The 214,831-nt window shown below is 58.6% G+C and carries 204 protein-coding genes, 5 pseudogenes and 1 riboswitch; of the genes and pseudogenes, 88 read left to right on the top strand and 121 right to left on the bottom strand.

Annotated elements, in window-relative coordinates:
• From pcaF to AC13C0_RS17430, 10 genes are all read left to right on the top strand, one after another.
• The coding region (gene pcaF / locus AC13C0_RS17475) for a 3-oxoadipyl-CoA thiolase (protein WP_482954777.1) at positions 1–1,095 on the top strand (1,095 nt) is incomplete at its 5' end.
• 24 nt (positions 1,096–1,119) lie between these two features.
• Positions 1,120–1,908: an alpha/beta fold hydrolase gene (locus AC13C0_RS17470; RefSeq protein ID WP_482954776.1), complete on the top strand. Its 789-nt coding sequence runs from the start codon at positions 1,120–1,122 to the stop codon at positions 1,906–1,908.
• Between the two features lie 171 nt (positions 1,909–2,079).
• A complete protein-coding gene (locus AC13C0_RS17465; protein ID WP_482954775.1) occupies positions 2,080–3,003 on the top strand; it encodes a methyl-accepting chemotaxis protein in 924 nt (307 codons plus the stop codon).
• A gap of 176 nt (positions 3,004–3,179) precedes the next feature.
• Positions 3,180–4,355 carry an ABC transporter substrate-binding protein gene (locus AC13C0_RS17460; protein ID WP_482954774.1) on the top strand — a complete coding sequence of 392 codons (1,176 nt, stop codon included), beginning with the start codon at positions 3,180–3,182 and terminating at the stop codon, positions 4,353–4,355.
• Positions 4,356–4,455: 100 nt separating this feature from the next.
• Positions 4,456–5,319: a branched-chain amino acid ABC transporter permease gene (locus tag AC13C0_RS17455; protein ID WP_482954773.1), complete on the top strand. Its 864-nt coding sequence runs from the start codon at positions 4,456–4,458 to the stop codon at positions 5,317–5,319.
• A gap of 13 nt (positions 5,320–5,332) precedes the next feature.
• Positions 5,333–6,289, top strand: a complete 957-nt coding sequence (locus AC13C0_RS17450) for a branched-chain amino acid ABC transporter permease (protein WP_482954772.1) — start codon at positions 5,333–5,335, stop codon at positions 6,287–6,289.
• A gap of 2 nt (positions 6,290–6,291) precedes the next feature.
• Positions 6,292–7,062: an ABC transporter ATP-binding protein gene (locus tag AC13C0_RS17445; protein WP_482954771.1), complete on the top strand. Its 771-nt coding sequence runs from the start codon at positions 6,292–6,294 to the stop codon at positions 7,060–7,062.
• Entirely contained in the window at positions 7,059–7,772 is a 714-nt protein-coding gene (locus AC13C0_RS17440) for an ABC transporter ATP-binding protein (protein ID WP_482954770.1), read from the top strand. Before AC13C0_RS17445 ends, AC13C0_RS17440 begins: the two co-directional genes overlap by 4 nt.
• Before the next feature lie 95 nt (positions 7,773–7,867).
• Entirely contained in the window at positions 7,868–8,089 is a 222-nt protein-coding gene (locus AC13C0_RS17435; protein WP_482954769.1) for a hypothetical protein, read from the top strand.
• Between the two features lie 145 nt (positions 8,090–8,234).
• Complete coding sequence (locus AC13C0_RS17430; protein ID WP_482954768.1) at positions 8,235–9,047, top strand: IclR family transcriptional regulator; 813 nt, start codon at positions 8,235–8,237, stop codon at positions 9,045–9,047.
• On the opposite strand, the gene AC13C0_RS17425 is transcribed toward AC13C0_RS17430, so the two are convergent.
• From AC13C0_RS17425 to AC13C0_RS17415, 3 genes are all read right to left on the bottom strand, one after another.
• On the bottom strand, positions 9,044–10,000 hold the full coding sequence (locus AC13C0_RS17425; protein ID WP_482954767.1) for an AraC family transcriptional regulator: 957 nt from the start codon (positions 9,998–10,000) through the stop codon (positions 9,044–9,046). The genes AC13C0_RS17430 and AC13C0_RS17425 overlap by 4 nt on opposite strands.
• Before the next feature lie 282 nt (positions 10,001–10,282).
• The gene (locus AC13C0_RS17420) at positions 10,283–10,465 is read right to left on the bottom strand and encodes a hypothetical protein (RefSeq protein ID WP_482954766.1); all 183 of its coding nucleotides are present in this window, start codon (positions 10,463–10,465) and stop codon (positions 10,283–10,285) included.
• Positions 10,466–10,479: 14 nt separating this feature from the next.
• A complete protein-coding gene (locus AC13C0_RS17415) occupies positions 10,480–10,779 on the bottom strand; it encodes a helix-turn-helix domain-containing protein (protein ID WP_117619269.1) in 300 nt (99 codons plus the stop codon).
• A gap of 553 nt (positions 10,780–11,332) precedes the next feature.
• Between AC13C0_RS17415 and AC13C0_RS17410 the strand changes: the two genes are divergently transcribed.
• A complete protein-coding gene (locus AC13C0_RS17410) occupies positions 11,333–11,533 on the top strand; it encodes a toxin-antitoxin system, antitoxin component, Xre family protein (protein ID WP_117619268.1) in 201 nt (66 codons plus the stop codon).
• Positions 11,511–11,738 (top strand): type II toxin-antitoxin system PemK/MazF family toxin, encoded by a 228-nt coding sequence (locus tag AC13C0_RS17405; RefSeq protein ID WP_117619267.1) that lies wholly within the window; start codon positions 11,511–11,513, stop codon positions 11,736–11,738. The genes AC13C0_RS17410 and AC13C0_RS17405 overlap by 23 nt, the downstream gene beginning before the upstream one ends.
• Before the next feature lie 420 nt (positions 11,739–12,158).
• On the opposite strand, the gene eutC is transcribed toward AC13C0_RS17405, so the two are convergent.
• From eutC to AC13C0_RS17360, 9 genes are all read right to left on the bottom strand, one after another.
• Complete coding sequence (eutC, locus tag AC13C0_RS17400) at positions 12,159–13,013, bottom strand: ethanolamine ammonia-lyase subunit EutC (RefSeq protein WP_482954765.1); 855 nt, start codon at positions 13,011–13,013, stop codon at positions 12,159–12,161.
• Positions 13,006–14,418 (bottom strand): ethanolamine ammonia-lyase subunit EutB, encoded by a 1,413-nt coding sequence (locus AC13C0_RS17395; RefSeq protein WP_482954764.1) that lies wholly within the window; start codon positions 14,416–14,418, stop codon positions 13,006–13,008. Before AC13C0_RS17395 ends, eutC begins: the two co-directional genes overlap by 8 nt.
• Positions 14,419–14,780: 362 nt before the next feature.
• The gene (locus tag AC13C0_RS17390; RefSeq protein WP_482954763.1) at positions 14,781–15,068 is read right to left on the bottom strand and encodes a hypothetical protein; all 288 of its coding nucleotides are present in this window, start codon (positions 15,066–15,068) and stop codon (positions 14,781–14,783) included.
• Positions 15,069–15,290: 222 nt separating this feature from the next.
• The gene (locus AC13C0_RS17385) at positions 15,291–17,093 is read right to left on the bottom strand and encodes an AMP-dependent synthetase/ligase (RefSeq protein WP_117619252.1); all 1,803 of its coding nucleotides are present in this window, start codon (positions 17,091–17,093) and stop codon (positions 15,291–15,293) included.
• A complete protein-coding gene (locus AC13C0_RS17380) occupies positions 17,090–17,899 on the bottom strand; it encodes an ABC transporter ATP-binding protein (RefSeq protein WP_117619251.1) in 810 nt (269 codons plus the stop codon). Before AC13C0_RS17380 ends, AC13C0_RS17385 begins: the two co-directional genes overlap by 4 nt.
• 8 nt (positions 17,900–17,907) lie before the next feature.
• Positions 17,908–19,116 carry an ABC transporter substrate-binding protein gene (locus AC13C0_RS17375; RefSeq protein ID WP_117619250.1) on the bottom strand — a complete coding sequence of 403 codons (1,209 nt, stop codon included), beginning with the start codon at positions 19,114–19,116 and terminating at the stop codon, positions 17,908–17,910.
• Between the two features lie 83 nt (positions 19,117–19,199).
• Positions 19,200–20,243: a branched-chain amino acid ABC transporter permease gene (locus tag AC13C0_RS17370; protein WP_117619249.1), complete on the bottom strand. Its 1,044-nt coding sequence runs from the start codon at positions 20,241–20,243 to the stop codon at positions 19,200–19,202.
• A 1-nt stretch (position 20,244) separates the two neighbouring features.
• Positions 20,245–21,123: a branched-chain amino acid ABC transporter permease gene (locus AC13C0_RS17365; RefSeq protein ID WP_117619248.1), complete on the bottom strand. Its 879-nt coding sequence runs from the start codon at positions 21,121–21,123 to the stop codon at positions 20,245–20,247.
• Entirely contained in the window at positions 21,123–21,938 is an 816-nt protein-coding gene (locus AC13C0_RS17360) for an ABC transporter ATP-binding protein (RefSeq protein ID WP_482954762.1), read from the bottom strand. Before AC13C0_RS17360 ends, AC13C0_RS17365 begins: the two co-directional genes overlap by 1 nt.
• A 252-nt stretch (positions 21,939–22,190) precedes the next feature.
• On the opposite strand from AC13C0_RS17360, the gene AC13C0_RS17355 reads away from it, so the two are divergent.
• Complete coding sequence (locus tag AC13C0_RS17355) at positions 22,191–22,985, top strand: enoyl-CoA hydratase-related protein (protein ID WP_482954761.1); 795 nt, start codon at positions 22,191–22,193, stop codon at positions 22,983–22,985.
• A gap of 102 nt (positions 22,986–23,087) precedes the next feature.
• Entirely contained in the window at positions 23,088–23,825 is a 738-nt protein-coding gene (gene nfsA, locus AC13C0_RS17350) for an oxygen-insensitive NADPH nitroreductase (protein ID WP_117619245.1), read from the top strand.
• 3 nt (positions 23,826–23,828) lie between these two features.
• On the opposite strand, the gene AC13C0_RS17345 is transcribed toward nfsA, so the two are convergent.
• Genes AC13C0_RS17345 through AC13C0_RS17330 form a run of 4 tightly spaced genes read right to left on the bottom strand, consistent with a single transcriptional unit; the run spans position 23,829 to position 29,597 of the window.
• Entirely contained in the window at positions 23,829–26,645 is a 2,817-nt protein-coding gene (locus tag AC13C0_RS17345) for an FAD-binding and (Fe-S)-binding domain-containing protein (protein WP_117619244.1), read from the bottom strand.
• Positions 26,642–27,313 carry a LutC/YkgG family protein gene (locus tag AC13C0_RS17340; protein ID WP_117619243.1) on the bottom strand — a complete coding sequence of 224 codons (672 nt, stop codon included), beginning with the start codon at positions 27,311–27,313 and terminating at the stop codon, positions 26,642–26,644. Before AC13C0_RS17340 ends, AC13C0_RS17345 begins: the two co-directional genes overlap by 4 nt.
• Positions 27,310–28,761: a LutB/LldF family L-lactate oxidation iron-sulfur protein gene (locus AC13C0_RS17335; RefSeq protein WP_117619242.1), complete on the bottom strand. Its 1,452-nt coding sequence runs from the start codon at positions 28,759–28,761 to the stop codon at positions 27,310–27,312. Before AC13C0_RS17335 ends, AC13C0_RS17340 begins: the two co-directional genes overlap by 4 nt.
• On the bottom strand, positions 28,758–29,597 hold the full coding sequence (locus AC13C0_RS17330; protein WP_482954760.1) for a (Fe-S)-binding protein: 840 nt from the start codon (positions 29,595–29,597) through the stop codon (positions 28,758–28,760). The genes AC13C0_RS17335 and AC13C0_RS17330 overlap by 4 nt, the downstream gene beginning before the upstream one ends.
• Before the next feature lie 226 nt (positions 29,598–29,823).
• On the opposite strand from AC13C0_RS17330, the gene AC13C0_RS17325 reads away from it, so the two are divergent.
• Positions 29,824–30,600: an FCD domain-containing protein gene (locus AC13C0_RS17325; protein WP_117619240.1), complete on the top strand. Its 777-nt coding sequence runs from the start codon at positions 29,824–29,826 to the stop codon at positions 30,598–30,600.
• A gap of 2 nt (positions 30,601–30,602) precedes the next feature.
• Here the strand turns inward: AC13C0_RS17325 and AC13C0_RS17320 are convergent, their stop codons facing one another.
• Together AC13C0_RS17320 and AC13C0_RS17315 are read right to left on the bottom strand one after the other, a co-directional pair.
• Positions 30,603–31,343 carry a ParA family protein gene (locus AC13C0_RS17320; protein ID WP_117619239.1) on the bottom strand — a complete coding sequence of 247 codons (741 nt, stop codon included), beginning with the start codon at positions 31,341–31,343 and terminating at the stop codon, positions 30,603–30,605.
• Positions 31,344–31,405: 62 nt separating this feature from the next.
• Entirely contained in the window at positions 31,406–32,161 is a 756-nt protein-coding gene (locus AC13C0_RS17315) for a putative 4-mercaptohistidine N1-methyltransferase (RefSeq protein WP_117619238.1), read from the bottom strand.
• A 64-nt stretch (positions 32,162–32,225) separates the two neighbouring features.
• On the opposite strand from AC13C0_RS17315, the gene AC13C0_RS17310 reads away from it, so the two are divergent.
• The 6 genes from AC13C0_RS17310 to AC13C0_RS17285 all read left to right on the top strand — a co-directional run bounded on the left by AC13C0_RS17310 (position 32,226) and on the right by AC13C0_RS17285 (position 37,383).
• A complete protein-coding gene (locus AC13C0_RS17310) occupies positions 32,226–33,002 on the top strand; it encodes a crotonase/enoyl-CoA hydratase family protein (RefSeq protein ID WP_117619237.1) in 777 nt (258 codons plus the stop codon).
• 166 nt (positions 33,003–33,168) lie between these two features.
• Positions 33,169–33,708: a YqiA/YcfP family alpha/beta fold hydrolase gene (locus AC13C0_RS17305; RefSeq protein WP_482954759.1), complete on the top strand. Its 540-nt coding sequence runs from the start codon at positions 33,169–33,171 to the stop codon at positions 33,706–33,708.
• 140 nt (positions 33,709–33,848) lie between these two features.
• Complete coding sequence (locus tag AC13C0_RS17300; protein WP_482954758.1) at positions 33,849–34,877, top strand: TRAP transporter substrate-binding protein; 1,029 nt, start codon at positions 33,849–33,851, stop codon at positions 34,875–34,877.
• 109 nt (positions 34,878–34,986) lie between these two features.
• Positions 34,987–35,580: a TRAP transporter small permease gene (locus AC13C0_RS17295; protein ID WP_482954757.1), complete on the top strand. Its 594-nt coding sequence runs from the start codon at positions 34,987–34,989 to the stop codon at positions 35,578–35,580.
• 40 nt (positions 35,581–35,620) lie between these two features.
• Positions 35,621–36,904 carry a TRAP transporter large permease gene (locus tag AC13C0_RS17290; RefSeq protein ID WP_482954756.1) on the top strand — a complete coding sequence of 428 codons (1,284 nt, stop codon included), beginning with the start codon at positions 35,621–35,623 and terminating at the stop codon, positions 36,902–36,904.
• 35 nt (positions 36,905–36,939) lie between these two features.
• Positions 36,940–37,383 carry a universal stress protein gene (locus tag AC13C0_RS17285; RefSeq protein ID WP_482954755.1) on the top strand — a complete coding sequence of 148 codons (444 nt, stop codon included), beginning with the start codon at positions 36,940–36,942 and terminating at the stop codon, positions 37,381–37,383.
• A gap of 93 nt (positions 37,384–37,476) precedes the next feature.
• On the opposite strand, the pseudogene AC13C0_RS17280 reads toward AC13C0_RS17285, so the two are convergent.
• The 4 genes and pseudogenes from AC13C0_RS17280 to AC13C0_RS17265 form a co-directional block, all read right to left on the bottom strand.
• Positions 37,477–37,812: pseudogene (locus tag AC13C0_RS17280) on the bottom strand (thiol-disulfide oxidoreductase DCC family protein); the annotation flags it as partial.
• A gap of 39 nt (positions 37,813–37,851) precedes the next feature.
• Positions 37,852–38,157, bottom strand: a pseudogene (locus AC13C0_RS17275) (antibiotic biosynthesis monooxygenase family protein); the annotation flags it as partial.
• Between the two features lie 87 nt (positions 38,158–38,244).
• Positions 38,245–39,315, bottom strand: coding sequence for a TRAP transporter substrate-binding protein (locus AC13C0_RS17270; RefSeq protein ID WP_205422208.1), 1,071 nt, complete (start codon positions 39,313–39,315; stop codon positions 38,245–38,247).
• A gap of 123 nt (positions 39,316–39,438) precedes the next feature.
• The gene (locus AC13C0_RS17265; protein WP_482954754.1) at positions 39,439–41,115 is read right to left on the bottom strand and encodes a methyl-accepting chemotaxis protein; all 1,677 of its coding nucleotides are present in this window, start codon (positions 41,113–41,115) and stop codon (positions 39,439–39,441) included.
• 223 nt (positions 41,116–41,338) lie between these two features.
• Here AC13C0_RS17265 and AC13C0_RS17260 point away from each other — a divergent pair, with 223 nt between their 5' ends.
• Positions 41,339–42,691: a CHAD domain-containing protein gene (locus AC13C0_RS17260; RefSeq protein WP_482954753.1), complete on the top strand. Its 1,353-nt coding sequence runs from the start codon at positions 41,339–41,341 to the stop codon at positions 42,689–42,691.
• A 73-nt stretch (positions 42,692–42,764) separates the two neighbouring features.
• Here the strand turns inward: AC13C0_RS17260 and AC13C0_RS17255 are convergent, their stop codons facing one another.
• Positions 42,765–43,778: a DUF2235 domain-containing protein gene (locus AC13C0_RS17255; protein ID WP_117619228.1), complete on the bottom strand. Its 1,014-nt coding sequence runs from the start codon at positions 43,776–43,778 to the stop codon at positions 42,765–42,767.
• A gap of 49 nt (positions 43,779–43,827) precedes the next feature.
• Complete coding sequence (locus AC13C0_RS17250; RefSeq protein ID WP_117619227.1) at positions 43,828–44,037, bottom strand: DUF3565 domain-containing protein; 210 nt, start codon at positions 44,035–44,037, stop codon at positions 43,828–43,830.
• 191 nt (positions 44,038–44,228) lie between these two features.
• Between AC13C0_RS17250 and AC13C0_RS17245 the strand changes: the two genes are divergently transcribed.
• A complete protein-coding gene (locus AC13C0_RS17245) occupies positions 44,229–44,609 on the top strand; it encodes a rhodanese-like domain-containing protein (RefSeq protein WP_482954752.1) in 381 nt (126 codons plus the stop codon).
• A gap of 7 nt (positions 44,610–44,616) precedes the next feature.
• Here AC13C0_RS17245 and AC13C0_RS17240 read toward each other — a convergent pair whose 3' ends face one another.
• A complete protein-coding gene (locus tag AC13C0_RS17240) occupies positions 44,617–44,688 on the bottom strand; it encodes an SEC-C metal-binding domain-containing protein (RefSeq protein WP_117620416.1) in 72 nt (23 codons plus the stop codon).
• Between the two features lie 95 nt (positions 44,689–44,783).
• On the opposite strand from AC13C0_RS17240, the gene AC13C0_RS17235 reads away from it, so the two are divergent.
• From AC13C0_RS17235 to AC13C0_RS17225, 3 genes are all read left to right on the top strand, one after another.
• Positions 44,784–45,515 (top strand): sulfite exporter TauE/SafE family protein, encoded by a 732-nt coding sequence (locus tag AC13C0_RS17235; protein ID WP_117619225.1) that lies wholly within the window; start codon positions 44,784–44,786, stop codon positions 45,513–45,515.
• A gap of 250 nt (positions 45,516–45,765) precedes the next feature.
• The gene (locus tag AC13C0_RS17230) at positions 45,766–46,038 is read left to right on the top strand and encodes a CopG family ribbon-helix-helix protein (RefSeq protein ID WP_341581197.1); all 273 of its coding nucleotides are present in this window, start codon (positions 45,766–45,768) and stop codon (positions 46,036–46,038) included.
• Positions 46,026–46,316, top strand: a complete 291-nt coding sequence (locus AC13C0_RS17225; protein WP_341581196.1) for a type II toxin-antitoxin system RelE/ParE family toxin — start codon at positions 46,026–46,028, stop codon at positions 46,314–46,316. Before AC13C0_RS17230 ends, AC13C0_RS17225 begins: the two co-directional genes overlap by 13 nt.
• A 701-nt stretch (positions 46,317–47,017) precedes the next feature.
• Here AC13C0_RS17225 and AC13C0_RS17220 read toward each other — a convergent pair.
• Positions 47,018–47,203, bottom strand: a pseudogene (locus AC13C0_RS17220) (IS4-like element ISHch2 family transposase); the annotation flags it as partial.
• A gap of 1 nt (position 47,204) precedes the next feature.
• The gene (locus AC13C0_RS17215) at positions 47,205–47,882 is read right to left on the bottom strand and encodes a hypothetical protein (protein WP_117619224.1); all 678 of its coding nucleotides are present in this window, start codon (positions 47,880–47,882) and stop codon (positions 47,205–47,207) included.
• A 162-nt stretch (positions 47,883–48,044) separates the two neighbouring features.
• Between AC13C0_RS17215 and AC13C0_RS17210 the strand changes: the two genes are divergently transcribed.
• Positions 48,045–49,379, top strand: a complete 1,335-nt coding sequence (locus AC13C0_RS17210; protein WP_117619223.1) for a cyclic di-GMP phosphodiesterase — start codon at positions 48,045–48,047, stop codon at positions 49,377–49,379.
• Positions 49,380–49,398: 19 nt separating this feature from the next.
• Here AC13C0_RS17210 and AC13C0_RS17205 read toward each other — a convergent pair whose 3' ends face one another.
• Together AC13C0_RS17205 and AC13C0_RS17200 are read right to left on the bottom strand one after the other, a co-directional pair.
• Positions 49,399–49,824, bottom strand: coding sequence for a hotdog fold thioesterase (locus AC13C0_RS17205; protein WP_117619222.1), 426 nt, complete (start codon positions 49,822–49,824; stop codon positions 49,399–49,401).
• A gap of 361 nt (positions 49,825–50,185) precedes the next feature.
• Positions 50,186–50,938 carry a substrate-binding periplasmic protein gene (locus AC13C0_RS17200; protein WP_117619220.1) on the bottom strand — a complete coding sequence of 251 codons (753 nt, stop codon included), beginning with the start codon at positions 50,936–50,938 and terminating at the stop codon, positions 50,186–50,188.
• Between the two features lie 194 nt (positions 50,939–51,132).
• On the opposite strand from AC13C0_RS17200, the gene AC13C0_RS17195 reads away from it, so the two are divergent.
• The gene (locus AC13C0_RS17195; protein WP_117619219.1) at positions 51,133–51,816 is read left to right on the top strand and encodes a type 1 glutamine amidotransferase domain-containing protein; all 684 of its coding nucleotides are present in this window, start codon (positions 51,133–51,135) and stop codon (positions 51,814–51,816) included.
• A gap of 77 nt (positions 51,817–51,893) precedes the next feature.
• Here the strand turns inward: AC13C0_RS17195 and AC13C0_RS17190 are convergent, their stop codons facing one another.
• Entirely contained in the window at positions 51,894–52,346 is a 453-nt protein-coding gene (locus AC13C0_RS17190) for an acyl-CoA thioesterase (protein ID WP_117619218.1), read from the bottom strand.
• A gap of 94 nt (positions 52,347–52,440) precedes the next feature.
• Between AC13C0_RS17190 and AC13C0_RS17185 the strand changes: the two genes are divergently transcribed.
• Both AC13C0_RS17185 and AC13C0_RS17180 read left to right on the top strand, forming a co-directional pair.
• On the top strand, positions 52,441–53,169 hold the full coding sequence (locus AC13C0_RS17185; RefSeq protein WP_117619217.1) for a MotA/TolQ/ExbB proton channel family protein: 729 nt from the start codon (positions 52,441–52,443) through the stop codon (positions 53,167–53,169).
• Entirely contained in the window at positions 53,166–54,212 is a 1,047-nt protein-coding gene (locus AC13C0_RS17180) for a peptidoglycan -binding protein (protein ID WP_341581194.1), read from the top strand. Before AC13C0_RS17185 ends, AC13C0_RS17180 begins: the two co-directional genes overlap by 4 nt.
• Before the next feature lie 40 nt (positions 54,213–54,252).
• Here the strand turns inward: AC13C0_RS17180 and AC13C0_RS17175 are convergent, their stop codons facing one another.
• Positions 54,253–55,365, bottom strand: a complete 1,113-nt coding sequence (locus tag AC13C0_RS17175) for an S-(hydroxymethyl)glutathione dehydrogenase/class III alcohol dehydrogenase (protein ID WP_341581193.1) — start codon at positions 55,363–55,365, stop codon at positions 54,253–54,255.
• A 91-nt stretch (positions 55,366–55,456) separates the two neighbouring features.
• Here AC13C0_RS17175 and AC13C0_RS17170 point away from each other — a divergent pair, with 91 nt between their 5' ends.
• The 14 genes from AC13C0_RS17170 (at position 55,457) to AC13C0_RS17105 (ending at position 68,537) form a co-directional block, all read left to right on the top strand.
• Complete coding sequence (locus tag AC13C0_RS17170) at positions 55,457–56,044, top strand: TetR/AcrR family transcriptional regulator (protein WP_341581192.1); 588 nt, start codon at positions 55,457–55,459, stop codon at positions 56,042–56,044.
• A gap of 84 nt (positions 56,045–56,128) precedes the next feature.
• Positions 56,129–57,250, top strand: a complete 1,122-nt coding sequence (locus AC13C0_RS17165) for an alkene reductase (RefSeq protein WP_341581191.1) — start codon at positions 56,129–56,131, stop codon at positions 57,248–57,250.
• Between the two features lie 31 nt (positions 57,251–57,281).
• Positions 57,282–58,031 carry an SDR family oxidoreductase gene (locus AC13C0_RS17160; protein ID WP_341581190.1) on the top strand — a complete coding sequence of 250 codons (750 nt, stop codon included), beginning with the start codon at positions 57,282–57,284 and terminating at the stop codon, positions 58,029–58,031.
• A gap of 136 nt (positions 58,032–58,167) precedes the next feature.
• Positions 58,168–58,632 carry an FAD-binding domain-containing protein gene (locus AC13C0_RS17155; RefSeq protein WP_376788051.1) on the top strand — a complete coding sequence of 155 codons (465 nt, stop codon included), beginning with the start codon at positions 58,168–58,170 and terminating at the stop codon, positions 58,630–58,632.
• A 14-nt stretch (positions 58,633–58,646) separates the two neighbouring features.
• Entirely contained in the window at positions 58,647–59,144 is a 498-nt protein-coding gene (locus tag AC13C0_RS17150) for a DUF6231 family protein (RefSeq protein ID WP_341581189.1), read from the top strand.
• A complete protein-coding gene (locus AC13C0_RS17145; protein ID WP_341581188.1) occupies positions 59,135–60,781 on the top strand; it encodes a phytoene desaturase family protein in 1,647 nt (548 codons plus the stop codon). Before AC13C0_RS17150 ends, AC13C0_RS17145 begins: the two co-directional genes overlap by 10 nt.
• Positions 60,782–60,854: 73 nt before the next feature.
• Positions 60,855–61,274, top strand: a complete 420-nt coding sequence (locus AC13C0_RS17140; protein ID WP_341581187.1) for a YkvA family protein — start codon at positions 60,855–60,857, stop codon at positions 61,272–61,274.
• Between the two features lie 70 nt (positions 61,275–61,344).
• On the top strand, positions 61,345–62,115 hold the full coding sequence (locus AC13C0_RS17135; RefSeq protein WP_482954751.1) for a MotA/TolQ/ExbB proton channel family protein: 771 nt from the start codon (positions 61,345–61,347) through the stop codon (positions 62,113–62,115).
• Between the two features lie 2 nt (positions 62,116–62,117).
• On the top strand, positions 62,118–63,035 hold the full coding sequence (locus AC13C0_RS17130) for a flagellar motor protein MotB (protein ID WP_482954750.1): 918 nt from the start codon (positions 62,118–62,120) through the stop codon (positions 63,033–63,035).
• Positions 63,036–63,269: 234 nt separating this feature from the next.
• Positions 63,270–64,478 (top strand): ammonium transporter, encoded by a 1,209-nt coding sequence (locus AC13C0_RS17125; protein WP_341581184.1) that lies wholly within the window; start codon positions 63,270–63,272, stop codon positions 64,476–64,478.
• Between the two features lie 84 nt (positions 64,479–64,562).
• Complete coding sequence (locus tag AC13C0_RS17120; protein WP_341581183.1) at positions 64,563–65,996, top strand: circularly permuted type 2 ATP-grasp protein; 1,434 nt, start codon at positions 64,563–64,565, stop codon at positions 65,994–65,996.
• The gene (locus AC13C0_RS17115) at positions 65,990–66,928 is read left to right on the top strand and encodes an alpha-E domain-containing protein (RefSeq protein WP_482954749.1); all 939 of its coding nucleotides are present in this window, start codon (positions 65,990–65,992) and stop codon (positions 66,926–66,928) included. The genes AC13C0_RS17120 and AC13C0_RS17115 overlap by 7 nt, the downstream gene beginning before the upstream one ends.
• Positions 66,925–67,710 carry a transglutaminase family protein gene (locus tag AC13C0_RS17110; RefSeq protein WP_341581181.1) on the top strand — a complete coding sequence of 262 codons (786 nt, stop codon included), beginning with the start codon at positions 66,925–66,927 and terminating at the stop codon, positions 67,708–67,710. The genes AC13C0_RS17115 and AC13C0_RS17110 overlap by 4 nt, the downstream gene beginning before the upstream one ends.
• 95 nt (positions 67,711–67,805) lie before the next feature.
• Positions 67,806–68,537 (top strand): proteasome-type protease, encoded by a 732-nt coding sequence (locus AC13C0_RS17105; RefSeq protein ID WP_341581180.1) that lies wholly within the window; start codon positions 67,806–67,808, stop codon positions 68,535–68,537.
• On the opposite strand, the gene AC13C0_RS17100 is transcribed toward AC13C0_RS17105, so the two are convergent.
• The 20 genes from AC13C0_RS17100 to AC13C0_RS17005 all read right to left on the bottom strand — a co-directional run bounded on the left by AC13C0_RS17100 (position 68,534) and on the right by AC13C0_RS17005 (position 92,632).
• On the bottom strand, positions 68,534–69,613 hold the full coding sequence (locus AC13C0_RS17100; RefSeq protein ID WP_341581179.1) for a lipocalin-like domain-containing protein: 1,080 nt from the start codon (positions 69,611–69,613) through the stop codon (positions 68,534–68,536). The two genes, AC13C0_RS17105 and AC13C0_RS17100, sit on opposite strands and share 4 nt — an antisense overlap.
• The gene (locus tag AC13C0_RS17095) at positions 69,610–71,880 is read right to left on the bottom strand and encodes an FtsX-like permease family protein (RefSeq protein ID WP_341581178.1); all 2,271 of its coding nucleotides are present in this window, start codon (positions 71,878–71,880) and stop codon (positions 69,610–69,612) included. The genes AC13C0_RS17100 and AC13C0_RS17095 overlap by 4 nt, the downstream gene beginning before the upstream one ends.
• Before the next feature lie 7 nt (positions 71,881–71,887).
• A complete protein-coding gene (locus AC13C0_RS17090) occupies positions 71,888–72,571 on the bottom strand; it encodes an ABC transporter ATP-binding protein (RefSeq protein ID WP_117619199.1) in 684 nt (227 codons plus the stop codon).
• A gap of 15 nt (positions 72,572–72,586) precedes the next feature.
• Positions 72,587–75,754, bottom strand: a complete 3,168-nt coding sequence (locus AC13C0_RS17085) for an efflux RND transporter permease subunit (protein WP_341581177.1) — start codon at positions 75,752–75,754, stop codon at positions 72,587–72,589.
• The gene (locus tag AC13C0_RS17080; RefSeq protein WP_341581176.1) at positions 75,751–76,989 is read right to left on the bottom strand and encodes an efflux RND transporter periplasmic adaptor subunit; all 1,239 of its coding nucleotides are present in this window, start codon (positions 76,987–76,989) and stop codon (positions 75,751–75,753) included. The genes AC13C0_RS17085 and AC13C0_RS17080 overlap by 4 nt, the downstream gene beginning before the upstream one ends.
• 63 nt (positions 76,990–77,052) lie before the next feature.
• Positions 77,053–80,289 carry an efflux RND transporter permease subunit gene (locus AC13C0_RS17075; protein WP_482954748.1) on the bottom strand — a complete coding sequence of 1,079 codons (3,237 nt, stop codon included), beginning with the start codon at positions 80,287–80,289 and terminating at the stop codon, positions 77,053–77,055.
• Positions 80,286–81,365 carry an efflux RND transporter periplasmic adaptor subunit gene (locus AC13C0_RS17070; protein WP_482954747.1) on the bottom strand — a complete coding sequence of 360 codons (1,080 nt, stop codon included), beginning with the start codon at positions 81,363–81,365 and terminating at the stop codon, positions 80,286–80,288. The genes AC13C0_RS17075 and AC13C0_RS17070 overlap by 4 nt, the downstream gene beginning before the upstream one ends.
• Positions 81,366–81,451: 86 nt before the next feature.
• Positions 81,452–82,342, bottom strand: coding sequence for a F0F1 ATP synthase subunit gamma (locus tag AC13C0_RS17065; protein WP_117619194.1), 891 nt, complete (start codon positions 82,340–82,342; stop codon positions 81,452–81,454).
• Complete coding sequence (locus AC13C0_RS17060) at positions 82,326–83,861, bottom strand: F0F1 ATP synthase subunit alpha (protein WP_482954746.1); 1,536 nt, start codon at positions 83,859–83,861, stop codon at positions 82,326–82,328. The genes AC13C0_RS17065 and AC13C0_RS17060 overlap by 17 nt, the downstream gene beginning before the upstream one ends.
• Positions 83,854–84,621: a F0F1 ATP synthase subunit B family protein gene (locus tag AC13C0_RS17055; protein ID WP_117619193.1), complete on the bottom strand. Its 768-nt coding sequence runs from the start codon at positions 84,619–84,621 to the stop codon at positions 83,854–83,856. The genes AC13C0_RS17060 and AC13C0_RS17055 overlap by 8 nt, the downstream gene beginning before the upstream one ends.
• Positions 84,622–84,624: 3 nt before the next feature.
• The gene (locus AC13C0_RS17050) at positions 84,625–84,912 is read right to left on the bottom strand and encodes a F0F1 ATP synthase subunit C (protein ID WP_117619192.1); all 288 of its coding nucleotides are present in this window, start codon (positions 84,910–84,912) and stop codon (positions 84,625–84,627) included.
• Positions 84,909–85,604, bottom strand: a complete 696-nt coding sequence (locus AC13C0_RS17045) for a F0F1 ATP synthase subunit A (RefSeq protein WP_117619191.1) — start codon at positions 85,602–85,604, stop codon at positions 84,909–84,911. Before AC13C0_RS17045 ends, AC13C0_RS17050 begins: the two co-directional genes overlap by 4 nt.
• Positions 85,604–85,900 (bottom strand): N-ATPase subunit AtpR, encoded by a 297-nt coding sequence (locus AC13C0_RS17040; RefSeq protein WP_205422207.1) that lies wholly within the window; start codon positions 85,898–85,900, stop codon positions 85,604–85,606. The genes AC13C0_RS17045 and AC13C0_RS17040 overlap by 1 nt, the downstream gene beginning before the upstream one ends.
• Positions 85,887–86,195, bottom strand: coding sequence for an AtpZ/AtpI family protein (locus tag AC13C0_RS17035; protein ID WP_117619189.1), 309 nt, complete (start codon positions 86,193–86,195; stop codon positions 85,887–85,889). Before AC13C0_RS17035 ends, AC13C0_RS17040 begins: the two co-directional genes overlap by 14 nt.
• Positions 86,192–86,602: an ATPase gene (locus AC13C0_RS17030; protein ID WP_117619188.1), complete on the bottom strand. Its 411-nt coding sequence runs from the start codon at positions 86,600–86,602 to the stop codon at positions 86,192–86,194. Before AC13C0_RS17030 ends, AC13C0_RS17035 begins: the two co-directional genes overlap by 4 nt.
• Complete coding sequence (gene atpD, locus AC13C0_RS17025; RefSeq protein WP_482954745.1) at positions 86,599–87,987, bottom strand: F0F1 ATP synthase subunit beta; 1,389 nt, start codon at positions 87,985–87,987, stop codon at positions 86,599–86,601. Before atpD ends, AC13C0_RS17030 begins: the two co-directional genes overlap by 4 nt.
• Before the next feature lie 12 nt (positions 87,988–87,999).
• Positions 88,000–88,908 (bottom strand): carbamate kinase, encoded by a 909-nt coding sequence (arcC, locus tag AC13C0_RS17020; protein ID WP_341581171.1) that lies wholly within the window; start codon positions 88,906–88,908, stop codon positions 88,000–88,002.
• 1 nt (position 88,909) lies between these two features.
• Positions 88,910–89,911: an ornithine carbamoyltransferase gene (locus AC13C0_RS17015; protein WP_117619185.1), complete on the bottom strand. Its 1,002-nt coding sequence runs from the start codon at positions 89,909–89,911 to the stop codon at positions 88,910–88,912.
• Between the two features lie 18 nt (positions 89,912–89,929).
• Positions 89,930–91,159: an arginine deiminase gene (locus tag AC13C0_RS17010; RefSeq protein ID WP_341581170.1), complete on the bottom strand. Its 1,230-nt coding sequence runs from the start codon at positions 91,157–91,159 to the stop codon at positions 89,930–89,932.
• 24 nt (positions 91,160–91,183) lie between these two features.
• Positions 91,184–92,632 (bottom strand): YfcC family protein, encoded by a 1,449-nt coding sequence (locus AC13C0_RS17005; RefSeq protein ID WP_341581169.1) that lies wholly within the window; start codon positions 92,630–92,632, stop codon positions 91,184–91,186.
• Between the two features lie 470 nt (positions 92,633–93,102).
• Here AC13C0_RS17005 and AC13C0_RS17000 point away from each other — a divergent pair, with 470 nt between their 5' ends.
• Positions 93,103–95,235, top strand: coding sequence for an EAL domain-containing protein (locus AC13C0_RS17000; RefSeq protein ID WP_341581168.1), 2,133 nt, complete (start codon positions 93,103–93,105; stop codon positions 95,233–95,235).
• Between the two features lie 12 nt (positions 95,236–95,247).
• On the opposite strand, the gene AC13C0_RS16995 is transcribed toward AC13C0_RS17000, so the two are convergent.
• The 7 genes from AC13C0_RS16995 to AC13C0_RS16965 form a co-directional block, all read right to left on the bottom strand.
• Positions 95,248–95,907 (bottom strand): energy-coupling factor ABC transporter permease, encoded by a 660-nt coding sequence (locus AC13C0_RS16995; protein WP_117619181.1) that lies wholly within the window; start codon positions 95,905–95,907, stop codon positions 95,248–95,250.
• An 81-nt stretch (positions 95,908–95,988) separates the two neighbouring features.
• On the bottom strand, positions 95,989–97,722 hold the full coding sequence (locus tag AC13C0_RS16990) for a SulP family inorganic anion transporter (protein WP_117619180.1): 1,734 nt from the start codon (positions 97,720–97,722) through the stop codon (positions 95,989–95,991).
• A gap of 8 nt (positions 97,723–97,730) precedes the next feature.
• Positions 97,731–98,597, bottom strand: coding sequence for an MBL fold metallo-hydrolase (locus AC13C0_RS16985; RefSeq protein WP_341581167.1), 867 nt, complete (start codon positions 98,595–98,597; stop codon positions 97,731–97,733).
• Positions 98,598–98,682: 85 nt separating this feature from the next.
• Positions 98,683–100,197, bottom strand: coding sequence for a GGDEF domain-containing protein (locus AC13C0_RS16980; protein ID WP_117619178.1), 1,515 nt, complete (start codon positions 100,195–100,197; stop codon positions 98,683–98,685).
• 233 nt (positions 100,198–100,430) lie between these two features.
• Positions 100,431–101,213: an SDR family oxidoreductase gene (locus AC13C0_RS16975; RefSeq protein ID WP_117619177.1), complete on the bottom strand. Its 783-nt coding sequence runs from the start codon at positions 101,211–101,213 to the stop codon at positions 100,431–100,433.
• Entirely contained in the window at positions 101,200–103,386 is a 2,187-nt protein-coding gene (locus tag AC13C0_RS16970; RefSeq protein ID WP_117619176.1) for an AMP-binding protein, read from the bottom strand. The genes AC13C0_RS16975 and AC13C0_RS16970 overlap by 14 nt, the downstream gene beginning before the upstream one ends.
• Positions 103,370–104,080, bottom strand: coding sequence for a thermostable hemolysin (locus AC13C0_RS16965; protein WP_205422206.1), 711 nt, complete (start codon positions 104,078–104,080; stop codon positions 103,370–103,372). Before AC13C0_RS16965 ends, AC13C0_RS16970 begins: the two co-directional genes overlap by 17 nt.
• Before the next feature lie 220 nt (positions 104,081–104,300).
• Between AC13C0_RS16965 and AC13C0_RS16960 the strand changes: the two genes are divergently transcribed.
• The 8 genes from AC13C0_RS16960 (at position 104,301) to AC13C0_RS16925 (ending at position 112,630) form a co-directional block, all read left to right on the top strand.
• Positions 104,301–104,714 carry a GtrA family protein gene (locus AC13C0_RS16960; protein WP_117620412.1) on the top strand — a complete coding sequence of 138 codons (414 nt, stop codon included), beginning with the start codon at positions 104,301–104,303 and terminating at the stop codon, positions 104,712–104,714.
• The gene (locus tag AC13C0_RS16955; RefSeq protein ID WP_482954744.1) at positions 104,686–105,693 is read left to right on the top strand and encodes a glycosyltransferase family 2 protein; all 1,008 of its coding nucleotides are present in this window, start codon (positions 104,686–104,688) and stop codon (positions 105,691–105,693) included. The genes AC13C0_RS16960 and AC13C0_RS16955 overlap by 29 nt, the downstream gene beginning before the upstream one ends.
• Positions 105,677–107,224 (top strand): ArnT family glycosyltransferase, encoded by a 1,548-nt coding sequence (locus AC13C0_RS16950; protein ID WP_482954743.1) that lies wholly within the window; start codon positions 105,677–105,679, stop codon positions 107,222–107,224. The genes AC13C0_RS16955 and AC13C0_RS16950 overlap by 17 nt, the downstream gene beginning before the upstream one ends.
• A gap of 22 nt (positions 107,225–107,246) precedes the next feature.
• Positions 107,247–107,930 carry a response regulator gene (locus tag AC13C0_RS16945; protein ID WP_117619173.1) on the top strand — a complete coding sequence of 228 codons (684 nt, stop codon included), beginning with the start codon at positions 107,247–107,249 and terminating at the stop codon, positions 107,928–107,930.
• Positions 107,927–109,339: an ATP-binding protein gene (locus AC13C0_RS16940; RefSeq protein ID WP_482954742.1), complete on the top strand. Its 1,413-nt coding sequence runs from the start codon at positions 107,927–107,929 to the stop codon at positions 109,337–109,339. The genes AC13C0_RS16945 and AC13C0_RS16940 overlap by 4 nt, the downstream gene beginning before the upstream one ends.
• A 96-nt stretch (positions 109,340–109,435) precedes the next feature.
• Positions 109,436–110,203 (top strand): glycosyltransferase family 2 protein, encoded by a 768-nt coding sequence (locus AC13C0_RS16935; RefSeq protein ID WP_482954741.1) that lies wholly within the window; start codon positions 109,436–109,438, stop codon positions 110,201–110,203.
• 1 nt (position 110,204) lies between these two features.
• The gene (locus tag AC13C0_RS16930) at positions 110,205–110,873 is read left to right on the top strand and encodes a TVP38/TMEM64 family protein (RefSeq protein ID WP_482954740.1); all 669 of its coding nucleotides are present in this window, start codon (positions 110,205–110,207) and stop codon (positions 110,871–110,873) included.
• Between the two features lie 8 nt (positions 110,874–110,881).
• Positions 110,882–112,630 carry an ArnT family glycosyltransferase gene (locus tag AC13C0_RS16925; protein ID WP_482954739.1) on the top strand — a complete coding sequence of 583 codons (1,749 nt, stop codon included), beginning with the start codon at positions 110,882–110,884 and terminating at the stop codon, positions 112,628–112,630.
• Between the two features lie 49 nt (positions 112,631–112,679).
• Here AC13C0_RS16925 and AC13C0_RS16920 read toward each other — a convergent pair whose 3' ends face one another.
• Positions 112,680–114,122, bottom strand: coding sequence for a sensor histidine kinase (locus AC13C0_RS16920; RefSeq protein WP_482954738.1), 1,443 nt, complete (start codon positions 114,120–114,122; stop codon positions 112,680–112,682).
• Positions 114,119–114,844: a response regulator gene (locus AC13C0_RS16915; RefSeq protein WP_117619167.1), complete on the bottom strand. Its 726-nt coding sequence runs from the start codon at positions 114,842–114,844 to the stop codon at positions 114,119–114,121. Before AC13C0_RS16915 ends, AC13C0_RS16920 begins: the two co-directional genes overlap by 4 nt.
• 243 nt (positions 114,845–115,087) lie before the next feature.
• Here AC13C0_RS16915 and AC13C0_RS16910 point away from each other — a divergent pair, with 243 nt between their 5' ends.
• A complete protein-coding gene (locus AC13C0_RS16910; RefSeq protein WP_117619166.1) occupies positions 115,088–115,618 on the top strand; it encodes a cytochrome b in 531 nt (176 codons plus the stop codon).
• A 118-nt stretch (positions 115,619–115,736) separates the two neighbouring features.
• On the opposite strand, the gene AC13C0_RS16905 is transcribed toward AC13C0_RS16910, so the two are convergent.
• The 9 genes from AC13C0_RS16905 to AC13C0_RS16865 all read right to left on the bottom strand — a co-directional run bounded on the left by AC13C0_RS16905 (position 115,737) and on the right by AC13C0_RS16865 (position 120,537).
• A complete protein-coding gene (locus AC13C0_RS16905; RefSeq protein WP_117619165.1) occupies positions 115,737–116,036 on the bottom strand; it encodes a type II toxin-antitoxin system RelE/ParE family toxin in 300 nt (99 codons plus the stop codon).
• Positions 116,037–116,306 carry a type II toxin-antitoxin system Phd/YefM family antitoxin gene (locus AC13C0_RS16900; RefSeq protein ID WP_117619164.1) on the bottom strand — a complete coding sequence of 90 codons (270 nt, stop codon included), beginning with the start codon at positions 116,304–116,306 and terminating at the stop codon, positions 116,037–116,039. It abuts the gene before it with no gap.
• Positions 116,307–116,602: 296 nt separating this feature from the next.
• A complete protein-coding gene (locus tag AC13C0_RS16895) occupies positions 116,603–116,905 on the bottom strand; it encodes a type II toxin-antitoxin system RelE/ParE family toxin (RefSeq protein WP_117619163.1) in 303 nt (100 codons plus the stop codon).
• Entirely contained in the window at positions 116,893–117,150 is a 258-nt protein-coding gene (locus AC13C0_RS16890) for a type II toxin-antitoxin system Phd/YefM family antitoxin (RefSeq protein WP_117619162.1), read from the bottom strand. The genes AC13C0_RS16895 and AC13C0_RS16890 overlap by 13 nt, the downstream gene beginning before the upstream one ends.
• Before the next feature lie 143 nt (positions 117,151–117,293).
• Positions 117,294–117,533 carry a BrnT family toxin gene (locus AC13C0_RS16885; protein ID WP_482954737.1) on the bottom strand — a complete coding sequence of 80 codons (240 nt, stop codon included), beginning with the start codon at positions 117,531–117,533 and terminating at the stop codon, positions 117,294–117,296.
• A 97-nt stretch (positions 117,534–117,630) separates the two neighbouring features.
• Positions 117,631–118,236, bottom strand: a complete 606-nt coding sequence (locus AC13C0_RS16880) for an EAL domain-containing protein (protein WP_264756449.1) — start codon at positions 118,234–118,236, stop codon at positions 117,631–117,633.
• A 20-nt stretch (positions 118,237–118,256) separates the two neighbouring features.
• Entirely contained in the window at positions 118,257–119,408 is a 1,152-nt protein-coding gene (locus AC13C0_RS16875; protein WP_117619160.1) for a sensor domain-containing diguanylate cyclase, read from the bottom strand.
• A gap of 12 nt (positions 119,409–119,420) precedes the next feature.
• Positions 119,421–120,128, bottom strand: a complete 708-nt coding sequence (locus AC13C0_RS16870) for an ATPase domain-containing protein (RefSeq protein WP_482954736.1) — start codon at positions 120,126–120,128, stop codon at positions 119,421–119,423.
• 10 nt (positions 120,129–120,138) lie between these two features.
• Positions 120,139–120,537, bottom strand: coding sequence for an ATPase domain-containing protein (locus tag AC13C0_RS16865; RefSeq protein WP_482954735.1), 399 nt, complete (start codon positions 120,535–120,537; stop codon positions 120,139–120,141).
• 226 nt (positions 120,538–120,763) lie between these two features.
• On the opposite strand from AC13C0_RS16865, the gene AC13C0_RS16860 reads away from it, so the two are divergent.
• Positions 120,764–122,248, top strand: a complete 1,485-nt coding sequence (locus AC13C0_RS16860) for a glutamate-cysteine ligase family protein (protein ID WP_341581153.1) — start codon at positions 120,764–120,766, stop codon at positions 122,246–122,248.
• A complete protein-coding gene (locus AC13C0_RS16855) occupies positions 122,245–123,285 on the top strand; it encodes a M14 family metallopeptidase (RefSeq protein ID WP_341581151.1) in 1,041 nt (346 codons plus the stop codon). The genes AC13C0_RS16860 and AC13C0_RS16855 overlap by 4 nt, the downstream gene beginning before the upstream one ends.
• Before the next feature lie 202 nt (positions 123,286–123,487).
• Here the strand turns inward: AC13C0_RS16855 and AC13C0_RS16850 are convergent, their stop codons facing one another.
• Positions 123,488–124,063, bottom strand: a complete 576-nt coding sequence (locus AC13C0_RS16850; RefSeq protein ID WP_117619155.1) for an acyloxyacyl hydrolase — start codon at positions 124,061–124,063, stop codon at positions 123,488–123,490.
• 287 nt (positions 124,064–124,350) lie between these two features.
• On the opposite strand from AC13C0_RS16850, the gene AC13C0_RS16845 reads away from it, so the two are divergent.
• Positions 124,351–124,533: a tyrosine-type recombinase/integrase gene (locus AC13C0_RS16845; protein ID WP_482954734.1), complete on the top strand. Its 183-nt coding sequence runs from the start codon at positions 124,351–124,353 to the stop codon at positions 124,531–124,533.
• Positions 124,534–124,548: 15 nt separating this feature from the next.
• On the opposite strand, the gene AC13C0_RS16840 is transcribed toward AC13C0_RS16845, so the two are convergent.
• Genes AC13C0_RS16840 through AC13C0_RS16825 form a run of 4 tightly spaced genes read right to left on the bottom strand, consistent with a single transcriptional unit; the run spans position 124,549 to position 129,032 of the window.
• Positions 124,549–125,316 (bottom strand): ABC transporter ATP-binding protein, encoded by a 768-nt coding sequence (locus AC13C0_RS16840; protein ID WP_482954733.1) that lies wholly within the window; start codon positions 125,314–125,316, stop codon positions 124,549–124,551.
• Positions 125,316–126,290, bottom strand: coding sequence for a FecCD family ABC transporter permease (locus AC13C0_RS16835; protein WP_482954732.1), 975 nt, complete (start codon positions 126,288–126,290; stop codon positions 125,316–125,318). The genes AC13C0_RS16840 and AC13C0_RS16835 overlap by 1 nt, the downstream gene beginning before the upstream one ends.
• Positions 126,277–127,161 carry a cobalamin-binding protein gene (locus tag AC13C0_RS16830; protein ID WP_482954731.1) on the bottom strand — a complete coding sequence of 295 codons (885 nt, stop codon included), beginning with the start codon at positions 127,159–127,161 and terminating at the stop codon, positions 126,277–126,279. Before AC13C0_RS16830 ends, AC13C0_RS16835 begins: the two co-directional genes overlap by 14 nt.
• Before the next feature lie 29 nt (positions 127,162–127,190).
• Positions 127,191–129,032 carry a TonB-dependent receptor gene (locus tag AC13C0_RS16825; protein WP_482954730.1) on the bottom strand — a complete coding sequence of 614 codons (1,842 nt, stop codon included), beginning with the start codon at positions 129,030–129,032 and terminating at the stop codon, positions 127,191–127,193.
• 135 nt (positions 129,033–129,167) lie between these two features.
• Positions 129,168–129,390, bottom strand: a riboswitch (cobalamin riboswitch).
• A 122-nt stretch (positions 129,391–129,512) separates the two neighbouring features.
• On the opposite strand from AC13C0_RS16825, the gene AC13C0_RS16820 reads away from it, so the two are divergent.
• Both AC13C0_RS16820 and AC13C0_RS16815 read left to right on the top strand, forming a co-directional pair.
• Positions 129,513–131,387, top strand: a complete 1,875-nt coding sequence (locus tag AC13C0_RS16820) for a putative nucleotidyltransferase substrate binding domain-containing protein (RefSeq protein ID WP_482954729.1) — start codon at positions 129,513–129,515, stop codon at positions 131,385–131,387.
• Positions 131,380–132,108: a 3'-5' exonuclease gene (locus tag AC13C0_RS16815; protein WP_482954728.1), complete on the top strand. Its 729-nt coding sequence runs from the start codon at positions 131,380–131,382 to the stop codon at positions 132,106–132,108. Before AC13C0_RS16820 ends, AC13C0_RS16815 begins: the two co-directional genes overlap by 8 nt.
• 76 nt (positions 132,109–132,184) lie before the next feature.
• On the opposite strand, the gene msrB is transcribed toward AC13C0_RS16815, so the two are convergent.
• The 5 genes from msrB to AC13C0_RS16790 form a co-directional block, all read right to left on the bottom strand.
• Positions 132,185–133,369, bottom strand: a complete 1,185-nt coding sequence (gene msrB, locus AC13C0_RS16810; RefSeq protein WP_482954727.1) for a peptide-methionine (R)-S-oxide reductase MsrB — start codon at positions 133,367–133,369, stop codon at positions 132,185–132,187.
• A 94-nt stretch (positions 133,370–133,463) separates the two neighbouring features.
• Entirely contained in the window at positions 133,464–134,948 is a 1,485-nt protein-coding gene (locus AC13C0_RS16805; protein ID WP_482954726.1) for a sensor histidine kinase, read from the bottom strand.
• 2 nt (positions 134,949–134,950) lie between these two features.
• Positions 134,951–135,652, bottom strand: coding sequence for a response regulator transcription factor (locus AC13C0_RS16800; RefSeq protein ID WP_482954725.1), 702 nt, complete (start codon positions 135,650–135,652; stop codon positions 134,951–134,953).
• A gap of 35 nt (positions 135,653–135,687) precedes the next feature.
• The gene (locus tag AC13C0_RS16795) at positions 135,688–135,981 is read right to left on the bottom strand and encodes a hypothetical protein (RefSeq protein ID WP_482954724.1); all 294 of its coding nucleotides are present in this window, start codon (positions 135,979–135,981) and stop codon (positions 135,688–135,690) included.
• 166 nt (positions 135,982–136,147) lie between these two features.
• Complete coding sequence (locus AC13C0_RS16790; RefSeq protein ID WP_482954723.1) at positions 136,148–137,128, bottom strand: NAD(P)H-dependent flavin oxidoreductase; 981 nt, start codon at positions 137,126–137,128, stop codon at positions 136,148–136,150.
• A gap of 127 nt (positions 137,129–137,255) precedes the next feature.
• Here AC13C0_RS16790 and AC13C0_RS16785 point away from each other — a divergent pair, with 127 nt between their 5' ends.
• The gene (locus tag AC13C0_RS16785) at positions 137,256–137,777 is read left to right on the top strand and encodes a QsdR family transcriptional regulator (protein ID WP_482954722.1); all 522 of its coding nucleotides are present in this window, start codon (positions 137,256–137,258) and stop codon (positions 137,775–137,777) included.
• Positions 137,778–137,790: 13 nt separating this feature from the next.
• Here AC13C0_RS16785 and AC13C0_RS16780 read toward each other — a convergent pair whose 3' ends face one another.
• The 7 genes from AC13C0_RS16780 to AC13C0_RS16750 form a co-directional block, all read right to left on the bottom strand.
• Positions 137,791–139,209: an aldehyde dehydrogenase family protein gene (locus AC13C0_RS16780; RefSeq protein WP_482954721.1), complete on the bottom strand. Its 1,419-nt coding sequence runs from the start codon at positions 139,207–139,209 to the stop codon at positions 137,791–137,793.
• A gap of 37 nt (positions 139,210–139,246) precedes the next feature.
• Positions 139,247–140,353, bottom strand: coding sequence for a zinc-binding dehydrogenase (locus AC13C0_RS16775; RefSeq protein ID WP_482954720.1), 1,107 nt, complete (start codon positions 140,351–140,353; stop codon positions 139,247–139,249).
• Between the two features lie 37 nt (positions 140,354–140,390).
• On the bottom strand, positions 140,391–142,193 hold the full coding sequence (locus AC13C0_RS16770; protein WP_482954719.1) for an acyl-CoA dehydrogenase: 1,803 nt from the start codon (positions 142,191–142,193) through the stop codon (positions 140,391–140,393).
• A 17-nt stretch (positions 142,194–142,210) separates the two neighbouring features.
• On the bottom strand, positions 142,211–143,395 hold the full coding sequence (locus AC13C0_RS16765; protein WP_482954718.1) for an acetyl-CoA C-acyltransferase: 1,185 nt from the start codon (positions 143,393–143,395) through the stop codon (positions 142,211–142,213).
• A gap of 101 nt (positions 143,396–143,496) precedes the next feature.
• Positions 143,497–145,590: a 3-hydroxyacyl-CoA dehydrogenase NAD-binding domain-containing protein gene (locus AC13C0_RS16760; RefSeq protein WP_482954717.1), complete on the bottom strand. Its 2,094-nt coding sequence runs from the start codon at positions 145,588–145,590 to the stop codon at positions 143,497–143,499.
• Between the two features lie 524 nt (positions 145,591–146,114).
• On the bottom strand, positions 146,115–146,942 hold the full coding sequence (locus AC13C0_RS16755; RefSeq protein ID WP_482954716.1) for an IclR family transcriptional regulator: 828 nt from the start codon (positions 146,940–146,942) through the stop codon (positions 146,115–146,117).
• 529 nt (positions 146,943–147,471) lie between these two features.
• Positions 147,472–148,833 (bottom strand): hypothetical protein, encoded by a 1,362-nt coding sequence (locus AC13C0_RS16750; protein WP_482954715.1) that lies wholly within the window; start codon positions 148,831–148,833, stop codon positions 147,472–147,474.
• Positions 148,834–149,029: 196 nt separating this feature from the next.
• Here AC13C0_RS16750 and AC13C0_RS16745 point away from each other — a divergent pair, with 196 nt between their 5' ends.
• Together AC13C0_RS16745 and AC13C0_RS16740 are read left to right on the top strand one after the other, a co-directional pair.
• A complete protein-coding gene (locus AC13C0_RS16745; RefSeq protein WP_482954714.1) occupies positions 149,030–150,235 on the top strand; it encodes a 3-oxoadipyl-CoA thiolase in 1,206 nt (401 codons plus the stop codon).
• Between the two features lie 22 nt (positions 150,236–150,257).
• Positions 150,258–151,427 (top strand): acyl-CoA dehydrogenase, encoded by a 1,170-nt coding sequence (locus AC13C0_RS16740; protein WP_482954713.1) that lies wholly within the window; start codon positions 150,258–150,260, stop codon positions 151,425–151,427.
• Between the two features lie 72 nt (positions 151,428–151,499).
• On the opposite strand, the pseudogene AC13C0_RS16735 reads toward AC13C0_RS16740, so the two are convergent.
• From AC13C0_RS16735 to AC13C0_RS16715, 5 genes and pseudogenes are all read right to left on the bottom strand, one after another.
• A pseudogene (locus AC13C0_RS16735) lies at positions 151,500–153,127 on the bottom strand (pyruvate/oxaloacetate carboxyltransferase).
• Between the two features lie 20 nt (positions 153,128–153,147).
• A complete protein-coding gene (locus AC13C0_RS16730) occupies positions 153,148–154,569 on the bottom strand; it encodes an acetyl-CoA carboxylase biotin carboxylase subunit (protein ID WP_482954712.1) in 1,422 nt (473 codons plus the stop codon).
• An 81-nt stretch (positions 154,570–154,650) separates the two neighbouring features.
• On the bottom strand, positions 154,651–154,929 hold the full coding sequence (locus tag AC13C0_RS16725) for a hypothetical protein (RefSeq protein ID WP_482954711.1): 279 nt from the start codon (positions 154,927–154,929) through the stop codon (positions 154,651–154,653).
• A 164-nt stretch (positions 154,930–155,093) separates the two neighbouring features.
• Positions 155,094–155,693 (bottom strand): CBS domain-containing protein, encoded by a 600-nt coding sequence (locus AC13C0_RS16720; RefSeq protein WP_482954710.1) that lies wholly within the window; start codon positions 155,691–155,693, stop codon positions 155,094–155,096.
• Positions 155,694–155,766: 73 nt separating this feature from the next.
• On the bottom strand, positions 155,767–156,093 hold the full coding sequence (locus tag AC13C0_RS16715; protein ID WP_482954709.1) for a hypothetical protein: 327 nt from the start codon (positions 156,091–156,093) through the stop codon (positions 155,767–155,769).
• A 385-nt stretch (positions 156,094–156,478) separates the two neighbouring features.
• On the opposite strand from AC13C0_RS16715, the gene AC13C0_RS16710 reads away from it, so the two are divergent.
• From AC13C0_RS16710 to AC13C0_RS16695, 4 genes are read left to right on the top strand one after another with little or no spacing between them, the layout of a single operon-like run.
• The gene (locus tag AC13C0_RS16710; RefSeq protein ID WP_482954708.1) at positions 156,479–157,675 is read left to right on the top strand and encodes an acyl-CoA dehydrogenase family protein; all 1,197 of its coding nucleotides are present in this window, start codon (positions 156,479–156,481) and stop codon (positions 157,673–157,675) included.
• A 10-nt stretch (positions 157,676–157,685) separates the two neighbouring features.
• Positions 157,686–158,822 (top strand): acyl-CoA dehydrogenase family protein, encoded by a 1,137-nt coding sequence (locus AC13C0_RS16705; protein ID WP_482954707.1) that lies wholly within the window; start codon positions 157,686–157,688, stop codon positions 158,820–158,822.
• A 40-nt stretch (positions 158,823–158,862) separates the two neighbouring features.
• Complete coding sequence (locus AC13C0_RS16700) at positions 158,863–159,621, top strand: class II aldolase/adducin family protein (protein WP_482954706.1); 759 nt, start codon at positions 158,863–158,865, stop codon at positions 159,619–159,621.
• Between the two features lie 13 nt (positions 159,622–159,634).
• On the top strand, positions 159,635–160,102 hold the full coding sequence (locus AC13C0_RS16695; protein ID WP_482954705.1) for a MaoC family dehydratase: 468 nt from the start codon (positions 159,635–159,637) through the stop codon (positions 160,100–160,102).
• Between the two features lie 72 nt (positions 160,103–160,174).
• Here the strand turns inward: AC13C0_RS16695 and AC13C0_RS16690 are convergent, their stop codons facing one another.
• From AC13C0_RS16690 to AC13C0_RS16675, 4 genes and pseudogenes are all read right to left on the bottom strand, one after another.
• On the bottom strand, positions 160,175–162,166 hold the full coding sequence (locus AC13C0_RS16690; protein ID WP_482954704.1) for a TRAP transporter permease: 1,992 nt from the start codon (positions 162,164–162,166) through the stop codon (positions 160,175–160,177).
• Positions 162,167–162,268: 102 nt separating this feature from the next.
• Complete coding sequence (locus tag AC13C0_RS16685; protein WP_482954703.1) at positions 162,269–163,429, bottom strand: TAXI family TRAP transporter solute-binding subunit; 1,161 nt, start codon at positions 163,427–163,429, stop codon at positions 162,269–162,271.
• An 81-nt stretch (positions 163,430–163,510) separates the two neighbouring features.
• Positions 163,511–164,836, bottom strand: a complete 1,326-nt coding sequence (locus AC13C0_RS16680; RefSeq protein ID WP_482954702.1) for a DcaP family trimeric outer membrane transporter — start codon at positions 164,834–164,836, stop codon at positions 163,511–163,513.
• A gap of 372 nt (positions 164,837–165,208) precedes the next feature.
• Positions 165,209–165,374: pseudogene (locus tag AC13C0_RS16675) on the bottom strand (ISNCY-like element ISMaq5 family transposase); the annotation flags it as partial.
• Here AC13C0_RS16675 and AC13C0_RS16670 point away from each other — a divergent pair.
• A complete protein-coding gene (locus AC13C0_RS16670) occupies positions 165,315–165,446 on the top strand; it encodes a hypothetical protein (protein ID WP_482954778.1) in 132 nt (43 codons plus the stop codon). The pseudogene AC13C0_RS16675 and the gene AC13C0_RS16670 sit on opposite strands and share 60 nt — an antisense overlap.
• Positions 165,447–165,456: 10 nt before the next feature.
• Here AC13C0_RS16670 and AC13C0_RS16665 read toward each other — a convergent pair whose 3' ends face one another.
• The 13 genes from AC13C0_RS16665 to AC13C0_RS16605 form a co-directional block, all read right to left on the bottom strand.
• On the bottom strand, positions 165,457–166,392 hold the full coding sequence (locus tag AC13C0_RS16665; RefSeq protein WP_482954701.1) for a ketopantoate reductase family protein: 936 nt from the start codon (positions 166,390–166,392) through the stop codon (positions 165,457–165,459).
• Between the two features lie 99 nt (positions 166,393–166,491).
• A complete protein-coding gene (locus AC13C0_RS16660) occupies positions 166,492–167,640 on the bottom strand; it encodes an ABC transporter substrate-binding protein (RefSeq protein WP_482954700.1) in 1,149 nt (382 codons plus the stop codon).
• Positions 167,641–167,689: 49 nt separating this feature from the next.
• The gene (locus AC13C0_RS16655; protein ID WP_482954699.1) at positions 167,690–168,397 is read right to left on the bottom strand and encodes an ABC transporter ATP-binding protein; all 708 of its coding nucleotides are present in this window, start codon (positions 168,395–168,397) and stop codon (positions 167,690–167,692) included.
• Positions 168,384–169,151, bottom strand: a complete 768-nt coding sequence (locus AC13C0_RS16650; RefSeq protein ID WP_482954698.1) for an ABC transporter ATP-binding protein — start codon at positions 169,149–169,151, stop codon at positions 168,384–168,386. The genes AC13C0_RS16655 and AC13C0_RS16650 overlap by 14 nt, the downstream gene beginning before the upstream one ends.
• The gene (locus tag AC13C0_RS16645; RefSeq protein ID WP_482954697.1) at positions 169,144–170,178 is read right to left on the bottom strand and encodes a branched-chain amino acid ABC transporter permease; all 1,035 of its coding nucleotides are present in this window, start codon (positions 170,176–170,178) and stop codon (positions 169,144–169,146) included. Before AC13C0_RS16645 ends, AC13C0_RS16650 begins: the two co-directional genes overlap by 8 nt.
• 2 nt (positions 170,179–170,180) lie before the next feature.
• A complete protein-coding gene (locus tag AC13C0_RS16640; protein ID WP_482954696.1) occupies positions 170,181–171,044 on the bottom strand; it encodes a branched-chain amino acid ABC transporter permease in 864 nt (287 codons plus the stop codon).
• 43 nt (positions 171,045–171,087) lie between these two features.
• Complete coding sequence (locus tag AC13C0_RS16635) at positions 171,088–172,749, bottom strand: long-chain fatty acid--CoA ligase (protein ID WP_482954695.1); 1,662 nt, start codon at positions 172,747–172,749, stop codon at positions 171,088–171,090.
• Positions 172,750–172,773: 24 nt separating this feature from the next.
• Entirely contained in the window at positions 172,774–173,571 is a 798-nt protein-coding gene (gene surE, locus AC13C0_RS16630; protein ID WP_482954694.1) for a 5'/3'-nucleotidase SurE, read from the bottom strand.
• The gene (locus AC13C0_RS16625) at positions 173,568–174,632 is read right to left on the bottom strand and encodes a phosphotransferase (protein ID WP_482954693.1); all 1,065 of its coding nucleotides are present in this window, start codon (positions 174,630–174,632) and stop codon (positions 173,568–173,570) included. The genes surE and AC13C0_RS16625 overlap by 4 nt, the downstream gene beginning before the upstream one ends.
• A 173-nt stretch (positions 174,633–174,805) precedes the next feature.
• Entirely contained in the window at positions 174,806–175,573 is a 768-nt protein-coding gene (locus tag AC13C0_RS16620) for an SDR family NAD(P)-dependent oxidoreductase (RefSeq protein WP_482954692.1), read from the bottom strand.
• A gap of 166 nt (positions 175,574–175,739) precedes the next feature.
• A complete protein-coding gene (locus AC13C0_RS16615; protein WP_482954691.1) occupies positions 175,740–176,942 on the bottom strand; it encodes an acyl-CoA dehydrogenase family protein in 1,203 nt (400 codons plus the stop codon).
• A gap of 81 nt (positions 176,943–177,023) precedes the next feature.
• Positions 177,024–177,464 (bottom strand): PaaI family thioesterase, encoded by a 441-nt coding sequence (locus AC13C0_RS16610; protein ID WP_482954690.1) that lies wholly within the window; start codon positions 177,462–177,464, stop codon positions 177,024–177,026.
• Complete coding sequence (locus tag AC13C0_RS16605) at positions 177,464–178,258, bottom strand: SDR family NAD(P)-dependent oxidoreductase (RefSeq protein ID WP_482954689.1); 795 nt, start codon at positions 178,256–178,258, stop codon at positions 177,464–177,466. The genes AC13C0_RS16610 and AC13C0_RS16605 overlap by 1 nt, the downstream gene beginning before the upstream one ends.
• A gap of 143 nt (positions 178,259–178,401) precedes the next feature.
• Between AC13C0_RS16605 and AC13C0_RS16600 the strand changes: the two genes are divergently transcribed.
• Positions 178,402–180,003 carry a class I adenylate-forming enzyme family protein gene (locus tag AC13C0_RS16600; RefSeq protein ID WP_482954688.1) on the top strand — a complete coding sequence of 534 codons (1,602 nt, stop codon included), beginning with the start codon at positions 178,402–178,404 and terminating at the stop codon, positions 180,001–180,003.
• Positions 180,004–180,009: 6 nt separating this feature from the next.
• Here the strand turns inward: AC13C0_RS16600 and AC13C0_RS16595 are convergent, their stop codons facing one another.
• Positions 180,010–180,750, bottom strand: coding sequence for an enoyl-CoA hydratase/isomerase family protein (locus AC13C0_RS16595; RefSeq protein ID WP_482954687.1), 741 nt, complete (start codon positions 180,748–180,750; stop codon positions 180,010–180,012).
• 165 nt (positions 180,751–180,915) lie between these two features.
• Between AC13C0_RS16595 and dctP the strand changes: the two genes are divergently transcribed.
• The 4 genes from dctP (at position 180,916) to AC13C0_RS16575 (ending at position 184,590) form a co-directional block, all read left to right on the top strand.
• Complete coding sequence (dctP, locus tag AC13C0_RS16590; protein WP_482954686.1) at positions 180,916–181,962, top strand: TRAP transporter substrate-binding protein DctP; 1,047 nt, start codon at positions 180,916–180,918, stop codon at positions 181,960–181,962.
• An 85-nt stretch (positions 181,963–182,047) separates the two neighbouring features.
• Positions 182,048–182,596, top strand: coding sequence for a TRAP transporter small permease subunit (locus tag AC13C0_RS16585; protein ID WP_482954685.1), 549 nt, complete (start codon positions 182,048–182,050; stop codon positions 182,594–182,596).
• Positions 182,593–183,903: a TRAP transporter large permease gene (locus AC13C0_RS16580; RefSeq protein ID WP_482954684.1), complete on the top strand. Its 1,311-nt coding sequence runs from the start codon at positions 182,593–182,595 to the stop codon at positions 183,901–183,903. Before AC13C0_RS16585 ends, AC13C0_RS16580 begins: the two co-directional genes overlap by 4 nt.
• Positions 183,904–184,005: 102 nt before the next feature.
• On the top strand, positions 184,006–184,590 hold the full coding sequence (locus AC13C0_RS16575) for a hypothetical protein (RefSeq protein ID WP_482954683.1): 585 nt from the start codon (positions 184,006–184,008) through the stop codon (positions 184,588–184,590).
• Positions 184,591–184,606: 16 nt separating this feature from the next.
• Here AC13C0_RS16575 and AC13C0_RS16570 read toward each other — a convergent pair whose 3' ends face one another.
• Positions 184,607–186,004, bottom strand: a complete 1,398-nt coding sequence (locus tag AC13C0_RS16570; RefSeq protein ID WP_482954682.1) for a sodium-dependent transporter — start codon at positions 186,002–186,004, stop codon at positions 184,607–184,609.
• Positions 186,005–186,245: 241 nt separating this feature from the next.
• Between AC13C0_RS16570 and AC13C0_RS16565 the strand changes: the two genes are divergently transcribed.
• Positions 186,246–187,667, top strand: coding sequence for an MATE family efflux transporter (locus tag AC13C0_RS16565; RefSeq protein WP_482954681.1), 1,422 nt, complete (start codon positions 186,246–186,248; stop codon positions 187,665–187,667).
• Here AC13C0_RS16565 and AC13C0_RS16560 read toward each other — a convergent pair.
• Positions 187,631–188,641: a GGDEF domain-containing protein gene (locus tag AC13C0_RS16560; RefSeq protein ID WP_482954680.1), complete on the bottom strand. Its 1,011-nt coding sequence runs from the start codon at positions 188,639–188,641 to the stop codon at positions 187,631–187,633. The two genes, AC13C0_RS16565 and AC13C0_RS16560, sit on opposite strands and share 37 nt — an antisense overlap.
• 277 nt (positions 188,642–188,918) lie before the next feature.
• Between AC13C0_RS16560 and AC13C0_RS16555 the strand changes: the two genes are divergently transcribed.
• Positions 188,919–190,043: an HD-GYP domain-containing protein gene (locus tag AC13C0_RS16555; protein WP_117619127.1), complete on the top strand. Its 1,125-nt coding sequence runs from the start codon at positions 188,919–188,921 to the stop codon at positions 190,041–190,043.
• Here the strand turns inward: AC13C0_RS16555 and fghA are convergent.
• Both fghA and AC13C0_RS16545 read right to left on the bottom strand, forming a co-directional pair.
• Positions 190,038–190,880, bottom strand: a complete 843-nt coding sequence (gene fghA / locus AC13C0_RS16550; protein WP_341581115.1) for an S-formylglutathione hydrolase — start codon at positions 190,878–190,880, stop codon at positions 190,038–190,040. The genes AC13C0_RS16555 and fghA overlap by 6 nt on opposite strands.
• 30 nt (positions 190,881–190,910) lie before the next feature.
• Positions 190,911–191,342 (bottom strand): CBS domain-containing protein, encoded by a 432-nt coding sequence (locus tag AC13C0_RS16545; RefSeq protein WP_117619125.1) that lies wholly within the window; start codon positions 191,340–191,342, stop codon positions 190,911–190,913.
• Positions 191,343–191,524: 182 nt separating this feature from the next.
• On the opposite strand from AC13C0_RS16545, the gene AC13C0_RS16540 reads away from it, so the two are divergent.
• The gene (locus AC13C0_RS16540; protein WP_482954679.1) at positions 191,525–192,886 is read left to right on the top strand and encodes an alanine/glycine:cation symporter family protein; all 1,362 of its coding nucleotides are present in this window, start codon (positions 191,525–191,527) and stop codon (positions 192,884–192,886) included.
• A gap of 123 nt (positions 192,887–193,009) precedes the next feature.
• On the top strand, positions 193,010–193,663 hold the full coding sequence (locus AC13C0_RS16535; protein ID WP_482954678.1) for a peroxiredoxin: 654 nt from the start codon (positions 193,010–193,012) through the stop codon (positions 193,661–193,663).
• 92 nt (positions 193,664–193,755) lie between these two features.
• Here the strand turns inward: AC13C0_RS16535 and AC13C0_RS16530 are convergent, their stop codons facing one another.
• The 3 genes from AC13C0_RS16530 to AC13C0_RS16520 all read right to left on the bottom strand — a co-directional run bounded on the left by AC13C0_RS16530 (position 193,756) and on the right by AC13C0_RS16520 (position 196,391).
• Complete coding sequence (locus AC13C0_RS16530) at positions 193,756–194,538, bottom strand: MetQ/NlpA family ABC transporter substrate-binding protein (protein WP_117619122.1); 783 nt, start codon at positions 194,536–194,538, stop codon at positions 193,756–193,758.
• 180 nt (positions 194,539–194,718) lie between these two features.
• Positions 194,719–195,384 (bottom strand): methionine ABC transporter permease, encoded by a 666-nt coding sequence (locus AC13C0_RS16525; protein ID WP_341581109.1) that lies wholly within the window; start codon positions 195,382–195,384, stop codon positions 194,719–194,721.
• A complete protein-coding gene (locus AC13C0_RS16520) occupies positions 195,384–196,391 on the bottom strand; it encodes a methionine ABC transporter ATP-binding protein (RefSeq protein ID WP_482954677.1) in 1,008 nt (335 codons plus the stop codon). The genes AC13C0_RS16525 and AC13C0_RS16520 overlap by 1 nt, the downstream gene beginning before the upstream one ends.
• Before the next feature lie 203 nt (positions 196,392–196,594).
• Between AC13C0_RS16520 and AC13C0_RS16515 the strand changes: the two genes are divergently transcribed.
• Positions 196,595–198,013 carry an HDOD domain-containing protein gene (locus AC13C0_RS16515; RefSeq protein ID WP_117619119.1) on the top strand — a complete coding sequence of 473 codons (1,419 nt, stop codon included), beginning with the start codon at positions 196,595–196,597 and terminating at the stop codon, positions 198,011–198,013.
• A 37-nt stretch (positions 198,014–198,050) separates the two neighbouring features.
• On the opposite strand, the gene AC13C0_RS16510 is transcribed toward AC13C0_RS16515, so the two are convergent.
• Both AC13C0_RS16510 and AC13C0_RS16505 read right to left on the bottom strand, forming a co-directional pair.
• On the bottom strand, positions 198,051–198,668 hold the full coding sequence (locus AC13C0_RS16510; RefSeq protein ID WP_117619118.1) for a hypothetical protein: 618 nt from the start codon (positions 198,666–198,668) through the stop codon (positions 198,051–198,053).
• Between the two features lie 129 nt (positions 198,669–198,797).
• Entirely contained in the window at positions 198,798–200,285 is a 1,488-nt protein-coding gene (locus AC13C0_RS16505) for an amidase (RefSeq protein WP_227539306.1), read from the bottom strand.
• Between the two features lie 52 nt (positions 200,286–200,337).
• Here AC13C0_RS16505 and AC13C0_RS16500 point away from each other — a divergent pair, with 52 nt between their 5' ends.
• Positions 200,338–201,465, top strand: a complete 1,128-nt coding sequence (locus AC13C0_RS16500; RefSeq protein WP_117619116.1) for a lysozyme family protein — start codon at positions 200,338–200,340, stop codon at positions 201,463–201,465.
• Positions 201,456–202,235, top strand: a complete 780-nt coding sequence (locus AC13C0_RS16495; protein WP_117619115.1) for a sulfite exporter TauE/SafE family protein — start codon at positions 201,456–201,458, stop codon at positions 202,233–202,235. The genes AC13C0_RS16500 and AC13C0_RS16495 overlap by 10 nt, the downstream gene beginning before the upstream one ends.
• Here the strand turns inward: AC13C0_RS16495 and AC13C0_RS16490 are convergent.
• Positions 202,218–204,566, bottom strand: a complete 2,349-nt coding sequence (locus AC13C0_RS16490; protein WP_117619114.1) for a sensor domain-containing diguanylate cyclase — start codon at positions 204,564–204,566, stop codon at positions 202,218–202,220. The two genes, AC13C0_RS16495 and AC13C0_RS16490, sit on opposite strands and share 18 nt — an antisense overlap.
• A gap of 190 nt (positions 204,567–204,756) precedes the next feature.
• On the opposite strand from AC13C0_RS16490, the gene AC13C0_RS16485 reads away from it, so the two are divergent.
• From AC13C0_RS16485 to AC13C0_RS16445, 9 genes are all read left to right on the top strand, one after another.
• Positions 204,757–205,545, top strand: coding sequence for a MotA/TolQ/ExbB proton channel family protein (locus AC13C0_RS16485; RefSeq protein WP_117619113.1), 789 nt, complete (start codon positions 204,757–204,759; stop codon positions 205,543–205,545).
• Positions 205,532–205,927, top strand: a complete 396-nt coding sequence (locus tag AC13C0_RS16480) for an ExbD/TolR family protein (RefSeq protein WP_117619112.1) — start codon at positions 205,532–205,534, stop codon at positions 205,925–205,927. Before AC13C0_RS16485 ends, AC13C0_RS16480 begins: the two co-directional genes overlap by 14 nt.
• Entirely contained in the window at positions 205,924–206,334 is a 411-nt protein-coding gene (locus tag AC13C0_RS16475; RefSeq protein WP_117619111.1) for an ExbD/TolR family protein, read from the top strand. The genes AC13C0_RS16480 and AC13C0_RS16475 overlap by 4 nt, the downstream gene beginning before the upstream one ends.
• On the top strand, positions 206,331–207,104 hold the full coding sequence (locus tag AC13C0_RS16470) for an energy transducer TonB (RefSeq protein WP_482954676.1): 774 nt from the start codon (positions 206,331–206,333) through the stop codon (positions 207,102–207,104). Before AC13C0_RS16475 ends, AC13C0_RS16470 begins: the two co-directional genes overlap by 4 nt.
• Before the next feature lie 342 nt (positions 207,105–207,446).
• Positions 207,447–208,295 (top strand): formate/nitrite transporter family protein, encoded by an 849-nt coding sequence (locus AC13C0_RS16465; protein ID WP_117619109.1) that lies wholly within the window; start codon positions 207,447–207,449, stop codon positions 208,293–208,295.
• Between the two features lie 77 nt (positions 208,296–208,372).
• Positions 208,373–210,100 carry a bifunctional protein-serine/threonine kinase/phosphatase gene (locus AC13C0_RS16460; RefSeq protein ID WP_482954675.1) on the top strand — a complete coding sequence of 576 codons (1,728 nt, stop codon included), beginning with the start codon at positions 208,373–208,375 and terminating at the stop codon, positions 210,098–210,100.
• A gap of 225 nt (positions 210,101–210,325) precedes the next feature.
• On the top strand, positions 210,326–210,844 hold the full coding sequence (locus tag AC13C0_RS16455) for an Hcp family type VI secretion system effector (RefSeq protein WP_008176957.1): 519 nt from the start codon (positions 210,326–210,328) through the stop codon (positions 210,842–210,844).
• 85 nt (positions 210,845–210,929) lie between these two features.
• On the top strand, positions 210,930–211,277 hold the full coding sequence (locus AC13C0_RS16450) for a hypothetical protein (RefSeq protein WP_117619107.1): 348 nt from the start codon (positions 210,930–210,932) through the stop codon (positions 211,275–211,277).
• Between the two features lie 15 nt (positions 211,278–211,292).
• A complete protein-coding gene (locus AC13C0_RS16445) occupies positions 211,293–211,739 on the top strand; it encodes a hypothetical protein (RefSeq protein WP_117619106.1) in 447 nt (148 codons plus the stop codon).
• A gap of 407 nt (positions 211,740–212,146) precedes the next feature.
• Here the strand turns inward: AC13C0_RS16445 and AC13C0_RS16440 are convergent, their stop codons facing one another.
• On the bottom strand, positions 212,147–213,022 hold the full coding sequence (locus AC13C0_RS16440; protein WP_117619105.1) for a DUF6708 domain-containing protein: 876 nt from the start codon (positions 213,020–213,022) through the stop codon (positions 212,147–212,149).
• Complete coding sequence (locus AC13C0_RS16435; RefSeq protein WP_482954674.1) at positions 212,997–214,730, bottom strand: hypothetical protein; 1,734 nt, start codon at positions 214,728–214,730, stop codon at positions 212,997–212,999. The genes AC13C0_RS16440 and AC13C0_RS16435 overlap by 26 nt, the downstream gene beginning before the upstream one ends.
• Positions 214,731–214,831 lie beyond the last annotated feature (101 nt).

Below are 214,831 nucleotides of genomic sequence, written 5' to 3'. Positions count from 1 at the left end.
GTGCTGGAACAGGCCCCGGAACTGGATCCGGCTGCCATCGACGAAGTGATCATGGGTAACGCCAACCAGGCCGGCGAAGACAATCGCAACGTGGCCCGTATGTCGGCGTTGCTGGCCGGTTTGCCCACCTCCGTACCCGGCGCCACCCTCAACCGGCTGTGCGGTTCCGGCATGGACGCCGTAGGCACAGCCTTTCGCGCCATCCGCGCCGGCGAAATGGAGCTGGTACTGGCCGGCGGCGTGGAGTCCATGTCCCGTGCCCCGTACGTGATGGGCAAGGCCAACAGCGCCTTCTCAAGAAGCCAGAAGATCGAGGACACCACCATTGGCTGGCGCTTTGTGAATCCGCTGATGAAAAAGCAGTACGGCATCGATTCCATGCCGGAAACGGCGGAAAATGTGGCTGAGCAATACAAGGTGTCACGGGAAGAGCAGGACCTGTTTGCGTTCCGCTCTCAGGAAAAAACCGCCAAGGCACAACAGGCAGGCATCTTTGCCGAAGAGATCGTTCCGGTCAGCATCCCGCGCCGCAAGCAGGAGCCGCTGACATTCGATACCGACGAGCATCCCCGGGAAAGCACCCTGGAAAAACTCGCCGCGCTACCGACGCCGTTCCGGGACGGCGGCAGCGTAACCGCCGGCAATGCGTCCGGTGTCAACGACGGCGCCGCCGCCATGCTGGTTGCCAGCGAAAACGCGATTAAAGCCCACAGCCTGAAGCCCATGGCCCGCATCCTCGGCATGGCGACAGCCGGTGTGGAGCCGCGCATCATGGGCATTGGCCCGGTCCCCGCCGTTCGCAAGCTGTTGGACAAGCAGGACATTAACATAGCCGACATTGACGTAATCGAGCTGAACGAAGCTTTCGCCGCACAGGGCCTCGCTGTCCTGCGTGAACTGGGGGTTGCGGACGACGATCCACGGGTAAACCCGAATGGCGGCGCTATTGCCCTCGGCCACCCGCTGGGCATGTCCGGTGCCCGGCTGCTGATGACCGCAGCCCACCAGCTAAAGCGCACCGGTGGCCGTTACGCCCTGTGCACCATGTGCGTGGGTGTCGGCCAGGGAATTGCTACACTCATCGAACGGGTCTGAGACGACCTGAGTTAAGGAGAGCACATGGCATTTTTGAAACACCAAGGTCGCACTCTCTGTTACCGCCTGCTGGGTGACAGCAGCAAACCGCTGATGGTTTTAGCGCACCCTCTGGGCATGACCCAGGGAGTGTGGAACGACATGCTGCCAGCGCTCCTTGGCGAATTCCGGGTGCTGACATGGGATCTGCCGGGGCACGGGGCCAGTGCGCCATGGCTTGACGAATCCGACGAAATTACACCGCAAGACCTGGCGGAGGAAGCCATCGCGCTTGCCGCAATTGCAGATGCCGAAAAATTCCACTTTGTCGGCACCTCCATTGGCGGCGCTATTGGCCAGCAACTCATCAGCCGGCATTCTGAAAGGCTGGTTTCCGCCACGCTCACGAACACCGGCGCCGTGATCGGCACACCCGAGGCGTGGAATACCCGCTCCGCCGATGTCCTGGAACTGGGCCTGAGCACCATGGCGGAGAATATCGTGCCACGTTGGTTTGGCGCCGCCGCCTGCGATCAACAGCCGGCCCTGATAGAGGGCTGGCGTGTGATCATGGGGCGCGGTGATGACCGCAGTTATGCCCTACTGTGTGAAATGCTGGGGCGTGTCGATTTCCGCGAGCAACTCCAAGAGCACAGTGTACCGCTCCGATTGGTTGGCGGTTCCGACGACGTTGCCACACCACCGGAAACCCTCAAGGCACTGGCCCAGCTCAGTGGCGTTTCCGATCCGGTGATTCTGGAACAAGTCGGCCACGTACCTTCGGTGGAGTGCCCGGAAACGTTCAGCCAGATGCTACTCGATAACCTGGCCTGAGCGTCAATCCAGAAGCCAGGCGCCGTTTTCTCCGGTCTGGCTTCTACGTCTGCTCTCCAAGCCCGTATTTCAGAATACGGACAAACTTCTGCACTCTTCGGATAGGTTCATCCTGGAAAATGCCTTAGCGTTTCCCCACGATGCGACCCCTTGCCCTCCGAGAACAGAACCATGGACAACACCTCCACATTCGAACAAAAAACCACTGAATCCGGATCTTCCAAAACCCCGGTTTACGGAGCACTGATTCTGGCAATCGCAAGCGCCGCCGCATTGCTCATCATGGCGGACGGACCAGTCCATGCCACGGTTGCGACCATCACTGTCGGCCTGGCCGCACTCTCACTCGCGCTGAGCGTCAGAGTGCAGCCAACCATTGTCACGATCCAGGAGCAAGCGCCGGAGCCGGAACCCGCACTTGAACCAGTCCTGGACCTGCCAAACACTCCGCCAGCACCGGAAACGCCCGATTTAGTGCTGATCAGTCACCTGGATGATCTGCGTAACAATGTAGACGTGATTCTTGAGGAAATGGACGAGGCCGGCAAACTCGCCAAGGCGTCCGGCGCCAAAGTGACCCAAAGCGCCAACTGCATTTCTGGATCCGAGGCCTCCATCCGCGAACTGGCTGAGTTCATGGGCCGCATTGATGACGTCTTCACCCAATTAGGCAAACAGTCCGAGGAAATCGGCAGCATCGTTAGCAACATTCAGGACATCGCCAAACAGACCAACCTGCTGGCGCTGAATGCCTCCATTGAGGCTGCCCGCGCGGGAGAGCACGGTCGCGGCTTTGCGGTGGTTGCCGATGAAGTGCGCCACCTGGCCGTGCGAGCCAACGAATCCAGTGAGGGCATACGCGACATCGCCAACAACCTGAACGCAACCTCCGTGGAGGCGGGTAACAGCATGGATAAAATCCGCGAGTCGTGTGACCAATGCCTGAACCAGTCGGGCGAAGCCCTGCAGGCGATGAAAGATATCCAGGCCGGGGCGGTTGCGCGCATGAAAGTGGTCCAGGGAATAACCGAACGGTTGCAGGTGCAGAGCAAACTCACCCTAAAACTTTATAGCGATCTTGGCGCGAATAGCTGAAACTTTGTTGCCGGCACTCCAATTCTTCGCACTTTTTTAGCGGCCAACCGCCTGAATTTCAACGTTCTGTGGATATCGCTGCAATCACCGGACACCCCTGTGCAGAAAATGGATATTTCTGCCGCCCCTTCACGCCTCTAATGACAGAACCCACAACAACAATCTGAGGTGTTGAAATGAGCAGGATCAAAACGCTTGCCGGTGCTGTACTGGCAACCACCCTTACCGCAGGGCTCTCTACCTCCGCCCTGGCGGCCGCCGGTGATCCGGTGAAAATCGGTGTCATGCTGCCGTTCAGCGGCATTTACGCACAACTTGGCGAAGCGGGCCGCGATGGCCTGAAGCTGGCGCTGAAAGAACATGCCGAAAAGCTGCACGGCTCCAGAGTTGAATACATTGAGCTGGATACTGAAGCCAAGCCATCAAGGGCGCCGGAACTAGCCTCCTCTCTGCTGAACCAGCACAAGGCAGATTTCGTTGTCGGCCCCGTCCACTCCGGAGTTGCCATGGGCATGATCAAGATGCTGCGAAACAAAGACACCATCATGATCATTCCTAACGCCGGCTCTGCCGCGGCGACCGGTCCGCTGTGTTCTCCCAACGTATTCCGCACCTCCTTCTCGTCCTGGCAGCCATCTTATCCCATGGGCAAAGTGGCGCTCGATAAAGGCTACAAGAAGGTATATTCGATCAGTTGGAACTACGGCATGGGCCGCGAGAGCCTGGACGCCTTCGCCGAATCGTTCGAAGCGGGCGGCGGTGAGATTGTCGAGAAGGTACTGCTGCCGTTCCCGTCCACCAACTTCCAGTCCCACGTCAGCGATATTGCCGACGAAAACCCGGACGCCGTATTCACCTTCTTCGCCGGCGGCGGCGCTATCAAGTTCGTGAAGGATTACGATGCCATGGGCCTGCGCGGTAAAATCCCACTTCTCGGTTCCGGCTTTCTCACGGAAGGCACCCTGGCAGCCCAAGGGTCAGCCGCTGAAGGCGTCATGACCGGCCTGCACTACGCAGAACAGCTGGACGTACCGAAGAACCAGGAATTCCGCGAAGCCTTCAACACCGAATACGGCCATTACCCGGACATCTATGCCGTGCAGGGTTACGACGCCGGACAGGCCATTGCCAATACCATCAATCAGCTGAAGGGCGACATTTCGGACAAGCAGGCCGTTATCAGCACGATGGAGAAGCTGACCATAGACAGCCCGCGCGGGGAATTCACCTTCTCCAGGGCTCACAACCCGATCCAGAACATTTACCTGCGGGAAGTAAAAGATGGCGTGAACGTAGTGCAGAGCGTGGCTGCCGAAGCACTGGAAGACCCCGCCCGTGGCTGCAAGCTCTGAGCATGGGCTCCGCCAATTCCCCCGGCGACAGCCGGGGGCTTCCCCAAAGCTGCCTGCCCGCCCCTGAACTGACTTCTCCGTAAAACCGTTGGGTATCACTATGTCTACCGAACTTTTCTTCGTGCAACTTATTAATGGTCTCCAATATGGGTTGCTTCTGTTTCTGATCGCCTCCGGCCTGACCCTGGTGTTCGGCGTCATGGGCATTCTTAACTTGGCACATGGCTCCATGTACATGGTGGGGGCCTATCTGGTTTGGTACTTCGTGACCGTGACCGGCAGCTTTACGGTGTCAGCCATTCTTTCAGCAGTGATCGCGCTTGGTTTGGGCATCCTTATTGAACGGGTGCTGATTCAGCGGCTCTACAACCGTAACCACTTGGATCAGGTGCTGCTGACCATCGGTATGATCTTCGTATTCAACTCCCTGCAAAGTATTCTTTGGGGCAACGACCCCTATGGCGTTGCGGTTCCAGATGCGCTTAGCGGCTCCGTGCCCTTCACTGACAACTCCAGTTACCCGGTGTATCGCATCTTCGCGGCACTGGTCTGCATTGTCATCGCCGCTGCACTGTATTTCGTGGTTAGCAAAACCCGCCTGGGCATGCTGATTCGCGCAGGTGAGTCCAACCGGGAAATGGTGGAAGCCCTCGGCGTAAATATCAAAAGCCTTTATACCATTGTGTTCGCCATCGGCGTCATGCTGGCCGCTGTCTCGGGCATTATTGCCGCTCCCATGCGTTCCATCGTCCCGGGAATGGGGGAGAGTGTGCTAATCACCTCTTTCGTGGTGGTGGTTATCGGCGGTATGGGCTCTATTAAGGGCGCCTTCGTAGGCGCTCTGCTGGTCGGCGTTATCGGTACATTTGCTGCGGTGTTGATGCCCACCATGTCCAACATGATTATCTATATCTTTATGATCCTGGTGCTTCTGGTGAAGCCCCAGGGCCTGTTCGCCAAGTAAGCGGGAGCCGAGCATGATTTTTGAGAAACGCACCGAGCGTATTTTCCTGGCGATCTTCTTTATCATCGCCCTTTTTATCCCCCTGTTCCTGGAAGACAACCCCTTCTTCGTGGGGAAGGCCACCACCATCCTTATTCTGGCAGTGTTCGTGATGTCACTGGATTTCCTGGTTGGGCGCGTTGGCCTGGTCACTCTAGGGCACGCACTTTTCTATGGTCTTGGGGGCTATCTGTTTGCGATCCTCACGCCCGAGTATGAAGCAGTCAACTTCTGGATCTACGCCCTGTATATCCTGGGAATCAGCGCCCTGATTGCGCTGGTTGTTGGCGTTGTGGTTCTGCGCACCTCGGGCATCTACTTCATCATGATCACCCTGGCCATATCACAGATGGTCTACTACTTCTTCTTCGACTCTCTGGAGTTTGGGGGCAACGACGGCCTGTTCATTTTCATGAAACCGGAGACCAGCATCTTTGGCCTAAGTTTTCTGAATCTGGACAACTCATCGCACTTCTATTATCTGTCCCTGCTGGCTGTTCTTATTACCCTGCTGGTCATCAAGATCATCCTGCGCTCCCGCTTTGGCCGTATTGTGGAAGCCAGCCGCCTGAACCCGGAGCGAACCGAGGCCCTCGGTTACAACATTTTCGCGTTCCGCCTGATCAGCTACATCATCGGAAGCACCCTGGCGGCCTATGCCGGCTTACTGTTTGCCCTGCAATACGGCTATGTGAACCCGCAATTCATGACTTGGGAAATGTCTGGTACCGCACTGGTAATGTCCATCCTTGGCGGCATGGGCACCATCTACGGGGCCATTCTCGGCACCATCACCTACGAGGGTCTGCAGTATTTCTTCGAACACATGAGCGACGACTGGATGCTGTTTATGGGCGGCGCCATCATCCTCATGGTCCTGCTGCTGCGCAAAGGCCTGGCCGGTTATCTTGAAAAGCTGCTGGAGAAATAGTCATGGCCAACAATATCATTCTGGAAACTGAATCCCTCAGCAAACACTGGGGTGGCATCAAGGCACTCGACGACATATCACTTCAGTTCTGCGACAGACAACTACACGGAGTGGTAGGGCCGAACGGTGCTGGTAAGAGCACCTTGCTCAACATGCTATGCGGAACCCTTCAACCCACTAGCGGTTGCATCCTGCACAAAGGCCAACAAATCGAGGGTATGAAACCCTGGAAATTCGTTCGACGCGGCATCGGTCGCAGTTTTCAAAAAACCAACATCTATGCCGATGTCACCTGCCTGGAAAACTGTGCTGTAGCAGCCCAACGCCGCTTCACCGGCAGTTTCAATCTGTTTGTTTCACGTCATGCCAACAAGCTGGTGCGGGAAGCTGCTGAAAAAGCACTGCATCAAGTGGGACTTTCTGATCGCATCAGCACCATTGCAGCGGAAATTTCCTATGGCGAACAGCGCCAGCTGGAGTTGGCTATGGTGCTGGCAACTGATCCCTGCATTCTGCTGCTGGACGAACCCATGGCCGGCATGGGACACGAAGAATCCCAGCGCATCATTGAACTGTTGAACGAGCTCAAGAAAACCTACTGCATCGTGCTGGTGGAGCACGATATGGATGCCGTCTTCGAACTGTCGGACCAGCTCACGGTTCTGGATAACGGCACCCACCTGATCACCGGAACAGTGGATGAAGTGCGCAACGAACCGCGGGTAAAAGAGGCCTACCTGGGTAAAGAAGACGAGGAGGAGGAAGCCGCATGAGCACAAGCCTTCTGGAAGTGAAGAACGTCAACACTCTGTATGGCCGAAGCCACATCCTCCACGATCTCTCTTTTTGCCTTGAAAAAGGCCAGTCTATGAGCCTAATGGGCCGAAATGGTATGGGCAAAACGACCACTCTGAAGTCGATCCTGGGCATCGTGCCGCCACGCAGTGGCCATGTGTACTTTGACGGTGAGGACTTCAGCAAGCTGCCGACCTGGAAACGTATGCGCCGGGGCATTGCCTACGTGCCGGAAGGTCGGGGTATGTTCCATAACCTGACAGTAAAAGAACACCTACAAATGGCGGCACGCCCCGGTAGTAACGGGGAAATCGGCTGGGACTATGATAGGGTACTGGAGACCTTTCCTCGACTCCAGGAGCGTCTGTCCAATCTCGGCACAGAGCTTTCCGGTGGCGAACAGCAAATGCTGGCAATCGGCCGTGCACTGGTCACCAATCCCCGCCTGATGATTTTGGATGAGGCCACGGAGGGTTTGGCGCCACTAATTCGCCAGGACATCTGGAGCGTGATTGCCACCATCCGCGAATCCGGCATTTCGACCCTCATCGTGGATAAAAACATCAAAGCTCTAAAGAAGCTGTGTGACCGCCATGTCGTTATTGTCAAAGGACATGTTCACTTTGACGGCAGCTCTGAAGAGCTCGACCAGAACCTGGAAAAGGTCGAAACCGCACTCAGCGTCTAAATGTACAAAAAACGGATAGGGATGTTCATTAACAGGATATTTGACCCGGGCTGAATAAAGGATAGTTCAAGTGCCAAACAACAAGGGGAAGGCGCATGAACTATCGTAACTCACTAGTGGCGCTGATAATTGTTTCCGGCCTCAGCGCCGCTCCCGCGACCCACGCACTCGAACTCGGCGAGTTCAACGACACCAACAATGAAGCTCAGCGCGTAAACTTGATCTACAACATCACGCGGAACCTGGAAGCTGGAATAGAGTGGCGCGCATACAACTTGCGCCTTCGGCCTACTGCTGCCGGAAGGCCAGCAGGTTGAAGTTATGGCCAAGTATAGATTCAGATCCGGACTCTCAGAATTGGTATCCTTGCCAACAAACCGCAAGACAGGCGCCCGCCGTCTCCAGGGCGCCTGTCTTGCGCTAGTACACGGCAGCACCACTCATTTGAAAACGGTAACTTCCATGGCAGAAGAAAGTCCAAAGCGGCAGGGAATTGGTTCGCTGGAAATCGGATTGCATATCCTCAACTACATTTCAGTGGCGCCCAGACCACCTACCCTCAAGGAGCTATCGGGAGCCCTGAACCTTTCACCCAGCCGAGCCCATAAGTACCTAGTCAGTCTGTTGAGAGAGGGATACATCAATCAGGTGAACCACACTCAGTACACCCTGGGCAATTCCAGTCTGACCCTTGGCATTTCCGCTCTCCGGCGTATCAACCCCATTCAATTGAGTTACGAGGCCGTTGACCGGCTCAATGAGGACACCGACAAAACCGTGTCCGTCACCGTCTGGAACGGAAATGGCCCGCTGGTAATCAAGTGGCTAGATTCAAGCCTGCCCATCTCAGTCAACGTTCGGCTGGGAGCCGAACTGTCGCCGCTAAACTCCGCCTCCGGAAGAATCTACCTGGCTCATCTACCAGCGAAGCGACGAAAGGAACTGGTGGACCAGTATTACAAGAACTCGCGGTCATTGCCCAAGCACTGTGGTAAACCTATCACCCGGGAAGAGTTGCAGCCTCACTTGGCAGCCATTAAACAGGATAACTATTGCGCCTTTTTCAGCGATTACCTGCCCGAAATCAATGTGCTGAGCAGGCCCGTGTTTGACATCAACGGAAGTATTGTCACCGTCATCACACTCTTGGGTCTGGAGCGGGACACCGACATAAGCGAAGGCTCACTGTTATTTGAGCAGGTCAGGGAATGCAGTGATCGGGTAACGAGGCAGATCTGCGGTCAACAGAGGGGGGGGGGAAATGGCCGGAATTAACCGGCCATCCGCATGGTCTCAGAGGGCAGCTCACCAAAAGTTTTGCGATAGTCCGACGAAAACCGGCCCAGGTGGCTGAAGCCGTAGTCCAGGGCAATCTCGGTCACGTTTCGGCATTTCCTCTGCAGCAGATCCTCCCGCAACTTCTGAAATTTCAACTGCTTGATGTAACACTTTGGAGTGGTTGCGAATGCCTTGGAAAAGGCATTGTAGATGGACCGCACACTCATGTTGGAGATACTGGAAAGTTCTTCGATATCAATATTGCGATGAACATTCTGTTCAATATAACGGATCATTTTACTTAGTGAGGGCGTACAGAAAGCCCCGTTTTCCTGACATAACCAGTTACTGGGAAACACTTTAAGCAATTTCTTGAGGATGATTTCCCGGTAGGGGCCACAAACCGTACTTATATCCTCGTCTTCAGCGTCATCAAGCTCGGAAAGCACTGCCTCCATGATATTGACCAGTGCCGGACATAGCCGAAGGTCCACGGGGGCCCGATTAAAACGAATGCCATTTTCCGGCAAGCGTCCATGAGCTAGCTCCCGGGCGTTATTCAGTGCAGGTTCCGGAACCTTAATGATCAGCTTTTCGCAATCTTCCGAATACTCCAGGTCAATTTTCTCGTAGGGATTAACCATCACGGCTTGGCCACGGCGAACCTTCATCCGTTCACCCGCCTGATGCCAGATACACTCACCCCTGATAACAACCTGGAAATGGTAAATGGATTCCAACTCGGGACTCATTATTCGAACGCGATTGCCGTAACTAAGTTGTGACAAACCAAACCCGGCAAATTCCCTGAAGCTAAGACTGGACTTCCGTTTCTGCTCTCCCAGCATTTCCAGGCGATGCTGCCCAATGTGCTGATTGACGAACGAAGACACCTCTTCCGGATGTGCCCCCTGAAGGACGGTAGCGCCCACAAGTGGTTGACCAAACATCTCTTGCCTCATTTACTTATTATTAATTCGTTCACTTTAAGTAAATTTGGATGATCATTCAACAACCAATCGAGCGCCGACCCTAACCTATTGATAAGTTTCGGCATTGACCTAGAATTGAAGTGGCATCGGGGCATGTCCCGATACAATAGACGACTGATAGCGTTACATCGACGTAAATTCGACAGGTGTTGATGAGGTGCACAGAAAGTGATGCCAAGAATCCAAGCCTGACCCGTCTAGCAAAACACCGAGCGAACGCCCAGCCTCGGCTTTTCTTTCTCAGCAGAGCGATACCTGAACCAGTACTGGTGGTCCGGGTTTTGAGGTCATATTCCGGAGACCGCAGAAAATAAACCTGTCCCAGTTCTGCAGTGGCTGGCGGAGTTGCAGGTACTTTTTGTCGTACTGAAACCTAACCGTTTCGCCGTCGCGCTCCAGGATACCGGCCATCCGACCATTCATTCGTACTTCCGCTCTCATTTCAGCTCGATCCATAGCTTGAAGTTGAGAACCGAACCTATGCCTTGGAGGGTCCGGATCGTCGGATTACCTTTACCTTTTTCGATGACTCGGTATGTATTGGGGGCTAAGCCGCACAGCTCCCCTACCTCGGTGGGGTTGAGATTAAGCGCATTCCTGCGTTTCTCCAAAAGCTCGGACAGCTCCGAAAGAGGGCGCAGATCTGGCTCATCTGATGCCTCGATTCGCCCCGCCAGCGCCTGCAAGTGCTGGATCTCTTCATTGACTGCTTCCAGTAACCCCTGTTTGGTCTTCATGATTTTAGTCGCCTGTCATTACTTTGCCTAAATGGTTAACAGTTACCACTCTTTGATCACTATACTGCACTTATTCAAGTCTTGGCGCAATAAATTCACGTTTAGCTACATTAAAATGCTTTCCAGGCATTGTAATGCTTTTCAGGCGTGCATAATCGTTCTAACCGCACTTCCCATTCGAAGGGCGCCGGGGTGGTATTCGGAGCTTAATCAGAGGCTCCTTAGTTCTTTAAAAATTCAGCCAGTAGATGGGTGGGAAAGGTTACCCGCCACCCTGGCCAGGTTTGAATACGGCGGCCAGCGGCCGTTGTACTTGTGGTCAAGATAGAAAGTGTCACCGTCATCCACCAGCCTGGTGCGGGTGACGCGGCCCGATGCCATCAGCAGAGGCAATCATGTTGCCGTAGTTGTAAGTGGCGAGAGTGTCAGTGTTTCAGGTATTATTTTCGCAAGCGGGTGATGTCGGTCATTTCCTTAACGCACTGTACCTTAAGCATTTTTATCCGACTTCTTTTGTGTCGTTGTGAGCGATCCGGATTAAAGGGGGTTCAATATGCAACCGCAGGTAGAACACATGCTGGAAAAACTGGAACACCTCTCACCCGGCCGCCTGGCGGAAGTGGAGGATTTTATCGATTTTCTGAGTCAACGGGACCAAGACAAGCACTTGCGCCAGGATTACGCCCAGGCTTCCCAGGACACATTCAACAAAGTCTGGGATAACGATGACAATGCCGTCTACGACAGCCTGTAAGTTTGGCGATGTGGTGTTGGTGGGTTTTCCCTTCACCAACCTGCAAGCCACCAAGAAGCGCCCCGCTGTGGTAATCAGCAATGCCGCTTACCAGCAAGGCCGCCCGGATGTGATCCTGATGGCCATCACCAGCCAGATACGTCAACCACTGGCTTTTGGCGACTATCTTTTAACAGGCCCTACAAGTCAGGGGTGTGTTCCGTGAGGTTCTCAGCCGGGGCGTGGACGATACCGAATCCATTGAACTGGAAATCAAGTTCTTACCAAAGACACCGGCTACGCCATTACCAACGAGGAAGACTTTGGCAAGCAGGATGAGGAGCTGGAACGGGCACCATCAGCCCAGCTTTGTCACTGGATGAGAACCGGTCCGAAAGTTTTAATCAGTTGATTGGTGGCATCAAAAGATTGGCAGGTATCGACCTTTGAATAGCCGACCGCCGAGATACCAATGTGAGCCCCGCGTCGCTACGCTCCGACGGTTGGCAGCCATGCTCCGGTCCGGGTGGCAGGCCTCACGTGGAATGGGGAGGCAACCTTCAGCGGTTTACGCAAAAATTGCCAACTGGCCAACTATCCCGCCAGAGGGGGCAGGGCTCGCTCTCATAGTCAGTTTCCCTGGTCGTCATTTGCATTCTCCAGAGTTGATTCCATTAGTAAGAAAGTTGTTGTTGGTTCGCTGATTTTCGATCACCACCTCTTCTGTTCTGTCCTTGAGACCTACCCCTGAAAGCTTCAGGCGATCGGCTTCACGAATCAGATAAAGGAGGCGTTGGCTGGCATGTTCAAAATCAAGACCGGCAGGCCGGACGTTGGATATACAATTCCGTCGCGCGTCGGACAGGCCCGCCTGGGGCCCAAACGTGAGGTAGATCCCAAGGCTGTCGGGCGAGCTAAGACCTGGACGCTCACCGATAAGCACCACCACAATGCGGGCTTTGAGCAGTTCCCCGACCTCGTCGCCAATGGCCACCCGGCCCTGCTGCACGATGGTCAAAGGCGCCAGCTGCCAGTCCCTGGGCTCGTGAGCCAATGCATTGAGAAAACTGGCAAGAAACGGAGCAACATTGTGCTGAACGGCAGACGAGGACAGCCCATCAACCACAACAATCGCCAGATCGGGCGCCGGCGTGTCCGGATTGAGCCCCGCCGTTAACCGTTCACGATCCGGCTCGGACAGACGCCGGCCCAAATCGGGCCGCTGAAGATAGGTGAAGCGATCCTCGGCCTGGCTATGCAACAACAGCGGTGTGTTTGGGGTGGTCACTGCGTCCCGAGTGTTCAGATCGTCAACCAGGCGGTTTACATCCAGTGGAAAATGCACGGCATCCCGCGCCTGTGCGTGTGCCAGTTGGAAGGTCAGCAGTTCCGAGGTCGGGAGGCTGATTCCGGCCCGCCCCAACCCGATCCGGGCGTCGGTGTAACGGCGCAGCGACCGCCAGACATTCTCAGTCACCAGGTCTTTGTTGCGATCAGTCATTGCCGCTCTCCCGGGCCAGGCCCTTGAGACTGTTCTGAAAGACGGCAGGCAGTGCGACGCTGGGCTCGTACCGGGCGGTGTCCTGGAAAATGTTCATGCGCTCAAGCCAGGCGTCAAACTCCGGCGCCGGCTTCAGATCCAGCACACGTCGCGCATACAGGGCGTCGTGAAACGATGTGGTCTGGTAGTTCAACATGATGTCGTCCGAACCGGGAATGCCCATAATGAACGTGCAACCGGCCACGCCCAGCAGCGTCAACAGATTGTCCATGTCGTTCTGATCGGCTTCTGCGTGGTTGGTGTAACAGATGTCACACCCCATCGGGACGCCCAGTAACTTCCCGCAGAAATGATCTTCCAGACCCGCGCGGATAATTTCCTTGCCGTCAAACAGGTATTCGGGGCCAATGAAACCCACCACCGTGTTCACCAACAGCGGATTGAACCGGCGGGCAACCGCATAGGCACGGGCCTCGCAGGTTTGCTGATCAAGGCCGTGGTGGGCGTTGGCCGAGAGCGAGCTGCCCTGGCCGGTTTCGAAGTACATCACATTCTGGCCGACCGTCCCCCGCTTGAGGGAGAGAGCCGCCTCCCGGGCTTCCTGAAGCGTGGACAGATTGAAACCAAAGCTGCTGTTGGTGGCTTCGGTGCCGCCAATGGACTGGAACACCAGGTCGACCGGCGCGCCCTGTTCAATCGCTTCGAGGGTGTTGGTCACATGAGTCAGCACGCAGGACTGGGTTGGTATGTCGTATTTGCGAATCACCTCGTCCATCAGGTGCATCAGCTTTGTGGCCTGCGCCACATTATCGGTCGCCGGATTGATTCCGATCACGGCATCACCGCTGCCGTACAGAAGACCGTCAAGGATACTCGCGGCAATACCGGCCACGTCATCCGTGGGGTGATTGGGCTGCAGCCGTGTCGACAAATGCCCGGGTAAGCCAATGGTGTTCCGGAAAGCTGTCTGAACCCAGCATTTGCGTGCAACCAGAATGAGGTCCTGATTGCGCATCAGCTTACTCACCGCAGCCACCATTTCCGGGGTCAGGCCGGGCCGCAGGCCGAGCATCACCTCGGGTGTGGCGTGATCACTGAGCAGCCAGTTCCTGAAATCACCGACCGTGAGGTGAGCGACGGTTTGAAAAGCACTGGCATCGTGCTCATCCAGAATCAGGCGTGTCACCTCGTCCTGCTCATAAGGAATCAGTGCTTCTGACAGAAACGTTTTCAAAGGTAGCTCGGCCAGGCACATCTGCGCGATCACACGTTGTTCGGCGGATTCGGCAATCACACCCGCCAGCCGGTCACCGGAGCGGGCCGGTGTCGCCTTCGCCATCAGGTCTGCCAGGCTTCGAAAGTGCCAGGTCCGCTCACCCAGCCGGTATGAGTATTTGTGCTGCATGCCTTCACTCCAACAGATCGCCCCGGCATCACCGATACACAGCCGGAAGGAATGGATATTGCCCACTCTTTCATTCTAACCGTGCGGCCGATGAACGGTTATCGAAATTCGGCAAACCTCAGTCGGGACGAAAGGAGTATGAAACAGTGTCCCGTCTGGCTATTCATTCTGCTGTTAAGCCGAGGCCTCAGAAGTATCGGGCAACCCGAAAATCATTCAGGTGGTGCCCATGATGTTTGCCAACGAACGTGGTGCCGAGATGTAGAATTCGGAGCTGTAGAGGAAATTTCCAGATGATGAGGAAAACCTGACTCGGATGACCCAGTCAGAGATTTGCACTGTTACAGCCAATATCAATAGCCTTAACGTGTATTTCCCGGCCCCATAAGATCCGACAGCTGTTTGCGAAGCGAATCCATATTGTCTTCCCCGCTCTGCTTCAGTTCATCCAGTTTTTTCCGGCCATCGGAGATTTTCTCCTCCACAGAACGCAAGGCATCGGATGCGCTCTGCTGGATGTCCGCACTGGCCTTCTCATTCTGGGCCTCGGCTTCTTTTGCCTTGGCCTTGGCTTTCAGGGAATCCGCTTCCTTCTCCCACGCATCCAACTGTGCTTCGGCTTTTCTGATCAGTTCGTCTTTCAGTGACATAGATCGCCTCATTGACGGAGTTGGTGAGTTTTAAGTGCTTCCATCCTCAGGAAAGAAAAGCAGAAACACAACCCGAAATACCGGTGCATGACAGATTCAGCGACATTTATTTCGGAAAACCATTAACAAATCTCTACGCAGTTCAACGGCCTCGCAGGGGACGATGATTCACTCCGATTGTGCGGATTGATCCGAATTATCTGACTCCGAACTCCCTCTGCGCTAGGCGTAGAGCGACTCGATCAGGTCCATGTATTTTTCGTAGATTTTGCTCCGGCGCACCTTCATGGTCGCAGTCACTTCATCATCATCATGGTCGAGCTCCTTGGCAAGCAGGTGGAAACGCTTGATCTGCGCCACCTGGGGCAGCTGTTCATTGCCCTTGTTCACCTCGGCCTGAATCAGTTCGTTCACCCGCTCCTGCTCGGCCAGGCTGCGGAAGGTGGTGTAGGCAATCCGCTCCTGCTCGGCCCACTTGGCAACCGTGTCGAAATCAATCTGGATCAGGGCGGAGACATACTTCCGGGCCTCGCCAATCACAATGCATTCCTTGATATAAGGGCTGGCTTTGATGGTATTTTCGATCCCGGTCGGGGAAAGGTTCTTACCCCCTGCGGTGATGATAATGTCTTTCAGGCGATCAACAATTTTGAGCTGGCCGTCCCGCCATTCGCCCACATCACCGGTGTGTAGCCAGCCATCTTTCAGGGTTGAGGCGGTGGTCTCGTCGTTCTTGTAGTAGCCCTTGAACATGCTGCCGCCGCGCATAATGATCTCGTTGTGCTCGCCGAGTTTGACCTCTACGCCGGTAATAGCGACACCCACGGTTCCGAGATGCACATCGTCCACGGGCTGGGCGGTGGCAACGCCGGTGCTTTCCGTTTGGCCATAGACTTCCACCAGGGGAATACCAATGGTCCGGAAGAACTCAAGAATACCGGTGGAAATGGGGGCGGCTCCGGTCATTGCGATGGTGCACCGGCGCAGGCCAATGAAATTCTGCAATGCACGAAACACCAGCCAGTAACTGAGGCCGAAGAGGCACTTTTCCCTCAGGCTCCACTGGCCACGGGACTTGGTCGCCATCGGCGAACAAGCCCGGACAGCCCGGTTAAACAGCGCCTGCCGGAACCGGCCGGTTTCCTGGATCTTGATGTAAATGGACGAATGCAGCTTCTCCCATATTCTGGGCACCCCCAGGAAAAAGGTCGGCGCAATTTCTCGCAAATCCTCCTGGATTGTCCGCAGACTCTCGCCAAAGCTGACCGTGCTGCCCACGTAAACCGGTGCAATGTTGGTAACCGCCTGCTCCGCCACATGGCATAGCGGGAGGTAGGAAAGACTGGAGCCGTGCTCGTCTGCCTGCAGCAGCTCAATGAGGCCGGGCGCTGCCGCATGGAGATTGCCCCAGGTAATCATCGCTCCCTTGGGCCGACCGGTAGAGCCGGAGGTGTAGACCATCAGGGCGGTGTCGTCCATCTGCTGGCCATCCAGCAGTTCATCCACCAGCCCGGGGTGCTCTTTTTCAAACTCCCGGCCTCTGGCTTCGATATCCTCGAACGCCGCCGGGGGCTCCGGATAGTAACGAAGGCCCTTCCTATCAATGGCGATGGTGTACTTCAGCGTTGGCAGTTGGGGCCAGGCTTCAAGCACCTTGTCGGTCTGTTCCTGGTCCTCACACACCACAATTTCCGCATCACTGTGCGCGAGAACGTAGGCCACCTCGTTCCACGGGCTGGTGGGATAAACGCCAACGCAGATCCCCCGAACCATGCCGATGCCCATCTGGGCGATCACCCACTCCACCCGGTTTTCCGAGATAATAGCCACATGGCCGCCCTCTTCAAGGCCGAGGGCACGGAGCCCCAGCCCGAAATGCCGGGCACGCTGGTAGTAATCCTGCCAGGAACAGGCCTGCCAGATGCCAAACTCTTTCTGGCGCAGGGCCAGCGCGTCGGGCCGGTCTTTGGCGTGGGCCCGCAGCATTTGAGTCAGGGTAAGATCGGGTATGGAAGGTGTTGTCATGAAAGCCACCGTTTACGGCGTTTGTAGTGCTTGATGTCACGGTAACTGCGGACCTCGCCTTCCCTGCCGCCGACCCCGAGGTAAAACTCCCGGACATCCTCGTTGGCGGTGAGTTTATCCGCCGGGCCATCGATCACGATCTTGCCGTTCTCCATGATGTAACCGTAAGAGGCAATCGCCAGAGAAACGGCGGCATTCTGCTCCACCAGCAGAATGGCGGTGCCCTGCTCCCGGTTGATCCGCGCCACGATGGTGAAAATTTCCTCCACCAGCAACGGCGCCAGGCCCAGTGACGGCTCATCCAGCATGATCAGCTTCGGCTGGGCAATCAGTGCCCGGCCAAGGGCCAGCATCTGCTGCTCACCGCCGGACAGATACCCCGCCAGCTGTTTGCGGCGCTCCTTCAGGCGCGGAAAGTAGTTATAGACCAGCTCGTAGCTGTCGCTCAGGGAGGGCTTGTTGCCACTGAGCGCGTAGGTGGCGGCAACCAGGTTCTCTTCCACCGTCAGATCCTCAAACACGCGGCGGCCTTCCATCACATGGAACAACCCGTTACGCACCAGCTTCTCCGGTGGCGTGCCTTTTACATCCTTGCCCTGGAATCGGACTTCCCCGGCGGTTACCTCACCGTCTTCCAGGGTCAACAGGCCGGAAACGCTTTTCAATGTGGTGGATTTGCCGGCCCCGTTGGAGCCAAGGAGCGCCACAATGGCGCCCTCCGGCACCCGCAGTGACAGGCCCCGAAGGACCTGTACCGACTTGTTGTAAACCACCTCGATGTTATCGATTTCCAGTAAGGCTTCCATACAGCCCCTCAGTCGAGGTGAATCCAGTCCGATACCGGCTCGTAACGGCCTTTCCCGGCATTCACACGCCAGATACGCCCAACCGGGAACGACATATCCTTCACCGTGACCGGAATGCCGATGATACCACCGGTGTCCCAGTCCTCGATGGACGCCAGGGAGGCGGCCATATTGTCAGCCGTCAGCTCCTTGCCAGCATCGAGGGTACGCTTGACCACTTCGGTCCACACCATGGCGTTGAACCAGGCCTGCATATAGCCGGTCGGGCGGTAGCCGGCCTTCGGGTCGCTCTTCTCGGCCTGCGCCCTCAGCGCATCCAGCATCGGCCCGCTTTCCTCACTGTCGTAGTAGTTGTAGGGCATCACGCCCATGTAGCCATCGGCATCCGCACCCATCTTGTCGATGATCAGCTTGTCCGAGGACCAGAAGGTGCCCATGAACTGGGTGTCCAGCCCCATCTGGCGCATCTGAACCATGAACTCATTGATCGGAGACAGCACGTAGCCGTGGAACACCACGAAGTCGGGGCGAACGCGACGCAGCTTCAGGACTTCTGCCGATACGTCCACGCTACCGGGCTTGGTAACAATGTCCTCAACCACTTCAATACCCAACTCGGCGGCCCGGGCCTTGCCGTTTTTGATTGGGTCCTTGCCAAACTCGGTATCGCTGTAAACGAAGGCCACCGTCGGCGTGTCGCCGTCCTTACCCTGGTTTGCAATGTACTCCAGGATGATGCCGAACATCTGGCTGTAGCTGGGGCCAGGGATGAACTGGTAGGGGTATTGCTCGTTATCGGTCAGTGCAGTAGCAAAGGACGCACCGCTCATCAGTGTGGTGCCCTGGCTGTTCAGCTCCGAGGCGATGGTCTTCATAAAGCCGGTGCTGTCACCGTAATAGGTGGCCGGCGAGCTGCTGCCGGAAATCTTCTTGAAAGCGGCCACTGAACGATCCACCTCGTAGGCGGTGTCTTCCATCACATACTTTACCGGATGGCCATTGATGCCGCCCTGGCTGTTAATCCAGGCCGTGTAGTCGGTCAGACCGGCGTGGATATGGATGCCGGCAAAGGCAAACACACCGGACAGTGGTATGGAGCCACCGAACACGATGGGTTCCTTGTCCTGGGCCATGGCCGGGGCGGCTATCGTTATTGCAGCAACCAGACTGCCAAGCCCGGCAAGCCGGCGACCTTTTTTGAGGATGTTTCTGAACATGTTTCTTCTCCTTGCTGCTTCTTGTTGTTGGTGTTGCACGGTTTCTCGGTGAAAAGCCCGTTGAAAGGCTCGTTGAAACACGATTAATTCCGGAACGGCCACAAGCGGAAAAAACGGCGGATGCGATGCCATATTTCCGCGAGGCCATGGGGTTCAAAAATCAGGAAGCCCACGATCAGGGCGCCAAAAATAATCTCCAGCATTGGCGACATGAACACAGGTGCGTTGGGGTAAAAGGGCGTCAGGGCTGCGGTCAGCAGTTTCAGCGCTTCCGGGACCAAAGTCATAAAGGCCGCACCGAGTATGCCTCCGAGCAAATTGCCCATGCCGCCCACGATGACCGCAGCCAGATAGAAAATCGACATCGACAGCGGAAAGCTCTCCGGCGTCACCACCCGGAAGAAATACGCGAAAAGGCCGCCGGCCACTCCGGCATAGAAGGAGCTTAGCGCGAATGACATCAGCTTGTAGCGAAGCAGGTTAATACCAAGAATCTCGGCGGAAATATCCCGATCCCGGATGGCGATAAACGCCCGGCCAATCCGGGTCCGGAACACATTGCGGGCGGCAAACACCATCAGAACCGCCAGCGGCACGATGATGAAGTACATCATGAAATCGCTCTGGAAGGTCCACCCGAACAGGTGAGCCGGTTCCAGGCTCAGGCCGCCCATGCCGCCGGTGACCGATTCCCACTCGGCAAAGATGAAATGCAGGAACACACCGGCGGCCAGGGTGGCGATCGCCAGGTAAAGTCCCTTGACCCGAAGCGAGGGCAGGCCCACCAGAATCCCCGCCGCGGCAGCCATAAGCCCTGCCAGCACCAGGGTTACCGGGAACGGCAGGCCGGTATTGAGGGACAGCCAGGCCACGGTGTAGGCCCCCACGCCCATGAAACCGGCCTGCCCGAGGGAAATCAGGCCGGTAAAACCGGTCAGGATGTTCAGGCCGGTGGTGCTGATCACGGCAATGCCGACAAGGCAACCAAGGTACAGCAGATACGAATCAACCATGAACGGGAACAGCAGCAGAATCAGCAGGAACAGCCCGAACCACAGTTTCTGGGTCTGGCTGGTCCAGATTGCCTCATCGGCCTCGTAACTCTGTTTTGCGTCACCGATGCGCATCTTACACTCGCTCTATTTCGTGGGTGCCAAAAAGGCCATAGGGGCGGATCACCAGAATCACCGCCAGCACCAGAAACGTCGCCGGCATCCGGTACTCACCACCCAGATAGGCGCCGGCCACCGTTTCCAGCCAGCCAATAAACACGCCGGCCACCAGGGCACCCAGAATGCTGTCCAGGCCGCCAACAATCACCACCACCAGCACACTCAGCCCAATGATCCCGAACTGGGGGCTGAGGCCGCCGGTCGCGGCTACCAGCACACCGGCCAGTGACGCGGCAAGAGAACCGAACACCCAGGCCATGTTGAAAACGCGACGCACGTTGATGCCCATGGAATAGGCCGCGGCCTGATCCGAGGCGGTCGCCCTCAACGCGACACCACCCCGGGAGAACCGGAAATAGAGCAGGTAAATAATCAACAGGGTGGCACCGATCAGGAAACCGTAGGCAATTTTAGGCGCGAGATAGAGCGGGCCGATAAACACCGGCTCCCGGGGCAGGAAGCTGGGCAGCAGCTGCGGATTAGCGGTCCAGATGAACTCCACCAGGCCCACCAGGATACTGGCGATACCGATAGTCACCATCACCACCGAGATCGGGGATTCACCCAGCATTGGCCGAATCATGGTTTTTTCAATCACCCCGCCCAGGATGCTGCCGCCGATTACCGCCATCGGCAGCGCGATCCAGGCCGAGAGCTCCATACCACCGGCAAACGCCAGGAACAGGTAGGCTGCAAACATCATAATTTCGCCGATGGCGAAATTAATCACCCGGGTCGCCTTGTAGATGATCACAAAGCCCAGGGCGATCAGGGCATAGAGCCCGCCCATGGCCAGGCCTGCCAGGCTGATTTCGCCGAAGAACAGCCAATCCATCAGGCAGCCTCCCCTTCCGGATTGAGCTTCCTGCGCAGGCTGTCGATGTCACTGTTGCCCAGGTAGGCCCTGATCACCTCGGGGTTTTTCTGAACATCCGCCGGTAAGCCCTCGGTAATGACCTGGCCAAAGTTGAGCACCGCAATGTGGTCGGAAATATCCATGACCATGCCCATGTCGTGCTCCACCATCAGCACGGTGATGCCCCACTCTTCCCGGATATCCAGGATAAAGCGGGCCATGTCCTCTTTTTCTTCCCGGTTCATACCAGCCACCGGCTCATCCAGCATCAGCACTTTCGGCTGCATGGCCAGGGCCCGGGCCAGTTCCACCCGTTTTTGCAATCCATAGGAAAGACTCGCCACCGGCTGACGGCGGATATGGTCGATTTCCAGGAAATCGATAATCCGCTCTTCAACATCCCTGCGGACCGCCATTTCCTCCCGACGGGCGGGGCCGAAATAGGCCAGTGCGCTGAGCAGGCCGCTCTTCATGTGTACGTGGGCGCCAAGCTTGATGTTGTCGAGTACCGTCATACCCCGGAACAGGGCAATATTCTGGAAGGTCCGGGCCAGACCCAGTGAGGCTCTCTGAGGCGGTTTAATACCGCTTGAAAGCACCTGGCCCTCGTAACTGACCGTACCCTGCTGGGGTTTGTAGAACCCGGAAATGCAGTTGAACAGGGACGTCTTACCGGCACCGTTCGGGCCGATAATGGTCGTGATGGTGTTTTCGGGCACACGGAAACTGACATCCTGCAGGGCCTTGACACCACCAAACGACAGAGACAGGTTACTGATATCGAGGATGCTCACGTTACCTCCCGGCACCCCTGGCGCAGGGTGCACAGATACGCGAACACGCTCTGCCGATACCCATCCCACGCCCGAAGATGATTGTAATTTTTTGTTATTTCTTGTCGCCGGGGTTAACCCCGGTCCAGATTTAAAGTAGTCCAATCAGGCAACATTAAGCAAACCGCTCTATCCTGTTACCTGAGAAATAACAGAAATGAATACGCAGGGCTCAGGCCCTCAGACCTGCAAAAAGAGACCGGGTACTTATCGATGACAGACAGTCTGGTAAACACGGCAGTCGACGCCAAAACCGGCGTAGCAACACTGACCTTCAACCGGCCAGAAGCCCTGAACGCGATCAATGTACCCCTGGCAGAAGCCTTTCTCGCCGGTGTCCGGGAGCTGAAAGCGCAGCCAGGCTTACGCTGCGTGGTGCTGACAGGGGCGGGACGCGCCTTTATGGCAGGCGGTGACGTAGCCAGTATGGCCGGCACACCTGAGCAGGCCGGCGATGCAATCGGCGCCATCCTGGATGCCGTCAATCCGGCCATCCTGCTGTTACGCAGCATGGATGCCCCGGTAATCGCAGCGGTGAAGGGCGTAGCCGCCGGAGCGGGGCTCAGCCTGGCATTGATGGCGGATCTGGTTGTAGCCCGGGAGGATGCAAAATTCCTGGTGGCTTACAACGGCATTGGCGCCGTCCCCGACTGTGGCGGCAGTTGGTTCCTGGCGCACAGGATCGGCGCAGGCCGGGCGGCGGAATTGATGCTGCTGGGGCGAACCCTCAGCGCAGCGGAAGCGAAAGCCTGGGGCATGATCACCGAGTTCGCCCCTGAGCAAGAGTATGAAAACCTGCTGGCCGGGATCATCGAAAAAGTCGCCAACGGGCCGACCCGGGCGTTTGGCGCTTTCCGCCAGCTTACCGACCGGGCCAACGGCAACCAGTTGGCGGCGCATCTGGAGGCCGAACGGGCGGCGTTCCTTGACATGACCCGGACTGAGGATTTTGCGGAGGGTGTGTCGGCGTTTATTGCCAAGCGGCGCGCACAATTCCGGGGTTACTGATCAGACCGGATCACGCTGTTTTTGCGTTCAACACTGGAAGGATCGTAACCTGCACACTTCGATTTTTCTTTGGCCCCGAGTCTGAACCAACTGCGAGTCGTCATGAATCCAACCATCGAACTCTTGAAATCCCACCGTTCCATCCGCAAGTTTACCGACCGGAAAATTTCCCGGGAGCTGCTGGAAGAGCTGATTCGTGCCGGCCAGTGCGCCGCCACCTCCAACCATGTGCAAGCGTATTCGGTTATTCATGTGATCAGCCCGGATAACCGCCGGAAAATAGCCGAGTTGGCTGGCGGCCAGAGCTACATCGCCGACTGCTCGGATTTTCTGGTGTTCTGCGCTGATATGAGGCGCTCAACCGATGCGGCAGGCCGGGCCGGGGCTGAGGTTATCCGGGGCATGACCGAACAGTTGCTGGTCGCCACCATAGACGCCAGCCTGATGGCACAGAATGTCGCCATAGCCGCGGAATCTGAGGGGCTCGGCCTGTGTTACATCGGCGGCATACGTAACAATCCTGCGGAAATCAGCGAGACTCTCAGGCTTCCGGAACATGTCTATCCGGTATTCGGCATGTGCCTGGGCTACCCGGATCAGAATCCCGAGGTGAAACCCCGGCTGCCAGTGGAGGCAATTCTCAGGGAAGATGTTTACACCGATGCCAGGGACGAGGAACTGGTAGCAGGGTTCGACCGCACCATGAACGATTACTATCAGGAGCGTACCGGAGGCAACAAGGACACTACATGGTCCGAACAGCTCAAGCCACTGTTCACCTCAAAATTACGGCCGCACATGCGCGAATTCCTGCGCAAATGCGGCTTTGAAATGAAATAGCCGCTAAGGAGTTGCCCGTGGTCTGGTGACCCGGTCTACCAGGTATACCAGCCCGTGGTAATCAACCCCGCTGTGCCGGCTGAGGCCAATCTCGCAGGTACGGCTGGTGGATATCCCCTCCTCGCAGTCGGCGGTCTGCTCCGGCAGGGTCCGCAGGGCGTGGGCATTGAGCTCCGGCACGTTAAATCCCTTGTCGCCGGCAAAGCCGCAGCAGTGAATGCCCTCGGGCACAACCACCCTGGTGCTGCAACGCCGTGCAATGTCGATCAGCCCCTCGGCCTCACCCAGATGCTGGGTACTGCAGGTTACATGCACTGCCAGCGGCGTCTGTTCCGGCTCAAAATCAAGGCGCTCGAGCAAGTGCTCTCGGATGAACTTCACCGGGTCAAACAACGCCAGTCCCGCCTCGGCAGCCGCCTCCCGGATCTGCAATGTACAGGGGCTGGTGTCGCAGTAGATGGGATCCACCCCGTTTCGGCTCGCCCTCAACAGCGCCGCAAGCAGTTCGTTTTTCTTGGTCGCAGCCTGCTCCGGGTAGCCTTTGGAGGCAAACGGCTGACCACAACACAGGTTGTCGACGGCATCCGGATACACCACCTGATACCCGGCTTTCTCCAACAGCCGTCGGGTAACCGCAATCAACGGTTCCTGTGCCTTGTCACCCCGGGCCGGGCCCATGGTTCGGGACACACAGGCGGCCATATAGACCACCCGGGGGCGGCCATCATCTCCGGCTTTCGGGGCCGATGATACAAACCGCACCGGCTGGGGCATGCTCGGATCCCACTGGGCCACCCGGCCGCCGGAAATCTTGCGAACCCCGGCGCTGATACGGGTCAGCAGCGGTGCGCCCAGGAGCCGCTCCACGCCAGAAGCTCCGGCCAGCACAAACCGGGTCGCCTTCAGGGCAGCCGAAAAATGCCTGGCCAGTTGGTTGGCCACGGCCTGTCCAGAGGCCTTTTCACTGCGCAGCTTACGAACCAGATCTCCGGTATTGATGCCCACCGGGCAACGCTGGGCACAAAGACCTGTTGCGGCGCAGGTATCCAGGCCGTGATACTGCCAGGCCTTTTCCAGTTCCCGGGTATCCTCACCGGCACGCCGGCGTGCCTGGATATCCCGCCAGATCACGATGCGCTGGCGCGGAGACAGGGTGAGCCCTTCGGAGGGACACACCGGCTCACAGAATCCACACTCGATGCATTTATCCACCAGCGGATCCGCCTCTGGCAGCGGCTTGAGGTTTTTCAGGTGAATCTGCGGATCTTCCGAGAGCACAACATCGGGGTTCAGCAGATTCTCGGGATCCAGCAGGCGCTTGATCTGCCACATCAGTTGCCAGGCATCGTGGCCCCATTCCAGCTCCACGAACGGCGCCATATTGCGGCCAGTGCCGTGCTCGGCCTTCAGCGAACCGCCAAATTCCACCGCCACCAGCTGAGCCACGTCTGCCATAAACGCTTCGTAACGGGCCACCTCGGCGGGGTCACCAAAACCCTGCGAGAAGACAAAGTGCAGGTTGCCCTCAAGTGCGTGGCCGAAAATGATGGCATCGTTATAGCCGTGCTTCACGAACAGCTGCTGAAGCCGGGTGACACCTTCGGCAAGCTGATCGATGGGAAACGCCACGTCTTCGATAATAACCGTGGTGCCGTTAGGCCGAACCGCGCCCACCGCCGGGAAGGTGCCCTTGCGAATGGCCCAGAGCTGGCCGGAAACCCCGGCATCCCGGGTGAAATCAACCTGCTGCTCCAGAGGGAAGCCCGCCAGTGCCTCACGAATGCGGGCCAGTTGCTCGTCCAGCACACCGGGACCGGGAGCCCGGCTTTCCACAAGCAATGCACAGGCGCCCTCGGAGAGACCATGTATCCAGTTGGGCAGGCCCGGCTTGTCCTGCACCGACCGGAGGCTGCGGCGGTCCAGCAGCTCCACCGCTGCCACCGGCTGGGATCTCAGAACCGACGCCGCACGGCAGCAGCTCTGGGCATCCCGGAACACCAGCAAAGCGGTGGCCTTGTCCGGGTACTCCGGTACGGTGTTGTAGGTGACTGCGCTGACGAAACCGAGCGTGCCCTCGGAACCCACCATCAGGTGCGTCAGGATATCGACGGGGTCGGTAAAATCCACCAGCGCGTTCAGGGAAAGCCCGGTGGTGTTTTTCAGACGGTACTTGTGGCGAATGCGGTCTGCCAGCTCCGGATTCTCCCGGGTGTTGATAGCCAGCTTGTTCAGGGCAGCCAGCAATTCACCGTGGCTGTCGCGGAAGGCCGCGACACTCGCCGCATCTTCCGTATCCAGCACGGCCCCATCCGCCAGCACCAGGCGCATGCCGGCCAGGGTGTGGTAGCTGTTCTGGGCGGTGCCGCAGCACATGCCACTGGCGTTATTGGCAACAATGCCGCCAATCTTGCAGGCGTTGATGGAGGCCGGGTCCGGGCCGATCTTATAGCCCCTGGGCGCCAGCCAGGCGTTGGCCTGGGCACCGATGACCCCGGGTTGCAGACGAATCTGACGGCCGTCATCGCGGATGTCGTGGCCGCTCCACTGGTCACCCAGCACGATCAGGATGGAATCGCTGATCGCCTGGCCAGAGAGGCTGGTACCGGCGGCCCGGAAGGTCACTGGTACGTGATGTTTGCGGGCCAGGGCCAGAAGATCGATCACTTCTCCCTCGTCCTGAACGCGTACCACAACCTTGGGAATCAGCCGGTAAAAACTGGCGTCGGTTCCAAAGGCGAGGGTGGAAACCGGATCATCAAAAACCCGGTTGTCCGGAATCCGCTGGCGGATCTCCGCCAGCACCGCTGAAGAAAAGCTCATACATCCTCCAGAATCAGCACGATGAGCTCACGGGGGCCGTGGGCGCCATAAGCCAGAACCTGTTCGATATCGGCGGTCTTGGACGGGCCGGACACCAGCAAGACATTGGTGGGCAGCCCCGCCGCCCAGTCCTGAGCCACCATCATGTCATACAGATTGTCATGAATCTCACTGGCCTTCAGCAGGGCAATGTGCACCGGCGGCACCAGGCTCATCAGCCGGGGTTCCTGGCGATCCGGCCACAGCACCAGTGTGCCCGTTGCGGCGATGGCGCCGAGGGTGCCGGTCAGGCTGGCATCCACGTTCCAGAACAGCTCTTCTTTCCAGGCTTCCACCGGCTGATCGTAGGCCAGCAGGCGGACCGGCTGCCCGGTAGCGTCAAAATGCGTCTGCAGCGCCCGACCATGCTCTTTGCCGGGTGCGCACAACAGGTTGGTGAGGTTCCGCCTGGCCAACAGCCCGGCCACGAGCTCCGGCCAGTTGTCAGAGCTGCACGGGTGTACTTCAGTGTGAACCGCTTCCATCAGGCTGCGCAACCGGGCGATTCGGTCTTGCGGCGCATAACGCCAGGGTTCAGTCACCAGGCGCTCATCAAACTCGTCCGGGCGGGGTGTGGTACCGGCCAGGCTGTTTCTCAATTTACCAAGGATGTTCGCGCGGGCGCTCATGATGGCCGGCCTCCGTTGTGATCGAGATGCTGCGCCGCCAGGTCGTGCAGGGACCGGCGGGCGGGCACCGGCGCACTGTGATTTTCGGTCCAGGGGCCGGCCTTTTTCGGCGCCAGCGCCCGGAAGCGGGTAGCGGCCCAGAGGAAGCTCCGATACAGCGCCGGCCGGGTATTGAGCATCTGCCAGCCGCGCCAGAGCCACCGTTCCGTTCGGGAGAATTTGGCGCCGCCACCCTTCACCTGCTGCGGCTGCCCAGGGTTCTTCACATTTTCCTGGCGCAGACGCTGCAGAAGCTCTGGGATCGGAATCTTGACCGGGCATACATCACCGCAGGCCCCACACAGGGACGAAGCGCTGGGATGGTCGGGCACTTTATCCAGGCCCGCCATGTGCGGCGTGATGATCTTGCCGATGGGCCCGGGATAGACCTCGCCATAGGTGTGGCCACCGACTCGCGTGTATACCGGGCAATGGTTCATGCAGGCGCCACAGCGGATACAGTTGAGGGTCTGGCGCATCTGGGCATCGGCAAAGGCACCGCTGCGGCCGTTATCCAGCAGCACCAGGTGCACCTCTTCGGGCCCGTCCAGTTCGTCCGGCTTGCGGGGGCCGGAAATCAGGTTCACGTAGGTGGTGATGGGTTGGCCGAGGGCCGAGCGGGTCAGCAGCGACACCAGGGGCACCACGTCCCGGAGGTTGGCGACCACCTTTTCGATACCGGTTACTGCGATGTGAACCGGCGGCACCGTGGTGCTCATGCGTCCGTTGCCTTCGTTCTCCACCAGCAACAGGGTGCCGGTTTCGGCGATGGCAAAGTTCACGCCGGATACCCCCACATCCGCTTCCATGAATTTCTGGCGCAGGGTCCGGCGACCGACCTGGATCAGCTGATTGACGTCTTCGGTTTCCGGCTCGCCCAGCTTGTCATGGAACAGCGTTGATACCTGCCGGGCGTTCTTATGGATCGCCGGCATGATGATGTGGGAGGGCTTCTCGCCATCGAGCTGGACAATGTACTCCCCCATGTCGGATTCCAGGCATTCGATGCCCCGCTCCGCCAGGTAGTCGTTCATCTCCATCTCTTCGCTGACCATGGACTTGCCTTTCACCACCTGGCGGCCGTTGCGGGCTTCGATGATGCCATGCACCAGGGTATTGGCTTCCTCGAGGGTCTCCGCCCAGTGTACCTTGACGCCGTTCTCGGTCAGTTTCTGCTCGAGCCGCTCCAGCAGGTCCGGTAAACGGGACAGCGCACCGGCCTTGATGCGGTTGCCAAGCTCCCGCAGGCCTTCCCGTTCGTCGGCATCCGGAAACGCGCTGGCCCGCTTGTGCATCAGCGAATCCATCGCGGTGCGGAAATTGCTGCGCAGCTGCCCGTCCGCAAGTGCTTCCTCGGCACGGCCCCGGAAGCTGGAAGACAGTTCGGTCACCGGAATGCGCTGGCTCATGCGACCTCCCCTTCGCTGGCACCATTGACCCGTTCCCAGAGGAAACTGGCCAGGTGCCGGCCCCGGAAGGCTTCCTGCTGCTTCTCCAGGGAGCCGTTGATGTTCATCAGGCAGCCGCCATCAGCGGTAACCATTTCAACCGCGCCGGAATCCACCAGCGAGCGGGTCTTGTCTTTCACCATGGCACCGGAGACTTCCGGCATTCGCACCGAGAAGGTGCCGCCAAATCCGCAGCATTCGCTCTCGTGGTCGTGATCGACCCGCTCCACCCTGTCCAGCTGTGTCAGGAGCTCACGGGCGTGCAGGTGGGTGTTCATCTCCCGGCGGGCCGAGCAGGAGGTATGCAGGGCAATCTTTTTCGGCGCTCCGTTATCCACCAACTCCACCTTGCAGACCTTCAACAGGAATTCCGTCAGCTCAAAGGTCCGCTCGGCCAGGGCTTCCACCCGCCGGAGGGTGTCGGGCTCATCGGCAAAAAGCGCCCGGTAATGGTGCCGGAACATGCCCGCGCAGGAACCCGAGGGCACTACCACGGGCAGGCCGGCCCGATCCAGGACATCCAACTGGGCAAGGGCCACGGCTTTGGCTTCATCCCGATACCCGGAGGTCCAGGCGGGCTGGCCGCAGCAGCTCTGCTCCTGCGGAAAATCCACCCGGATGCCTTCCCGCTCCAGCAGGCGAATAGCGTCCAGCCCCGCCTCCGGAAAGAACAGATCGGCCACGCAGGTGCCAAACAGCGTGACCGCCTCCGGTTTTTCCGGGTAATGGCGTTCCGGTTCTCGCGCTGGTGCAACCCGGGTGGCGTTGGGGGCTGCATCGTAAAACAGTTCATTCATTGGCTGGCGCCTCAATACCGTCTCGAATCGACCGCGCTCACAAATTGGTAATACCAATTTACACGTCTCATTATCTTAAAGTATTCGAGACTTCACCCCGATGTCAAAGCTTTCCTGCTCGACATCAGTCTAATCAATCCTTTTATAGGCCATGACTTGGTCTTTATCCGGGTTTGTGATATTGGTATTACCAATATGCTCAATTCTTGAAACGAGACAGCTCTAAATGGACATCGGACACATCGCACCCCGCAGACTCGCAGACACCATCGTTGAGCAACTGGAAACCATGATCCTGGAAGGCACCCTGCAGCCGGGTGAGCGGCTGCCTCCGGAACGGGTCCTGGCAGAGCAGTTCGGGGTGTCGCGCCCCTCCCTGCGGGAGGCAATCCAGAGAATGACAGCAAAGGGCCTGCTGCTGAGCCGCCAGGGCGGTGGCAATTTCGTAACCGAGGCCCTGGGCGGCAGCTTCAGCGACCCGTTGATTCCCCTGCTTGAGAACCGGCCCGAAGCACAACGCGACCTGCTCGAGTTCCGGCACACGCTTGAGGCCGATTGCGCCTACTATGCAGCACTCCGGGCCACCGAGGTGGACAGGAACCATCTGAGGAGCGCTTATGAGGCGCTGCAGGCCTGCTATGGAAAAGATACCGACCGGGACCTTGAGGCCGAGGGAGCGGCCGATGCCCAGTTTCACCTGGCCATTGCCGAAGCCAGCCACAATGTGATTCTGCTGCACACCATCCGCAACCTGTTCAACATGCTCAAAAGCAACGTGGTGACCAACATCGGTGGCATGTATCAGCGAGAAGCGGAAACCCGGCAGGGCCTTGTGGAGCAGCACCGGATGCTGTTCGAGGCGATCATGGACGGACGGGCCGAGGATGCCCGGGAACTGGCCGGCACCCACATCCAGTATGTGCAGAAAGTGCTTTCGGAAAGAACCGAGAATCATCGGCGGCTGGAGCGCTCCCTGCGCCGGGAAAAGCTCTCGCGCACCTGAATTCAGAGCAGGCGGCGGATCTCTTTCCACAGCCTGCGATAGGCGTCTGCCGCCACCGAACCGGGCGCCAGCAACTCCACCGGTGTGCCTTCCTCGCCCATTTTCTCAACCACACTGGCGTTCGGGATGATGGTTTTCAGGCCCTTGGGCAGAATTTCATCCTGGGCGTCAATCAGCTCCCGATGCAGGCCCTTGCGCCGATCCGCCATGGAATAGAACGGGTGCAGTTTGGAGGGCTTCAGTTTCTTGTCCTTCGAGAACTCCTGCAACTGCTTCCAGCTGTTGAGGGAAAGCCAGGTAGGAATTACCGGCACAAACACTTCGTCGGCAGCTTTGAGCACCTGCTCGGAAAGCCTCGACAGTGAAGGCGGGCAGTCGAGAATCACCAGGCTGGTCTCCTCCGAGAGCGGCGCCAGCCACTGCTTGATCAGGTTGCTGCCGTCTTCCTGACCCAGCTTCACATCGAGGTTACGGAAACTGGTATGGGATGGAATGAAATCCAGATTGGCGTATTCGCTTTCGTGGATAAACTCGGCGATGGGGGTTTTGCCCTTCAGCAGGTGTGAAAGTTTGTGCCCCTTCACCTCGTCAGCACCCGCCAGATACCAGCTGGACGCCCCCTGGGGATCCAGATCCCAGAGCAGGGTGGCGTAGCCGGCCTGGCTGGCCAGATAGGCGATGTTCACCGCAGCTGCAGTTTTACCCACACCGCCCTTGAGACTGTAAAACGCAATGGTCCTCATCCTGCCATGTCCTTATTGTTTCAGGCATAAAAAACCGGGGAAGTCCCCTGCCCTCACTCCGCTCACTGGCTCACTTTTTCCCAGACCGTCAGCTCGGAGAAGCTGTGCTGGAATTTGTTCCGGGTTTCCCGGATAACGAACGGCAGGCTGCGGGGCTCAACCAGCAGCCGGAAATGGGGCGCCAGCATCTCGGCCAGACCATCGAACGTGAAGAAGTCCTCACCGTTCTTTTTGAACCCGCCAACCCACTGAGCCCTCGGAGTGTATTCCTCCAGCCAGGTGTAGGGTGAGGCAATCACCAGCAGGCCGAGTTCGTTGATCCGCTCGTGGATGGTGGTCAGAAAAAGCGACGGCTGATACAGGCGGTCAATCAGGTTGCCCGCCAGCACCAGATCGTAACCGGTAAACCGTGGCTCCAGATTGCAGGCGTCGCCCTGGTGGAATGCCACCCGGCCGGCTGCCTCTTCCAGCCCCAGGGAGGCCAGAGTCCGCTCCTGATGACTCACCAGTTCGCCCTCTTCCGGACGGGCATAGCGCACCACTTTTTCCCGGGCCAGCTCCTGACACTTGCCCACGAAGGCGCTGGAGAAATCGATGCCGTCCACGTGCTGAAAATAACGGGCCAGCTCAAAGCCGGTTCTGCCACAGGCACAGCCGATATCCAGTGCGCGTTTCAGCGGCCGGCCGTCCATCGCATCCATGGCCGCATCGGCCAGAGCCTTGGGAAAATTGGCCTCGCCATGCCACCGTTCGCCGAAATGAAATTCCAGGTACTGGGCGAGGGTGGTATCGTTTTCATAGAACGCGCTTTGCTGCACGGAGGTTCTCCTTCGGCTTGCTATCCACTCAATCCCGCCAGTTCAACAATAACAGGATCGGATGATGAATGAACAATCCGTACTCACGAACCATCACAATGGCGCTTTTACCATCACCCTCAATCGACCGGAAAAACGCAATGCGGTGGACGGCCCCACCGCCGAAGCGCTGCGCCGGGCGTTCACCGAATTCGAGGAAAACGACGCCTTGAACGTCGCCGTACTCGCCGGTGCCGGGGGCAACTTTTGCTCCGGGGCGGATCTCGAGGCGATGGGCGACGAGAACAGACGTAACAAAATCGACCCCCACGGTACCGGCCACGGACCGATGGGCCCGACCCGGATGCATTTGTCCAAGCCGGTGATTGCCGCTGTCTCCGGCTATGCCGTCGCCGGCGGCCTGGAGCTGGCCCTGATGTGCGACATGCGGATCGTCGAGGCATCCGCTGTCTTTGGTGTGTTCTGCCGCCGCTGGGGCGTTCCCCTGATTGATGGCGGAACCATCCGGCTACCCCGGATCGTGGGCCATGGCAGGGCCATGGACATGATTCTGACCGGCCGCCCCGTCAATTCGGAGGAAGCTCTGAGCATAGGCCTGGCCAACCAGGTGGTCCCGGACGGCTCAGCCCTGGCAACGGCGCAGGAACTGGCAAAAACCATTGCCGGCTTTCCCCAGCGATGCCTCCGTGCCGACCGGGCGTCCGCCATGCACCAGTGGGACCTGGCAATCCGGGAGGCGCTGATCGCGGAAGGTGCATCGGGCTATCCAGTGGTGTTTGAAGAAGCCATTGCCGGCGCCCGGAAATTCAAAGAGGGTGCTGGCCGCCACGGCCAGTTCTGAGCATGCCGGCAAGCCAGTCGGTCGCCCCGGATTGCATGGATGGTCTTTGGAATGCCGGCGAGAAAGCCAGCGTCAAAGACTTCCTGAGGCTGCAGTTGCTGGGCGGCTCCTGAGCACCCGGAGCACCGATTCCATCGCGTCAATCAGCACTGGAGCCGTATTAACCATGACCGACATCACAACTCACGTCTTCCTCTCCCACGGCCTGGAAAGCGGGCCAGGCAGCACCAAGATCCAGGCCATGAAAGCCGAGGCCGAAACCTTCCGAAACGTTCAGGCCCATGCCATCGACCACCGCGGCACGAAAGACCCGGCTCTCCGGCTGGCGCAAATGCGCGAAGCCATGGCTGGGTGCGGCGCAAATCCGGACAACTCCATTCTGGCCGGCTCCAGCATGGGCGGCTGGGTATGTGCGCAGACCAGTTCGGAAACTCCGGTCCTGGGCTGCTTCCTTCTCGCACCGGCGCTGGCCATGGCGAAGTACCCCCAGTCCAGCCCGACGATCCGGGCCCGCCATAGCCAGGTCATTCATGGCTGGGACGACAACGTCGTGCCGGTTGCGCACGTGCTTGATCTGGCCCGGAAGCAAGGGATGCCCATTCTGGTTCTGCCCGATGGCCACCGGCTGGAAAACAGCATCGGGCGTGTGCTCAGTGAGTTCCGCCAGTTCCTCGAAACCTGCCTTTCAGATACAAATAAACCGTGATTTCATAAACTTGCGAAACCGCTAAATCCTGTGCCCCTGAAATTATTGTTTTGGCCGTTTTCTTGCGAAAACCACGTTGTTTTGCCAGTCTTCATTAATGTAACAATACATTTCAGCAAAAAAAGAACGGAGAAAACCCGATGAGCAGCATGAGCACGTTCAAGAAACTGGCCGGAATTTCAGCGTTCGCATTCGCGGCCATGACCGCGGCAAACTCTGTGAATGCCGCCAACTGGCGGTATGCCCATGAAGAGTATGAAGGCGACGTGCAGGATGTATTCGCTTACAAGTTCAAGGAATACATTGAGGACAATTCCGATCACACCCTGCAGATTTACCGTTTCGGTGAACTGGGCGAGTCCGACGACATCATGGAGCAGACCCAGGCGGGCATCCTGAACTTCGTAAACCAGTCCCCCGGTTTCACCGGGTCCCTCATTCCCGAGGCCCAGATCTTCTTCATCCCCTACCTGATGCCGACCGACATGGACACGGTCATCAAGTTCTTCCGGGAAAGCGAAGCCATCAACGAAGACTTCCCGAAACTTTACGCGGACAAAGGTCTCGAGCTCCTGAAGATGTACCCGGAAGGGGAAATGGTTGTGACCGTCGATGAGCCGGTCACCAAGCCTGCTGACTTCAACAACAAGAAGATCCGGGTTATGACCAACCCGCTTCTGTCCGAGACCTATTCCGCCTTCGGTGCAACCCCGACCCCGCTGCCCTGGGGTGAAGTCTATGGTGCCCTACAGACCAACATGATCCAGGGCCAGGAAAATCCGATCTTCTGGATCGAGTCCGGCGGCCTGTATGAAGTGTCCCCGAATCTGGTCTTCACGAGCCACGGCTGGTTCACCACCGCCATGATGGCCAACCAGGATTTCTACAACCGCTTGTCTGATGCGGACAAGAAACTGGTTCGGGACGCGGCGGATTACGCTTTTGAAAAAATTATCGTGCACATCGACGGCCTCGCGGACGAAGCCCTGGCCAAGATCAGGAAGGCCAGCGATAATGTCACGGTCACCCGCCTGAACGACGAACAGATTGAAGCCTTCAAGGCCCGTGCGCCGCAGGTTGAAAAGAAGTTCATTGAGATGACCGGTGAGAGCGGTAAAGAACTGCTGAACCAGTTCAAGGAAGACCTTAAAGAAGTTCAGAACGACTGAACCTGCAACGAACCATTCCCGCCGGCCCTCGCCAGCGGGAAGCGGATTAAACCCCGCCCCGCCGGGGAGGTCCTACCGGCCGGGAGCGACATGCTCTGGAGCAGACCCCATGTCCGAGAATTCCCCGGATCTTGAAGACGACACCGGCACCTACGAGTCCGGCCTGCCCGGGTTTCTGGGCACTATTGATGTTTTCATCAGCAAGCTGGAAGCCGTCATGCTCGCGGCAGGGGTGCTCTTGATGGCGCTGAACACCTGCGCCAACGTGATATCACGGTTCCTCCTGCAGCAAAGCATGTTCTTCACCGGTGAAGTCAACCGCATACTGATCATTCTGATTACCTTTGCCGGAATCGGTTATGCCGCCCGGCACGGTCGACACATCCGCATGTCGGCCATATTCGACGCGCTTCCGGTGATGGGGCGCAAGGTGCTGATGATCATCATTGCCCTGTTCACCTCCGCGGTAATGTTCTTTCTGGCTTACTACTCCTATGAATACATCGTGACACTCGCAGGGCGTGGCCGGATCTTACCAGCACTGGGTTTCGAGGTGTGGATAATTTACGTGTGGGCACCCATCGGGTTCACCATCACCGGTATCCAGTATCTGTTAACGGCCATCAAGAATTTCCGCAGCCCGGATGTTTTCCTGTCGACCAGTGTAAGAGATGGCTACGCAGACACCGAGTCGGAAGTGTGAATCCCCAATCCGCCAGTAACCCGTAAGGAAGGACTCGCTCATGGCGACCACTCTGATGCTTATCATGCTCGTGCTGCTGCTCCTCGGCTTCCCGATGATGATCCCCCTGCTCGTCGCCGCGATCATCGGTTTCATAATGAGTTTCGGCGGCCTCAGCCAGATGGAAACCCTGATCCAGCAGATGATGGGTGGTATCCGGCCCGCTTCGCTCATTGCGGTTCCCATGTTTATTCTCGCTGCGGATATCATGACCCGGGGCCAGTCGGCAGACCGTCTGATTCACATGGTCATGTCCTTTATCGGCCACATCAAGGGCGGTCTGGCCATCAGCACCGCGGCCTCGTGCACCTTGTTTGGCGCGGTGTCCGGCTCAACCCAGGCCACCGTGGTCGCTGTCGGCTCCCCACTGCGTCCCAAGCTGTTGAAAGCGGGCTACTCCGACTCCTTCACACTGGCACTGATTATCAACTCCAGTGACATTGCCTTCCTGATCCCGCCGAGCATCGGCATGATTATCTATGGTGTGGTCGCGGAAACGTCCATCGCCGAGCTGTTCATCGCGGGTATCGGCCCGGGCCTGCTTATTCTCGCCATGTTTTCCATCTACTGCCTGATTTATGCCCATGCGAACAAGCTGCCGACGGAAGACAAGGCCGGCTGGAAAGAGCGGGCAGTGGCCACACGGGACGCGCTCTGGCCACTGGGTTTTCCGGTCATTATCGTTGGTGGTATCTACGGTGGCATCTTCAGCCCCACTGAGGCGGCTGCTGTATGTGTGCTCTATGCGCTGATTCTGGAATTCATCATCTTCCGCTCACTGAAGAGCGCAGATATCTGGAAGATTGCCAAATCCACCGGCCTGATTACGGCGGTGGTCTTTATTCTGGTAGCCGCAGGCACCGCTTTCTCCTGGATCATCTCGTTCGCCCAGATCCCGCAAGCCATCCTTGAAGCCGTCGGCGTCAATAACGCCGGACCGGTTGGTGTGCTGATCGCCATCAGCATCTCGTTCTTTATTGCCTGTATGTTTGTTGACCCGATTGTGGTAATCCTGGTATTGACCCCCATCTTCGCGCCGGCCATCCAGTCCACCGGCCTGGACCCTGTGCTTGTTGGGGTACTAATTACCCTGCAAGTGGCCATTGGCTCGGCCACGCCGCCGTTCGGTGTTGACATCTTCACCGCCATCGCGATTTTCAAACGTCCCTACTGGGAGGTGATCCGGGGTACGCCACCGTTCATTGTCATACTCTTCGCGGCCGCTGCGCTGATCATCACCTTTCCGCAAATCGCTCTGTTCCTTCGTGACCTGGCTTATCGCTAGGCCGGGCTACAGGAAACCCACAGGGAGACACACTCATGTTCAAACGGATTCTGGTAGCGGTGGACGGGTCGAAAACGTCTTTGAAAGCGCTCAACAAGGCCATAGATCTTCAGAAGCTCATTCCCGAGGCCGAAATCTACATCCTCTGCGTGTACAAGCACCACAGCCTGTTCGAGGCCTCGCTCTCACGTGGGCGGCCTGCGGGCATGGACATTCCGGACAAGGCGCTGTCAGACTTCGCCAAGGATGTGGTCAATGACGCCAAGGAATTGGCCAGGGAGCAGGGTGCCACCAAAGTTCGTGGGTTTGTGAAGGCGGGTCGCCCTTCAAAGGTGATCACCCGATTCGCCCACGATAAGGAAGCCGACCTGATTGTCGTGGGCGCCCAGGGTACCAACAGTGACAAGGATGGTATGTTCCTGGGCAGTGTGTCGCACCGTGTTGCATCCCATGCCAAGTGCCCGGTTCTGATCGTCTGAGAGATCAAACAGGGGCATCAGGAAGGCGAACCGGCGTTTCCTGGCGGGCAGCCCTGATTATGGAGCACTGCCCGGAAAATCCGGAGGCCGGTATCAGGGCATCCGGCCGGTGCGCTCAAGACGCCTTGTGACCATGCGATGATAGAGCCGGCGCAGTAGCGGTCGAACCAACGGCAGACTGATCAGCCAGGCCAGGGGTTTGAGTATTGGCGCCCGGGACATTAACAGAACATAGGCGTCCAGCTCACTGTGGATACCACCGTACTGGTCCTCCACATGCAGTTCCTGAAGCGCCGTTTTCGGATCGATCCCTTTGGCCTTCAGTTCCTCATCCCGCCCGGTAATGTCGACCCATTCCACCTGATCCGCGGCACGGCCCGCCAGGCGTTCATACCGGCGCCGGTCTCGCCGGCAACCGGGGCAGGCGCCGTCATAGAAAACGCGGATGATGTTGCCTGATTCTGTCACGGGGGGCATCACAACCCATTCCGGGTCCTCGAACTCACCAATGGGCCTGATCTCCACAAACGGCGCTGCGCTGCGAATGATGGCTGCCACGTCCGGATCATGTTGCTTCTCCATGACGTCCCGCTGTTTTTTGCTTTCCCAGGATGCAATCGCAATCAGGGTATTGGGGGCGCCGATCTTGCGGTGCAGCTCAGTGCCCCGGGCACCCGGTGCCTGCTGGATGATTTTACTGGCCCGGACCCAGGCGTCCGCGTATTCCTCAGCGGTGTGACCTTCCCGGACATGCACTTCGAAAATGAACTTCATAGGACCTCCCGGCTTCGTGGCTTTTCCTGACTCAGGAGATTCTCCACCGAAAACCAAGGCCGGGAGGCCCCCAGCAGCCTGTCAGACTCAGTCTTCAGCGACGCTGTTCAGGTATGCCTTGTCTGAAATATTGGTCCACTGGCGCACCTGCTTGAGATAGCCGCGCTGTGACTCAATGATTTCCCTGGCCAGCTCATCCTTCTCGGCGGCCTCCGCCAGCAGCCGGTTCGTTGTACGGCGCAGGGCCTCGATGACTTCCGGTGGGAACACCTTGTGGGTGACATCAGGGTAGTTTTCCTTCATGCGATCCCAGGCCACACCGCTTTCATGGGTGCTCTGGATATACATGTCGTAAGCTGCAGTGCGCATGGCGACTCTCAGGATCTCCTGAAGATCTTTCGGCAGCTTGTTCCAGGTTTTCTGGTTAATCAGGAACTGAACTTCCGCACCCGGCTCCTGCCAGCCGGAGTAGTAGTACTTGGCGATCTGGTGGAAGCCCATCTGGAAATCCAGAGCCGGGCCAACCCACTCCACCGCATCAATGGTGCCGCGCTCCAGGGCGCTGTAGAGCTCGCCCGGGGGAATATTGGTCACCGCAACGCCGAGCTCAGACATCACCTCGCCGGCAAAGCCCGGAGTGCGCATCTTGATACCCTTCAGGTCCTCCAGGGAGTTGATCTCCTTGCGGAACCAGCCCCCCATCTGGTTACCGGTGTTGCCGCCCGGGAACGACAACAGTCCATAGGGTTCATAGACTTTCTGCATGAGTTCCATGCCGCCACCATAATAGAACCAAGCGTACATTTCAGGTGCAATCAGCCCGAACGGGATGGTGGTGAAGTACATGGCATTGGGGATCGTGCCCTTGTAGTAATAGGACGCGGTATGCCCCATGTCGTACTGGCCGTTACGCACCAGATCAAAAATTCCGAACGGCGCCTTGTGCTTGTTGGACGGATCAATGCGGATTTCCAGTCGGCCAGCCGACATGGCCTCTGCCATATCCGCCATATTCTGAACGGTCTCCCCCAGAATCGGAGAATTGGGGCCCCAGGTTTGCGCAAGGCGCAAAGTGAAGTTTTCCTCGGCAACCGAGGACATGCTGAAGACGGTGGCTGCAGCAGCGACGGCCGCAAGCAGTGTTTTCCGGATTGTCATTGTGTTGGCTTCCGTTATTGTTGGCATGAAAACAGGTATCTCTGTTACGCCTCCATCATAGCTTGCTCACGGTGTTCCGCCAATCAGCGAAGCCGCCAGTCAGCGAAATACCGGGAACAGATATCAGACCTTGAACTGCCCTACCAGCTCACGAAGGCTCTCGCCCAGGCGCGCCAGTTCGTGGCTGGCTTCGTTGGTCTGGGTCACACCGGTATCGCTGCGCTGTGCGGCATCCACAATCCGGACCACGTTCTGGTTGATCTCTTCCGCGACCTGGCTCTGCTGCTCAGCCGCCGTGGCAATCTGGGTAACCTGATCGTGGATCTGGCCGACAGAGGTCTCGATCGTTTTCAGGGCGTCGGTTGCGTGATTGATCCGCTCGACCGTTTCGGTCGAGCGTTTCCGTGATGTGTTCATGCGTTCAACGGATGCCTTGGATTCCGTAACGAAACCATCAATCATCTCGCGAATCTGATCGGCGGATTCGGCACTACGCCTGGCAAGCTGGCGTACTTCGTCGGCGACCACCGAGAACCCACGGCCATGCTCACCGGCTCGGGCTGCCTCGATAGCGGCGTTCAGGGCCAGCAGGTTGGTCTGCTCGGTCACCGCGTGAATAACGTCCAGAACCTGCTGGATATCGTCAGATTTTTCAGCCAGCGCATCAATAATCTTCGCGGTATCCTGAATCTCTTCCGACAGCTGGTTTACCGCACCCTGGGCACTACTGATGGTTTCACCGCCTTCCCGGGCCATACGGTCCGCATCTGACGCAGCACTCTCGACCTCGTTGGCATTGCCGGAGATCTGCTGAATCGTGGCCGCCATTTCATTAATGGCGGAAGCGATCTGATCTGTCTCCGAGCCCTGCTCCTGCACCGATGCCCGGGTTTCATTCGCGACACGGCTCAGCTCTTCCGCGGCCGAGGCCACCTGATCGGTCGTAGCCCCCACTTCCCGCATGGTGTTCTGGATCTTGACCACAAAGGCATTGAACCGTCGGCCCAGCTCGGCCAGTTCATCTTTGCCCTCATCCGGCAGGCGCTGGCGAAGATCACCTTCACCGTCGGCGATTTCCTGCATCATGTTACTGACACGTTTCAGCGGCGTGGTTACGCTCCGGCCAACAAAGATCCCGATCACCAGCGCGATCACGACAACAATCGCGGTGACCAGCAGGATGAATCCGAGGGTCGCCGACATACCCCTTTCCATCTCCTGCCGCGCGGCTGCCAGCTCCCGTTCGATATCGGTGATGTACACGCCGGCACCGATCATCCAGTCCCAGTCCGGGATGACGGTGGAATAGGACAGCTTGGGCTCTTCGTTACCGGAGGCGGGGTTCATCCATTCATAACCGTAAAAGCCATCGCTCTCGGCGGCATCGAAGAGGTCACCCACCAGGCGTTTCAGCGTCGCGTTGTTGGTTGGCCCCTCTTTGGACGGATCCGGTGCATAAGCCAGGTTGTAGACATCGCGGGTGTAGGCGAACACATAGTTGGTTTCATCGAAACGGATTGAGCGCAGGCGCGCTGCAGCCGCCTCTTTTGCTTGCTCTTCGCTCAGGGACGGATCGTTCTTGGCCTCCAGAACCACCGCTTTGGCGGCATCGATCAGGCTCTGAAGGCCGGCCTTCCGGGCTTGCAGAAGGCTGGCCTCAAGGCGTTTGATTTCCTCTTCCGCGTTTACCTGAATCTGGCTTGCGGTAATCCAGGCCAGGGTGGCGGCCGTAATCAGTACCGGCACCAGTACAGCTGCCAGCAAACGCGTTCGTATTGTCAGGTGACTCAGAAATTTCATCGTGCCCGCTCCCAGGGAATTGTTCTTGTGGCGAATTATCCACAGACCCTTCAGCCAGATCTGTTCCGGTTTGTTAAGACAGGTTTCAGGAACTCATGGCGCGGCCCCCATTTCCATGACTAAACTGTTATTCGCAAATTATTTTCAGGTAATTAAGCTATCGGCAGTAACCTGATTATCTTGAGGAATTCCTAGACTAAAGAACCACTTCGAAGGTAGGCCCATGAAGCACCTATTTCTTGTACGCCATGCCAAATCCAGCTGGGCCGATGAAGGGCTGGGCGACCGGGATCGTCCGCTCAATGCCCGGGGGGAAAGCCAGCTCGCGCCACTGGCAAAAGCGCTGCAATCTGCAGGCGCCTTCGGCGGCGGCATAGTCAGCAGCGATGCCGCGCGGGCCCAGGCCACCCTGGACGGTGTGTTGCCCGACAATGTCCCGCCAGGACGACGCCACGCCCTCAGTGAACTCTACACCTTCGACTACCGGCGCCTGCTCTGCTGGCTGCAACACCGGGATGACCAATCCCGGGTTATGCTCATAGGCCATAATCCCGCCTTACTCGAACTGGCCCAGTGGCTGCTGAAGCGATCGCCGGAGCAGTTACCGACCGCCAGCTTTATTCACATCCGGCTGCCGATCAAACACTGGCACCAGCTTGGCCGGGGTAAGGGCAAACTCGTGGCCCTGCTGACGCCGCCGGACTTCAGCTACGCCCACTTCTCACGAAAGCAGAAAAAGAAAGCCAATACCGATGGTGACGACCCGGCCAGAGACATCCCCGCCGCACTCCACCATCAGTTAAAACGCCTGAGGCAACTGGAACAGGGTGTCATTCTGGGCCTGGATGACGAGTTCCTGCACCAGTACCGCATTGCCATTCGCCGCAGCCGGGCCATCGCCGAATCGGTGCTGGAAGTGAATGGCGACAAGACACTGGCGAAGGGCGTGAAAACCCTGAAGCGCCACGCCAAGGCCACCGGGCCACTAAGGGATCTGCATGTCTTTCTGCAGGATCTGCCGGAGCTATGCGGCGACAACCGCGAAATGCAGGTGGCCTTACAGGTCTGGTTTGAGAGCGAAGCCGCCAGCAACCACAGCAAACTGGTGAAGCGCCTGGGCAGCAAACGCTACCACGACAGCATGGACCACTGGCAAAACCTGATCGATTCCCGGAAATTTCACAAACTGGCCGGAACACTCAGCCCCAAAGACATCCGAAAGGCTGTGGAGCGTCGTACCAAAGATTTCAACAGGCATACCGTTGAGCTGATGCACACCTCGCCGGATGAGGATATCCACCGTTTGCGCAAGCAGCTCAAACGCATCCGATACCTGATGGAGCTGGATGCAAAAACCTGGAAAAGCGACCTGAAAACCCTGAAAGCCCGGCAGCAGCTCTATGGCCGCTTCCAGGACCTGCATGTGCAGATTGAGATGCTGGAACATTTCCGGAAGGCGGCACCGGCGGTTGTCCCTGCGGCGCTCACGGGCATCATGCAAACCCTGGAAGATCGTAAGGCGGACGCCCGAAAACAGATTCTGGCCCTTGGCGGACTCGATGCAGCCCCGTTATGACAGCACCAGGTTTCTCAGCCGCGAAACTCTGCTCACGCGCCTGCGCCTGCGCCATAGGTAATAACAAGGCAGCCTAGCCGGCAAACCCTATCTGCTTCAGATTTGGCGGCCGGTAATCCGGATCCAACCGCCAGCGCTCGGCCACGGACGGGTGAATGGCGGTCTCGACATTGTCCGGTTTCAGGTTGCGAACCAGAGGCGTTGAAAACCGGAAAATATGGCGCCGTGAGTTGTGCAGCCTGGCCCTGGCGCTGGGATTGATACCGGCGGGCAGGTGCTCCTCAATATCCAGGCCGGCGCTCCTGGCCTGCTGCACCATCCATTCCAGGGCGCTGTCGGAAGCCAGCAGCCCCTGATCGTCTGCCGGGTAACCACCGCCGATATCACTGTGGGAACCGGCAAACCACACCTGTTTCAGATCCAGCTTGTCCCGGGGCTCCCAGAGCGTAGGTTCGAAATCCTCCCGGCGCTCATCAATGGCCAGTGCATGGCGGGCAATACGCACATTACTTCCCAGCTTGGTGTCGTAAAACTCGTCCTTGCGATCAAACAGCCCCATCAGTGAGAAGGGCACACCCAGGGCACCCACCGTATCCCAGGCGCCCACAAAGCGGATCTCCCGGGACTCATGGCTGTGGGCATTCCGGAACTCGACGGATTTGGCGCCGGCCGGCTTCCAGGCATCGCCGGTTTTCTTGTAATGATCAAACGCCTGCTGGATCAGCCGGGCATCGGGCCGTTTGAGAATGCCGCAGTTGTTGATCAGGCCGCAGAGGGAGCGCACGGTGTAGGCTCCGCGGCTGAAACCGAACAGATAGAGGTCGGTGCCGGGCGTGAAGTTCTGAACGATGTAGCGGTAGGCATCCATGATGTTCTTGTGAATGCCCTGCCCGGTAATGCCGCCAATCACCGCGTTATGGTACGACCCAATGCCCCAGTCATAAAACACATGCTGGGGCTGGCCATCGGCCGCCAGGGGGCGAATGGCTCTGGCCATTCTCAGCACATTGGTGGGAACGTCTTTCTGAAGATCTTCTTCCGGGCGGTTCCATGTGCCATCGGCACAGACAACAAGGCGCTTAACCATGGCAGACTCCTTTGCCAGCAATATGATCAGATTCTGATCATATTATAGCTCAGGGCCGGTCATCCGGCGGCGCGTCTTCATCACATTTCCGGCAGTCCAGTTCAAACCCCTGCATGGACTCCCGGCCTTCTGCCGTTGTCACCCACGGGCGGTTCACCCAGGGCGGTGTATGGCGCACATGTTGATTGTGGCCACACGCCAGCTGGGCGACCCAGTGATTTTCTTCGTCTTTGTGGTAGGCGGTGATGGGTTGTTTCATAACTTCTCTATGGAAAGCAAATGACCAGGCCAGCGGCCATCTTCAAGATAGAAACCTACTTTAGGACAGATCGGTTCCTCAAGCCAACCTGCCTCGCCTTACCAGCGGATCTGTTCATAGGTGACGCCAGCCCGCCCAATCCCTTATCCTGAGGTATATAGTTATTCCACACTCACCCGCAGGAGCCCCCCATGAAAACAGCCCACGACCTGGTAGCAGCTGCAAAGAAAGAAATTCAGGAAGTTCCGCTTGAGCAGGCAGACGATGCCATCAAAAACGCGGACCTGCTGTTGGATGTCCGCGATGCCGATGAATACCGCTCCGGGCATATTCCCGGAGCGGTGAACATCTCCCGGGGGTTGCTGGAGTTCAAGTTCACCAATGATCCTGCGTTTGAAAGCCGGGATCTCAACATCGTGTGTTATTGCAAGACATCCGGCCGGGCGGCACTGAGCGCGAGGGCCCTGAAGGAAATGGGCTACCTGCACGTGCAGTCCATTGCCGGTGGTTTTAATGCCTGGCAGGAAGCGGGGAAACCGGTGGCCAAGCCGGAGCTTCCGTCCTTCGAATGACAGTCGGCTACAGGCAGCAGGCCTCGTACTTCTTCCCGCTACCGCAGGGGCAGACTTTGTGTTCAGGCTGCTGTGTCATCGGGCGCCAGGATTTTCGGCTATGCTGCTTTACCGGCGGTGTATCAGTATCAACCCGATTCCGGCCCTAACCTCCAAAATATCTGGTGATTTCTTTTGTCAGATGTCTCGCTGTTACAGATTCTTCTGGCCAACCTGGCGGTTTTCGCCGGCGCCTGCCTGCAGGGCGTGGCCGGCTATGGCATTGGCACCCTGGCGGCGCCGCTGCTGTTCCTGATCAGCCCGCTGCTCGTGCCCGGCCCGCTGATACTGAATGCCTCCCTGCTGACCATCTTCATGCTGGTCCGTAACCGTGGTGCCCTGCAGGTTCGGGAGCTGCGCTTCGCCATCGGGGGTGGGGTTGCCGGCGCGGTTCTGGCGGCACTGACCTTGCTGGTGATTTCCACCAAGGGATTCGAGCTGATCTTCGGCATCCTGATTCTCGCCGCAGTGTCACTCAGCCTTGGCGGGCTCAAACCGGCCCTGAACGCACGCAATAGTGTGATGGCCGGTGCCGCCTCAACCTATATGGGCACGATCACGGCCGTCGGTGGCCCGCCCATTGCGCTTATCTATCAGAACGAAAAAGGCCCACTGGTGCGTGCAAATATGTCCGCTTTCTTTCTCGTTGCAAGCGTATTCAGCCTGTCTGCACTGCTTACCTCCGGCTATCTGGGCACTCGCGAGCTGGCTCTGTTTGCGGTGACCTTCCCGGGCGTTGTGGTGGGCTTCTGGTTATCCGGCAAGCTGTTGAACCACATGCCCTTCGAGGGGCTTCGCCCGGTGATCCTGGCGATTGCCGCCGTCGCAGGAACCGCGGCCCTTATTCGCGGCCTGCTTTCCCTGTAGGAGACGAGGCCAGCAAGACGCCGCCGAAGACAATACCCAACCGGCTGAAATATGAGCTTTGTTTGATAATTTCGCAGCGCCAGAGAGCCGCAACGTGGATAACATGGCCGGAAGCCTTCCTTAATACGTTGACTTTCAAGAGAGGCGCGAATCAGTTAACAAAAACAAGGGCTTTCTTTACTCAGTGGCGGGCGAGAGATTTTTCGGTATAGTATTTGAAGGTACTACCTTTAAATACCGAGGTGACAAAATGGCAACATCCGTAAAACTTGACGATGATATGAAAAGCCGGATCCAGCACTTGGCTGAAGCGCGACATCGTTCATCGCATTGGATCATGCGCGAAGCGATCCGTGACTATGTTGAGCGTGAGGAAAAGCGAGAATCTTTCAAACAGGATGCATTATGCGCTTGGGAGGCGTACCAGAAAAACGGCCTGCATCTGACGCTTGAAGAAGCTGACGCCTGGCTGGAGAAGCTTGAAGCGGGTGAAGATGTGGAGCTGCCTAAGTGCCACGTCTGAACTGGTCGCCGCCAGCTCTCGATGACGTACAGCGACTCTATCGCTTCCTTGCTATAAAAGATGAAGATGCCGCGCGCCGTGCCATCAAAACAATACGGGCAGGCGTAAAAATACTCGCACACCAACCGGAGGCAGGACGTCCTGTTGAAGATATGGATCCGGTGTTTCGGGAATGGCTGATTGATTTCGGAAGTAGCGGCTATATTGCCTTGTATCGCTTCGATGGTGAAACAGCAACCATCCTTGCTGTGCGACATCAAAAAGAAGCCGGATACTAAGACAAGAAAGAGTAATGACAGATGGTCCAGCAATACTTCAATCTCACTGGGCCGACCGCAGAACTGGCCATGCGCAGCATGACTGAACCCAGACCCAGGGGTGCCGCTGAGAAAACGGCGGTTGCGGTTCGAGCCTCGGGGCTGAGGCTGCTATCTTTCAACAGGATCTGACCAAAGCTGACAATGTCGAAAAGTTGTTCGCGGATACCGAGGCCCCACTTGGCAAAGCTCTGTCTGGTCTCACAGGCAATGCCGATTTTACCTCGACCCCCGTTAACCGAACCGCTGGCAAACCACTTTAACTTGCTGCAACACAAGGGCATGGTCATCCAGCTGATTCTGCTGGCCGGGCTCGGCACCTATGCGCTCGTTGATTATACCCTGCTCACCAACTACCTTGTTTCCGGTGACTTGCCACTCTGGCCCTTTGTGTCGGCGGGACTGCTGGCAGGTGCCCTCGGTTTTCAACTTGGGAAAGGTGCTCCGGGAGCAGAGCGCCTGGGCCTCGCCGCCCTGCTCGGTGTCATTGCGATGGTGGCCGCCTACCCTGGCCTTCAACGGTACACACTGATGAATTCTCCCGAACCAGTGGCCGTAGCTTTCAAGATGACTCAACCCGGCTACTTTGAGCACTCTGACTATCCGGCTATCAACCAACAGGAAAGCAGCATCCCGGAATACTGGCAGAGTCTGCCTTCAGGAAAGGCGCGCACGGCGGGAGTGAAGTTCAAGCGCAGGCGCATCACGAACGGGAGCTGCCGTTGCATCAGATCGGCGAACAGCCAGTGGGCGGGATAGCCGCGATCAAACAGGATCAGGCTGCCGGACGGGGCGTCATCGAGATGGCGTTGGGCGCAGCCGCGTTCACAGGTATCAGGGGAGACGAGGCTACCCTGCCCAGAGCCGAACCCGGAATCGGTTCTTTCGCCACAGCAACGCCAACCAGAGAGCGTGGGCGTTGATCAGCAATGCGAGAATCCATTCAAAGGCATCATCCTTACGGCTGTAGAACTCGGGCGCGACGCCGTTGAGGACCACCGAGAGAATGCCGACACCCAGAATCAGCTGGCACAGGTTCAGCAGTCTCATGCCGGTGTGTTTCCAGAGCGGATGGCCTCGCAATCCGGCACTGACGAGCAGCTCGCAGATAAACGTGAGCGAAAAGTACAAAACCACACCAATCCGGCGGATCAGATTAAAACCATCCCCGGCATGGCCCAGCGCCAGCGTATAAGCGCCCAGGGATAGGCTGGCCACCAGCCCCAACCAGGGAACCCAGGCAACGCCGGCCGAATGAACGCCCAGCTGGCGCAGCCAGCGGCTATTCAGCCACCAGAACAGAATCCCCAGCAAAGCCGCGGGCAACATGGTGCCCTTGAAGATGAAATAAGAGGTGCCATGGCGGCCGGTTCGGCTGATGCTGGTGCAGCTGTCCCAGTAGGGCATGCACAGCTCGACGTACCCTTCCAGCACCGAGACCACAAAGGTGGTGTGGATAGTAAGCAACGGCACAAGCCCGGCGGCAAGTGCCAGCCACCAGAGATGGAATGAACGATGGTCTGCCATGGCAGAAGGTCCTCAGCGCATCCCCGCCAAAGGGAGATCAACCTACAAAAACCGGTCGCTAACATCTTGAATGAACATTATTTGACCAAATTTTGCAATCGAGTCCATGCTGTCAGGGTGCTTTTGCCTCAAAATAGGGTCTCAGGGAGTCAGGATCGGTTTATGAGTACACCGCATCAGGAAATTGTTGAGAGCCAGATCGATGTGTCGGAACTCGCCATCGGCATGCATGTCATCCGTCTGGACCGGCCCTGGGAAGACACCGACTTCCTGCTTCAGGGGTTTGTGATTCGTGATCAGTCCGAGATCGATGCGCTGCGCGCCCAGTGTGATTTTGTCGTTATTGAAGGACGAGTCAGCGGCGCCCCCTTGCCAAGGCCTGAAAAAAGCGGCCTGAAGCCATCAGGCCTGATGCGCCTATTCAGGCGAAATACGGCTCCGGAGGTCTCCAGCAACACGGCCAAAGCAGTGCCACCACGCAAACGTGTCACGTACATTAACAAGGTCGAAGCCGGGCGGGAGATGAAAACGGCGGTTATCCGCTTTGAGGAGGCCCAGAAGACGGCCAAGTCGATCATGTCTGGCCTCAGGGTAGGCCGCACGCTGGACCTGAACAATGCCCGCACCGTGGTCAACAGCTGTGTTGAGAGCGTGCTTCGCAATGAAAACGCGCTTCTACTGCTCACCAAAATCAAACATCAGGACGAGTATACCGCCGAGCATTGCATCAACGTGTCCATTCTGGCGGCTGCGTTTGGCAAGCACCTCGGCTTGCTGGAAGGCGAGATCCGTAATCTGGCACTGTGCGGTTTGCTGCACGATGTGGGCAAGACACGGATTTCCGATGAGATCCTCAACAAGCCGGGGGCTCTCACCCCCCAGGAGTTTGACGTGATGCGCCTGCACACGACTCACGGGCGCACCATTCTGATGGGTACCAGCAACTCCCTGAATACTGCCGTGGATGTGGCATTCAGCCACCATGAGCGCATGGACGGTTCCGGTTACCCCCGGGGCCTGCAGGCACAACAGATCCCCTACTTTGCCAAGATGATCGGGCTGGTGGACACCTACGACGCCATTACCAGTAACCGGGTGTACGACAAGGGGCGAGCCTCCATGCAGGCACTGGAAATCATTCACAAGCACCGTGGCACCCAGTTTGATGAGGAGTTGGCCGACGCCTTTATCCAGATGATTGGGGTGTATCCGCCGGGCTCGATTGTTGAAATGGTGAATGGGGAGGTGGGTATCGTTGTCGAGAGCTACCCCAGCCACAAACTCAAGCCCAGAGTGCTATTGGTAAGAGACATCGACAAAAGCCCGCTTATGCCTTTCCGCACCCTCGATCTGAAAGCCTCGCCCGAAGATGCCGCCGGCGACATCTACCGCATTGCCCGTGAAGTCCCGGATGGTACCTACGATATCGTTCTACAGGACTTCGTGGACGAAGGCCTGATCGTAGTCAAATCACAGGAGGACTCGAACCAGGCTTGATCTGAGCGGCTGAGCCAGGCTACGGGCGCCTGGTTACCGCCATGGTCAGCCGGGAAATGCAGGTGGTTTTCCCTCCTTCGTTCTCAAGCCGGATTTCCCACACCTGGGTCGTACCGCCGATATGAATGGGCTTTGCAGTGCCGTACACCCAGCCTTTGGTAACCGGGCGGATGTGGTTCGCGTTGATACCCAGCCCCACAGCGACAGTCTCCGGGTCTTTCAGGCAACAGTTGGCGGCCATGCTGCCGAGGGTTTCTGCCAGCAATACCGAGGAGCCACCGTGGAGAATGCCAAACGGTTGAACGGTACGTTCATCAACGGGCATGCGGCCTTTTATGTAATCATCGCCGATTTCAAGGTACTCAATACCCATGTAGCTGACAGCCGTGCTTTCGCTGGCTTCGGCGAGGTGTTCGAGGTTCGGGGTCTGGGTCCAGATTGCCATACAGATGCAGCTCTCATTTATCAGGAACAGGGTTAGAAACAGGGCATTCAGTTTATACAGATAGGATGCGAACTACCAAGATCTCTTTAACCTGTGCTCAAGACGAGTATGTGCGAAGGTTTTCTTCGGCGTAGTGGTCGAAATTCCGCCCGAAACTGTTATTGATCGGGGTGCTTCCTCCGATAACCCATATCGGTTTACTCAACTCTGACAAGTACCCCTTTTCCCAGCTCGGGCAACCGGTTTCTGCCATCTGGCGCCGGATACCGATACCCGGCACCGGCCGTATCATGAAAAGGTCACCGTTTCGGCCAACCATGGCCCGGGGGACGCCCTTCGCCTTGGTAATGTCTGCCGGGAATCATCGGGGGGCTCTGCCCAGGTATTTCAACACCAGGTCCTCGTGTATACCTTCCATTTCGATCAGTTTGAGTGCCGCCCTGATATCATCAGCGTATTGGAGCACTGGCGAGTTTTTCGCCACCGCGATGTAGGACCGCTCACCAGGCACGAAAAATGGGGAGATATCGGCTTTAATGTCCAGTTTGTCAATCACATAGAGTCCTGCAAGTTCCGGAGCAATCACCACATCCACCCGGCCTTTCTGCATCATCCGCATCAGGTTTTCGTAGCGCGGCGCAGGCTCTTTCAGCAAATTTTCATCCGTGTCGAACCGCCGGAAATAGGAAGCACCCTCAAGAACACCAATGGCCCGGCCATAGAGATCCGAGTAGCGTTCGATCCTGTGCTCCTTATGCAGGTAAAAGAAGAGGCGGCGTTCAGGTGGAAAAGCCGGGGTCACCAACTCCATCAGCTCCGCCCGCTCCTCGGTCTCCAGAGGGCCGAGCATTACATCCACCGCCCCCTGCTGAACCATCCTCAAAACCCGGCGGAAAGGCGCCTCCCGGTAATGCACTTTCCAGCCCAGGCGGTCTGCGATTTCCTCGAATATTTCTACGTAGAGGCCAGTTCTCTCACCATTTTCGATAATCCTGTACGGAGGTGCATGGCTGGCGCCCACGGTTACTGTCAGGGCTTCCACGGTTTCCGTGCCCTGCTGGGCCGTGGCGGGAAGCGCCAGCGCCATCACGAAGGCGGCTATGAATACTCGCATTCCTGTCGTCCTTGCCTGTGTGCTTTTTGCGTTTTTTCAGGATCTGGCCATATATGTCCAGAGTATAGACGGTTCAAGATCTGCGGGGGCCGGATTTACGTAACGGTGGTTGAATTCAGCCACCGACGGCACAAGGTTGTTTCACAGACCAGTCAAGAAGTGCCATTCATTCGTTAACGTTAAGGACAGACACCATGAAGATTCTGATGGTTCTCACCTCACATGACCAGATGGGCGATACCGGCCACAAGACCGGCTTCTGGCTCGAGGAGTTCACCGCACCCTACTACGTTTTCCGGGATGCCGGCGCGGATATCACCATTGCCTCGCCGAAAGGCGGCCAGCCACCGGTGGATCCCAACAGCGAGACGGAAGAAGCCCTGACCGAAACCACCCGGCGCTTCCAGGAAGATCCCCACGCCAAGGAGTCCCTGGCCAGCACCAGGAAGCTGAGCGACGTGGACATGAACGAGTACGACGCCATCTTCTACCCGGGCGGCCACGGCCCGCTGTGGGACCTGGTCAACGACGACAAATCCGTCGCCCTGATCAAGACTGCGTACGAGCAGGGCAAGGTCATCGGTGCCGTATGCCACGCGCCGGCCGTGTTCAAGAACGTGGAAATCAAGCCCGGCCAGAACATTGTTGGCGGCCGGGAAGTGACCGGCTTCAGCAACAGTGAGGAAGAGGCGGTGGGCCTGAGCGGCATTGTGCCTTTCCTGCTGGAAGACATGCTGAAGGAAAACACCGCCACCTACACCCGGGGTGACGACTGGGCACCGCATATTGTGGTGGATGGCAAGCTGATTACCGGTCAGAACCCGGCGTCTTCCGAAGGGGCGGCGAAGGCCGTCGTGCAGGCCCTGCAGGAAAGCTGACCGGTTGAAATCGGGGTCAGATGAAAATGGGGTCAGATGAAATTTTCATCTGACCCCATTTTCATCTGACCCCATTTTCAGTCCCTCTCTCCGGCGTGGCTGATCAATCCGCCGGGCGCACCCGCCTCCAGCAACTGCCGTATGTGGTCCGGTATTGTCACCTTCCCCATAACCGAAGGCTGAATCACTACATAGGTGATGTCGGCGTCGGCTATAAAGGCCTCATCTCCGTACCGTAAAAACTCCAGATGCAACGTGAAGGACGTGTTGCCGATTCGCCCAGTGCGAATCCGGGCCTCAAGAACCTCATCGAATTTTGCCGGAGCTTTCCAGTTCACCGTGAGACTCACCACCTGGATGTCCAGATCCTGGTCCAGCAGATTCTGGTAATCCCCGAACAGCATGCGGATGTATTCGTTGACCGAAATATCAACAAAATCCGCATAACGGGCATTAAACACCACACCCTGGGCATCACATTCGCCGTAGCGGACGCGGAAGCGAAAGTGGAAAGGCAGATCACCAGCCATGAAGCTCCCCGATTAAAGTTCAGTTACCGATCCCAACAGCATCTCATATCTGTGCTAACGTGTTGAGGAATATCTCAAAAGGCTGGCCCTCTCCATGAGCAATCCCAAACACACCCTTTTCTGGATGACGATTTTCCTCGGCGTGGTCGTGGTTGTCGGCGCCCTGATCCACAAACCCCTGATCTCCGCCTTTATGGCCAACTGGGTCTTCAACCTCCTGATTCTGGGCGTACTGATTGTCGGCATTGCCCTGACCTACCGACAGGTGTTTGTGTTATTCCCGGAGCTGAAGTGGATCGCCCAGTTCCGCACCGGCCACGCCGGGCTCTCGGTAGTCCAGGAACCGCGGCTGCTGAAGCCACTGGCCCGGCAGCTGGGGGAGGACGCCAAGCGCGATCGTTTTACCCTGTCTACCATGTCCCTGCGCACGGTGCTCGATGGCATTCATTCGCGTATGGACGAACAGCGGGAAATTACCCGATATTTCATCAGCCTGCTGGTATTCCTCGGTCTGCTTGGCACCTTCTGGGGGCTGCTTGGCACCATCAATTCGGTCGGTCAGGTGATCACCGGCCTGGACATGAGCCAGGAGGACTTCGGCAAGGTGTTTGCCGAGCTTCAGGAGGGCCTTTTGACACCTCTTGAAGGCATGGGCACGGCCTTCAGTTCATCCCTGCTGGGTCTGGGCGGATCGCTGATTCTCGGCTTCCTCGACATCCAGGCCGGCCATGCCCAGAACCGGTTCTATGACGGGCTTGAGGAGTGGCTGACCGGCGTGACCAACCTGGTGGACCGGGTGGATGACAGGAAAGACCTGTCATGATCGGATCCAGACGCCGCAGCCGAAGCACCACCAACGTCTGGCCGGGTTACGTCGATGCCCTCTCGGCGCTGCTGATGCTCGTGATCTTCATGCTGCTGGTCTATGTGGTGAGCCAGCTTTATCTTTCCCAGACCCTGTCTGACCGCGACACCCAGTTGGCCCGCCTCAATGCCCAGTTGAACGAATTGTCGGAGCTTCTGGGCCTGGAGCAGAACAAGACCGATGCCCTGGAAGACCAGATGGCCAGCTTTCAGGACGATTACAGCGCCAGCCTGACCCGAAACGACAAACTGGTGAACCAGCTCGAGTCCACCCGCGAGCAACTGATGCAGCAGACCGCCATGGCCGAAGCCCGGGCCGAGCGGCTGGCAAGCATGGAGCAATCCATTGATGAGAAAGAGGAGATGTCCGCCAGCCAGCAGGCGATGATCCTGCGGCTGTCCAATCAGATTGCGTCGCTGCGGGAGCAACTGAGGCAGATCGCCTCCGCGCTGAAGTTGCAGGAGCAGATGACGGCGGAAAAAGAGCAGGAACTGGAACAGGTCAGCCGGCGGCTGAATACCTTGCTGGCCGAGCGGGTAAACCAGCTCGAACAGTACCAGTCGGAATTCTTTGCCCGACTACGGGACATCCTCGCCAGCAACGAGAACATCCGGGTGGTGGGCGACCGTTTCCTGCTGCCCTCGGAGTTGTTGTTTGCCTCGGGTTCGGCAGAACTTGGTGAGGATGGCATGCGCGAACTGGACAAGCTGGCAAAGGTGTTGCTCGCTGTCGCCGACAAGATTCCGGAGGATGTCGACTGGATTCTTCGAATTGATGGCCATACCGACGTTGTGCCCATCAACACCCCCAAATTCCCCTCCAACTGGGAGCTTTCCACCGCCCGCGCCGTGGCCGTGGTCCGCTATCTGGCAGCACAGGGGGTGCCCGAGCGACGCATGGTGGCCGCCGGCTTCGGCGAATTCTTCCCGGTGGCAGAAGGCACCTCGCCGGAAGCGCTACAGAAGAACCGGCGGATTGAGCTCAAGCTGACGGATCGCTGACCGGGCGCGGCCCACGCCGCCAGCCCCGACCAGCGGCCCATCAGAAATGAATAACCGTCCGGATGCTCTTACCCTCATGCATCAGATCAAATGCCTTGTTGATATCCTCCAAAGGCATTTCATGAGTAATAAACACATCCAGCGGAATCTCGCCTTTCTCGGCCTTTTCCACGTAGCCCGGTAGCTCGGTACGGCCCTTTACGCCACCGAAGGCTGAACCACGCCAGACCCGGCCGGTCACCAACTGGAACGGACGGGTGCTGATTTCCTCGCCGGCGCCGGCAACGCCGATGATGGTGGATTCGCCCCAGCCCTTGTGACAGGCCTCGAGTGCCGCGCGCATCAGTTTCACGTTACCCACACACTCGAAGGTGTAGTCCGCGCCGCCGTCGGTCATCTCGACGATCACTTCCTGAATCGGCTTGCCGTAATCGTTGGGATTGACCACATCGGTGGCACCCAGCTGTCTGGCGATGTCGAACTTGCCCGGGTTGATGTCCACACCAATGATCCGGCCGGCTTTCGCCATCTTGGCACCGATGATGGCGGCCAGGCCGATGCCGCCGAGACCGAAGATCGCGACGGTCGCGCCTTCTTCAACTTTGGCGGTGTTCAGAACCGCGCCGATACCGGTGGTCACGCCACAGCCCAGCAGGCAGACCTTGTCCAGGGGTGCTTCCCTGGGAATCTTCGCCAGGGAGATTTCCGGCAGCACAGTGTACTCGGAGAACGTGGAGCACCCCATGTAGTGGTACAGCGGCTGGCCCTTGTAGGAGAAGCGGGAGGTGCCGTCCGGCATCACGCCCTTGCCCTGGGTCGCCCGCACGGCACCACACAGGTTGGTCTTGCCGGAGGTACAGAACTTACACTCTCCGCATTCGGCGGTGTACAGGGGAATCACATGGTCGCCGACTTCCAGGTTCTTCACGCCAGGGCCTACGGCCTCGACAATACCACCGCCTTCATGGCCGAGGATCGTCGGGAACAGTCCCTCGGGATCAGCCCCTGAGAGGGTGTAGGCATCAGTGTGACAAACACCGGTGGCAACGATACGCACCAGGACCTCGCCCTCCTGCGGCGGGGCAACATCAACTTCAACGATTTCCAGCGGTTTGTTGGCTTCAAACGCCACCGCGGCACGGGATTTAATCACTGGCAGGCTCCTCTGGATCGATCGGGAATCTCGGCTATTGCGGATCCCGGTTATTTGACGGACTCTAGACGACCGGTCTAATATAGCAAACATGACAACAAACGACACCCGCACTCACATTATTCACACCGGCGCCGACCTGATCGGCCAGAAAGGTTTTGGCGCAACCGGCATTAATGCCGTGCTGACGGCCGCCGGCGTGCCCAAGGGGTCGTTCTACCACTACTTTAGCAGCAAGCACGATTTCGGCCTGGCGGTCATTGATACCTTCGCGGAGGAATACGACGCCAAACTGGATCGGATTCTCAACGACACCAGTCGCACCTGCGTGGACCGCTTGCGCGCCTACTTCGACACCGGCTTTGAGACCATGACCAGTTGCGAGTACACCCGGGGCTGTCTGATCGGCAATCTGGGCCAGGAACTGGCGGGGCAGAACGAAGCCTTCCGGCAACGGCTGGACACGGTCTTTGCCAGTTGGGAAAAACGGTTCGAACAGTGCCTTGGTGACGCCCAACGGGCCGGGGACATCAGCGCCGGCATAGACCCGGCCGACGCCGCCAGCTTTCTGCTATCCGGCTGGGAGGGCGCCATCCTGCGCTCCAAGGTTCTCAAGTCCACGGAACCCATGGAGCGGTTCGTGCGGGTCTTTTTCAAGCAGTGCCTGAACATCGACTGAACTTTTTTTCGATCACTGACTAGTAGACTGGTCTAATTAATAGCATTTAATCTTAAGAGTATTTCATCTGAAGGAGGATGCCCGATGAGCAACCAGAACGATCCACTGTTTCAACCGTGCCACCTGGGCCAACTGGCCCTGCCCAACCGGGTTCTGATGTCGCCACTGACACGCTCCCGCTCAAGCCAGCCCGGGGACGTTCCCAACGACATGAACGCCCGCTACTACCAGCAACGGGCCAGCGCCGGCCTGATCATCAGTGAAGCCACCCAGGTGTCACCACAGGGCAAGGGCTATGCCTTTACCCCCGGCATTCATTCGCCCGAGCAGGTTGAAGGCTGGAAGAAGATAACCGGTGCGGTGCACATGGCCGGTGGCCGGATCCACATGCAGCTGTGGCACGTGGGCCGGATTTCCCATCCGGATCTGCAGCCGAATGGTGAGCAGCCCGTTGCGCCGTCCGCCATCAGGCCCGAAGGCGCCAAAACCTTCATCAGCGCCGACTCCGGCATGGTGGATATTCCGGAGCCACGGGCCCTGGAAACCGGGGAAATGGCCGATATCATCGAGCAATACCGCCAGGGCGCACTGAATGCAAGGGAAGCCGGCTTTGATGGCGTTGAAGTCCATGCCGCCAACGGCTATCTGCTGGACCAGTTCATCAAAAGCGGCAGCAACCAGCGCACCGACGAATACGGCGGCCCGGTGGAAAACCGCCTGCGCCTGCCGCTGATGGTGGTCGAGGCCGTTATCGACGTCTGGGGCAAGGACAAAGTCGGGGTTCGCGTCAGTCCCACCGGCAGCTTCAACGCCATGGACGACGACAACCCGGTTGAGACCTTCGGCACCTTCGCCCGGCACCTGAACGACCTGGGCATTGCCTACATCGAAGTGGTGGAGGACTCCTTCCAGGGCAATCATGCCAACGGACGCCCGGAAGAGGTGATCGATGCCATCCGTGCCGGCTTCAAAGGCACCTATATCGCCAATGGTGCCTACACAGCCGATGAGGCCCGGAAGCGTATCAGCGAAGGTCGCTGCGATCTGGTCAGCTTCGGTCGACCGTTTATCGCCAACCCGGACCTGCCGGAGCGCTTCCGCCAGGGTGCGCCGCTGAACGAATGGGACGACAGTACCTTTTACGGCGGCGACGAGCGCGGATACACCGATTACCCAACGCTACAGGAACTCGAAAAGAGCGCCTGAACAAGGCTTTCATTTCCAAAGGAGACAAACCATGAGCAATACCAACGACCCGATCAACAGCAAAGTCGTCATTATCACCGGTGCCAGCAGTGGTCTCGGTGAAGCCACTGCCCGCCGTCTGGCCGACAGGGGCGCCAGGCTGGTACTCGCCGCCCGCCGTGAAGATCGCCTGAAAGCCCTGGCGGAGGACCTGAAATCCAGGGGCGCCGAGGCAATCTGGCAGGTCACCGACGTGACCGACCGCGCCCAGGTGGAATCCCTGGCCGCCGCCGCAAAAGAGGCCTTCGGCCGGATCGATGTGCTGGTCAATAACGCCGGCCTGATGCCTCTGGCGCCGCTGGACGCCCTGAAGGTAGACGAATGGGAACAGATGGTGGACGTCAACATCAAGGGCGTGATGTATGGAATCGCGGCGGTGTTGCCAACCATGAGGGAACAACACAGCGGACACGTCATCAACCTGTCGTCCGTCGCCGGCCACAAACTGTTTCCGGGGGCCGCTGTCTACTGCGCCACCAAATACGCCGTCCGGGCCCTGTCTGAAGGGCTGCGCATGGAAGCGGGTGACGAAATCCGCAGCACCAACATCTCGCCGGGGGCGGTGGCGACCGAGCTCACCAGCACCATCACCGATCCGGACGCCAAACAGGCGGCGGATGAGCTCTACAAGGTGGCGATTGATTCCGACGCCGTGGCCCGGGCCATTGTTTATGCCATCGAACAGCCCGCGGACGTCGATATCAACGAAATCATCCTGCGGCCCACCGCCCAGGAGTTGTAACACCAACCAGCAGCCTGTCGGACTTAAGTGATCGTCACGAGCCGCTTTCCCACCGGCACAGTAGATCAGCCTTAAGTCCGACAGGCTGCTGGTCCTTCAAATCCGTCGCAACGCCGCCGTATTCCATCTGGCGGCGTTGGCGGATGTTATTCACCACGCATTCGTAATTGCCCGTCACACCACCAGCGCCCGGGACAGTGGGAACTCCTCCAAGTGCTCATCCTGGCTGGCCATTCGCTGCCTGCCGGGGCGGGCGCTGCAGCAACCATCAGTGAATACGAAGCCGGTGAGACCGGAGACGAGCCTGCCTATCGGTGGCCCTGGCCCGAGTTGCCGTATCAATGAGCCGGATCTGGACTGGCGTTACGGCGCGGCATGGCCTGAGGAGCAACTGATCGACTATGATGTGGGGAGCAACTACGGCAACTGGCAATACCTCGCCGGCGTGGGAGCCGACCCCAGAGGCCTGAGGCAGTTCAGCCTCGATAAGCAGACGCAACAGTACGATCCCACGGGCACCTTCGTGGATCACTGGGGTGGACAAGCGGAACAGCCCGTGGGATTACACACAGTGGATGCAGCAGACTGGCCTCTGTTGTGACAGGCGTGGCAGCTATGACAAATTCCGGAAATACCAGCACAGCGCGGGACACCCTGGCCCGCATTATCGACACCACTGCACCGGGCACACTGCTAAGCTGCGGAGCTCTGGCCACAGAGGTATCCCGGTTCTGGCAACAGCATCGGGAAGACACTCACCTGCACACCCTGGACACCAGTGACCCCAACGCCAGCCTGCCAATGGACCGTGTTGCGGATCTCGCACTGATCAGCGACACCCTGGAACATCTGCCCCACGGCGAAGGGGCGCTGCTGCTGGGCCAGCTCAGGAACTACGGCACCCATCAGATAGCCGTGCTGGTGGGCGAAGCGCCGGGCTGGGCCTTTACCGATTTCATCGGCCTGGGCTTCCGGCGCCATGCCGAGCTGGAAAGTGAGAACGGCGTACTCACGCTGTACACCTACAACCTGGATACTTACAACCATAAACGGACCTGGAACAATCCAGAGAACTGGGCCAATCCGGAAATGTGGGGAAAAGCATGGTGGTGAACAGCCCGTCTTCAGGAAAACTCAAACCCAGCACCATCCGAATCGGCACCCGGTACCGGGCCAACCGTCTGAAAGGTCCCTACGATGCCATCGTGATCGGCTCCGGCATTGGCGGCCTGACCACGGCAGCGTGTCTGGCGAAGGCCGGCAAGAAGGTTCTGGTGCTGGAACAGCATTACACCGCCGGTGGCTATACCCACAGCTATGCCCGCAACGGTTACGAGTGGGATGTGGGTGTGCACTATATTGGTGACATGGGCTCACCCCATACCCTCGGCCGCCGGCTGTTCGACTACATCACCAACGGCAAGCTGGAATGGGCCCCCATGGACGAGAACTACGACCGGTTCTTTCTGGGCGACAAGGTGGTCAACCTGCGCGCCGGCAAGGAAGGCTTGCGGCACTCGCTGCTCAGCGCTTTCCCCGATGAACAGAACGCCATCGACCAGTACCTGAAGCTGCTGGGCAAGGTAGCCGACGGCATGCAGTGGTACACCCTCTCCAAGCTGACCCCCGGCATTCTCAGCCCACTGGTCCACAGGGGCCTGGATGTGGCACTGCCGGAGTGCTTTAACAAGACCACCTGGGAGGTACTGAGCGAGCTGACCGACAACCAGGAACTGATTGGCGCCATCACCGGCCAGTGGGGCGATTGCGGGGTTACGCCGAAACAGTCCAGCTTCATGGTCCATGCGCTGATTGCCAAACACTACCTGTATGGCGGTTTTTACCCTGTCGGCGGCGCCTCGGAAATCGCCAAAACCATTATTCCGGTGATTCAGGAGCCCGGCGGAGAGGTATTCACCTACGCCGATGTTACCGACATCCTGGTCGAAAAAGGCAAGGCGACGGGTGTACGCATGGCCGATGGCGAAGAGATCCGCGCGCCCCTGGTGATCAGTAATGCCGGTGTCATCAATACCTTCGAGAAGCTGCTGCCGGCCGCTGTAGCCGAAAGAACCGGCTATCAGGGCAAACGCCAGCACATCACCCCGTCCATGCCTCACATTGGCCTGTACATTGGTTTGAAAGGCACGCCGGATCAGCTCGGGCTGCCCCGCACCAATTTCTGGATATACCCAGGTGCCGATCACGATGGCAACGTGCAGCAGTTCCTTGATGACCCCGAGCACGCGGATTTCCCGGTGGTGTACATCTCCTTCCCGGCCGCCAAGGATCCGGATTACCAGAACCGCTGGCCGGGCACCTCCACCATCGAGATAGTCGCCCCCACCACCTGGGAGATTTTCGAGCCCTGGCAGGACACCCTCTGGGGCAAACGTGGCGAGGACTATGAAGCCCTGAAGCAGAAGATCACCGACCAGTTACTGGAGGTAATGTACGAAAAGCTGCCGCAGTTGCGGGGCAAGGTGGATTACGTGGAAACCTCCACCCCGCTTTCCACCGCCTGGTTCTGCCGTTATGGCCGGGGCGAACTGTATGGCCTGGATCACAACCCGGAACGGTTTGAACAGGACTGGCTGAAACCCAAAACCGACATTCCGGGCCTTTACCTTACCGGCCAGGACATCCTCACTTGCGGGGTGGTGGGCGCCATGATCGGTGGCCTGGTCACCACCCTGGCCATTCAGGGCTGGCGCGGTACCGGACTGGCGAAGCGAATCTTCGTGGGTTAATGCCATTGGCAATGCCTCCGGGGTTGCGCGATCATGGCTGCCCAACATCTCAGGTAATAAAGGGAACCTGTTCATGGCCCTGTTCAGCCAGAAAAACGCCGAGAAACAGTTAAACGCGGAAGCCAGCAAGGTCCATCGGGAAGACCTTGAAACACTGCTGGACCGGCAACACGCCATCGAGGAAAAAGTGAAAGGCAGCGGCAAACTGAAGCGTTTCAGTGCGGATATCCAGCTGATGTTCTCGATGATCCGGGACTACTGGTACGGCAATTACCGCAGCGTTCCCTGGAAGACAATCGCAGCGGTGGCGGGAGCGCTGCTGTATGTCATGAACCCGCTGGATGTTATCCCGGATCTGATTCTGGGTTTCGGTTTTCTCGACGATGCCGGCGTGGTCGCCCTGTGTCTGAAGCTGGTGGAATCCGACCTGCACCGTTACGCGGCCTGGAAAGAGCAGCAGGAAGAGGTGAAAAGTGTCCCTCAGACGAATTGATTAAACTCTGAACTGAAGGTAACCTCACCCCCCCAGTTCTGTCGGCACGTCAATCAAATCTGGAGTTCCCGTGGATTTCGCCACTCTTATTGGTCTTGCTGGCGCCATAATACTTATCGCCTCCGCAGTGATTCTCGGCGTATCGCCTTTGGTTTTTATCAATCCTGCGTCACTCTTGATCGTTGTTGGCGGCACGTTGCTGGTGGTACTTGCCAAGTTCAGCATTGCCCAGTTTTTCGGCGCCTTCAAGGCCGCTGCCAGGGCATTCAAGTTCAAGTTACCGGAAACCCAGGCCAGCATTGAAGAACTGGTGGATATCGCCAATGTCGCCAGAAAAGAGGGCGTACTCGGCCTTGAGGGTCGGGAAGTAAGCAGCCCGTTTCTGGGGCAGGGCATCCAGATGCTGGTTGACGGACAGGGCGGCAATACCATCAAGCAGCTTCTGAGCAAGGAACGCCTGATGACACTGGAGCACAATCGCTCCGGCGCCAAGGTTTTTACCGCCATGGCGGACGTCGCTCCGGCCATGGGCATGATCGGCACCCTCATCGGTCTGGTTCAGATGCTTTCCAACATGGAAGACCCGAAATCCATCGGCCCTGCCATGGCCGTTGCGCTTCTGACCACACTCTATGGCGCCATGATCGCCACCATGATCGCTACGCCCATCGCAGACAAGCTGTCTCTGCGAATGACAGAAGAAGCCCGGATGCAGTCTCTTTACACAGACGCTCTTGTGGCCATTCAGGAAGGCACCAATCCGCGGATTATAGAACAGATGCTGTCAAGCTACCTGCCACCGAAGGAGCGTGAGAAACTGGTCGAAGCCGAGGGCACATAGGCATGGATGAGCTGCCGGAAGAGGAAAAACCGGGCATCCCCGCCTGGGTAGTCACCTTTGCAGACCTGATGTCTCTGCTGATGTGTTTCTTTGTTCTGCTGCTTTCGTTCTCGGAAATCGACGCCCAGAAGTTCAAACAGATTGCCGGCGAACTTTCCAAGGCCTTCGGGGTCCAGCGCGAGGTACCGGTGCTGGAAATACCCAAGGGCACCAGCCCCGTTTTTGACACCTTCTCGCCCGCCCCTCCGGAGCCCACGGTAGTAAATGAAGTAAAGCAAACCACGACGGATGAACAGCCGGAGCTACAGACCCTGAAAAGCCCCGCAGACCTGGCCGTGGAGGCCGCGATCCAGGACCAGATAAAGGAAACCATGGGCGATCTTCTGCAGGTGCTGGAGCCGGCCATCGCCGACGGACGCATCAACGTCAGCCAGGACCAGCGGCGCATCGTGATCCGCGTCGAGGAAAAAGGCTCGTTTCCATCAGGCTCCGCACAGCTGACCTGGGAGTTCGAGGGCCTCCTGCTGGAAATGGCGAAAGTTCTGGCCACGATTCCCGGCAACCTGACCATTGAAGGCCATACCGACAACGTGCCCATCCGCACAGAACGCTTCTACAGCAACTGGGACCTGTCCGCGGCCCGGGCGGCGGCTGTGGCCAATGTATTGCTGGCCCGGGATTACGTGCAGCCCACCAGGCTTGCGGTAACCGGGCTGGCGGATACCGAGCCGAGAGTGTCGAACACTTCCCCCGAGAACCGCGCAAAAAACCGCCGGGTGGAGATCATCATTGATCTTTCCGAGCCCATGCAGGAACAGGAAATTCGCCTGCGGGAGCTTATTGAGTCCGAATCCGTGGATCAGGAAACGATCATTGGGATCGAGTCCGGCACCCCCTCTTCCGGCGAAATTAGCTGGTAAAAACACGCCAGATTGGTGCATTCACCCTGAAAACGCACAACTATAGTGCGGTAAGCGCCAACCATACCCCGCCAGCCGCTTTCAATATTGCCGCAACCCCCGTCCCACTCTCGAAATGCATTGTTTTGGAACAGCTCTTGCTTATCCTGCACCTCATCAATGCACAATTCCATGCCCTTTCCATGCACAACGGCCCGGAAGAGGCCCGATACCCAACATCAGGAGCGAAAACCCGTGGACATCACGAGTGCAGTAAACACCCTGACTGAAAGCGCCAACACACTGTTCATCCTGATCGGTGCCGTTATGGTGCTGGCCATGCACGCCGGCTTTGCCTTTCTGGAAGTCGGTACCGTCCGCCACAAGAACCAGGTAAACGCGCTGGTCAAGATCATGACCGACTTCGGCATCTCCGCCGTGGCCTACTTCTTCATCGGCTATTACATCGCCTACGGCACTCATTTCATGAGTGGGGCCGCCGAGCTCACCGCCGCCAACGGCTATGATCTGGTGAAGTTTTTCTTCCTGATGACCTTTGCCGCGGCCATTCCCGCCATCGTATCCGGCGGCATTGCCGAGCGGGCAAAGTTCTACCCCATGCTGATCGCTTCGGGCCTGATCGTGGCGTTCGTCTACCCCTTCTTCGAAGGGCTGGTCTGGAACGGCAACTACGGTTTCCAGAGCTGGCTTGAGAACCAGTTTGGTGCATCCTTTCACGACTTTGCCGGCTCCGTTGTGGTGCATACGGTCGGCGGCTGGATTGCGCTGGCGGCTGTGCTGGTACTCGGCGCCCGTAAAGGCCGGTATCGCCACGGCAAGGTCGTGGCGTTTGCCCCTTCCAATATTCCGTTCCTGGCCCTCGGTTCCTGGATTCTCACGGTTGGCTGGTTTGGCTTTAACGTCATGTCCGCCCAGACCCTCGATGGCATCAGCGGCCTGGTGGCGGTCAACAGCCTGATGGCCATGGTCGGCGGCATCCTGGTGTCGATGCTGCTGGGCCGCAAAGACCCGGGCTTTATTCACAACGGCCCGCTGGCCGGACTGGTGGCCGTGTGTGCCGGTTCAGACCTGATGCACCCGGTCGGGGCACTGATTACCGGGGGTGTGGCCGGCGCCATCTTTGTGTACCTGTTTGAATGGGCCCAGGCCAGGATTGTACGCCTGGACGATGTGCTGGGCGTCTGGCCCCTGCACGGTGTCTGCGGTGTCTGGGGCGCCATCGCCTGCGGCATCTTCGGCCAGGAGGCTCTGGGTGGCCTCGGCGGCATCAGCCTGATGTCCCAGATCATCGGCTCGGTGACCGGTGTCGCTGTCGGCTTTGTCGGCGGTCTGATCGTCTATAGTGTTATTAATGCGATCTCCGGCCTGCGGCTGACCGAAGAGGAAGAGTTCAACGGTGCGGACGTAAGCATTCACCGCATTGGCGCAACGGCTATCGAATAATCTTGTCGGTGGCCCGTCTTTTGCAGCCGGTTTTTTCATTCCGCGCCGTTATGTACGGCGCGATTGACGGAGACGAACCGAACCATGCTGATCCAGACGCCGGCCGAAGGCCTCTACGACGAGCTGTTTGATGAAGATAACCGGGTACGCCCCCAGTGCCGGATGCTGGAGCATTGGCTGATCAACTCAAACGAGGAGTTGATCGCCGAAAAACGTCGGGAAGCAGATGTACTGTTCCAGCGACTCGGCATCACTTTCAATGTATATGGTGAGGACCAGGGGGCGGACCGGCTTATCCCCTTCGACCTGATCCCCCGCGTAATTTCCGCCAGCGACTGGCAGAAACTCCAAAGCGGACTGCGGCAGCGGGTCCAGGCCCTGAACCGGTTTCTCTTCGACATCTACCACGACTACGACATCGTCAAGGCCGGCGTGATCAGTGCCGAACAGGTGTTTTCCAACCCTCAGTACCAGCCGGGGATGCAGAACCTGAAGCTGCCCCGCAACCTGTATTCCCACATCGCCGGCATCGACCTGATTCGTCATAACGACGGCGATTTCTACGTGCTGGAAGACAACCTCCGCTGCCCCAGTGGTGTGTCCTACATGCTGGAAAACCGGCGGATGATGATGCGGCTGTTCCCGGAGCTATTCACTCACTCCGCGGTGGCGCCGGTGGAACATTACCCCAACCTGTTGGGCGAAACCCTGCGGGCGGCCTCACTCAGAGCCGACCCAACGGTGGTTGTGCTCACCCCGGGCCGGTTCAACAGTGCCTATTTCGAACATGCCTTCCTGGCCAGGCAGATGGGTATCGAACTGGTGGAGGGCGCAGACCTGTTCGTGGCCCACAACAAGGTGTACATGAAGACCACCATCGGCCCGCAGCAGGTAGACGTCATCTACCGGCGCATCGATGACGACTTCCTGGATCCTCTGGCCGGCAACCCGGATTCCATGCTGGGGGTACCCGGCCTCTATGCGGCTTACCGGACCGGCAACGTGGTTCTCACCAACGCCATGGGGACCGGGGTTGCGGATGACAAATCCATCTACCCCTACGTCCCGGACATGATCCGCTTCTATCTGGACGAGGAACCCATCCTGAAAAACGTCCCGACCTGGCAGTGCCGCAAACCGACAGACCTTCAGTATGTACTGGATCACTTGCCGGAACTGGTGGTCAAGGAAGCCCAGGGCGCCGGGGGCTACGGCATGCTGATAGGCCCGAAGGCGGGCAAGAAGGAACTGGCCACTTTCCGCGACCTGCTCAAGGCCAGGCCCCAGAACTATATCGCCCAGCCAACACTGAGCCTCTCCACCTGTCCGACCTTTGTCGATGAAGGCGTCGCTCCCAGACACCTGGACCTGCGACCTTTCGTGCTATCCGGAAAGAAGATCCAGATGGTACCGGGCGGACTGACACGGGTGGCCCTGAAAGAAGGGTCGCTGGTCGTTAACTCTTCCCAGGGTGGTGGCACCAAAGACACCTGGGTACTGGAGGGCGACCCATGCTGAGCCGCGCCGCCTCAAGCCTGTTCTGGATGGCCCGTTACCTGGAGCGGGCGGAAAGCCAGGCCCGACTTCTCGATGTCAGCCTGACGATGGCCCTGATTGATGTGCCGGAAGACCGCACGGAGCAGTTATCCGTGCCCTTGCTGGTTTCCGGCACCCGCGAAGTTTTCCTCGACTACCATGATGAGATCACGCCCCAGAATCTCATCGATTTTCTGTTGCTCGACAACCGGCACCCCGCCAGCGTGTTCAGCATCATACAAAGTGCCCGGGACAACGCCCTCCACGTGCGCGGCAACCTGTCCTCGGATGTCTGGGAAAGCATCAACCAGGCCTGGCTGGAGATGCAGGAATTGCAGCGCAGGGGCGTTACCGAATCCAATGCCAGCACTGTGTTCGACTGGGTCCGGGAACGCTCCCACATGTTCCGGGGCGCGGCGTATGGCACCCTGCTGAGAAACGATGCCTTTCATTTCCTGAGATTGGGCACCTTCATTGAACGGGCCGATACCACCGCCCGGGTGCTCGACATTCGCCATGTCATGGCCATGAAAGCCATGGAGGACCATGCCACCCAGGCCTTTTTCGAGTGGACAGCCGTGCTGCATTCCCTGGCAGCCTTCGAGGCCTACCAGAATACCTACGGCCATAACCTCGATGCCATGAGCGTTGCCGAACTCCTGATCCTGGAGCCGGACGTGCCTCGTTCACTGCATGGCTGCCTGCAGGAAATCGCCAGCCTTTTGGAGCAGGTGGAAAGCGGGAATGCCCAGCGTTCGCGGCGCCTGGCCTCCAGCCTTTACGCCAATATCCGGTACGGTGACCGGGATTACATAGCCGAACGGGGCCTGCACGAATACCTGGTTGATTTCCTCGACCGAATTCAGGGGATCGCCGCTCAGATCCAGAGAGACTACATGGGGTGGCAGGGATGAGACTTCATATCCGGCACGAAACGCGTTACACCTACGAAGCACCAGTGAGTGACAGCATCCAATACATCCGGCTGACACCCCGCAACACCCCTCAGCAACGCATCCACGACTGGCACCTGGAGGCACCCGGTGAAACCAGCCAGATGGTGGATGGCTTCGGCAACCTGGTGACGGTAATGACCCTCGATAAGGCGGTAAACGAGATTGTGCTGACCGCCGAAGGTATTGTCGACCTAACGGGAAAACCACTGACCCGGGATGATTCTCCCTTCCCGCCGGAGGTCTTCCTGCGCCAGACCCCGCTCACTGAAGCAGACGAAGCGCTGAAAACCCTGGCCGTTCAACACCCCCCCAATAAGCGGGGCCTGGTACGGCTGATGAAACACCTGCGGGAGCACGTGGCGTTCATGCCGGGTGCCACCACGGTGACCCATACTGCCAGCGAAGCCTTCAAACAGAAAGCCGGTGTATGCCAGGACCACACCCACATGTTCCTGGCCTGTTGCCGGCACATCGGCGTTCCCGCCCGTTATGTCAGTGGCTACATACACTCGTCGAACGACGCCCATGTTGCCACCCACGCCTGGGCCGAAGCCTGGATCGGGCGAAACTGGCAAACCTTCGATGTGGTGAACACCCTGAACGTGGCCGAGAGCCACATCAAGCTGGCGGTGGGACTGGATTACCGGGATGCAGCTCCGGTTCGCGGCGTTCGGGCCGGTGGGGGAATGGAGCATATGGAAACTCGGGCCTGGGTGACCAACCCGGCGGGCAGTCAGTAACAAAAAGCCGGCAAACGCCACAATAAAGCGCTCACACCTAACCGGAGGAGTTGATTAGACTACGCGCAACAGAGCAAGCCTTACAGGAGGGCTTCATGACCTATTGCGTAGCGATGCGGCTGGCCGATGGTCTGGTGTTCGCATCGGACTCCCGGACCAACGCCGGCTTTGATCAGATCTCCACCTTTCGCAAGATGCACGTGTTTGAAAAACCGGGCGAGCGCGAACTGGTCCTGCTGTCTGCCGGCAATCTGGCCACCAGCCAGAGTGTGATCAGCCTCCTGGAGCGACAGGCCGGGACCGATGTGCACAATGTCCTGAATACCGGCTCCATGTTCGAGACGGCGGAAATCGTTGGCCAGACCATGCGGGAAGTGATCCGGCGGGACAACCCGGACGGCAGACTCAGCCATGTGGACTTCAGCTGTTCACTGATTCTGGGGGGCCAGATTCGGGGCGAGGAGCCCCGGCTGTTCAATATCTACCCGGAAGGGAATTTCATTGAAGCCACGGAAGAAACGCCGTTCTTCCAGATCGGCGAGTCCAAGTACGGCAAGCCGATTCTGGATCGGGTCATCAGCTACAAGACGCCGCTGAACCGTGCCTATCAGTGTGCCCTGATCTCCTTCGACTCCACCATGAAGAGCAATCTCTCGGTCGGCATGCCCATCGATGTCGCCATCTACCAGCGGGATGCCCTCAAGCCCTGCTTTACCGAACGCGTTGAGGAGAACAGCAACTACTTCGATGAGCTACGGCAGCAATGGCACGAAGGCATTCAGGGGCTGTTCAATCAGCTTGAACCGCCGGTGCTTGCCAGCCGCTAATTGCCATACCCCGTCAGTTCCATGTAGCCCACACCGGAGTGACTGCCCGAGACCGTGACCGGGCTCTCCCAGTATCGATAGAGCCCGTCGTTACGGTAGTCTCCGGCCGGCGCGGACACTTCCAGGTGAACCCCGTAGCCGGGAACCTCCAGGCGCCACCGGCGCGGATATCCGCCCTGGCCGGCAATGGGTGCCATACGGATCTGGTCCGGCGTGAGCGCCACGGGCCCTTCCCCTGCCGGAATCCAGGTGCCGGACCGGAAGGCACCGTCGTCCTCCCTCAGTTGAAAGGCCATCAGCCTGTCGCCCGAATCCAGGTGCAGGGCGAACCAGTCCCAGCCCTGCTGCCCGGCCTTGAGAAACTGGCTGCTCCATTCCCGGTCAAACCAGCCCTGGCCCGAGACTTCCAGTGTCTCACCGGCCAGGGTAACCGTGCCTTCAATCTGCAGGTCCACCAGGCTGAAGTACATGGAACCCTCGCCACTGGCGGATTTGGCGCTGAAGCCCTGATTGCCATGGGCGACGGGGCCACGGTTGATGCTCAGAAACAGATCGTAGGACCAGCCATCCGCTGACACCTGCAACCGCCAGGGGCCGTCACCGGACGGGCCGCTGAGTTGCCAGTCATCCAGCCACACCGCCAGTGGCTCCGCAGTCGCGCCGGCATGGCCAACATCGCCGCGGGCCAGTTTCTCCGCAAAATGGTGTCGGCCCTTGAAACTGACCGCGCCATGGGCCATCCAGGCGGCCTCCAGAGGCCATTCGCTGGCGGGAGGCGGTTCGGCATCCACCGGCCTGGGCTTGATGGCCTGACGGAACTGGGTCCATTGCAGACCCAGAGGGTCGCCCCCGGCGGTTTCCAGATTGGCGGTCAGATACCACCATTCAACCCGGTACTGGGGGTGGGCTCCGAAGTCGGCCGGGAAGCTAAGCCGGTTACCGGGACCGGGTTGCAGATACGGCACTTGCGTTTGCGAATCCCGGTCCCCGACCAGCCCAGCAAAGCCGGTTGTTTCCGGTCGATCCGAACAGCCGCTCAGGAAAAGCATGAACACCAGCCAAGCGCTCTTTGTCATCGCTCACCCCCCGACAGGGCACTGGCACTCTCCGGTGCCGGGACTGGGCTCGTGAGCTGCCGGCGCATCAGCAAGGCAATGCCGAGGCCCACCAGCAGGCTCAGCACGCCAAGCTCCAGCCAGAACCGCGGATACACTGCCATGGGCAGGGACCAGCCAAAGGCCAGCGGGTTGATGCGATGCACCAGAACCCAGGTCAGCCAGATACCCAGAGGCAGTGCCAGCAACGCGATCGCACTGGTCAGGGAAAGCGACAGCCGGGTCAGCTGAACCGCGGCCTGACGGGGCGAAAGTCCCCAGACCACCAGCAGCCGGAAGTACCAGGCCCGGGTGGAAAAAAACATCCAGCCCATCATCATCAGCGCAATGGTGGCCAGTATCAGGGTCAGTATCGTCATCGCCCGGGTCAGCAGGAAGGTCTGGTCGAAAATCGCGGAGGCCAGGGCTTCGATCGCCCGGTTGTCCCTGACAGTCAGTTGCTCCACAGCCCAGACCTGCTTCAGGCCACAGGCAATCGTATCGATCGGCAGGTTTCCCGGCGATACCGACAAACTCTGGAAACCCGCTTCGAAATCCGTGGGAAGCATGGACACATTAATCAGAACCTCGCCGGCAGGCCGGCCATAATCCGGGTAAACCGCCAGAATCGGGAAATCGCCAACCTGATTGCCGAGTTTGAGCGACAGGAGATCGCCAACCGCCAGTCCCCGCCGGCGGGCCAGCTGTTCATTCACCATCAGCCCCTGTCCCGCTGCCAGCTTTTGCCAGGGCGCGCCGGTGGATTCAAACAGTTGCCACCCGGTAACCAGGGGGCCAATCGGTCCCAGCGCGAACACATCCACGACCGGGCCCGGTTCACCGCCAGGCTCCATAACCGTGGCCTGGCCCCGAACCACACGATGCCACACCCCGGACGATACGAGTTCCGGCTGTTCCGCCAGCCAGTCCACAGCCAGGCCCGCATCCACTCCTTCCGGTACCTCGATGTAGAAGTCCGCCTCCAGGCGCTGGGCCAGCCAGCGATCAAAGGTGCTTTCAAAGGTCGTGACCAGGGCCTGCACCGCCAACACCATGGCCATGGCGAATTGCAGAGCCACCAGAGGTAAGGCCAGGCGCCGGGCCAGTACCGACAGTTCCCGGTGGCGCCAGCGCGATAGCGGGTCAGCCTCCCGGCTGGCACGCCAGTCCGCCAGCCGGGCAATCAGCAATGGGGCCAGAATGCCGGAGGCCACGAATACCACGGCCACCGCCACGAACAGCCAGACAAGGGCGGGCGCCCAGACAGACAGGCCAATACCCGCGAGCAAACACAGCATCAGGAAACCGCCTTGCCAGCGGCTGCCCATGGACAGCCCACGGGCCAATGGCCGGAGAAAATCCGCCAGGCACGCCACCAGAACGACCACCAGCATGGTGACCACCGGCACCAGCCAGCCACCCTTCTGCCCGGCGTACAGCGGCCTATCGAAAAGCCCTTCCAGCGCCTGACCGAATCCGGTGCCAAGGCCGTCCGCCAGCCACCGGCCGAGCCAGACCCCGGGCACAATACATACCAGCGCCAGCAGCATTATCTCGAGCATTAGCAGGCGGTTGATGCGGCCTCCGGGGACCCCGAAACGATGAAGCAGGGCGAAGCTCTCGCGTCGTTGGGCTAGTCCGAGGAGATAGACGCTGCGTAGCAACAGCGCGGTGATCAGCAACACAAGTACGCCTAACGCATCCATATTCAGGAGGAAGCTCTCTCCCAGTTCTCCGGAATCCGGCCCTACCGTGAAAGGTTCAACCCGGTAACCGGATGGCAAACCTGCATCGCTGTCGGCCCCGGACACCAGTAACGACAACTCGCTCCAATGCTGTTTCGCCAACCCGGCGGCTTCACGGATATCCACAAACGGTGCGCCATCCAGTTCACCGCGCCAGGGCCGGTCTTCCCCGGGGGAGCTCTCAAAGCACCCGGCCGCCAGCGGGTCCAGACCCACAACCCGCCCGGTTTCCGGCGTTGCCACCTCAAGCCAGGGCATGACGCACAGACCCGCCCGCCTGAGTTCAACAAAATCCTGCACCGAAACCGGCTTACCATCCGCCCGTGTCACCTGCCGGCGCTCGGCCACCGCCAACTCACTCCGGTCCAGACTGGCCCGGGCCTGGCTGGTCAGGTGATGAACACCGGTCCAGAGCATGGTGGCCAGCACAATCAGGGCGGCCAGCGCCAGCAGCTGCATGGGGTGGCGGCGGTAGTGGCTGAATAAGGCGGCCAAAAGGGTCATGGCGGGTTCAGGTTCCGGGCTGGTGCCCAAGGTCCAGGCGGTGGCTGCAACGGGTGGCTAATTCGGTATCGTGGGTGGCAAGGATCAGGCCACAGCCGTGGCGGGCCTGAAGATCAAAGAGCTGCCGGGTAACATCTTCAGCCGTGTGGCGGTCGAGGCTGCCCGTAGGTTCATCGGCAAGGATCAGGGCCGGCTTCATGGCAAACACCATGGCCAGGGCGGCGCGCTGGCGCTGGCCGCCAGACACCTGATCCGGATAGCGTTCGGCGAGTTCGCCAATGTCCAGGCGTTCGAGCCAGTCCTGGCAGTCAGCCTCACTCTGCCCGGCCAGCCGGGCGCGCAGGCGAACATTGTCCAGCAAAGACAGGGCGGGCATCAGGTTCGCGTCCTGGAATACCACACCGATCCGCTGCCGACGAAGGCTTGCCCAGCGGGCTTCCGCCTGGCTGCCGGCTTCAGGGGCCCGGCTGTCGAAGACTTCACCCAGCACCTGCAACCGGCCGGCGTCCGGCTTTTCGAGGCCGCAAAGGATATTGAGCAAGGTAGTCTTGCCGGAGCCGGAGCGGCCTGTCAGCGCCAGAGATTCACCCCGTTCCAGATGCAGTGCGAGATTACTGAGCACGGCAACCGGTTGATTGGCACTGCGGAACTGCTTGTTCAGGCCGCGGGCTGTAAGTAAAGAATCCACCATAGCTACCCATTCAGATTATTCCGGAGCGCCCAGGGGTTCGGCAGCCGTACCGTGGCGACTCGCCCGCCATTCCCGGAACTGCTCCAGCCATGACAGCAGCGCCGGAACCACCAGCAACACCAGCAATGTTGATAACCCCAGCCCAAAAGCGATAGACGTGGCCATGGGAATCAGAAACTGTGCCTGCAGGGACGTCTCGAACAGCAAGGGCAAAAGTCCGCCGATGGTCGTCAGAGATGTCAGCATCACAGCTCGCACCCGCTGAACCACCGCTTCGTTGAGCGCATCGGTAATGCCGAGCCCTTTTTTCCGCTGCTGGTTGTAGAAAGCTACGAGGATAATGGCGTTATTGACCACAATACCGGACAGGCCGAACAAACCAAACAGCGACAATATGGTCAGTTGCAGTCCCATCAGCCAGTGGCCGAGCAACGCCCCCACCAGGGCAAACGGAATAATGGCCATGACGATCAGCGGCAGACTCCAGGAAGCAAACACCCAGGCCAGAACCACATACATCAGCGCCAGGCCGATCACCAACCCGGTCTGCATATCGGACATGGTTTCCCGCTGATCCGCGGCCCGTCCCTCAAAGCTGTAACGCACGTTATAGCGGCTGGCAATTTCTGGCAGCGCCACGGCCTGAAGGCTTGCCAGAATCTGGTCTGTGGTGCTGACCCGGGTATTCAGGCCAGAGGTTACCTCAACCGCCAACCTGCCCTCGGCATGGCGCAGAGCCTGGAATCCCTGGCGGTGGTCCAGGTTCATCACCTGAGTCAGCGGAACAAAGCGCCCGTCCGGAACCCGAACCGTCATCCGGGACAGGGTGGACAGACGCTCACGCTGATCCCGGGGCAGTTGTACGCGAACTTCCACTTCGTCCCGGCCATCCTGGTAGATCTGGGCAATCCGGCCATCAAAGGCCGCCCTGAGCTGCCGGCCAAGATCTGAAGTGCTCAGCCCCAGGGCCTCGCCGTAGGCGCTGACCTGATAGATCAGCTGTTCCCGCCCCCAGGGCATGTCGTCTTCCACGTCCAGCACCCCGGGCAGAGTAGCAAGCGCCTGAATCAACTCGTCCGCCGCCTGTTTCAGGTTCTCGGCATTGTCGCCGGTCAGGCGGACGTTCACATCCCGACCCGGCGGCCCCGCCTGCCGTTCGGATATGGTCAGGCTATCCAGCCCGGCCGGTGTCTCCAGCCGGCTGCGCCACTCGGTTATGAATTCGGGGTTACGGACTGAACGCTGGTCCGAGGGCACCAGCTCGATCATCATTGAGCCCAGCTCATCGCCACTTCGTGAGTTGCCTTCGGCGCCCTGGGTTGCCCCCCGGGTAGTGACCGCATGGAGGATGAAATCGCCCCCCAGGGCCTCTTCGGTATCGTTGAGGGTTTGTTGCATCTGCTCAAGGAAGCCGTCCACCGTTCCCCGGGAAGTTCCGGCCACGAAACTGGCATTGGCGTAGAACACCGACGGCTCCGGCGTCGGGAAAAAGTTGAAACCGAGTCGGCCGCCAGCCAGTAGCCCGACGGTCACAATTGCCAGGGCAACCGCACCGGCAACCGTCGCGCCCCGGTGCTCGAGGCTGTAGCGGGAAAACCGGCGAAACCGGCCCTCCCGGAACTGGTCAAAACGTTGCTCAAAGCCGCGCCGAAACCGCTCGATCGGGCCCGGTTTTTTCGATTCGGGTGCCTCAGATCCTGTTGTTTGCTTTCGACGGGGAACAAAGGCGTGGCGCAGGTGCGCCGGAAGAACGATAAAGCACTCCAGAAGAGAGGCGACCAGTACGCAAATCATCACCAGCGGAATATCACCCAGGATATTGCCGATCACACCACCGACCACCAGCAGGGGCATGAAAGCTGCGACGGTAGTCAGGGAAGACGCCAGCACCGGCCAGACCATCCGCCTGGCGGCACCCTCGGACGCATAAATGGATTCCTCCCCCATTCGGGCGTGGGCATCGGCGTCTTCACCGACCACAATGGCATCATCCACGATGACCCCCAACGCCATGATCAGGGCAAACAGGGAAATCATGTTGATGGAGCCACCGATCAGCCAGAGTACCGCCATCGCCGCCAGGAACGCCGTCGGGATGCCAATAGCCACCCACATGGCCACCCGCCCCGGCAGGAACAGGTATAACAGACAGACCACCAGCACCAGACCGCCCAGGCCGTTTTTCACCAACAGGGAAATACGATCGTCCAGCAACTGCCAGGTTTCATCGTAGACTTCCAGTGCCACCGTCGGCGGCAGCGCCGGCCGGGTGTCCGCCAGCCAGGTTTCCAGCACCTTGGCGGCCGCCAGTGAGTTACCGTTTTCTGACCGCTGCAACTGGAGCTCCACCGCCGGCTTGCCGTCTTTTTCCAGGGTTATCTGGCTTTCCCGGGCTTCCTGCCGGATGCGCGCAACATCTCCGAGGTTCAGTTGGATGCGCTCACCACTGAGTAACGGAATAGTTTCGAATTCCTGGGGGCTACGGCGCTGCTCCACGGCCCGAAGTTCCCGGGTCGCATCCTGTTGCGCCATCATGCCCGCTGGCAGATCCCGTGAAATGGCGGCAACTCGCTCAGCGACCTGCTCCAGCGACAGCCCCAGCGTCTCCAGCCGCTCCACCGGCACATCGATGCTGATTTGCTGCTCCGGCAAGCCCCGAATGGACACCCGGTCAATGCCCCGCTGCAGCAATTCGTCCTCGAACCGATAAGCCAGCTGTCGCAACTCACTACGGTCCACATCACCAATAACCAGCAGCCGGGCGACGGGCTCATACCGTTCTATCCGGGTTACCTGGGGTTCCTCCGCCTCGGCGGGGAAGTTGGTGAATTCGTCCACCTGTTGGCGAACGTCGTCCAGGGCCAGAATCGGATCGGTGCCCTCCTCGAATTCCAGGGTGATGGACGACACGCCCTGGGCCGATGTCGAGGTCATTTTTTTCAGGCCGTCGACACTGCGCAGGCGCTGCTCCAGCGGGTTGGTAATGCCCTGCTCCACGTCTTCGGCGGAAGCGCCGCTCCAGACCACGCGAACGCTGACCACATCCAGGGCAAAGGTGGGAAAAAACTGGATGTTCATCCGGGTCAGGGCCAGCACGCCACCGAGCAACATCACCAGCATCACCAGGTTGGCAGCAACCCGGTGATGAACGAAAAAGCCGATTACCCCCTTTTTGCGCCTCATTGGGCCGCTGCTCCGGAATCTGCCACGTCCACCCTGAGGCCGGCAATGGCATTGGGCAGATGTGTGGTGATCAGGCGCGCCCCGGAGACAAGCGCCTCACCGGACACCAGCAGGCGACGCTCGCCATTGCTGCCACGGGCTTCGCCGACCCGCTCGATCCTGGCCCGCTCCATCCGGTTATCCGGGGTCATCAGGTAGACGCTGTCGGCACCATAGAGTGCACTGAAAGGAATCGCGACAGTATTGTCCCGGGCAGCGCGTTCGAGGATCACCGGCGTCAGATCTCCCGGGCGAAGCCCCCCGGGTTCGCCCTCAAGTTCCAGGATGGCCTCGGTACCGGAGGGATCGCTGGTACCGGCGAATCGAACCAGCCGGAACCGGTGTTGACCACCCGTGCTGGTCGCCATCAGGGTTTCTCCCCGCTCCAGGGCATCCAGCAATTCGCCACGAAACATCTCCGGCACCCGCGCCCTGAGTTCGAGACCGTCGACGGGATACAGCGACAGCAGGGACTCGCCGCGGCTGACCTGGTCACCCTCGGCCACCTGAATGTCGGTGACGATACCATCGAAGGGCGCGATCATCCGGGCCCGCCCGGCATCCCGGCGGGTGCTGTCGAGGTTGGCTTCGGCCTGGGCCAGCTTCGCCTCCAGGCTCTGCAGGCGGGCCGGATGTTCCTCAATCGCCCGCTGCCGGGTAGTCACGGTCAGTTCTGCCCGGGCGGCGGCGTCAGTGGCCGCTTCCAGCCCCTCCCGGGACGCCAGGTTGCGGTTCACCAGTGACCGCGTACGCTCAAGCTGGCGACGGGCGTTGTCGAGAATGGCCTGCTCACTGGCCAGCGCCACCTGATCATTCCGGTAGCGCACCTGTTCCGAGCGGATCTGGGCCTCCAGGTCCGCCACCTGCGCTTCCGCCTGGGCAAGCGCCGGCCGGATGTCGGCATCCTCCAGAGCCACCAGCAGGTCGCCCTCCCTCACCCTCCAACCCTCGGTCACGGGGCGTTCCCCGATACGCCCGGCGAGCGTTGCAATAACCGTCAGTTGCTCCGGGGCGGTGACCTCCCCATACAGCGGCAACACCGGAGTGTGGGTGCCCGGTTCAATCCGCTGTACCTGAACACGCCAGCTACGCTCGGTGGCGCTCACTTCGGCGGGCTCCGGGCGAGTCATCTTGAGAAACAGGAAACCGGCAATGCCGATGGCGAGAATCAATACAGGAGTGAGTCTTTTGGACATTACGTGCTGGCCAGCTATGGTAAATAAGGCCCGTCGGGCTGTTAGGTTCAGGCTACTATACAGTCAACCACCGTTTTCGGATCGGCGAGCCAGAGTGTAGTACAGCAGGGGAACCACCAGAACCGTCAGCAGCGTGGACATGGCCAGACCAAAGATCAGCGAGATTGCCAGGCCGTTGAATATCGGATCATTCAGAATGAAGTAAGCACCTACCATCGCCGAAATGGCGGTCAGGACAATGGGCTTGATCCGAACCGCACCGGCCAGAACCACCGCTTCGTCCAGTTCCACCCCTTCCTCGATCAGTTGCCGGATAAACACCACCAGCAAAATGGAATTACGCACGATGATACCGGCCAGGGCTATCATGCCGATCATACTGGTTGCGGTGAACTCTCGCCCCAGCAGGGCATGGCCGGGCATGATCCCGATCAGCGTCAGCGGAATGGGGGCCATGATGACCAGTGGCAGGATATACGAGCGGAACTGCGCCACCAGCAGAACAAAGATCATGAACACACCCACGCTGTAAGCGGCCCCCATATCCCGGAAGGTTTCATAGGTAATCTGCCATTCACCGTCCCATTTGAGCGCGCCTTTTTCCGGGAGCGTCGGCTGGCCGATAAAGTATTGTTCCGGGGCGCCTTCCAGCTGCTTCAGGCGCTCCACCATGGCAAACATGCCATACAGCGGTGAATCAGTCTCGCCAGCCATATCCGCCGTCACATAGGTCAGCGGCAGCAGGTCCTTGTGATAGATCGCACCCATCCAGTCCGCTTCACGAATGTCGGCAATGCTCGCCAGCGGGACCAGATTGCCGTTACGGCTGCGCACCTGCAGGGAGAGAAGCACCGACGGCTGAGCCTTGTCGCCCTCGGCAAGAATCACCCGGATCGGAACGGGATACTTGGCGTGATCGTCATGCAGGAAGCTGACACTGGTCCCGCCAAGCGCTGTCTGCAGGGCACCGACGACCTGGGCCTGAGAAACGCCAAGCCGCGCCGCCCGTTCACGGTCCACCACAACTTCCCACTGCCGGGTCGGAGCTTCGAGGGTGGTGTCGATATCCACCAGTCCATCGACTTCCGTCATACCCTCTGCCACGCCGCGGGCCAGTTCCGCCCGACGGGATTCATCCACCGCGTAGATTTCGGCCACCACCGGAGACAGAACCGGGGGCCCCGGGGGCACCTCCACGACCTTCACGCTGGCACCGTATTTGTCGGCAACCGCCTTCAGTGGCGCCCGCAAGGACTGGGCAATGTCGTGGGACTGTCGATCCCGGTTTTCCTCGCTGCTCAGGTTGATCTGGATATCGCCCTGGTAGGGATCATTGCGCAGGTAATACTGGCGTACGAGGCCATTAAAGTTGATAGGGGATGCCGTGCCGGCGTAGGTCTGCCAGGTGGCGACTTCGTCTACCGATTCAAGGTACCCGCCCATTTCCATCAGTACCCGCTGGGTCTGCTCCATCGGGGTGTATTCAGGCATGTCGACCACGACCTGCAGCTCGGACTTGTTGTCGAAGGGCAGCATTTTCAGGATAACCGCCATAAAGACCGGCAACGACGCAGCCGCAATGGTTAGTCCAACCACACCCAGCCCAAGCAGTCGGCGACGCCAGGGATGATCACCGAGAAACGGGCCCAGGACCGTCCGGAAAATGCGCAGGGACAAGGGGCTGACGCCGTCAGCGGAACTGGAAGCCTCGTCCGCTTCGGAGGCCATTTCTCCTTGCTTGTGTTTCAGCAACCGGAAGGCCAGCCAGGGCACGACAACAAAGGCCACGATCTGGGACAGCACCATCCCCGCCGAGGCATTGATCGGGATGGGACTCATGTACGGCCCCATGAGGCCACTGACAAAGGCCATCGGGATCAGCGCCGCCATGACGGTCAGGCTGGCCATGATGGTGGGCGTTCCCACTTCGTCGACGGCGACGGGAATGATGTCCTTCACCGCCTGGCGGGAGTTCCGGATCCGACGATTGATGTTCTCGGTGATCACGATACCGTCATCCACCAGTATGCCGATGGAGAAAATCAGCGCGAACAGGGACACACGATTGAGGGTAAAACCCCAGGCCCAGGAAAACACCAGGGTCAGCAACAGGGTAATCAGGACCGCAACACCGACGATCAGGGCCTGGCGCCAGCCCATGGCCGCCAGCACCAGCAGCACCACGCTCAGGGTGGCGGAGATCAGATCGGTGATCAGCTTGCGGGCCTTCCGGGACGCCGTCACGCCGTAGTCCCGGGTAACCAGCACTTCCACGCCCTCGGGTAATGCCCGGTTTCGCAACTGCTCCAGACGCTCTTCAATGGCCGTGGTGATATTGACGGCGTTTTCTCCCGGTTTCTTGGCGATCGCCAGGGTTACCGCGGGGTACATTTCGCCGGGCCGACCGGCGATTCCGTTTTCATGTGCCGGCCCGAAGCCCGTCATTACGCTCTGATCGGCCACCGTGCCACCCCGGCTGATTTCGGCCACATCCGCCAGGTAAACCGCTGAGCCATTCTGCATACCCACCACCAGACGGCGAACATCGTCGACCGATTCCAGCAGGGTTCCGGCCTGAACCGGGATGGAGACGTTATCCCTTGTAATCCGGGCCTCCTGGCTACTGGCATTGGCGGCAGACAGCGCATTTCGTAGATCGTCAATGGTCAGGTTGAAGCCTGCCAGCAGTGCCGGATCAAACCGGATATCGACCCGGTCGGGGATGCCCCCGGTGGTGTAGACGTCCCGGGTGCCCGGAACCCGCTTCAGGACGACCTCCAGCATATGGGCAAGGCGGGTAAGCTCTTCCCCGGTGTGCCCGTTAACCGGATCGTAAAGGGTCAGGGTCATCACCGGAACATCGTCAATCCCCTTGGGCTTGATGACCGGCTGGCTGGCTCCGAGGTTGGCTGGCAGCCAGTCCTGATTCGAATACACCTGGTTGTAGAGCCGCACCAGCGCCTCCTGGCGCGGCACGCCCACTTCAAACTGGACGGTAATCACTGCCTGGCCCTGCCGCGACACCGAGTAGACATGCTCCACGCCCTGAATCTCGCTCATCACCTGTTCGGCGGGCGTGGCTATGGCGTTTTCCACCTCGCGGGTGCTGGCTCCGGGAAACGCCACCATGATGTCGGCCATGGTGACATCGATCTGGGGCTCTTCCTCCTTGGGTGTGACCACCACGGCCAGGATACCGAGAATAATCGCCAGAATAGCAAGCAATGGCGTGAGATGATTGTTCTGAAACACCCGGGCAATGGCCCCGGATGGCCCCACAGGCGGCAGCTCCCGGCTCACGGATTCGCCTCCGGGCCCGACTCTGTACCTAACTCCGTGACAAGGTTCAGCCGATCACTGCCAACCAGCTCCGATGGGTTGGTAACCACCCGTTCGCCTTCGCTCAGGCCCGCCAGGATTTCGAGCCGGCCATTATCGCGGACCCCGGTGCGCACCTGGCGGAGCCGGGGCCGGCCCTGATCATCCAGCACAAAAACCGCTCTCAGTTCGCTGCGCTGAATCAGACTGCTGGCCGGCACCCAGAGGGCCTCACGACTGGCGACGGGCACGCCGACTTTGACCAGCATGCCGGGAAACAGGGAGCCGTTGGGCTCACTCAGGCGCATTCTCAGGCGGAAGGTGTGGGTTTCCGGATTCGCGTAGGGGTAAAAGGTCATCTCACCGGTCTCCAGCACCCGGCCATCGGCAAGAGTGACCTTTGCCTGGCGCTCGGTCCGCGCGAGTTCCGCGTATTTCTGTGGCAGTTCAACCACGATCCGGAGCTGCTCCAGGGAGAGCCCGCTGAGCAGTGGCTGGCCGGGATTTACGGACTCTCCTACTTCCACATGCCGCTCGGTGAGGATGCCGCCATAGGGCGCCAGCACCCGGGTGTAGGACAGCTGCTCCCGGGCCTCGGCAACCGTGGCGCTGGCACGCTCCACCCTGGCCCGGGCGGCCGCCAGATTGTTGCGAGCCTGATCAAACTCCTGGCGGGACACCAGTCCCCGTTCATGAACCGCCTCGATACGCTCAAAGCGTTGGCGCGCATCCGAGAGTGCCGCTTCGGCTTCCTCCAGTCCCGCCTGGGCCTGGCGCAGCCGGGACCGTTGTTCACTGTCCTCGAGCTGAACGATAAGGTCTCCGGCGGCGACAGAATCGTCAACATCATAGGGCAGGCTCTGGACGGTACCACTGGTCTGGGCAGAGACAGTGCTCTGCTGAACAGCCTCAATAACACCATCAAGATGGACGGTCTCATGAAACTCGCTGCGCTCCGTGACCGCTGTCATCAGCGCCCGGGCGCCGTCCTGCCCCTGGACCGCAGAGGCCAGCAGCCCCAGAGTGACGATAAAGCCCGCAGCAGCTAACCGCCCCATTGAGCACCTCCTGGATGACACATTTGGTTATTAGTTAATAAGCCAATGTTATCAGCAATCCTCCCCTGAAAACATGCGGGGGCTGCTCATAACGCTGGTGATTCCTTTTTCAGTGCCTCAAAACCGATAATGATGTCCATGAGCTCATTGGTAATCTCATCCTGACGCACCAGCCTGAATTGCCCTCCAACCTCCTCAAGCCGTTCATCAACCGCCTGTTCCGCCTGCTGCATCAACGCAAGCCTGGCCGCGTTCTCGGTGACCATTGCTTCCGCCGATGCCTGAAAAACGCTGGCAAAGATATGGTTACGAAGCAGCGCTGCAAGCAGCGGCGTCGCCTGCATCGTGTAGTCGGGGAGGGACCGGGACTGCCAGCCCACCTTGCCCGGATCCGACAGCAGCGAGGGTGGCAAGGGCAACAACGGGCTTACTGCCGGTTCACGCTGCCCCTTTCCTGCCCGCCGGGTGAACACCAGGGTTACGGCAATCCGGTTATGTACGTCGCCACCCCCGATCTCGTCCAGCCGGGTCACGATGTCACTGGCAAGGCGCCCGATGCCATCGGCCGACGCCGGCGGCAGGAAGGTGACTTCCGGGCCAAGCCCCTGATCGCTGAGGGCGTCATTCATGCGGGCGCCGACGCACAATACCCGGGTACCGCCCTCGCTCCGGGAAGCCTCGATCAATGCCCTCGCGGCAAGCACCTCGTTGTAATTGCCACACAGGCCATGATCAGAGCCGAACACCACCAGAATCCGTTCAGCCCGCGCAGCGACAGGCATCGCAATGGGGCCGGTTTTGGCAACAAATGCCCGGATGCCGGTCAGCACCGTCTGGTGGTAGGACTCAACAGACCTCGCCGCATGCTCATACGGTACCGCGTTGATCGCGGACATGGTTTTCATGGTGTGAACAATGCCGCGAATACTGGTCAGCGTGGCGGTGAGGCGGGACAGGGTTTCAAGTGTCTGGGTCATGGCCATCGCCTCCAGGCAACTTTAACACCTCACGGGCCACCCGCAGGAGGGTTGCCTTTTCGTCGTCGTCCAGAGAACGGTTTTGCCCGATGCTCCCGGCAACGCCTTTCAGGGTGTCGCCGACACCTTCCCGGATCCTGGCCATGGCCTCGGCAACGGCGGTTTCGGACAGTCCGTCGAGCAGCCCTTCCATCGCGGCCATCAGCACCAGAAGCTGTTCCACTGCCGGAACCGGGTCCCGCTCGGGCTGACGCAACGCGGCACGCACGGCAGCCCCGCGGCTCAGGCGGGCCCGGGTGTTATCATCCAGGCGGGTACCAAAACGGGCAAAATCCTCCAGTTCCTCAAACTGGGACAGGGTGACGCGCAGGTTGCCCGCCACATCCCGGAACGCCCGATGCTGGGCCTTGCCCCCTACCCGCGATACGGATAACCCGATATCCACCGCAGGAAACTGGTTTTTTCGCACCAGCCGGGGCGACAGATAGATCTGGCCATCGGTAATCGAAATCAGATTGGTCGGAATGTACGCGGACAGATTTTCCGCCTGCGTTTCGACAATGGGCAGCGCGGTGATGGACCCCCCCCCAGCTTCCGGCGTGAACTGTCCCGCCCGTTCGAGGAGTCGTGCGTGCACATAGAATATGTCACCCGGGAAGGCTTCCCGACCCGGCGGGCGACGCAGTAGCAGGGACAGCTCGCGATAGGAACGGGCATGGTGTGTCAGGTCGTCGAGAACAACCAGCACATCCCTGCCATGGTTTGAAAAGTATTCGGCCATGGTCATCGCCGCATACGGTGCGATGTAGGCGAGGCCCGGCGTGTCCTCATCGCCGGCAGCAACCACGATGGTGTTCGCGATCTGACCACTTTGCCGAAGGGTTTCAATCACACGGGCAACCGCGTCACCGCGCTGGCCGATCGCGCAATAAATGCTGAGAACATTCGAACGGGCCTGGTTGAGAATGGTATCGACAGCAATGGACGTTTTTCCGGTTTGCCGGTCGCCGATAATCAACTCCCGCTGGCCCAGCCCAACGGGCACCGCGCCATCAATCGCCTTGATGCCGGTGGCGAGGGGGCGGGTGACCGGCGCACGGCTCAGTATACCCGGGGCGCTGGCCTCCACCGGCCTTTCCGCGGTCGAGGCCACCCTGCCTTTCCCGTCCCGGGGCTCGCCGGTGGCATCGACAACACGGCCGATGAGGCCAGGCCCCACCGGCACACTGAACACTTTATGAGTCCGCCAGACATCCTCCCCGAACATCACCCGCTCCGAGGGCCCAAGCAGGATAACGCCCAGCCGGCCTGGCTCCAGATCAAGCACCACACCCCGGACACCCGAGGCAAAGACCAGCAGCTCATCCGCCAGGGCCCTCGCCAGGCCAGACACCACGGCAATACCGTCACCCACCTCCGTAACCATGCCCACTTCGGTCAGTGCCAGTGAAGGACTCGGGATGTCCATCAGGGTATCAATGAACCTCTTTGTTGCGGTCATCGCCGGTTCTTCAGCCATGATTGTTTACCCTGCCGGATCCACCGGCGGCCAGCCGGTCTGCCAATAACCCGGTCAGCTCGTCGGTATAACTATCGACTGTCCAGGCCACCTGAACACTGCCGATCCGCAGAATCAGACCAGGAGCCTGACGGGCATCCGTGGTAAAACTCAAGGAAAGACCGGGAGCCAGACGTTCCAGCGCGGCCCTGATCTTTTCCTGCGTGTTCTCCGGAAGCGGCGTATGGGTAGTGGCAATGGCCTGTTCCGAACGGCCAGCAGCGGAGGTAAGCTCCCGTACCAAAGGTTTCAGCTTGCCGATCACATTCAGGGCAATGTGTTCCTCCAGATCCTCATCCGCCAGATCATGCAGTGCCCGGCGAACCAGTCGGTAGAGGGTTTCGGCGCTGGCCAGGTGCAACTCCCTGGTGAATCTTTCCCGCTCTGCCTCCAGATGCGACTGCCAGTCCTGTTTTTCGCGTTCCAGGTTCTTGCGAGTGTCGGCCAGCAGGGCATCTTTCTCTTGTTCCGCCTGCTCGCGAATCCGCTCCGCATTAACGGAGTTATCTGCCAGCAATTTCTGCTTCTGTTCCAGAAACGCGGCTTCGGCTGCGGCGGCTTTTTTCCGGGCGACCTCCGCCTCACCCATGCGTGTTGCGATCTCCGCCTCACGGGCATCAATCCCATTCAGGATGGGCTTGTACAGAAAGCGCTTGAGCAGCCAGACCAGCACAAGAAAGTTGCCAACCTGGGCAAGGATCGTGACCCAGTCAACAGACATGGTTCAACCCGCGGCCGACTGGGCGGACTGTAGAGCCTGATCCCAGAAGGGGTTGGCAAACAGGACGATCATCGCCACGACAAAACAGTAAATTGCCGTGGACTCAATCATTGCCAGGCTGACGAACAGGGTCCGCGAAAGTGTCGATGCCGAATCCGGCTGCTGGGCAATGGCGGCAAGGGCCGCGGCTGCAGCCCTGCCTTCTCCCAGAGCAGGGCCGATTGCACCAAAAGACACGGACAGGCCAGCGGTCAGAATCGAGACCGCGGCAATAAGCGCAAAGTCAGTCATTTGTCGTTCTCCTTGCTCAGGGACTTTCCAGTGGTGGCTGTCGCCGATGAGATATAAACCGTCGCCAGGATGGCGAATATGTAGGCCTGGATCAGGCCCGTCAGCAAACCGAGTACATCCATAACCACGGGAAAAAAGAATGGGGCGACACCCAGCAGGATGCCCGCGATGACCGCGCCGCTCATAACGTTGCCATACAGACGGATGGCCAGGGAGATACCACGCGAGAACTCGCTGATGATATTGAACGGCAACATGATGACGGATGGCTGGATGTAGGTTTTGAGATAGCCACCGATGCCCTGCCGGGTAATCCCGAACAGCGGCACAGCAATCAGTACCGACAACGCCAGGGCAGCGGTGGTGGAGAGCGAGGCAGTCGGCGGGGAAAAGCCCGGCACCACCAGCAGCAGATTCGACAACGCGATGAACAGGAACAGCGTTCCGGAAAAATAGAGCACATGGCGCGAGGCGTGCGGCGAGATTTCCTCGATCTGGCTCTGGATGACCGTCACAATCACTTCCAGGGTGGTGCGCCAGCGGTTTGGTGGCACATCCGGCCGTAAATTGCGGGTAATGAGAATTGAGGCAACGGTCAGTATGATCATGACGATCCACGTATTAACGACCGTTTCGTTAATGCCCATGCCCCAGATCGTGAACACTATGGTCTCATCGGGTGTCAGTTCCATCAGATATCCTCCGGACGTGGCAGGCGGGCAAGCGTGGTAGCAAACAAGCGCACGAGGAAAAAGGCCAGTCCATAACCGGCAAAGGCCCAAGGCAGGGTTACACCGGCAGTCACCAGCCAACCAACGGATAGCAGCAGCCCGATCCGAACCAGAGCGCTGGGCAGAAGCACCGAACTGGGACGGGAGGCACCCAGTGCCACACGCACAGTCACTGCCAGACCCGCAAAATACAGAATGCTCACCACCACACCGGCACCAAAGCCCATCAGCGCGCCCGGCCAGTCAATGATCACCATTATCATCCTCCTCTTCCCTGCTTTCCCTGCTGATCCAGGCCCAGGCAATGAAACCACCCAGGGCGACACCGCCCAGAATCAGCGCAATAACCCACGGAAATTCCTGGGGCAGGTTGCGATCAAGCCACATCCCCAGGAAAGCGCCACCCACGGTCGGGACGGCAATGGACCAGCCAATCATACCGAAGGCCCCCAAACCGCGCAGCGGGCTGACCCCGGGGTTATCCCTGGTTTTTTTCAGACGTCGGGCCCGACGGCCAATATCGTCCTCCGGGGATCCGCGCCGCCGGGTCATGGCTTGGGCCGCTGCAGGTCGGCAAACCGGCGCACCATGCCGGCCTCCAGCCTGGACAGTGCGGATCGGGCCACGCGTTCGTCTTCGTCCACCTCGATAAAATTCTTCTTGACGCTTGCCTGCAGGGAGTCGAGGTTCTCGCCGAGGACACCTCGCCGGATGGCGATATCCACCTGATGGCCTTTTTTCACCAGAATGCCCTCGTCGATGCCGAAGATCTGCTCATTGCCATCCGCCAGGGTCAGAATCAACACCGACGGTTCCAGCGCGGTGACGAAATCAATGTGATTGGGCAATAGCCCGAAGGCTCCGTTTTCCGCCACGGCGAACAGCTTGCGGGCCATGCCCTGATAGAGAACCCGGGTCGGCAGCCTGAGGCACACCTCCATCTCCGTCGCCATTGTCATGCCACCACCTCCGGCAATGCGCCAATCATGTAGTACTCACTTTCGCTCTGCCCGAACTCAGTCTGCTCCAGAATGGTTTCACAGCCATCAAGTGTCTCAGCGATGGTCACACGCTTGCCTTCGGCACCGGTAAAGGCCGCGGTGGTAAAAAACGGCTGGGTCAGGAATCTTTCCAGCCGGCGGGCACGGGCAACGGTTGACCGGTCCGCCGCCGACAGCTCCTCAATGCCCAGCATGGCGATGATATCCCGCAGTTCCTCGTATTCAGCCAGGGTTCGGCGCACCGCCCGGGCAATATCGTAATGTCGCTGCCCGACCACAGAGGGCGTAAGCATGACCGAGGACGATGCCAGGGGATCTATCGCCGGGTACAAACCTTCGCTCGCACGTTTTCGTGACAGCACCACGGAACCGGACAAATGGGAGAAAATATGGGCGGCAGCAGGGTCGGTGAAATCGTCGGCCGGCACGTAAACGGCCTGAACCGACGTGATTGCGGCGCTGCGCGTTGAGGTGATTCTCTCCTCCAGCTCGGCCAGCTCGGTCGCCAGTGTCGGCTGATAGCCAACCCGCGAAGGCATCCGCCCCAGTAGCCCGGACACTTCCGAGCCCGCCTGGACAAAGCGGAAAATGTTGTCGATCAGCAACAGCACATCCCGGTGCTGTTCGTCGCGGAAATATTCCGCCATGGTCAGCGCGGTCTTGCCGATCAGGAACCGGACACCCGGAGCCTCGTTCATTTGCCCGAACAGCATGACGGTGTTATCAAGTACACCGGCCTCGCCCATTTCCCGGTAAAGCTCTTCCGCCTCCCGGGACCGTTCGCCAATACCGCAAAACAGGCTGACGCCCTTGTGTTGCTGAACCGTGTTATGGATCAGTTCGGTAATCAGAACCGTCTTTCCCACCCCGGCGCCACCGAACAGGCCGGTTTTTCCACCCCGCTCAATGGGAGACAGCAGATCAATGGCCTTGATGCCGGTTTCCAGAATCTGGCTTCGGACCACACGGTCTTCCAGCAACGGCGGGAGCTGATGGATAGCGCGGCGCTCACTGGTAGCCGGGACCGGTTGGTTATCCACAGGCGCACCAAATACGTTGAGCATACGCCCCAGTATGGCATCACCCACCGGCACGGTGATCGACGAACCGGTCGCCCGAACCGGCATCCCCAAGCCCAGCCCCTTCACCGGGGCCAATGCCATGCAACGGACCACGCCCTTGTCCTCAAGTGCGGCCACCTCGAGGGCAATCTTGCCAGCGTACAGGAGCTCGCGAATGTGGGGTACCGGCTCAGGAAACCGGACACTCACAACACCGCCCCTGATACCAACGATGATGCCGGTGCCAGGCCCCGGCGACGCGTCCAGCGTATCCTGACTCATAACAGGAACCTGTTACCCGGCAGACACACGAGTGCCTGCCGCCCCCTGAAGTATGGCAATGGCATCCCGCAGCCGGCCGATGCCGCTGAATCCGCCGGCTTCCGCAAATTCACAGGCGGCGGCCAGCTTCGGCCCCATCGAGCCGGCGGGCATATCCAGTGCTCGCGCCTCGGCCACCGTCAGTGTGGAAACCGGCGTCGACTGATCGGTGCCAAAATCCCGGTAGACGGCATCAACATCGGTCAGCAGGAGCAGCGCATCCGCGCCCAGTTGTCTGGCCAGCAGCGCGCTGGCGGCGTCCTTGTCGATGACCGCTTCAATGCCCACCAGACTGCCGTCTTCCCGGCGCAGCACCGGTATTCCGCCACCACCGGTGCAGACCACGACCACACCCTGCTCCAGCAACAGTTGCAACACTCGCAAATCCGGTATTTCCAGGGGTTTGGGGGAGGGCACCACCCGTCGCCACTTGTCACCGTCCGGCGCAATACTCCAGCCCGCGCCTGCTGCCCGGCGCTCGGCCTCAGCGCGTTCGTACACCGGCCCGACAAACTTGGCCGGTTTCGCAAAGGCGGGATCTTTCGGGTCCACCACCACCTGTGTCAGTAAGGTGGCGACCGGACGGTCATGTTCCAGGGCGTTTTCCAGCTCCTGTTCGATCATATAACCGATCATGCCCTCGGTTTCCGCACCCAAAACATCCAGCGGATAAGCCTCATCCGGCTTGTAGGACGCGCCCTGAAGTGCCAGCAACCCCACCTGCGGACCGTTGCCGTGGGTCACTACCAGATCGTGTCCGGCACGGACAATCTGTGCCAGCGATTTGGCCGCGACCTGCACATTACGGCGCTGAGCCTCTGCCGTCAGCGGCTCTCCGCGCTTCAGAAGGGCGTTACCACCCAAAGCTGCGACCACCAGCATGTCAGCCTCCCAGGGTCGCCACGAGGACGGCCTTGATGGTATGCATGCGGTTTTCTGCCTGATCGAAGACGACGGACGCCGGGCTTTCAAACACCTCCTCGGTCACTTCCATGGCGTCGATGCCAAATTCGTCCCGCATTTCCTTACCCACCGTGGTCTCGGTGTTATGGAACGCCGGCAGGCAATGCATGAAGCGCACGCGGGGATTGCCGGCTTTCTCCATCAGCGCGGCGTTGACCTGATAGGGCATCAGCAGCTTGATGCGCTCAGCCCACTTCTCCCTGGGTTCCCCCATGGAGACCCAGACATCGGTATAGACGAAGTCGACACCGGCCACGGCCGCGTCTGTGTCATCGGTGATGGTGATCCGGGCGCCGGTTTCGGCCGCGATTGCCTTCGCCTCATCCTGAACGGCCTGTTTCGGCCAGCAGGCTTGCGGGGCGCACAAACGCACATCCATCCCCATCTTGGCGCCACCGATCAGCAGGCTGTCGCCCATGTTGTTGGCGGCATCGCCGATAAATACATAGGCCACTTCGCGCAGGGGCTTCTCCACATGCTCCTGCATGGTCAGGAAATCCGCCAGTATCTGGGTCGGATGGAACTCGTTGGTCAGCCCGTTGTAGACCGGCACGCCCGCGTATTGCGCCAGCTCTTCCACAATGGTCTGCCCGAAGCCCCGGTACTCGATGGCATCGTAGACCCGGCCCAGCACCCGGGCGGTATCCTTGACCGATTCCTTGTGCCCTATGTGGGTACCGGTCGGCCCCAGGTAGGTCACCCGAGCACCCTGGTCGAAGGCGGCAACTTCGAACCCGACCCGGGTTCGCGTGGAGTTTTTCTCGAAGATCAGCGCGATGTCCTTGCCCTGCAGCCGTGGCACCTCGGTGCCGGCATACTTGGCGGTTTTCAGATCCGCCGCCAGCTTGAGCAGGAAACTGATTTCGCGCGGGGTGTAATCGCGCAGGGTCAGAAAATGCCGGTTCTTGAGGTTAAAAGCCATTACACGTCTCCTTCGCTGTCAGACAGCATCCCTGATGGTTGGGCAACTCATGCAGCGGCCACCGCCGCGGCCCCGGCCCAGCTCGGCACCAGGTATTGCCAGGACCTCGATGCCCGCCGCGGACAGGGCGGCATTGGTATCGTCATTTCGGTCATAACCGACAACCACGCCAGGGCTCAGCGCCAGCACGTTGTTACCGTCGTTCCATTGTTCACGCTCCCGCTCTTCCGGACTGTCGCCACCCGTGGGCACAACCTCCAGGGCCGGGTACCCGAGAATCTCCGCAACCACCTCGAACAAGTGTCGCGATTCCTGCCGGAAGGACAGCGTTTTTGCGCCCTCGCCCGGCCTCAGGTCAAAGCAGATCACGGCATCGGCCACCTCCTTGAAGGCAGTGACCACGTTGCCGCCACAAAACGTAAATACGGTATCCAGATGCATCGCTGAACGGGCTTTCGGCAACTGGCAGGCAACAACCCGATCCACCATGCCACCGTCAAACAGTGCTTTTGACAGCTGGCCAATGGCCTGTGGCGAGGACCTCTCGCCCATCCCGACCAACACTGTACGATTGCCCACCGGCATGACGTCCCCGCCCTCCAGAGTGGCCAGGCCATGGTCCGCCAGAGGATCGCCCCAATGCACCTCTACCTTGCCCGCGAACCTTGGATGAAACTTATAGATAGCTGCCATCAGAAGGGTTTCGGGCCGGCGGGCGGACCAGTACATCGGGTTCAGGGTCACGCCACCATAGATCCAGGCACTGTTGTCCCGGGTGAACAGGAAATTGGGCAGCGGAGGCAGCACGAATCCCAGACGTCCGAGATGGTTACCAAAAAGCCCCACCGGATCAAAGGGCAGATCCGCCACCTCCAGGCCGCCAATCAGGAAATCGGCCAGGGCTTTTCCGGGCAGCTCGTCCATCCAGGCCCGCAGGTCCGACACCATGCCGACACCAATGTGGTTCCAGTTGATCCGGTGGTCCAGCACCCAGGCCCGGCCTTCAGCAATATCCAGGGTTTCCGCCAACAGCTCGTTGACATCCAGGACCTCCGCACCCCGGCTCCGGATGACACTGGCAAACACATCGTGGTCTTTCTGTGCCTGCTTTACCCAGAACACATCGTCAAACAGCAGGGCATCGCAGTTCGACGGCGTCAACCGCCGGTGGGCCAGGCCAGGTCGGCAGACAACGACCTGTCGCAGGGTTCCTGTTTCAGAATGCACTCCAAGGCTTGGTTCAGACATGGCGAAACTCCTTTTTCAGAAAATTCACAGCATGGTGCCGATGCTGATTATCACGCTGATAAACACAGTCAGAATGAGCAGCAAGGGCCAGATAAAGGCGATCCAGCGATCGTAGGAGACCCGGCCGATGGCGAGACCGCCAACCACAACCGCGAAGGTGGGATTGATCAGGTTTACCAGACCGTTGGCAGACTGGTAGGCGGTAACCACCAGATCCCGCCCCACATTCGCGAAGTCCGCCAGCGGTGCCAGAATTGGCATGGACAGGACGGCTAGCCCCGAGGACGAAGGCACAAAGAAGCTCATGCCTACCTCGATCCAGAACATGAGGTTGATAAAAGCCAGCTCCGGCAGACCACCCAGCGAGGTTTCCGCGCTGTGCAGAATGGTGTCGGCGATCATGCCCTGCTCCATGATCACCACGATGCCACGGGCAAGGCCGACCACCAGGGCGACACCTAGAAGATCCCGGGCGCCATCCACAAAGCTGCCGGTCAGTTTCTTTTCGCCCAGGCGGGCAATAAGGCCAATCACAATCGCGGCGCCGAAGAACAGGGCCCCCATTCGTGCCATCCACCAACCCTGGGAGGACACGCCCCAGATCATCACCGCAAAGGTCAGCCCGAAGATAATCAGGGAAATGATCTGAATGGTGGTGAGGCTTGCGCTGTGAATCTCTTCATCATGCCCCTGCAGGAACAGCTTACGGTGGGCTGCCCACTGCTTTGACACCACCGAACGTGACGGGTCTGCCTTGACCCGGTGGGCATACCGCATGACATAGGCAATGCAGATCAGCAGGCCACCGATCAGCAGAATGAAACGCAGCACGATGCCGTCGGTAAACGGTATGCCGGCTGCATTGGCGGCGATCACGGTGGCGAAGGGATTGATGGTGGAGCCAAGCACGCCAACCCCGGCACCGACCAGGATAATGGCAACACCGGTCACTGCGTCGTAGCCGGCCGCGAGTATGACGGGAACCAGAATCGCGTAGAAGGCCAGGGTTTCCTCGGCCATCCCGTAGGTGGTGCCACCCAGGGCAAACAGGGTCATCAGGATAGGAATCATCCAGATTTCATGGCCTTCCAGGTGTCGCATGGCGCTGCGAATGCCGGTATCTATGGCACCGGTTGCATTCATCACCCCGAGAAAGCCCCCGAGAAACAGCACGAACAGGGCAACATCAATGGCGTTGGCCGCGTAACTGTCGGGATCGTAGAACCCGGCAGTCGGTGCCAGCATGACATCAACAAAGCCCTGGGGGTTGGGGTCCACCGTTTGGTAGGTGCCAGGCACAGCAACCTCTCGCCCGACCTCTTCATTCATCGCCCGTTCATATTGCCCTGCCGGGATAATCCAGGTCAGAGCAGCGACCAGGGCAATCAGACAGAACAGAATGGTGTAAGCTGTGGGGAATCGCGAAGCAAGATCGTTTTCGGCATTTTCGGGCGGCGTTTCGTCTTCAGTCACGATGCGGTCTCCTGTCCTTAATCGCATTGTGCAGACAGCTCCTTTCCGGGAACCTCGGGGAGGGGCTGAACACATCCTCACGTGGCTGCGCGCCACTGGTTCAGATCTGCATGGCAACAGCATAGTTCATCAAGTCATTTCCGAAGTTGAGGTAGAGCAAGTTTTAACAGACCCCGAAAAAGCCCCGGTGGCCCAGCTGGCAACCGTGAACACCGACAACAATCTGGCAAAAAACTGACACCCATCAATTCCCTTCGACCAACAACCAATAGTTTTCCAGCGCCGTTCCGGCATCCTATCCTGCCCTATTGGACCCTGATTGGAGAATCCAGACACAGCCAGCCCCATACCCCGACCCGTTGCCTAAACTATGGACGTTGAATGTTTGCTCAACTGCTACACTTACAAAAGTGTCTCAAAGGCAAGGGAGTTCGTAACATTTACCAGCCCAGAAACCGGAATCCGCTCTTATGGCCAGACGCCCGACTGCGATCAATCCGCCCTCAGACATCGACCCCGGTCGGCTCGCCCTGATTGCCTCGGTAACGCCCAACTTTCTGGTCATGCTGGACAACGCGGGGCGTATCGAGTGGGTCAATCCCAGCTTTGAAAAGCACACGGGTTACCGCCTTCATGAGGTTAAGGGGCGCTTCCCGGGAGACGTGTTGTACGGGCCCGGCACGAACCCGGAGACCGCGAAACGCATCAGCCAGAAGCTCCAGCAGGCGGAAGTTATTGAAGAGGATATCCTCCACTACACCAAGGCCGGCTCGCCCTACTGGGTGCATACCTATTGTGTTCCGATCAGTGCCGATCAGGACGTTGGCCAGGGCTTTATCGCTATCCACAACAACATTTCAGACCGCAAACACAGTGAACGCAGCCTGCGTATTGCCGCCAGCGTTTTTGACCACAGCCACGAAGCCATTCTGATTACCGATCAGTCGAACCAGATTCTGGATGTGAATCCCGCGTTTTCCCGGATCACGGGCTACAGCCGCAACGAGGTTCTGGGGCTCAACCCCGCCATTCTCAGTTCCGGGCGCCATTCGGCGGGCTACTACCAGTCCATGTGGCGATCCATCGAGCAAACCGGCCACTGGTGTGGTGAAATCTGGAATCGCCGGAAAAACGGCGAAGAATACATTGAGCTGCTCGCCATCAGCCGCGTACACCTGGACGAACCCGCCCAGCACTACCATGTTGCGGCGTTTTCAGATATCACCGCAATCAAGAACCACGCCAGGGAACTGGAGCGGGCGGCCAACTACGATGACCTGACCGGCTTGCCGAATCGCCAGCTGCTTGAGGCGCGGCTGCGCACCGCCCGGGATCACGCTGACCGGCAAGGCCGCAGCCTGTCGGTCTGCTATCTCGACCTGGACGGGTTCAAGGCCATCAACGACCGCCTGGGACTAGCAGCCGGCGACCAGACGCTGCGAACCCTTTCCGAGCGACTGACCCGGGCATTGCGCAGTGGCGACACCGTGGCCAGGATCGGCGGCGACGAATTTGTTCTGCTGCTGCAGGGCGACGACAACCACGACGCGGTCTATCAGCGCATTCTTGCCACCGTTGGCAAGCCCGTTCCGGTGGGCGACCAGAGCGTTGCCCTGACAGCAAGCCTGGGCATTGCCCGCTACCCGGAAGACGAGGCAGACGCCGAAGGTCTGATCCGCCACGCCGACCAGGCCATGTATTCAGCAAAAGAAAAGGGCCGTAACCAGTATCACTTCTTCGACCCCGGCCTGGATGAGCATCGCCGGAACCGTCGCAACCAGCTGATGGAAATCAGCCGGGCGCTCGAAAATGAGGAATTCGAGCTCTTTTTCCAGCCCCAGGTCCAGGTTACCGACTGCCAGTTGCTTGGCTTCGAGGCGCTGATCCGCTGGAACCACCCGGAAAAGGGCCTGGTTTCTCCGGGTGAGTTTCTGCCCGTTATGGAAAACAGCCACCTGGAGGCTCCCCTGGGCCAGTGGGTGCTGAAAGAGGCCATTTACCGGATGAACGTCTGGAGGGAAGCCGGCGAGAACCTCGCCGTCAGTATCAACATCAGCGCACCACACCTGATGGACAGAAGCTTTATCGACTATCTGAAAAGCTACCTTCACAGCCACCCTGATCTCGATCCGGCGCAGATTACCCTGGAAGTACTGGAAACAACGGCCCTTGAGGATACCAAACGAGCCAGCAATGTCCTCACTCGGTGCCGGAAACTCGGCCTGCAGGTGGCCCTGGATGACTTCGGCACGGGATTTTCATCGCTCACCTACCTGCGCACGCTGCCGGTGGACATCATCAAGATTGACCAGAGTTTCGTGCGGAACATGCTCGAGGATGCCAGCGACCGCGCCATTGTGGAGAGCGTGATCTTCCTGGCCCAGCGGTTTGCCCACCCGGTACTCGCTGAAGGGGTGGAAACCGCGGAACACGCCCGGGCGCTGCGGCAGATGGGCTGTAACTTTGTTCAGGGTTATGGTATCGCCCGCCCGATGCCCGCAGGGGAGGTTCTGGACTGGGCACGCCAGTGGCAGGAACGGGTGGCGTCTGGCAAACACGGGGATGCGTTCAATCCGGTTCTGGCTTCCGGCGAAGGCCTCTGAGCCGGGATGGGCTTATCGGTAACGCCTCTGATCGAGTGTTGTCAGCCGGTCCGGGTGAAACACCATCAGCCCGGTCACCAGGGTGCCATTCACAAAGCCCTCCGGAATCATGAACAGAGGCAGATAGCGCAGGTATTCATGCACCAGCTCATCAAAGGTATAGACGCCGCTGGTCCATAGCATCAGGCACATGACGGTGCCGGCAGCGGCCACCGAAATGCCCGCGCCGAAAAAGCCGCAGAAAAAGATGTAGGCGAAAAAATTCCGGAAATCCCGCCGACGCTCCCAGAGCATGATCCAGTGACTGACAAGTGCCGGCGCCATCACCGTAACCAGGCCGTTGGCGGCAAACATCAGCAACGGCTCGCGGCCGGTAATCACGGTAATCACCAGGGCCAGCAGCCCCGAAAGAACCGCCAGAGCCCAACCCAGCATCAACGTTAAAGCTGTGATACCGAAAATATGGATGGCCAGGCCCGGAGAAATCCCCGCCCGCAACTGCCAGACAAACCCCAGCACCACGGCTGCCCCGAAAAACGAATGCTGGAGTGCGCTATCCTTTCGGAACGCCTGCCAGTCAATCGAACGCACTGCCCGGACCAGAATGACCAGGAAAAGCAGAAGGGTGGTGATCCACTGGCTGGTCGATAGCAGGTTTTCAGTCATGCCCATAGCGAAAATACCGCAGAAACCAGGTCGGGAATGACATCATAACGGCCGGCCCCACCCCCGGCGCAAGCGGATCCTGATTAATCAGGCGACCTGTTTTTCGAGCTTGCCAGGGTCGGTCAGGCGCTGCCAGGCTTCGTAGGTGCTCAAATACACCTCGCCGCCCAGGTGGGAAAGCAGTTCCGTACCCTTCAGCCTGTCCATCACCGGCCCTTTCACCTCGGAAAGATGCAACCGGACCCCGGCATCCTTCAGGCGCTCGTTGATAGTTTCAAGGCTTTCCAGCGCAGAGGCATCCACCAGGTTGACCGCCGGACACACCAGCACCAGGTCTTTCAGTTCCGGTTCCCGGGTCAACAGATCCATCACGGTTTCCTCGAGGAAACGGGCGTTGGCGAAGTAGAGGCTTTCATCCACTCTCAGGAAGGTGACCTTGGGGCACAGCTCCACGTCGTGGCGGAGCACATTGCGGAAGTGCTCAGTGCCGGGCACCCGGCCAACTACCGCGCTGTGAGGACGGCTGGTACGATACAGGAACAGCCCGATGGACAAGGCCACACCCGCGATGAGGCCCGCCTCCACACTGTGCACCAGTGTCAGCACGATAGTGGCGAGCATGGCACCGAAATCCGTCCGGGAATAACGCCAGGTGCGGCCCAGGGCCGGAAAGTCGATCAGGGTGGCGACGGCAACAATGATGGTTGCCGCCAGAGTCGCCTGGGGCAGATACGCAATCGCCGGCGTCAGGAACAGCGTTGCCAGGGCAATGCCCACCGCCGCATAGGCGCCCGCGGCCGGCGTTTCGGCACCGGCATCAAAGTTGACCACTGAGCGGGAGAAACCGCCGGTTACCGGCATACCGCCGGAAAAGCCGGCGCCCAGGTTGGCGGTACCCAGGCCAATCAGTTCCTGGTCCGGATCGATTCGCTGGCGCCGCTTGGCGGCCAGAGTCTGGCCGACGGATACCGATTCCACGAAACCGACCACGCTGATCAGCAGGGCGCTAACCGCCAGTTGCTGCCACAGCCCCATATCCAGACTGGGCAAAGCCAGCTCCGGCAATCCCCGGGGAACATCGCCCACCAGGCGCACACCCCGGGCATCAAGCTGGAACTGCCAGGCCACCAGGGTGGTGGCCAGAACCGCCAGAATGGGAGCGGTTTTGGTCAGGATATCCGCCCTTCCCGGCGCCAGCCCCACAGCCATCAGAAGCGGCTTCAGGCGCTTGCGTGCCAGCACCAGAAACAGCAGCGCGCCGATGCCAACGGCCAGGGTCGCCGGATTGGTATCGCCGATCGACCGGATCAGGGACTGGCCAATCGCCAACAGGTTGTGGCCGGAGGCCTGAATCCCGAAAATATGCTTGAGCTGGCTGGCCGCAATGACAATACCGGAGGCGGTAATAAAGCCGGAAATGACCGGGTGACTGAGGAAATTGGCGAGGAAGCCAAGCCTGAAAATACCCATTAGGGTCAGCATCAGGCCTGACATGACCGCCAGCAGAATCGCTCCGGAAACGTATTCCGGAGTACCCGCTTCCGCCAGCGGCGCCAGCGCGGCCGCGGTCATCAGGGAAGCCACCGCCACCGGTCCTACGGACAAGGTGCGGCTGGTACCGAACACGGCATAGATCACCAGCGGCAGGATACTGGCGTACAGCCCCACCTGGGCGGGCAGGCCTGCCAGCAAGGCGTAAGCCAGGGACTGGGGAATCAGCATCACGGTCACGATAACCGCGGCCACCAGATCACTGGTGGCCTGATTGCGCCTGTACTGTGGCGCCCAGTCAAGAATGGGCAGATAGCGTTTAAGATTCATCGTGAATCTCAGAACAGGTTAACTGGCACTTTCAGGTAAACCTGCCCATTGTCTTCGGCAGGCGGCATGTGCCCTGCCCGCATATTGACCTGCACCGACGGCAGAATCAGCTGCGGCATATCCAGTGTCGCGTCCCGTTCGGTCCGCATCTTCACAAACTCTTCCTCGGAAACACCCTCATGAACATGAATGTTCGCTTTACGTTGTTCAGCCACAGTGGTCATGTGCTGGTATTCATCACGCCCCGGCGCCTTGTAATCGTGACAGAGGAAGATGCGGGTTTCCGCCGGCAGGGCCAGCACCTTCTGGATGGACCGGTACAGGGTGCGGGCATCTCCCCCGGGAAAATCACAGCGGGCAGTGCCGTAATCCGGCATGAACAGGGTATCCCCGACAAAGGCGGCGTCGCCGATGACATAGGTCAGGCAGGCAGGTGTATGACCAGGCGTATGCAATACCCGCCCTTCAAGGCCGCCAATGGCAAAGGTGTCCCCTTCGCGGAAAAGCTGGTCAAACTGGCTGCCGTCGCGCAGGAATTCAGTACCGGCGTTGAACGCCTTGCCGAAAATCTCCTGAACGTCACGGATGTGCGCGCCAATGCCGGTTTTACCACCCAGCTTCTCGTGCAGGTAGGGCGCGGCAGACAAGTGGTCTGCGTGCACGTGGGTTTCCAGAACCCACTCAACGTTCAGGTCGTTACTGCGAATATACTCAATGATCTGGTCGGCAGACCGAACGTCGGTGGTACCGGCGGCATAATCAAAATCCAGGACAGAATCGAGAATGGCGCAGGCCTGGCTTTCCGGGTCCCGCACTACATAACTGAAGGTGTTGGTGGGTTCATCAAAAAAATGCTGAACGGTCGGGTTGCTCATGACTGTCACCTCTATCGGAGTTGATATCTAGAGATTTAATTCTAAAGATATACTATCTAGTAATATGAGGTGAAATGATCTCTCCTTATATGCGCAATGTCCCTGATGCATCGACAAGGCAGCCCCTGCCCGACTGCTTGGCAAGATACAGCCGGTCATCTGCCCGGGCAATGAGGGCATCCGGGCTCGCCGGGATCTCGGCCAGCTCTTCAATACCAGCCACACCGGCGCTGACCGTGACGGGAACGATCTGGTCATCAAACACAAACGTCTCGTCATACACCGCTTCCAGAATCCGGAGAACGAGCTGACGCACATCGTTGACTTCAACAGCGTTGAAGACAACGATGAACTCCTCCCCTCCAAAGCGGGCCACAACATCCATGGACCGGGTCTGCTGGTTCAGGATCTCGGCAAACCGCTGGAGGATATAGTCTCCCCCCAGATGTCCGACGGAATCGTTTATCCGCTTGAAATGGTCAATATCGAACATTGCCAGGGCAAACCCCTCACCACGCCGGTTACTCCGGCTCAGCATCTCGTTCAACCTTGGCATCAGGTAGCGACGGTTGTGCAGCCCGGTAAGAGGGTCCCGGATTGACTGATTCAGCAACTCCTCTTCCAGGCGGTGACGTTCCAGCGCCCCCGACAGCAGCCCGGAAACGATGATAAGCAGATCAGCCTGATCCTGGCGCCATTCACGACGCCGTAATGAGTCCACGCCAAAGAAACCGGTGACCCGGCCACGGACCCGGATGGGCATACAGAACATGGAAGAAACACCCTGCGCCTGAAGCAGTGCACGTTCCGGCGCGGCTTCGTGCGGAAGACTGTCTACATCTTCAATGAAAACCGCCCGATTGCCGGCCACCATGCCGTCGATTTTTTCCTGCCACCAGTAAAAGTCCTCAATCGAAACCTCCTGCTGGGAGTCGATCAGCGCCTGAACGCCATCACGACACCATTCATGGGTGTTGGTCATGAGCGCATAGTTGTCTGAGAACCGGTACAAGTAAGCCCGGTCTACGTCGAAGAATTCACCGATCGACCTGAGCAGTTCGTCAATGCACTCATCAATGGTGCCAAAACCAAGGTTGATAAACTCGGTGGACAGGCGGGCAATCAGTTTCTGAAAGCCCGCCTGGAAGGAAAACTCGGACTCGCTTTCCCGGAGGCTACGCTCCAGGTTTTTGTAATGCTGAATGTTGTGAAACTGACCGTACCAGACAGTACTGCCGTCAGGCTGGCGTTCCGGTGCCGAATACGCCTCGAACCATTCGTATTCCCCATGACTGAGCCTCAGGCGGGCGCAATAACACCAGGGCTCCAGTTTGAGTGCCGATTCCTGAATGCTTGCCATGACGGCGGAGGCGTCGTCCGGATGAATCACAGAGAACACGGCATCGGCGTTTTCATTGAGTACCGAAGGATCGATACCAAAAAGCGTCTGCACCTGATTGCTGACAAAAGGGTAGTGGTGGGACTGTCCGTCAGCACTCAGCCAGTAGGTAAAGAGCACACCAGGAACGCCCGAAGCCAGCTTCTGAAAAAACCGGGCAGACATGGGGAATTTCTGCCCGTTATTGGACCTGGTTGCCATGGACAATACGTCTCCCTGACAGAGGCTTTGCCCCTTCTCATAAAAGAGTGTAGTTCACCATGACAGGGGCAGCGAACCCATGGGAGTCTGATACCGTCCGGATTAATGGCCAGTGCTCTCTGCAGGTAGTTCCGGGCTTTGTCGTCGTCACCGAATCCCAGTGGCCAACCGGGTACCCGATAGTAGAGACTGCCGAGGGAGGAGCACCCAGGCCATCATCAGAACCATCCACTTCATGACAATACCCCTGAATTGAGAAAACGCCGGATGATCGGCAGTTGCTTGAGCATGGCTTTATCGACGAGGCGCGGGAGCACTCCGTTGATGACCACGAACAGTTTCTCCGGCCAGCCAAGGAACCGGCGGCGGTCATCATTCACCATGGCTTCCAGAATCTGGGATGCCACCGCCTCCGGTGTGTCGACGCTGTTGCCGAGGGCCCGGTTAAGCTCATTCACTTCTTCCGGATTCATTTCCGTGGCGGTGGCCCGGGGCGCCACGTAAACCACCTGAACGGCGGTATCCGCCAATTCCCGGCGCAGTGCCTCGGTGAAACCGCGAAGGCCGAATTTTGTGGCGCAGTAGGCGGTATAGCCGGGGAAACCGATGCTGCCGAAGGTGGACCCCACAAACACCAGAGCACCGCTCCCGGACTTCTCGAATCTGGGTGCAAAATGCCTGGCCACCAGCATGGCAGAGCGAAGGTTCACGGTGAGCTGGGTGTCCAGTTCACCAACGGCCATGGCCGGGAGCCCGGCGAAGCGATTCTGGCCGGCACAGTGGATCACCCCGTCAATATCCGGATAGGCTTCACTCAAGCGCAGCAACTGCTGGTCGAGATCGGCGGCAGCCAGATCCAGGTGCACCACGGACACCCCTTCCCGGTGTCCGATCTTTTCCGGATGCCGGGAAGCAACAATCACTCTCGCTCCGGCGCGCACCAGCGGATCCACCAGCGCCTTGCCAATACCACCGGTGCCACCGAGCAGGAGGAATACCCGGTCATGCAGCCTCATGATTCTGCCCCTTTCGGCTGGCCGGCAGCGGTATACTGTGCAACATGTCGCCATAGAGCCTGTACACCACCCGGGCGGCATCAATAATGGCCTGCTGGTCGTCCGGGTCTGTGACGTCATTCATCAGGTTGCGGAAAAACTCAAAGTGTTCCTGGTCCAGGGCACCATGGGAATACAGGTAGCTGAATGCCTCATCAGCAAGGCCCAAAAGCTTCTGGATCTGCTCACCCAGTGGTGTCGCCAGTTCGATGGAAGTGCCTTCAAGCACCTGAACCATCCCGAAGAACACCGCAGGGTTGCCCCGGTTAATCTGGTCGTACAGATACGAAACCATGAGCTCGATGGACAGGTCCGGCTTGCCGTTGCGAACCTGTTCCTTGTCGGCACCGCAGGCTTCCAGATCATTCAGGATCCACTCGTGGTGGCCATATTCCTCGTCGATGTATTCAACCAGCGCCTTGCGGACGAACTCCATCCGTTCGGGCAATCGGGCACCGCAGGCCATCATCAGAGGGACCGTGTGCTTGACGTGGTGGTAGGCCTGGGTCAGAAACCAGGTGTAGGCCTCAAGACTGAAACGCCCCTCGGCAATCGCCTTGACCACAGGCGCGCCGGTGACGTGCACCCGGGCCCCTGCTGTTTCCTGCTGCAATCTGTCAAAAAATGCCATGTGAGATTCTCCTGGCGTGTTGGATGAGGCTGAACAAGCAACCGTTACGTTCATGAAAATCTGAAAACTGTCGGAAATCAGCGTCGGCAGGTCGGCCTGGATTCTGTGGCGTACCGGCCTGCCGTTTGTGGTCAGATGGCCGCTAGCCTGTGTCAGGAGCTGCCGGCGAATGTAGAGTGCTTCCAGCCGGGCATAGTCCGGCAAGCCGGCATTGAGCGCAGTCAGCGCTGAACGCAACTGCTCCGGCGAGCGGCCATCCCGGATAACCACCAGCGCGCCCGGGTTCGGATCGCCGTCTCCAAATACCACCGCCTGCTGGGCACCGAGGGCCTGGATCAGTTCGCTCTCCAGCCATTCGGGGCTGATGTTGCGGCCGAAACTGGTAATCAGAAGATTCTTGGCACGGCCATTCACCATCAGAAATCCGTCAGGACTGAGGCGCCCCAGATCCCCGGTATCCAGCCACTCGTCACCTTCGGGTTCATCGCCCAGATAGCCCAGGTGGGTATTGCCACGGACCAGAATGTGGTGGTCCGAATCCACCATCACTTCAACGTGGGGAAGCGGCTTGCCAACGGTGCCTTCGCATTCATCACCGGGTACGTTGAGGGCAACCACAGAACTGCATTCCGACAGGCCATAGCCCTCGTAGAGGGGCAGTCCGACGGCACGGCCACGGGCCAGCAACTCCGGAGACACCCGGCCACCGCCAACGGCGAGAAACCGGAACCACCGGTTGTCCAGCTGTCCCTGTTCGGCGGCCGCCACCAGCGCCATGGCCAGCTCCGGCACCAGAATCAGTGACTGCGGCTTGCTCTGGTTGATGCCCGCCACCAGCCGACCAAGGTCCAGACCGCTGCTGCCGGTCATCCCCAGGCTCAGCAGGGGTTCCACGGTGACGGTGGCGCCCATCAGCAGGGGCAGGTACACACCCGCAATATTCTCCAGCAGCGTGGCCAGTGGCAGGATGCACAGGTGCTGTTGCAGCTGTACGCCTGCCAGTCGGTCTTTCAGGGCCAGCGTGGTTGACGTCATCTGTGCTGAGGACAGGCACACACCTTTGGGCGTGCCAGTGCTGCCGGAGGTGAACGTAATCTTGGCGGTGGTTTCCGGCATCCAGGCCCCGGCTGCGGTCACCGGCAGGTGCTGGAGCCAGACACCATGGCCCAGATGCTCACTGCCGGTACCCTGCTCACCGGATAGCAGGCAGTCGAGGCCCGCCCGTTCGATCAGGTGCGACGCCTGGAATTTCGAGAAAAAAACCGGCACCGGGACGCACACGACCTCTGCCAGCAGGCAGGCAAGATCGGCCAGAATCCAGGCCAGGGAATTGTCCCCGCACAGGCCAACACGGTTTACTCCCAACAGCCGCAACTGATCGGCCAGAGCTTCGGCCGCCTGCATCATCTGGCTATAACTGATTGCCGAATCCAGCCCCTGCAGGGCAGTGCGTGAGGGGTGAGCCAGTGCCTGGCGCTGGAGCAATTCAGGCAAGGCGGCCATAAGCACCCTCCTGAGCCGCGCCTCCGGCATCAATGACCGGAGCAACCGGCTGAGTTACCCGTAAAAGGCCCGCCTGGCGAAGGGCGGCAAGCCCGTCCGAGACCCTGATAGCCATCACCACCGGGTGGTGATCGTAGTACCGGCCCCAACCGGCGCCGCCGCCCGGAAGCCGGGCAGGGTCCGCATCACCCAGAACCTGCGTGGCGATCCCCAGGCGATGGAAGCTATTGCGGAGCTGGTCAGTGCCGGTGCACACCACCCAGTCGTAACCGGCGCCATCCAGCCAGACCGACAGAGAGGCAAACAGAAAACGGCTGACACCGGCCTCGACACCGGCCAGGTGGGCAATCTCGGCGATCCTGTGGCGCTCGATACCCGGAACCGGCATCATCGTTTCCACCGGAACCGACAGATAATCCTCCAGAAACAGCTTCTCCAGCGCCGCATTGCGCACACCCACTGCCGCCAGCAAGGTTCCCTGAGCCGTCGTCAGGGCCAGAAGAGCCGGCAGGCGTAGACAAGGTTCGGCGCCATAAGCATGAAGAAAGCGGCGGCGTATAAAACCCGCGACTGTCTCAGCCATCGGGGTATCCGGGCGGATTTCGTTAAACCAGCGACCGGCACAACGGATGACAGGCACCACGTCCCCGGAATCCGGTGGGCAACAGGTCGACATTGTCAGCGGGTCTGTCATGGGTATTCTCCGGTCACACGGCCTTGTGGCCCCTTCCATCACGACCGCCAGATTAGAAAGGCAGCCTTAAACGGGCCTTAAGACATCACCGCAAAAACCTTAAGACCGCCTTAAGGTTTTGCCGGGAGGTTTTTCAGGTTTGTTTAAGAATGGCTGTGTAAAGTGACGGGCCATTATCCGGATTCCCCCCGGATGGGCTCGGGTGCTGAAGCGAGGCTGCATGAAACTTCCGGATTTGCTGACAAACGAATGGGGCAGACTGCCCCGCTTCCTGCTGGCCGGAGGATTCGCCACCCTGCTCCATTGGCTGACCATGCTGGCACTGATTGGGTTCGGCATGAGCGCGGTGGTCGCAACCACCATCGGCGCAACTATTGGCCTGTTGATGAACTACCTCGCCCAGCACCGCTATGCTTTTTGCTCCGGCCTGCCACACCGGATCGCCTTCCCTCGTTATCTCACCGGAGCCAGTTTAGGCTGGATTCTGAACCTGCTCAGTTTTTCCCTGCTACTGGCGGCGGGGATCAGCGTTGCGCTTTCCCAACTCATTGCGACCGGCCTGGTGGCATTCGCCAACTATCTCTTTGCCGAGAGGTTTGTTTTTCATGAAGAACCGACAACCGACATTCAGTGACCCAGTGCTCAGCGTCATCATTCCGGTTCACAACGAGGCGGATGTCATCCCAACCCTTCTGACTCGGCTGGACCTGGTGAGCCGGCAACTGGAGGGCACGGTGGAACTGCTGTTCGTGGACGACGGCAGCCATGACAATTCCGTCGCCCAGTTGATGCGGGCCAGAGATCGCCAGCCCGGCATACGGGTAGTGCAGCTGTCACGGAATTTCGGCAAGGAAGCGGCGGTGACCGCGGGCCTGGAGCATGCTCGCGGAGACGCGGTCGTGCTGATGGACGCCGATTTACAGGACCCGCCCGAACTGATTCCCGACATGGTTGCCGAATGGCGTAAGGGGGCGGATGTGGTGTTGATGAAGCGCCGGTCCCGGGCCGGCGAGAGCTGGCTGAAACGGACAACGGCCAGCATCTTTTACCGTTTAATCAACCGGATCAGCGATGCGGCGATACCGGTCGATACCGGCGATTTCCGACTGATGAGCCGGCGCACGGTCGATGCCCTGAACCGGTTACCCGAACGCAACCGCTACCTGAAAGGGATGTTTGCCTGGGTCGGTATGCCTACCGTCATCCTGGAATTTGACCGTGACCCGCGAGCGGCGGGCAAGACCAAGTGGAACTATCTCAAACTGATGCACCTGGCAATGGAGGGGATCACCTCGTTCTCCACCCGGCCCCTGCGTCTTGCGCTGGTTCTCGGCCTGCTCGCCGCCGGAGCGGGAGGCCTGTTCGGAACCTGGGAAGTATTGAGGGCGCTGATTTTTGGCATTTCCACGCCGGGCTATGCGTCCATGATTGCCATGATCACGTTTTTGTCCGGCGTTCAACTGCTCTGTGTGGGCCTGCTGGGGGAATACGTCGGACGCATTTACATGGAAACCAAACAACGCCCGGTCTTCATTGTTGCCGAAGACAGCGAGGACCTCGCCCAGCCGGTTGTGCCCCAACTGAGAGTTGCCGGTAATGACCAGAAACATTAACACCCTGCTCTGGCTGTTGTTTTCGGTTCTGGCTATCCGGCTTGGCCTGACCGCAATCCTCCCGCTGGCCGACACAACTGAACCCCGTTACGCCGAGATTGCCCGCATCATGGCCGAAACCGGTGACTGGATCACGCCCTGGTTCGATGACGGCGTGCCATTCTGGGGCAAGCCACCGCTGTCTTTCTGGGCGCAGGCCATGTCGTTCAATGTATTCGGTGTGAGTGAATTTTCCGGCAGACTACCCTCCTGGCTGGCCAATGCCGTCATCGTCTATCTGGTCTTTACCCTGCGCCGTTTCCTGCACCCTGATCGCACTGGCGATGCGGCAAAAGCAGCCGGCCTCTGGGCTGCTCTCATTTACGCCACCACTGCCCTGGGCTTCCTGTCGGCGGGCACGGTGATGACCGACTCCTTCCTCGCCCTGGGCTCAACGCTGGTACTGACCAGCCTGATTGTCCGTCTTCAGGGCGGCCCGGCGCCGTGGGGCTGGCTGTTCTTCGTCGGTCTCGCCATCGGCTTGCTGGCCAAGGGCCCGTTGATTCTGGTTCTGACCGGATTACCGGTGTTTCTTTGGGTCGCCGTTACCCGGCGCTGGCGGACCCTCTGGCAGCGCCTGCCCTGGATCCGTGGTTCCATGCTGATGCTGGCCATCGCAGTACCCTGGTATGTCCTGGCCGAGCTCAAGACCCCCGGTTTTCTCGATTACTTTATTGTGGGGGAGCACGTCAAGCGGTTCCTGGTCAGCAGCTGGCAGGGTGATCTGTATGGCAACGCCCACGAGTTTCCCCGGGGCACCATCTGGCTGTACCTGGTTGTGGCCAGCCTCCCCTGGGGTCTGGTGGCGTTGGCGGCATTTCTGCTCAATCGCTGGCGTGGGCACGACACCGTGCATGAATGGCAGGCCCGTGAAAAAGGCATTGGCGGACTGGTGCTGGCATGTACCCTGAGTCCGGCGCTCTTTTTCACCTTGTCGGGCAATATCCTCTGGACTTATGTTCTTCCCGGCTTGCCGTTTCTCGCAGTACTGGCATCAAGCCTCTGGCCACAGAGTCCCGCCAGGCCAATGCAACACTCCGCACTGGCTGCGATTCTTTTGATACCAATGCTCGGCACAGTGGCCGTGAGTTGGCTTGCCTTTCATCCGGAACAACTGAAAACCGAACGTGAACTGATCGCTCGGGTTGACCGCCTGCCCGACATGAGCGCCAACGAACTGGTCTATGTCGGCAAGGCACCATTTTCAGCCCGCTTCTACAGCCTGGGAAAAGTGCGTACCGTAACCCCGGAGACACTAAAGCGCCAACTGGAGCAGGGAGCGCTTTCCAGATCGATGTTGCTGGCTGTGGAGAAAGGCAACACAGCGATGCTGCATCGGCTTGAAACGCTTGCCGATCCCATTGATGAGAACCGGCGTTACCGCGTATTCCTGTTGGATACCCGGCTCCGGAATACAGCGCACAACGGCGACCGGGAAAGCAAAAGCAGCAGAATCGATTACACTGCAACCAACGAACACCCGCTGAGCTGAAAACCAACCGGATTCCTGCTACATGCGAATACTGCTGATAGAGGACGATCACCTCCTGGCCAAAACCATGCTCGGGATGCTGCGTGACGACCAGAACACCGTCGACTGGCTGGATGACGGCCAGCAGGCCCTGAACGCCCTGCTCAACGACAGTTTCGATCTGGCCATCCTGGACCTGACCCTGCCGCGAGTGGATGGTCTGGATATCATTAAGAAGGTCCGCAACGAGGGCATCGAGACACCGGTGATTATCCTCACTGCCCGGGGTGATCTGGATGAGAAATTGCGGGGCTTGAATGCAGGAGCGGACGACTACCTGACCAAACCCTTTGCCATGGCAGAACTGAAAGCCCGAATCCGGGCAGTTACCCGGCGTGGCTCCGGCGTCCGAACCGCCGGCCTGAAGGTGGGTCGGCTAACTCTGGCCCCGGACTCCGGCCAGTTAGCGGTTGGCACCGAGACGTCGATTCTCCCGCGCAGCGAGTTCCAGATCCTGCACTACCTGATGCGACATCCGGACCAGGTCGCAACACGACGGCGCCTGGAAGAACAGCTCTATGGTTGGGAACAGGGCGCCGAAAGCAATGCCCTGGAGGTGCACGTTCACCATCTCCGCCGCCGTGTCGGCAAGAAAACCATTCGAACCGTTCGGGGAGTGGGCTACCTTCTGGACAGTGAGGCTGCGGCGCTTGGGGAACCCGAATGAGCCTGACCCGCAAACTCACGGTCCTGGTTACCAGTACCGTCCTTTTCATCACTCTGATCGCCGCCGGGTGGGGTTTCTACGTCACTGACCATCAGCTTGAGGAGTTGTTCGACGCGGAACTGGCACAGAGCACTCGCATCGTCCAGGGATTGGTGGACCACTTATCAACGACCCAGCCGGCTGATCAGCTCTCCCACACCCTGTCGAAAACGCTGAAACTGCCCGAGAGTGCATACCGTGGCGAGGAGGAAGAAGACGAGATCCTTCCCGGCGGAGCGGGCCACAAGTACGAACGCAAGATTGCCTTTGAAGTCTGGTCGCCGGACAAAGAACCGATTCTCGATACACTCCGCGCCAACGATTCCCATGGGCTCGATCCGGGTTTCGCCTGGCAGGAGGTAGCAGGCTATCAATGGCGCACATTTACCTTGAGGGATCCGTCTACCGGCTACTGGATTCGCACCGCCCAGCGTGAAGATGTCCGGGACGAACTCAGTCAGGAGATCGCAATGGGAAATGTATTGCCCTTCCTGGTTGCCCTCCCGTTGCTTGCACTGGCCGTGCTTGTGTCGATCCAGGTCGGCTTCCAGCCCCTCAGGAAACTTGAGAAACCGGTGCGCAATATGGCACCGGAAAGTATTCATCCGCTGGACGACCGCCAGGCTCCCAAAGAAGTGGCCGGACTGGTGCAGGCGGTGAACGGCCTGTTGCGACGACTTAACCAGGCTCTGGAACGAGAGCGCAGATTCTCCGCGGATGCCGCCCATGAACTGAGAACGCCGCTGACGGCACTTCGACTGAATCTGGAGAAAGCCTGCGAGGACCACCCGGAGCAGTATCAGGATCTGATCCGGTCGGTTGACCGTATGGTGCACCTTGTTGAGCAAATGTTGTTGCTGAGTCGGGTCGATGCAGGTACCGATTTTGCTCCGGCGTACCACAACCTGTCAGCGATTATTGAACAAAGCATTGCCGATGTGGCACCCCTGGCCATGAAGAAGAATATTGAGCCGGTGCTGGAAGACGATGCGGGCCAGGCCCTGGTGTGCTGCCATAGCGCTCTGATCAATACACTGATGCGCTCCCTGCTTGCCAATGCTATTCAGTACAGCCCCGAACAGACCGTTATTACCACCCACATCACGCCTTCCGGCGACGGTTACCACATTACCGTCTGTGATCAGGGCCCCGGCATCCCAACCGAAGAACGGGAACGGGCTCTCAGCCGTTTTGTCAGGCTTGATCAGCGACTTGGCGGCGGCGCCGGGCTCGGGCTCGCCATCGCCCGCCGTATCGCAGAGCTCCACCGGGGCCAGCTTACCCTCGCCGGAAGGACAGACGGGCAGCCCGGACTGTGCGTCAGCATCTGGCTGCCCGCACGACCTTCCTTTCAAAACAGCCGTTCTTAAGGTTGAATTAAGGTTAAGGGTATATACTGTCTGGTCTTATTAATGGGGAGCATTCAATGAACCCCATTGATGTTCTGCTTTCGAGGATGTTCTGAAATGGGCAAGAAAAGAACCCTGTCGCTGATTATTCCGGCCAAGGATGAACAGGAAAACATTGCTGACCTTCTGACAGAAGCCTTCGGTGTCATGCGGGATTATCCCGACTTCGAGGTCGTTCTGGTGGACGATGGCAGCCGCGACCAGACACTGGACACCGCTATTCGGGCAGCCCGGTCCCTTGGTGGCCGCCTCGTCACGGTTCGTCATGAGCAGAGCATCGGACAGAGTGGTGCGCTGGCCACAGGCATCAGGCACGCCCGAAGTCGTCTTATCGTGACGATGGATGGTGACGGCCAGAATGATCCCGCTGACATTCCGGCACTGCTGCAAAAAGCAAACACAATCCGGGCATCGGATTTCTGCATCGCGGGCTATCGAAAGAACCGCAAAGACACTGCCTGGAAACGGTTCCAGTCGCGTCTGGCCAATCGCGTGCGCGACGCGCTGCTGCATGACGGCGTGCCGGACACCGGGTGTGGCCTCAAGCTGTTCCCCCGCTCCACGTTTCTCAAACTGCCCTGGTTTGACCACGGCCACCGCTTTATACCGGCGCTGGTGCGGGGTATTGGTGGTGAGATTGCGGTCGTAGAAGTAAACCACCGGCCACGTACCGCGGGAACCTCCAAATACAACGCGTGGAATCGGACCTGGGCCGGCATACTCGACCTGTTCGGCGTTTTATGGCTGCTACACCGCATCCGTACTCCCGTCATTGTCAACCCCGTCGATTCCGACACGCCGGTATCAGTAACGGAGCAGTCCTGACATGTTCAACTGGTCCCGCTGGCTGGCGTTTGCTGTGCTGGCGCTGGTCGGCTATCTGGCAATCCAGAATGGCTGGCTCGATTTTATTGCGGACAGGGCCCAGGTAGCCAGTTACCTGCACAGCCACGGAGTTGAGGGCCTGCTGGCTATTACCCTGGCAGGCGCGATCTTCACCGGCATCGGCGCCCCCCGCCAGTTGCTGGCGTTTGTGCTCGGTTTTGCCCTGGGCGGGATCAGCGGTACCCTGGTCTCAACACTGGCAGCCACTATTGGCGCCACAGGGTGCTTCTTCACCGCAAGATGGCTGCTGCGAACATCCCTGACCCGCCGGTTCAGCCGGCGCATGCGCCAGTTTGACGAACTGTTTCGGGAGCAGACCCTGCTGAAGGTACTTATGGTCCGCCTGCTACCTGTCGGTAGTAACCTGGCCACCAACCTCGTTGCCGGTTGTTCCGGCATCCGTTTTCTGCCCTTCCTGGCCGGCAGCACGCTCGGATACCTTCCGCAAATGCTGGTATTTGCTTTGGCCGGCGCCGGCATTGGCACTGCTGACGAGTATCAGCTGATACTGAGCGTTGTCCTGTTCATTCTGGCCTCCATGATTGGCGCGCTGCTCTACCACAATCAAAGAGCCAGAACCCTGGCCAATTCCGTTTCCGATCATTCCTGAGACCGACCATGCCCGCATCGCCTTTCGTTCGCCATCTCCCTGAATACCTTTTCAACCTTTCGCGGAACCGGCTACTGCTCGTGCTGCTGGCATTTGCCACAGTGATGATCTTCACCGGTATCGGCCTGCGGTCACCCTGGCCGGCCGATGAACCCCGCTTTGCCGAAGTTGCCCGGGAAATGGTGGCTTCCGGACAGTGGCTGATTCCCATGAGAGGTGGCGAGTTCTATCCGGACAAGCCTCCGGTCTTCATGTGGAGCATTGCCCTGTTCTATTGGTTAACTGGCAGCCTGAAAGTCGCCTTCCTGTTGCCAAATGCGCTTAGCAGCCTGCTAACCCTGGGACTGGTTTTTGATCTAGGCACGCGGCTATGGAACCAGCGTACCGGCACGATTGCCGTATTGCTGTTGTTGCTGGCACCGCAGTTCCTGATTCAGGCCCAGAAAGCCCAGATAGATGCCATGGTTGCGGCCTGGATTACCGTCGCCTCCTATGGCCTGATCCGGCATTTTTTCACCGGACCGGCCTGGGGCTGGTACTTCGTGGCCTGGGCATTCATGGGCCTTGGAATCATTACCAAAGGTGTCGGCTTCCTGCCCGCATTCATGTTTATCCCGATCCTGATACTCGGGCTCCGGAACCGCCAGCTTTTTTCCGACACACTTACCTGGCGCTGTGCGCTCGGTCCGCTGGCCATGATAGCCGTCGTTGCGGCCTGGCTGATCCCAATGGTGCTCTACGTGAACAACCTGGGTACAGAAGAAGCCCTTGCCTACAGGAATAACATTCTGTTCAAGCAAACCGGCGAACGATATGCCGACTCCTGGGGCCATATCCAGCCCTGGTATTACTACCTGACCAATGCTATCCCCTCGCTGTGGTTTCCTCTGCCGTTACTGTTGCTTGCATTAGTACGCCCCCTTGCGGGAGCCATCCGGCGAAACCCGGTCCTTCCCGTTCTGTTGGTCTGGATCGCCCTGGTTGTGGTGTTTTTCAGCATCAGCCCCGGCAAGCGGGGGGTCTATATTCTGCCGGCATTGCCCATGTTCGCCCTGTGTCTTGCACCGGTGTTGAGCACTCAGCAACCAGCCCGCTGGTTTCCGGCCGTTCTCACGGGACTGCATTTTCTGTTGGCCACAGCCCTGGTCGTCGTCGGAGTCATGGCCTGGAACGATCATCCCAGGCTGGTCGAAAAAGTGGCGGACTACAGCCGAGACCCGGCGCGGCTGCATGAGGCCGGGACACTGGTTTTCAGCGTTGGCCTGGCATGGTTGCTCAGCCTTGCGGTATTCTGGCGCTCTAATGCGCTGGGGCGCCTATTCGTGGCCATGATGATCAGCTGGCTGCTATACACAACCTGGGGTTACCGGGTTCTGGAACCTTTGCGCACGCCTCGCAATATCCTCGCGGCTGCGGAACGGAGCATTCCCGCCGATGCGCAACTCGGCATGATCGATTTCCGGGAACAATTTATCCTTTTCTCCAGGCTCGATTTCACCCACTTCAGCTATTTCACCGGCCTTGAACAGGAAAATCGCAACGCATGGCTGTGGATGAACGAAACCGCAGATAGCTATCTCATCGTGGCGGATCAGATTGAGTTGCAGTGCTTCACCAAAGAAGGTGCTATCCCTCTGGGAACAGCTCACCGGGAAAACTATCTTTTACTGGGTGATCAACAAATGAAGCCCAGCTGCGCGCCGCCAGACAAGGTTAAACGGTTTACCACGCGCACTCCCGGTAGTTGGCAAGACTGAGCCGGATGCGCCGGGATTTGCACGGGCGGACGTTCTGTTTTAATCGGATCTACCCGGTTTTTGGCAGCGTCACCGAAACCTGCAAACCCTGGTCTTCCGAGCCGGTATCGAGCCGAATGTCTCCTCCCATGCCACGAATCAGGGTGCGTGCGATGGCCAGCCCCAGGCCGGCGCCGCCAGTTTCACGACTGCGGGATTGTTCCAGGCGGTAGAAGGGCTGGAATACCCGTTCGCGTTCGGCTTCCGGGATGCCCGGGCCCTGGTCGGTGATGGTGATGACAGCCTCTTTTTCTGTGGCGTCGAGTTTCACCACAGCCCGCTGCCCGTAGTTCACCGCGTTCTCGATCAGGTTGCGCAGGGCGCGTTTGACGGCTTCCGGCTGCCCCTGAAGGACGCATCGTGGGCTGTCCTCGTACTCTACGGCCAGCCCCATCTCCTGCAGATCACCACAGAGACTGTCCATCAGGGTGGCCAAATCATAACGCCGGTGTTGTTCAGTGGTGCTGCCACGAATGAAATCCAGGGTGGCTTCGGCCAGGTGCTGCATCTCCTGCAGGGTCTCGAGCAGGCGGTCCCGGTCCTCGCCTTCAGGCAGCATTTCCACCCGCAGCCGCATGGAGGTAATAGGTGTACGCAGATCGTGGGCGAGGGCCGCCAGCAGGCGCCCCCTGTCTTCCTGCGCGCGGCTGACCTGATGCTGCATCTGATTGAAGGCGCGCGTTACTTCGCGAATATCTTCAGGACCACGCTCCGGAATCCGGACCTTTTCACCACGCCCGAAGGCATGGGCGGCATTACTCAGTTCGTTAACGGGGCGCAGAATGTGGCGGATAGCCAGCAGGAGCGTGAGTATCAGCAGTATGGCAGTAATGCCTACACTGGTGAGCGTTGCCTTGAGCCAGAGCCACGAGGGTGCAGGCGGCTGAGCCCGGGCGTTGACCCACTGCCCCGTGGGCAATGCCAGGGACACGCTCAGAATGGGCGGGCACTCTTGTCGTTTCTCTTGCCGCTCCTCTTCTCTTTCCTTGCAGTGTTCCCGGCGCTCTTCATCCTCTAGATGCTGCTCATGGTCATCGTGTTTCGCGCGTTCGTCATGTTCATCCTGCTCCGATTCGTGCCATGACAAACATTCCTGTTTATCGGCTTCCATTGCGGCTCTCACCTGCTCCCGGGGCAGACCCAACTCTATAGCCAGTTGCTCAGTCATTGTTGGGGACAGGTCATTGGTGAGATGCGCTGACGGATCGATGGAAAGCTGCAGGGAGGGGCTGGAAAGTGCCCGTAATATGCGTTCCTGCCGCTCCGGGTCGGTAGTGTCTAGCAGGGTGTAGGCATCCGTAACCCGTTGCAGCACATGTTCGAGGCTGGCGCTGCGCAGAGCGCCCTGTCGCTCTCCGGCCAGAATCGCGATGGTGATGATCTGTGCCACCAGCAGCACCAGGATCAGCAAGAGTGCCAGCTGCCCGCCGGCACGCCGGGGCCACAACTTCATTGCCCTGCGCCTCCCACGCTGGCAATCCATTGGTACCCGCCCCCCCAGATGGTCTTGATCAGCCGGGGGTTGCGGGGGTCCGGATCGATTTTCCGGCGTAGCCGGCTGACATGATTATCGATACTGCGATCGAAGGCGTCTGCTTCCCTGCCGAGGGTCAGGTCCATGAGCTGATCCCGGGACAACACCCGACCGGCGTGCTCCAGAAAGGCCAGCAGCAACTTGTATTCGGCGGTGCTGAGAGACACTTCGACGCCTTCGGGATCGATCAGTTGATGGCGATCGACGTCCAGGGTCCAGCCCTCGAATGACAGGCACTGCCCGGCCATCGGGCTGCGTTGGGGTGGTAGCGCGATGGTGCGGCGCAGAACCGCCTTAATGCGGGCCAGAAGCTCCCGCGGATTGAAGGGTTTGGTCAGGTAGTCGTCGGCGCCCATTTCCAGGCCGACGATGCGATCGGTCTCCTCGCTCATGGCGGTCAGCAGAATAACGGGCAACCCGGTGTGTTCGCGCAGGTAGCGGCAGAGAGTCAGGCCATCCTCTCCCGGCATCATGATGTCCAGCACGACCAGGTCCACAGAGTGGTCTCTCAGCTGGCGCTTCAAGGCATCCCCACCATCGGCCAGGAGCACGCGCAGCCCGTGTTCCTGCAGATAACGGCCTACCAGGTCGCGAATGTCTCGGTGGTCGTCGACCACCAGAATCGTGGGAGAAGTGCTCACTCATTACTCCGTCTGTGTACTCACTGTCCCGATTATAGGGGAGTCATCGCGGGGCATGGGCATGAGGTTGTCAAAAATCATCCCAATTCAGGCTGTTGAGACAATTTGCGACAAATTCGGCTGCCACCCGAGACAATTCTGCGACGTTTTTCTGGTGCAATAGCTCGCACCGGGACTGATACGCCGTAATTAGCGCGAGAGCCCTGGAGGGGGAGTTCGCCAACATTCTGAAGGAGATCGACGATGACAATGATGGACGCTGGAAGCCGTTACGGTGCCGTTTCCCGTGCCTTGCACTGGATTATGGCAGTCCTGCTGCTGGCCATGCTCGGCAGCGAGGTGTGGTTCGAGGCTCTGGAGGATAGCCTCTCGGAGGCCTCCTTGATGGCCTGGCATCAGAGTGTGGGGCTGGCATTGTTCGCGCTGGTGGTATTTCGTGGTTTGTGGCGATGGCTGAACCGGTCGCGCCTTACAGCGCCTGCACACTGGGCGACCATGGCAAAGTGGGGGCATTTCGCTCTGTATGCACTGATGATTCTGATGCCTCTGTCAGGGCTGGCGACGGCCCTTGGGGAGGGAGACACTGTCACTTTCTTCGGGTGGACGGTTTTTGCTTCCGGCCCGGAAGTGGCGTGGCTGGAAGACAGTGGCGAAGACATCCATGAGGTCCTGGCAAACGTGCTCTGGCTGATGATCGGATTGCATGTGACTGCAGCGCTGGCACACCAGTACCTGCTCGGTGACCGGATCATGAAGCGTATGGCCGGATCGTAGGCCACAGCCACCAACATTTCTGTGGCACCTTTTTGAAACCGGTAGCCAACAGGCTGCAACGAGACAACAGGAAAGACGCGGACCTCGGACGCAACTCTGCACAGCTCCCGCATATGGGTTATGTTTCGTTTTCTGGTAATTCGAGTTGTCTCTCACTCCGCCAGATTCGAATAAGCACAACTTCGGTGGCTTGCCTCAGGTAAACAACTCGAAAAGGCGAGTGAATCAACTCTCGAATATGATCCAGACTGAATTCAGGAACAGCTCGGCCAGCCTCAGGATGATGCTTCAGCATTCCCGAGTGCTCCAAAATAGCAGTCACATACCCGTCACCAATATGCGGCACATCCTGCTCTGTGTAGTACTCCTGAATAGCCTGCAAATCTTCAAGGGCAGACTGTGCGATGCGTAATTCCATTTACTTGATGCCTAGCGTTTTCCTGGCTTCCTCCAAAGATACAGTGTTGCCCTCACGAACGTCCATGAGCCCTTGCGCCACCGCCTTTACGAACCGTAGTTCCTCTGCGGTTCGCTCGTAATCCTCAAGCCCCTGAACAACAGCGACACCACGGCCACGGCTAGTAAGCAGGATTGGACGATGCGTATCCTGAGCTCGACCAACCACCTTTCCGGGATTAATCTTCAGGTCTGAAAGAGGAATAACATCCTCAGAAAATTTCACTTGCATGGCAGTCACCAAATCGACAGAACTGGTATAACTACTAGCACCAGTTAACAGGTGCGGTCAAGAAACGCCAACAGCACGCGCGGCTGCGGAATGGAGGCGAAGCCGCAATGTAGTAATAGCCTTCGCCGTGCCTGTGTTATGCATTCCTGGGACCCTGCTCATGATACTGAGTCGCTGTATCGGGCAGTATTTCCCACGTAAGCAATGAGATGGACTCCTCCTCACCTCACCGCAAAAACACTCGCCGGTTATTGGCACTTCACTCTCCTTGGTGCATGGCGCCGAAGCGCACCTGGTTAGCTACTCCCAAGTATGTATGCACGAAGCTGCCGCTCCTCTCTCATAACACAGAGTATGAGAACCCGTTTCTTATCTTCACGAAAAAAAATTCGACAAGGGGGCACCACTACTTCTCTGTATACCGAATTGGGGAGCTCCGGAGGAATCCGTCCGGATTGGGGAAAATCCTGCAAACGCTCGGTTTTATCGAAGACTTCTTCGACCAAATGGCTTGCGGCAGCAGGATTATCCAGATCAACGTACTCGGCAATAGCGTCCAGTTCCTGAAGCGCGGGCTCCGTCCAGATTACTTCAGCCATTTACTCATTTTCGCCCTGGCCTCACTTTGGCTGCATGTTCTTCCCTCAAGTACCGCACGCTCTCCCCGTGAGAGCCCCTCAAGCAGCTCAAGCCGGCGCTGCATAAACTCGTAATCCTGAACATCGACAAGATAGGCCGATGGCTGACCATGCTCCGTGATCAGTATCGGCTCCTTTGACAAATGCAGGTCCGCCAGAATCTTCGTGGCTTGGCGCTTGAGGTTCGTAACAAGCTCAACTTTCATCGGCTCCCCCTGAATCAGACTATTAGTGACACTATAGTATCACTATTCGGGTGGGGCAATCACAGCTAACGCCCGCCATCACCGGTGACAAAACCGGAGCGAAGCGGAGATTTTGGCATCCGGTGCATGGCCTTGATGCAATATCAGTTTGACTCAACTATTTCTCTGATAACGCTTCCAAGCTCAGCTATCGCTGCATTTCTTTCGTCAAAGGATGCTGTGGTTTCAGCTATATAAAATGCAACAATGATTGGCTCGCCCTCTGATTTTACGCGGATTTCCAGCAAGTACGGAACTTTCCACAGCCTTTGGGTGGCCTCGAAATTAATTCCGTGCTTTTCCAGATTGACCTGGCGTTGGCACTGGCATGCAGAAGTTAGCATCGACTCTTTTCATGGTGTGCTCCACCGAAGGACTGTCTATACAGTATTGTTGAAGCGTACCATCAGAAGAAGCCAACATAGACATGGATGTACAGCCTTAAGAGAGTCGGGATGGGGTCTTGAGATAGGTGACCAGCGCATCAAATGGCAGAGGTTTTGTGAACAGAAATCCCTGGCCGAGCGGGCACTGAAGCTCCGCCAGCATTTGCAGTTGGTCGTCTGTTTCGATGCCTTCCGCCACCAGATTCAAACGCAGGTTGTCCGCCATTTGCACGATGGTGGTCACCAGTTGGCGAGCCATGTCGCTCTTGTGCATGTCATCCAGGAAGGACTTGTCCAGCTTCAGGGTGTTGACCGGAAGGAAGGCAAGTCTGGCGAGGGACGAGTAGCCGGTTCCGAAGTCGTCGATGGCGACGGTAAATCCGTGATCGTGAAATTCGTGCAGCATCCTTTCCATGCGGGGAACATCGCTCATCATTGACGATTCGGTGACTTCCAGTTCCAGTGCGCCGGGCGGTAACCCTTCATCCTGGATGGTCTGCTGGATCTGTTGGGTCAAGGTCGGTTGCCATAGCTGGCGCACAGACAGGTTCACGGCCATGCGTAGATTGGGAGCAAATTCCCGTGCTTTGCGAAGATCGCGACAGGCCTGCTTGATGATCCAGGTTCCCAGGCGCACGATGAGCCCGCTTTCCTCCAGCATTGGAATGAAGTGGGCGGGGCTCAGCAGGGTGCCATCTTCCTGTGGCCAGCGAAGCAGTCGCCTGCTTCGTGACCCAGGCCATCGTTGACTCTCTTGAAGCCGTCCAGGTCAATAAAGAGCACAGCGGCGTGGGCCTGCTCCCGCTCTGATTTCGCTTCCAGCGAGCCCAGCTCTTCCAGCACCCACTGACGGTTCGGCAATTTGGTTAGGGCATCCCGGTAGGCCCGCTCTTCGGCGCGCTCCTTTTCCGCATCCAGGGCCTGATGACTGCGCAGCGCGCTTAGCCCAAGGGCGATGTTTTTGGCCAGGCGCCACATCAGTTCTATTTCCGATTCTCCGAAGGCGTTCGGTTTTTCGGAATAAAGTGCCAGTACACCGACCGTGTTCTCTGAGATCAGCAGAGGTAACGCCAGCACTGAGTTCATGCCGTGTTGGGCGGCGCTGCCCCGCCAGGGGTCAAAAAGGGGGTCGGTGTGCAAGTTCTGCGAGACTTCCGGCTGGCAGCGGCGTATGGCGCTGCCAGCAGGGCCTTGCCCCTGGGCGTTGTCGCCCCAGGAGAGTTGCATGTTTTCCAGGTACTCCGCCGCGCCGCCACAGTGAGCAATCACCTCAACGGACTTCTGTTCATCGTGTTGCGCTATGCCGAACCATGCGAACCGATAACCGTGATCGCCCACCAATTGCCCAAGCATCTCATCCAGAAGCTCCGTTTCGGTCTTGGCCCGAATCACCAGCTCATTGCAGGCTGAGAAAATACGGAAAGCCCGGTCCATATTCTCCAGCGCGCTTTCGCTCTCATTGGCCCGCTGGCTCAGTTCCACGGTGGACTGCCGCAGCCGGAGCATGTTTGCGATTCGGGCGATCAGCTCGGGCGCACGCAGAGGGGACACCACGACATCCTCGAACTGGCCGTCCAGCGTACTTCTCGCCCGGCTTAGCTGGCTTTCCCTGACCACAAGCAGAACAGGAATCAAGGCGGGCGCCTGCGCTTCACGATGCGCTGCCAGCGTGTCCCGCCACTTTACAAGCGCCCCCAGATCCGCAATAACCATGTCAAAGTTTCGGTCCGGAATGAGGCCATTTTGGGGGCCAAGCAACTCGTGGTTCTCCAGAATCTGGGACAACAAGCGCTTGTTACCGGAATGCCCAAGTAAAACAAGAATCTGCGCCATTAGGTATTTCGCTTATATGGTTTTTTCTTCGGGCGCTGTCTGGTTTCGGTGGGTATCCACAAAATGAGGCTGCCCGTGCAGAATGCCCTGGAGGCCTTTTAGCGGCTCGCCGACATTCAGGCCATTGGGGGTGATTTCGAATGCCCGCAACGATCTTTCGAAATCACTGGTGCGCTTTTTAAGGACGCCAATGGTTTTGCGAAGTTCGCTGTTGAATTCCACATAGCGCAGCATGACGATGGTATCGGCCAGATAGCTGATGCCGGAGTCGGTGGCTCGCACCTCATTGCCGGCAATTGATGCAATTTCGTTAAGAATCAGCACGGTTACGCCACGGCTGACCAGATACCGACACAGCGCGTGGAGTCGTTCAACCACGTCATCCCCCGCCACCGAGAGGCGACCCACGGACAGTTTATAGCCGGAAAGGCTGTCCAGCATGACCAGGCGGGTATTGTTGATTTCAACTTCTTCACGAACCGAATGCGAAAGCTCATCCGGGGAATAGCTCACCGCCTCAACGGTCTCGATATGCAGCTGATCCTGTTCCAGAAGATCGTCCAGCGGCATGCTGAGGCTGCGGCAACGGTGCTTGAGAATACGGGGCTGTTCCTCAAAGCTGTACACCACGGCCCGCTCGCCTCGCAACGCCGCTGTGCGCATGATCTGCATACCCAGAGTTGTTTTCCCTACGCCTGTCGGCCCGGAAAGAACCGACACAGTGCCACGCTCAATTCCCCCCGCCCAGAAGCGCGTCGATTTCCTCGACGCCGGTACTTAAAGTGACCGGGTCACAGGGAGCCTGCCTGTTATCGGGGATGAGTCGGGGGAATACCTGCATGCCACGGTCGGTCAACCGCATGAAATGCACGCCATCGGCAAACTGAATTTTGCCATCGGGGATCTTTAACTGCTGGCTCTGAGCGCGGACCTGGCCACCGTTTTCGCCCAGACTTACATAGAGCCCGGTGCCTTCGGTTTCCGCGGCCAAAAAATGCAGGGACAAGGTCGTCTTTCCGCCACCCGGTCCCCCTCTGACCAGATACGCTCGCTGTGGAAGGAGGCCGCCGTAGGCGATTTCATCCAGACCTTGAACACCGGTGGAAATGCGCTGTTCTGGTGACGTCACTGAGATTAACCTCGATAAATGTCAGAACATTGAGCGACCAACATAGCCATTGAGCCCACAGCATACAATAACCGTGCGGAAGAAAATCACGGTTATTGTGTTGCTATCTGGCGGGGCCCTGTGGTGCGATTCTGGCCAGCGCTGCACGGATCGCCTGGGGAACTGGTGCTGCCGGGCGCATCTTCCACTACTATCAAGGTACGTTCGCGCTAGAGACGACGTTACCGTGGGACTGTCGATCAAAAAATCGGAATTTACGGCGGAAGAGTTTGAACGTTTTGCTGCCAAGGTCCGGACGGACCTTACAGCACTCACTCGCCTTCTGAACCGGCCCGGCTTTGGTGAGGGAGAGAGTTCCATTGGAGCCGAGGTCGAGTTCTACATCGTAAACCCTGACCTGCGAGTTCAACCCATCAACACAGAAATCGCCGCCAGCGTTCAGGATCCCCAACTGACGGTTGAGCTCAATCGCTTCAATCTTGAATACAACCTCAGCCCCCAGGCTTTCAAGGGAACTCCGTTTGCCAGAACAGAGCAAGAGCTGCTCGCTGCCATCAAACGAATCGACCAGCACGCCGCACCACTGGATGGGGAACTGGTACCAATCGGCATTCTGCCCACACTCCGGCAGTCCGATATGGGCGCGAAGGCGATGACAGACGAACCCCGCTACCATGCGCTATCCAACGCGCTGATCAAGCAACGGGGCGAGCCATTCAGCATCCATATCGGCGGCAACGATGTCATAGATCTGGTGGCCGACGACGTCACCATGGAAGGCGCCAATACCTCGTTCCAGCTGCACTGGCGTGTCCCCGCCCACCGTTTCGCCGACTATTTCAATGCAGTCCAACTGGTCATGCCGATTGTTCTCGCTCTGGCCAGCAATTCGCCCAGCCTGTTTGGCCACCACCTCTGGGACGAAACCCGTATTGCCCTGTTCAAGCAATCCATCGACAGCCGACCCCCCAATCATAAAACCTGGCGCCACCCGCCAAGGGTCTATTACGGAAACGGCTGGGCACGCGGCGCCTGGGAACTGTTTGCGGCCTCCGCATCGCTGTATCCCCCCATCATTCCACTGATGTCAGATGAAGATCCGATGGCCGTGATTGATCGTGGCGAAGTACCGGAACTGGCCGAGCTGCGCCTGCACCAGGGAACCACCTGGCCCTGGAACCGGGCCATCTTTGATCCCTCAGACGGTGGTCATCTACGCATCGAGATTCGTTCTATGCCTGCAGGTCCGACTGCAGTGGATATGTGTGCGAACGGACTGTTCGTGATCGGCGCTGCGTTGGCAGTGCTCGATGACATCCGTCATCTGACGTCGATACTCCCCTTCCATTACACCGAACACAATTTCTACCGCGCCGCCAAATATGGCATCGGCGCAGAAATCATCTGGCCGCACAAGGATCAGGTTCAGTTGCAGGATATGCCCCTGTTGGCCGTGGCCCGTGAGCTGCTGCCCCGCGCCCGGGAAGCACTGCAACGAACCGCCGTGGACGAGACAGAAATCCACCACTTGCTGGGCATCATCGAAGGCCGCATTGAAACCAACATGTCCGGCGCCCGGTGGCAGCGCCACATCACCGAGTCTTTTTTCAGGTCCCTGAGCCCCGATGAGGCGTTCCGGAGTATGCTGTCTCTGTACATGGCCAACCAGAAGAAAAACATTCCGCTCCATGAATGGACACTGTCACCGTGAGTAACTCGAACGTTCTTGATTGTCTGAATCACCCGTCACCCCAGACGCTGGGCCGCTCACCCCTTGAGTGGCTGGACCGACTGCACAAGCCCACGGTTGTTCGTGTTGCCGGTCGTGATCGCTCCCGCACCCGAGCCATGGCAACGCTTCTTCACGGTAATGAACCTTCGGGTCTGTTTGCGCTTCACCGGTGGCTACTTGAGCAGCACACGCCCGAGGTCAACATGCTGTTTCTGCTGGGAGGCGTCTATCCGGCGAAGATCCCACCCAGGCTTTCACTGCGCCAACTGCCCGAAGGACGTGACCTGAACCGGTGTTTCAAAGAGCCCTTTGCAGGGGAAGAAGGTGCGATTGCCGAGGCCATGCTGGACGAGCTTCGCAAAGCGAAACCCGAATGCCTGCTGGACGTGCACAACACCTCAGGCACAGGCCCGGCCTTCGCTGTGACCATCACCAATGACGCCGCCCATCAGGCGCTGACCTCTCTCTACACCGACCGCCTCATAATGACGGATCTTCGTCTGGGTGCGCTGATGGAATATTCTGAACAGGAGGTGCCCACGGTAACCATCGAGTGTGGTGGGTCCCAGGATGATCAAGCTCATCAACTGGCGTACGAGGGACTCGTTCGGTATGCCTCAAGACCAGACGTGTTGTCACTGGAAAAAGCGGAGTGGGACGTCGCCGTACTGCGAAATCCGATTCGGGTGGAACTGGCGCCTGAAGCGACCATAGAATACCGCCTTGAGCCCACCGGTCAGGCTGACCTCACGTTTCCGCCAGACATCGAACACCGCAATTTCGGGATTGTTTCCCCAGATGAGCCGCTGGGATGGATTGGAAAAAAAGGCCTCGGCATACTCACAGCGATCGGCCACAACCGGACCGAAAACATGGAGCAGGTTCTTCGAGTCAAGGATGGGCAGATCTACCCCGCACAGGCCATCAGAGCCTTTATGATTACCACCAACCCGGTTATTGCGAAGAGCGACTGCCTGTTCTATGCGGTCAAAGCAACAGGCGAACCCATTTTTTAGAATCCAAAGAGTCCCAGAGCGACGCTGCGGGCTTCAGGCACCCGGCATTTCCACTCCCTGGCAATCATTACTACGCACTGACCCTGACCCCGGATTAGGTCCAGCCAGCAGCCTGTCGGACTTAAGTCCGACAGGCTGCTGGAGTGGGGAAAGTCCACGGATACGCAATGGCCAAGGTTAAACCCGATCTGACAGACGACGATCAAAATCGGTAGCTGAACTCAATCATGTGAAAATCCGCCCCTATCGTGTCAGATCCATTAACGCCGGCATCTGAATAATGAAGGAACCGATATCCCAGCCCCAGATTTCTATAAAGCGGAACAGCGACACCCGAGGTCAGGGCAAACTGGAAAGGCCCGCCATAATCCTGGGTGCCGAAGCGCCACCTGCTGAACAAAGCGCCACCCATGCCCAAATCCAGGACAAAGCGCCCGTCCTCACTACCCAGCGTCAATTCCGGGATGAGCGAAACGACGAGCGCATTTTTACCCGCTCCCCGCAAAAGTCCGCCACTCGCCATTAAACGGCTGCCGATACCCCAGCCTGAAGTGGAGTAGTTATTCCAGGGCAAATGGAAGTTCGCCGACACATCGTATTCCTTAAAATCCTCCGGAGCCTCTTCTCCAAGCAAGGTCTTCTCTGAAATCCGTGCGCGTATGCTGAGACTCTGTAACTCCAGGTCTTCGGAGTACGAGTAGCTCGGGCCAGGAATGAGAAGGCCGCAGAGGATGATCGGCAGCAGTCCGAAATGAAAGAAATGGCGAGAAAAAACCATTGCTGGCAGCCCATGCTTATTATGAGGAAGGTTTTCGCTGCTACGCTTGTGAGCGGTGAAGAGCCTTATAACGTTCCTCTAACTCAACTCGCACGACGTTGAGGCGGGGTAGGTCAATCCATCATGTTTAGGCAGAAAATCCCTTCAGGTCAATAACTTCCCATTACTTTCCCTTCTCGTTTTCCGAACAAAAATGATCAGTGAAACTACTATCCTCGCCCAATGGGTCCAGGGCATGCCACTGATTCAAAAAGAATTTATGAGTTCGTTCAAATTCCGCCAGGTTCATGGTCGCAACGACCATTTCCCATACCTTCCGCCACAGCTTCGCCGCCAACTTGCTCAAAGGAGGTACAGACATTCGCAGTATTCAGGAGTTGCCGGGCCACAATGATATCTCCACAACACAGATTTATACCCACGTTGTTGGAACACACCAGTGTGGCATCAGCAGCCCGCCGGATGCTTGAGAGGCATTTTTTACGCTAACCCGGAACAAACACCGGAAAGCCGTCCAGTTCGGCAGAAAGCAGGCGCTGGCCAAACAGCTTTTCCAGCGCCGGGGCAACCAGCATATCCCGGGCCGTTCCCCAGCATGCCTCGCCGTCAGGAAACATCAGCAGGATCTGGTCACACCAGCGGGCGGCCAGATTCAGGTCGTGCAGGCACAGGAATACCGCCCGGCCGGACGCGGCCTGATTGCGCAGCAGCTTCATCACCGAGGTCTGGTGCCGCAAGTCCAGATGGTTGGTGGGCTCGTCCAGCAGCCAGATTCCCGGCGCCTGGGTCATCAGCGTGGCAATGGCCACCCGTTGCCGCTCGCCCCCGGAAAGCGTGTTGACCAGCCGGTCCCTCAGGTGGCTTACATCCAGCGCTTCCAGTGCCTGCTCTGCAATTGCCAGGTCTTCGCCACGTTCCATCTGCCAGGGTGACAACCAGGGATGGCGCCCGATCAGGGCGGTTTCCAGCACCGTGGCCGGGAAACCGTCCTGCCGGTCCTGGAACACCAGGCCCATCTGTTGCGAGACAAGTTTGCGCCGGATTTCCGTCAGCGGTTTGTCATCCAGAGAGAGTTCGCCGCTGCGGGGCTCCCGGAGGCCCGCCAGTGTATGCAGCAGTGTGGTTTTGCCCACGCCGTTGGGGCCAAGAACGCCCCAGACCTGGCCCGGCTGCAAGGACAGATTCAGGGGCACACCCGGGGCGCGTCCGGGAATGTCGATGATCAACTCTTCGGTGGTCAATATTATTGCCATTATCGACTCCGGTAGAGCAGGTACAGGAAGGTCGGCACCCCGATCAGCGCCGTGATCACGCCCACCGGCAACTGTTCCGGCGCGATCACCACCCGGGCCAGCGTGTCCGCCAGAACCAGCAGAGTGCCGCCAGCCAGGGCACAGGCGGGCAGAATCAGCCGCTGATCGTTGCCCAACGCTAGCCGGAGCATATGGGGCACCACCAGGCCGACAAAACCAACGGCCCCTGCCATGGTCACGGCGGTCGCCGTCAGCAGACTGGCCATCAGATAAATCAACCACTCCAGTGGCCGGACCGAAACCCCCAGGGCCGCGGCCTGCAATGAGCCCCGGGCCAGAACATTCAGTGCCCGCCCGAGTGGAAACACCAGCAGGCAGACCAGAACCAGAATAACCAGACCGGGCCCGGGCGTGGTGGCGTGGGAAAGGTCCCCCATCAGCCAGTAAAGCATGCCGGGCAGCCGGCTGGCCGGTGTCATGGACAGGATCAGGGTAATGACAGCACCCCAGCCGGCGGCCACCACCACACCGGTAAGCAGAAGACGGGAGGGTGTCCAGCTGCCGCTGCCATGGGCGAGACCAAAGACCAGCAGGGTCGCCAGCATGGCACCGGCAAAGGCCGAACCGGAAACCAGGTAACCGGCGGCCCCGGCCAGCATGGCCAGCAACGCCCCGACAGCGGCGCCGCCGGACAAACCCAGCACATAGGGATCGGCCAGCGGGTTGCGCAACAACACCTGCATCAACGCGCCGGCCACCGCCAGCAATCCGCCGGTGGCGAACGCGCTCAGAGTGCGTGGCAGTCGTAACTCCAGAATGAGCGTTTGCTGCAACTCCGTGCCACTGCCGGTAACAACACGCAGGGTATCCTCAAAACCAATGGCCGTGCTGCCGATGCTAACGGAGAGCAAAGCCGCCAGAAAGGCCGCCAGCAACAGGATCACCAAGGGTTTGTAGGGACTAGAGATTGGCACGGGCCTGCTCCAGGGTCTGGCACAGGTGTCTGGCGCCTTCTGCCATGCGAAGCGTGGGTCGCGCCAGCAGATCAGGCGGTTCCAGGAACAGGTTGCCGGCTGACACTGCCGTAAGCCCGGGGAATTGCTGCCAGTCCTCCAGCCACCGGTTATTCCCGGCCTGCCCGGCCGTAACAATGACATCCGGATTGGCTGCCAGCACCGCTTCACGGCTGATTCGGGGTACCAGCCTCGGCAAATGTCCGAAAACATTAACGCCCCCGCACAGATCAATTGCCTTGCTGATCAGCTCCTCCCGGTTCACGGTCATCAGCGGCTGGTCCCAGATCTGATAAAACACCCGGACCGGCTGTGCCCTGGCATAACTAGACTCCAGACTGGCGATTCCGTCACGGAACGAATCTGCTCGTGCTTTCCCCACAGGGGCCTGGTCCGTTAACAGGGCAAGATCCTCAACCGCCCGAGCAATATCCTCGAACGTGCGCGGGGCGAGCCAGAATACAGGAATGCCAAGGTCCGCGACCCGTTCCAGCTGGCTGCGGGAGTTGCCATCAATCCAGGCCACTACCAGGTCCGGTGCCTGTGATACGAGGGCCTCCAGATCCAGCCGGTTGCTGTCGCCCACCTGAGGCAATGCCGCAGCTTCGGCCGGGAAATCGCTCCAGGCACTGACGGCAACCACGCGTTCTCCGGCACCGGCGGAGAAAAGCAGTTCTGTGGCGCCGGGGGAGAGCGACACAATTCGCGTCGCCGGTGCCGTCAGGCAGATCTCACGACCCAGGGCATCCGTCACGCACGGCGGCCGGGCCGATGCCGATACCGGCATCAGGGCACAAAGCGCTAGCAACAGGGCAAACCCGCGTTGGATCATAGGATTACATCACCGGTCAGCGAGTGGAACTATTGGCGGAAATCATAGCGCACCGAGGCCATGAAGGTCCGGCCAGCGGCCAGATAGTCGAAAGGTTCGAAGGTCACGCTGTCATTGCCCCGGCTGGTGGCATAGCGGCGGTCCAGAAGATTGTCGACCTTGAGTGACGCCGACCAGCCCGGCTGAAAGTTCCAGGCTGTTCGTATATCGACTGTGCCGTACCCGGACAGAAGGCTGGTGTTGGCTGCATCATTATAGCGGTCACTCTCGGCGATGAAGCTGGCACCGACAGACCATTGCGCAAACAGGCGATCAACGTCGAGACGCACATTCTTTTCGGCACGGCGCGGCAGGCGGGCACCGCTATCCCGATTTTCGGTGTCCGCGTAGGTTACGGCTGCTGCCAGGTTCCAGTCCGCGGTTTCAATACCCGAGGAAACTTCGATACCGCGGATCCGGGCCGTCTCTACGTTTTCCATTGTGCCCTCAAACGTTACCGGGTCAGAGACAAAGGTAATGAGGTCTTTCACATCGTTCTGATAGAGCGCAATGTCCCAGTACCAGTGGTCATAACGCCCCGTAAAACCGGCCTCGATCATCTGGCCTTCTTCCGCATCAAGGTCGGGATTACCGGTGTAGAATGGTACGGTCAGATAAAGATCATTGAAGGTTGGAGCCCGGAACGAAGTGGCATAGCTGAGGCGCAAACGATGGGCCCGGTCCAGCTGGTGGCCAAGGGCCACGCCCCCCGTCTCATCCTTGCCGTAGGCTTCGTTGTCATCAAGGCGAAGGCTGAGCAGCAGGTCTGTCGCATCGAAGTTCAGGCGTCCCTGACCAAATACCGCGCTGTTCGACCGGCTGTTTTCGAGGAAGTCGCTACTGCCGTCCACTTCGTCGATCACCACCTCCGAGCCAAGAACCAGTTCGTGGACGCCGGCAGTCAACGTGTTTTCCCAGCGCGCAGAGCGGGACAGGGTGTCGAAGGTGCTCGGAAAACTCCCGAAGGTGTCCTGTTCATCCCTGGCCTCTGAGAACTGGATCCGGGTGCGCCAGTAGTCACTGGCAACCGCTTCCAGATACAGCCCCATGGCACGGATCAGGAAATCGGTATCACCACCTTCAAACTCGGTATTGCCCTCGGACTGGAACACCGTCAGCCCGGCACCGCCGCCCTGGCGAAACTCGTGGCTGATCTTTGCCAGCCCGCCGGCATTGCGAAACCCCTTATCCTCGCCACCGGCCCGCAAGCTAGTGCCCTCGGTATCGGAATAAACCCCGCCGGCCAGAAACGCCGACTGCCCTTCCCTTCCGGCCACGCCGGCCGTGGTTTCAAGCGTCTCGTGGGAGCCACCGGACAGTTCCGCCCAGCCCTGGCGGCCCGCTTCTGGCTCGAGGGTAAACGCCTGGATAACACCGCCCACCGCATCCGCCCCATACAGGGAGCTTTTCGCACCGCGTACAAGCTCGACCCGCTCCATCAGCTCCGGCGGCAGGAACTGCCAGGGCGGGATGCCGGCGGTGGCTGAGCGCAGGCGGATACCGTCCAGCAGCAGAACCGTACCGGAACTGCCGGCACCGCGCAGGAAGACGCTGGTGGTCTTGCCATAGCTGCCATCGGAAACCACATTAACACCTGGCTGGGCGTCCAGCAGATCCCGGAATTCGGCTGGTTGCTGGCGACGGATGTCGTCTTTTTCGATGACCGTCACCGACGACAGACTTTCACCTACGGTTTTCGGACCAAGAGTTGCTGTGACGATGATCGGATCAAGGGCTTCGGTGTCATTGTCATTCTGGCCCAGCGCAAGGACAGGCAGGGTTAACAGTGACGTTGCTGTCACCAGGGCAGGGAAGGAAGGTTTCACAGTCATTATTCGTGGCTCCGCACCGCGCGCACCCGCGCAGGAATCTGGGTTTTGTTGCGGAACGGGAAAGCAGGGGGCAGGCAATCATCGGGTGGCAGGAAAGCGGAACCGGACTATCACCCACCCAGTCGCCCACCGCAACATCGGGTGTTTTTCCAGGCCGGTCTCCGGGCTGGCAGGCGGAACCGAGGTTCCCGGGCAATCACCTTCCCATGCCATGACGACACAGTGGCGCATCAGATTGCCGTTATCCTGCTTACCGTTGCGGGGGCAGCATCGGACTTGCGCTGGCGTTGCCAGGCTCACCGATTTCCCGTTTCACCCGTCGCGCTGTGCGACGGACACCTGAAAAAAAGTAGTGGAAGGCTAGCAACTCCGGCGAAAGCGGTCAATGAGATCCGTCAAATGCCGACATGGCCGCTGCTCCCTGCCACTGCTATATTGCTTATCTCAGATTGATTTTCCTCCGTCAAAACAGGGAGTTTTATGCAGGCCGAGCTTATCGACATCCGCAATCACATGGCGCAGTACCCGCCGTTTGACGAGCTGCCCGAGGAGCTGCTCGACAGGGTGGTTGGCGGCATTGAGGTGGTGTATTTCAAGGCCGGCACCCAGATCCTGGAGTTCGGTGAGCAGAACACCTGGCTTTGCTATGTGCGCAGCGGGGCCGTGGAGATCTACCGGCGCACCGGCGAGCTGTATAACCGGATCGGCGAAGGAGAGATATTCGGCCAGTTTGGCCTGCTGATGCGCAAGAAGGTGCGGTTTCCGGCGAAGGCTCTGGAAGACACGCTGATCTACAAGATCCCCGGTGAAATCTTCCATTACCTGTGGGAAAACGACGAAAATTTTGCCGATTTCGTGGAAATTGAGGACCGCAGCCGCCTGCGATCTGCCCTCTCCCGGCGGGAAAAGTCGAACCAGCTGATGACCTCAAAAGTCACCCGCCTGATTGCCCGGGAACCGGTCTCGGCGCCCTGCACGGTCAGGCTCCAGGAAGCTGCCCGGATCATGACGGACAATGGCGTTTCCGCCCTGTTACTGATGGACGAGGAAGGCGAAAAGCCGTTGCTCAAGGGTATTATTACTGACCGCGACCTTCGCACCCGTGCGCTCAGCGAAGCCCTGCCCTCGGAGACACCCATCAGTGACATCATGTCGGAGGACCTGATCACCATCCGCTCGAACGCCTTCATCTTCGAAGCCATGCTCACCATGCTTCACAACAATGTGCACCACCTCCCCGTGATGGATCGGGACGAAGTGCGGGGCGTGGTTGCGTTGTCAGATATCGTGAAGTACGAGAGCCAGAGCAGCCTCTATCTGGTCAGCAATATTTTCCACCAGCAGCATGTCAAGGGGCTGAAGAAGATCAGCCGGGATGTCCGTGACAGTTTCGTCCGCATGGTGAACGAAGACGCCAATTCCCACATGATCGGCAGTGCCATGGCCGGCATCGGGCGCAGCTTTACCCAGAGGCTGCTTGAGCTGGGCGAGGAAAAACTCGGGCCGCCCCCGGTTCCCTACTGTTTCATGGCCCTGGGTTCCATGGCCCGTGATGAGCAGCTGGTAGTGACGGACCAGGACAACGCCATGATCCTGGACGACGGCTTTATACCGGAGGAGCACGACGCCTACTTCCTGGCACTGGCGAAATTTGTCAGTGACGGACTGGCCGAATGCGGATACACCTACTGCACCGGCGACATCATGGCCACCAACCAGAAGTGGCGGCAGCCGCTGCGGGTGTGGAAAGGCTACTTCACCGACTGGATTGACAACCCGAAGGCCCAGGCCCTGCTCAACAGCAACATCTTCTTCGATCTGGACGGCATCTATGGCCAGACCGAATTTGCCGAGCAACTGAAGACCCTGGTGGCGGAGAGAGCCAGTAACAGCCAGCGATTCCTGGCACTCCTGGCCCGCAACGCCCTGAACCGCACGCCGCCCATCGGTTTCTTCCGCACCTTTGTGCTGGAGGAGGACGGCAAACAGCAGAAAACCTTCAACCTCAAACGCCGGGGCACCGCTCCGCTGTCGGATCTGATCAGGGTCCACGCCCTGGCCTGCGGCTCCCGGGCCCAGAATTCCTTCGAGCGGCTGAAAGCCATCGGCAACACCAAGCTGCTGCTGGACGATGATCTCGGCAACCTTCGGGACGCCCTGGAATTCATTTCGATTGTCCGGATCCGGCACCAGGCCCTGGCCATTGAGGCGGGGCGGGAGCCGGACAACAATGTCCGGCCGGAAGACCTGTCGCCCTTTGAGCGCAGCCACCTCAAGGATGCCTTCCAGGTGGTCAGTAATGCCCAGAAATTCCTGAAATTCCGGTACCACACCCAGGTGACCCGCAATGTCTGATGACTCGCGGGCTGAACACCCCGCCACCAGCCTGCCATGGCCCGAGCAATATCAGGCTCTGGCCCGCCAGTCCAAATCACCGCTTCTGCGGTCCTTTTACGAGGCTGGATGCGTATCGCCGGATACACCAATTTCCGAGGTTCCCATGGTGGCCATGGATTTCGAGACCACCGGGCTGGACGCCAACCAGAATTCCATTGTCAGTATCGGGTTGGTTCCGTTCACGCTGGACGCCATCCGACTGGCCGATGCGCGGCACTGGATCGTGCGCCCGAAACTGCCCCTGCACCGGACCTCCATTGCCATCCACGGCATCACCCACAGCGATATCGACAAGGCACCGGATCTGGAAGACATTCTTGAGGATCTGTTTGCCTGCCTGAGTGGCCGTGTCCCTGTTGTCCACTACCGGAATATCGAACGACCGTTCCTGGATGTGGCGCTGAAGTGGCGGCTTGGTGAAGGCATCCGCTTTCCGGTCCTCGACACCATGGCCATTGAGGCCCACCTGCACCCGAACCGGCAACCTACCCTCTGGCAGCGATTCACGGGGAAAAGTCCGGTATCGATCAGGTTAGCGGACAGCCGGCTGCGCTATGGGCTGCCCCATTACGCGGCCCATAATGCGCTGATCGATGCCATTGCCACGGCGGAGTTGTTGCAGGCCCAGGTGTTGCATCACTTCAGCCGGCAAACGGCGATTGGCGATCTCTGGCTGTAGCCTTATTATCGGATTACGCTGCGCTAATCCGACCTGCCCAGATGCTCCAGTCCCACCGCCTGGGCGTCCGGCCCGGCTACTGACTGACCATATCGGCCTTGGGTCGGACCTCGTTGACCCATTCGCCATAACCCGCCGAAGCCATGTCCTCTAGGGGAATGAACTTCATGGCAGCGGAATTCATGCAATAGCGCAGTCCCGTGGGGGCCGGGCCATCGTTGAACACATGGCCCAGGTGGGAGTCCGCGTAGCGGCTGCGAATTTCCGTCCGGCTCGTGAAGAATGAGCTGTCATCCCGCTCAACCACCGCATCCGGCGTGATGGGACGGGTAAAGCTGGGCCAGCCGGTGCCGGATGTGTATTGGTCCCGGGAGGAGAACAGGGGCTCACCTGAGACAATATCCACATACAGGCCCGCCCGCTTGTTGTCCCAGTACGGGTTATTGAATGCCGGTTCGGTGCCGTCTTCCTGGGTGACCTCATACTGCCTATCGGTCAGCCGCTGTTTCAGGGTTTTCTGATCAGGCTTCACAAAGCTTTGGCGATCAAAGCCCGGGTCCGCCTCGCCGGTCGCCATAGCTGCCGGCCTGAACCGGGAAAAGTCCAGTTCGTAGTCTTCACCATACACCTTCTCGATAAACTGATAACGGCCTGAATTGAAGGTGTAGAAGTTATAGCGAACCGGATTTTTCTTGTAATAGTCCTGGTGGTACTTCTCTGCCGGATAAAAGGTTTTCAACGGCACAATTTCAATCAGCACCGGGTTGTCGTAGACACCTGATGCCTCAAGCGCCTGCCTGGCCGCCTCCGCCAGGCGCTTCTGCTCATCGTTGTGGTAGAAGATCGCCGGGCGGTACTGCTGACCACGGTCCACAAACTGACCCTTGATGTCCGTCGGATTCATCATCCGCCACAGCCCGGCCAGCAAACCCTCGTAGGTCATTTTCTCCGGGTCGTAATACACCTGGACGGCTTCGGTGTGGCCAGTGCGGCCAGACGAGACCTGCTGGTAGGTGGGATTCTGTTCATCGCCGCCGGCGTAACCCGAAACCGCCTCGACCACGCCGGGAATCTTTTCGTAACCGGCCTCAACACACCAGAAACAGCCGCCGGCAAAGGTGGCCACCGCCAGCCCGGGATCATCCGGTGCGAACTCTGTGTCTCTGCGATCCTGCTTGTCAGCGGTCGCGTAAGCCGTATACAGGCCACCGAAAGACACCAGCGCCAAGGCGGCCAACATACCCGTAATCGTGCATTTCATGATAACTCTCCTCTACGTGATTCCATGCCGACAGCGTACCGCCCCGGATTCACGAAAGCGTTCGGTAGTTGTCACGAATCCATAACGTTGTGGATTATTTACCGGCGGTGCCCTCTGGCTCATTCGCCAGCGGAAGCCAGACAGAGAAAACGGCGCCGGTGTCACTGCGGACCGAGAGCCGGCCCTGCTGCAGGGATACCATCCGCTGGGCAATGGCCAGGCCGAGCCCGGCGTGGCCGATGCGAGAGGAGCCAGGGGCCTGATAGAAAGGTTCGAACAGGTGATCCATATCGGCCGCGTCAATACCGGGGCCGGCATCAGCCACGGTAATCTCCGCGCCACCTGCCCTGGCTGCGACGCCCAGGGTTATCTCGCTGGCCCTGGGCGAATGGTTGATGGCATTTCCAATCAGGTTATCCAGTACCCGCTCGGTCATGGCGATGTCGGCCAGAACCCGCACCGGAGCAACCTCCACAATGGCCAGGGACACGCCGGCGTGTTCGGCTTCGGGCCGGTGTTTCTGCACCACATCGTGCAGCAGTTCGGCAAGCACGAACGGCTCGGGTGTGGGCTGCCTTTCCCGGGCATCCAGAGCTGCCAGCTCAAACAGTTCTTCCACCAGGCGCCCGAGCCGGTGAGTTTCCGCCAGTGCCACATCGAGAAACCGGGCGCGTTCATCGCCACTCAGAGTATTCTGCTTAAGACGTAACGCCTCAATGTAGCCCTGGATCGACGCCAGGGGGGTGCGCAGGTCGTGAGACACCTGGGCTACCAGTTGGCGGCGTTGGGCGTCCTTGTCTTTCAACTGGTCCAGTTGCGCGGCAATGCGCTCCGCCATCTGGTCAAACCTGGCGGTCAGGTAATCAATATCGTCGCCTTTACCGTCGACCGCGGGTGTTCGTTCAGGAGACATGCCACTCTCAAAGGCCTCAACCCGCTCGGTCAGTCGGGACAACCGACGGGTCAGCAGGCGGAAAAACACCAGGCCCGCAAGCAGTCCGACAACCAGGCTCACCGCCAGAGCTCCGGCCCCCATCTGCAGTAACCGGTCGCTGTGCACCATGCTTTCGGCCAGATCGTATTCCTCTCCCCGAAGCACCACATACAGGTAGCCGGTGGGATCCTCTGCGGAAGGGACAGGCGTTACCGAGAACACCTTGTGCCGGTCATGGCTGCGGGGGTCGTCACCGGGCAGCGGGTAGGCCTCCGGATTTTCCAAAAGGGTCCTGATCGGCTCCAGGGAAACCCGGTTACGCTTGATCTTGTCCGGGTCGGCGGAATAGGAAAGGATTTGCCCCTCCCTGTCCAACAGGTAAATCTCAATGCTTGGATTGATGGTCATGTACAGTTCGAACAACTGCCTGAGGGCATCCCGGTTGAGCTTGCCGTCGGTAACCAGGTTGCGATCTGACACCAGGTTACGGGCCAGATCGCGATTGAGCTGATGGCTCACCGCCGCGGAATACTCCCGGACCGAGGCCAGGCTCAGGAAGGTAAACAGCCCCCCCACCACCAACAGCAGAAGGAACAGGCCAATTGCCAGCCGGGCATAGAGCGTTCGGAACACCGACAGAGCCATGATTAATCCATAAACCGGTACCCAACGCCCCAAACGGTCTGCACATACCGGGGTGCGGCGGGATCGGTTTCAATCTTGTTGCGCAGGCGGTTGATATGGGTGTTCACGGTATGCTCGTAGCCTTCGTGGTTGTAGCCCCAGACCGCATCCAGCAGTTGCGCCCGGCTGAATACCCGGCCCCGATGGCTGGCAAAGTGCCAGAGCAGATCGAACTCCCGGGCGGTGAGTTCCACTTCCACCGCCTGCACAAAGACCCGTCTGCGGACAGGGTCGATACGCAGCCCGTCGACTTCGATTTCTCGGGCGTCATTGTCGGAAGCACGATGGGAGGAAAGGGCGTCCACACGCCGAAAGAGCGCCTTGATGCGGGCCGACAGCTCAGCCACGCTGAACGGCTTGGTGAGGTAATCATCCGCCCCCATTTCAAGCCCCAGAACACGGTCGAGTTCGGTACTTTTGGCCGTCAGCATCAGCACCGGCACGTAGCCACCTTCGGCCCGGATCTCCCGGCACACCGCCAGACCATCCAGCCCGGGCAGCATCAGATCCAGAATCACCAGATCGATGCCGCCCTCACGGAAACGCTCCAGACCGGTGTCGCCCCGATCCATCAGGACCGCCTTCATACCCAGGTCCGATACCTGCATGCGGACCAGCTCTCCGATGCCGGGGTTGTCCTCAATAATCAGTACGGTTCTTGTCATGGGTTCCGGGCTCCGGAAGAGTTCGCCACCACCGGTTACTTCATGGCATCCTTGTCATCCATGGTATTGTCCTTCATCGACATGCCGTCCTTCTTCATGTCGTCCATGCCGTTCGCCTCCATGGCATCGCGCTTGATGCCGTCATCCTTCATACCGTGCCCCATGTCATCTTTTTCCATATCGTGCTCGTCCATGCGCTGATTCATGGACTCCTCGGACATCCCCTTGTTTTTGGTGGCGTCATCAGAAGCCGCCATACCGCCTGCCAAAGCAAGGGTCGCGGAGCAACCCAGCAGGGCAATTGCAAAAATTCGGTTCAGCAAGTTCATGGTAATTTCTCCGTGTCATTCATAGTGATTGGGTGACTGCGCCACCCGACACGAAGCAGTGTCGCAGCAGGGGCTTACGCCCCCGTCACGCCTGGTTAAAAAGTCTATCGCAAAAATATCACAGAACTGTCACGCCAGCGGCCAGCAACGACAGTCCGCTCATGGCTCAGTCCTCCAGAAAGCCACTCAGGCGCTCTCGCACGATAGCGTTAGCATCGTCAACGATCCGTCGGATCAGCTCGTCGCAGGTCGGAATATCGTGAATCAGTCCGGCGACCATGCCACAACTCCAGGCCGCCTCGTCCATCTTGCCTTCCTGGAGAACCAGCCGGCCCTTGGCGCCAGTGACCAAGTGCCGGATATCATCAATGGTTTCCGCCTCGCCCTTCGCCTTTTCGATCCGGATAATTTCTTCCACCGCGGCATTGTTCATGACCCGCTCGGTGTTGCGCAGATTGCGCATGATCAGACGGGTCTGGAGTTCGTCCGCCCCCAGGATGGCCTGCTTCACGTTATCGTGGATGGGGGCATCCTGGGTGGCCAGGAAACGGGTTCCCATGTTCATGCCTTCGGCACCCAAAGCCATCGCTGCCACCAGACTGCGTCCGTCGGCCATACCACCGGATGCCACGAACGGGATGGCCAGTTCCTCCGCCGCCCGGGGAAGCAGTATGAAGTTGGGAATGTCATCTTCCCCCGGATGTCCGCCACATTCGAAACCGTCGACGCTCGCCGCGTCACAGCCGATACGTTCGGCCTTGAGGGCATGGCGCACCGACGTACATTTGTGAATCACCTTGATACCCGCCGCTTTGAGTTGGGGCATGTACTGCTCTGGGCTGCGCCCGGCAGTTTCAACGGCTTTCACACCGCCCTGAACAATAGCATCAATGAATTCCGGATAAGGCGGCGCCTCGAATGAGGGCAGAAAGGTCAGGTTGACGCCGAACGGCTGGTCGGTCATTTCCCGGCAGCGGGCAATCTCTTTTGCCAGGTCTTCCGGAGTGGGCTGTGTCAGCGCTGTGATGATACCTAGACCGCCGGCATTGGAAACCGCCGAGGCTAGTCCGGCATAACCTACGTGATGCATTCCACCCTGAATAATCGGGTAACGAATGCCAAAAAGTTCAGTAATTCTTGTCTTCATAGCGGGTTTTCCTTTTTCTCGTTAGAATGGATCGGAACTGTGTTATGAGGTCCCTGTGACAGCCAGAGCGACAACGACAACGACAACGAAACCGACACCGGCAGACGCGTTCGAACGTGCCCGGAGGATGTGGTTAAAGGGAGAACGCATCCACCTGGCCTCCCTCTCCGATGAACTGAATATTGGTCGGGCTACACTCTTTCGCTGGGTAGGCAACAAGGATCTGCTGATCGGGGAAGTGCTTTGGTCTCTCTACGAACCTTTGCGTCAGGACGCATTGGCCTCCACACCCGGTCACGGTATCGATTTCGTCGTCGGGGTGTATCGGCGTATCAACTCCACAGTGCTGCATTTCGAACCACTCCGGCGCTTCATCCATCAGGACCCGGAATACGCCCTGAAAATTCTGACCTCATCCAAGTCCACACTGCGCAGCCGAACGGTAGAGGCCAACACCCGGATTCTCAGGGGCCAGGTGGCTCGGGGCTATATCAAGCCACCGATGAAGATAGAGAGCCTGTCCGCTTTCATGGTCCGGCTGGCGGAATCCTGCCTGTACAGCGACATCCTCGGCGGCCGGGAACCCCGGGAAGAGGAACTGGAGGACGCCTGTACCGCCGTGCGCATCCTGCTCGGCGGCAAGGTCTGACCTCCTGCCCTGATCAGAGCTGAAGAGAACGGACCTCCAGGAATTCCTCAAGGCCCCACTTGCCGAACTCGCGACCGATGCCGGAATGGCCAAAGCCACCAAACGGTGCCACCGGGTTGAAGCCGCCACCATTGATGTTCACCTGACCGGTGCGAAGCTTTCCGGCAACCTGTCTGGCACTATCCTGATCCGCGGACCACACGGCACCGGAGAGACCATAAGGTGTGCCGTTGGCGATGCGGATGGCTTCCGCCTCATCGGTGTAGGGGATGACACACAGGACCGGTCCGAAGATCTCCTCCTGGGCAATGCGGCTGTCCGGTTTGACGTTACCAAATACGGTTGCCTTGACGAAGTAGCCGCCTGGGTCGCAGCCTTCCGGCGCTTCGGGCCCGCCAGCCACCAGGGTCGCGCCCTCCTCTATCCCCAGTTTGATGTAATCGATAACCCGATCACGCTGTTGGGCGGACGCCAATGGCCCCAGGCGAGTGGCCTCTTCCAGCGGATTGCCGGGCGTCATCCTGGCCACGGCTGCCGCGGCCAGTTCGCAAGCTTCATCATGCTTGTCCGCCGGCACCAACAGACGGGTCAGGGCGGTGCAGGTCTGGCCCGAGTTCAGCAGGCAGTTGCTGACCGTACCCTTGACGGCAGCCGTAAGATCCGCATCCGGCAGGACGACCGAGGCAGACTTTCCCCCCATTTCCAGGGCGATCCGCTTGAAGTCATCCGCGGCCGCATGGGCGATGAGGTGGCCGGTCTGGGTGGAACCGGTAAACGACACCATGCGTACATCCGGATGCTTGATCAGGGTATCGCCCACGGTCTGGCCAAGGCCGCACACCAAGTTGAACACGCCGTTGGGGAGATCGGTACCATCGAGAATCTCCGCCAGGATGTAGGCGCTCTGGGGTGCAATTTCGGATGGTTTTAGCACCACTGTGCAACCGGCCCCGATGGCCGGAACAATCTTCAGGATCACCTGATGCAGTGGGTAGTTCCACGGAGTAATACAACCCACGACACCAACCGGAGCATACTGCACCTCGGAATTGCCGGACTGCTCAGTGAACGGAAAGTCCGGCAGCATTTTCAGGTAGGTCTTGGTGACAGTCGCCGGCATACCTGCCTGAATGGCGGTGGCCAGCTTGATGGGCATACCCACTTCCCGGCACACCGTCTCGGCAATCGCGGGCGCGCGCTCTTTCAGTCCGACGTAGAGCTGCTCCAGCACCTTGATCCGCTGTTCCAGAGTGCTTTCCGACCAGGACTCGAACGCAGCGTCAGCTGCGGCCACTGCCTGCTCCATCTCTTCACGACCGGAGGCCGGCACCCGGGCAATCACCTCGCCAGTGCCGGATTCGTACACGTCGATGGTCTCGCCGGACCAATCGACCCATTCGCCATTGATGTAATTCTTGCTCAGCTCGTTCATACGTTTCCCCTTGATCAGTCTCTGTCCGCCCGGGTGTTCAGTCGAACACGATCACGCCCCGGGCGTTCTTGCCCGCCACCATATCATCGAACGCCTGGGCGGCTTCCTCGATCTGATAGGTACGGGTGATGAGTTCGTCCAGCTTGAGTTTACCGGCCTTGTAAAGTCCCAGGATCCGCGGAAAATCATGCTGGGGCCGGGCCGAACCCAGCCAACTGCCTTTGAGAGTCTTCTCGTCGGCGGGCAGGGTCAGGGTGGTGAGCGATGTCTTGTCCTTCGGATCGGAAACCCCCAAAACCACGGCCGTGCCGCCACGGCCCAAGCTCTTGTAAGCCTGTTCGACCACCGGACCGGCACCAACGCATTCGAAGGCATAGTCAACACCGCCGGTGAGCTTCTTGACCGCCCTTCCGGCGTCCTCGACCTCGTTGATATCGACCGTGTGGGTGGCGCCGAATTCCCGGGCCATCTCCAGTTTTTTCGTGTTGCTGTCCACGGCGACAATCATCTCCGCACCGGCGATGGCACAACCCTGAATGGCGTTCAGGCCCACACCACCAATACCGAAGACCGCCGCCCGGGAGCCCGGTTCGAGCTGGGCAGTATTGAAGACCGCACCCACGCCGGTCATCACGGCACAACCAACCAGCGCAGCGTTCTGCAGAGGCACACCCTCTTCCACCTTGACGCAGTTGTCCACGTGCATGGTGGCGTACTCGGCCATCACGCCGCAGGCCCCGAACACGTTCAGCGGCTCGCCATTGACGTCCTTGGTGCGTACTGTCCCGTCCGGCAGGGTAAACATGGCTTTTCTGGCGTTCTCACAGAGCACCGGACGGCCCCGGACGCACTGGCGGCATTTTCCGCACATGGAAATGAAGGAACTGACCACATGGTCGCCCTCCTGGAATTCTGTGACACCCTCGCCCACTTCGATCACCACGCCAGCGGCCTCGTGACCGAGAACCAGGGGAGGCGGACACTGGATCTTGCCGGTCGTGGCGGACAGATCACTGTGGCAGACACCGCAGGCCGCGATCTTGATGGTAATTTCACGCCGTTTGGGCCCTTCGACGGTGATGGTCTCGACCTGAACGGGTTTGCCCCATTCGCGGCAAACCACCGCTTTGGCTTGTCTGTCCATCTGTGCTCCCCTTGCTGTTTGTCGTTAACTCGCTGGTCTAAAATTGCTCGTCGGCCATGTCTAGGGCTGTGGTATCGACCGCTTTGAGCAGCCCAGCTGTCTGCAGCACCGAGGGTAATTCGTACCGGGCAAAGTAATCACAGGCCTTTAACTTACCCTCATAGAACCCGGCTGCCTGCTCACCATCGCCCGCCAGGCCGGCCAATGCCCGGATACCCTGACGCAACCAGAGCCAACCGACCACGACCTGGCCGAAGGCATCGAGGTACAACGTGGCGTTGGCCAGCGCCTTCTCCTTGTCGCCGCCGGCCTTTTCCGCATTGATGGTATCAGTTGCAGCGGTCATGGCCCGCACTGCGTGCTCCAGGCGCCCGGCATTGTCCGCCAGGCGCTCTTGCTGGCGTGCCTCGCCAATCGATGTTTCGATACGGGCCATCAACGCCAGGTAGAACCGCCCCCCGGCCAGGGATACCTTACGCCCGAGCAGGTCGAGCCCCTGTATACCGTGGGTGCCCTCGTGAATCGGATTCAACCGGTTATCTCGATAGAACTGTTCGACCGGGTACTCCCGGGTATAGCCATAGCCGCCGTGCACCTGGATCGCAAGATTGTTGGCCTCCAGGCAATACCGTGACGGCCACGACTTGATGACCGGCGTGAGCAGATCGAGGAGACCGGCGGCCAGCTCCCGCTGCGCCTCCGTCTCGGCGAATTTCTTCTCGTCCACCAGCATGGCGCCCTGCAGGCACAGGGCCAGCCCGCCTTCCACGTAGGCTTTCTGGGCCAGCAACATGCGGCGGATATCAGCGTGACGGATCAGCGGAACCTGCGGACTTTGTGGATCTATCTCGCCCACCGGACGACCCTGGCGGCGTTCGCGTGCGTATTCCAGCGCGTGCAGGTAACCGGTGTAACCCAGCATCACCGAGCCCAGACCGACACCGATCCGGGCTTCGTTCATCATGTGGAACATGGCAGCCAAGCCCTGATGTGGCTGGCCAACCAGATACCCGACGGCACCGTCTTTTTCGCCAAAATTGAGCATGGTCGAGGTGGTGCCCCGATAGCCCATCTTGTGGATGAGACCGGCGAGGGCCACATCGTTCCGCTCACCCAGGCTGCCATCGTCGTTCACGAGAATCTTGGGCACCAGAAACAGGGAAATCCCCTTGACGCCCGGAGGCGCATCCGGAAGCCGTGCCAGCACCATGTGGATGATGTTCTCGCTCAGCTCGTGATCGCCCCCGGAAATGTAGATCTTGTTGCCGAACAGGCGATAGCTGCCATCGGCCTGGGGTTCCGCGCGGGTACGCAGGTCCCCCAGGGAGGAACCGGCGTGCGGTTCGGTGAGGCACATAGTGCCGAAGAACCGCCCCGCCAGCATATGCTCGGCGTAGCGGCTTTTCTGTTCGTCGCTACCATGGGCGAGAATCAGATTGGCGGCGGCAATGGTCAGTCCGGCATAGCCCTGAGTGCCCACATTGGCACCCTTGAGCATCCCGACGCACATCTGGGCCACTGCGGCGGGCAGTTGCATGCCGCCGTGTTCGTAATCCTGACTGGCCGCCATCAGGCCGGTGCCCTTCAGGACATCCAGCGCCTTCCGCACTTCCGGTCGCATTTCGACCCGACCGTTCTCGAAGGTGGGTTCTTCCTCATCCACCAGTCGGGCGTGAGGCGCAAATTCCTCGGCCGCGACCTCAAGCGCGAGGTTGAGTGCCGCCTGCAGTGTCTCGCGGCTGTGATCCGCATACCGATCAAACCTCAGGACACTCTCCACATCGTGGAGTTCATAGAGCTGGAAAGCCAGGTCCCCGGGGTTGATGATTTTCTGTTGCATGACGACGCTCCCTCCGCTTATACGACTTCAAACAGGCCAGCAGCCCCCTGGCCACCCCCGATGCACATGGTGACCACCACATATTTGGCACCGCGACGTTTGCCTTCGATCAGGGCATGGCCCGTCATGCGGGATCCGGTGACGCCGAAAGGATGGCCGATGGAAATGGAGCCACCATTCACGTTCAGTTTCTCCATGGGGATACCAAGGCGGTCGCGGCAATACACCACCTGGGACGCAAAGGCTTCGTTGAGCTCCCACAGATCTATATCGTCCATGGTCAGGCCGGCGCGTTCAAGCAGCCGGGGAATGGCGAAGACCGGCCCGATGCCCATTTCATCGGGCTCACAACCGGCCACCGCGAAACCACGGAAAATACCCATGGGTTCGATGTTGTGCTTCTCGGCGTAGGTGCTGTTCATCACGGTACACACAGATGCACCGTCAGACAGCTGGCTGGCGTTGCCGGCGGTCACAAAGTTGCCGTCCCCCCGGACCGGATCCAGCCCCTGCAAACCTTCCAGCGTGGTGTTCGGGCGGTTACATTCGTCGCCGGTCAGGGTTACCTGCTTTTCACTGATGTCACCGGTTTCCTTGTCCTTGACCAGCATGGTGGTGTCAAACGCCACGATTTCATCATCAAACTTGCCGGCTTGCTGGGCTGCCGCCGTGCGCTGCTGGGAGACCAGGGAGTATTCGTCCTGGGACTCCCGGCTCACGTTGTAGCGCTGGGCCACGATATCTGCTGTCTCGATCATGGAGAGATACAGCTCGGGCTTGTGCTTCATCAGCCACTCATTGGTGGCATGGAAGCTGTTGAGCTTGTCGTTCTGAACCAGGGAAATGGACTCAACGCCACCGGCCACCATGATCGGCACCTTCTCAGACACAACTCGCTGGGCGGCAATGGCAATGGACTGCAGGCCCGAGCTGCAGAAACGGTTGATGGACAGACCCGCGGTGGTGACCGGAAGGCCGGCGCGAATCGCCGCCAGACGGGCGATGTTCCTGCCCTGGGCTCCCTCGGGGAAGGCGACACCGAGGATGACATCTTCAACGATGGCCGGATCAATGCCGGCGCGGTCGACGGCGTGTTTGATCACATGGCCCGCGATATCAACGCTGTGAGTGTTGTTCAGGGAGCCCCGATAGGATTTGCCGAGGCCGGTGCGGGCAGTGGAGACGATGACTGCTTCAGACATGGTTTTGTTCCCTTGAAGGAGGGCGCAGAAGAAGGCTTTCTTCTGACCCCGGAGGAGAAAGTGGGGTCAGATGAAAACTTTCATCTGACCCCGTGTACAAATCAAAGATCACCGAATTTCTTGCCCTCGCTGACCAGCTTTTCCAGCAGGGCTGAAGGCTCCCACTGCTCACCGCCGACGGTATCCCGGTATTTCTTCACCGCACAGAGAATGGTGTCCAGACCTTCCTGGTCGGCCCAGAACATGGGGCCGCCGCGGTGGGCCGGGAAGCCGTAACCGTAGATCCAGACAATGTCGATATCCAGCGGACGGTCGGCGATACCCTCCTCCAGGATCCTGGCACCTTCGTTGATCATCGCATACATACAGCGCTCGAGGATCTCCTGGTCGGTAATCGCCCGCGGCGTAATTCCCTGCTCCTTGCGGAACTGCTCGATCAGCTGCTCCACTTTCGGGTCCGGAACCGGCTTGCGGCTGCCTTCTTCATACTTGTATACACCTGCCAGGGTCTTCTGGCCAAGACGGCCCTGCTCCGCCAGCTTGTCCATCCAGCTGGCCGGAATGTCCTCGCCCGCCTTGCGGCGCTCTTCCCGGATACGGTAACCCACATCAATCCCGGCCAGATCGGACATCGCAAACTGGCCCATCGGGAAACCCAGATCAGTCAGCACCTTGTCTACCTGCTGCGGGGTTGCCCCCTCGTCCACCAGTGACATGGCTTCGGTGCCGCGCTTGTGCAGCATCCGGTTACCGACAAAGCCATAACCGTTGCCAACCATGACACCGACCTTCCTGATCTTCTTGGCCACCGCCATCACGGTGGCTTTTACCTCATCGGAGGTCTTGCTGCCGCGCACGTTTTCCAGCAGCTTCATGACGTTGGCGGGGCTGAAGAAGTGCATGCCCACAACGTCTTCCGGACGCCTGGTGGCAGAAGCGATCTCGTCGATATCCAGGGTCGACGTGTTGGACGCCAGGATGGCCCCGGGCTTGCAGACCTCATCCAGCCTGGCAAAGATTTCTTTCTTGATGGCCATGTTCTCGAACACCGCCTCGATCACCAGGTCGACATCCCGGAAATCGTCGTAGGTCAGGCTCGGGGTTATCAGCGCCATGCGCTGTTCCACCTGCGCCTGGGTCAATTTGCCCTTCTTCGCGGAGTTCTCGTAGTTACGGCGAATGATGGCCAGGCCTTTGTCCAGGGCTTCCTGCTTTACCTCGACGATGGTGACCGGAATCCCCACGTTCACGAAGTTCATGGCAATACCGCCACCCATGGTGCCGGCACCGATGATGCCCACACTCTTCACGTCACGAACCGGGGTGTCCTTGGCCAGCCCCCTCACCTTGGAGACCTCACGCTCACCAAAGAACGAATGGATCAGACCCCCGCGCTGGGGCGATTCCATGCATTCCATGAACAGTTCCCGCTCGCGCTTCATACCCTCGTCAAACGACAGGTTGAACGCGGCTTCCACAGCATCGACGCATTTGAACGGAGAGAACAGACCCCTGGCCCGCTTCTTAAGCTCGTCGCGGAACTGGCCAAAGACATCGCTGCCCTTATCCGCTTCAATTTTGTCGGTAATGTCCCGAACCCGACGCACCGGTTTGCCCTCCTCGGCCACCTTTTGCGCATAAGCCAGGCCGACGCCACGGATATTGTCGCCATCGTCCACTGCATCCAGAATGCCCAGTGCCAGGGCATCCCTGGCACCGACGAATTCACCGGTGGTGATCATTTCCAGCGCCTTTCGGGCGCCGATCAGGCGCGGCAGTCGCTGGGTCCCGCCAGCGCCGGGCAGCAGCCCCAGTTTCACCTCCGGCAGTCCCACCTTGGCACTGCTGACCGCAACGCGATAATGGCAACTCAGCGCCGTTTCCAGGCCACCACCCAGGGCCGTGCCGTGGATTGCGGCAACCAGCGGTTTGTCACTGTTCTCAAAGGTATTCACCAGCGCCGGCAGGGTCGGCTCCTGCATCGGCTTGCCGAATTCCCGGATATCGGCACCGGCAATAAAGGTGCGCCCTTCACAAACCAGCAACAGCACCTTGGCGTCTGCGTCCTTCTGGCCTTGCTCCAGGGCTGCGAGCAGACCGGAGCGGACAGCCTGGCCGAGGGCGTTCACCGGCGGGTAGTTCACAGTTATGACGCCGACATTATCTTTGCGGGAATAGGTGACGACTCCAGACATAAAGCCTCCTCTGATGGACCGGGACAGAATGGTGAACCCCAATTCCCTTAACTCTCCGGGACCACACTGTTCGGTTTATATTTTTTGAAACGAAGTTTTAAGGTGCGAAACTGAAATCAATGTACTACGTCCGTTCCGATATTTTCAACCATATTTCTTCCGCGAAATTAAACCTCACTTTCAATGATTATCTTGACAGTTCTATAATTCATAGCATCAGTCAAGTTGCTTGGCAGCATCCTATTCTGCTAGGCAAAACTAAAAACCACAAAATTTGAGTGAACGCTCTCGCGAACCTCTCACTCAATAAAGGATTGAAATCATGCCATTTCTGAAGCAATCTCTGAAAGCCACGCTGGTGACATCTTCCCTTCACCTCTTTAGAAGGGACTGTCACAAATACCTGGTGGGGCGTTATGGAATTCCACAGCGGCTGTTTATGACGTGGTGAAGGTTGTGTTCGCTGAACCAGACGGACAACAGCAGGCCCAGGGCCTGCTGTTGTCTACCGGCAGATTCTGGGCTCAAACACCCAGAGACTCGATATCCCCGGCCAACATTGCAAGCTGATGAGCGATTGAGCCACGGAGCTTTTCAGCGGAGACTAAATAGGAAGGCGCTGCGCAAGTAAGCGCCATGATGGTGCCGTCCTGCAAATGAATGGGGACTCCTGCCGAATTGATATTGCGGTCCCATTCACCGAGTGACAGACAGAAACCATACTTCTCGTAGTCTTCTTTAGCGCGCTCCAGTCCCTCTCTTTTCTCCGGCCACCCCTCTGGTCCGTATTTGACAGCCATGGCATCCTCAATCACCTTTCGACCCTTTTCTGCAATCGCGCAATAATAGGCGCGGCCCGCAGAGGTGGTTGCCATTGGCAGCTTCAGGCCTATATCCATTCGCAACAGCGAGGCCTCCGGCGGAAGTCGGTTTTCAACATAGATCATGTGCAGTCGATCCCGACAGGTCAGTCCCACTGACATGTTGGTCTGGCGCGCGAACTCGTCCATGTAGGGCTTGGCAAGCTGTCGCACCTTGAGATTCGAAACATAGGCGTAACCAAGAGCAAGAACACCGGAGCTCAACTGATATTTTTCCAACTGGGTGTTGTAACTGAGGTAGCCAAGCTTGGTCAAAGTGTAGGTCATCCGGGAAACCGTGGGCTTCGGAAGTCCGGTAATCCGGGCAATATCCTGATTGCCAAGGATAACAGAGCCCTGACTGAAGGCACGGAGGACATCGAGGCCCCGGGAAAGAGACTCAACAAATTTACGATCTTTTTCCGGTTTCACCGGTTCGCCGTCACCAGACGCAGCCATAAGCTCCGGTGAGGCGATCTTTGATTTTGACATATACTGGTGCCCTTCAAAAAATTTCGCCTAATCCGATGCCACGGATATAAGCCCCGAAAATAAAATAGATGGATCATTTTAATCGTTGGCTAAATCAAGTACCACTGAGTCTTGTCAAAATTCATGCCTGATGTGAAACACCTGTGCTTTATGTTTCACAATAGCGTCCTTTTTTCCAGTAGGTGGACCCTTTTGGATCTTAAAACGTGAGGCATTTTGATTGGCGGAAGCGGAAGTGCATGCCTGGAAATGGAAGTATATAGGGAACAACAGTTTAGCGGAATCTCGAAAAATCATCGCCCCATCAAGCGTTCGGGCTGACCCATTGGCGTTATGGGGCTTGGCCAGATAGGCAAAAGGGTTGCCCGGAAGGAGATTACGATCACACCCCACACCTCGGCCCGCACCCTCCGGGAGGCGGCCCTGGAGCAGATCGCCGGGAAAACTCGGGACCACGCCAGGGGCAGACCGATTACCGGGGTTGTGGATACCGTCAGGGGGCTATTGAATCGCCATCTTGGGCCGGCCCTCACCGCATGGCCGGCATAAGCAAAGCCTCGAAGGCCAGAAGCGCCAGTAACAACGGTACCGTGATCAGCACAAACAGGCCATTCCAGCGAAACGCCACCACCCAACGCGATACTTGGCCAAAGCGTGAAAGCAACATAACCGAGGGGCCGAAGGGTGACAGCATCATGGCCAGGGAAAAGCCAATGACCAGCGCCACGGACATCAGCAGGGGATCCATTCCCGCGGCCACAAGGCCTGACAGCAGCCCCGCCTGGATACTGAGAACGGTTATCGGAATAATGCCGACGGCGGACAGTAATGGAAGAGACAGGAGCCCGATTGCCGCCAGTGTCAGCACACCGCTGGTCGAGCCGACCAGCCCGCCGAGGATATCCCTCGGGATGAGGCTGGACAATGCTACGCCGAGAATCGCCGAGCCCGCAAAAATGGCCATTTCATTAATCATGGACGAAACCTGTGAGACACTTTCGTCGAACCCGGTAGTCAGGGACCGGTCTTCCCATGAAATATACAGAAGAGTAATCGACGGCACAGCCAGCATCGCGGCTGCCGACACCTTTAAGTCAGTCATTGCAACCAGGACAGCCATGGCGGTAAACACGGCCAACACGAGCACAAACAGCGTCAGCGTTCCGCTCGGCCAGTGCTCGAGCACCACCCGCTCACTGCTAATCTGGTGAAACCGGTGCCGCTCAAGCAACCAACCCACCAAGATCAGTATCAAAGCTGCTGCAGCGCCGAACGGAAGCAGCATCGACCAGCTTAATCCGGGCAGTTCCCTAGTAAGGATGGCAACTGCTACGCTGGTCGGTGCGACTAACGGTACCAGAGCGAAGCCGCGGAGAGCGCTAATCAGCACACACCTCAACCACTGCACTCGCGACGAGCCGGTTATTCCGCGATCGTGGAGAGTTTCTGACAGGCTACCGCAGAGGAGATTCATCATGCCAAAGCTAAGCACCGACGCCACACCACAGCTAACCAGAGCGTATTTAGGGTACAACCAGACAGACCTGCCACCCAGCAAGAGATCATGAATCCGCCGGAGCATCTCAAAACGCTTCACCAGGCATTGCATCATGCCAAGGCTTCCGAGAAAGGCCGCATAAAAGCCGGCGTCCGCCGACGCCTTTGTCAACTGCGCCATGCTCAGCTGCCCACGAAGCCCCAACCACGATGTCACGAGGAGGGATGTGAGCAGAAGTGCCCGGGAATACCCTTGTAAGTGTCGGCCAGCCACCAGAAAACAAACTACGAACAACAGCCCCGCCACGGCACTCAGCGATTGATTCGAGGCACACATAGCTATCAGCTCAAGCAAAACTGCAATTGGCAACAACCGGTGCACCAAGACACTCATGGAGTCATCGTCCCAACGAACTTTAACGCTGCTTGCATTTCAAACACACCCGGATTAGTCTTTTGCGAATAAAATACAAAACTGTATTTCGCTGAACGAAACTATATTAACATTAACGGCAAGGCAAGGCTGGCACCTTTGGAACAGCCACGATCCACAGACTGATGCTTTGTCACCGTCGATAGAGAGAAGAATCATGGCCGCGTATATCTATGATGGGTTGAGGAGTGCATTTGGTCGCCATGGAGGCTCCTTGGCCAGGGTTCGCCCAGACGACATGCTAGCCCGCGTGATACAAGCACTTGTAGAACGCAACGCGTTCGCACCGGAAGCCTATGAGGATGTGATCGCGGGTTGCACAAACCAAGCCGGTGAGGACGCCCGCAACATTGCTCGCCACGCCGGACTTCTGGGCGGCCTTCCAATCGAGACCGGGGGCTTGACGGTGAACCGTCTGTGTGGATCAGGTCTGGCCGCCATTATCGATGCCGCCCGCGCCGTTCGCTGCGGCGAAGGCGAACTTTTTGTGGCCGGTGGTGCAGAAAGTATGAGCCGCGCGCCCTTTGTTATGGCCAAAAGCGAATCTCCGTTCAGCCGGGATTTTCGCGCTTTTGACAGCACCATTGGCGCCCGCTTCCCTAATCCGCGCATCGAAACCGTGTATGGCGCCGACACTATGCCAGCAACCGCTGACAACATCGCCCGGGAGCTGAATCTGGTCCGGGAAGAAATAGACCGGTTCGCTGCCCAGAGTCAGGCCCGCTATGAAGATGCCCGCCGTTCCGGATTCTTCGACGACGAGATTCTACCTATTGAGGTCCCTCAGGGGCGGAAGAAACCACCAGTGATTGTGGACCGGGATGAACATCCGCGCCCACAGTCCACCGCCGAAGCACTTGCGGGGTTGCGCCCGCTGTTTGACGAAGGCGTTGTGACTGCGGGTAATGCTTCCGGCATTAACGACGGCGCCGCCGCTCTGATTATCGGATCCCGGGAAGCCGGGGAACAGGCCGGCATGCGACCACGCGCCCGAATTGTAGCGTCAGCCATTGCTGGTGTGCCGCCCCGGGTGATGGGTTATGGCCCGGTTCCTGCCAGTGAAAAAGCACTCGCCCGCGCTGGTCTTACCCTTAACGATATGGATGTAATCGAAATCAATGAGGCATTTGCCGCCCAGGTTCTCGGTTGCACCACTAAACTGGGTATAGACCCGACCGATTCCCGGCTGAACCCTAACGGCGGCGCTATCGCTGTCGGCCACCCACTTGGAGCATCCGGCGCACGGATTGCACTCACTGCTACCCGCCAGCTGGAACGCAGTGGCGGTCGCTACGCCCTAATCAGCATGTGCATTGGCGTCGGCCAGGGCATTGCTGCTGTGATTGAACGGGTTAACAACTAATTTTCTACCGAGGAGAAACACCATGGCTTCCGCACCCTGGGATGACCTGCTGCAATTTGACAAACAACTTGAAGAAACCGAGCGTCAGGTCCGCGACAGCATCCGCAACTTCTGCGATCAGCAACTGATGCCCGGCATCGTCGAGGCCAACCGGCATGAGAAGTTCGACCGGAACATCTTCAACGAGATGGGCGAGCTGGGCATGCTGGGCGCCACCCTGCCGGAAGAGTATGGCGGCCCGGGTCTGAATCACGTGTGCTACGGCCTGATTGCCCGGGAAGTGGAGCGGGTGGATTCCGCCTACCGTTCGGCTCTGAGCGTACAGTCCTCTCTGGTTATGCACCCCATCCATGTCTTCGGCCAGGAAGCCCTGAAAAAACGCATCCTGCCAAAACTGGCTTCCGGCGAATACGTGGGCTGCTTCGGTCTGACCGAGCCCAACCATGGCTCCGACCCCGGTGGCATGGAAACCCGCGCCAAAAAGGTCGACGGCGGGTACCTGCTGAGCGGCTCGAAAACCTGGATCACCAACTCCCCGATCGCGGACATCTGCGTGGTCTGGGCCAAGCTTGACGGCAAGGTAAACGGCTTCGTGATCGAGCGTGAAGGCACAGAAGGTCTGGACACGCCGAAGATCGAGGGCAAATTCTCCCTGCGGGCGTCCGAGACCGGCTCCATCTTTATGGACGAAGTGTTCGTGCCGGACGAAAACAGGCTGGAGGTTGAAGGTCTGAAGGGTCCGTTCAGCTGTCTGAACAAGGCCCGTTTTGGCATTAGCTGGGGCTCACTGGGCGCGGCCGAGTTCTGCTGGCACGCCGCCCGCAACTACACCCTGGAGCGCAAGCAGTTTGGCAGGCCCCTGGCCGCCAATCAGTTGATCCAGAAAAAGCTGGTGGATATGCAAACCGAGATCACCCTCGGCCTGCAAGCGGTACTGCAGCTCGGCCGCATGATGGATGACGGAACCGCCACTGCGGATGCAATCTCGCTGCTAAAACGTAACAACTGCGGCAAGGCTCTGGACATCGCCCGGGTTGCCCGGGACATGCACGGCGGCAACGGCATTGCCGATGAGTACCACGTGATCCGCCATGTCATGAACCTGGAGGCGGTGAACACCTACGAGGGCACCCATGATGTGCACGCCCTGATTCTTGGCCGGGGCCAGACCGGGATTCAGGCATTCAACTGATACCCACGGAGACGCCTGACGCGAAACAGCCCCTCACGATGAGGGGCTGTTTCGCGTCAGGCGATAGCGCTTTTATTCAATCTCAATCAGCACCTCGCCGGGGACCACCCGGTCACCCTTGGCAATGAACACGCCTTTCACCGACCCGGCGATGGTCGCCTTAACTTCGGTTTCCATCTTCATCGCCTCGATGATCAGCACCGGATCGCCGGCCTGGACATCGTCACCTTCCTTGACCAGGACATCCACGATATTGCCCGGCATACTTGTAGTGACATGGCCTTCTTTGGTCGCACTCGCGCGGCCACCGCCCTTGCCGCCAGCCTGGTTTTCATCACCTTCCGAGGCCAGGTGGATTTCCTCGGGCACGCCATCCACAGTCATGTAGAAGCGCCGCTCATTGTCGCTGACCGGGTTGGCACCGGTCACATGAATGTCGTAGCTCTCACCATGCACCGTAATCTTGAAGCGGGTCGCCACCGGCCCGCCGCTGCCTTTCGCTGCTATCGGCTCCAGCGGCTCTGGCTGCAGGTTGCCATCACGGCGCTGCTCCAGGTAGCCCCGGGCCTGATCCGGGAACATGGCGTAGGTGAGCACACCCTCTTCACTGGTCGCCAACTCTCCCACCTGTTTTCGCAACTCGTCGAGCTCACGGGGGATCAGGTTGGCCGGGCGCTCATCCACCAGCTCTTCCTTACCCACGGCCCGGCGCTGAAGCTCCTGATCTACGTTGGCGGGCGCCTTGCCGTACCAGCCCTGCAGGTATTTTTTCACCTCATTGGTGATGGACTCGTAGCGCTTGCCCCCCAGCACATTGATCACCGCCTGGGTGCCAACAATCTGGGACGTGGGGGTCACCAGCGGTGGATAGCCCAGATCCTTGCGGACACGGGGGATCTCCTCGAACACCTCCTGGATACGATCCAGGGCGCCCTGCTCCTTCAGCTGGTTGGCCAGGTTGGACATCATGCCGCCGGGCACCTGGGACAGCAGTACCGAGGTGTCCACGCCGTTGTAGTCGCTTTCAAACTGGTGGTACTTTTTTCGCACTTCCCGGAAGTGACGCGTGGCCTTGTCCAGCAGCTCCAGGTTCAGACCCGTTTCGAAACCAGCATCGTGCAATGCCGCCACCAGGGATTCGGTGGGCGGATGACTGGTACCACCGGCAAAGGCCGACAGGGCGGTGTCAAAGCGCCCATGTCCGCCATGGCTTTGGCCTGCTCCAGATAGGCATCGCTGCCGTGTACCGGGCTCACGGTGTAACAGAGGGTGCCCTGGGCATGCTTGCCGGCCTTCTTCACAGCCTTGATGCTGGTTTCCAGGTTGCGCACGTCGTTCAGGGCGTCAAAAATGCGGAACACGTCTATTCCGTTTTCGGCGGCCTTGGCCACGAAGGCCTCGACCACGTCATCGCCGTAATGGCGGTAGCCCAGCAGGTTCTGGCCACGCAGCAACATCTGCAGGCGGGTGTTGGGCAGGGCCTTGCGCAGGGTACGCAGGCGCTCCCACGGATCTTCCTTCAGGAAACGCACGCAGGCGTCGAAGGTGGCACCGCCCCAGCATTCCAGCGACCAGTAGCCAGCCTGGTCCAGCCATTCACAGGCCGGCAGCATGTCTTCGGTACGCAGTCGGGTGGCGATCAGTGACTGGTGGGCGTCCCGCAGGATAACGTCGGTAATATGGATCTTGCGCTTGGTCATGGGATCTCTCCGATATTCTTTTAAAGGCCCGCCTGGGCCGCGATGGCAGCAGCAATGGCTGTGGCAATGGATTCGGGGCGGGTCTTGGTGCTGTACTCGAGCAACTGCGGATTACGCTCTACGAAGCCGGTATTGAATTCAGCGGCCTGAAAATCCGGATGCTCCAGAATCTGTTTGTAATACGGAATGGTGGTCTGGACACCGTAGATGCCCATGTCGCCCAGCGCACGACCGGAGCGGGCAATCAGCTCCGGCCAGTCCATGGCCCAGACAATCAGCTTGGCGCACATGGAGTCGTAGTAAGGTGGAATCTCGCAGCCGGTGTACATATTGGCATCGGTACGGACACCGGGGCCGCCGGCCGAATAGTAACGGCTGATCCGGCCAAAGCTGGGCAGGAAGCCGTTCTTCGGGTCCTCGGCGTTGATCCGGAACTGGGCTGCGAAACCCCGATAGGAGATATCCTCCTGCTTCAGCCCAAGAGGCTCACCCGCGGCTATTCGAATCTGGGCCTTAATGATGTCCACACCCGTAATCTCCTCAGTGATGGTGTGTTCCACCTGAACCCGGGTGTTCATTTCCATGAAGTAGAAGCTGCCATCGTGGTCCAGAAGGAATTCCACGGTGCGGGCATTAACGTAGCCACACTGTTTTGCGACCCGCCTGGCGAGATCACCGATATACTCCCGCTGGCTCTCCTCCAGCTGGGGGGACGGTGCCAGCTCGATCAGCTTCTGGTTGCGGCGCTGGATCGAGCAGTCCCGTTCATAGAGATGAACGACGTTGCCATGAGTGTCCGCAAGAATCTGAACCTCAATGTGACGGGGCTCGATGATGCACTTTTCCAGGAATACCTCGGCGCTGCCGAAGGCCTTGGTGGCCTCGGAAATCACCCGCTCGTAATTCTGCCGCAGCTCCTTCTCCTTATCGCATCGTCGGATGCCGCGCCCGCCACCACCGGAGGTGGCTTTCAGCATCACCGGGTAACCAATGTCGACAGCCTGGGCCACAGCGTCTTCCACGTCGTTGAGATTACCTTTGGATCCGGGAGTTACCGGCACACCAGCGGCTAAAGCCGTTTGCCGGGCCTGGGTTTTGTCCCCCATCGACGCGATGGCGTCGGCCGTGGGTCCTACAAAAGTAATGCCACGCCGCTCACAAATAGCCGCAAGCTCGGCGTTTTCCGATAGGAAACCGTAGCCGGGATGCAAGGCATCGCAGCCGGTTTCCACCGCCATGTTCACGATGTGGTGCGGATTCAGATACCCCGACAGGGGATCCTTGCTGATCTGATAGGCTTCGTCGGCTTTCTTGACGTGCAGGGAGTACTCGTCAGCCTCCGAATGAATGGCGACTGAGCGGATACCCAGCTCGCTGCAGGCCCGGGCAATCCTGACCGCAATCTCTCCGCGATTGGCGATCAGCAGCTTCCGTATAGCCATGGAAAATCCTCCAGGTGATGGAAGTCGTTTGAATCGAAAGGTCGGTTGGAGTGGCACGAGTGCCGCTCACGCAGATGGCCGTCAGGCCAGGGGCGGTGCCTGTGGCAGCACCGGGAAACTGGCGCAGGGCACCAATCCGGAAAAGCCCCGGATCTCGCAAAGGATACCGCCGGGCGTCAGAGTGAAATCCCGGAGACGGTCGCTGCCGGGCACGTCTCCTTCCTGAGCACCATCGCCCATCGCATCTGAGCACAACAGGCAGGAGGCCGGCTCACAGCCCGGGAGCACCGGCGCATTTTCAGCAGAATAGGCGAGCAATGAATCCAGACCCAGTGCCAGAATGATAACGAGGCGTAGCACCTGAATCCGGCAATTTTGGTGGGCGTCCTTTAAGGTGACTAAAGTCTTAGTCAGTGTCACGTGATTATCACATCGGTTCAATACGGTTTTTTGGGTGAGAAGCATCGACTTTTTCGATTGATGACAGCTTCGGCGCCGTATGGGCACCGAAGCCGTTGCCCGATCTAGAAGCCTCCTTTTACCACATGGACAATTTCATAGAACTTGGTTGCCCGGTGCTCCAGATCGATGGCCAGGTCAAGCCGCTGCAACAACTCCCGGGCATATACCAGGCCTCTGAGATAGGAACGGGATTGCTGGTGCCGATCATCATCCAGCACCAACAAATACTCCTCACGGACCTCACGGAAAGTGCTGACCAGATCCCCGACAGTTGCCGCCCGCAAATCACGGTAATGAATGGCCGGCAAATCGCTGATGGGGCGCATGATGTCTCGCACCCGCAAGTCTTTCAGGGCCACACCCTGCCGGCTGGCCACACTCATCGGCTTCTCGCCGTTCACATCCTCGATGGCCAGAATACCGAGGCAGTCACCCGCCTGGTTTTCCACTACCTTGAAGGAGTTGTCGGCAAGCTTCATCCAGAGTCTCGCCTCGGAGACGGACATATCGGAATTCAGCTCCGACAGTTTCTGCTCGGCAAAATCGGTGAGCAGGTGAACGGCCGAATCTTCTCTACTAATGTGCGACAGCGGTTTGGCGGTCGGTAACGCACCGGTGCGCGCCAGATCCCGCACTGGCAATGCATTGAATACACTGTTCATGATAAACCTCGTGAATCTGAATTCAGGTTGGAACAGCCCTGCGCAGGCATGAGCAATCCCGTTGTTGTCAGAATCAGGCGAGGCGGGGCGGCCCTTGAGGCAATACCGGGTAGCTCAGCAACCTCAATGGCGGCCGAATAAAATCAAGGCTGGCGGAGAAGACGGGCCGAAAATCCCCTTCCGGGAACAGAAGGGACGACGTGATGAAGACGGAAGCATCCGGCGACGAGGAATCCCCCGCCCCATCAACCGAAATCAGTGTCGGGGTAAAGTGGTCATCAATCTGGGGATCAATTGCCGGGTGGGACGGTCCGTTGAGGAACAACACAAACAGACCGGTGACCAGCAGTGCCAGGAGGCTGAGCTTCAGGCTGCTTCTGTTGATGGAACAACTCGGCATATGGAGGGTCTGCTGTCGTTATTTGAACGTCTCGTCTATTACAAACATATAGCCTTTTGGGTCCAATGCAAACTCTCGACCACGTTAAAAGTGCGCAATGCGCTCAAGTGATCTGCCAGTTGACATCACCCGGATCGGAAGTGCCTGGCTTAACCACCCAAAGGTGTCTTCTTCAAATTACAATTTCTGCAGAGCGGTATAGTTTTTTGCATTGGCCTGTAAATCCCCCATTAGATAGCGTTAAAAATCCACCCGAAATGACATTTTTACCCTTTATTTCTTCGCTGGTTTCATTTCTATTGACAGACACCGGCCCAATCTCCGATCATTGGAGTATTCTGCTATGCGGTATTTATTTTCGCTGTAATGTAAGAGAGGCTACCAAATGAACTTGAACTACACCGCCGAGGAACTCGCCTTCCGTGATGAAGTCCGCGCGTTCCTGGACAAGAAACTGCCAGCGGATATTACCGCCAAGGTAAAGGGGTTCCGTCGCCTGTCCAAAGAGGACCATCAGCGCTGGCAGAAGATCCTGAGCGAGCAGGGCTGGTACGCCACCCATTGGCCGGAAGAATACGGCGGCGTGAACTGGACCCCCGTTCAGAAGCACATCTGGGATGAGGAGTCCTGCCGGTATGGCGTCCCGCGTTCTGTGCCTTTTGGCGTCAACATGGTTGCCCCGGTCATCATCAAGTTCGGTAACGAGGAACAGAAGCAGAAATACCTGCCCCGGATCCTCAGTGGCGAGGACTGGTGGTGCCAGGGCTATTCCGAGCCCGGCGCAGGGTCCGACCTGGCGTCCCTGAAGACCCGCGCCGTTCGCGAGGGTGACCATTACATCATCGATGGGCAGAAAACCTGGACCACCCTGGGCCAGCACGCCAACATGATTTTCTGCCTGGTGCGCACCAATACCGAAGTGAAAGCCCAAGAGGGCATTTCCTTCCTGCTGATCGACATGAACACTCCGGGCATTACCGTGCGTCCGATCATCACCCTCGATGGCGAGCACGAGGTGAACGAGGTGTTCTTCGAGGACGTCAAGGTCCCCGTGGAGAATCTGGTGGGCGAGGAAGACAAGGGCTGGACCTACGCCAAGTACCTGCTGACCTATGAGCGCACCGGTCTGGCCGGCATCGGTATTTCCAAGGCGGCACTCCAGCATCTCAAAGAGCTGGCTGCTCGCCGCATCAAGAATGGCCGCCCGCTGATCGAGGATGCCTCGTTCAGCCAGCGTATCGCCCAGGTGGAAATTGACCTGATGGCAGCCGCGATCAGCAACCTGCGCATTATTGCGTCAGTGGAGGGCGGCGGCATGCCGGGTGCGGAAAGCTCCATGCTGAAAGTCCGCGGCACCGAAATCCGCCAGACTATCAATGATCTGGCTCGCCGGGCCATTGGTCCCTATGCCATTCCGTTCGTGGAAGAAGAGCTGGACCTGGATTACGACGGCGACTTCCTCTCTGACGAGAACGCCGCGCCGCTGGCTGCCCAGTACTTCAACAACCGCAAGCTGTCGATTTTCGGCGGATCCAATGAGATCCAGAAAAACATCGTGTCGAAAATGATTCTCGGGCTTTAAGGAGGCGACCATGGATTTCCGACTCAACGAAGAACAGCAGATGCTGCAGGACACCGTGGCCCGCCTGGTGCGCGGTGAATACAGCTTTGAAAAGCGCCTGGAGTACAGCGAATCGGAGCTGGGCTTCAGCGCCGACTTCTGGAGACAGCTGGGTGAGCTGGGCCTCACCGCTGTGCCCTTCCCGGAAGAACTCGGTGGTTTTGGCGGGAGTGGCGTTGAAGTGCAGAGCGTGATGACCGAACTGGGTCGTGGCCTGTGCATCGAACCCTACCTGCAGTCTATAGTCCTTGGTGGCGGACTGATCAGTCACGCCGGCAACGACCAGCAGCACGAACGGTGGCTTGGTGGCATCGCCAGCGGCGAGATGCGCGCGGCCGTGGGCCTTCAGGAGCCCCAGAGTTTCTACAACCTGAACGATGTGGAAACCCGGGCTGAGAAATCCGGTGACGGCTATGTCCTGAACGGTCGCAAGGCTGTGGTCATCGGTGGCCATTGCGCAGACCTTATTCTGGTTTCCGCACGCACTTCCGGGGACAGCCGCGATGCCAGGGGCATCAGCCTGTTTGCCCTGAGTCCGGATACCGCTGGCGTGGAACGCCGGGTTTACCCGACTATCGATGGCTCCAAAGGCTGCGACATCACCCTGACCAATGTAGAAATCAGTGCCAATGCACGCCTGAGCGAAGAGGGCAAAGCGGCCGACGTCATCGAGTATCAGGCCGGACGTGCCATCGCAGCGCTCTGCGCCGAGGCGGTGGGCGTCATGGAAGTCGCCAACGACCTGACCCTTGATTACCTCAAGCAGCGCAAGCAGTTTGGCGTTCCCATCGGCAAATTCCAGGTGCTTCAGCACCGTATGGTGGACATGATGTCTGAGCTGGAGCAGGCCCGCTCCATGGCGATCCTGGCCGCAAGCGTCGCCGACGAGCCCCAGAGCGACGAGCGGCGCCGTATCCTGGCAGCCGCCAAGAATGTGATCGGCCGCAGCGGCCAGTTCATTTCCGAGCAGGGCATCCAGTCCCATGGTGGCATCGGCATGACCTGGGAATACAACTTCGCTCATTACGCAAAACGTCTGGTGATGATCAACCATCAGCTCGGCGACGACGACTTCCACCTGCAGCGTTACGCGGCCCTGCTACAGTAAACTGCAGACGACCGTTATTTAGGGGATTAGGGACATCACAATGACAACAAGCGAACAGTCGACCGAACAGGATCTGAAGAAAACCGAATGGAAGGTTCGTACCGAACTGGCCGCCGCCTATCGATTGGTGGCCCTGTTTGGCTGGGATGATCTGGTGTTCACTCACCTGTCAGCCCGGGTGCCCGGGCCGGATCATCACTTCCTGATCAACCCCTATGGACTGCTGTTCCACGAAATCACCGCCTCGTCTCTGGTGAAGGTGGACCGGGATGGCCAGGTCGTGGAATCCGGCGGCCTTAGCCGCGTCAACCCGGCCGGCTTTACAATTCACAGCGCGGTGCACATGGGGCGTGAAGATGCCGGGGCCGTCATGCACCTGCATGCAGCGGATGGTGTCGCGGTGTCCGCCCACCGGGACGGCCTGCTGCCCCTGAGCCAGACGGCCATGCTGTGCCTCAACCACCTGAGTTACCACGATTACGAAGGCGTGGCCCTTAACCTGGACGAACGGGAACGGCTGATCCGGGATCTGGCAAACAAGTCCATGATGCTGCTGCGCAATCACGGCGTATTAACCGCAGGCAAGGATGTGCCGGAGACTTTCACCTACCTGTATTTCCTGATGAAAGCCTGCGAAATACAGGTGAAGGCCCAGAGCTGCGGTCCCACCCGGATGCCTTCGGAGCAAGCTATCCAGACCACGGCAGAGCAGTCACAATCATTGGGGGCAGCCTCAAAGCTGACCTGGCCGGCGCTGTTGCGACTGCTGGACAGCAAAAACCCGGGCCATGCGGTGTAAGGAGAGCAAAACGATGATTAATGTAAAACTCGAGGAGCTGGCTGACCACCAGGGCATGCTTATCAGCCACAGCCCCTGGCTGACCATCACCCAGGAAATGATTGAAGCCTTTGCGGATGCCACCGGAGACCACCAGTGGATTCACGTCGATATCGAGCGGGCAAAAAGGGAATCCCCCTGGGAAAGCCCGGTGGCCCACGGCTACCTGACCGTATCACTGATATCAAGGCTGAACCCCCAGGCCCTCAAGGTGGCTGGCCCCACAGCCACCATTAACTATGGCATGAACAAGTTGCGCTTCCCCTCTGCCGTCAAATCCGGCTCCGATATCCGCACCAAAGTGGAACTGCTGGACGTTGCCCGTGTGGATAAGCAACGAACCCTCGCCACCTACCGGACCACCGTCGAGATCAAAGGGGAAGACAAACCCGCCTGCGTGGCCGAAAATCTCGTTATGTACTTAGCTTGTGCCCGCCCATAAACGGCTTGTTTTCAAGGTGACTCGGTTTGGGCCGTTTAATATCAGTGCCTTATGCTTATGAGCGGGAACGAGTTAGGGCGCAGTCAGTCCAGGCGACCGCCGATTGGACCACCAGGTGAAGATCAATGCCGGCACGATCAATACCGAGCTGATCATCGATAACGTCAGGTTGCTGAGGGGCACCGGGCCGCCGCCGGGAATGGCGAGGCTCATCCCTCCCAACACCAACGCCAACCGTAGCGGCCACTGCAGCATTTTATGCAAGGCCAGGTTGCCAACGCCCAACACATAGCCCTGCATGGCCCCCGCTATCAGCGCGATACCCACCACCGCCTGGGGCAACACCACCACGATCTCGCCCCAGGTGCCTTGCAGAATCAGCGCCGGATTCAACACGAACAGAAACGGAATAAAATAGATCACACTGCCCAGACGCATAGCCTGTACGCCGGTTTCCATCGGTCGGGCCCCGGCCACTGAGGCGGCGGCAAAGGCACCCAACGCCACCGGTGGTGTAATAAAGCTGAGCATTCCCCAGTACAGGATGAACAGATGCACCGCCAGCGGGTCCATCCCCCCGCCGTTGATCAGTGCTGGCGCCAGCGCTACGGCCAGGAAAATATAGGCCGCGGTGACGGTCATCCCGATACCGAGAATAAAACTGGTGGCGGCGCCCATAAATAGCAGCACCAGGGTATTGCCACCGGCCAGGAAAATCAGGTCATTGGCAATGGTTCCGGACATGCCGGTGACCGAGAGTGCGCCGACCAACAGCCCGACCCCGCCCAGAATAGCGATCAGTTCCGCGAACAACCTGCCGGAACTGGAAAAGAAATCCTTCACTTGCTGCCAACCCCAACGCTGATAAGGCAGCGCCTGATTGATCACCAGCAACAGGGCGGTGGCATAAAAAGGCGCAATCGCTTCGCGACGCAGAAAAAACAGCAGCCAGATCAGCAGCACAAACACAAAAATGAAGTACCAGCCTTCTTTTAGCGTCTGCCGCAATGATGGCAACTCAGCCGCCGGTAAGCCCTCTAGCTCATGGCGCGCCGCGTAAGCATCAATCTGGATAAACAGTCCCATGAAATACAGGAACGACGGTACCGCCGCCGCCAGCGCGATGGTGCCGTAGGAGATATTCAGGAAGCTGGCCATGATGAAGGCCGTCGCCCCCATCACCGGCGGCATCAGCACCCCACCCGTGGAGGCACAGGCCTCAACACCGGCGGCGTAGGAACGCCCGAAGCCGACACGGCGCATAGCCGGAATGGACAGCACTCCGGTGGTCAGCACATTGGTGATCACACTGCCACTCATGGAGCCCATCAGGCCGCTGGAAAACACCGCCACCTTGGCCGGACCACCGCGAACGTGACCCAATAAGGCAAACGCGAGATTGATGAAAAACTTGCCACCACCGGTTTGTTGCAGCGCCACCCCAAACAGTAAAAAACCAATGACCAGATTGGCGAACGCCTGCAGCGGAATCCCCATGACGCTTTCGCGGCTCATGGCGTGGTAAATCGCCGTCTGTGATGGCGACGACGGGAAACCCTGAATCGGTCCGGGCATCACGCCGGCAAAGATGGGGTAGATACTGGCGATACCAACAATGACGGCAATGGGCCAGCCGCCAGCGCGACGCACCGCTTCGAGGATCACACCCCAAAGCAGAAAACTCATCACTACCGCGTGTTCCGGCGCGGCATACTCCCAGCCCCGGTCCAGAATGCGCTCGGCATTGAACACAAAATAGCCGCACACCGAGGCGGCAAACACAAACAGAAGAATGTCATACCAGGGCATCGTATCCCGCAAGGTGCGGCTCAATGGTGGCCATAAAATGAACACCAGGGGCAGCATCAACGCCACCACGGTGTAGAAAAACTGGCTCTCAACTGTCGTCACTAGGGTAAACAGGCCCAGATTAAACAGGTAATCAATGGCGAGTAGTGTAAGGGCGACGGTGGCGACTCGGGGAACCCAGAGCCAGAAACCCTGGAGGCGGCGAATGCCGGATACGTCACCGGGACTGACCGGTGTTTTCTGGGGCACGCTCATGATAGTGAAAAACTCCGGTTGAAAGCAGAGGGACAGCAACCACGGGCACCCACGCCGATCATTAACGATCGCGCGGGTACCCGCTGCTGGATAGCGAACCGCTTAGTGGAAGACGGGCTTCATATCCGCCGCCTCAAGCGCCTTGGCGCGAGCCGCCATCCAGCCACTGCGGAACGCATCGGCATCGTCGGACGGATGGGTGGCGAGATAGCTCTTCCAGGTGTTAGCCAGGATGCCCTGGCGCTGTATCAGACGGTCCTGGTGCTGCTGCATGGCATCGGTCCAGTGGCCGATTTCCTTGTAGTACGCCACCACCGCGTCGTGGTACGGAATCACCCATTGCAGGTTCTGGTTCTCCAGGGCGTAACCGGCGTTACCCGGAGCTGCATCCTTGTATTTGTCGTTGTCTTCAATCAAGACCCGAATCAGACTGCTGGCAGTTTTGTCGTCCAGCGTCTCGTTTCCCACCAGAATCGGATACGGATAGCTGGCACCGACCCAGGGGTTGTCTTTGCCGTAGTTGTCACCGGCCACCGAGGTGGCCTTGTGAGGCTGGAAATACGGCGCCACGGTTTGCAATCGCTGCCACCCCTCTTTGTTCGCCGGGTCAAGCTCGGGCCAGACAATGCCTCTGGGGCTGGCGGCCAATTGCTGGGCCGGTGGCGCCACGCTCATGGTAAAGGCGGCATCAACCTGATTGGCGACAATGCCTTCAAAGGAGCGGCCATAACCGGGGAATTCAACCCGCTCAACGTCGTCCCAGGTCAACCCCCCAAAGGCGAGAAACGCCTCGGTACCGATGTTCAGGGCATCATCACCACGAATGTAAGCCACCCGTTTACCCTTCAGGTCGGCCGGGGTTTTTACGCCAATATCACCAGCGACGGCAACGCCCAGGCCAAAGCTGGCGGTGGAGGTGCTGACCAGACGCAGGGGCTGCGGCCCCCACTGCGGATCGGCAAACAGCAGCACCCCTTCCGAGCCGTAGTAACTGGCAATACCGCAAGCGCACAGCGGTACCCGCCCCATGCGCAGAGGTGTCATGCGGGAGACGTCGTTCTCGCCGGGCAATATACGTACGGACGTACCGTACTCGTTTTGCAGCAGATTGCCGATGGAAACCATCTGGGTGTAACCCGCTGACCCGGTACCGTAGGCGGTCATCGCCAGTGTACGAGGCAGGTCAACATTTTCGGCGCTGTGAGCAAAAAAAGGTGCAACACTCAAAACACCGACGAGCAGACTCTTGTGGATATTGCGCATCGTTCTTGTCCTGTTTGGATGTCCGATAACTGCGAAAACCGGGCCGTTGAGGCCCCAGTCTTACCGTTCATGGTGGTGCGATTAAAAACCAAGTCTGGCGGAAGCCATCACTTGTTCATACTGGTTGCTGCTGGCAGAGCCGATAACGCCAAAGTCCCAGTAGGCGTATTCCAGACCCAGGGTCAATTTGCTGTGAGGTGACCACAGCAGGTTGACGTGGACCGACGTTGAGGTATCGAAATAGCTCAGGGTGCTGGCTGCCGAGGCGATGTCGTCTACGATCTCAGTGTAGGAGACACTCAGAGTGCTGCGCCACTGGGGGGTCCAGAAATGGCGATACGCCGCCGTTGCACCAAAGGTTTTCAGAGGATCGACATTACCTGCGGCCAGTTCGGTGCGATCAAAATCGGGATAGGTCAACAGCCCCATATAGCGCCCCAGAGCGCCATAGTTGTATTGCAGACGCAGGTCATCCTTACTGATTGTCGGGATACGGGCACTCAATGAAATCGCACCGGTCACCGTGGTCTCATCAGCGGCGTCATCCTCAAGACTGCGGACAATACCGGCCAGCGAGTAGGTACCAAACTCATTGCGAAGCTGATAGCGGGCGGCCAGATCCGGGTAGGACTGGTCGTCATAGGACGACGAACCAAAGCCGTCTTCCGGGTTCTCCAGAGACACCATGAACTTGCCACCTGGCGCTGCCATGTTGTAACGGATCAAGGGCTGTCGTGAATAGATGAAGGCCGCCTGTTTACCCTGATCCAGAATCTCCGGCAGCACCGCCAGGTCGGTAAAGGTCGTGTAGGCCTGGCCGAAATCCCAGCCATTCCACGAACCGTAGGCCTGACGCAATCGTGGGTTGTAGCTGTTGGAAACGACTTCGTTGCCGGGTGCGTTGATGTCGGTATTGAAGCCTATCTCGATGTAGGTGGTCAGGTCGCGGCCGGCCACGTTAACGGTTTTGGTACCGATACCCAGGCGGCTTTCACGTGCTGAGAAGCCAGTCTTCCAGTCACTGGTGTCGTTGGCGGCAAATCCGGCCAGGGTGCGGGGGATACCGATGGCGTAGGCGTTTTTGGACCCGTTACCGTTAGAACCCACTTTCGCGTCAGCCTTGATAAAGCCACTGAAAGAAAAAGTGGTATCACCCACCTTCATTCCGTCTCCATCTCTGAGCAGATAAGGATTGTCTTCTTGTAAAACCGGCGCGACTGCTTCTATGTGGCTTACCTTTGACTCCAGGTGCTTCACCAGATCACGCAGCTCCTGCAGGTCAGCGTTGTCTACATCCACGCTCTCGGCGGAAACCGCAATCGGCGCACCAAGCGATAGCAACGGCACGGTGAGCAGGGCAATCGCATAGCTGATCGGACGTTTTGTAAAAGTTGTTGTTTTTGTCATTGCAAACCTCGTGTCGTAATTATTGATTAGCGGCAACCATTGTTTCGCACTGCGGTATTACTATTTTTTTTATTTCGCAGTGCAGCACTGTTTTCCGTAATCATAAATATAGACAATGTCATCCCATACAACAACCCTACAAAACCAAGTTTCATAAAAATGTGTATACAAGGATCTTAAAGTTGGGTCTTACAGAATTTACAGAGGGTAATAGGTAATTAATTCTAATGATGTTCTGCTAAGCGGTATCTATTTTCTCTACTGTGGGCCGAGAGGTTCATCGATGGATAGTAGCTGGCGCCCATCCAGAAACCGCCACTCTCGAGTAATCCGACTGGCTTCGGGAAGCCGGAGTCAAGCCAATCGCACCAGGTTGTATCTCAGCACGGGCAGAAACAAGTCCTTGTCGGAAGGTTGTGCCGTCCTCAATGGAGAACGCCGTGATAAAACCGTTTTTATCGCTGCTCAGATTGACCTTATGGCCGTAGAGTACATCCCGCCCCCCCTTGACGATGATGTCGGTATGGGGCTTGGTGAGTTTCTGGACGGGCACCAGTTTGAAGAAATAACACACGACGATGTGGCAAGATGGGTGAGGAACCAGGCGTGACGGAACCCAGTCACGCCTTGCCTTCCAGCCTCGCCCGCATTCTCAAGGTAACCAGCACGGTATTGAGATGGGGAACATCAATACCATGGTGTTGGGCAATGGATACGACGTTGCCTATGACAGCATCTCTTTCGATGGGACGATTATTAAGATAGTCCAGCGCCATGCTGTTCTTGTAGGCCGGCATTTTACGGGTGCCCTCAATGTTTTCGTCAATCAGAGACTCATCCATGGGATACCCTTCTGCAGCAGCTACCATCATGACTTCTCGAATCATTGCCCGAATAAGCGCCTCTCCGCCCTCGGTATCGAGAATAGTTCTGGTATCTGCACCGTTAGCTATTACCGAAAGAGGATTAAACGGTGTGTTCCAGAGGCATTTTCGCCAGCGCTCACCCACGACCTGTTGAGTGAGATCAACATTAATGCCACCTGCAATAAAAAGCTGGGCCAACTGGCAACAGTGGTCATCGACACCATGTGGAAATTTACCCATGACAAGCTTGCCATAGGCTTTATGCTCTATGACGCCGGGAGCCATTCGGCTCACGGCGATAAATGCAAGACAACTAATCAGCGGATTACCAGGAAATGCATCGGCGAGCTCTCTTTCGATACCCAAGCCATTTTCAATGAGTACCAGCCGGGTCGCCTCTCCCATCCAGCGCGAAACAATTCCAGCCCGCCCCACTCCGGGCAGAACCTTCACACAAAGCAAAACGTAATCCGGCATCTCTTCAGGGACTTCATCTTCACGATAAATGCTGTCCGGCCTGAAGGATAAATCTCCTATCGGGCTACTGATACGGATACCGTTAACCCTGACTGCGTCAAACTCGGAACGCAATACGGTACTCACGCGACACCCCGCCTTTTTAAGAACAGCGCCATAAAAACTACCAATGGCACCAGCACCAATGACCAAAATACTGGGTTTGCTACTCATGCTGTGGACAACTCCTTTCTATCTATTCGCGACAGAGGCCGAGCAGTAACGAAAAAGGGCAGGTCACCGCTGACTTGCCCTCGCATTGAGTTCGAACGTTTATTTAATCTGCACTCGAACGATCTTGCCATCTTTCACCACGGCCAAGGTAGTTTCAGTGACGAATCCGCCGTTCTCGGTCACATCGGTAATTTCATAAGGGTTCTTGCGTGAATCCATATTCTTCATTGCGCCGCCAAGGGCAGCTCTGACGACTTTCGGGTCAGTTGATTCTGTCATGTCCATCGCCTCAACCAAGCCATGAAGGGCAAGGTAGTTGTAGGCAGCCTCCGAACCGGGACCCTTTCCGTATTTCGCCTGGTACCGCCTGATGAAATCCTTCGCAGCTTCCGTTTCATAAATACTCAGAGGCACCACACCAATAGCGCCTTCCACCACATTCAAACCACCAGCAACATCTGCCACCTCGTCAATCTTGGCCTGATCCATCACGATAAAGCCTCCCTCAAAGCCCATCTGACGGGCCTGCTGGACCACCAGACCGGTCGGCTCCGAGGCACCGCCCACGAACATCACATCCGGGTCCTCGGCGATGATACGGCTTACACCGGTAAAGAAATCGGCGGACTTGTTATAGTCCATCGGGTTATTGGCCACCACCTTGCCGCCTTTGGAGGTCCATTCTTTCTCGATCATAGAGCCCCAGATCTTGGCGTACTCGTGAGTGGCACCCGCCATGCCGAGTTTTGTACCCAGGTTGTCCAGGGCATAGTCGGTAAACGCGTGCACGTAGCCGTCAAACGTCGGCGGGATCCTGACAGTCAGAGAATTACCCTTTTCCGTCACCGTCGGCACACTGGTATAGGCCATGACCAGGAAACCGTCTTTCTCATTGAAGTCCTGCAGGGCAAAGACCCCACCGGAATGGGGAATGAAAATGGCGGGAACGTCTGACTCCTGCTTCAAGCGTTTGGCGTTGGTCGCCGCCTGAGCCGGAGAGTACCGGTCGTCCAGGGAAATGAGGTTGATGGTGGTTTGCTCCCCGTTCAGGTCGAAACCGCCAGCGGCGTTGATCTCCTCGGCGGCCATCCTCAGGCCGGACAAGGTGTTTTCGCCATACAGAGCGGCGCCCCCACTCAGCGGGCCGGTAAAGCCGATATTCACTTCACCGGCCATCGCACCAGCGGTAAGGCTCATTCCCAGGGTTGCCGCCGCGACAGCCTGACCCAGTGTTTTTACTGTTTTCATTGTTTTCTCCTGGTTGCTTGCGCTCGTCGTTAATCAATCGTCGGAGCCATCAGGCTCCGATATATGCTTTGCGGACCTGTTCATTACCCAGTATGGTTTCACGGTCACCCTCCATCACCAGGTGGCCGTTTTCCATGACATAGGCTCGGTGGGCAATCTTGAGGGCCGCAAAGGCATTCTGTTCAGCCAGCAACACGGTCGTGCCCAGGCTGTTGATCTGTTTGATGGTTTCGAACATCTGCTTGACCACCAGCGGTGCCAGGCCGAGGGAAGGTTCGTCCAGCATCAGAAGGCGCGGACGACTCATCATGGCGCGTCCGAGGGCCACCATCTGTTGCTGCCCCCCGGACAGGGACCCAGCAGGTTGGTGGCCCTTGTCTTCCAGGATCGGGAACAATTCCAGAACTTCGTTAAGACGCGTCTTGTTACCCTGACGGTCCCCACGGTGAACGAAGGCGCCCATCATGAGGTTCTGCATCACGCTCATCTGGGGAAACAGCTTGCGCCCTTCGGCGCACTGCACGACACCGCCGGCAACAATCGCGCTGGCTTTCATGCCATTGAGCTTCTTGTCTTCAAACCGGATCTCGCCTGCGGCGGGCTTGATCAACCCGCTGATGGCGTTAAACAGCGATGTCTTGCCAGAGCCATTGCCGCCCAGAAGAACCACCAGTTCACCGGTATCCACTGTCATGGAAATATCCGTCAGTGCCTTGAAGCTGCCGTAGCAGACATCAACGTTCTCAAGCTGCAGCATCTTCATCACCTCCCAGATAGGCCTCAATCACCACCGGATTGTTACGAACTTGCTCCGGTGTGCCCTCGGCAATCTTCTCGCCGTGGTCCAACACCATGATCTTGTCCGCCAGGCTCATGATCATGTCCATCTTGTGCTCAATCAGGCACACGGTCAGGCCGCTATCCACCATCTTGCGCATCAATTCGGCAAAACCCTGGGTTTCCTCCGGATTCACACCGGCCGCAGGCTCATCCAACAACACAATTTTGGGATCGGTAGCCAGGGCAAGGGCGAAGGCCACCCGCTTGCGCTCTTCCTGGGTAATGTCAGCGATAAACTGGCCGGCAACATGGGTCAGACCAACAAAGTCCAGGGCCTCCATGGCCTTGTCACGGGCCGCCCTTTCCTCACGCTGGAGGCGTTTGCTGTTGACCAGCACATCCCAGAGGCCGGATCGGGTACGAAGGCGATGGCCAACGATGAGGTTGTCCAGCACCGACGCCTGTTCAAACAGGTTGGTGGTCTGGAACGTCCGGCCCACCCCGAGCCGTGCGACCTTGTCGCAGGGCATGTGGGTTACATCGGTGCCGTCTAGCAGGATGCGCCCCGAGGTGGGCTGATGCAGGCCGGAAATCAGGTTAAAGAAAGTACTCTTGCCAGCTCCGTTCGGCCCTATGATGGCGTTGATCTTGCCCGTCTCGAATTCCACGGACACATCGTTCACCGCCGCCAGGCCGCCAAACATTTTGGTGAGATGTTCTACCTTAAGCATTGTTTTCGGCCTCCCGGGTCTGAGCAGTCACAATCTTGCTCTCTTTGCGTTTTTTACCCGGTACCAGAACCTGGGCCTTGCGGTGCATCCAGGTCAGGAACGAGCCCGTGATGCCCCTCGGGAAGAAGATCACCAACAGGACCAACAGCGGGCCAAAGATAATCATCCGGTACTCCTCCAGGAACTGCAGGGACTGGGTAATCCAGACAATGCCGACTGTGCCCAGCAGCGGCCCGGTGATGGTGCCGATGCCGCCCACCAGCAGGTAGGTGATCATGTCGAAGGTATGCACGATGTTGGCCTCTTCCGGTCCGATAAACCGGACCATTCCGGCATAGAGCGCCCCCGCCAGGCCGGCGTAGGTGGTCGACAGCACGAACGCCAGCACCTTGTTGCGCATCAGGTTGATGCCCAGCGACTGTGCCAGCTCATCGCCATTGCGGATGGCAATGAAAGTCCGGCCCAGCAGGGAGCGGGACAGCCTGCCCATGAACCAGGTCGCGAAGGCCAGGAACGCCAGCACCAGATAGTAGAAAGGTGTGGTCTCCGTGAAGTCCACCACGCCGAAGCCGTAGGGTGCGGCAATGTCCCTGACACCGATAGGCCCATGGGTCAGCTCTTCCCACTTATCGATCAGCAGGTAAATGATGAAACCCACACACAGGGTGAAGATGGCGAAGTAGTGCTCCTTCAAACGCAAGGAGACGATCCCGACGAAAAAGCCCAGCACCGCCGTAACGACCAGTGCGGCCAGAAACGCAGGCCAGAAGCTCCAGCCAGCATCAGCGGTGAGCAGACCCAGGGTGTAAGCGCCGATCGCAAAGAAACCGCCATGGGCCAGATTCAGCTGCCCGCAGTAGCCGGTAATTATGTTCAGTCCGTAGACGGCAATGGCCCACACGAAGGCCGAAGCCATGACGTAGACCTGGTACTCGTTGCTGGCCAGGAGCGGAAAAAGCAGGGCGAAAACCAGCAGGGCCAGTTTCGAGCCCGGCTTCATCAACAGGTATCCGAGTTTGAACAACATGATCAGTGCGCTCCCTTCGCAAACAGGCCTTGTGGGCGTACCGACAGGATCAGTACCAGCAAGCCAAAGGCAATGATGTCTTTATAGGCGGTGGAGATGTAGAAGCCGCCGAAGGCCTCGGCGAATCCGATGATCATGCCGCCGGCGATGGCGCCGGGAATGCTGCCCATGCCGCCGAGGATGATGATCACAAACGCCTTCATGATCACCAGATGCCCCATCGCCGGGTACACCAGATTAATCGGGGCATACAGCGTGGCAGCAATGGCTGCCAGGGCGCCGGAGATGGCAAAGGTCATCATCGTCACACGGTTGGCATCGATACCCACCAGGAACGCTCCCTCCCGGCTTTGGGCCATGGCGATGATGGTGGCGCCGGTCATGGTCTTGCGCAGAAACATCTGCAGGGCAAACACCAGCACAAAGGCCCCGACGATTATCAGCAAACGCTGCTCCGGAATGATCAGGCCATCAAAATTCATGATGCCGGTAAACGGTGAGTTCATGCGGCGGAAATCCGAGCCCCAGAACATCTGCACCAGCGCTTCCAGGAACAGGAGGATGCCAATGGCGGCGATCTTGTCGTGGATGGGCGGTGAGTGCCTGAGAGGGTGGAATACCAGACGTTCACAGAGAATACCGAGCAAGGCAATAACCGCCGCGGAGCCGGCCATGGCGAGCCAGTAGTGAACGCCGACATCGACCATGAAGAAGTAGGACATAAACGCACCGACCATGTAGAGGGCGCCGTGTGCGAAGTTCGGAATATGCAGAATGCCGTAGACCAGGGTCAGGCCGAGGGCTACGAGACCGTAGATACTCCCGAGCGTTAACCCGTTGATGATTTGCTGCAGGAAAAGATTCAATTTTGCCCCTCCGTTGTTTGTTTTTGTCGGAAATCTTTGAGGCTTAAATTTCTTTCCATTCTTCCTCCTGCAACGCGCGCCACATCAGCTTCCCCGTGGGGGACTTGGGCAGGGCGTCCACAAACTCGACAATGGTGGGCACCTTATAGGCCGCCATCTGTTGCTTGCACCAACCGGTAATGTCTTCCGCCGTGGTCTGGCCCTCCGCTTCGGGCGTCAGCACGATGCAGGCCTTCACGGTTTCGCCGCGCTTGGGGTCCGGTGACGATATGATGCAGACTTCGTGAATCGACGGGTGGCGATACATCAGCCCCTCAACTTCGGAGGGCCATACCTTGAATCCGGACGCGTTGATCATCCGCTTTACCCGGTCCACCATGAAGAAGTAGCCGTCCTCGTCGTAATACCCGAGGTCGCCGGTGCGGAAGAATCGCTTGCCGTCAATTTCAACGAAGGCGGCCTCCGTTTCCGCTGGGCGGTTCCAGTACCCGATCGTGACTTGTGGGCCACAGGACACAATCTCACCGGTTTCGCCCGGGGCTTTCTCCTCCAGGGTTTCCACGTCAATGATACGGCTGTCCACGTCGAACACTGGAATGCCCAGACACTGGGCTTTAGGGGCGGAATTGGGGTTGATATGGGTCGCGGCCATGGTTTCGGACAGGCCATAGCCTTCGATGTAGTCAAGGCTGGTGATTTTCTTGAGCTTCTCGGCAACCGCAACGGGCATGGCCGCGCCGCCGCCGCCGATCATGTTCAGACTGCTAAGGTCGTACTGGCCGATCTCCGGGTTGGACAGGAAATCCACCGCCATGGTGACGATGTTGGTCCAGCCGGTCACCCTGTAGCGCTCGATGAGCCGGGCCGCAGTGGTCCGATCCCAACGGGTCATGATCACGGACGTGGAGCCACTGAGAATCGGCCCGTTCATTGAACCGGTCATGCCGGTCACATGGAAGAACGGCAGCGTGGCCAGTTGAACGCTGTCCGGAGTGCTGAGGTTCCAGAACACCCGGTGCACGGCCGTCGCCATGACCGACCGGTGGGTATGCATGCAACCCTTGGGTGCGCCGGTGGTGCCGGAACTGTAAGGGATCACTGCCAGATCTTCGGGGCCGGCGGTATGCTCGGACGGCGTGCAGCCGGCCGCCATGGCCATTTCCCAGCTCACCAGACCCGGGCGGTCGTTTGACCACACCAGCGCGGCAACCTCGGCCGGCAGATCGAGATCGGTGTCCGGCTTTATGTAGCTGCTGTACGAGGCAACAACCACCTGCTCCAGATCCGTTTCCGCCAGCAGAGGCGCAATGAATTCAGCCACTTCCTGCCCCGCGAGGCAGACTGCCGCACCGGTGTCGGCGATGTAGTGCTCAAGCTCGGCCGCCCGGTTCATAGGATTGACCGGAATTACCACCGCGTCCGCACGCAGGATAGCGTAATAGGAAATCACGTACTGCGGCGAGTTCTGCATGTATAGCAGTACCCGGTCGCCTTTCTTTACACCCTGGCTTTGCAGGTAGCCTGCCATGGCCTCGACTTCTGCCAGCAGACGGCTGAATGTCACCGGTGCATCGTAGAAGATGATAGCCGGGTGATCCGGGTAGCGACGGGCCGAGATCTCCAGGTTAGTAAAGACACTGGTCTTCGGCAGGGTCATGGTCTTGGGCAGTTCTTTTGGCCAGACCTTGTAATGGCGTGTGAACATGTTTGTTGTTCTCCCCAGGATTAGTCAGCAATCCGCAAAGGCGGACAGATCAAATTCATCGGTGCCCCCCGGCAGGGGGTCGTCGTGTCGTAAAGGTGTAATTGCTATGGCGCTGTCCCGAAGCACAGTGACGTCAGCGTCCGGAGCCACGATGTGGCGGGAACTGCGCTCAAAACCTAGCCACCAATAAGGCAGGCTTCGAGCATCACGCCCCGCCAGCAGGCGAGCCCATTGGATGGAACCGGTCGATTGCCGGCACCAACGGGCAACTTTTATATCCTCGGCGGCACAGGCCGGAAAATTCACGTTCCAGGCACGTACGTCCCCCGGTTGCCACAATTGTCGGATTACCGCCTCGCCAAAGCGCTCCACCGCGGACCACTGAATCCCTTCCCGTGTCAGGAAGGCCTGGCTCAGGGCGATTGCCGGAATGTTCATGTGCAGGGCGCTGAGCACCGCGCCAACGGTACCGGAGTACTGCACGGAGTCACTGATGTTGGCGCCGCAATTCACGCCGGACAGCACCAGATCGGGCGGTGTTTCACCAAACCACTGGGCCAGGGAGTAAAGCACGCAGTCTGCGGGGGTACCGGACACCGCATAGCGTTTTGGCCCGGTCTCGTACACCCGCAAGGGATCGTGAATGGAGATGCTCTGACCCGCTCCGCTTCGATCATGCTCGGGCGCAACGATCCAGACTTCTTCCGCCAGGTTACGGGCGGTCTTTTCCAGTATCGCTAGGCCCGGGGCGTCGATGCCGTCATCATTGGTGACCAGGATGCGCTGAACGATTGGCTGTGATGGGACGTTCAGGTCACTCATGGCTGCTTTCCTTCACTGGCGATCTTCCACCCCACCTGAGCGAGCAGACTGGCGCGCTTGCCCACGCCCAGAGCGTTCGCATTGGCGGCGTTGCCATCCAGCGCCCGCCTGTAAACGCCCTGCAAAATGGCTGCGAGTCTGAACAGGGAAAACGCCAGGTACACGTGCCAGTCCTCAATACCGTCCCGGCCGGTTCTGGCGCAGTATCGGGCAATGGTTTCCTGCTCATCCGGCACACCCAGCGCTTCCAGGTCTTCACCCTCAAGACCCCGCATTCCTTCCAGGTCCGACGGCAGGTAATAAGGAAGGCAGTAATAGGCCAGGTCGGCCAGTGGGTGCCCGAGCGTAGACAGCTCCCAGTCCAGAATCGCAATCACCTCCGGTTTGTCCGGCGCCAGCATGAGGTTGCCGAACCGATAATCGCCGTGGGCAATGGCGCACTCGTCGGTCGATGGCAGGTTTTCTGGCAGCCAGGCCGTCAGTTTGTCCATCGCCGGCATATCATCGGTCTTGGACGCCAGATACTGTTTGGTCCAGCGTGAAACCTGACGGGCCACATAGCCCTCGGGGCGCCCGAAGTCGCCCAGACCGACAGCATTTACGTCCACCGAATGCAGTTTCGCCAGGGTGTCGATCGCGGACTGGTGAGCAGGCAGTCGCTCGCTCCGGTCCAACGCCCGAAGAGCCGAATGGCTGGCGATCCGGCCTTCCATATAGTCCATGACGTAAAACGGCGTGCCGATGATCGAATTCTCCTCACAGAGCACCCGAACCTTCGGAACCGGCACCGCGGTATGCTCCGAAAGAGCGCGCATCACCTTGTATTCACGCTCAACCATATGGGCGGATGACAGCGTCTTTCCGGGCGGTTTCTTACGCAGAACATAACGGCCGCTGTCGGTGTCCAGCAGGAACGTGGGGTTGGACTGACCGCCCTGAAATTGTCTGACGTCCAGGCGATTACCAATCTCTGGCAACTCTTTTTGCAGCCACACCAAAAGCCCGGATTCGTCGAATCTGTGCGCTGGCAGAACGTCCACCAACTCCGGCTCAATACTCATAGCTCGTCTCAGCCTTATTTAATCTTTGTGTACCGCAGCCCGCAACGAGTTCAGCGGACGGTGGGTGGGGAGCCTTTCTGCAGGGAACTAAGGTGTCTGAGCGCAGCGAGTTCTTTTTCCCGAAAGAAAGGCTCCCCACCCGCCGGCCTCCCCGTCACTCACGAGTCCCTGCCTCAACAAATGGTTTCGCCACCGTCCGCGACGATCACCTGACCGGTGATATAGGCACTGGCCTTGGTGGACAGAAAAACCGCCAGCCCAGCAATGTCGACGGGCTCGCCGATTCTTCTGAGCGGCGTTTTGTCTTCCGCACGCTTTACCCGAACCGGGTCTTCCCATAACGCTTTGGCGAAATCAGTTTTGATCAGGCCGGGGGCGATGCTGTTCACGCGGATGCCCTTCGGACCCCATTCAACTGCCAGATTCCGAGCCAACGCCGCTTCAGCTGCCTTCGAAACACCGTAGGTGCCGATGGTGGTGTTGCCACGGATACCGGCGATGCTGGACAGAAGCACGACAGCGCCCTCGCCTTTCTCGGCCATCTGCGGCAGCACCATGTTGGTGAGCCAGAAGGAGCCTTTGACGTTGGTGTCCATGATCTTGTCCCAGGCCTCGTCAGTCATTTCGGAGGTCAGGCCATAGACCGGGTTGGTGGCGGCGTTGCAGACCAGGACGTCGATAGCGCCCCAGGCTTCGTTGGTTTTATTTACCAGATTTTGCAGGTCATCTTTCTTGCCCACATGGCAGGAAATGGCAAGCGCCTCGTAGCCCTGCGCCATCAGTTCATTAGCCACCTGTTCGCAGGCGTCGGCCTTGCGGCTGGAAATCACAACTTTTGCGCCCAGACGGGCCATTTCCTCGGCAATCGAACGGCCAATACCTTTGGTGGAGCCGGTAATCAGGGCAACCTTGCCGGTCATATCAAAAAGCGGGTTGTTCATTATTCGATCCTCATGCTCAAAACTGGCGGAACACGTAAACAGGGGCCTTCCGGGACTGTGCAAAACAGGGATGTTTTGCTCAAGCCTACAGGGACGTATTAACGGCGTGTCCCGGAAGGCCCCTGTTTGCGTGTTCCCTCGCCCAATGTCACGGGCAGGATTCCAATTAACGGTATTGGCGCAACTCCAGCTTGGCCACCGAATCCAGATGCACCTCATCCGGGCCATCCGCCAAGCGCAGGGTACGAACTTTGGCCCAGGCCGACGCCAGGAAGGTGTCCTGGCTGACACCGGCTCCACCGTGGACCTGAATCGCACGATCGATCACTTTCAGGGCCATGCTCGGGGCAATCACCTTGATCATGGCAATCTCCTGGCGAGCCACCTTGTTGCCCACGGTATCCATCATGTGAGCAGCCTTCAGCGTCATCAGACGGGCCTGCTCGATCTCAATCCGGCTGCGAGCAATGTCCTTACGAATGGAGTCAAAGCTGGATAGTGGCTTGCCAAAGGCTTCACGAGCGTTGGCACGCTTGCACATCAGCTCCAGCGCGCGCTCGGCCACGCCGATGGTGCGCATGCAATGGTGGATGCGGCCCGGCCCCAGACGACCCTGGGCAATCTCGAAACCCCGGCCCTCACCCAGCAGTATATTGCTGGCTGGTACCCGTACATTTTCATAATGAATCTCTGCGTGGCCATGAGGGGCGTGGTCGTAACCGAACACCGTCAACGGGCGAACCATCTTCACACCCGGGGTGTCCAGTGGTACCAGAATCATCGACTGCTGCTGATGCTTGGGTGCATCAGGATTGGTTTTACCCATGACAATGGCGATCTTCGAGGTGGTGGTCATGGCGCCGGAAGACCACCACTTTTTGCCGTTGATCACATATTCACCGCCTTCGCGACGGATCTCGCAGGCGATGTTGGTGGCATCCGAGGAGGCCACGTCCGGCTCCGTCATGGAAAAACACGAACGGATTTCACCGGCCAGCAAAGGTTTCAGCCACTGCTCCTGCTGCTGTTCGTTGCCGTAGCGGGCAATGGTTTCCATGTTGCCGGTGTCCGGGGCGGAGCAGTTGAACACTTCCGGGGCCATCTCGGAGCGGCCCATGATTTCGCACAGATGGGCGTATTCAAAGTTGGTCAGGCCGGCACCGTAGTCACTCTCCGGCAAAAACAGGTTCCACAGGCCCGCGGCTCTTGCCTTTACCTTCAACTCTTCAATAATGGGAACCGGGGCCCAGCGGTTTTCAGCCTTCTCGACCTGCTGGTGATGCTTGTGCTCGTTCGGATAAACGTAAGCATCCATGAATTCATTCAACTGCGACTGCAGTTTTTTCGCCTTGTCAGACAGTTCAAACATGTCCGCTTCCTCTTTTATTGGCATTGAGTCGGTGACCGGCCTGTGGGGACAATCAACCTCGTTATTGGGTTTTACTGACCCTCAGATCGGGACGCCCTCCGGCTTGTCACTGCCGGATCGGATCCGGAAGGTACCCTCGGCAATGGCCAGAAGATTGCCTTTATCGTCGTGGACCTCACCGGTACTGTTAAAGATCCGGGTGCCACCAGCACGCTTGCGCCCGGTCACACGGATGGTTCCGCCGGAGCACTGGCCGGTGAAGGTCGTGGTTAGTGCCAGGGTGATAGCCTTGCGCATCCGGCCGGAGTAAGCGCAGTAGGTACCCGCCTGGGCCATCGCAATATCGAGCAAGGAAGTGAGCACGCCACCGTGAATGACGCCACCGAGATTCAGGTGTCGGGACTGAAGCTCCAGTTCGATGACGGCTTCGTCCTCCTCCCACGAGGCCTGGCGGTACCCCAGAAGGCTGTGAAACCCGGGCAAATCATTGCCGTCGACAAACTCGGTCTCTTGTTGCTTCATTACACTTTCATTCCTGGCAGGTTCAGAGAAGCGGTGTTGCCACCGTCTACGGGCAGCGCCTGACCGGTGATGTAACTGGCATCGTCACTGGCAAAAAACAGGATGGCAGCCGCGATTTCCTCGGCATCGCCATAGCGGCGCAACTCACATCGTGATCCGAGCTTGTGGGCTTTTTCGTGGGCGCGGGCGTAATCAAACACGGCGCGGGTCATGCCGGTTTCCACCAGGCCGGGGCAAACGGCGTTTACCCGGACATTGTCATTACCTAGATCGCAGGCGGCAGTCATGGTCAGGTTGATGACCGCCGCCTTGGAGGCACTGTAGGCGTTACCGCCGGCACCGGACCGGATACCCGCTACCGACGCCGTGTTCACGATGGAGCCCAGTTTGCGGGCCTGCATGTACGGCGCGACGTGTTTGATAAACAGCATGGTGCCAACGAGATTGACCGACAGTACCTTGTTCCATTCGTCCCGGTCATTGCCGGTGACCGGCGGATGGCCGTTGCCGGTACTGGCAATACCGGCGACATTGCAGAGGGCGTCAATCTTGCCAAATGTGGCCAGGGTTTCGTCGACCAGCGCCTGCACCGCCTTCTCGTCCGACACATCCACCAGCCGGCGAAGACACTCCGAGGCTTCCGGCAGAAGATTCTCGGTCTCAACCAGCCCGGCCTCAGAGGTGTCTGCGAGCACGACGCGAGCACCTTCCCGGGCCAGCCGCAATGCCGTGGCCCGGCCAATCCCACTGCCTGCACCGGTCACCATCGCTACCCGGCCTTCAAAACGCCCCATACCGCAACTCCTCGTTTTACTGTCTTGCTATTGGCTTGGCTATTTTCCCTTTTCAATAATTTGTCACGCCTTCCGGTTTTGAGTCAATATATTCGGAAGTTAATTTCACTAGTTAAAACACAACAACACCGGAAAGGCGAAAAATGGAAAATAACCTGAAAGTGATGCCGGTTTACGCTCCGGAGATTCCAGGCGAAACCTTTGAGGCCATTGGAAACAGGATTCAGGCACATGGTTTACGCCGCGGCGGCCACCCCGCCCTGATCAGTGAGGCAGGCGCAGTCACCTGGGAAACACTGCTCGATCAGGTTAACCGGATCGCCAACCGCCTGAGACAGGCCGGCCTCCAGCAGGGCGAATCGGTCGCTGCGCTGTCGGAAAACAGCGCCGATTACGTGGCTCTTTATCTGGCCACACTCACCGCAGGGGGTTGCATGGTGCCACTCTCGGGCATGGCGAGTGCGGAGGCTCTGGCTTTGATGCTGGAGGACTCCAGGGCGAGGTTCCTGTTCGTGTCACGGAAAAACCGGTACCTCCTTGGCGCTTTCCGGGATAAGCTTTCATCACTGCCGGAGGCAAGGATCCTCGCTCTGGGCGAGCGAGGGGAAGGCATCGGCGAAACCATGACGGACTGGCTGGCCGATGCGCCGAGCAACCCTGAACCGGCGCAGGTTTCTCTGGACGCCCCGTTCAACATTATCTACAGCTCCGGAACCACGGGGACCCCGAAGGGTATCCTCCATGACTACCGCTTCCGCCAGCGGCAAATGGTCCGTATGAGCCGGTTCGGACTGGATGGCGATGCCATCAATCTGGTCTCCACACCCCTGTATTCCAACACCACGCTGGTGTCCGTATTACCCACGCTGTTTCATGGGGGAACCCTGGTGATCATGGCAAAATTCGATGCGCATCGATTCCTGCAACTGGCCGAAAAGCACCGGGTTACCCATGCCATGCTGGTGCCTGTGCAATACCAGCGCATTCTGACCGACCCGGATTTTGACCGATTTGATCTCTCCAGTTTCAAACTGAAACTCTGTACCAGTGCACCGTTACGCGCGGAAGTCATCGCCGATGTCATGGCCCGCTGGCCCGGGAATATCCGTGAAGTCTATGGCCTTACCGAGGGCGGCATCTCGACCAGCCTCGACTGCGCAGCGCACCCAGACAAATGGGATTCGGTCGGGGTGCCCACAGACGGCGCCGAGGTGCGGGTAATCGACGAAGATGGAAAGGAATTGCCCAGAGGGGAAACCGGTGAGCTGGTTGGCCGGGCCATCTCCATGATGCGGGGTTACGTGAACCGGCCGGAGCAGACCCGGGAGATACTCTGGACCAGCCCGGAGGGTGATGTTTTCTATCGGAGCGGTGACATGGGCCGGATCGACGAGGATGGCTTTATCACTATTCTCGATCGTCGCAAGGACATGATCATTTCCGGCGGATTCAACATCTACGCAGTCGACCTGGAGAGGGTGCTGCTGGCCCATCCGTCGATCGAAGATGCGGCCGTGATCGGCATTCCCAGCGACCAGTGGGGAGAAACGCCTCTGGGGTTGACCGTTCGCCGCCGCAGTCATAATGTATCCGAAGCAGAGCTTCTAGCATGGGCCAATGGCAAACTGGGCAAGGCCCAGCGCCTGGCGGCCATCGAATTCCGGGAAGAGCTGCCACGCTCCACCATCGGCAAGGTGTTGAAACGGGAACTGCGCACCCCCTACTGGAACAAGGCCGGGCAGTAACGGCCCTCAGCGCCGGGTCAGCCTGTCCAGGGCGTCCCGGCAGTCATCGGAGCGCAGGCGAGCCGAGAACACTGTGCGCTCCCGCTCCAGCGCTTCCTTGATCTGCTCACGCCAGGGCGCACGAATCAGACGCTTACTGGCAAGCAAGGCCTCACGGGGCTTGTCCGCCAGACGGTGGGCAAGGGTCAGCGCCTGGTTCACCGCATCGCCATCGTCCACTACTCTACTGGCCAGCCCGTATTCCCGGGCCTCGTCACCGGTAATCACCTCACCTAGCAATAGTAGATCCGTCGCCCGCCGCATGCCCAGATGCAAGGGCATGGTAGCCGTTGAGGCGGCCTCCGGAACAAGCCCCAGATCGACAAACGCGGTTTTGAATTTTGCGTTCCGCGCTGTCACCACAGCATCACAATGCAACAGCATGGTGGTGCCAATGCCTATGGCCAGCCCCTCTATAGCGGCAATAACCGGAGTATCACAATTCATCAATGTTTCGACAAATGCCAGCCCCGCGGAGGGCCTGGAGCTCTCATCGGTCGCCCGGGTACGGAAATCATCCAGATCGTTGCCAGCCGTGAACACGCCACCCATCCCAGAAATGACTATGGCATTGACCCGCCGATCCTCGCCCGCGCTAACGACTCCATCCGCCAGAGCGTCATACATATCACGGGTCAGGGCGTTTTTCTTTTCCGGGCGGTTAATGATCAGGTGAACCACACCGCCAGACTGCTGAACATCGATCATTTGGCTATCCTTCTCAGAAGATTCTTTTGTCGTGAACCCAAAACATCCTATTGCAAAACCTCCATCTTATGATAGATTCAGAGAATAAAAATTCACCATGCAGTTATTGATTCCGCATAGTGAAATAACGGAAAATACGATGACAACAATGAACGAGGCACCTTCATGACTCTCTTTGCTAATGCACGCAGGACCCTGACGGTTTATGCGTCTGCCCTTACCCTTGGCATTACCGCCGCCCTCTCCGCCACACTCGTCGCTGCCCAGGACACCGTTACCTGGAAGGTCCAGTCGCACTGGCCCGGCTCCAGCAGCTCTTACACTGACAGCCTGGGCAGACTCAAGCGGGTGCTGGAAGATCGCACCGATGGGCGACTGAAGCTCCAGCTTTACGAAGCCGGCGCCTTGTTCAAAGCCAAGGAAACCTTCAATGCCGTCAGTCGCGGCATCCTCGAAATGGGCACTATTTCTCCGTCTTACGCCCAGGACAAAGTTTCCCTGGCGGGGATTGCCTCCGGCCTGCCGTTCGCCTTCCGCAATGTCTGGGAAGCCGCCTACTTCCACCAGAACATGGGCTTCGAGCAGATGCTCCGTAACGAAGCTGCAGAGCATGGCGTTTACTGGGCCACTGACAAGGTTTACCCGACGGAAATGGTCGTCAAGAAGCCGATCGAGAGCTGGGAAGACTTTACCAGTCTCAAGATCCGCTCCTCCGGCGCCCTTCAGACTTTCCTGACCGAAGCCGGCGCTGCCGCCTCCTACATCCCGGGCAGCGAGCTATACTCCGCCCTGGATTCCGGCATCGTCGACGGAGCCCATTGGGGTGCCGCTCAGGGCGCCTACAGCATGGGCCTGTATGAAGTGGCCAAATACCACGTGCAGCCCGCCCTGAACATTGCCGGCACTGACGTCATTATTGTCAGCCAGAAGGCACTGGACAAGCTGCCGGAAGACATGCAGAAAATCGTCAAGGATGCCCTCAACGAGCAGTTCTGGATCCGGACCAACGAGTACCAGTACAAAGAGCGCATCACTCTGGCCAAAGCCATTGAAGAACAGGGCGTGCAGGTCAACGTACTGCCGGATGAGGTACAGGACAAGCTGGTAGCAACCGCCCAGAAAATGTGGGATGAGGAAGCCAGGCGCAGCGAAAATGCCAAAAAAACGCTCGACCTGCTAAAGGGTTACCTGGCCGACCTCGGCTACCTTTAAACAGCGATTGATCTGACAAAGGCCGGGGTCCATGACTCCGGTCTTCCTGTCCGTGAACCAAACCAACGTCCCGCGGGAGAGTGCCATGAGTGTGATGATTGCCGCATTCATGAGGGGGGTTACCCGTCTCAATGATTTTATCGGCCAGTGGGTTGCCCTTCTCATCTTCGCCATGTTTGCGTTTCTACTGCTCGAGGTAGGATTCCGGTATCTGTTCAATTCCCCTACTGTCTGGACCAACGAGCTCACCCAGATGCTGTTCGGGATCTACGCGATTATGTCCGGGGGCTACATCATGGCGCACCGTGGGCACGTAAACGTCGATCTGCTGCATTCGCACCTGGCGCCCCGCCAGCGGGCGTTGCTGGACATTGTCACTTCCCTGGTGTTCTTCATTTTCACACTCGCCCTGCTCTGGTTCGGGGTCGACATGGCCCAGGAATCCATGTCCAGTTGGGAGACCTCCTACTCGGCCTGGAACCCGCCAATCTGGCCGGTGAAGCTGGCCATTCCCGTTGGCACCGCGCTGCTGGTATTACAGGGCCTGGTGAAGCTGCTTGAAGATATCGCGGTGGCCTTCAACCTGGACTATTACACCCCCGAAGAAGCCGAATCTGAAGGGGATCAGCTGTGAGCATTGAAGCCCTGACTCTCATGTTCTTCGGCGCACTGCTGTTTTTCCTGCTCCTGGGCCTGCCTCTGACGTTCGTACTGGGCGGTGTCTCGGTAGTGTTCCTGTACTTCACCTGGGGCTTTGACTCCTTCTACATGGTCGCCTCCCAGATATGGGGCACCATGGGCAGCTTTACCCTGGTTGCCATTCCCCTGTTCGTATTCATGGCCATGGTGCTGGAACGTACGGGCGTGGCCAAAGACCTGTACCGGATGATGCACCTATGGTGCGGCGGCCTGAGAGGCGGCCTGGCGCTTGGCACCCTCGGAATCTGTGCAGTGTTTGCTGCCATGGTCGGCATCAGCGGTGCCGCGGTGGTGGCGATGGGCACCATTGCCCTGCCCTCCATGCTCGAGCGAGGCTACGATAAGAGTATGGCCCTGGGTGTAATCAATACCGGCGGGGGCTGGGGCATCCTGATTCCACCCAGCATCCTGATGATTCTCTATGCTCTGATCACCGGCGTTTCTGTAGGCAAGATGTTCGCTGCTGGCATCATGCCCGGCATCCTGCTAATGGTCCTGACGGCCATCTACATCGTGGTGCGCTGCCACCTGCAGCCGGAACTGGCACCGGCCCTGCCCAAAGAGGAACGGGGTACCTGGCCGGAGAAATTGAGGGCCCTGCGAGCGGTGCTGCTGCCCATTGGCGTGGTCGTCATGGTGCTGGGTTCCATTATCGGCGGTATCACCACCCCAACCGAAGCGGCCGCGATGGGCGTTCTGGGTTCACTGATTTCTGCGGCAGTCTACCGGCAATTCAAATGGAGCATTCTGAAAGAAGCGGCTATCCGCACGTTCAAGCTCACCGGCATGATCATGTGGATCCTGTTCGCCGCCCATGCTTTCAGCGCTGCCTATCAGAGCATGGGCGCCCAGGAACTGATCGAGGGCCTGATGAACATGGTCCCCGGTGGTCCCTGGGGCATTATCATCGCCATGATGATAATCGTGTTCCTGCTCGCCATGGTGCTGGATCCGGTAGGCATCATGTTGATCACCCTGCCGGTGTTCATGCCAATCGTGGAATCCCTGGGCTTCGACCCGATCTGGTTCGGTATCCTGTTCGTGATCAACATGGAAATCGGCTATATGACACCCCCCTTTGGCTTCAACCTGTTTTACCTGAAGGGCATCGTGCCGCCGTCGATCACGATGAAGGATATCTACAAATCCATCATTCCCTTCGTGATCGTGGAGATCGTCGGCATCATCCTGATCATGATTTTCCCGGAGATTGCCACCTGGCTGCCAGACCTGTTTTTCTGAGTCTGACATCAACCGGAAAGTTGCCAGCCAACACATGTAAGCGCTAATCTCAAGGAGCCTCCGGAACAAGGGAACCGGAGGCCCAAACACGGAGAGACACTTATGCCCAGTCAGTCGCCTGCTTTAATACGCACCGCAGTAACAACAATCCTGTTCGCCCTGCTCACATTTTTCTCCGTGAACAGTAAGGCCCAGCCCCTGTCAGACCAGAAAGTCTCGTCGTTTATCGATAGCCTGAGAGCGGCAGAGCAGCTGGAGCCTGAATTCGAAGATCTCAGTGATGAAATGGACGAGGAAGACGATGGCACTATGCCGGACTTCTCCCGCATCTTTTCGGATGCACTAAACGAACTGAAAGGTCATGAGGCGTACAGCCGCCTTGAAGCGCTGGCCCGGGATCATGGCTTCAGCAACCTTGAAGAATGGGCCTCGACTGGAGACAGGGTTTTCCAGGCCTGGATGGCCATCGAGATGGAACAGCAGAACCCGGCCGCCTGGCAGGAGATGAACGCGGCCATGGCAGAGATTGAAAACAACCCCAACATGACCGCCGAACAGAAAGCCCAGATGCGGGCGATGATGGAAAGCGCCATGGGTGCCATGCAAAGCGCAAGCAATGCACCGGCAGCCGATGTCAAGGCAGTTCGCCCCCACATCGGTGCCCTGAGAGCCATGGGTGAGGAATAGAGCACTCAGGCAGGCATCACGCCATCAGGTTGTAAACAAAGACAATCGCAACCGCGATGGGCGTAACAAACCGGATCAGGTTGTACCACAGCGTGAAGGCACCGCCTTTCAGGGCCAGATCGGTTGTAAGTGACTCCTTCGCCACAAACCAACCGACGAATACCGCCGTCAGCAGGCCGGAAAGCGGCAGCAACACGTTGGCGGTAAAGAAGTCCAGCAGGTCGAAGATGGTCTTGCCCTCAAAGCGCTCGAACATGGCCAGCGGAGCAACATCGGCCCAGACGTTGAGCGACAGAATCGAGGCAATACCCAGGGCCCAGCAGAGCACACCTACCAGGATGGCACTGCCAGTTCGGGCCAGGCTGGTCTTTTCTTCCACCCACTCAACCACCGGCTCCAGCAGGGAAATGCCGGAGGTCCAGGCGGCGAACAGCAGCAGAATGAAGAACAGGGTACCAAACAGACCACCCATGGGCATGTTGCCGAAGGCCAGCGGCAGGGTCTGGAAGATCAGGCCGGGGCCGGCGCCGGCTTCCAGACCATTGGCAAACACCACCGGAAAGATAGCCAGGCCAGCCAGAAGTGCCACCACGGTATCCATAAGGGCGACACTGACCGCTGTGCGGCCGATGGAGACATCGCTGCCAAGGTAGGATCCGTAGGCCATCATGATGGCCATACCCAGACTGAGGGTAAAGAAGGCATGGCCGAGGGCAATAAGAACCCCATTGACCGTGAGAGCTCCGAAGTCCGGTGTGAACAGGAAGCTGACAGCCTCGCCAAAGTGACCGGTTGTTGCGGCATAGCCGACCACCACCAGCAGCAGGATAAACAGAGCCGGCATCAGGATGGTCACGGCCCGCTCCAGGCCACCCTTGAGACCGCGGGAAACCACCAGGATCACCAGCGCCATAAAAATGGTGTGCCACAGCAGCAACTGGCCGGGGCTGGCCAGCAAACCACCAAACAGTTCGCCGATAGAATCCGCCGTGCCGCCGGTAAAATCACCCATGGCAGCGTGGCCGACATACGAAGCAGACCAGCCACCAATCACGGAATAGAAAGAGAGGATAACAAACGCGGCAATCATCCCGATGATCGCCGAGATCCGCCAGCCCGGGGAACTGAGGTTGCGCTCGGCGACCAGGCGCATGCTGGTAATGGGATTGTGCCGGCCATTCCGGCCGATGAACACTTCCGCCATCATGATGGGAATACCGATAACCGCGATACACAGCAGGTAAACCAGCACAAAGGCGCCACCACCGTTTTCACCGGTGACGTAGGGAAATTTCCAGATGTTGCCAAGACCAACGGCAGAACCGGTTGCCGCCAGAATAAACGCCAACCGGGAGGACCAGAGACCACGAGCGGCCCCTGTACCGTTACCCGAAACCGAGTTGGACTGAGTCATGTTGTGTTCCTGTGCATTTGGCTGAGGAAGGTCTTTAAAAAGGCACAGCCTCGGCGCTGCCAGGGCAATTATTGCAAGATTTTGCCAGCACTGGCGCTGCGATGCCAGTGCTGGCGGCAAGGACGATGAACAGGATAAACCCCGATGCCCTGATAGCGACCAAATCGGGTAGGATGCTCGGTCTGTGCGGCGCTGCCGGCGCGCATCCAGGAATCTGAAGGAACACGGGACCCCACGCCCTATGGATGAACGACACCAGCCATTACCGGAAGCACGTCAGACGCTGTTCGCCCGAACACTCACGGAATGGCGGACCCTGGCCATTCTCGGCGGGCCAATCCTGATCGCCCAGGTTGCCCAGATGGCCAATGGCGTGATTGATACGGTGATGGCCGGGCACGCCAGTGCCAAAGATCTGGCGGCCGTTGGCATCGGCAGCAGCCTGTGGATGCCGCTGTTCCTGTTCTTCATGGGAATGCTGGGCGCGCTGCAGCCCATTATTTCCGGCTACAACGGTGCCCGGGCCGTCGGGAAGATCATGCCGGCCACCTGGCAGGGCCTGTACCTGGCGGGGGCCGGGTCCGTCATCATGATCCTGTTGCTCACCAACGTGCACCCGGTGCTGGCGATCCTGAACCTGGAAGCCAGCACGGCACGCATTACCCAGGGCTATCTGGACGCCTTCGCCTGGGGCGTGCCGGCGTTGCTGCTGATCACAGCACTGAGGGGACTCACCGATGGCCTGGGCCATACCCGGGTAATCATGGCGTTCTCCGTGCTCAGCACACTCATCAACCTGCCCATGAATTACATTTTCATTTACGGCAAGCTCGGGCTGCCAGCCATGGGCGGCGTCGGCTGCGGCTGGGCTACCTCAATCTCCAACGGCGTCGCGGCCATTGCGTTGCTGGTGTACCTGAACCGAAGCCGTGTCTATCGGCATTTCCATCTGGTTTCAGACTGGGTGAAGCCGGATTTGCCGGGCATTCGGTACATCCTGAGAATCGGCGTACCCATCGGCTTCACTATTTTTGTCGAGGCCAGCATGTTTTCGGTGATCGCCCTGTTTCTGGCCCCCCTCGGCCCGGTGGTCGTGGCGGGGCATCAGATTGCCCTGAACGTTGTGTCGCTGTTATTCATGCTGCCGCTCAGTATCGGTATGGCACTGACGCTCAGGGTCAGTTTTCTGGTGGGTGCCGGGGCGCCGGACACAGCGCGCCTGATCTCCCGCAGCACCCTGATTCTGGCCGCGGCAGCGGCGCTGGTCTTCGCGCTGATGCTATTGGCTTTCTCCCACCAGATCTCGGCACTCTATACCGGTGATACCGACGTTCGGGACGTGACCGTCAGACTGCTGATGTTCGCGGCGATATTCCAGATTGCCGACGTCATTCAGGTGACCTGCATCAGCGCATTGCGGGGGTACAAGGATACCCGGATTCCGATGTTCATCATGCTGTTTTCATTCTGGGGACTGGGCCTCCCACTGGGCTACCTGCTGACCTTCACGGACTGGCTGGTACCGGCAATGGGGGCGGCCGGCTTCTGGGTCGGGCTGACCGGCGGGCTGGCCTCTGCCAGCATCCTGCTTGGCTGGAGACTCTTCCTCTATGCGCCCGGCGGTGGTCAGGCTGTGGCCGTTACCAGTTCCGGTGGTGAGTGACTATCCGCAAATACGATCCGGTCACGGCCGGTTTCCTTGGCCTCATAAAGCGCGGCATCCGCCCGGGCCAGCCAGCTGTCCACGCTTTCACCTTGTTCGAGCAGCGCGACGCCAAATGAGGCAGTGACCGTCCCTCCCGGATGTTTCATATACTTGCGCAAGACCTGCTGCAGATTGCCCATCACCGCGTTCAGACTCACGCCATCGACCCCGGGTAACAACAGCACAAACTCCTCACCACCATAGCGGAACAGCTGGTCCGACTTGCGGGTGTTCTGCTGCAGCAAGGCGACGAGATCAATAAGCACATTATCGCCCACCCCATGACCGTGCTCGTCGTTGATTTTCTTGAAATGATCGATATCCAGCAGCGCCAGGGCATAGGGCAGGCCGGTGCGTTCAGAGTTTGCCACCGCCAGGTCCAGCTCCTGATCCATGGAGCGGCGGTTCTTGATTCCGGTCAGCGGATCAATCGTCGCCAGATGCTCCAGGCGCTGTCGCTGATCGTGGTTCCGGTGCGCAAACACATAGGCACAGGCGCTGACCACAAACGCTGTTGAGGCAAAAGACCACATCTGGACATCCGACCGGAAGGCGCCGCCATGCACCATCAGGGCCACCACGGAGGCAACGTTAAGGGCAACGGCCATCCTGGGATTGACGAGAAAGAAGGTAGTGACCAGAGCGGGGTACAGCCAGAAAAGTCCGGGCTCTCCCACCACGATTCCCACAACCACTGCACCACTGCAGGCAGTGCTCGCCACTACCAGCCCGCTTCTGCGCGTATCACCCGTTACCCAGGCGTAGACCAGCGCTGAACCGATAGCGAGGAGGATGGCCGTGTCGACCAGCCCCGCCAGCAGATTGCCCTGCAGAAAACGCATCACGGCGAACGGCGTGACCCCCAGAAATGCGCTTACGCCGAGCAGGGTAATGATCGACAACCGGAAATCGGTCTTGAGGCGCTGGAGCATACAGAGTGATCGTCCGACAATAAGAGTTTTTCAGGGCTCCAGAATAGCGCAAGTCATGTGAGCGGTCGTTGTTCCGCTACGATTCTTTACATATTCTCTATCTATTTCCACAAATTGTGGATGAACGCCCAGCTTCCATGGCCCCAAACCCTGCACACTTGTCAAATCAGGTAAAACCCGGGAACAGAGCAAAAACCGATACCTTCCCCGAGTGGAGGGAGACTGTTATTCAGGGTTACACTTGACACATCATGAACCTGTACCCGAGACACCTGTTTTGACCAATCTCGTCCGGATCGCTCCCGGCGCCCTCACCATTGGCCGGCCGTTACCGTGGAACGTCTACGACGCCGACGGCAATGTGCTGTTGCGCCAGGGCTATGTGATTCAGACCAACTCCCAGTTGGAGCAGCTGTTCGAGCGGGGCCGATTCAAGCCCCGTAAGATTGAACGTCCACAGGAGGAAATCTTCGAGGATAACCGGGAACGCAACCCCTTCGCGGACTACCCGGACCTGCTGCATACCCTGGAAGCCACGCTGAACGCCATTACCGGAGCCGACCCTTCGGCACATAAGCGTCTGCTTGGTCTGGCACGAATGATTGAACGCACCTGTACCGAGTCACCTGACGCAAGTCTGGCGCTGATCCATCTATACTCCATCGGTCCGGTCATTCATGAACAGATTCTGTTTCACGCCATCCTTTGCCAGTTCATTGGCCGGCAGTTCGGGCTGGAAGAAAAGCGCATCAGTGTTCTCACAACCGCGGCACTCACCGCAAACCTTGCGCTCGTTCCGATAGCAGACAAACTTAACGCGTCAAACAAGGTACTCAGCAATGAGCAGCGAGGTGTCATCCGCAAGCACGCGGAGCGCAGCATTCAGGCCCTCCGATCGGCGGGCATCAATAACAAACTGATGCTTACCATCATTGCCCAGCACCATGAACAGGCCGACGGCAGTGGCTATCCGAGAGGCCTGAGCGGCACCGACATCCGACCGGAGGCGGAAATTCTGGCCCTGGCCGAGCGCTATATCGCCATGATTACCAAACGCGCCTACCGCGACCGGATGGATGTGGCAAACGCCCGAAAACTCATTGCCAATCTGGCCGATGGGAAATTCCGGCCGGCGATACCAAAAGCTCTGTTGCAGGTTCTTGGCGAATTTCCGCCGGGCATTCTGGTGCGCCTGGAAAACAATGAGGTGGGCGTAGTCACCGGGCGGCCGGTGAGGGCAAGAGGGCCTTTCGTCAAGGCGATCTTCGGCCCCCGGGGCAACCGTTATGCCGGAACCTTTGAACGCGATACCAGCCTTCCGGAATTCAACGTCCGGGCTCTTGAGGAGCCCGAAATCATGCCATCCATAGACTTCGGCCTGGTCTGGGGACTGAATTCATAATCCCAGCGCGTCGGCATGATGGTCCAGATGATCATCAATAAACGAGGCAATAAAAAAGTAACTGTGGTCGTAACCCCGATGCATGCGCAAATTGATGTGGTGGTGAAACTTCTCACAGGCATCAGCCAGGGCGTCCGGGTTAAGCTGACTATCGAGGAACTCGTCCGCGGTGCCCTGATCCACCAGTAACGGCAGGCGCTCCCGGGCCGTCGGGATCAGCAGGGTCGCATCCCACTCTTCCCAGTTGCGGGTATTGTCACCGAGGTACCCGGTGAAGGCTTTCCGCCCCCAGGGGCATTCGGTCGGGTTGGCGATGGGCGCGAAGGCCGACACCGAGGCATAGCGGCCCGGGTTTTTCAGGGCACAGACCAACGCGCCGTGACCTCCCATGGAATGGCCACTGATCGCCCGGTTGTCCGTTACCGGCAACTCGCTCTCGATCAACTGCGGCAATTCCTTAACTACGTAGTCGTACATCCGGTAATGGGGTGCCCAGGGTTGCTGGGTGGCGTTGATGTAGAACCCGGCGCCTGAGCCAAAGTCGTAACTGTCGTCTTCGCCGGGCAGGTTCAGTCCGCGGGGACTGGTATCGGGGCACACGATCGCCATGCCCAGTTTCGCGGCCCGTTTCTGGGCGCCGGCTTTCTGCATAAAGTTCTGGTCGGTGCAGGTCAGCCCGGAGAGCCAGTACAGAACCGGCACTTTTTTCGGGTTCAGGCCCATCGCCGCTGGCGGCAGATACACCGCAAATTCCATGTTGCATTCGAGGGTAGCGGAGGTATGCCGGTAACGGCGATGCTCTCCTTCGAAACTGACGTTCGTGGATAAGAGTTCCATAGTGTCCTCGATCTTTGAGAGGGATGTGGATCAGTCCTCCGCGCTGGCGTATTTGGGCAGCTCAAGCCCGAAACCGGTACGCGCCAGTTCTGCCAGGATGGCACTGCGCGTCACAATGCCGATCAGTTTGCCGTGATCCACGACAGGATACACCTTTGGCTTGCCGGCACCGAGGTTCTGGGCGAGATCCACAACCGCCATCTCCGGCGAAATGGTCAGCGGCTTCCGGAACATGACATCGTCGACGATCGGGTCCCCCTCGCAGTGATAGCTGCTCACCAGCAGGGCATGGATGCAATCGTGCTCGGACACGAACCCAAGCACATGGCGGTGCTCATCAACCACCGGCAAACCGGTCACATGGTTGTGCAGCAGGATTTTCACGACCCTGGTGAGCGGCACACCACACCGGATCGGCTCGATGTGATTCCACATAACGTCTGAAACCTTGAGTGAACGCATGGACACAATCCCTCCTGTTTGTGGGTGCTTGCCTCTGCTATGAGCATAGGCAATCACACCCGAATCCACCACTTTTACCGGTCTATCAGTTTACACGGGAATATAACCGACTAAACTCAATCGGTTATACCCTCTTTGGGTCAAACAGTGAATCCAATACATGGCACGCACAGGGAGAACCCATGGAAGCCATTGAACAATTTGTCGCTGATGTAAACGGACTGGTCTGGGGCCCCCCCATGCTGGTCCTGATTCTGGGTGTCGGGCTGTTCCTCAGCCTGGGCCTCAAATTGATGCCGGTGCTCAAACTTGGCGCCGGTTTCAAACTGATGTGGAGTGGCCGCACCGCGGCGGGCGCTGAATCCGAAGGCGAAATCCCTCCTTTCCAGGCCCTGATGACGGCTCTGTCCGCCACTGTCGGCACCGGTAACATCGCCGGTGTTGCCACGGCCGTGTTCCTCGGTGGCCCGGGTGCCCTGTTCTGGATGTGGCTCACGGCCCTGGTTGGCATGGCCACAAAATATTCCGAGGCGGTGCTCGCGGTCCGTTTCCGGGAGGTAGACGAACGCGGCGCCCACGTCGGCGGCCCTATGTACTACATCCGCAACGGGCTGGGTAGCAAATGGGCCTGGCTCGGCATCCTGTTTGCCATTTTTGCCGCCATTGCCGGATTCGGTATCGGTAATACTGTCCAGGCCAACTCGGTGGCCGATGTGATGCAGACGAGTTTTGGTCTGCCGCACTGGGTAACCGGCCTGATCCTGATGGTTCTCGTCGGCATGGTGCTGATCGGCGGTATCCGCCGGATCGGCCACGTCGCCAGCACCCTGGTGCCATTGATGGCGGTTTCCTACCTGATCGCGGGGCTGGTGGTTCTGGCCATCAATGCCGCCGACATTCCCGCGGCGTTTGCCCTGGTGCTCGGGCATGCGTTCAGCCCCATTGCCGCGGAAGGCGGTTTTGCCGGTGCCGCCGTCTGGGCGGCGATCCGGTTCGGTGTTGCCCGGGGCATTTTCTCCAACGAAGCGGGGCTGGGTTCCGCGCCCATTGCCCACGCTGCCGCGCAAACCAGGAATCCCATCAATCAGGGCATGGTGGCCATGCTCGGCACCTTCATCGACACCATCATTATCTGCACCATTACCGGCCTGGTGATCATCACCTCCGGCACCTGGACTTCCGGGGAGTCCGGCGCGGCCCTCACGTCCATGGCTTTCGAGGGCGCGCTGCCCGGCGTCGGCAACTACGTTGTGGCCATTACCCTTGCGGTCTTCGCCTTCACCACCATTCTCGGCTGGTCGTTCTATGGTGAGCGCAGTGTCGAGTTCCTGTTCGGCGTAAGGGCCATCGTGCCCTACCGGGTGGCCTGGATTCTCGCCATACCGGTGGGCGCCACCGTAAACCTGGGTTTTGTGTGGCTGCTGGCAGACACGCTGAATGCCATGATGGCACTGCCAAACCTGATCGCCCTGTTGTTGCTCAGCCCTGTGGTATTCAAGCTGACCCGGGAGCACTTTGAAAAAGAGAAGGCAATGGGGCTCTGAGCCCCTTGTAATTGCCTCACCCGGCACCAAGGTCTATCTTATACATTCGGAATGTAACCCCGGTCACTGTTGAGCCGGAATGACAAACGAAATCGTCACAACCATGATCACAGGAGAGTAAACATGACTTTACGTCTCGGAGACACCGCGCCGGATTTTGAGCAGGAGTCCAGTGAAGGGAAAATTTCGTTTTATGACTGGCTGGGCGACAGCTGGGGCGTTCTGTTCTCGCACCCGGCTGACTTTACGCCCGTGTGCACCACTGAGCTGGGCCTGACCGCCAAGCTCAAGAACGAGTTTGCCAAACGCAATGTCAAAGCCATCGCCCTGAGCGTGGATCCGGTGGACTCCCACAAGGAGTGGATCAAGGACATCAACGAAACCCAGGGCTGCGCAGTAAACTTCCCGATCATCGCAGACCAGGATCGCAAAGTGTCCGAGCTGTACGACATGATTCATCCCAACGCCGACAGCAGCCTGACTGTACGCTCCCTGTTCGTGATTGATCCGAACAAGAATGTTCGGCTGATGATCACCTACCCCGCCAGCACCGGCCGTAACTTTAACGAAGTGCTGCGGGTTATCGACTCGCTGCAGCTGACCGATGAACACAAGGTTGCCACCCCGGGTAACTGGGAGCATGGCGGCGATGTGGTCATCGTGCCGTCCCTGCAGGATGAGGAAGAGATCAAAGAGCGCTTCCCGAAAGGCTACAAGGCCGTGAAGTCCTACCTGCGGATGACACCGGATCCGAAATCCAACTGGAGCGGTGATTGATTGGATAACTGAAATTGGGGTCATGAAATTGGGGTCAGATGAAAGCTTTCATCTGACCCCGGGCTTCCGGGCTTCTCCGACCTTCTCGGTTATCAGAATGCCGGAACCACGGCACCTTCATACTTCTCCATGATGAATTCGCGAACGGCATCAGAGTTCAGCGCGGCCGCAAGCTTCCGCATCGCGTCACTGTCCCTGTTGTCCGGACGGGCAACCAGGATGTTCACGTAGGGTGATTCGGAACCCTCAATCACCAGCGCATCGTCAGATGGGTTCAGGCCCGCTTCCAGTGCGTAGTTGGTGTTGATCAGTGCGAGGTCAACCTGGTTCAGGATGCGCGGCAGAGTGGCGGCCTCAAGCTCTTTGAACTCGAGACCTTTCGGGTTCTCGGCAATATCACGAGGTGTCGCTGTGATCTTGCTGGCATCCTCAAGCCTGATCAGACCGGCCTTCTGCAGAAGCAGCAGTGCACGGCCACCGTTGGTGGGGTCGTTCGGAATAGCGACCACAGCGCCCTCTTTGAGGTCATCCAGCGAATCAATCTTGCTGGAGTAGGCGCCGAACGGCTCAACGTGAACGCCGGTCACGGTCACCAGACTGGTACCACGGCCGTCATTGAACTCATCCAGATACGGCTGGTGCTGGAAGAAGTTCGCATCCATCCGCTTCTGGTCCACCTGGATGTTCGGCTGGATGTAGTCGGTGAATACCTTAACGTCCAGTTCCACACCCTGTTCAGCCAGCTGCGGCTTCACAAATTCCAGGATCTCCGCGTGGGGTACGGGAGTTGCGGCTACAGACAGCTCCCCGGCAGCAACTGCGCCAGAGAAAGTAGCGGCCGCAGCCAGTGCTGCGAATGTTTTCTTCAGATTCATACGTCTGTTCTCCTTTGAGAAATTACGAACAATGAAATCAGTCCGGGAGTACGGCCCACGGCCGGAAACCCCTTCCGAAAAACGCCCGTAAATACATCCATGTAGGGCTCGGTCGCGCCATCCCTGGCGCTCCACGTTTTCGGAAGGGGTTTCCGACCGCGTGCCTATATCTGGCTGTACCTATTTGCGGCTGAAATACAAAACCAGACGGTCGCCGGCCATCTGCAGGACCTGGACGAAAATGACCAATAGGGCCACAGTAATGACCATAACATCGGTCTGGAACCGTTGATAACCGAAGCGGATGGCCAGATCGCCGAGACCGCCGCCACCGATGACACCGGACATGGCGGCGTAAGATACCAACGTGATGGCTGTCACCGTAATGCCAGCGATAATGCCAGGAAGCGCCTCTGGCAGCAGGGCACCGAAGATGATCTGGCGCACGTTGGCGCCCATGGCCTGGGTGGCTTCGATGATGCCCCGGTCCACCTCCCGAAGGGACGTTTCCACCAGCCGGGCAAAGAACGGCGCACCACCGGCCACCAGCGGCGGAATCGCACCGGCAACGCCGAGAGACGTTCCGATCAGCATTACGGTGAAGGGAATCATCACGATCAACAGGATGATAAAAGGCACTGAGCGCAGCACGTTCACCACGAACGACAGCACCGCGTAGGCAACGGGCTGCTCCAGCAACTGGCGCTTGCCAAACAGGAACAACAGCACACCGGTGGGCAGGCCAATCAGCACGCTGAACAACAGCGACAGGCCGACCATGACCAGGGTATCCCAGCTGGCCCAGCCGATCTCACTCCAGTCTACATTGCTCAACAGGGCTTCCATCAGCGCAGCACCTCCACATGAACGTCGGCGGAATCCAGCGCCTGCATGGCAACGCGCAGGTCACCGCCCACCAGGGACAGTGTAAGCTGGCCATAAGGGGTGTCCTTGATGTGGTCAATACGCCCGGACAGAATGCTGAAATCCACGCCGGATTCCCGGGCCACGCTGCCCAGTAATGGCTTGTAGGTTGATTCACCCTTGAACGTCAGCCGCAGGATCCGGCCATCGGCCTTGCTCAGGTCCTGCCGCAGTTCGTCCCGGTCAACACTTTCACTCTCGAACACAAAATCCCGGGTGGTCGGGTGCCTGGGATGCAGGAATACCTCGCTGACCGGTCCCATTTCCACCACCTGGCCGGCGTCCATTACCGCTACCCGGTCGCAGACACGGCGGACCACGTCCATTTCGTGGGTGATCAGTACAATGGTCAGGCCCAGTTCCCGGTTGATGTCCGCCAGCAGCTTCAGGACCGACTGGGTGGTTTGCGGGTCCAGGGCGCTGGTAGCTTCGTCGCAGAGCAGGATCGTGGGCCGGCAAGCCAGAGCCCGGGCAATGCCTACCCGCTGTTTCTGGCCACCGGAGAGCTGTGACGGGTATTTGCTGGCATGGTCAGTGAGGCTGACGCGGGCCAGCAATTCCCGGACCCGCTCCCGGATTTCCGTTTTCGGGTAGATGCCCGCCAGCTTCATGGGGAAGGCAATGTTGTCGGCCACGGTTTTCGAAGACAGCAGGTTAAAATGCTGGAAAATCATTCCGACTTTACGGCGGAAGGCCCGCAGTTCGGCGGCGTCATAATCGGTAATATTCTCATCGTCGATCAGAATGCGGCCGCCGGTGGGTGGTTCCAGCAGGTTGATCAGACGCACCAGCGTCGATTTGCCCGCGCCGGAGTGGCCAACGATGCCGAATACCTCGCCGGTTTCTATGGTCATATCGGTGGGGTGTAGCGCGGGGATCGCCCGGCCGCCTACCTGATACGACTTCTGTACCTGGTCAAATACAATCACGGTCAGCGCCTTGTGGGTGCAGCGTTAAAACCGGCGATTATAGCCGATACGGCGGGCAAACCCGAATTCCGGCAGAATTCGCCGGGTGGGTAGATATCCCTACACAAACGGTTACCTGACACCGGACACCCGCCTGAACTAGACTGTGGGCCACAGAATAACCTTCCATTTCCCAGAGGCGCGCTGCCCAGAGACTCACTAACGTGACCAACGAAAAACAATCAACGCCCCCAAGGATGAACTCCACCCAGGCATGGGTCACCTATCTCAGCAAAGTCGAGCTACCGGTACTGGCAAATACGCTCCGGCGCATCAGCGAACTGACGGACAGCCGGAACAGCACCGTCAACGAACTGGCCAACGTTATCCTCAATGATGCCCAGTTGACCTCCCAGGTGTTGCGGCTGTCCAATACCGTATTCTACAACCAGACCCGCACCCAGGTGAGCACCGTCAGCCGGGCCATTACCCTGATCGGTTTCGACGCCGTGAAATCCATGGCGATTTCCTCACTGATCGTGGACACGCTACTGCAACGCAATGACCGCCCCCACTTGCTGCGCTGCCTGGCCCGGGCAATCCATGCGGCCGTGCAGGCCCGGAGCCTGATGCCCAAAAGGAACGAAACCGCGCTGGAGGAAGTGTTCATCGGGGCGCTGCTGATGAACATTGGCGAGCTGGCATTCTGGTCCTGCGAAACTCAGCAGGCCACCGAACTGGAGGAACGACTTCGACTGGATGAGCCCCCGGCGGAGGCGCAAAAGTCCGTACTGCATACAACGTTTACCGAAATTACCCGCGGTCTGGTAGAGGCCTGGTCGTTGGGGCCGTTCATCCGGGACGTCGTTTCCCCGGGCCAGGCCAATTCCGTGGCGTCCAGCCTGGTGCGCAACTCCGTAGAGATGGCCAGGCTGTCGGAACAGGGCTGGAGCGGCCCGGAGATGAACAAGGTTCTGGAGCGGCTTGGCAGGAATATCGGCGAAAGCCCGGCCGTGGTCCGGGATCAGCTCAAGGTAAACGCCTCGGAAGCAACTCGCGTCGCGGTCTCCCTGGGCATTCCCCAGGTCACGGCCATGATGCCGGGCGCGGAGCGAGACTCAGGTGATGCCGCACGGGCACCGGACATGGACGCCGAACTGCAGTTGGAAATCCTGCGTGAGTTAAGCCAATGCCTCACGGAAAAGCCGGACATCAACGAGGTGTGCCAGCTTGTGATCGAAGGCATCCACAGGTCAATCGGCATGCAGCGGGTGGCCCTTTTGATGAGCGACCGGACCGGTAACGAACTGGTGCCGCGGAAACTGGGCGGGCGCGGAACTGAGGAATGGCGCGAGAACCTGGTCATTCAGAAAGATGGAACGGGGCCTTTGGGCTCGCTTCTGCCTCCTGCCCACTGCACCATTTATGAACCCGAACCGGCATCGGAAGGCGTGCCTTACGACCGGTGGCTTGGCAAGGTGCCCGCCCTGACCGGCCCGATCACGGCAAACGGTCGGCTGGTAGGCTTGTTCTACGCGGACAACGCAGCCTGCGCCTATGTGCCCTCGAAGGAGCAGCTGTCAGCGTTCGGGCATTTTATCCGGAACGCCCAGCTTTGCCTTACATTGCTCTCCAGCCGCTGATATCCGGGGCTTTTGCCCCGGGTAAAGGGTGTGCCTGTCAATGCAGAGCCCGCAACTGCCTTGGGTAGAGTGCAGCACTCACTTCGGGCTCCTCCAGAAGATCCGCCAGTTCGCGGTCCACATCGGTCTCCGCACCGTCTTCAGGCAGCGGCTCAAACAGCGTACTCAGCCACGAGGCAACCGAAGGCGCTTCATCACGCTTGTAGTCGGTGGACAGCGCCTTGATCCGGCGAAAGCCGATAATGCGCTGGTGTTTGGGATCCCGGATCTGTTCAAAACCCCGCCAGTAGACATGATCCCGGGTGTGCAGCTGCACAAACAGGGTATCGATGGGCCCGTCTGAGTCGTCAAAGTCATCGGACTCGTCCGGCACATCCTCGGAGGCCGCTTCGGCTTCCAGGTCCGGTTTCTTATGGCGGATGGTAGTCCAGGCCGGATAGAGCACGGCCACGGCATCCGCTTCAACATGCTCGCGGGCGGCGCGGAGGATTAACCCCCAGCGGGCCTTGTCGGCATCGGTTTCAAGGGAATTGATGGGCAAGTCATAGCTTTGTTCGCTGGACAGGACAATGGCCATCATCGGGGCGTCAAGCTCCCCCATGGCCTCGGCCTGTGCTACTGATACCAGTTCGTCGATTGCCATCGGTTGGTTCATAATACGCTCGCCTCCTCGATGCCATCAGGATCTGTCAGGAAGAAGGGCCTTCCTGTCTGACAGCATAGCCTGTTCCGCCTGCAAAGATAAACGTGGAGTTTCACCAGCCGGATCACAACCCCTGCTGTCTCAAAACGCGTCCTCAAGCTTTTCGTAGTTGCTGAACCAGGGGTTCGCCTCTTCCAGCTGGGCCGCCAGCTGAAGCAAAACCGCTTCGGCCCCGTGGCGCGCACCGAACTGGACACCAACCGGCAAACCTCCGGAAGTCCAGTGCATGGGGACAGACATGGCCGGTGTTCCGGTGAGGTTCGCCAACTGAGTGAATGGCGTACGGGCCAGACTTTCCAGGGCCATCTGGTCTACCTGGCCGGATCGGTGCACCAGTTTGCCTGCATTGAGCTTGAGCATCAGCCGGGCCGCCAGTTTCAGATGGGGCGGTGTCTCCAGCTCCCCGATCACCGCCGGCAGTTGCCCGGTGGTGGGACTGAGATAGAGATCATAGCTGCCAAAAAAGGCCCCCAGGGCCCGGGCAAATTCATTCCACTGCTGGCGACGGCGGACATACTCCGACAGCGGCATGGTTTGGCCCAGCATGCCGATCAGGCGGGTATCCAGCTCAAAATCACGGTCACTGGCGCCGAATTGCTCTTTCGCCTTCGCCATCAGCGCCGACACTTCGCCGAAGTACAGGGCCAGATAACAGCGCGCCAGGGCCATGCCGTCGAATTCCGGCGCAGCGTACTCGACCTTGTGGCCCAGGTTCTCCAGGACCCGCGCCGTTTCTTCAACCGCCGCAACGCACTCGGGGGCCACCTCGGTGTTGTAGGGAGAGGAGGTGAACACGCCGATTCGCAGGCTGCCCGGCGACTTCTGCATCAGATCAGCATAGGCCGAGGCCGGCGACGGAATCGCAAAAGGATCACCCGGAGCAGGGCCACTGAGTACATCCAGCATGGCCGCGCTGTCTCTCACCGTCCGGCTGACCACATGATCGGTGGACGCGCCGGTCCAGGCTTCCCCCATGAAGGGGCCCACGGAAATGCGGCCACGGGACGGCTTCAGGCCGAACAGGCCGTTGTAGGCAGCCGGTATCCGGATGGAACCGCCGCCATCGTTGGCGCCGGCCATGGGCACGATACCGGCCGCGACGGCGGCACCTGAGCCGCCACTTGAACCGCCAGGCGTCAGTTCCGTGTTCCAGGGATTGCGGGTCGGGCCCCACAGCTCGGACTCTGTCACCGCTTTTAAACCAAACTCGGGGGTTGCGGTTCGTCCCAGAAAGACCAGCCCGCCATTGCGGGCCCTGCGGACAAATTCCGAGTCCTGGGGCGCGACATTCCTTTTCAATCCCCGGCTGCCATAGGTACACGGGTGCCCCGCCTGCTCCTGGGCCAGGTCCTTGAGCAACAGGGGCACGCCGGCAAAAACGGCCTGCCCGGGAAAGTTCTGGCCAAGCGCCTCGGAGAACTGAGGGTAACAAATGGCGTTGAGCGTACCGTTCACCTGGGTTGCCCGTTCCACAGCCGCCTCGCATACTTCCCTGGAGCTTACCTCGCCCCGGCGGACCAGATCAGCCAGTGCAGTTGCGTCGTAACGAAGGTATTCGGATTGCTTCATGGCAGGTTCCATTTGTTATTGTATTTTGGGGAAGGTCACGGACAAAACACTTATGATCAGATTTCTCAAGAGCTTACGCCAACTGGCCTGGTTTTTCATCCTGACCGCAACAACAGCCGCCCTGGCTCAGGAGGGTGAGGAGATCTCGGCCGGCGACAGTGACTGGACCCGAATTGTCCGGACATCGCCCTATTGGGTCAGCCAGGGGGTATTCGAAAACATTCTGACCATCCGGCGCTGGGTGCTGAAGGAATCCGGCTACTGTTCAAGCCCCGACCGCCACATCATATTCGACATGCGTGGCCAGTTTCTGGCCTGGATCAGTGACGGGGATGACCGCGAAGCGACCCAGCGCCGTCTCAACGAAGCCCGGCAATCCCTGTACGACAAGGGCCGTGTGGAAACCTGGGTGCCGGGCGATGCCGGACAAACCGGCTATCCCTTTGCCCTGTCGTGTAACCAGCCACACGTGAACATCAATGAGGCGGTTGCCCGCTACCTCGGAACGCTGCCCGGCGACCGTATCTGGGGCGCCTGGGATGATCTTTCCTTCGCCACCAGTGGGGCGCCGGGCGCGCTTCATGATGCCCTGCTTTATGTTTCACAATACCGGAACAGCCAGAACCGCCTCTCTCTGCCCAAAACCCTGCCCCGGTATCTGGCCGGCCAGATTCTGATCGAAAGCGGGGCACAGGCCCGGGCCCATTCCCGGGCTGATGCCCGAGGCATACTGCAATTGTCGCCCGCCGCCCTGGGTGACTGCGAAATCGCGCCGAGAAACACCTGGCACCGGCTGGCCCAGATTGACTGCGCCCTGCGCCTGATGAACCAGAACGCTCGCAACCTTGAGCCGGTATTCCAGCAACGTTTCGGCGATCTGCCCGACAGCAAACGGAACCGCTTGTTCAGCCTCTTGCTGATTCAGGCTTATCACGGCGGCGTTGGGCGGGTTCAGGCTCTGCTCGAAGACCCTGTTCTGTCACAGCCGTCAGAGTACTTTGCCGACAACCATGAACGTTTTACCGCAGGCGACATTGCCTTCGGCCTGATCTTCCACAACCTGGGCCGCGATAGACTGGGGCTGGCTTCACTTTACTATGTTGCCGATGTGCAGCTGGCTACCGAAGCGCTGTGCCGCACGCCGCGCCTGAAACCAACGGAATTCTGTGAATGGAAGTAGCGTTTATTCCCGACTACCTGATTCCCGAAAGCCTGAGCCTTCCCGTGGCGCTTTTCCTGCTTGCCAGCTCCACCATCACTTCCATGATTACCGCCAGCCTGGGCGCCGGGGGAGGCGTACTGTTGCTGGTACTGATGGCTACCTGGATGCCGCCAGCGGCGATTATTCCCGTGCACGGCATGATTCAGCTGGGTTCCAATTTTGGCCGGGCCACACTGACCTGGCGCCATGTGGACTGGCGGGTCATCGCCGCCTTCGCCCCCGGAGTTCTCGTTGGCGCGGCTCTGGGCGCCTGGTTGCTGGTAAATCTTCCGGCCCATATCTGGCAGCTCACAATCGCCCTGTTTGTGCTTTACCTTTGCTGGGGCCCGGCTTTGCCCAAGGGCGCTTTCGGAGCACCAGGGGTTTTCCTGGCCTCGGCGCTGACCAGCTTCGTGAGCTTATTCGTGGGCGCCACCGGGCCACTGGTTGCCGCCTTCATCAAGCAGATTCACGCCGACCGATTCAAAACCGTTGCCACCTTTGCCACTGCCATGACGTTACAGCATGCACCCAAGGCACTGGTGTTTGGAATTGCAGGGTTTGTGTTCCTGGAATGGCTGCCGTTCATTCTCGCCATGATCGCCTGCGGGTTTGCCGGCACCTGGCTCGGATTGCGTGTGCTGAAATCCCTGAGCAACCGCTGGTTCAGCCTGATCTTCAACCTCGTGTTAACCGCCCTGGCGGTTCGCCTGCTCTGGCAGGCCAGCGCCTCAGCCGGCTGGTGGTGACGGCACCACAACAACCGCGTTACGGCCGCGGGACTTGGCAAGATAGCAACCCTCATCGGCCCGGCCCATGGACTCCCTGGGGCTGCTGTCATCCGGCGCCAGCTCGGTCAGACCGATACAAGTAGTGACACCAAACGACCGACCGTCGTGTTCTATGCGAAGGTCTTCAACATTCGCCCGTATCTTCTCGGCAAGCGCCTCGGCTCTGGCAAGCCCACAGGCCGGCAGAATAATGCCGAATTCATCTCCACCCAGCCTCGCTACCGTATCAGACTGGCGGACGGATTCCTTGAACAGGTCCGCGAGCCGGCGTAACAGCTCATCCCCGAGCAGGTGCCCACCCTCATCGTTTACCGGTTTGAAGTGATCCAGGTCTATCAGCATCAGCACTGAGCGCACCTCCTGGCGGCCGGCCTCGCCCATGCACCTGACCAGGGCGGCATTGAATGCCCGGCGATTAAGCAGCTGGGTGAGACTGTCGTGGGTCGCCTCCCAGGAGAGCCGCTCCTCTTGCCGGCGGCGATCACTGTCGTCACGCAACACGAAGACCAGACGTTCATCCTCGAGGCCCCGGCGGATGTGGAGCAGGGTCAGGTCGATATCGAAGGTTTCACTGGCCGTGTTCAACAGCGTTACATACAGGCTGCCCAGATCCTCGCCAGTGAGAAACTCCTGCCGTGTCAATTCGCGGTCGTGGTCCTTGATTGTTACCAACTGGAAAAAATTGCGAAGCAGGCATTCGCCTTCCGCACCCAGAAAACGGCAGGCTGCGTCGTTGGCGTAACGAATGGCACCCTCGGTATCGACCATCAGAACCCCTTCCTGAAGCACACCGAGGAGTGTCTCGGCCCGCTGTTGCTCATCCCGAAGAGCCTCTTCCACCTCCAGTTCATGAGAAATGTCCCTGACAACGGTAACCGTACCCAGTGCTTTCTCCGGCGTTTGAATAGGTGCGGTCATCACGTCTCCCCAGATCAGCCGGTCAGGCTCGCGGGGCGCGAGACGAAACCGCCCCCGGAACACACTCTGGTTACGGATCGCATGTTTCCAGCCGGCAATGGCAGCGTCACGGTCTGCCTCGTGCACGCGACCTGCAAGCCAGGTTTGAGTAAGGTCCTCCGAGGGACGGCCGATAATGGCTTCAAAGGCAGGATTGGCAAATTCGATGCGACCCAGAACGTCGGTCTGCACAATGCCGATAGGCGCACTCTGAGTAAGTGAACGAAAGAACGCTTCGCGCTCAGCGAGCGAGACCAGCACTTCATCCCGCTCATCCATGACGGTATTGAAAATCTCCGCCACTTGTCGGATCTCGGTACCCCCAGATACATCGACCGGGTCAGACCGCATCCCGAGATGACGCTCACGAATCTGATTGCCCAGCATCTCCAGCGGCGCCATCAGCCGGCGGAACCGCCACAGGGCGATGGGTGCTATCAATACAATCACCAACAACAGCACCCAGATAAAGGCATCTGCGGTGCGGGTTATCGGCGCGTAGGCTTCACGGGATGGCCAGACTGCAGACACGAACCAGGGTACCTGGGTCAGTTGCCGTACCGACATAATCGTGGCCTCCCCCTCACCATTGCGGGTTTGCAGCGTACCCTCAAAACCTTCCATCGCATCCCGCAAAACCGGATTGGCGACCCGCACCGGTGCCATTGGCCGGCCAGAACGACCGTGAGCAACCGTCACCCCGCTTCGGGTAGCAACGCCAAGGTAGCCGGTTTCACCGATCCGGAGGTTAATGAACTCTTTCATAAAGTTATCGCCATCCAGCAGGATGGCACCGCCAATCATTCCGACAAAACGCTGGCGATGATCAAAGACCGGCGTCGCCACCATAACGGCGGGTTTATCCTGATAGTTTGATATATATGGCTCACTGATCACCGGTGTCAGGGTGGAGGCGACCCGCCGGAAATACTCTCGGTCACTGACATTCAGCCCGGTTTGCTGGAAGGATTCCGGGTACTCCGCCAGTACCTGGCCTGACTCATTGATCAGGTAAATGCCATCAAACAGATGCTGCAGTGCCGTCTGGCGCCGAACCAGCAAGCGGGCGCGGGCATCCAGAGCGTGTATGGACATGGTAAGGCTCCGGGCGACATGGCTCAGGGTTTCAAGCCTCAGCACCAGCTTGTCATTCAGTTCCCCCGCCACCAGTTCGGCAATGGTCTCAACCTGGCTACGGGCCTGTTGCTCCAGCTCTGCCCGGCTGAGAAGGGCGCCAGCAACGGTGACCAACAGTGCCGAGAGAACAATTACCACAACCACCAGGGCAACCGCCCGGTTAACCAGACTGCCCAACCAACGCTTGATCAACACAACAGCCACATTTTCGGGTAAGCCCGACCAACAGTGATGATCTTTACCTCCGATTCCAATCGCATACCTTTGCTTCTTATTTCTGACCGAATTCTAACAGAGGCATCACCGGTATCAGGTTACACTCTTGCATATTAAATAATAATCTTTATTATTTAGATCCAACTTCATTGCGCCTGAGGGTCATGCCATGACAGACATTTCCGCGCCTTTTAGCAACGGCCTGCTGGCTCAACTGACCGAGATGGGCGGGCCGGTGATGGTCGTGCTCCTGGTGATCGCCGTGCTTGGCGTCGTTACCTTTATCTACCTGATGTTGCTGGGGACACTATACGCACCCCGCTTGCCGGGTAGTCTTAAAAAAACCGTAATCAGCTGGCAACAAAACCCCGGCTCTGTGTCGCCCGCCGCCATTCGTGAACAGGCTGGTCGCTGGGGCAGGCTGAATCCGTTGCTGCACCTGGTTACCAACACCTTTGAAGCACTGAACAGCCAGCAGGATGAGCGGCAGATTCGTGAAACCGCGGCACGGGACGCGCAGCAGTCACTGGAGCCGTTCGAAGCGCCCCTTAAAATCATTGAAGTGATTGCGGCCCTGGCACCCTTGCTGGGACTTCTGGGAACCGTGCTGGGCATGATGGAAGCCTTCAGCGCCATGGCAGCCACCGAAGGACGCGCCAACGCCACCCAGTTGAGTGGCGGTATTTATGAGGCCCTGACCACCACTGCAGCCGGCCTGGTTGTTGCCATACCCTTTGCAGCACTGGCAGCCTGGGTGGAATTCCGTTTACGCCGCATTCACAAAACCATCAACAGCACCCTGGTTTCGATCCTGAACGTAACCGTTGACCCCGATGCCAAAGCGCAGGCTGATGCCCGGCAGGCCGTGGCAACCCGGGAGTGTGCGTCAACCCAGCCCGGGGCCGATCTCTCATACGACAGCGCCAGCGATCGACGATTCGCCCATGCAACTGGTTGAACCCCGGCCGAATCGCCCGATACCAATCCGCATCACGCCGTTGATTGATGTGGTGTTCATTCTACTGGTGTTTTTTATGCTCACCAGCCGCCTGCAGCCGGTGGATCACCTGGAACTGGCCAACAACCCGTCCGCCCGGAGTCCGGCGACTGGTGAACCGCTTCCGGAGCTGACCGTTATCGCAAACGGTCAGATTCAGTGGCAGGACATGACAATGCCACTGGAGCATCTCCTCCCTGAACTTGCACAGGCCGGGATAACCGAGGTCAACCTCGCCACGACGAACGACGCCAGCCTTGGCGCCTTCACCCTGGCACTCAGCCAACTGACCGACAGTGGCATCGACACTCACTGGAAACGGGAAAACGACAAAGCACCATGACCGACCTGGTTCCACCCCCGTTTTCTTCTGGCAAATCCCTGATGGAGCGAGTGGAAGATGCCCTTCTGCCGCTGATCAACCTGGTGTTCCTGCTGCTGATGTTTTTCATTGTGGCAGGCCAGCTTGCCGACGACCCGCTGCCCGAGCTCCCCGCCACAACGCAGACCCGGGAGCAGCGGCCACCCGATGCCGATCTGACAGTGGATGCCGGGGGCAATTGGCGGATTGCCGGAGAGACACTTGATGAAGAGTCCCTTCTATCAACTCTGCCTGCCCCGAATGAGCTGCACCCCCTGAGAATCGCTGCAGCACAAACGATCACCATGGCGGATCTGGAAACCCTGTTCCGGGTGCTTGAGAAGGGTGGCCACACGGATATTCTGTTGCTGACGGAGCCGGGTGAATGACTCTGCAACCCCAACCCTCACGCTTCGTTTTGCTGATGCTTGCAGCGGCAATTACAGCCGGCGCTCTGGTCTTGACCGCACCCGGGAAAACCGTGGAGCTCAATTCCCTGGGCGAGGCCGCCATCAACACGGCACCGGCCATCCGCATCAAGCTTGCCGCGGAACCTGGGCCTGAACCGGAAGTTACGCGCGAGCCCAGCCCGCAACCCGAAGCGAAGCCAGAGCCAGAGCCAGAGCCAGAGCCAGAGCCAGAGCCAGAGCCAGAGCCAGAGCCAGAGCCAGAGCCAGAGCCAGAGCCAGAGCCAGAGCCAGAGCCAGAAATGGTGGCGGAGGTACCGGAGCCGGAATCAACCCCCATAGAGCCTGAGCGTACCCAGACTGGGGCAGCGGCAGAATCTTCCACTTCCCAACCGGCGGAAAGTGAGGTGGAGGAAGCCGAGTCCCGCGCCACCATTCCACTGCAAAACGCAGGCGAGCGCTCCGAGGTCGATCACTATCTGAGCCGCCTCAGGCGCCACCTGGCCCGTTTTTACGACTACCCCCGGCGGGCCAGGCGACTAGGGCAGGAAGGCACACCGGTGATCGTCTTCGAATTCCGGCGAGATGGTTCTCTGGTAGCACACAGCCTGCAAACCGGCTCCGGCCACTCGTTGCTGGACGACTCTGCCCTGGCCATGCTGGAACAGGCCGCGCCTCTGCCCGCCGTGCCCAGGGAGATCTCAGGGAATCGCTTCCGCTACGCGCTGCCGGTGCGCTTCAGTTTGCGCTGACAGCTTGCCCCGCTGATTGCGCCAGCCTGCAGCATAAGGGGCCGGCCACGCACCGAACAGGTGCGCAGGCTCGGGTAAGCGCAGTTACCATGACGACCACCACAAACCCGCCACCGACCTTTACCTCATTGAAATCAGTGCTGTTTGGCAAACCATAATCACTCTGGCACGGTCTCTGCAATCTCTCCTGCTAACGGAACCAATGTGGGTTCTGTTCACGGCAACAGCTTCATTCAGACGACGGCGTCTACTTGCACCTGCGAAATGCAGGCGGCGGGTAACGCCGTTTTTTGTGGCCAGTCCATCGGGTTGGTTATCAGGTTAAGGTCAGAGGAACACACTATGTCTTACATCGCGCCTTCAGAGTTCGTCACCAAAATGGTCGACGCGGGCGAATCGAAAATCTATATGTCCACCCGGGACACCCTGATCCGGGCCTTCATGGCCGGGGCCATCCTGGCTCTGGCGGCAGCTTTTGCCATCACCGTTGCGGTCCAGACCGGCGTTTTTCTGATCGGGGCGATCCTGTTCCCCATCGGGTTCTGCATGCTGTACCTGATGGGGTTTGATCTGCTCACCGGCGTGTTCATGCTGACACCGCTGGCGCTGCTCGACAAACGGCCCGGCGTGACCGTGCAAGGCATCCTGCGGAACTGGGGCTGGGTCTTTCTCGGCAACCTCGGTGGTGCGCTGACCGTTGCCTTCATGATGGCGTTTATCTTCACCTATGGTTTCAACACAGATCCTGGCGCGGTTGGCACCAAGATTGCCAGTATTGGTGAAGCCCGTACCCTGGGTTACGCTGAGTACGGCGCTGCCGGTTGGGCCACCATCTTCATCCGCGGCATGCTGTGCAACTGGATGGTTTCCATGGGGGTGGTTGGCGCCATGATCTCCACCAACGTCAGCGGCAAGATCCTGGCCATGTGGATGCCGATCATGCTGTTCTTCTTCATGGGTTTTGAGCATTCCATCGTCAACATGTTCCTGTTCCCGTCTGCGCTCATCATGGGAGGCGAGTTCTCGGTGATGGACTACCTGTGGTGGAACGAAATCCCGACCGTTCTTGGCAACCTGGTCGGGGGGATCGCGTTCACCGGTCTGACCCTTTACACCACCCACGTCCGCACAGCACCGAAACGTCAGGCTCCGGCCGCCCGTAACGCCGCCGCCCTGGCGCGGTCCACCTAAGCCCGGCACTCCCGCAACTCCGGTAGCCGCACCCGCCGGAGTTGCCTTTTCTTTTACAGTGGAAACCCTGCCTGACGATGACAGCTTTCCTTGCCATCTCTGCCGGCCAGCACTCAGAAGCCGGTAAAAAACCGGTCAACCAGGATTTTCACGGACTGCTGGTGCCGGACAATCATCAGTTGGTGACCAAAGGCATTGCCGTTGCCATCGCCGACGGCGTCAGCTCCAGCAATGTCAGCCAGATCGCCAGCGAATCCGCGGTCGCCGGTTTTCTCAGTGATTATTTTTCAACGCCAGACAGCTGGTCCGTCAAGCAGTCTGCCCAACGTGTTTTGCGGGCAACGAATGCCTGGCTGTATGCCCAGACCAGGCAAAGCCAGTACCGCTATGCCCGGGACCGTGGCTATGTCTGCACCCTGAGCGTGATGGTGTTCAAATCCGCCACGGCACACCTGTTTCATATCGGTGATTCCCGCATCTACCGGGTTCACCCGGCTCAGCTTGAGCTCCTGACCACCGACCATCGGCTCTGGCTTTCACGGGAGGACAGCTGCCTGACCCGGGCCATGGGCATCGGGGACCAGCTGGATATCGATTACCAGAGCCTGCCGATCCAGCCGGGCGACACCTTCCTGCTGGCAACGGACGGCATCCATGAGCACATTGATGAGCGCGGCATGGCGGCCATCATCCGTGAATCCGGAGACGATCTCGACGAAGCCGCCCGCCGCCTGTCGGCCGCCGCCCTTGAGCGGGGAAGCGATGACAACCTGACCGCACAGATTATCCGGGTTGACTCGGTGCCCTCGGAGCGCGGGAACGACGAGTTGTTCCGGCAGTTCGCGGGACTGCCCTTCGCACCCGAGCTTCGCCCCGGGCAACGCCTTGATGGCTATCGGATTCTGAGGCAGATACATGCCAGCAGCCGCAGCCATGTTTACCTCGCTGCGGATGAAGCCACCGAAGCCCGCGTGGTACTGAAGCTGCCATCCATGGAGCAGCGGCATGACCCGGTGTACCTGGAGCAGTTTTTCACCGAGCAGTGGATTGCCCGGCGACTCAACAATGCCCATGTTGTGCGCCCGTTTGCGCCGGACCGGCAACCCGGGTTTCTGTACCTGGCCACGGAATTCGTGGACGGCTGCACACTCCGGCAATGGATGCTGGACAACCCGGCTCCGGACCTGGAAACCGTGCGCAATCTGGTAGAGCAGATCGCCCGGGGCCTGCGAGCCTTCCACCGGCTGGAAATGGTGCACCAGGACCTGAAACCGGACAATGTTCTGGTGGACGCCCACGGCACCATTACCCTGATTGATTTCGGCGCCACCCGGGTCGCCGGCCTGGAGGAGTCCGAAACCCCGGAAGAGCAGACCGGGCCACGGGGTGCCGCCCTGTTCAGTGCTCCCGAGACCTTCCTCGGAGAACCCGGTGGCCCCGAATCCGACCTGTTCTCCCTCGGGGTGATCACCTACCAGCTGCTTACCGGCCGCTTGCCTTACGGAGCCGAAGTTCCGAAACTGCATAGCCGCAACCAGCTGCGCCGACTCAATTACCAATCGGTCCGGCTGTTCCGGGAGGATGTACCCGGCTGGTTCGATGAGGCCATCGGAAAGGCGGTTCATCCACAGGCCCACAAACGCTACCCGGCACTCTCGGAGTACCTGTACGACCTCCGCCACCCTGCAATGGACTGGCACAGGCGGCAGCGTCCGCCGCTGATCGAGCGGCATCCCATCGCCTTCTGGCAAGGTGTATCCGCCTTGCTATTGTTGGCCTTGCTGACCTCCCTGGCCTTTGACTAACGCAGGGGCCACTCGAGCAATTTCTTGCCTCGCCAGCAATCCGTTGCCTGGCAAGCGGGCGCGGGATTGCCCGCCAGTGTGGAAAGCAATCCCGGAAATCCGGCAACCATCTGTTTTAACTCGTTTTAACTGGCTTTAACTGAATTGGCACAGGCTTTGTAATATCAGTAACCGTCCAGGGAACACCCCGGGGACGTTACTCACTCACCCGTCATGGAGCAGACTATGCCAACTCCTTGTTATATCAGCATCGAAGGCCAGACTCAGGGCAACATCACTGCCGGCGCATTCACGTCCGATTCCGTAGGCAACATCTACGTCGAAGGCCACGAAGACGAAGTGCTGGTCCAGGAATTCAGCCACGTTGTCACCGTACCGACCGACCCCCAGTCCGGTCAGCCCTCCGGCCAGCGTGTGCACAAGCCATTCAAGTTCACCTCGGCACTGAACAAGGCCACCCCGCTGATGTACAACGCCCTGGCTTCCGGCGAAATGCTGCCGAAGGTCGAACTGAAGTGGTACCGCACCTCCGTTGAGGGCAAGCAGGAGCACTTCTTCTCCACCATTCTCGAAGATGCCACCATCATCGACATCAACTGCAACATGCCGCACTGCCAGGATGCCGGCAACGCCGACTTCACCCAACTGGTCACCGTTTCCCTGTCCTACCGCAAGGTCACCTGGGAGCACGCCGTTGCCGGCACTTCCGGTGCCGACGACTGGCGCTCGCCGATCGAGGCGTAAGTCAGACCGCCACTAGCGGAATGGATGCTCCGGAGGCCGAGAGGTGTTCGGAGTATCCGCTTTGGAACTCCAAGGAACGAAGAGCATGAGCGACCCAATTATTCAGAATGATGTTGATATCATTCAAGCAATCATCAGGTCGTTTTATGGGCAAGGCAATGCCCGTCTGTTTACCTCATCCACAATCACGGATGGAACTATTATTAAAGTGGTGGAATTATTGGCAGAAACGGAAGACTGCAGCACTTGGATTGACGCAGTTCCCAGCCCGCAGGATTTGCTTATGCCCGGCAATAAATTAAGAAAGTGGGCTCTGCGAATCATCAGAAAGTCTGGAGAGCCCTTTCTACTGGGAAACGTGCGCATTAACCTAATGTGTAAGCGCTTCCGCGCTGCGCAATTCAAACCTGGTATCATCGACTCTTTAAATTGAACAGGGATCCGTTTAATGAAAGCGTTCATCGCTTGCGGGATTTTTTGGGTCAGCCTGATCTCAGGTTGTGCCTCTCTTAATCAAGAATCCATCGAATTTCACACTTCCAATAACATCAAATTTGAACTCAGTAGTGGACGATTTGATAGTGTCAATGTCCAACCGTTTGAGACTCAGCTCTGGCTCGACACGGAATTGGTGGGCTCTATACTGACGATGGAAACCAACCCAGACTTCTCAACGGCAGTAGAAGAAGTCAGACAGGGTTTTCGGGAAGCGCAGAAATCCTCCGGTAACGTGACGGAACTGGACTTAGGCAAGGGAATCTTTGGCTTCTCTGTGGCCGTAAACCGCTACACCACTGCATTTATAGCAACGTCGCAACACCCTTCATCATGGATTATTATCAGCACTACTGATAGCGTTTCCGACGAAGTGTTATCCACTTTGAAGGTCCACTAAAGGTACGAATTATCTACGCCGTCTATGTCTCGTCTGCACGGGTGGCGGTAAACATGGACGCATCAACAACCGGGGTCAAGTCTTGCCTTTTGCCTCTCGAGGAATTCTACTGACACGGGAATAATGCCGCCCAAAGAAATCACCAATCTCTTTCATGCGGTATGCCCCGCTTGCACAGGATAGAATGATTGCCTCGTTCCGGAAGGAGGCGATGTCAGCATAGCGTTTCAAGGTGCCTTTAAGTCCTGTTGATAACCCACCGTCGCTCGATAACTGCTCCATAGCCAATCAACAGCGGGTCGAACCATGGCAGCGCGAACCGGATTTAGAACAATGTACCGACAAAGCTCCAGAAAATAGCTGTCTTTTTTGACGAGGATGGCTTTGTAGTGCCCTGCCCCGGTACGCTAGTAGTAGTTGGCTTTCCCGAAAATGGCTTCTATTTCCTTCGGCCACTTGTATTTGAAAGGAGAGAATTTCCACCAAATAACGGTTGGCATAAGAAAAATAAAAACCAGATGACCAAAAACTTTGGCTCTTAAAGACTTCCCTTGCATCTCATCCAAATATGAATCGTAGTTAGCCAAAGCAAGATTATCAGAATCTTCAGGAAGTCTGCCTCGATTAAAGAATCTCAATACAAAGTTCCACCTCCGATAAAGATCTTCCTCTTTATAACAAGAAAAAAACTTCTTACGCTCCAGTTGCTTTTTAGGGCGTCTACCACATAAATAATTCTTATCCCGAAGATAGATATGGGCGTAATATTGCTTATCCCACATCACGCCTGAACCAAAATATTGCCAATTGTATGAAAAGGCCACCTCTAGCTCTTGCCAGGGGATCTGGTAACAGGTACCCCGACGGACAACGTAGACACACTTGCCCTCGCGATCTATTCTGACTGGCAGCGTTAGCGGAAAGAAGATCTCGAATAAATAGCACGCAGCCCATACGGGCACAAGGAAAGCCGCTGTTGCCATTAGCGCTTCCGAATAGAAGTTATCCATTAACCACATTAGTAACAGGATGGCCACCATAAATAGATTTACGACAACCAGCATACCTCTTCGGAAAAGGGAAAATGCCGTCCGTAAATCTATAAATCGTTCGCAGATGTAAGCAACGGCCAATTCCATCTCTTCCGACGAATCAGATACACCAACCACTGGCTTCGCCGGTGGACTCGCAAGCCGTGCTCCCCGCGTATGGAATACCCTGGTTTCAAGCAGGTCTTCCAGATCCGTTTCTGGAAAATCACAAATCAAAGGTGAGTCTTTCATCGACACTCAACTCCTCTACGTCATTTCCATTTAAAATGAGGCGGAGTCCGTTTTCGCCCGTGATTTTCCGGCCATCCTTTACGTACTCAATCAGCATTTCAAGCTGCTCCCAATTGTCGTGGTTGTAGTGGGTAAACCGGTAAATCGCCCCATGGGAAGTAGCCTCTACCTTCTTCCTATTATCAAACAGACGGGTAATCTCGTTCGAATCGTCGTCAGAGAACCAGTTTCTATTCGCCTCGAACAGCTTGATGGAAACCGCGCAAGTCCCCTCGATAAAACCCGGGAAATACACTACGAGACTCGTGAATTCCGACAGAACTCGTTGTTCGCCCTGTTGGGTAACGTCCCAATGCTTGGGCATGTACTCGGTTATCTGCACTATGGGGGAGAACAGCATGTAGTAGAACGCATCCAGTTCCGCTTCGAAATAGCGCCTGACTTCAACGCCCTCATCCGGCGAAATTACGGTTCGGCTTTCCTCCAGCAGCTCTCCGCTCAATGGCCTGGACTGTTCATTCCAGTATCGCAGCGTGGGCGCGTTACCCCAGAAACACAGAGATAGAAAATCTTCAATCTGGGATCGGGCAATATAGGCCTGTACCATGCCAATCGCGATGGAAATTATGATCAACGCAACCCCTACGGCCACCCCCACACCTAATGAGAAAACCCCAATCGCAGCCAAGCCGGGTAAAACAAGAAGACTGACACTGAGCCCGAATTGAACGTTTCCTAGGGCTGTGGAGGCGTGGTGTCCAGTTTCCAGGGATCTGTTAATCGTCCTCAACTCCAACCACATCGTTAATATCGGCCCAGCTATTGCAACAGTCTTAACCATTCCTTTTGCAATTATCTTCGTTACAAGCCCCACCACCCTAAGTTCTTTAGATGCGCTAAGGGCCACTGAAGCCTTTGACCCTGTTGCCAATGACATCCTCGATTTCAGAGCATGCACGTGTTCTGACTTTGCCAATAAAGCGCTGCCGTTAATGACACCCTCGGCCACATTGGCCAGACTATCCATAAAAGGCAGCCAACGGTCGAGTACCGAGCGATCCCCCAGCATCACGTCTTCCCGGGTCTCTTTCAAACCCGAGAACAGGTTGGCCATATTGATCGCCTGAAAGAAGGTCACCGCCCCAATAAACTTTCCCCGGTTCTCCTTGATACTCTCAACAAACGGACCAAGGCGTGTGTGAAGCCACCCGAATGGGTTGTCTCTTAGATTCGGATCAAGGTGGAACACGTTCATCAACCCTTCGCGCAGATAACCCCTGATCCTAGCATCGGCCATGCCGGCTGCCAGTGGTGTCATTGAGAATTCAGAAAGGTTGTGACCCAACGCCGCGTCCAGCGATCTGCGATTAACTTCCAGAAGTAATTCTGTTGCGTCATTCAGATTGATTTCACGCTCGTGGAGCTCGATGCCGTAACGTTTCGAGACATGCCTGATCCACTTCTTCCACTGTGGACGGGTTTGTTCGTTTTTCGCCCACTCCCCCATGACGGCAGCGGGGGCGGCAAACTCCAGCATTAGAGTGTCGGTAGAGAGATTTACCGGCACATACGACGGCATGTCATAAATCCGATCCACCACCTTCAGGCTGCCATAATCGAATTCGGGGAGATCTTGCAGTTTTCGAGTAATCTTGTTTGCAGCCGATGTTAGCCCGAACATTTCATAAACACCCCAAGCAGCAGCCACGAAATTTTCTCGGTTAGCCCATTACGCCCAGATATGAGAATTATTAGTAGTATGCGCGCCAATGTCGCTCTGATGTCATCCAGTCACCGGCCTTAAGTGTT

The organism is Marinobacter sp. B-21 (assembly GCF_056857895.1).
The sequence above is the reverse complement of the archived record's forward strand: the minus strand, read 5'-3'. Positions and strand labels throughout refer to the sequence as shown.

What these genes read in the sequence shown, in the direction of transcription:
- AC13C0_RS16670 (WP_482954778.1), top strand. Translation starts at nt 165,315, where the DNA reads ATGGCCGTAGAGTACATCCCGCCCCCCCTTGACGATGATGTCGGTATG.
- AC13C0_RS16825 (WP_482954730.1), bottom strand. Translation starts at nt 129,032, where the DNA reads ATGACTGTGAAACCTTCCTTCCCTGCCCTGGTGACAGCAACGTCACTG.
- AC13C0_RS16940 (WP_482954742.1), top strand. Translation starts at nt 107,927, where the DNA reads ATGAGCCTGACCCGCAAACTCACGGTCCTGGTTACCAGTACCGTCCTT.
- AC13C0_RS17050 (WP_117619192.1), bottom strand. Translation starts at nt 84,912, where the DNA reads ATGACTGACTTTGCGCTTATTGCCGCGGTCTCGATTCTGACCGCTGGC.
- AC13C0_RS16645 (WP_482954697.1), bottom strand. Translation starts at nt 170,178, where the DNA reads ATGTTGTTCAAACTCGGATACCTGTTGATGAAGCCGGGCTCGAAACTG.
- AC13C0_RS16635 (WP_482954695.1), bottom strand. Translation starts at nt 172,749, where the DNA reads ATGTTCACACGCCATTACAAGGTCTGGCCAAAAGAACTGCCCAAGACC.
- AC13C0_RS16780 (WP_482954721.1), bottom strand. Translation starts at nt 139,209, where the DNA reads ATGAACGAGCTGAGCAAGAATTACATCAATGGCGAATGGGTCGATTGG.
- eutC (WP_482954765.1), bottom strand. Translation starts at nt 13,013, where the DNA reads ATGACTGATCGCAACAAAGACCTGGTGACTGAGAATGTCTGGCGGTCG.
- AC13C0_RS16465 (WP_117619109.1), top strand. Translation starts at nt 207,447, where the DNA reads ATGTCTTACATCGCGCCTTCAGAGTTCGTCACCAAAATGGTCGACGCG.
- AC13C0_RS17465 (WP_482954775.1), top strand. Translation starts at nt 2,080, where the DNA reads ATGGACAACACCTCCACATTCGAACAAAAAACCACTGAATCCGGATCT.
- AC13C0_RS17335 (WP_117619242.1), bottom strand. Translation starts at nt 28,761, where the DNA reads ATGAGCCAGCGCATTCCGGTGACCGAACTGTCTTCCAGCTTCCGGGGC.
- AC13C0_RS16715 (WP_482954709.1), bottom strand. Translation starts at nt 156,093, where the DNA reads ATGCCGAGTTGTTCCATCAACAGAAGCAGCCTGAAGCTCAGCCTCCTG.
- AC13C0_RS17150 (WP_341581189.1), top strand. Translation starts at nt 58,647, where the DNA reads ATGACAAATTCCGGAAATACCAGCACAGCGCGGGACACCCTGGCCCGC.
- AC13C0_RS16455 (WP_008176957.1), top strand. Translation starts at nt 210,326, where the DNA reads ATGCCAACTCCTTGTTATATCAGCATCGAAGGCCAGACTCAGGGCAAC.
- AC13C0_RS16830 (WP_482954731.1), bottom strand. Translation starts at nt 127,161, where the DNA reads ATGATCCAACGCGGGTTTGCCCTGTTGCTAGCGCTTTGTGCCCTGATG.
- AC13C0_RS16880 (WP_264756449.1), bottom strand. Translation starts at nt 118,236, where the DNA reads ATGCTGGAGGAAAGCGGGCTCATCGTGCGCCTGGGAACCTGGATCATC.
- AC13C0_RS17040 (WP_205422207.1), bottom strand. Translation starts at nt 85,900, where the DNA reads ATGGTGATCATTGACTGGCCGGGCGCGCTGATGGGCTTTGGTGCCGGT.
- AC13C0_RS16850 (WP_117619155.1), bottom strand. Translation starts at nt 124,063, where the DNA reads ATGGTTTTTTCTCGCCATTTCTTTCATTTCGGACTGCTGCCGATCATC.
- AC13C0_RS16585 (WP_482954685.1), top strand. Translation starts at nt 182,048, where the DNA reads ATGAGTGTGATGATTGCCGCATTCATGAGGGGGGTTACCCGTCTCAAT.
- AC13C0_RS17060 (WP_482954746.1), bottom strand. Translation starts at nt 83,861, where the DNA reads ATGGCTGAAGAACCGGCGATGACCGCAACAAAGAGGTTCATTGATACC.
- AC13C0_RS17000 (WP_341581168.1), top strand. Translation starts at nt 93,103, where the DNA reads ATGGCCAGACGCCCGACTGCGATCAATCCGCCCTCAGACATCGACCCC.
- AC13C0_RS17015 (WP_117619185.1), bottom strand. Translation starts at nt 89,911, where the DNA reads ATGGCTTTTAACCTCAAGAACCGGCATTTTCTGACCCTGCGCGATTAC.
- AC13C0_RS17110 (WP_341581181.1), top strand. Translation starts at nt 66,925, where the DNA reads ATGAGACTTCATATCCGGCACGAAACGCGTTACACCTACGAAGCACCA.
- AC13C0_RS17300 (WP_482954758.1), top strand. Translation starts at nt 33,849, where the DNA reads ATGAGCAGCATGAGCACGTTCAAGAAACTGGCCGGAATTTCAGCGTTC.
- AC13C0_RS16710 (WP_482954708.1), top strand. Translation starts at nt 156,479, where the DNA reads ATGAACTTGAACTACACCGCCGAGGAACTCGCCTTCCGTGATGAAGTC.
- AC13C0_RS16600 (WP_482954688.1), top strand. Translation starts at nt 178,402, where the DNA reads ATGGAAAATAACCTGAAAGTGATGCCGGTTTACGCTCCGGAGATTCCA.
- AC13C0_RS16745 (WP_482954714.1), top strand. Translation starts at nt 149,030, where the DNA reads ATGGCCGCGTATATCTATGATGGGTTGAGGAGTGCATTTGGTCGCCAT.
- AC13C0_RS16695 (WP_482954705.1), top strand. Translation starts at nt 159,635, where the DNA reads ATGATTAATGTAAAACTCGAGGAGCTGGCTGACCACCAGGGCATGCTT.
- AC13C0_RS17190 (WP_117619218.1), bottom strand. Translation starts at nt 52,346, where the DNA reads ATGGCTGGTGATCTGCCTTTCCACTTTCGCTTCCGCGTCCGCTACGGC.
- AC13C0_RS16575 (WP_482954683.1), top strand. Translation starts at nt 184,006, where the DNA reads ATGCCCAGTCAGTCGCCTGCTTTAATACGCACCGCAGTAACAACAATC.
- AC13C0_RS16750 (WP_482954715.1), bottom strand. Translation starts at nt 148,833, where the DNA reads ATGAGTGTCTTGGTGCACCGGTTGTTGCCAATTGCAGTTTTGCTTGAG.
- AC13C0_RS16875 (WP_117619160.1), bottom strand. Translation starts at nt 119,408, where the DNA reads ATGGCGCAGATTCTTGTTTTACTTGGGCATTCCGGTAACAAGCGCTTG.
- AC13C0_RS17200 (WP_117619220.1), bottom strand. Translation starts at nt 50,938, where the DNA reads ATGCGAGTATTCATAGCCGCCTTCGTGATGGCGCTGGCGCTTCCCGCC.
- AC13C0_RS16680 (WP_482954702.1), bottom strand. Translation starts at nt 164,836, where the DNA reads ATGACAAAAACAACAACTTTTACAAAACGTCCGATCAGCTATGCGATT.
- AC13C0_RS17405 (WP_117619267.1), top strand. Translation starts at nt 11,511, where the DNA reads ATGCCGTCTACGACAGCCTGTAAGTTTGGCGATGTGGTGTTGGTGGGT.
- AC13C0_RS16700 (WP_482954706.1), top strand. Translation starts at nt 158,863, where the DNA reads ATGACAACAAGCGAACAGTCGACCGAACAGGATCTGAAGAAAACCGAA.
- AC13C0_RS17130 (WP_482954750.1), top strand. Translation starts at nt 62,118, where the DNA reads ATGGATGAGCTGCCGGAAGAGGAAAAACCGGGCATCCCCGCCTGGGTA.
- AC13C0_RS17250 (WP_117619227.1), bottom strand. Translation starts at nt 44,037, where the DNA reads ATGAAACAACCCATCACCGCCTACCACAAAGACGAAGAAAATCACTGG.
- AC13C0_RS16720 (WP_482954710.1), bottom strand. Translation starts at nt 155,693, where the DNA reads ATGAACAGTGTATTCAATGCATTGCCAGTGCGGGATCTGGCGCGCACC.
- AC13C0_RS17195 (WP_117619219.1), top strand. Translation starts at nt 51,133, where the DNA reads ATGAAGATTCTGATGGTTCTCACCTCACATGACCAGATGGGCGATACC.
- AC13C0_RS16920 (WP_482954738.1), bottom strand. Translation starts at nt 114,122, where the DNA reads ATGAAGTTGTGGCCCCGGCGTGCCGGCGGGCAGCTGGCACTCTTGCTG.
- AC13C0_RS17470 (WP_482954776.1), top strand. Translation starts at nt 1,120, where the DNA reads ATGGCATTTTTGAAACACCAAGGTCGCACTCTCTGTTACCGCCTGCTG.
- AC13C0_RS17410 (WP_117619268.1), top strand. Translation starts at nt 11,333, where the DNA reads ATGCAACCGCAGGTAGAACACATGCTGGAAAAACTGGAACACCTCTCA.
- AC13C0_RS17365 (WP_117619248.1), bottom strand. Translation starts at nt 21,123, where the DNA reads ATGGATTGGCTGTTCTTCGGCGAAATCAGCCTGGCAGGCCTGGCCATG.
- AC13C0_RS17145 (WP_341581188.1), top strand. Translation starts at nt 59,135, where the DNA reads ATGGTGGTGAACAGCCCGTCTTCAGGAAAACTCAAACCCAGCACCATC.
- AC13C0_RS17180 (WP_341581194.1), top strand. Translation starts at nt 53,166, where the DNA reads ATGATCGGATCCAGACGCCGCAGCCGAAGCACCACCAACGTCTGGCCG.
- AC13C0_RS17425 (WP_482954767.1), bottom strand. Translation starts at nt 10,000, where the DNA reads ATGTTTGGTCAACCACTTGTGGGCGCTACCGTCCTTCAGGGGGCACAT.
- AC13C0_RS17045 (WP_117619191.1), bottom strand. Translation starts at nt 85,604, where the DNA reads ATGGAACTGACACCCGATGAGACCATAGTGTTCACGATCTGGGGCATG.
- AC13C0_RS17100 (WP_341581179.1), bottom strand. Translation starts at nt 69,613, where the DNA reads ATGACAAAGAGCGCTTGGCTGGTGTTCATGCTTTTCCTGAGCGGCTGT.
- AC13C0_RS17325 (WP_117619240.1), top strand. Translation starts at nt 29,824, where the DNA reads ATGGACATCGGACACATCGCACCCCGCAGACTCGCAGACACCATCGTT.
- AC13C0_RS16530 (WP_117619122.1), bottom strand. Translation starts at nt 194,538, where the DNA reads ATGAATCTGAAGAAAACATTCGCAGCACTGGCTGCGGCCGCTACTTTC.
- AC13C0_RS16610 (WP_482954690.1), bottom strand. Translation starts at nt 177,464, where the DNA reads ATGAAGCAACAAGAGACCGAGTTTGTCGACGGCAATGATTTGCCCGGG.
- AC13C0_RS17290 (WP_482954756.1), top strand. Translation starts at nt 35,621, where the DNA reads ATGGCGACCACTCTGATGCTTATCATGCTCGTGCTGCTGCTCCTCGGC.
- atpD (WP_482954745.1), bottom strand. Translation starts at nt 87,987, where the DNA reads ATGAGTCAGGATACGCTGGACGCGTCGCCGGGGCCTGGCACCGGCATC.
- AC13C0_RS17375 (WP_117619250.1), bottom strand. Translation starts at nt 19,116, where the DNA reads ATGTTCAGAAACATCCTCAAAAAAGGTCGCCGGCTTGCCGGGCTTGGC.
- AC13C0_RS17070 (WP_482954747.1), bottom strand. Translation starts at nt 81,365, where the DNA reads ATGGGGCGGTTAGCTGCTGCGGGCTTTATCGTCACTCTGGGGCTGCTG.
- AC13C0_RS16545 (WP_117619125.1), bottom strand. Translation starts at nt 191,342, where the DNA reads ATGCGTTCACTCAAGGTTTCAGACGTTATGTGGAATCACATCGAGCCG.
- AC13C0_RS17230 (WP_341581197.1), top strand. Translation starts at nt 45,766, where the DNA reads ATGGCAACATCCGTAAAACTTGACGATGATATGAAAAGCCGGATCCAG.
- AC13C0_RS16485 (WP_117619113.1), top strand. Translation starts at nt 204,757, where the DNA reads ATGACAGACATTTCCGCGCCTTTTAGCAACGGCCTGCTGGCTCAACTG.
- AC13C0_RS16540 (WP_482954679.1), top strand. Translation starts at nt 191,525, where the DNA reads ATGGAAGCCATTGAACAATTTGTCGCTGATGTAAACGGACTGGTCTGG.
- AC13C0_RS17160 (WP_341581190.1), top strand. Translation starts at nt 57,282, where the DNA reads ATGAGCAATACCAACGACCCGATCAACAGCAAAGTCGTCATTATCACC.
- AC13C0_RS16650 (WP_482954698.1), bottom strand. Translation starts at nt 169,151, where the DNA reads ATGCTTAAGGTAGAACATCTCACCAAAATGTTTGGCGGCCTGGCGGCG.
- AC13C0_RS17265 (WP_482954754.1), bottom strand. Translation starts at nt 41,115, where the DNA reads ATGAAATTTCTGAGTCACCTGACAATACGAACGCGTTTGCTGGCAGCT.
- AC13C0_RS17010 (WP_341581170.1), bottom strand. Translation starts at nt 91,159, where the DNA reads ATGTCTGAACCAAGCCTTGGAGTGCATTCTGAAACAGGAACCCTGCGA.
- AC13C0_RS17390 (WP_482954763.1), bottom strand. Translation starts at nt 15,068, where the DNA reads ATGTCACTGAAAGACGAACTGATCAGAAAAGCCGAAGCACAGTTGGAT.
- AC13C0_RS17095 (WP_341581178.1), bottom strand. Translation starts at nt 71,880, where the DNA reads ATGACCCTTTTGGCCGCCTTATTCAGCCACTACCGCCGCCACCCCATG.
- AC13C0_RS16475 (WP_117619111.1), top strand. Translation starts at nt 205,924, where the DNA reads ATGACCGACCTGGTTCCACCCCCGTTTTCTTCTGGCAAATCCCTGATG.
- AC13C0_RS16445 (WP_117619106.1), top strand. Translation starts at nt 211,293, where the DNA reads ATGAAAGCGTTCATCGCTTGCGGGATTTTTTGGGTCAGCCTGATCTCA.
- AC13C0_RS16440 (WP_117619105.1), bottom strand. Translation starts at nt 213,022, where the DNA reads ATGAAAGACTCACCTTTGATTTGTGATTTTCCAGAAACGGATCTGGAA.
- AC13C0_RS16525 (WP_341581109.1), bottom strand. Translation starts at nt 195,384, where the DNA reads ATGGAAGCCCTGTTGAGCAATGTAGACTGGAGTGAGATCGGCTGGGCC.
- AC13C0_RS17115 (WP_482954749.1), top strand. Translation starts at nt 65,990, where the DNA reads ATGCTGAGCCGCGCCGCCTCAAGCCTGTTCTGGATGGCCCGTTACCTG.
- AC13C0_RS17440 (WP_482954770.1), top strand. Translation starts at nt 7,059, where the DNA reads ATGAGCACAAGCCTTCTGGAAGTGAAGAACGTCAACACTCTGTATGGC.
- AC13C0_RS17270 (WP_205422208.1), bottom strand. Translation starts at nt 39,315, where the DNA reads ATGACAATCCGGAAAACACTGCTTGCGGCCGTCGCTGCTGCAGCCACC.
- AC13C0_RS16765 (WP_482954718.1), bottom strand. Translation starts at nt 143,395, where the DNA reads ATGTCTGAAGCAGTCATCGTCTCCACTGCCCGCACCGGCCTCGGCAAA.
- AC13C0_RS17035 (WP_117619189.1), bottom strand. Translation starts at nt 86,195, where the DNA reads ATGACCCGGCGGCGCGGATCCCCGGAGGACGATATTGGCCGTCGGGCC.
- AC13C0_RS17430 (WP_482954768.1), top strand. Translation starts at nt 8,235, where the DNA reads ATGGCAGAAGAAAGTCCAAAGCGGCAGGGAATTGGTTCGCTGGAAATC.
- AC13C0_RS16995 (WP_117619181.1), bottom strand. Translation starts at nt 95,907, where the DNA reads ATGGGCATGACTGAAAACCTGCTATCGACCAGCCAGTGGATCACCACC.
- AC13C0_RS17245 (WP_482954752.1), top strand. Translation starts at nt 44,229, where the DNA reads ATGAAAACAGCCCACGACCTGGTAGCAGCTGCAAAGAAAGAAATTCAG.
- AC13C0_RS17255 (WP_117619228.1), bottom strand. Translation starts at nt 43,778, where the DNA reads ATGGTTAAGCGCCTTGTTGTCTGTGCCGATGGCACATGGAACCGCCCG.
- AC13C0_RS17370 (WP_117619249.1), bottom strand. Translation starts at nt 20,243, where the DNA reads ATGCGCATCGGTGACGCAAAACAGAGTTACGAGGCCGATGAGGCAATC.
- AC13C0_RS17295 (WP_482954757.1), top strand. Translation starts at nt 34,987, where the DNA reads ATGTCCGAGAATTCCCCGGATCTTGAAGACGACACCGGCACCTACGAG.
- AC13C0_RS17210 (WP_117619223.1), top strand. Translation starts at nt 48,045, where the DNA reads ATGAGTACACCGCATCAGGAAATTGTTGAGAGCCAGATCGATGTGTCG.
- AC13C0_RS16925 (WP_482954739.1), top strand. Translation starts at nt 110,882, where the DNA reads ATGCCCGCATCGCCTTTCGTTCGCCATCTCCCTGAATACCTTTTCAAC.
- AC13C0_RS16570 (WP_482954682.1), bottom strand. Translation starts at nt 186,004, where the DNA reads ATGACTCAGTCCAACTCGGTTTCGGGTAACGGTACAGGGGCCGCTCGT.
- dctP (WP_482954686.1), top strand. Translation starts at nt 180,916, where the DNA reads ATGACTCTCTTTGCTAATGCACGCAGGACCCTGACGGTTTATGCGTCT.
- AC13C0_RS16935 (WP_482954741.1), top strand. Translation starts at nt 109,436, where the DNA reads ATGGGCAAGAAAAGAACCCTGTCGCTGATTATTCCGGCCAAGGATGAA.
- AC13C0_RS17380 (WP_117619251.1), bottom strand. Translation starts at nt 17,899, where the DNA reads ATGGAAGCCTTACTGGAAATCGATAACATCGAGGTGGTTTACAACAAG.
- AC13C0_RS16595 (WP_482954687.1), bottom strand. Translation starts at nt 180,750, where the DNA reads ATGATCGATGTTCAGCAGTCTGGCGGTGTGGTTCACCTGATCATTAAC.
- AC13C0_RS17455 (WP_482954773.1), top strand. Translation starts at nt 4,456, where the DNA reads ATGTCTACCGAACTTTTCTTCGTGCAACTTATTAATGGTCTCCAATAT.
- AC13C0_RS17170 (WP_341581192.1), top strand. Translation starts at nt 55,457, where the DNA reads ATGACAACAAACGACACCCGCACTCACATTATTCACACCGGCGCCGAC.
- AC13C0_RS16960 (WP_117620412.1), top strand. Translation starts at nt 104,301, where the DNA reads ATGAAACTTCCGGATTTGCTGACAAACGAATGGGGCAGACTGCCCCGC.
- AC13C0_RS17285 (WP_482954755.1), top strand. Translation starts at nt 36,940, where the DNA reads ATGTTCAAACGGATTCTGGTAGCGGTGGACGGGTCGAAAACGTCTTTG.
- AC13C0_RS16495 (WP_117619115.1), top strand. Translation starts at nt 201,456, where the DNA reads ATGGAAGTAGCGTTTATTCCCGACTACCTGATTCCCGAAAGCCTGAGC.
- surE (WP_482954694.1), bottom strand. Translation starts at nt 173,571, where the DNA reads ATGAGTGACCTGAACGTCCCATCACAGCCAATCGTTCAGCGCATCCTG.
- AC13C0_RS17260 (WP_482954753.1), top strand. Translation starts at nt 41,339, where the DNA reads ATGAAGCACCTATTTCTTGTACGCCATGCCAAATCCAGCTGGGCCGAT.
- AC13C0_RS16760 (WP_482954717.1), bottom strand. Translation starts at nt 145,590, where the DNA reads ATGTCTGGAGTCGTCACCTATTCCCGCAAAGATAATGTCGGCGTCATA.
- AC13C0_RS16950 (WP_482954743.1), top strand. Translation starts at nt 105,677, where the DNA reads ATGACCAGAAACATTAACACCCTGCTCTGGCTGTTGTTTTCGGTTCTG.
- AC13C0_RS16900 (WP_117619164.1), bottom strand. Translation starts at nt 116,306, where the DNA reads ATGCAAGTGAAATTTTCTGAGGATGTTATTCCTCTTTCAGACCTGAAG.
- nfsA (WP_117619245.1), top strand. Translation starts at nt 23,088, where the DNA reads ATGAATCCAACCATCGAACTCTTGAAATCCCACCGTTCCATCCGCAAG.
- AC13C0_RS16605 (WP_482954689.1), bottom strand. Translation starts at nt 178,258, where the DNA reads ATGGGGCGTTTTGAAGGCCGGGTAGCGATGGTGACCGGTGCAGGCAGT.
- AC13C0_RS17205 (WP_117619222.1), bottom strand. Translation starts at nt 49,824, where the DNA reads ATGGCAATCTGGACCCAGACCCCGAACCTCGAACACCTCGCCGAAGCC.
- AC13C0_RS16930 (WP_482954740.1), top strand. Translation starts at nt 110,205, where the DNA reads ATGTTCAACTGGTCCCGCTGGCTGGCGTTTGCTGTGCTGGCGCTGGTC.
- AC13C0_RS16845 (WP_482954734.1), top strand. Translation starts at nt 124,351, where the DNA reads ATGGTCGCAACGACCATTTCCCATACCTTCCGCCACAGCTTCGCCGCC.
- AC13C0_RS17065 (WP_117619194.1), bottom strand. Translation starts at nt 82,342, where the DNA reads ATGACCCAGACACTTGAAACCCTGTCCCGCCTCACCGCCACGCTGACC.
- AC13C0_RS16980 (WP_117619178.1), bottom strand. Translation starts at nt 100,197, where the DNA reads ATGGCAACCAGGTCCAATAACGGGCAGAAATTCCCCATGTCTGCCCGG.
- AC13C0_RS17415 (WP_117619269.1), bottom strand. Translation starts at nt 10,779, where the DNA reads ATGAAGACCAAACAGGGGTTACTGGAAGCAGTCAATGAAGAGATCCAG.
- arcC (WP_341581171.1), bottom strand. Translation starts at nt 88,908, where the DNA reads ATGCTGGTGGTCGCAGCTTTGGGTGGTAACGCCCTTCTGAAGCGCGGA.
- AC13C0_RS17450 (WP_482954772.1), top strand. Translation starts at nt 5,333, where the DNA reads ATGATTTTTGAGAAACGCACCGAGCGTATTTTCCTGGCGATCTTCTTT.
- AC13C0_RS17330 (WP_482954760.1), bottom strand. Translation starts at nt 29,597, where the DNA reads ATGAATGAACTGTTTTACGATGCAGCCCCCAACGCCACCCGGGTTGCA.
- AC13C0_RS16755 (WP_482954716.1), bottom strand. Translation starts at nt 146,942, where the DNA reads ATGTCAAAATCAAAGATCGCCTCACCGGAGCTTATGGCTGCGTCTGGT.
- AC13C0_RS16775 (WP_482954720.1), bottom strand. Translation starts at nt 140,353, where the DNA reads ATGGACAGACAAGCCAAAGCGGTGGTTTGCCGCGAATGGGGCAAACCC.
- AC13C0_RS16470 (WP_482954676.1), top strand. Translation starts at nt 206,331, where the DNA reads ATGACTCTGCAACCCCAACCCTCACGCTTCGTTTTGCTGATGCTTGCA.
- AC13C0_RS16460 (WP_482954675.1), top strand. Translation starts at nt 208,373, where the DNA reads ATGACAGCTTTCCTTGCCATCTCTGCCGGCCAGCACTCAGAAGCCGGT.
- AC13C0_RS16665 (WP_482954701.1), bottom strand. Translation starts at nt 166,392, where the DNA reads ATGAGTAGCAAACCCAGTATTTTGGTCATTGGTGCTGGTGCCATTGGT.
- AC13C0_RS17055 (WP_117619193.1), bottom strand. Translation starts at nt 84,621, where the DNA reads ATGTCTGTTGACTGGGTCACGATCCTTGCCCAGGTTGGCAACTTTCTT.
- AC13C0_RS17385 (WP_117619252.1), bottom strand. Translation starts at nt 17,093, where the DNA reads ATGACAACACCTTCCATACCCGATCTTACCCTGACTCAAATGCTGCGG.
- AC13C0_RS17105 (WP_341581180.1), top strand. Translation starts at nt 67,806, where the DNA reads ATGACCTATTGCGTAGCGATGCGGCTGGCCGATGGTCTGGTGTTCGCA.
- AC13C0_RS16805 (WP_482954726.1), bottom strand. Translation starts at nt 134,948, where the DNA reads ATGGCTCTGTCGGTGTTCCGAACGCTCTATGCCCGGCTGGCAATTGGC.
- AC13C0_RS17080 (WP_341581176.1), bottom strand. Translation starts at nt 76,989, where the DNA reads ATGTCCAAAAGACTCACTCCTGTATTGATTCTCGCCATCGGCATTGCC.
- AC13C0_RS16690 (WP_482954704.1), bottom strand. Translation starts at nt 162,166, where the DNA reads ATGAGCGTGCCCCAGAAAACACCGGTCAGTCCCGGTGACGTATCCGGC.
- AC13C0_RS17345 (WP_117619244.1), bottom strand. Translation starts at nt 26,645, where the DNA reads ATGAGCTTTTCTTCAGCGGTGCTGGCGGAGATCCGCCAGCGGATTCCG.
- AC13C0_RS16450 (WP_117619107.1), top strand. Translation starts at nt 210,930, where the DNA reads ATGAGCGACCCAATTATTCAGAATGATGTTGATATCATTCAAGCAATC.
- AC13C0_RS17215 (WP_117619224.1), bottom strand. Translation starts at nt 47,882, where the DNA reads ATGGCAGACCATCGTTCATTCCATCTCTGGTGGCTGGCACTTGCCGCC.
- AC13C0_RS16895 (WP_117619163.1), bottom strand. Translation starts at nt 116,905, where the DNA reads ATGGCTGAAGTAATCTGGACGGAGCCCGCGCTTCAGGAACTGGACGCT.
- AC13C0_RS16660 (WP_482954700.1), bottom strand. Translation starts at nt 167,640, where the DNA reads ATGAAAACAGTAAAAACACTGGGTCAGGCTGTCGCGGCGGCAACCCTG.
- AC13C0_RS17030 (WP_117619188.1), bottom strand. Translation starts at nt 86,602, where the DNA reads ATGACAATGGCGACGGAGATGGAGGTGTGCCTCAGGCTGCCGACCCGG.
- AC13C0_RS16795 (WP_482954724.1), bottom strand. Translation starts at nt 135,981, where the DNA reads ATGAACTTGCTGAACCGAATTTTTGCAATTGCCCTGCTGGGTTGCTCC.
- AC13C0_RS17085 (WP_341581177.1), bottom strand. Translation starts at nt 75,754, where the DNA reads ATGAGGCGCAAAAAGGGGGTAATCGGCTTTTTCGTTCATCACCGGGTT.
- AC13C0_RS17460 (WP_482954774.1), top strand. Translation starts at nt 3,180, where the DNA reads ATGAGCAGGATCAAAACGCTTGCCGGTGCTGTACTGGCAACCACCCTT.
- AC13C0_RS16535 (WP_482954678.1), top strand. Translation starts at nt 193,010, where the DNA reads ATGACTTTACGTCTCGGAGACACCGCGCCGGATTTTGAGCAGGAGTCC.
- AC13C0_RS16560 (WP_482954680.1), bottom strand. Translation starts at nt 188,641, where the DNA reads ATGCTCCAGCGCCTCAAGACCGATTTCCGGTTGTCGATCATTACCCTG.
- AC13C0_RS16785 (WP_482954722.1), top strand. Translation starts at nt 137,256, where the DNA reads ATGTGGTTAAAGGGAGAACGCATCCACCTGGCCTCCCTCTCCGATGAA.
- AC13C0_RS17395 (WP_482954764.1), bottom strand. Translation starts at nt 14,418, where the DNA reads ATGCAGCACAAATACTCATACCGGCTGGGTGAGCGGACCTGGCACTTT.
- AC13C0_RS16800 (WP_482954725.1), bottom strand. Translation starts at nt 135,652, where the DNA reads ATGACAAGAACCGTACTGATTATTGAGGACAACCCCGGCATCGGAGAG.
- AC13C0_RS16905 (WP_117619165.1), bottom strand. Translation starts at nt 116,036, where the DNA reads ATGGAATTACGCATCGCACAGTCTGCCCTTGAAGATTTGCAGGCTATT.
- AC13C0_RS16945 (WP_117619173.1), top strand. Translation starts at nt 107,247, where the DNA reads ATGCGAATACTGCTGATAGAGGACGATCACCTCCTGGCCAAAACCATG.
- AC13C0_RS17140 (WP_341581187.1), top strand. Translation starts at nt 60,855, where the DNA reads ATGGCCCTGTTCAGCCAGAAAAACGCCGAGAAACAGTTAAACGCGGAA.
- AC13C0_RS16820 (WP_482954729.1), top strand. Translation starts at nt 129,513, where the DNA reads ATGCAGGCCGAGCTTATCGACATCCGCAATCACATGGCGCAGTACCCG.
- AC13C0_RS16975 (WP_117619177.1), bottom strand. Translation starts at nt 101,213, where the DNA reads ATGAGGCTGCATGACCGGGTATTCCTCCTGCTCGGTGGCACCGGTGGT.
- AC13C0_RS16985 (WP_341581167.1), bottom strand. Translation starts at nt 98,597, where the DNA reads ATGAGCAACCCGACCGTTCAGCATTTTTTTGATGAACCCACCAACACC.
- AC13C0_RS17340 (WP_117619243.1), bottom strand. Translation starts at nt 27,313, where the DNA reads ATGAGCGCCCGCGCGAACATCCTTGGTAAATTGAGAAACAGCCTGGCC.
- fghA (WP_341581115.1), bottom strand. Translation starts at nt 190,880, where the DNA reads ATGGAACTCTTATCCACGAACGTCAGTTTCGAAGGAGAGCATCGCCGT.
- AC13C0_RS16990 (WP_117619180.1), bottom strand. Translation starts at nt 97,722, where the DNA reads ATGAATCTTAAACGCTATCTGCCCATTCTTGACTGGGCGCCACAGTAC.
- AC13C0_RS16655 (WP_482954699.1), bottom strand. Translation starts at nt 168,397, where the DNA reads ATGCTGCAGCTTGAGAACGTTGATGTCTGCTACGGCAGCTTCAAGGCA.
- AC13C0_RS17090 (WP_117619199.1), bottom strand. Translation starts at nt 72,571, where the DNA reads ATGGTGGATTCTTTACTTACAGCCCGCGGCCTGAACAAGCAGTTCCGC.
- AC13C0_RS16965 (WP_205422206.1), bottom strand. Translation starts at nt 104,080, where the DNA reads ATGACAGACCCGCTGACAATGTCGACCTGTTGCCCACCGGATTCCGGG.
- AC13C0_RS16970 (WP_117619176.1), bottom strand. Translation starts at nt 103,386, where the DNA reads ATGGCCGCCTTGCCTGAATTGCTCCAGCGCCAGGCACTGGCTCACCCC.
- AC13C0_RS17445 (WP_482954771.1), top strand. Translation starts at nt 6,292, where the DNA reads ATGGCCAACAATATCATTCTGGAAACTGAATCCCTCAGCAAACACTGG.
- AC13C0_RS17310 (WP_117619237.1), top strand. Translation starts at nt 32,226, where the DNA reads ATGAATGAACAATCCGTACTCACGAACCATCACAATGGCGCTTTTACC.
- AC13C0_RS17435 (WP_482954769.1), top strand. Translation starts at nt 7,868, where the DNA reads ATGAACTATCGTAACTCACTAGTGGCGCTGATAATTGTTTCCGGCCTC.
- AC13C0_RS16740 (WP_482954713.1), top strand. Translation starts at nt 150,258, where the DNA reads ATGGCTTCCGCACCCTGGGATGACCTGCTGCAATTTGACAAACAACTT.
- AC13C0_RS16730 (WP_482954712.1), bottom strand. Translation starts at nt 154,569, where the DNA reads ATGGCTATACGGAAGCTGCTGATCGCCAATCGCGGAGAGATTGCGGTC.
- AC13C0_RS16565 (WP_482954681.1), top strand. Translation starts at nt 186,246, where the DNA reads ATGGATGAACGACACCAGCCATTACCGGAAGCACGTCAGACGCTGTTC.
- AC13C0_RS16885 (WP_482954737.1), bottom strand. Translation starts at nt 117,533, where the DNA reads ATGCTAACTTCTGCATGCCAGTGCCAACGCCAGGTCAATCTGGAAAAG.
- AC13C0_RS16625 (WP_482954693.1), bottom strand. Translation starts at nt 174,632, where the DNA reads ATGAGTATTGAGCCGGAGTTGGTGGACGTTCTGCCAGCGCACAGATTC.
- AC13C0_RS16615 (WP_482954691.1), bottom strand. Translation starts at nt 176,942, where the DNA reads ATGTTTGAACTGTCTGACAAGGCGAAAAAACTGCAGTCGCAGTTGAAT.
- AC13C0_RS17165 (WP_341581191.1), top strand. Translation starts at nt 56,129, where the DNA reads ATGAGCAACCAGAACGATCCACTGTTTCAACCGTGCCACCTGGGCCAA.
- AC13C0_RS16815 (WP_482954728.1), top strand. Translation starts at nt 131,380, where the DNA reads ATGTCTGATGACTCGCGGGCTGAACACCCCGCCACCAGCCTGCCATGG.
- AC13C0_RS17305 (WP_482954759.1), top strand. Translation starts at nt 33,169, where the DNA reads ATGACCGACATCACAACTCACGTCTTCCTCTCCCACGGCCTGGAAAGC.
- AC13C0_RS16510 (WP_117619118.1), bottom strand. Translation starts at nt 198,668, where the DNA reads ATGAACCAACCGATGGCAATCGACGAACTGGTATCAGTAGCACAGGCC.
- AC13C0_RS16500 (WP_117619116.1), top strand. Translation starts at nt 200,338, where the DNA reads ATGATCAGATTTCTCAAGAGCTTACGCCAACTGGCCTGGTTTTTCATC.
- AC13C0_RS17120 (WP_341581183.1), top strand. Translation starts at nt 64,563, where the DNA reads ATGCTGATCCAGACGCCGGCCGAAGGCCTCTACGACGAGCTGTTTGAT.
- AC13C0_RS16505 (WP_227539306.1), bottom strand. Translation starts at nt 200,285, where the DNA reads ATGAAGCAATCCGAATACCTTCGTTACGACGCAACTGCACTGGCTGAT.
- AC13C0_RS16790 (WP_482954723.1), bottom strand. Translation starts at nt 137,128, where the DNA reads ATGAAGACAAGAATTACTGAACTTTTTGGCATTCGTTACCCGATTATT.
- AC13C0_RS16620 (WP_482954692.1), bottom strand. Translation starts at nt 175,573, where the DNA reads ATGAACAACCCGCTTTTTGATATGACCGGCAAGGTTGCCCTGATTACC.
- AC13C0_RS16910 (WP_117619166.1), top strand. Translation starts at nt 115,088, where the DNA reads ATGACAATGATGGACGCTGGAAGCCGTTACGGTGCCGTTTCCCGTGCC.
- AC13C0_RS17355 (WP_482954761.1), top strand. Translation starts at nt 22,191, where the DNA reads ATGACAGACAGTCTGGTAAACACGGCAGTCGACGCCAAAACCGGCGTA.
- AC13C0_RS16685 (WP_482954703.1), bottom strand. Translation starts at nt 163,429, where the DNA reads ATGCGCAATATCCACAAGAGTCTGCTCGTCGGTGTTTTGAGTGTTGCA.
- AC13C0_RS16840 (WP_482954733.1), bottom strand. Translation starts at nt 125,316, where the DNA reads ATGGCAATAATATTGACCACCGAAGAGTTGATCATCGACATTCCCGGA.
- AC13C0_RS17185 (WP_117619217.1), top strand. Translation starts at nt 52,441, where the DNA reads ATGAGCAATCCCAAACACACCCTTTTCTGGATGACGATTTTCCTCGGC.
- AC13C0_RS16480 (WP_117619112.1), top strand. Translation starts at nt 205,532, where the DNA reads ATGCAACTGGTTGAACCCCGGCCGAATCGCCCGATACCAATCCGCATC.
- msrB (WP_482954727.1), bottom strand. Translation starts at nt 133,369, where the DNA reads ATGAAATGCACGATTACGGGTATGTTGGCCGCCTTGGCGCTGGTGTCT.
- AC13C0_RS17420 (WP_482954766.1), bottom strand. Translation starts at nt 10,465, where the DNA reads ATGAATGGTCGGATGGCCGGTATCCTGGAGCGCGACGGCGAAACGGTT.
- AC13C0_RS17320 (WP_117619239.1), bottom strand. Translation starts at nt 31,343, where the DNA reads ATGAGGACCATTGCGTTTTACAGTCTCAAGGGCGGTGTGGGTAAAACT.
- AC13C0_RS16705 (WP_482954707.1), top strand. Translation starts at nt 157,686, where the DNA reads ATGGATTTCCGACTCAACGAAGAACAGCAGATGCTGCAGGACACCGTG.
- AC13C0_RS16890 (WP_117619162.1), bottom strand. Translation starts at nt 117,150, where the DNA reads ATGAAAGTTGAGCTTGTTACGAACCTCAAGCGCCAAGCCACGAAGATT.
- AC13C0_RS16955 (WP_482954744.1), top strand. Translation starts at nt 104,686, where the DNA reads ATGAAGAACCGACAACCGACATTCAGTGACCCAGTGCTCAGCGTCATC.
- AC13C0_RS16770 (WP_482954719.1), bottom strand. Translation starts at nt 142,193, where the DNA reads ATGCAACAGAAAATCATCAACCCCGGGGACCTGGCTTTCCAGCTCTAT.